The organism is Variovorax glucosi, from assembly GCF_051216695.1.
Lineage (GTDB): Bacteria > Pseudomonadota > Gammaproteobacteria > Burkholderiales > Burkholderiaceae_C > Variovorax.
Genome location: NZ_JBPJZE010000002.1, coordinates 563587 through 793639, shown reverse-complemented (window position 1 = coordinate 793639; position 230053 = coordinate 563587). Strand labels below are relative to the sequence as shown.

The 230053-nt window shown below is 64.3% G+C and carries 207 protein-coding genes and 2 tRNA genes (2 of these 209 running past the window's edge); 114 read left to right on the top strand and 95 right to left on the bottom strand.

Annotated features, from left to right (window positions below; genetic code table 11):
- Both ACSFA3_RS12005 and ACSFA3_RS12000 read right to left on the bottom strand, forming a co-directional pair.
- A protein-coding gene (locus tag ACSFA3_RS12005; RefSeq protein ID WP_435505668.1) for a cation:proton antiporter crosses the window boundary here: on the bottom strand, positions 1-81 show its beginning. 1197 nt of this gene lie to the left of the window's left edge; 81 of the gene's 1278 nt are visible here — the first part of the coding sequence; the start codon lies at positions 79-81; the stop codon falls past the left edge of the window.
- Between the two features lie 27 nt (positions 82-108).
- The gene (locus tag ACSFA3_RS12000; protein WP_435505667.1) at positions 109-1068 is read right to left on the bottom strand and encodes an SDR family oxidoreductase; all 960 of its coding nucleotides are present in this window, start codon (positions 1066-1068) and stop codon (positions 109-111) included.
- A gap of 50 nt (positions 1069-1118) precedes the next feature.
- Between ACSFA3_RS12000 and ACSFA3_RS11995 the strand changes: the two genes are divergently transcribed.
- Both ACSFA3_RS11995 and ACSFA3_RS11990 read left to right on the top strand, forming a co-directional pair.
- Positions 1119-2162: a CDP-6-deoxy-delta-3,4-glucoseen reductase gene (locus tag ACSFA3_RS11995; RefSeq protein WP_435505666.1), complete on the top strand. Its 1044-nt coding sequence runs from the start codon at positions 1119-1121 to the stop codon at positions 2160-2162.
- Positions 2163-2170: 8 nt separating this feature from the next.
- The gene (locus ACSFA3_RS11990) at positions 2171-3148 is read left to right on the top strand and encodes a Bug family tripartite tricarboxylate transporter substrate binding protein (protein ID WP_435505665.1); all 978 of its coding nucleotides are present in this window, start codon (positions 2171-2173) and stop codon (positions 3146-3148) included.
- Positions 3149-3173: 25 nt separating this feature from the next.
- Here ACSFA3_RS11990 and ACSFA3_RS11985 read toward each other — a convergent pair whose 3' ends face one another.
- The 8 genes from ACSFA3_RS11985 to ACSFA3_RS11950 form a co-directional block, all read right to left on the bottom strand.
- On the bottom strand, positions 3174-3914 hold the full coding sequence (locus ACSFA3_RS11985) for an ABC transporter ATP-binding protein (RefSeq protein WP_435505664.1): 741 nt from the start codon (positions 3912-3914) through the stop codon (positions 3174-3176).
- 2 nt (positions 3915-3916) lie between these two features.
- Positions 3917-4714, bottom strand: a complete 798-nt coding sequence (locus tag ACSFA3_RS11980) for an ABC transporter ATP-binding protein (protein ID WP_435505663.1) — start codon at positions 4712-4714, stop codon at positions 3917-3919.
- 35 nt (positions 4715-4749) lie between these two features.
- The gene (locus tag ACSFA3_RS11975; protein ID WP_435505662.1) at positions 4750-5937 is read right to left on the bottom strand and encodes a branched-chain amino acid ABC transporter permease; all 1188 of its coding nucleotides are present in this window, start codon (positions 5935-5937) and stop codon (positions 4750-4752) included.
- A gap of 25 nt (positions 5938-5962) precedes the next feature.
- Positions 5963-6892: a branched-chain amino acid ABC transporter permease gene (locus tag ACSFA3_RS11970; protein ID WP_435505661.1), complete on the bottom strand. Its 930-nt coding sequence runs from the start codon at positions 6890-6892 to the stop codon at positions 5963-5965.
- Between the two features lie 226 nt (positions 6893-7118).
- Entirely contained in the window at positions 7119-8408 is a 1290-nt protein-coding gene (locus ACSFA3_RS11965) for a replication-associated recombination protein A (protein ID WP_435505660.1), read from the bottom strand.
- A gap of 10 nt (positions 8409-8418) precedes the next feature.
- Complete coding sequence (lolA, locus tag ACSFA3_RS11960) at positions 8419-9054, bottom strand: outer membrane lipoprotein periplasmic chaperone LolA (RefSeq protein WP_435505659.1); 636 nt, start codon at positions 9052-9054, stop codon at positions 8419-8421.
- A gap of 22 nt (positions 9055-9076) precedes the next feature.
- Positions 9077-11464, bottom strand: a complete 2388-nt coding sequence (locus tag ACSFA3_RS11955) for a DNA translocase FtsK (RefSeq protein WP_435505658.1) — start codon at positions 11462-11464, stop codon at positions 9077-9079.
- Positions 11465-11602: 138 nt separating this feature from the next.
- Positions 11603-12277, bottom strand: a complete 675-nt coding sequence (locus ACSFA3_RS11950) for a Crp/Fnr family transcriptional regulator (RefSeq protein WP_435505657.1) — start codon at positions 12275-12277, stop codon at positions 11603-11605.
- Positions 12278-12432: 155 nt separating this feature from the next.
- On the opposite strand from ACSFA3_RS11950, the gene trxB reads away from it, so the two are divergent.
- The 3 genes from trxB (at position 12433) to rpmG (ending at position 13996) form a co-directional block, all read left to right on the top strand.
- Positions 12433-13392, top strand: coding sequence for a thioredoxin-disulfide reductase (gene trxB / locus ACSFA3_RS11945; RefSeq protein WP_435505656.1), 960 nt, complete (start codon positions 12433-12435; stop codon positions 13390-13392).
- 185 nt (positions 13393-13577) lie between these two features.
- Positions 13578-13811, top strand: coding sequence for a 50S ribosomal protein L28 (rpmB, locus tag ACSFA3_RS11940; RefSeq protein WP_435505655.1), 234 nt, complete (start codon positions 13578-13580; stop codon positions 13809-13811).
- A gap of 11 nt (positions 13812-13822) precedes the next feature.
- A complete protein-coding gene (gene rpmG, locus ACSFA3_RS11935; protein ID WP_435505654.1) occupies positions 13823-13996 on the top strand; it encodes a 50S ribosomal protein L33 in 174 nt (57 codons plus the stop codon).
- Positions 13997-14108: 112 nt separating this feature from the next.
- On the opposite strand, the gene ACSFA3_RS11930 is transcribed toward rpmG, so the two are convergent.
- Complete coding sequence (locus ACSFA3_RS11930; RefSeq protein ID WP_435505653.1) at positions 14109-15323, bottom strand: DesA family fatty acid desaturase; 1215 nt, start codon at positions 15321-15323, stop codon at positions 14109-14111.
- A 132-nt stretch (positions 15324-15455) separates the two neighbouring features.
- Positions 15456-16727 (bottom strand): RsmB/NOP family class I SAM-dependent RNA methyltransferase, encoded by a 1272-nt coding sequence (locus ACSFA3_RS11925; RefSeq protein WP_435505652.1) that lies wholly within the window; start codon positions 16725-16727, stop codon positions 15456-15458.
- Positions 16728-16801: 74 nt separating this feature from the next.
- Here ACSFA3_RS11925 and ACSFA3_RS11920 point away from each other — a divergent pair, with 74 nt between their 5' ends.
- Positions 16802-17038, top strand: coding sequence for a DUF1653 domain-containing protein (locus ACSFA3_RS11920; protein WP_435505651.1), 237 nt, complete (start codon positions 16802-16804; stop codon positions 17036-17038).
- A gap of 1 nt (position 17039) precedes the next feature.
- On the opposite strand, the gene purN is transcribed toward ACSFA3_RS11920, so the two are convergent.
- Complete coding sequence (purN, locus tag ACSFA3_RS11915) at positions 17040-17627, bottom strand: phosphoribosylglycinamide formyltransferase (RefSeq protein WP_435505650.1); 588 nt, start codon at positions 17625-17627, stop codon at positions 17040-17042.
- A gap of 120 nt (positions 17628-17747) precedes the next feature.
- Between purN and ACSFA3_RS11910 the strand changes: the two genes are divergently transcribed.
- Positions 17748-18929 carry an acyl-CoA dehydrogenase family protein gene (locus ACSFA3_RS11910; protein ID WP_435505649.1) on the top strand — a complete coding sequence of 394 codons (1182 nt, stop codon included), beginning with the start codon at positions 17748-17750 and terminating at the stop codon, positions 18927-18929.
- 10 nt (positions 18930-18939) lie between these two features.
- Positions 18940-20055, top strand: coding sequence for an acyl-CoA dehydrogenase family protein (locus ACSFA3_RS11905; protein WP_435505648.1), 1116 nt, complete (start codon positions 18940-18942; stop codon positions 20053-20055).
- An 8-nt stretch (positions 20056-20063) separates the two neighbouring features.
- Here the strand turns inward: ACSFA3_RS11905 and ACSFA3_RS11900 are convergent, their stop codons facing one another.
- A complete protein-coding gene (locus ACSFA3_RS11900; RefSeq protein WP_435505647.1) occupies positions 20064-20633 on the bottom strand; it encodes an HNH endonuclease in 570 nt (189 codons plus the stop codon).
- Positions 20634-20800: 167 nt separating this feature from the next.
- Between ACSFA3_RS11900 and ACSFA3_RS11895 the strand changes: the two genes are divergently transcribed.
- The 10 genes from ACSFA3_RS11895 (at position 20801) to ACSFA3_RS11850 (ending at position 32714) form a co-directional block, all read left to right on the top strand.
- Positions 20801-21808 carry a bifunctional riboflavin kinase/FAD synthetase gene (locus tag ACSFA3_RS11895; RefSeq protein ID WP_435505646.1) on the top strand — a complete coding sequence of 336 codons (1008 nt, stop codon included), beginning with the start codon at positions 20801-20803 and terminating at the stop codon, positions 21806-21808.
- 116 nt (positions 21809-21924) lie between these two features.
- Positions 21925-24780 carry an isoleucine--tRNA ligase gene (ileS, locus tag ACSFA3_RS11890; RefSeq protein WP_435505645.1) on the top strand — a complete coding sequence of 952 codons (2856 nt, stop codon included), beginning with the start codon at positions 21925-21927 and terminating at the stop codon, positions 24778-24780.
- Positions 24780-25316 (top strand): signal peptidase II, encoded by a 537-nt coding sequence (lspA, locus tag ACSFA3_RS11885; protein ID WP_435505644.1) that lies wholly within the window; start codon positions 24780-24782, stop codon positions 25314-25316. The genes ileS and lspA overlap by 1 nt, the downstream gene beginning before the upstream one ends.
- A gap of 138 nt (positions 25317-25454) precedes the next feature.
- Entirely contained in the window at positions 25455-26471 is a 1017-nt protein-coding gene (locus tag ACSFA3_RS11880; protein WP_435505643.1) for a LacI family DNA-binding transcriptional regulator, read from the top strand.
- Between the two features lie 35 nt (positions 26472-26506).
- Positions 26507-27529, top strand: a complete 1023-nt coding sequence (locus ACSFA3_RS11875; RefSeq protein ID WP_435505642.1) for an ABC transporter substrate-binding protein — start codon at positions 26507-26509, stop codon at positions 27527-27529.
- Positions 27526-28320 carry an ABC transporter permease gene (locus tag ACSFA3_RS11870; RefSeq protein ID WP_435505641.1) on the top strand — a complete coding sequence of 265 codons (795 nt, stop codon included), beginning with the start codon at positions 27526-27528 and terminating at the stop codon, positions 28318-28320. The genes ACSFA3_RS11875 and ACSFA3_RS11870 overlap by 4 nt, the downstream gene beginning before the upstream one ends.
- The gene (locus ACSFA3_RS11865; protein WP_435505640.1) at positions 28317-29117 is read left to right on the top strand and encodes an ABC transporter permease; all 801 of its coding nucleotides are present in this window, start codon (positions 28317-28319) and stop codon (positions 29115-29117) included. The genes ACSFA3_RS11870 and ACSFA3_RS11865 overlap by 4 nt, the downstream gene beginning before the upstream one ends.
- On the top strand, positions 29107-30189 hold the full coding sequence (locus ACSFA3_RS11860; protein ID WP_435505639.1) for an ABC transporter ATP-binding protein: 1083 nt from the start codon (positions 29107-29109) through the stop codon (positions 30187-30189). Before ACSFA3_RS11865 ends, ACSFA3_RS11860 begins: the two co-directional genes overlap by 11 nt.
- Positions 30186-31010 carry a phosphodiesterase gene (locus ACSFA3_RS11855; RefSeq protein ID WP_435505638.1) on the top strand — a complete coding sequence of 275 codons (825 nt, stop codon included), beginning with the start codon at positions 30186-30188 and terminating at the stop codon, positions 31008-31010. Before ACSFA3_RS11860 ends, ACSFA3_RS11855 begins: the two co-directional genes overlap by 4 nt.
- Positions 31011-31049: 39 nt before the next feature.
- Complete coding sequence (locus ACSFA3_RS11850; protein WP_435505637.1) at positions 31050-32714, top strand: Na/Pi cotransporter family protein; 1665 nt, start codon at positions 31050-31052, stop codon at positions 32712-32714.
- Between the two features lie 7 nt (positions 32715-32721).
- Here the strand turns inward: ACSFA3_RS11850 and ACSFA3_RS11845 are convergent, their stop codons facing one another.
- The gene (locus tag ACSFA3_RS11845; protein ID WP_435505636.1) at positions 32722-33729 is read right to left on the bottom strand and encodes a bile acid:sodium symporter family protein; all 1008 of its coding nucleotides are present in this window, start codon (positions 33727-33729) and stop codon (positions 32722-32724) included.
- 69 nt (positions 33730-33798) lie between these two features.
- Here ACSFA3_RS11845 and ACSFA3_RS11840 point away from each other — a divergent pair, with 69 nt between their 5' ends.
- Positions 33799-34713, top strand: coding sequence for a LysR family transcriptional regulator (locus ACSFA3_RS11840; RefSeq protein ID WP_435505635.1), 915 nt, complete (start codon positions 33799-33801; stop codon positions 34711-34713).
- Here ACSFA3_RS11840 and ACSFA3_RS11835 read toward each other — a convergent pair.
- Positions 34703-35686: a quinone oxidoreductase family protein gene (locus ACSFA3_RS11835; protein WP_435505634.1), complete on the bottom strand. Its 984-nt coding sequence runs from the start codon at positions 35684-35686 to the stop codon at positions 34703-34705. The two genes, ACSFA3_RS11840 and ACSFA3_RS11835, sit on opposite strands and share 11 nt — an antisense overlap.
- 73 nt (positions 35687-35759) lie before the next feature.
- Between ACSFA3_RS11835 and ACSFA3_RS11830 the strand changes: the two genes are divergently transcribed.
- On the top strand, positions 35760-36680 hold the full coding sequence (locus ACSFA3_RS11830) for a DMT family transporter (protein WP_435505633.1): 921 nt from the start codon (positions 35760-35762) through the stop codon (positions 36678-36680).
- A gap of 273 nt (positions 36681-36953) precedes the next feature.
- Here the strand turns inward: ACSFA3_RS11830 and ACSFA3_RS11825 are convergent, their stop codons facing one another.
- Genes ACSFA3_RS11825 through ACSFA3_RS11810 form a run of 4 tightly spaced genes read right to left on the bottom strand, consistent with a single transcriptional unit; the run spans position 36954 to position 41288 of the window.
- A complete protein-coding gene (locus ACSFA3_RS11825; RefSeq protein WP_435505632.1) occupies positions 36954-37754 on the bottom strand; it encodes an SDR family oxidoreductase in 801 nt (266 codons plus the stop codon).
- An 18-nt stretch (positions 37755-37772) separates the two neighbouring features.
- Positions 37773-38675 (bottom strand): DMT family transporter, encoded by a 903-nt coding sequence (locus ACSFA3_RS11820; protein ID WP_435505631.1) that lies wholly within the window; start codon positions 38673-38675, stop codon positions 37773-37775.
- Positions 38672-40285 (bottom strand): gamma-glutamyltransferase family protein, encoded by a 1614-nt coding sequence (locus ACSFA3_RS11815; protein ID WP_435505630.1) that lies wholly within the window; start codon positions 40283-40285, stop codon positions 38672-38674. Before ACSFA3_RS11815 ends, ACSFA3_RS11820 begins: the two co-directional genes overlap by 4 nt.
- Before the next feature lie 28 nt (positions 40286-40313).
- Complete coding sequence (locus ACSFA3_RS11810; protein WP_435505629.1) at positions 40314-41288, bottom strand: Bug family tripartite tricarboxylate transporter substrate binding protein; 975 nt, start codon at positions 41286-41288, stop codon at positions 40314-40316.
- A gap of 114 nt (positions 41289-41402) precedes the next feature.
- Between ACSFA3_RS11810 and ACSFA3_RS11805 the strand changes: the two genes are divergently transcribed.
- Positions 41403-42377, top strand: a complete 975-nt coding sequence (locus tag ACSFA3_RS11805) for a LysR family transcriptional regulator (RefSeq protein ID WP_435505628.1) — start codon at positions 41403-41405, stop codon at positions 42375-42377.
- Here the strand turns inward: ACSFA3_RS11805 and ACSFA3_RS11800 are convergent.
- The 7 genes from ACSFA3_RS11800 to ACSFA3_RS11770 form a co-directional block, all read right to left on the bottom strand.
- Entirely contained in the window at positions 42340-43851 is a 1512-nt protein-coding gene (locus ACSFA3_RS11800; RefSeq protein ID WP_435505627.1) for a tripartite tricarboxylate transporter permease, read from the bottom strand. The genes ACSFA3_RS11805 and ACSFA3_RS11800 overlap by 38 nt on opposite strands.
- Positions 43852-43864: 13 nt before the next feature.
- Positions 43865-44353, bottom strand: a complete 489-nt coding sequence (locus tag ACSFA3_RS11795) for a tripartite tricarboxylate transporter TctB family protein (protein WP_435505626.1) — start codon at positions 44351-44353, stop codon at positions 43865-43867.
- A gap of 136 nt (positions 44354-44489) precedes the next feature.
- A complete protein-coding gene (gene tfpB / locus ACSFA3_RS11790; protein ID WP_435505625.1) occupies positions 44490-46280 on the bottom strand; it encodes a type IV pilus assembly ATPase TfpB in 1791 nt (596 codons plus the stop codon).
- Positions 46281-46313: 33 nt separating this feature from the next.
- Positions 46314-47069 carry a class I SAM-dependent methyltransferase gene (locus ACSFA3_RS11785; RefSeq protein ID WP_435505624.1) on the bottom strand — a complete coding sequence of 252 codons (756 nt, stop codon included), beginning with the start codon at positions 47067-47069 and terminating at the stop codon, positions 46314-46316.
- Complete coding sequence (locus ACSFA3_RS11780) at positions 47069-47641, bottom strand: DNA-deoxyinosine glycosylase (protein ID WP_435505623.1); 573 nt, start codon at positions 47639-47641, stop codon at positions 47069-47071. The genes ACSFA3_RS11785 and ACSFA3_RS11780 overlap by 1 nt, the downstream gene beginning before the upstream one ends.
- A 76-nt stretch (positions 47642-47717) precedes the next feature.
- Positions 47718-48080 (bottom strand): hypothetical protein, encoded by a 363-nt coding sequence (locus tag ACSFA3_RS11775; protein WP_435505622.1) that lies wholly within the window; start codon positions 48078-48080, stop codon positions 47718-47720.
- A gap of 85 nt (positions 48081-48165) precedes the next feature.
- Positions 48166-49020 (bottom strand): TatD family hydrolase, encoded by an 855-nt coding sequence (locus ACSFA3_RS11770; RefSeq protein ID WP_435506213.1) that lies wholly within the window; start codon positions 49018-49020, stop codon positions 48166-48168.
- 76 nt (positions 49021-49096) lie between these two features.
- Between ACSFA3_RS11770 and ACSFA3_RS11765 the strand changes: the two genes are divergently transcribed.
- From ACSFA3_RS11765 to ACSFA3_RS11715, 11 genes are all read left to right on the top strand, one after another.
- A complete protein-coding gene (locus ACSFA3_RS11765) occupies positions 49097-50092 on the top strand; it encodes a S1C family serine protease (RefSeq protein ID WP_435505621.1) in 996 nt (331 codons plus the stop codon).
- Between the two features lie 26 nt (positions 50093-50118).
- Entirely contained in the window at positions 50119-51147 is a 1029-nt protein-coding gene (locus ACSFA3_RS11760) for an AAA family ATPase (protein ID WP_435505620.1), read from the top strand.
- On the top strand, positions 51128-52141 hold the full coding sequence (locus ACSFA3_RS11755; protein ID WP_435505619.1) for a DUF58 domain-containing protein: 1014 nt from the start codon (positions 51128-51130) through the stop codon (positions 52139-52141). Before ACSFA3_RS11760 ends, ACSFA3_RS11755 begins: the two co-directional genes overlap by 20 nt.
- Entirely contained in the window at positions 52138-53178 is a 1041-nt protein-coding gene (locus ACSFA3_RS11750; protein WP_435505618.1) for a VWA domain-containing protein, read from the top strand. Before ACSFA3_RS11755 ends, ACSFA3_RS11750 begins: the two co-directional genes overlap by 4 nt.
- Positions 53179-53201: 23 nt before the next feature.
- Positions 53202-53960 (top strand): SDR family NAD(P)-dependent oxidoreductase, encoded by a 759-nt coding sequence (locus tag ACSFA3_RS11745; RefSeq protein ID WP_435505617.1) that lies wholly within the window; start codon positions 53202-53204, stop codon positions 53958-53960.
- 92 nt (positions 53961-54052) lie between these two features.
- On the top strand, positions 54053-54391 hold the full coding sequence (locus tag ACSFA3_RS11740) for a hypothetical protein (protein ID WP_435505616.1): 339 nt from the start codon (positions 54053-54055) through the stop codon (positions 54389-54391).
- Positions 54392-54680: 289 nt separating this feature from the next.
- Complete coding sequence (locus ACSFA3_RS11735) at positions 54681-56390, top strand: ShlB/FhaC/HecB family hemolysin secretion/activation protein (protein WP_435505615.1); 1710 nt, start codon at positions 54681-54683, stop codon at positions 56388-56390.
- An 85-nt stretch (positions 56391-56475) separates the two neighbouring features.
- Positions 56476-57276 carry a hypothetical protein gene (locus ACSFA3_RS11730; RefSeq protein WP_435505614.1) on the top strand — a complete coding sequence of 267 codons (801 nt, stop codon included), beginning with the start codon at positions 56476-56478 and terminating at the stop codon, positions 57274-57276.
- Between the two features lie 3 nt (positions 57277-57279).
- On the top strand, positions 57280-69579 hold the full coding sequence (locus ACSFA3_RS11725) for a hemagglutinin repeat-containing protein (protein ID WP_435505613.1): 12300 nt from the start codon (positions 57280-57282) through the stop codon (positions 69577-69579).
- A gap of 346 nt (positions 69580-69925) precedes the next feature.
- Positions 69926-73888 (top strand): DUF637 domain-containing protein, encoded by a 3963-nt coding sequence (locus ACSFA3_RS11720; RefSeq protein WP_435505612.1) that lies wholly within the window; start codon positions 69926-69928, stop codon positions 73886-73888.
- Entirely contained in the window at positions 73885-74403 is a 519-nt protein-coding gene (locus ACSFA3_RS11715; protein WP_435505611.1) for a hypothetical protein, read from the top strand. The genes ACSFA3_RS11720 and ACSFA3_RS11715 overlap by 4 nt, the downstream gene beginning before the upstream one ends.
- A gap of 58 nt (positions 74404-74461) precedes the next feature.
- On the opposite strand, the gene ACSFA3_RS11710 is transcribed toward ACSFA3_RS11715, so the two are convergent.
- On the bottom strand, positions 74462-74710 hold the full coding sequence (locus ACSFA3_RS11710; protein WP_435505610.1) for a hypothetical protein: 249 nt from the start codon (positions 74708-74710) through the stop codon (positions 74462-74464).
- Here ACSFA3_RS11710 and ACSFA3_RS11705 point away from each other — a divergent pair.
- Together ACSFA3_RS11705 and ACSFA3_RS11700 are read left to right on the top strand one after the other, a co-directional pair.
- Positions 74697-76865, top strand: coding sequence for a DUF637 domain-containing protein (locus ACSFA3_RS11705; protein ID WP_435505609.1), 2169 nt, complete (start codon positions 74697-74699; stop codon positions 76863-76865). The genes ACSFA3_RS11710 and ACSFA3_RS11705 overlap by 14 nt on opposite strands.
- Positions 76862-77362 (top strand): hypothetical protein, encoded by a 501-nt coding sequence (locus tag ACSFA3_RS11700; protein WP_435505608.1) that lies wholly within the window; start codon positions 76862-76864, stop codon positions 77360-77362. The genes ACSFA3_RS11705 and ACSFA3_RS11700 overlap by 4 nt, the downstream gene beginning before the upstream one ends.
- A gap of 303 nt (positions 77363-77665) precedes the next feature.
- Here ACSFA3_RS11700 and ACSFA3_RS11695 read toward each other — a convergent pair whose 3' ends face one another.
- From ACSFA3_RS11695 to ACSFA3_RS11685, 3 genes are read right to left on the bottom strand one after another with little or no spacing between them, the layout of a single operon-like run.
- Positions 77666-78268, bottom strand: a complete 603-nt coding sequence (locus tag ACSFA3_RS11695) for a DUF4124 domain-containing protein (protein WP_435505607.1) — start codon at positions 78266-78268, stop codon at positions 77666-77668.
- Between the two features lie 54 nt (positions 78269-78322).
- Positions 78323-78865 (bottom strand): 2-oxo-4-hydroxy-4-carboxy-5-ureidoimidazoline decarboxylase, encoded by a 543-nt coding sequence (gene uraD / locus ACSFA3_RS11690; RefSeq protein ID WP_435505606.1) that lies wholly within the window; start codon positions 78863-78865, stop codon positions 78323-78325.
- A gap of 8 nt (positions 78866-78873) precedes the next feature.
- Positions 78874-79608 (bottom strand): GntR family transcriptional regulator, encoded by a 735-nt coding sequence (locus tag ACSFA3_RS11685; RefSeq protein WP_435505605.1) that lies wholly within the window; start codon positions 79606-79608, stop codon positions 78874-78876.
- Between the two features lie 116 nt (positions 79609-79724).
- On the opposite strand from ACSFA3_RS11685, the gene pcaB reads away from it, so the two are divergent.
- The 3 genes from pcaB to ACSFA3_RS11670 are packed head-to-tail and all read left to right on the top strand — an operon-like array spanning position 79725 to position 83471.
- Positions 79725-81074 carry a 3-carboxy-cis,cis-muconate cycloisomerase gene (pcaB, locus tag ACSFA3_RS11680; protein ID WP_435505604.1) on the top strand — a complete coding sequence of 450 codons (1350 nt, stop codon included), beginning with the start codon at positions 79725-79727 and terminating at the stop codon, positions 81072-81074.
- A gap of 14 nt (positions 81075-81088) precedes the next feature.
- The gene (locus ACSFA3_RS11675; protein WP_435505603.1) at positions 81089-82072 is read left to right on the top strand and encodes a tripartite tricarboxylate transporter substrate binding protein BugD; all 984 of its coding nucleotides are present in this window, start codon (positions 81089-81091) and stop codon (positions 82070-82072) included.
- A 10-nt stretch (positions 82073-82082) separates the two neighbouring features.
- Positions 82083-83471 carry a class II fumarate hydratase gene (locus tag ACSFA3_RS11670; RefSeq protein WP_435505602.1) on the top strand — a complete coding sequence of 463 codons (1389 nt, stop codon included), beginning with the start codon at positions 82083-82085 and terminating at the stop codon, positions 83469-83471.
- A gap of 9 nt (positions 83472-83480) precedes the next feature.
- On the opposite strand, the gene ACSFA3_RS11665 is transcribed toward ACSFA3_RS11670, so the two are convergent.
- Entirely contained in the window at positions 83481-85757 is a 2277-nt protein-coding gene (locus ACSFA3_RS11665; RefSeq protein ID WP_435505601.1) for a putative bifunctional diguanylate cyclase/phosphodiesterase, read from the bottom strand.
- A gap of 60 nt (positions 85758-85817) precedes the next feature.
- Positions 85818-86900 carry an adenosine deaminase gene (locus ACSFA3_RS11660; protein WP_435505600.1) on the bottom strand — a complete coding sequence of 361 codons (1083 nt, stop codon included), beginning with the start codon at positions 86898-86900 and terminating at the stop codon, positions 85818-85820.
- Between the two features lie 48 nt (positions 86901-86948).
- Between ACSFA3_RS11660 and ACSFA3_RS11655 the strand changes: the two genes are divergently transcribed.
- Genes ACSFA3_RS11655 through ACSFA3_RS11645 form a run of 3 tightly spaced genes read left to right on the top strand, consistent with a single transcriptional unit; the run spans position 86949 to position 89935 of the window.
- On the top strand, positions 86949-88394 hold the full coding sequence (locus tag ACSFA3_RS11655) for a SulP family inorganic anion transporter (RefSeq protein ID WP_435505599.1): 1446 nt from the start codon (positions 86949-86951) through the stop codon (positions 88392-88394).
- A gap of 20 nt (positions 88395-88414) precedes the next feature.
- Positions 88415-88720: a hypothetical protein gene (locus tag ACSFA3_RS11650; RefSeq protein ID WP_435505598.1), complete on the top strand. Its 306-nt coding sequence runs from the start codon at positions 88415-88417 to the stop codon at positions 88718-88720.
- Positions 88721-88744: 24 nt separating this feature from the next.
- A complete protein-coding gene (locus ACSFA3_RS11645) occupies positions 88745-89935 on the top strand; it encodes a phosphatase PAP2 family protein (RefSeq protein ID WP_435505597.1) in 1191 nt (396 codons plus the stop codon).
- 16 nt (positions 89936-89951) lie between these two features.
- On the opposite strand, the gene ACSFA3_RS11640 is transcribed toward ACSFA3_RS11645, so the two are convergent.
- The 8 genes from ACSFA3_RS11640 to ACSFA3_RS11605 all read right to left on the bottom strand — a co-directional run bounded on the left by ACSFA3_RS11640 (position 89952) and on the right by ACSFA3_RS11605 (position 101183).
- Positions 89952-91118, bottom strand: a complete 1167-nt coding sequence (locus ACSFA3_RS11640) for a BMP family ABC transporter substrate-binding protein (protein ID WP_435505596.1) — start codon at positions 91116-91118, stop codon at positions 89952-89954.
- Positions 91119-91182: 64 nt separating this feature from the next.
- Positions 91183-92103, bottom strand: a complete 921-nt coding sequence (locus tag ACSFA3_RS11635) for an ABC transporter permease (RefSeq protein WP_435505595.1) — start codon at positions 92101-92103, stop codon at positions 91183-91185.
- 1 nt (position 92104) lies between these two features.
- Positions 92105-93187 (bottom strand): ABC transporter permease, encoded by a 1083-nt coding sequence (locus ACSFA3_RS11630; RefSeq protein ID WP_435505594.1) that lies wholly within the window; start codon positions 93185-93187, stop codon positions 92105-92107.
- Positions 93174-94715: an ABC transporter ATP-binding protein gene (locus tag ACSFA3_RS11625; RefSeq protein ID WP_435505593.1), complete on the bottom strand. Its 1542-nt coding sequence runs from the start codon at positions 94713-94715 to the stop codon at positions 93174-93176. Before ACSFA3_RS11625 ends, ACSFA3_RS11630 begins: the two co-directional genes overlap by 14 nt.
- Before the next feature lie 53 nt (positions 94716-94768).
- Positions 94769-95683, bottom strand: coding sequence for a LysR family transcriptional regulator (locus ACSFA3_RS11620; protein WP_435505592.1), 915 nt, complete (start codon positions 95681-95683; stop codon positions 94769-94771).
- 3 nt (positions 95684-95686) lie between these two features.
- Positions 95687-98155, bottom strand: coding sequence for a xanthine dehydrogenase molybdopterin binding subunit (gene xdhB, locus ACSFA3_RS11615; protein WP_435505591.1), 2469 nt, complete (start codon positions 98153-98155; stop codon positions 95687-95689).
- A gap of 1 nt (position 98156) precedes the next feature.
- Positions 98157-99731 carry a xanthine dehydrogenase small subunit gene (xdhA, locus tag ACSFA3_RS11610; protein WP_435505590.1) on the bottom strand — a complete coding sequence of 525 codons (1575 nt, stop codon included), beginning with the start codon at positions 99729-99731 and terminating at the stop codon, positions 98157-98159.
- Positions 99732-99860: 129 nt separating this feature from the next.
- A complete protein-coding gene (locus ACSFA3_RS11605) occupies positions 99861-101183 on the bottom strand; it encodes a glycerate kinase type-2 family protein (RefSeq protein ID WP_435506212.1) in 1323 nt (440 codons plus the stop codon).
- A gap of 66 nt (positions 101184-101249) precedes the next feature.
- On the opposite strand from ACSFA3_RS11605, the gene ACSFA3_RS11600 reads away from it, so the two are divergent.
- On the top strand, positions 101250-102647 hold the full coding sequence (locus tag ACSFA3_RS11600; protein WP_435505589.1) for an 8-oxoguanine deaminase: 1398 nt from the start codon (positions 101250-101252) through the stop codon (positions 102645-102647).
- 177 nt (positions 102648-102824) lie between these two features.
- Here the strand turns inward: ACSFA3_RS11600 and ACSFA3_RS11595 are convergent, their stop codons facing one another.
- Positions 102825-104039, bottom strand: coding sequence for a urate hydroxylase PuuD (locus ACSFA3_RS11595; protein WP_435505588.1), 1215 nt, complete (start codon positions 104037-104039; stop codon positions 102825-102827).
- Between the two features lie 3 nt (positions 104040-104042).
- A complete protein-coding gene (gene xdhC / locus ACSFA3_RS11590) occupies positions 104043-104861 on the bottom strand; it encodes a xanthine dehydrogenase accessory protein XdhC (RefSeq protein WP_435505587.1) in 819 nt (272 codons plus the stop codon).
- 65 nt (positions 104862-104926) lie between these two features.
- On the opposite strand from xdhC, the gene ACSFA3_RS11585 reads away from it, so the two are divergent.
- Positions 104927-105439, top strand: coding sequence for a hypothetical protein (locus ACSFA3_RS11585; protein WP_435505586.1), 513 nt, complete (start codon positions 104927-104929; stop codon positions 105437-105439).
- A gap of 11 nt (positions 105440-105450) precedes the next feature.
- On the opposite strand, the gene uraH is transcribed toward ACSFA3_RS11585, so the two are convergent.
- Positions 105451-105801: a hydroxyisourate hydrolase gene (uraH, locus tag ACSFA3_RS11580; protein WP_435505585.1), complete on the bottom strand. Its 351-nt coding sequence runs from the start codon at positions 105799-105801 to the stop codon at positions 105451-105453.
- Positions 105802-105863: 62 nt separating this feature from the next.
- Here uraH and ACSFA3_RS11575 point away from each other — a divergent pair, with 62 nt between their 5' ends.
- From ACSFA3_RS11575 to ACSFA3_RS11560, 4 genes are read left to right on the top strand one after another with little or no spacing between them, the layout of a single operon-like run.
- Complete coding sequence (locus ACSFA3_RS11575) at positions 105864-106529, top strand: GntR family transcriptional regulator (protein WP_435505584.1); 666 nt, start codon at positions 105864-105866, stop codon at positions 106527-106529.
- A 14-nt stretch (positions 106530-106543) separates the two neighbouring features.
- Positions 106544-107512: an allantoinase PuuE gene (gene puuE / locus ACSFA3_RS11570; protein ID WP_435505583.1), complete on the top strand. Its 969-nt coding sequence runs from the start codon at positions 106544-106546 to the stop codon at positions 107510-107512.
- Between the two features lies 1 nt (position 107513).
- Positions 107514-109295, top strand: coding sequence for a 2-oxo-4-hydroxy-4-carboxy-5-ureidoimidazoline decarboxylase (gene uraD, locus ACSFA3_RS11565; RefSeq protein WP_435505582.1), 1782 nt, complete (start codon positions 107514-107516; stop codon positions 109293-109295).
- A 10-nt stretch (positions 109296-109305) separates the two neighbouring features.
- On the top strand, positions 109306-110547 hold the full coding sequence (locus tag ACSFA3_RS11560; RefSeq protein ID WP_435505581.1) for a M20 family metallopeptidase: 1242 nt from the start codon (positions 109306-109308) through the stop codon (positions 110545-110547).
- On the opposite strand, the gene ACSFA3_RS11555 is transcribed toward ACSFA3_RS11560, so the two are convergent.
- Positions 110530-111054 carry a hypothetical protein gene (locus ACSFA3_RS11555; protein WP_435505580.1) on the bottom strand — a complete coding sequence of 175 codons (525 nt, stop codon included), beginning with the start codon at positions 111052-111054 and terminating at the stop codon, positions 110530-110532. The genes ACSFA3_RS11560 and ACSFA3_RS11555 overlap by 18 nt on opposite strands.
- Before the next feature lie 218 nt (positions 111055-111272).
- Here ACSFA3_RS11555 and ACSFA3_RS11550 point away from each other — a divergent pair, with 218 nt between their 5' ends.
- Complete coding sequence (locus ACSFA3_RS11550) at positions 111273-112766, top strand: nucleobase:cation symporter-2 family protein (RefSeq protein WP_435505579.1); 1494 nt, start codon at positions 111273-111275, stop codon at positions 112764-112766.
- A gap of 22 nt (positions 112767-112788) precedes the next feature.
- Here ACSFA3_RS11550 and ACSFA3_RS11545 read toward each other — a convergent pair whose 3' ends face one another.
- A complete protein-coding gene (locus ACSFA3_RS11545) occupies positions 112789-113283 on the bottom strand; it encodes a GNAT family N-acetyltransferase (protein WP_435505578.1) in 495 nt (164 codons plus the stop codon).
- Complete coding sequence (locus tag ACSFA3_RS11540) at positions 113280-113552, bottom strand: type II toxin-antitoxin system TacA family antitoxin (RefSeq protein ID WP_435505577.1); 273 nt, start codon at positions 113550-113552, stop codon at positions 113280-113282. Before ACSFA3_RS11540 ends, ACSFA3_RS11545 begins: the two co-directional genes overlap by 4 nt.
- A gap of 172 nt (positions 113553-113724) precedes the next feature.
- Here ACSFA3_RS11540 and ACSFA3_RS11535 point away from each other — a divergent pair, with 172 nt between their 5' ends.
- The 8 genes from ACSFA3_RS11535 (at position 113725) to ACSFA3_RS11500 (ending at position 123717) form a co-directional block, all read left to right on the top strand.
- Positions 113725-114801 carry an AI-2E family transporter gene (locus tag ACSFA3_RS11535; protein ID WP_435505576.1) on the top strand — a complete coding sequence of 359 codons (1077 nt, stop codon included), beginning with the start codon at positions 113725-113727 and terminating at the stop codon, positions 114799-114801.
- 109 nt (positions 114802-114910) lie between these two features.
- Entirely contained in the window at positions 114911-117214 is a 2304-nt protein-coding gene (locus ACSFA3_RS11530; RefSeq protein ID WP_435505575.1) for an NADP-dependent malic enzyme, read from the top strand.
- 116 nt (positions 117215-117330) lie between these two features.
- On the top strand, positions 117331-119703 hold the full coding sequence (locus ACSFA3_RS11525) for a M23 family metallopeptidase (protein WP_435505574.1): 2373 nt from the start codon (positions 117331-117333) through the stop codon (positions 119701-119703).
- Between the two features lie 10 nt (positions 119704-119713).
- Positions 119714-120367 (top strand): hypothetical protein, encoded by a 654-nt coding sequence (locus ACSFA3_RS11520; protein WP_435505573.1) that lies wholly within the window; start codon positions 119714-119716, stop codon positions 120365-120367.
- A gap of 68 nt (positions 120368-120435) precedes the next feature.
- A complete protein-coding gene (locus tag ACSFA3_RS11515) occupies positions 120436-121464 on the top strand; it encodes an ABC transporter substrate-binding protein (protein WP_435505572.1) in 1029 nt (342 codons plus the stop codon).
- A complete protein-coding gene (locus tag ACSFA3_RS11510) occupies positions 121464-122339 on the top strand; it encodes an ABC transporter ATP-binding protein (RefSeq protein WP_435505571.1) in 876 nt (291 codons plus the stop codon). Before ACSFA3_RS11515 ends, ACSFA3_RS11510 begins: the two co-directional genes overlap by 1 nt.
- A complete protein-coding gene (locus ACSFA3_RS11505; protein WP_435505570.1) occupies positions 122336-123106 on the top strand; it encodes an ABC transporter permease in 771 nt (256 codons plus the stop codon). The genes ACSFA3_RS11510 and ACSFA3_RS11505 overlap by 4 nt, the downstream gene beginning before the upstream one ends.
- A 41-nt stretch (positions 123107-123147) precedes the next feature.
- Positions 123148-123717 carry a hypothetical protein gene (locus tag ACSFA3_RS11500; protein ID WP_435505569.1) on the top strand — a complete coding sequence of 190 codons (570 nt, stop codon included), beginning with the start codon at positions 123148-123150 and terminating at the stop codon, positions 123715-123717.
- On the opposite strand, the gene ACSFA3_RS11495 is transcribed toward ACSFA3_RS11500, so the two are convergent.
- On the bottom strand, positions 123677-124765 hold the full coding sequence (locus ACSFA3_RS11495) for an aromatic ring-hydroxylating dioxygenase subunit alpha (protein ID WP_435505568.1): 1089 nt from the start codon (positions 124763-124765) through the stop codon (positions 123677-123679). The genes ACSFA3_RS11500 and ACSFA3_RS11495 overlap by 41 nt on opposite strands.
- 336 nt (positions 124766-125101) lie before the next feature.
- On the opposite strand from ACSFA3_RS11495, the gene ACSFA3_RS11490 reads away from it, so the two are divergent.
- Genes ACSFA3_RS11490 through ACSFA3_RS11480 form a run of 3 tightly spaced genes read left to right on the top strand, consistent with a single transcriptional unit; the run spans position 125102 to position 127478 of the window.
- Positions 125102-126130: an ABC transporter substrate-binding protein gene (locus tag ACSFA3_RS11490; protein ID WP_435505567.1), complete on the top strand. Its 1029-nt coding sequence runs from the start codon at positions 125102-125104 to the stop codon at positions 126128-126130.
- Complete coding sequence (locus tag ACSFA3_RS11485; protein WP_435505566.1) at positions 126127-126648, top strand: nucleoside deaminase; 522 nt, start codon at positions 126127-126129, stop codon at positions 126646-126648. Before ACSFA3_RS11490 ends, ACSFA3_RS11485 begins: the two co-directional genes overlap by 4 nt.
- Positions 126648-127478: an urease accessory protein UreD gene (locus ACSFA3_RS11480; protein WP_435505565.1), complete on the top strand. Its 831-nt coding sequence runs from the start codon at positions 126648-126650 to the stop codon at positions 127476-127478. Before ACSFA3_RS11485 ends, ACSFA3_RS11480 begins: the two co-directional genes overlap by 1 nt.
- Positions 127479-127675: 197 nt before the next feature.
- Here the strand turns inward: ACSFA3_RS11480 and ACSFA3_RS11475 are convergent, their stop codons facing one another.
- Positions 127676-128821, bottom strand: coding sequence for an MFS transporter (locus ACSFA3_RS11475; RefSeq protein ID WP_435505564.1), 1146 nt, complete (start codon positions 128819-128821; stop codon positions 127676-127678).
- 206 nt (positions 128822-129027) lie between these two features.
- Between ACSFA3_RS11475 and ACSFA3_RS11470 the strand changes: the two genes are divergently transcribed.
- Positions 129028-130095: an NAD(P)-dependent alcohol dehydrogenase gene (locus ACSFA3_RS11470; protein WP_435505563.1), complete on the top strand. Its 1068-nt coding sequence runs from the start codon at positions 129028-129030 to the stop codon at positions 130093-130095.
- Positions 130096-130107: 12 nt separating this feature from the next.
- Here ACSFA3_RS11470 and ACSFA3_RS11465 read toward each other — a convergent pair whose 3' ends face one another.
- On the bottom strand, positions 130108-130848 hold the full coding sequence (locus ACSFA3_RS11465; RefSeq protein WP_435505562.1) for a maleate cis-trans isomerase family protein: 741 nt from the start codon (positions 130846-130848) through the stop codon (positions 130108-130110).
- Positions 130849-130945: 97 nt separating this feature from the next.
- Between ACSFA3_RS11465 and ACSFA3_RS11460 the strand changes: the two genes are divergently transcribed.
- From ACSFA3_RS11460 to ACSFA3_RS11430, 7 genes are all read left to right on the top strand, one after another.
- A complete protein-coding gene (locus ACSFA3_RS11460; RefSeq protein WP_435505561.1) occupies positions 130946-131650 on the top strand; it encodes a GntR family transcriptional regulator in 705 nt (234 codons plus the stop codon).
- A gap of 145 nt (positions 131651-131795) precedes the next feature.
- Positions 131796-132797, top strand: coding sequence for an ABC transporter substrate-binding protein (locus tag ACSFA3_RS11455; protein WP_435505560.1), 1002 nt, complete (start codon positions 131796-131798; stop codon positions 132795-132797).
- Between the two features lie 2 nt (positions 132798-132799).
- A complete protein-coding gene (locus tag ACSFA3_RS11450; protein ID WP_435505559.1) occupies positions 132800-133624 on the top strand; it encodes an ABC transporter permease in 825 nt (274 codons plus the stop codon).
- Between the two features lie 4 nt (positions 133625-133628).
- Positions 133629-134414, top strand: coding sequence for an ABC transporter ATP-binding protein (locus ACSFA3_RS11445; protein ID WP_435505558.1), 786 nt, complete (start codon positions 133629-133631; stop codon positions 134412-134414).
- Positions 134411-135841, top strand: a complete 1431-nt coding sequence (hydA, locus tag ACSFA3_RS11440; protein ID WP_435505557.1) for a dihydropyrimidinase — start codon at positions 134411-134413, stop codon at positions 135839-135841. The genes ACSFA3_RS11445 and hydA overlap by 4 nt, the downstream gene beginning before the upstream one ends.
- 5 nt (positions 135842-135846) lie before the next feature.
- Positions 135847-136590 carry an aspartate/glutamate racemase family protein gene (locus tag ACSFA3_RS11435; RefSeq protein WP_435505556.1) on the top strand — a complete coding sequence of 248 codons (744 nt, stop codon included), beginning with the start codon at positions 135847-135849 and terminating at the stop codon, positions 136588-136590.
- A gap of 52 nt (positions 136591-136642) precedes the next feature.
- Positions 136643-138082, top strand: coding sequence for an MFS transporter (locus tag ACSFA3_RS11430; protein WP_435505555.1), 1440 nt, complete (start codon positions 136643-136645; stop codon positions 138080-138082).
- Here ACSFA3_RS11430 and ACSFA3_RS11425 read toward each other — a convergent pair whose 3' ends face one another.
- From ACSFA3_RS11425 to urtA, 6 genes are all read right to left on the bottom strand, one after another.
- Positions 138083-139306 (bottom strand): MFS transporter, encoded by a 1224-nt coding sequence (locus tag ACSFA3_RS11425; RefSeq protein ID WP_435505554.1) that lies wholly within the window; start codon positions 139304-139306, stop codon positions 138083-138085.
- Between the two features lie 111 nt (positions 139307-139417).
- Positions 139418-140110 (bottom strand): urea ABC transporter ATP-binding subunit UrtE, encoded by a 693-nt coding sequence (gene urtE / locus ACSFA3_RS11420; RefSeq protein ID WP_435505553.1) that lies wholly within the window; start codon positions 140108-140110, stop codon positions 139418-139420.
- Positions 140111-140113: 3 nt separating this feature from the next.
- The gene (gene urtD / locus ACSFA3_RS11415; RefSeq protein ID WP_435505552.1) at positions 140114-140989 is read right to left on the bottom strand and encodes an urea ABC transporter ATP-binding protein UrtD; all 876 of its coding nucleotides are present in this window, start codon (positions 140987-140989) and stop codon (positions 140114-140116) included.
- The gene (urtC, locus tag ACSFA3_RS11410; RefSeq protein WP_435505551.1) at positions 140986-142209 is read right to left on the bottom strand and encodes an urea ABC transporter permease subunit UrtC; all 1224 of its coding nucleotides are present in this window, start codon (positions 142207-142209) and stop codon (positions 140986-140988) included. The genes urtD and urtC overlap by 4 nt, the downstream gene beginning before the upstream one ends.
- Positions 142206-143783 carry an urea ABC transporter permease subunit UrtB gene (gene urtB, locus ACSFA3_RS11405; protein ID WP_435506211.1) on the bottom strand — a complete coding sequence of 526 codons (1578 nt, stop codon included), beginning with the start codon at positions 143781-143783 and terminating at the stop codon, positions 142206-142208. The genes urtC and urtB overlap by 4 nt, the downstream gene beginning before the upstream one ends.
- A 146-nt stretch (positions 143784-143929) precedes the next feature.
- Complete coding sequence (gene urtA / locus ACSFA3_RS11400) at positions 143930-145198, bottom strand: urea ABC transporter substrate-binding protein (RefSeq protein WP_435505550.1); 1269 nt, start codon at positions 145196-145198, stop codon at positions 143930-143932.
- Positions 145199-145339: 141 nt separating this feature from the next.
- Between urtA and ACSFA3_RS11395 the strand changes: the two genes are divergently transcribed.
- Both ACSFA3_RS11395 and ACSFA3_RS11390 read left to right on the top strand, forming a co-directional pair.
- A complete protein-coding gene (locus ACSFA3_RS11395; RefSeq protein WP_435505549.1) occupies positions 145340-145969 on the top strand; it encodes a transcriptional regulator in 630 nt (209 codons plus the stop codon).
- Positions 145953-146375, top strand: coding sequence for a hypothetical protein (locus ACSFA3_RS11390; RefSeq protein WP_435505548.1), 423 nt, complete (start codon positions 145953-145955; stop codon positions 146373-146375). Before ACSFA3_RS11395 ends, ACSFA3_RS11390 begins: the two co-directional genes overlap by 17 nt.
- On the opposite strand, the gene ACSFA3_RS11385 is transcribed toward ACSFA3_RS11390, so the two are convergent.
- The gene (locus ACSFA3_RS11385) at positions 146367-147413 is read right to left on the bottom strand and encodes an extracellular catalytic domain type 1 short-chain-length polyhydroxyalkanoate depolymerase (RefSeq protein WP_435505547.1); all 1047 of its coding nucleotides are present in this window, start codon (positions 147411-147413) and stop codon (positions 146367-146369) included. The genes ACSFA3_RS11390 and ACSFA3_RS11385 overlap by 9 nt on opposite strands.
- A 49-nt stretch (positions 147414-147462) precedes the next feature.
- Complete coding sequence (gene ppk2, locus ACSFA3_RS11380) at positions 147463-148377, bottom strand: polyphosphate kinase 2 (protein ID WP_435505546.1); 915 nt, start codon at positions 148375-148377, stop codon at positions 147463-147465.
- A 159-nt stretch (positions 148378-148536) separates the two neighbouring features.
- Between ppk2 and ACSFA3_RS11375 the strand changes: the two genes are divergently transcribed.
- From ACSFA3_RS11375 to ACSFA3_RS11345, 7 genes are all read left to right on the top strand, one after another.
- Entirely contained in the window at positions 148537-149595 is a 1059-nt protein-coding gene (locus ACSFA3_RS11375) for a transporter (protein ID WP_435505545.1), read from the top strand.
- A 78-nt stretch (positions 149596-149673) separates the two neighbouring features.
- The gene (locus tag ACSFA3_RS11370) at positions 149674-150528 is read left to right on the top strand and encodes a 3',5'-nucleoside bisphosphate phosphatase (RefSeq protein WP_435505544.1); all 855 of its coding nucleotides are present in this window, start codon (positions 149674-149676) and stop codon (positions 150526-150528) included.
- 5 nt (positions 150529-150533) lie between these two features.
- On the top strand, positions 150534-151472 hold the full coding sequence (locus tag ACSFA3_RS11365) for a DMT family transporter (protein WP_435506210.1): 939 nt from the start codon (positions 150534-150536) through the stop codon (positions 151470-151472).
- A 21-nt stretch (positions 151473-151493) separates the two neighbouring features.
- Positions 151494-152129, top strand: coding sequence for an L-threonylcarbamoyladenylate synthase (locus ACSFA3_RS11360; protein ID WP_435505543.1), 636 nt, complete (start codon positions 151494-151496; stop codon positions 152127-152129).
- 69 nt (positions 152130-152198) lie between these two features.
- A complete protein-coding gene (locus ACSFA3_RS11355) occupies positions 152199-152870 on the top strand; it encodes a site-2 protease family protein (protein WP_435505542.1) in 672 nt (223 codons plus the stop codon).
- 25 nt (positions 152871-152895) lie between these two features.
- Positions 152896-154239, top strand: coding sequence for a tryptophan--tRNA ligase (locus tag ACSFA3_RS11350; protein ID WP_435505541.1), 1344 nt, complete (start codon positions 152896-152898; stop codon positions 154237-154239).
- A gap of 66 nt (positions 154240-154305) precedes the next feature.
- Positions 154306-154905, top strand: a complete 600-nt coding sequence (locus ACSFA3_RS11345; RefSeq protein WP_435505540.1) for a response regulator transcription factor — start codon at positions 154306-154308, stop codon at positions 154903-154905.
- A gap of 87 nt (positions 154906-154992) precedes the next feature.
- Here ACSFA3_RS11345 and shkS read toward each other — a convergent pair whose 3' ends face one another.
- Positions 154993-156429 carry a surface-behavior sensor histidine kinase ShkS gene (shkS, locus tag ACSFA3_RS11340; protein WP_435505539.1) on the bottom strand — a complete coding sequence of 479 codons (1437 nt, stop codon included), beginning with the start codon at positions 156427-156429 and terminating at the stop codon, positions 154993-154995.
- Positions 156430-157503: 1074 nt separating this feature from the next.
- Between shkS and ACSFA3_RS11335 the strand changes: the two genes are divergently transcribed.
- Positions 157504-157710 (top strand): hypothetical protein, encoded by a 207-nt coding sequence (locus ACSFA3_RS11335; RefSeq protein WP_435505538.1) that lies wholly within the window; start codon positions 157504-157506, stop codon positions 157708-157710.
- A gap of 797 nt (positions 157711-158507) precedes the next feature.
- On the opposite strand, the gene ACSFA3_RS11330 is transcribed toward ACSFA3_RS11335, so the two are convergent.
- The 5 genes from ACSFA3_RS11330 to ACSFA3_RS11310 all read right to left on the bottom strand — a co-directional run bounded on the left by ACSFA3_RS11330 (position 158508) and on the right by ACSFA3_RS11310 (position 162429).
- Positions 158508-158595: transfer RNA gene (locus ACSFA3_RS11330), tRNA-Ser, on the bottom strand.
- 34 nt (positions 158596-158629) lie between these two features.
- Positions 158630-159994: a serine--tRNA ligase gene (serS, locus tag ACSFA3_RS11325; protein WP_435505537.1), complete on the bottom strand. Its 1365-nt coding sequence runs from the start codon at positions 159992-159994 to the stop codon at positions 158630-158632.
- Between the two features lie 40 nt (positions 159995-160034).
- Positions 160035-160997 carry a threonine/serine dehydratase gene (locus ACSFA3_RS11320; protein WP_435505536.1) on the bottom strand — a complete coding sequence of 321 codons (963 nt, stop codon included), beginning with the start codon at positions 160995-160997 and terminating at the stop codon, positions 160035-160037.
- Entirely contained in the window at positions 160994-161956 is a 963-nt protein-coding gene (gene ispH / locus ACSFA3_RS11315; RefSeq protein WP_435505535.1) for a 4-hydroxy-3-methylbut-2-enyl diphosphate reductase, read from the bottom strand. The genes ACSFA3_RS11320 and ispH overlap by 4 nt, the downstream gene beginning before the upstream one ends.
- Complete coding sequence (locus ACSFA3_RS11310; protein WP_435505534.1) at positions 161956-162429, bottom strand: FKBP-type peptidyl-prolyl cis-trans isomerase; 474 nt, start codon at positions 162427-162429, stop codon at positions 161956-161958. Before ACSFA3_RS11310 ends, ispH begins: the two co-directional genes overlap by 1 nt.
- A 53-nt stretch (positions 162430-162482) precedes the next feature.
- Between ACSFA3_RS11310 and radC the strand changes: the two genes are divergently transcribed.
- Together radC and ACSFA3_RS11300 are read left to right on the top strand one after the other, a co-directional pair.
- Entirely contained in the window at positions 162483-163160 is a 678-nt protein-coding gene (radC, locus tag ACSFA3_RS11305; protein ID WP_435505533.1) for a RadC family protein, read from the top strand.
- Positions 163160-163816 carry a Smr/MutS family protein gene (locus tag ACSFA3_RS11300; RefSeq protein ID WP_435505532.1) on the top strand — a complete coding sequence of 219 codons (657 nt, stop codon included), beginning with the start codon at positions 163160-163162 and terminating at the stop codon, positions 163814-163816. Before radC ends, ACSFA3_RS11300 begins: the two co-directional genes overlap by 1 nt.
- 13 nt (positions 163817-163829) lie before the next feature.
- On the opposite strand, the gene ACSFA3_RS11295 is transcribed toward ACSFA3_RS11300, so the two are convergent.
- Positions 163830-164807: a tripartite tricarboxylate transporter substrate-binding protein gene (locus tag ACSFA3_RS11295; protein WP_435505531.1), complete on the bottom strand. Its 978-nt coding sequence runs from the start codon at positions 164805-164807 to the stop codon at positions 163830-163832.
- Between the two features lie 32 nt (positions 164808-164839).
- The gene (locus ACSFA3_RS11290) at positions 164840-166006 is read right to left on the bottom strand and encodes a mandelate racemase/muconate lactonizing enzyme family protein (RefSeq protein WP_435505530.1); all 1167 of its coding nucleotides are present in this window, start codon (positions 166004-166006) and stop codon (positions 164840-164842) included.
- A gap of 109 nt (positions 166007-166115) precedes the next feature.
- On the opposite strand from ACSFA3_RS11290, the gene ACSFA3_RS11285 reads away from it, so the two are divergent.
- From ACSFA3_RS11285 to ACSFA3_RS11275, 3 genes are all read left to right on the top strand, one after another.
- Positions 166116-167036 (top strand): LysR substrate-binding domain-containing protein, encoded by a 921-nt coding sequence (locus ACSFA3_RS11285; RefSeq protein ID WP_435506209.1) that lies wholly within the window; start codon positions 166116-166118, stop codon positions 167034-167036.
- Positions 167037-167139: 103 nt separating this feature from the next.
- Positions 167140-167688 (top strand): carboxymuconolactone decarboxylase family protein, encoded by a 549-nt coding sequence (locus ACSFA3_RS11280; RefSeq protein WP_435505529.1) that lies wholly within the window; start codon positions 167140-167142, stop codon positions 167686-167688.
- A 1-nt stretch (position 167689) separates the two neighbouring features.
- Positions 167690-168904: a sensor histidine kinase gene (locus ACSFA3_RS11275; protein ID WP_435505528.1), complete on the top strand. Its 1215-nt coding sequence runs from the start codon at positions 167690-167692 to the stop codon at positions 168902-168904.
- Here the strand turns inward: ACSFA3_RS11275 and ACSFA3_RS11270 are convergent.
- Both ACSFA3_RS11270 and ACSFA3_RS11265 read right to left on the bottom strand, forming a co-directional pair.
- The gene (locus ACSFA3_RS11270) at positions 168901-169338 is read right to left on the bottom strand and encodes a group II truncated hemoglobin (RefSeq protein WP_435505527.1); all 438 of its coding nucleotides are present in this window, start codon (positions 169336-169338) and stop codon (positions 168901-168903) included. The two genes, ACSFA3_RS11275 and ACSFA3_RS11270, sit on opposite strands and share 4 nt — an antisense overlap.
- Before the next feature lie 38 nt (positions 169339-169376).
- A complete protein-coding gene (locus tag ACSFA3_RS11265; RefSeq protein WP_435505526.1) occupies positions 169377-171893 on the bottom strand; it encodes an ABC transporter permease in 2517 nt (838 codons plus the stop codon).
- A 169-nt stretch (positions 171894-172062) separates the two neighbouring features.
- Here ACSFA3_RS11265 and ACSFA3_RS11260 point away from each other — a divergent pair, with 169 nt between their 5' ends.
- The 8 genes from ACSFA3_RS11260 to ACSFA3_RS11225 all read left to right on the top strand — a co-directional run bounded on the left by ACSFA3_RS11260 (position 172063) and on the right by ACSFA3_RS11225 (position 181747).
- Positions 172063-172365, top strand: coding sequence for a hypothetical protein (locus tag ACSFA3_RS11260; RefSeq protein WP_435505525.1), 303 nt, complete (start codon positions 172063-172065; stop codon positions 172363-172365).
- A gap of 60 nt (positions 172366-172425) precedes the next feature.
- Positions 172426-175500: a formate dehydrogenase-N subunit alpha gene (gene fdnG, locus ACSFA3_RS11255; protein WP_435505524.1), complete on the top strand. Its 3075-nt coding sequence runs from the start codon at positions 172426-172428 to the stop codon at positions 175498-175500.
- A 4-nt stretch (positions 175501-175504) separates the two neighbouring features.
- Positions 175505-176527 carry a formate dehydrogenase subunit beta gene (gene fdxH, locus ACSFA3_RS11250; RefSeq protein ID WP_435505523.1) on the top strand — a complete coding sequence of 341 codons (1023 nt, stop codon included), beginning with the start codon at positions 175505-175507 and terminating at the stop codon, positions 176525-176527.
- A 13-nt stretch (positions 176528-176540) separates the two neighbouring features.
- A complete protein-coding gene (locus tag ACSFA3_RS11245; protein WP_435505522.1) occupies positions 176541-177164 on the top strand; it encodes a formate dehydrogenase subunit gamma in 624 nt (207 codons plus the stop codon).
- 10 nt (positions 177165-177174) lie between these two features.
- Positions 177175-178206 carry a formate dehydrogenase accessory protein FdhE gene (gene fdhE, locus ACSFA3_RS11240; RefSeq protein ID WP_435505521.1) on the top strand — a complete coding sequence of 344 codons (1032 nt, stop codon included), beginning with the start codon at positions 177175-177177 and terminating at the stop codon, positions 178204-178206.
- The gene (gene selA / locus ACSFA3_RS11235) at positions 178206-179660 is read left to right on the top strand and encodes an L-seryl-tRNA(Sec) selenium transferase (RefSeq protein WP_435505520.1); all 1455 of its coding nucleotides are present in this window, start codon (positions 178206-178208) and stop codon (positions 179658-179660) included. Before fdhE ends, selA begins: the two co-directional genes overlap by 1 nt.
- A gap of 19 nt (positions 179661-179679) precedes the next feature.
- Positions 179680-181638: a selenocysteine-specific translation elongation factor gene (gene selB / locus ACSFA3_RS11230; RefSeq protein WP_435505519.1), complete on the top strand. Its 1959-nt coding sequence runs from the start codon at positions 179680-179682 to the stop codon at positions 181636-181638.
- Between the two features lie 16 nt (positions 181639-181654).
- Positions 181655-181747: transfer RNA gene (locus ACSFA3_RS11225), tRNA-Sec, on the top strand.
- Between the two features lie 8 nt (positions 181748-181755).
- Here the strand turns inward: ACSFA3_RS11225 and ACSFA3_RS11220 are convergent.
- Positions 181756-181917 (bottom strand): hypothetical protein, encoded by a 162-nt coding sequence (locus tag ACSFA3_RS11220; RefSeq protein WP_435505518.1) that lies wholly within the window; start codon positions 181915-181917, stop codon positions 181756-181758.
- A gap of 101 nt (positions 181918-182018) precedes the next feature.
- Between ACSFA3_RS11220 and ACSFA3_RS11215 the strand changes: the two genes are divergently transcribed.
- Positions 182019-183419 carry an HD-GYP domain-containing protein gene (locus ACSFA3_RS11215; protein ID WP_435505517.1) on the top strand — a complete coding sequence of 467 codons (1401 nt, stop codon included), beginning with the start codon at positions 182019-182021 and terminating at the stop codon, positions 183417-183419.
- A gap of 38 nt (positions 183420-183457) precedes the next feature.
- On the top strand, positions 183458-184405 hold the full coding sequence (locus ACSFA3_RS11210) for a hypothetical protein (protein ID WP_435505516.1): 948 nt from the start codon (positions 183458-183460) through the stop codon (positions 184403-184405).
- Here ACSFA3_RS11210 and ACSFA3_RS11205 read toward each other — a convergent pair whose 3' ends face one another.
- The 3 genes from ACSFA3_RS11205 to selD all read right to left on the bottom strand — a co-directional run bounded on the left by ACSFA3_RS11205 (position 184406) and on the right by selD (position 187433).
- Positions 184406-185167, bottom strand: coding sequence for an alpha/beta fold hydrolase (locus ACSFA3_RS11205; protein WP_435505515.1), 762 nt, complete (start codon positions 185165-185167; stop codon positions 184406-184408).
- Between the two features lie 48 nt (positions 185168-185215).
- On the bottom strand, positions 185216-186244 hold the full coding sequence (locus ACSFA3_RS11200) for an alpha/beta hydrolase (protein ID WP_435505514.1): 1029 nt from the start codon (positions 186242-186244) through the stop codon (positions 185216-185218).
- A 136-nt stretch (positions 186245-186380) separates the two neighbouring features.
- Positions 186381-187433 carry a selenide, water dikinase SelD gene (gene selD, locus ACSFA3_RS11195; RefSeq protein WP_435505513.1) on the bottom strand — a complete coding sequence of 351 codons (1053 nt, stop codon included), beginning with the start codon at positions 187431-187433 and terminating at the stop codon, positions 186381-186383.
- Positions 187434-187536: 103 nt separating this feature from the next.
- Between selD and ACSFA3_RS11190 the strand changes: the two genes are divergently transcribed.
- Genes ACSFA3_RS11190 through mnmH form a run of 5 tightly spaced genes read left to right on the top strand, consistent with a single transcriptional unit; the run spans position 187537 to position 192002 of the window.
- Positions 187537-188409: a putative selenate ABC transporter substrate-binding protein gene (locus ACSFA3_RS11190; protein ID WP_435505512.1), complete on the top strand. Its 873-nt coding sequence runs from the start codon at positions 187537-187539 to the stop codon at positions 188407-188409.
- A 4-nt stretch (positions 188410-188413) separates the two neighbouring features.
- Complete coding sequence (locus ACSFA3_RS11185) at positions 188414-189238, top strand: phosphonate ABC transporter ATP-binding protein (protein ID WP_435505511.1); 825 nt, start codon at positions 188414-188416, stop codon at positions 189236-189238.
- Entirely contained in the window at positions 189235-190083 is an 849-nt protein-coding gene (locus tag ACSFA3_RS11180) for a PhnE/PtxC family ABC transporter permease (RefSeq protein ID WP_435505510.1), read from the top strand. The genes ACSFA3_RS11185 and ACSFA3_RS11180 overlap by 4 nt, the downstream gene beginning before the upstream one ends.
- Positions 190080-190901 carry a phosphonate ABC transporter, permease protein PhnE gene (gene phnE, locus ACSFA3_RS11175; protein WP_435505509.1) on the top strand — a complete coding sequence of 274 codons (822 nt, stop codon included), beginning with the start codon at positions 190080-190082 and terminating at the stop codon, positions 190899-190901. Before ACSFA3_RS11180 ends, phnE begins: the two co-directional genes overlap by 4 nt.
- A gap of 21 nt (positions 190902-190922) precedes the next feature.
- Positions 190923-192002: a tRNA 2-selenouridine(34) synthase MnmH gene (gene mnmH / locus ACSFA3_RS11170; protein WP_435505508.1), complete on the top strand. Its 1080-nt coding sequence runs from the start codon at positions 190923-190925 to the stop codon at positions 192000-192002.
- On the opposite strand, the gene fdhD is transcribed toward mnmH, so the two are convergent.
- From fdhD to ACSFA3_RS11140, 6 genes are all read right to left on the bottom strand, one after another.
- Entirely contained in the window at positions 191975-192844 is an 870-nt protein-coding gene (gene fdhD, locus ACSFA3_RS11165) for a formate dehydrogenase accessory sulfurtransferase FdhD (RefSeq protein ID WP_435505507.1), read from the bottom strand. The genes mnmH and fdhD overlap by 28 nt on opposite strands.
- A 147-nt stretch (positions 192845-192991) precedes the next feature.
- The gene (apbC, locus tag ACSFA3_RS11160) at positions 192992-194083 is read right to left on the bottom strand and encodes an iron-sulfur cluster carrier protein ApbC (RefSeq protein ID WP_435505506.1); all 1092 of its coding nucleotides are present in this window, start codon (positions 194081-194083) and stop codon (positions 192992-192994) included.
- Between the two features lie 27 nt (positions 194084-194110).
- On the bottom strand, positions 194111-194791 hold the full coding sequence (locus ACSFA3_RS11155) for a YceH family protein (RefSeq protein ID WP_435506208.1): 681 nt from the start codon (positions 194789-194791) through the stop codon (positions 194111-194113).
- Between the two features lie 58 nt (positions 194792-194849).
- On the bottom strand, positions 194850-195881 hold the full coding sequence (locus ACSFA3_RS11150; RefSeq protein ID WP_435505505.1) for an isocitrate/isopropylmalate dehydrogenase family protein: 1032 nt from the start codon (positions 195879-195881) through the stop codon (positions 194850-194852).
- Between the two features lie 42 nt (positions 195882-195923).
- On the bottom strand, positions 195924-196250 hold the full coding sequence (locus ACSFA3_RS11145) for a hypothetical protein (RefSeq protein ID WP_435505504.1): 327 nt from the start codon (positions 196248-196250) through the stop codon (positions 195924-195926).
- A complete protein-coding gene (locus tag ACSFA3_RS11140) occupies positions 196237-196494 on the bottom strand; it encodes a hypothetical protein (RefSeq protein ID WP_435505503.1) in 258 nt (85 codons plus the stop codon). The genes ACSFA3_RS11145 and ACSFA3_RS11140 overlap by 14 nt, the downstream gene beginning before the upstream one ends.
- A 207-nt stretch (positions 196495-196701) precedes the next feature.
- On the opposite strand from ACSFA3_RS11140, the gene metG reads away from it, so the two are divergent.
- The 3 genes from metG to ACSFA3_RS11125 all read left to right on the top strand — a co-directional run bounded on the left by metG (position 196702) and on the right by ACSFA3_RS11125 (position 204701).
- Positions 196702-198798 (top strand): methionine--tRNA ligase, encoded by a 2097-nt coding sequence (gene metG, locus ACSFA3_RS11135; protein WP_435505502.1) that lies wholly within the window; start codon positions 196702-196704, stop codon positions 198796-198798.
- Positions 198799-198966: 168 nt separating this feature from the next.
- Complete coding sequence (locus ACSFA3_RS11130) at positions 198967-199635, top strand: SCO family protein (protein ID WP_435505501.1); 669 nt, start codon at positions 198967-198969, stop codon at positions 199633-199635.
- Between the two features lie 38 nt (positions 199636-199673).
- A complete protein-coding gene (locus tag ACSFA3_RS11125) occupies positions 199674-204701 on the top strand; it encodes a galactose oxidase-like domain-containing protein (RefSeq protein ID WP_435505500.1) in 5028 nt (1675 codons plus the stop codon).
- A 28-nt stretch (positions 204702-204729) separates the two neighbouring features.
- Here the strand turns inward: ACSFA3_RS11125 and ACSFA3_RS11120 are convergent, their stop codons facing one another.
- Both ACSFA3_RS11120 and ACSFA3_RS11115 read right to left on the bottom strand, forming a co-directional pair.
- Positions 204730-205287 (bottom strand): hypothetical protein, encoded by a 558-nt coding sequence (locus tag ACSFA3_RS11120; RefSeq protein ID WP_435505499.1) that lies wholly within the window; start codon positions 205285-205287, stop codon positions 204730-204732.
- Positions 205288-205426: 139 nt separating this feature from the next.
- Positions 205427-205942: an outer membrane protein assembly factor BamE gene (locus tag ACSFA3_RS11115; protein ID WP_435505498.1), complete on the bottom strand. Its 516-nt coding sequence runs from the start codon at positions 205940-205942 to the stop codon at positions 205427-205429.
- 38 nt (positions 205943-205980) lie between these two features.
- Between ACSFA3_RS11115 and ACSFA3_RS11110 the strand changes: the two genes are divergently transcribed.
- Genes ACSFA3_RS11110 through ACSFA3_RS11085 form a run of 6 tightly spaced genes read left to right on the top strand, consistent with a single transcriptional unit; the run spans position 205981 to position 210534 of the window.
- Positions 205981-206187, top strand: coding sequence for a DUF3460 family protein (locus ACSFA3_RS11110; RefSeq protein WP_435505497.1), 207 nt, complete (start codon positions 205981-205983; stop codon positions 206185-206187).
- 37 nt (positions 206188-206224) lie between these two features.
- The gene (locus tag ACSFA3_RS11105; RefSeq protein WP_435506207.1) at positions 206225-207025 is read left to right on the top strand and encodes a segregation and condensation protein A; all 801 of its coding nucleotides are present in this window, start codon (positions 206225-206227) and stop codon (positions 207023-207025) included.
- A 10-nt stretch (positions 207026-207035) separates the two neighbouring features.
- Complete coding sequence (nadB, locus tag ACSFA3_RS11100; protein WP_435505496.1) at positions 207036-208634, top strand: L-aspartate oxidase; 1599 nt, start codon at positions 207036-207038, stop codon at positions 208632-208634.
- A 16-nt stretch (positions 208635-208650) separates the two neighbouring features.
- Positions 208651-209496, top strand: a complete 846-nt coding sequence (panC, locus tag ACSFA3_RS11095) for a pantoate--beta-alanine ligase (RefSeq protein WP_435505495.1) — start codon at positions 208651-208653, stop codon at positions 209494-209496.
- Positions 209493-210131 carry a 7-carboxy-7-deazaguanine synthase gene (queE, locus tag ACSFA3_RS11090; RefSeq protein WP_435505494.1) on the top strand — a complete coding sequence of 213 codons (639 nt, stop codon included), beginning with the start codon at positions 209493-209495 and terminating at the stop codon, positions 210129-210131. Before panC ends, queE begins: the two co-directional genes overlap by 4 nt.
- Positions 210132-210144: 13 nt before the next feature.
- Positions 210145-210534 carry a 6-carboxytetrahydropterin synthase gene (locus ACSFA3_RS11085; protein ID WP_435505493.1) on the top strand — a complete coding sequence of 130 codons (390 nt, stop codon included), beginning with the start codon at positions 210145-210147 and terminating at the stop codon, positions 210532-210534.
- A 24-nt stretch (positions 210535-210558) separates the two neighbouring features.
- On the opposite strand, the gene nadA is transcribed toward ACSFA3_RS11085, so the two are convergent.
- The 6 genes from nadA to ACSFA3_RS11055 form a co-directional block, all read right to left on the bottom strand.
- Positions 210559-211683 (bottom strand): quinolinate synthase NadA, encoded by a 1125-nt coding sequence (gene nadA / locus ACSFA3_RS11080; RefSeq protein WP_435505492.1) that lies wholly within the window; start codon positions 211681-211683, stop codon positions 210559-210561.
- A 4-nt stretch (positions 211684-211687) separates the two neighbouring features.
- On the bottom strand, positions 211688-212563 hold the full coding sequence (gene nadC, locus ACSFA3_RS11075) for a carboxylating nicotinate-nucleotide diphosphorylase (RefSeq protein ID WP_435505491.1): 876 nt from the start codon (positions 212561-212563) through the stop codon (positions 211688-211690).
- A gap of 10 nt (positions 212564-212573) precedes the next feature.
- Entirely contained in the window at positions 212574-213566 is a 993-nt protein-coding gene (locus ACSFA3_RS11070) for an NAD(P)H-dependent glycerol-3-phosphate dehydrogenase (RefSeq protein WP_435505490.1), read from the bottom strand.
- A gap of 30 nt (positions 213567-213596) precedes the next feature.
- Positions 213597-214055, bottom strand: a complete 459-nt coding sequence (gene secB, locus ACSFA3_RS11065) for a protein-export chaperone SecB (protein ID WP_435505489.1) — start codon at positions 214053-214055, stop codon at positions 213597-213599.
- A gap of 76 nt (positions 214056-214131) precedes the next feature.
- Positions 214132-214392, bottom strand: coding sequence for a glutaredoxin 3 (gene grxC / locus ACSFA3_RS11060; protein ID WP_435505488.1), 261 nt, complete (start codon positions 214390-214392; stop codon positions 214132-214134).
- Positions 214393-214418: 26 nt separating this feature from the next.
- Complete coding sequence (locus ACSFA3_RS11055; RefSeq protein ID WP_435505487.1) at positions 214419-214871, bottom strand: rhodanese-like domain-containing protein; 453 nt, start codon at positions 214869-214871, stop codon at positions 214419-214421.
- 96 nt (positions 214872-214967) lie between these two features.
- Here ACSFA3_RS11055 and gpmA point away from each other — a divergent pair, with 96 nt between their 5' ends.
- From gpmA to ACSFA3_RS11040, 3 genes are all read left to right on the top strand, one after another.
- The gene (gpmA, locus tag ACSFA3_RS11050; protein WP_435505486.1) at positions 214968-215711 is read left to right on the top strand and encodes a 2,3-diphosphoglycerate-dependent phosphoglycerate mutase; all 744 of its coding nucleotides are present in this window, start codon (positions 214968-214970) and stop codon (positions 215709-215711) included.
- Between the two features lie 93 nt (positions 215712-215804).
- Complete coding sequence (locus ACSFA3_RS11045) at positions 215805-217247, top strand: S41 family peptidase (RefSeq protein ID WP_435505485.1); 1443 nt, start codon at positions 215805-215807, stop codon at positions 217245-217247.
- Position 217248: 1 nt separating this feature from the next.
- The gene (locus ACSFA3_RS11040; RefSeq protein WP_435506206.1) at positions 217249-218016 is read left to right on the top strand and encodes a HesA/MoeB/ThiF family protein; all 768 of its coding nucleotides are present in this window, start codon (positions 217249-217251) and stop codon (positions 218014-218016) included.
- Between the two features lie 5 nt (positions 218017-218021).
- On the opposite strand, the gene ACSFA3_RS11035 is transcribed toward ACSFA3_RS11040, so the two are convergent.
- Entirely contained in the window at positions 218022-220037 is a 2016-nt protein-coding gene (locus ACSFA3_RS11035) for an AsmA family protein (protein WP_435505484.1), read from the bottom strand.
- Positions 220038-220302: 265 nt separating this feature from the next.
- On the opposite strand from ACSFA3_RS11035, the gene ACSFA3_RS11030 reads away from it, so the two are divergent.
- Positions 220303-220707, top strand: a complete 405-nt coding sequence (locus ACSFA3_RS11030) for a response regulator (protein ID WP_435505483.1) — start codon at positions 220303-220305, stop codon at positions 220705-220707.
- A gap of 121 nt (positions 220708-220828) precedes the next feature.
- On the opposite strand, the gene ACSFA3_RS11025 is transcribed toward ACSFA3_RS11030, so the two are convergent.
- On the bottom strand, positions 220829-221461 hold the full coding sequence (locus tag ACSFA3_RS11025; protein WP_296308520.1) for a response regulator: 633 nt from the start codon (positions 221459-221461) through the stop codon (positions 220829-220831).
- A gap of 107 nt (positions 221462-221568) precedes the next feature.
- Here ACSFA3_RS11025 and ACSFA3_RS11020 point away from each other — a divergent pair, with 107 nt between their 5' ends.
- The 4 genes from ACSFA3_RS11020 (at position 221569) to ACSFA3_RS11005 (ending at position 224439) form a co-directional block, all read left to right on the top strand.
- Positions 221569-222903, top strand: a complete 1335-nt coding sequence (locus ACSFA3_RS11020; RefSeq protein ID WP_435506205.1) for a CHASE3 domain-containing protein — start codon at positions 221569-221571, stop codon at positions 222901-222903.
- Between the two features lie 228 nt (positions 222904-223131).
- Positions 223132-223503, top strand: a complete 372-nt coding sequence (locus tag ACSFA3_RS11015) for a hypothetical protein (RefSeq protein WP_435505482.1) — start codon at positions 223132-223134, stop codon at positions 223501-223503.
- Between the two features lie 59 nt (positions 223504-223562).
- Positions 223563-223943, top strand: coding sequence for a phage holin family protein (locus tag ACSFA3_RS11010; protein WP_435505481.1), 381 nt, complete (start codon positions 223563-223565; stop codon positions 223941-223943).
- Positions 223933-224439 carry a hypothetical protein gene (locus tag ACSFA3_RS11005; protein ID WP_435505480.1) on the top strand — a complete coding sequence of 169 codons (507 nt, stop codon included), beginning with the start codon at positions 223933-223935 and terminating at the stop codon, positions 224437-224439. Before ACSFA3_RS11010 ends, ACSFA3_RS11005 begins: the two co-directional genes overlap by 11 nt.
- Positions 224440-224455: 16 nt before the next feature.
- On the opposite strand, the gene ACSFA3_RS11000 is transcribed toward ACSFA3_RS11005, so the two are convergent.
- The 7 genes from ACSFA3_RS11000 to nudB form a co-directional block, all read right to left on the bottom strand.
- The gene (locus ACSFA3_RS11000) at positions 224456-224896 is read right to left on the bottom strand and encodes a BON domain-containing protein (RefSeq protein WP_435505479.1); all 441 of its coding nucleotides are present in this window, start codon (positions 224894-224896) and stop codon (positions 224456-224458) included.
- A gap of 17 nt (positions 224897-224913) precedes the next feature.
- Positions 224914-225111 (bottom strand): CsbD family protein, encoded by a 198-nt coding sequence (locus tag ACSFA3_RS10995; protein WP_435505478.1) that lies wholly within the window; start codon positions 225109-225111, stop codon positions 224914-224916.
- 128 nt (positions 225112-225239) lie between these two features.
- Entirely contained in the window at positions 225240-226076 is an 837-nt protein-coding gene (locus tag ACSFA3_RS10990; RefSeq protein WP_435505477.1) for a DUF429 domain-containing protein, read from the bottom strand.
- A 10-nt stretch (positions 226077-226086) separates the two neighbouring features.
- Positions 226087-226509, bottom strand: a complete 423-nt coding sequence (locus ACSFA3_RS10985; protein ID WP_435505476.1) for a BLUF domain-containing protein — start codon at positions 226507-226509, stop codon at positions 226087-226089.
- Between the two features lie 5 nt (positions 226510-226514).
- The gene (gene folE, locus ACSFA3_RS10980) at positions 226515-227264 is read right to left on the bottom strand and encodes a GTP cyclohydrolase I (protein WP_435505475.1); all 750 of its coding nucleotides are present in this window, start codon (positions 227262-227264) and stop codon (positions 226515-226517) included.
- Positions 227265-227334: 70 nt separating this feature from the next.
- Complete coding sequence (locus ACSFA3_RS10975) at positions 227335-228093, bottom strand: endonuclease/exonuclease/phosphatase family protein (RefSeq protein ID WP_435505474.1); 759 nt, start codon at positions 228091-228093, stop codon at positions 227335-227337.
- The gene (gene nudB / locus ACSFA3_RS10970; protein ID WP_435505473.1) at positions 228090-228551 is read right to left on the bottom strand and encodes a dihydroneopterin triphosphate diphosphatase; all 462 of its coding nucleotides are present in this window, start codon (positions 228549-228551) and stop codon (positions 228090-228092) included. The genes ACSFA3_RS10975 and nudB overlap by 4 nt, the downstream gene beginning before the upstream one ends.
- A gap of 121 nt (positions 228552-228672) precedes the next feature.
- Between nudB and mqo the strand changes: the two genes are divergently transcribed.
- On the top strand, positions 228673-230053 hold the 5' portion of the coding sequence (gene mqo / locus ACSFA3_RS10965; protein ID WP_435506204.1) for a malate dehydrogenase (quinone). The gene runs 305 nt beyond the window's last position; 1381 of the gene's 1686 nt are visible here — the first part of the coding sequence; it begins with the start codon at positions 228673-228675; its stop codon lies off the right edge, out of view.

The window sequence follows — 230053 nt, the reverse complement described above, 5'->3', positions numbered from 1 at the left end:
CAGTCTTCCGACGAGCTGACAGACGACGATGATGACCGCAATCTGAAGGAAGAAATAGACTGAAAGCTGGGATATGGGCATGGGTTCAATAGTGAGCGGGAGACATTATCAGCGCCCTCCCGTCGAAACCGGCTGCTCGTCGCTGCGCAATCCGGTCTCGATCGTCGGGTAGCGCAAACGCACGCGCAGTTCCCGCTTGAGACGCGTGTTGTCGAGCCGGCGGGATTCGCCCATGAAGCTCAGCAGCGATACCGGCAGCTGCTTCTGCGCATCGTCCCGCGCGATCCGTTGCGGACGCTGCATGCCATAGAGATCGGCGGCGAAATCGATGTAGTCGCCCATCTTCATCTCGGTGTCGTCGCTCGCATGGAACACGCGCTGCGTGCCGCCGCGCCACAGCGCCGCCACGCAGATGCGCGCCAGGTCGTCGGCATGGATGTGGTTGGTGTAGACGTCGTCTTCGGGACGCAGCACCGGTGTGCCGCGCGCCAGCCGCCCGCGCGGCGTGCCACCGGCACGGTCGGGGGCATAGATGCCCGGAATGCGCAGGATGCGCACGGCGACGCCTGAACGACCGAGCCATCGCACGGCAAGTTCGGCATCGACCCGGCGGTGGGCGCGCGGGTTGTGCGGCTGCACGGCGCGGGTTTCATCGATGCGCGCACCGCCGCAGTCGCCGTAGACGCCGCTGGTCGATCCGTAGACCAGCGCCGCTGGCAGAGAACGAAGCTGCAGGGCGCGGACCAGCGCGGTCGTGCGCGCGTCGCGCCACCAGTCGCCGGCACCGGCGTCCGCACCCGGCGGCGGCGCAAGGTGCAGCACGCGGTCGGCGATGCCGGCGAGCCGGCGCAGGCTGACCGGCGCATCGAGGTCGGCAACGAGAGGCCGCAGTCCGGCTGCGCGAAGATCGGAGACGCGATCGGGCGACGAAGTCAGTGCGATCAGCTGGACGCGGCCGCGCAGCAGCTTCGCGGCGCGCATGCCGACGTCGCCGCAGCCGACGATCAGGACGCGCTGGCGACGGAAGCGCGCGGGCAGCGCGCCGGTAGGGTTGGCGATTGAAGGCAAAATCCGTTGTTCCCATAGAGACAGAGCAAGACAGAGCTCCAAGAATACCCATGACCGGCTTCCAGATCACCATTGAACCCAGTGGCCGCAATTTCGTGGCGCAGAGCGACGAAACCATCCTGGCCGCTGGCATCCGCCAGGGCATCGGCCTGCCCTACGGCTGCAAGGACGGGGCCTGCGGGTCCTGCAAATGCAAGAAGCTGTCGGGCGAAGTCAGCCACGGCCCGCACCAGAGCAAGGCGCTGAGCGCCGAGGAAGAGCTCGCCGGCTTCGTGCTCACCTGCTGCGCGACCGCGCAGAGCGACGTGATGCTCGAATCGCGCCAGGTCACCGAAGCCGGCGCCTTCCCGATCCGCAAGATGCCCGCGCGCGTGCTGGCGCTGGCCCGGCTGTCGCACGACGTGATGCAGGTGCGCCTGCAACTGCCGGCCGGCGAGCCGATGAAGTTCCATGCCGGCCAGTACATCGAATTTCTCCTGCGCGACGGTGCGCGGCGCAGCTATTCGATGGCCAATGCGCCTCACACGCTGCTAGAGCCCGGCGTGGGCGTCGAGATGCACATCCGCCACATGCCCGGCGGCAAGTTCACCGACCATGTGTTCGGCGCGATGAAGGAGAAGGAAATCCTGCGCGTCGAAGGACCGTACGGCAGCTTCTTCCTGCGCGAGGAATCGGCCAAGCCGATGGTGCTGCTGGCCTCGGGCACCGGCTTCGCGCCGATCAAGGCGCTGATAGAGCACATGAAGTTCAAGCGCATCGAACGCCCGGCAACCGTGTATTGGGGCGGCCGCCGGCCTGCCGATCTGTACATGGACGACTGGATGCAGGCGCAAGTGGCCGAGATGCCGAACCTGCGCTACGTGCCGGTGGTCTCGAACGCCGTGCCCGAAGACAACTGGACCGGTCGCACCGGCTTCGTGCATCGCGCGGTGCTGGAAGACTTCGCCGACCTCTCTTGCCATCAGATCTACGCCTGCGGTGCGCCGATCGTGGTCGATTCGGCCAAGCGCGATTTCATGGCGGAAGCCGGCCTGCCGGAGGACGAATTCTTCGCCGACGCCTTCACCACGGAGGCGGACAAGGCAGTGCCTTGAGGTCGGTCATGCGCAAACCAGCACTTGTGTCATTCCTCGCACTGGGCGTCCTGGCGGTTTCCGCGACCGTTCTGTACGCGCAGCCGACCGGCCGTCCCATCCGCCTTGTCGTGCCCTACGCGGCAGGCGGCCCCATCGACGTGACGGCGCGCATCCTCGCAGAGGGCGTCAAGAATTCGCTGGGCACGGTCATCATCGACAACAAGCCCGGCGCCGGCGGAAACATCGGTGCCGACACGGTCGCCAAGTCCGCGCCCGACGGCCTGACGATCGGCATCGCCGCCACCGCGACCAACGCGGTCAATCCGTGGCTCTACAGCAAGATGCCCTTCAATGCGGCGACCGACTTCGCGCCGATCACCCAGATGGTGCGCGTGCCCAATGTGCTGGTCATGAATGCGCAGACCGCCGAGCGGCTGAACATCCACACGGTGGCGCAGCTCATCGCCTACGCCAAGGCCAATCCCGGCAAGCTGAATTACGGAAGCGGCGGCAACGGCAGTGCCGGTCATCTGGCCGGCGAGATGTTCAAGAAGGAAGCCGGCATCTTCGCCGTGCACATTCCGTACAACGGCGGCAATCCGGCGCAACTGGCCCTGCTCTCGCAGCAGGTCGACTTCAATTTCGACAATCTCGCGACGGCCGCGCCGAACATCCGCTCGGGCAAGCTCAAGGCGATCGCCGTGACCACCGCGCAGCGCAGCAACGCGCTGCCCGACGTGCCGCCAGTGTCGGACACGCTCAAGGGCTTCGCGATCGATACGTGGTGGGGCCTGGTCGCACCGGCAGGCACACCGGACGACGTGGTGGCACGGCTGAATCAGGCTTTCGTCGCCGCGCTGAATGCGCCGGAAACGAAGACGCGCTTCGGTACGCTGCTGGCCGAGCCGGTGGCGAGCACGCCGGCGCAGTTCGGGACGTTCATGAAAAGCGAGTTGGCGAAATACGAGAAGGTGGTGAAGGCGACCGGGGCGAAGGTGGATTGAAAAAGCCGCTCGAGAGCGGCTTCTTTCATTCCCCCAGGTACGCTGCCCTGACTCTCGGGTCGTTGAGCATGATCTTCGCGTCCCCGCTCATCGTCACCATGCCCGACTCCATCACATACCCCCGGTCCGCGATCTGCAGCGCGCGGCTTGCGTTCTGCTCGACCAGCAGTACCGTCACGCCCTGGTCGTAGACGTTCTTCACCACCTCGAAGATCTTGTCCACCATGATCGGCGACAGGCCCATCGAGGGTTCGTCGAGCAACAGCACCTTCGGCCTCGCCATCAGCGCCCGGCCCATCGCCAGCATCTGCTGCTCGCCGCCCGACATCGTCCCGGCCAGCTGGTCCTTGCGCTCCCTGAGGCGCGGGAAGATCGCGAACATCCGCTCGATGTCGTCCGCGATCCCGCCTTTGTCGTCCCGGATGTAGGCGCCGATCTGCAGGTTCTCGGTGATCGTCATGCGCGTGAACACGCCCCTGCCCTCGGGCACCATTACAAGACCCTCGCCCACCAGATCCCAGGCTCCCCGGCCCTTGATGCTGCGGCCCAGGAACTCGATGTCCCCGTCCACGAACGGCAGCGTGCCGGTGATCGCCTTCATCGTGGTCGTCTTGCCCGCGCCGTTGGAGCCGATCAAGGACACCAGTTCGCCTTCGCGCACCTCGAAGTCCACGCCCTTGACCGCCTGGATGCCGCCGTAGGCGACCTTGAGGCCGGTGACTTTCAGCAGCGTCTTGCCTGCTGTCTTGTTCGCTGTCTCGCTCATGTTCAATGCCCTCCCGTGCCGAGGTAAGCCTCGATCACCTTCTCGTTCTTCTGCACCTCCGCAGGCGTGCCCTCCGCGATCTGCTTGCCGTAGTCGAGCACCGTGAGCCGGTCGCACAGGCCCATCACCAGCTTCACGTCGTGCTCGATCAAGAGGATGGTGCGGTTGTCCTTCCGAATGCGGCTGATGAGTTCGCGCAGCATCACCTTTTCGGTGGCGTTCATGCCCGCCGCAGGCTCGTCGAGCGCGATCAGCTGCGGGTCGGTGGCCAGCGCGCGGGCGATCTCCAGGCGCCTCTGGTCGCCGTAGCTCAGCGTTCGGGCCTTGTAGTCGGCGAACTTGCCGATGCCCACGTAGTCGAGGAGCTCGTGCGCGCGCTCGGCGATGGCACGCTCCTCGGCCTTGAAGCTCGATGTCCGCAGGATCGCGCCCACCACGCCCGAGTGCGTGCGCACATGGCGCCCGACCATCACGTTCTCCAGCGCTGTCATGTCCGCGAAGAGCCGGATGTTCTGGAAGGTGCGCGCGATGCCGGCCTTGGCCACCTCGTGCACGGCGGTGGGTTGATAAGGCTTGCCCGCCAGAGCGAAGCTGCCCGAATCCGGCGTGTAGAGCCCGGTGATGACGTTGAAGAAGGTGGTCTTGCCCGCTCCGTTGGGCCCGATCAGGCCGTAGACCTGCCCGCGCTGGATCCTGATGCCCACGTCCGAGAGTGCCTGCAGGCCGCCGAAGCGCTTGGAGATGCCGCTTACGTCGAGGATGGTGTCTGCTGTGGATGTCGATGCTGATGCTGTGCTCATGGCTGTGTCCGCTTTTTGTTCTTGCTGTCGTTCGTTCACGGATTGATCGATATCGGCCGCGCGGGCGAACCAGGCACTTCATCGGCCGGGCCGGAGACGCCCGGCTCGCTCAGCGCCACCGGCGGAGTCGCATCCCCCGCCCGGCGCTTGAGCGACTTGCCGTGCGCGGGCGATGGCCACAGCCCGCGCGGGCGCACCAGCATGATCACGATCATCGCGAGCGCGATGAAGAGCTGGCGCAGGATCGACGCGTCCAGCCGCCCGCCGGTCATCGCCTGCAGCGGTCCGGCCACGTAGCGCAGCACCTCGGGCAGCGCAGCGAGCAGCACCGCGCCCAGGATCACCCCGGGCAGGTGGCCGATGCCGCCGAGCACCACCATCGCCACGATCATCACCGACTCCATCAGGCTGAACGACTCCGGAGAGACGAAGCCCTGGAAGGCGGCGAACATGGCCCCCGACACGCCGCCGAAGCTCGCTCCCATGCCGAAGGCGAGCAGCTTCATGTTGCGGGTGTTGATGCCCATGGCCTTGGCTGCGATCTCGTCTTCCCGGATCGCCATCCACGCTCGGCCGACGCGCGAGAGCTGCAGGCGGTGGGAGACGATGACGGTGACGATGACGAGTGCGAGGAACAGGTAGTAGTAGAGCGAGACGGAGGCGATGGTGAAGTCGCCGATCTTCAGCTTCTGGCCGAGGTTCAGGCCCCAGAAGTGCACCGGGTCGATCGCGTCCAGCCCCTTGGGGCCGTTGGTGATGTTGACCGGGTGGTCGAGGGTGTTCAGGAAGACCCGGATGATCTCGCCGAAGCCGAGCGTGACGATGGCCAGGTAGTCGCCTCGAAGGCGCAGCGTGGGCGCACCCAGCAGCACGCCGAAGACCCCCGCGAGCACGAAGGCCAGCGGGATGACCACCAGCAGCGGCGTGTGCACGCCGTTCGGGAACATGGCCTTGATGGCCGGGAAGGTCTCGGCCAGGTGGGGCGAGCCGAGCAGTGCGTACAGATACGCGCCGATGGCGAAGAAGGCGACGTAGCCGAGGTCCAGCAGGCCGGCGTAGCCGACCACGATGTTCAGCCCGAGGGCGAGCAGCACGTAGAGCAGCGCGATGTCCACGATGCGCACCCAGGCGTTGCCCTGGGCCTGGAGGGCCAGCGGCAGGATGAGCAGCAGCACGGCGGCGACGATGAAGACGACGATCTTCTGCAGGCGGGGGTTGTTCATGTTCGACATGTTCTTGTGCTCCCGTTCAGGCACGGTCGGCCACGCGCTCGCCCAGGAGGCCCGAGGGCCGCACGGTGAGCGTCAGGATCAGGATGACGAAGGCGAAGATGTCGCTGTGCTGGCTGCCGAGGATGCCGCCGGTGGCCGCTCCCAGGTAGCCCGCTCCGATGGCTTCGATCAGACCCAGCAGGATGCCGCCGACGACTGCACCGGCCAGGTTGCCGATGCCGCCGAAGACGGCTGCGGTAAACGCCTTCAGGCCCGGGCCGAAGCCCATGGCGTGCTGGACGATGCCGTAGTTGCTGGCGTACATGACGCCGGCGATGGCCGCGAGCACGGCGCCGATGATGAAGGTGGCGGAGATGACCATGTCCGGGCGGATGCCCATGAGAGACGCTACGCGCGGGTTCTCGGCCGTCGCCCGCATGGCGCGCCCGAGCTTGGTGTAGTTCACGAGCCAGGTCAGCACTGCCAGGGAGATGGCGGTGACGACCAGGATCATGATCTGGGTGGGCGAGATGGAAGCGCCGGCGACCACGATCGACTCGCTCGGCAGCAGCGTGGGGTAGGCCTTGTTGGTCGGGCGCCAGATGATCATGGCGAGCGTCTGCAGCAGGATCGACATGCCGATGGCGGTGATGAGCGGGGCGAGCTTGGGGCTGTTGCGAAGCGGCCGGTAGGCGACCTTCTCGATCACGAAGTTCAGGCTGGCCGCGACCACGCAGGCGATGATCAGCGCGATCAGGAGCATCAGCCAGCCGGGGATGCCGGGCATCGACTCCTGCATGAGACCGATGATGGTCCAGCTGGTGAGCGCCCCCACCATCAGCACCTCGCCGTGGGCGAAATTGATCAGGTTGATGATGCCGTACACCATCGTGTAGCCCAGCGCGATCAGGGCATACATGCTGCCCAGGACCAGCCCGTTGATGATCTGCTGCAGCAGGATTTCCATATATCGCGTCCCTTTTTTGTATTGCACCCGCGGTAGGTGCTTTCGGCTCGACCAAGACGCCGGATTGGCATCACTGGTCCATCTAGCAAAAAACCCGCCAGCATGTTGCGCTTGGCGGATTTATGGGCGGGATTGTAGTCATGGGTTTGCGCCAAAACGGTGCGCCACATACAAGGGTTTACCCCTTTGCATGACCGGTAGCGGTGCCAGGCGGGCAAACTGCCGCTTATTCGGTCGCGGCGTCGTTGCGCTTGCGCAGTTCGCGCAATTTTTCGGCGATCCGGATTTCGAGACCGCGCTCTACCGGCCGGTAGAAGCCCGGCGCGGGCATGCCATCGGGCAGATAGCTCTCGCCGGCCGCGAAACCGCCCTCCTCGTCGTGCGCATAGCGATAGCCCTTGCCGTAGTCGAGCTCCTTCATCAGCTTGGTCGGCGCATTGCGCAGATGCATCGGCACCGGGCGCGTGCCGTCCTTCTTGATGAACGCCTTGACCTCGTTGTAGGCCTTGTAGACCGCGTTCGACTTCGGCGCCATCGCGAGGTAGATCACGCATTCGGCCAGCGCCAGCTCGCCTTCGGGCGTACCGAGCCGCTCGTAGACCTCGGAGGCATCGAGCGCCAGCCGCAGCGCGCGCGGATCGGCAAGCCCGATATCCTCGGCCGCCATCCGCACCAGCCGACGCGCCATGTAGCGCGGATCGGCGCCGCCATCCAGCATGCGCACGAACCAGTACAGCGAAGCGTCCGGATCGCTGCCGCGCACCGACTTGTGAAGCGCGCTGATGGTGTCGTAAAACTGCTCTCCGCCCTTGTCGTACCGCCGCATGCGCTCGCCCAGGACACGCATCAGCCAGGCGTCGGTGATGTCGTCCAGCTTCTCGGCACCAGCGGCGACGGCCAGCGTCTCCAGCGTGTTCAGCAGCCGGCGCGCATCGCCGTCGGCATAGGCGACCAGCCGGTCGATGGCATCCGACGCGATGGACGGAACGGCCTGGATGTCCTGCGCGCGCGTGACGATGCGACGCAGATCGTCCTCGGTCAGCGGCTGCAGCACATAGACGGCGGCACGCGAGAGCAACGCCGAATTGACCTCGAAAGACGGGTTCTCGGTCGTCGCACCGATGAACGTGAAAAGCCCGGACTCGACGTGCGGCAGGAAAGCGTCCTGCTGGCTCTTGTTGAACCGATGCACCTCGTCGACGAAGACGATCGTGCGACGCTGTTCGATGCCGTCGCGCACCACCGTCGCACGGTCGACCGCCTCGCGGATGTCCTTCACGCCGCCGAGCACGGCGCTGATGCTCAGGAATTGCGCGTCGAAAGCATCCGCCATCAGGCGCGCGATGGTCGTCTTCCCGGTCCCTGGCGGCCCCCAGAGGATGCAGGAATGCGGCTGCCCGGATTCGAAGGCAATGCGCAGCGGCATGCCCGGCCCGAGCAGGTGCTGCTGGCCGATGACTTCGCCCAGCGTCTTGGGACGAAGGCGTTCTGCGAGTGGCTGGTGAGCGGTGGCCATCGAGCCCCGCCTACTCCTTGAGCACGTCGGCGCCGGCCGGTGCCTTGAAAGCGAAGGTTCCTGCGCCGAGCGACGGATTCACTTCGACCTTGCTGAACCTCAGTACCGAACGCTGACCGAAGCTGTCGAGGATTTCCAGCGCAGCCAGTGCATCGCCTTGAAAGCCGATCTGAATCCCCTGCAGCTGGCCATCCTTGGCCTTCGGTGTTGCCTTGACCCACTGCAGCCCATCGCGTTCCGGCGCGGACTCGAGCGTGAAATCGGCCTGAAGCGCGCGGAGATCGGGCGCGGCCGCGATCAGCGCCGCCGGTGTCGAACCGAGCGCCTGCGCCTGCGCGCGCTGCGTGACCTGATTGAGTTCGACGTCGTACAACCACAGAGATTGCCCGTCGGCGACGATGGTCTGCGCGAAAGGCTTCTTGTAGTCGAACTTGAATTTGCCGGGCCGCTGGAATTCGAAGGTGCCCGTCGACGTCTTGGTACGCGACGGCTGTCCGTCACGAGAAGGCGCAGTCACCGTTTGCGTGAACTCGGCACGGCCCGACTTCGCACCCCTGACGAAATTTTCCAGACTCTGCAGTCCGTCGGCCCAGGCGCCTGCCGCAGCTGCTGCCAGGCAAAGGCCGATCCAGTATTTCTTGTTCATTCCGCTCGATTCCTCACTCATGTCACTCGCTGCGCGCCGGAACCAGGATTTCGCGCTGGCCATTAGTGCCCATGGCACTCACCAGTCCCGCGTTTTCCATGTCCTCGACCAGGCGCGCTGCGCGGTTGTAGCCGATCTTCAGATGGCGCTGGACCAGGGAAATGCTCGCCTTGCGGTTCTTGAGCACGACTTCGACCGCCTGGTCGTACATCGGATCCTTCTCTCCATCGCCATCGCTGCCGGATAGATCGCCGTCGCCGTCGACGGTTCCCCCTTCGAGCACGCCTTCGATGTAATCCGGTTCGCCCTGCGACTTGAGATAGGCCACCACGCGGTGCACTTCCTCGTCGCTCACAAAGGCGCCGTGCACGCGGATCGGCAGGCCGGTACCGCTCGGCATGTAGAGCATGTCGCCCATGCCGAGCAGCGCCTCGGCGCCCATCTGGTCGAGGATGGTGCGGCTGTCGATCTTGCTCGACACCTGGAACGCGATCCGCGTCGGGATGTTGGCCTTGATCAGGCCGGTGATCACGTCCACGCTTGGCCGCTGGGTCGCGAGGATCAGGTGGATGCCGGCCGCACGCGCCTTCTGCGCCAGACGCGCGATCAGCTCTTCGATCTTCTTGCCGACCACCATCATCAGGTCGGCCAGTTCGTCGATCACGACCACGATGTGCGGTTCGCGCTTCAGCGGCTCCGGATCGTCCGGCGTCAGGCTGAACGGGTTGTAGATGAACTCCTCGCGCGCCTTGGCTTCGTCGATCTTGACGTTGTAGCCCGCCAGGTTGCGTACGCCCAGCTTGCTCATCAGCTTGTAGCGGCGTTCCATCTCGGCCACGCACCAGTTCAGGCCGTGCGCCGCCTGCCGCATGTCGGTGACCACCGGCGCCAACAGGTGCGGAATGCCTTCGTAAACTGACATTTCGAGCATCTTCGGGTCGATCATGAGCAGACGAACGTCGCGCGCCTCCGCCTTGTAGAGCAGGCTCAGGATCATCGCGTTGATACCCACCGACTTGCCCGAACCGGTCGTGCCGGCCACCAGCACGTGCGGCATCTTGGCAAGGTCGGCCACCACCGGATTGCCGACGATGTCCTTCCCGAGGCCCATCGTGAGCATCGACTTGCCTTCGTTGTAGATCTGCGAACCGAGGATCTCGCTCAACTTGATCGACTGGCGCTTGGCGTTCGGCAGTTCGAGCGCCATGTAGTTCTTGCCGGGAATCGTCTCGACCACGCGGATCGACACCAGCGAAAGCGAGCGTGCCAGGTCCTTCGCCAAGCCGACGATCTGCGAACCCTTCACGCCGGTGGCAGGCTCGATCTCGTAGCGCGTGATCACCGGGCCGGGCGACGCCAGCACCACGCGCACGTCGACGCCGAAGTCCTTGAGCTTCTTCTCGATCATCCGCGAGGTCATTTCGAGGGTGTCGGGCGAGACGGTCTCCTGGCGCAATTGGGCCGCATCGAGCAGCGCGACCTGCGGCAGCTTGCTGTCGAGCGCGTCACGGAACAGCGGCTTCTGGCGCTCCTTGACCACGCGGTCGCTGGCCGGCGCCTCGGGCATCGCCTGCTCGATCTGGACCGGTGGCGATGCGGGACGCTTCTTCGACCGCGGTGCGCTGGGTAAACGGCCCGGCTCGGTGTCGAGCGAAGGTCCGTCGCCACGCTCGGTCGGCGGTCCTTCCTCACGCTCGCGGACCGCCTTGCGCCCCATCGCGAGGTCTTCGGCGATCTCGCGTTTCTCGCGGCGCCATTCGAACAGCGAGTACACGCGTGCGCCGACACGCTCGGCAATATGGGTCCATGAAAAACGGAAGACGAGTGCTGCGCCGATGACGCCGCCCGCAATGGCAATCAGCGCCGAACCGGTGAACCCGATCCACCTGACGCTCAGAGGTCCGACGAAATAGCCCAGCACGCCGCCACCATGGCCCGGCAGACGAAATTCGAGTCGGTACAGGCGGGACCATTCCAGCATCGCGCTCGCGCAGAGCAGCAAGACAAGCCCGCACCAGAACGCGATGCGGCTGCGGTTGAAGCGACCAAGCGGCGCTGGCTCCGCGCCAGGTGTCGTTTCGCCGCCACGCAGCCATCCGGCCAACGACGACAGCCAGACCCTCAAGCCGGCAGCCAGGCACCACCAGATGGAATAGCCGCCAAGAAAATAGCTGCCGTCCGCAAGCCAGGCGCCGATGCGGCCGGCCCAGTTCTTGACCTCGCCACCGGTGCCCGACGTGGACCACGCCGCATCGGAAGGCGTGAAGCTGAGCATCGCGAGCAGCCAGAAAAGAAGCGCAACAAATCCGGCGATCAGCGTGATTTCGTGCGCAAACCGCATCGCGCGCAAGCGAACCGGTTGCGAAGCGGAAGTATTGGAAGACTGGAGTGTGTTCAGCAAATAGGTCATGGAAAGCGCAACGCCTCATCCGCAGCCGGTGCTGCGGCAGGATCGACGTTCAACCATGGAGACTACAACGGAAACGTGCCAGATCGCACACCCGAGGTCGCGTGCGACGACGTCGTTCTTTCCAGATACTCGATCGAGTCAGGTCAGGGACGACAGCCGGTCCTTGACCAGCATCGAGCCGTCCGCCTGCGTCTGCACGAAGCCGCGTTCTTCGAGATCCTTCATGACGCGGCTGACCATTTCACGCGACGCACCCACCATCTTCGCCAGGTCCTGACGGGAAATCTTGTCGCGGATCTTGAGGTTTCCGACACCGTCGTCGACGGCGAATTCGATCAGCGAACGGGCGACACGGCCATAGACGTCCATCAGGGCCAGGGATTCGATCTTGCGGTCGGCGTGGCGCAGGCGCTGCACCAGTCCGCGCATGATGTTGTACGACATCGATGCGTTCTCGGGCAGGCAGCGGGAGAACGCGTCGCGGTCGAGTACCAGCACATCGGTCTGCACTTCGGTCCGGACCGTGGCGGAATGCGGTTCGTCGTCGATCAGGCTCATCTCGCCGATATAGTCCCCGGGCTGCAGCGTTGCCAGGATGACCTCGCGCCCGCGGCTGTCGGTGCTCATGACGCGCGCGCGCCCGGTGAGGATGATGTAAAGCGCATCGGACTTCTTGCCCTGCTCGACGACCATCTCGGCGCGCTTGAAACGCTTCTTGATGATCGCATCTGCAATGCTTGCCGACTGAGTCGGGGTGAGCGCAGCGAACAAAGGTACTCGCCGCAACAATTCAAGATTGGAAAGCATCGACATTCATCAATCCCCGAGTTCCGCGCGAATGCCCAAGTGGATTAATACAATCGCGCGCATAAAAAACGTCCCGCACGTGGAACGAGCCGAAAGGTGATACTTAAACATCACCCGGAAAATGTACACGCTGATACAGCATTAATCCTCACTTTTTCATAATGTCTACCGTTCAACACGCACGCGTTCTTATCTTGGGCTCTGGCCCGGCTGGTTATACGGCTGCTGTTTACGCGGCGCGGGCCAATCTGCAACCGCTGCTGATCACCGGCATGGCTCAGGGCGGTCAGCTCATGACCACGACGGAAGTCGACAATTGGCCGGCCGACGTCCATGGCGTGCAGGGCCCGGAACTGATGCAGCGTTTTCTCGAGCATGCAGAGCGCTTCAAGACGCAGATCGTCTTCGACCACATCAGCGCAGTCGATTTCAGCAAGCGTCCGTTCACCCTTACCGGCGACAGCGGCACCTACACCTGCGATTCGCTGGTGATCGCAACCGGTGCGTCGGCGAAGTATTTGGGCCTCGAATCGGAGCAGCGCTTCATGGGCCGGGGCGTTTCCGGCTGCGCGACATGCGACGGATTCTTCTATCGCGAGCAGGAAGTCTGCGTGATCGGCGGCGGCAACACGGCCGTCGAGGAAGCCCTCTATCTCTCGAACATCGCCAGCAAGGTGACGCTGGTGCATCGTCGCGACAAATTCAAGGCGGAGCCGATCCTCGTGGACAAGCTCCACGAGAAGGTCGCCGAGGGCAAGATCGAACTGAAGACCTTCAACGTGCTCGACGAAGTGCTCGGCGACGACTCCGGCGTGACCGGCATCCGCCTGCGCAACGTCGACACCGACGCAACTGAGGATGTGGAACTCAAGGGTTGCTTCATAGCCATCGGCCATCATCCGAACACCGACATTTTCCAGGGCAAGCTGGAAATGAAGGACGGCTACATCGTCACGCGTTCCGGCCTGAAGGGTTTCGCGACCATGACCAGTGTCGAAGGCGTTTTTGCCGCCGGCGACGTGCAGGACAACATCTACCGGCAGGCGATCACCAGCGCCGGCACCGGGTGCATGGCCGCTCTGGACGCCCAGCGCTATCTTGAGCAGAACGGCACGCTATAATCGCAGGCTTTGCCGGATTCGGCTGGCCGCTCCTCTTGCGGACAGTTCGGCAAATTCGGGGTACCGCCACCCGTTTCTGGCGAGGTCAAGCTGCAGAACATCCCTTGGATCGACGCTTCAACAAGCGTCGAATCGTGTTGTAAAACACCCACAGGGATACCAGCTGTTCAAGAAAGAGTGTCCAAATGGCACGCGTATGTGAAGTCACGGGCAAGGGCCCGATGGTCGGAAACAAGGTTTCCCACGCCAACAACAAAACCAAGCGCCGGTTCCTCCCGAACCTGCAATATCGCCGTTTCTGGGTCGAGACCGAAAACCGTTGGGTTCGCCTGCGTGTTTCGAGCGCTGCATTGCGCCTGATCGACAAGAACGGTATCGATGCTGTGCTCGCAGACCTGCGCGCACGCGGCCAAGCTTAAGGAGCTGAATCATGGCAACGAGCAAAGGCGGACGCGAAAAGATCAAGCTGGAATCCACTGCGGGTACCGGCCATTTCTACACGACGAGCAAGAACAAGAAGACGACACCTGAAAAGCTGTCGATGATGAAGTTCGACCCAAAGGCGCGCAAGCACGTCGAATACAAGGAAATCAAGCTGAAGTAATTCGGCTAAATTCTTGAAAGACCCGCTGCGATCCAGCGGGTTTTTTATTGCCTGTTGATTAAACAAAAAGCCGGCTTGTCAGCCGGCTTTTTAAGCATGAACGTCTTTCGGCTCAGGTTCGTGCAGCACGCAGGCGCGTTGAAAACTCACGCAAACCGGCAATGCCGCTGGCCTCGGCGCGGTGACACCACGCAGCCAGATCGGATGCCAATTGCTCACGGGAATGCGAAGTGTTCAGCCACAACTGGCGAAGCTCTTCGCGCATCGTCACCATCTTGTCCAACACCGGATGTGCGGCACGGGCTTGGACGATGTGAGGGCGCGCGGCTGCAGGCACCTTGTCGTCGTCGCGATGCAACCAGCGATTGGCTGCCTTCAGCACCGAAAGATCGGCACCCTTGGCTTTCAATGCGTCCAGCTCGTCACGCGTCGTGCGGCGCATTTCGCGCGCGAAACCAGCCATGACTTCGTAGCGATTGGCGATGACCGCCTCCAGCGTCTTTTCGTCGGCTACCGGTCGCACGTCGCCCATCAGCATCTTCGGTGGCAGCTTCTTGACATGCGCCCAGCCGATCTTCTGCATCAGGCTGATATAGAACCAGCCGATGTCGAACTCGTATTTCTTGACCGAGAACTTCGCCGACGTCGGATAGGTGTGATGGTTGTTGTGCAACTCTTCGCCACCGATGATCAGGCCCCAAGGAACCAGATTGGTACTGGCGTCGACGGCTTCGAAATTGCGGTAACCCCAGAAGTGACCGATACCGTTAACGATGCCCGCTGCCCAGAAAGGAATCCACAGCATCTGCACGGCCCAGACTGCAAGACCGGCCGTACCGAACAACGCGACGTTGATCACCATCATCAGGCCGACGCCCTGCCAGCTGAAGCGCGAATAGAGGTTGCGTTCGATCCAGTCGTCTGGCGTACCGTGGCCGTAGCGCTCCATGGTCTCCTTGTTCTGCGATTCCTTGCGATACAGCTCTGCGCCGCGCCACATGACTTCGTCGATGCCCTTGACCTGCGGACTGTGCGGATCGTCGACCGTCTCGCACTTCGCATGGTGCTTGCGATGGATGGCAACCCATTCCTTCGTAACCATGCCGGTGCTGAGCCAGAGCCAGAAACGGAAGAAATGCGAAGGAATCGCGCCCAGATCCATCGAACGGTGCGTCTGCGTGCGGTGCAGGAAGACGGTCACGCCGACGATGGTGATGTGCGTGGTGATCAGCGTGTACAACACGATTTCCCACCAGGCCAGATCCCACAAGCCGTGTCCGAGCCATTGAATGGCCGCGTTCAGTACGGCGTAGTCAGGAAGCATCATTTAGTTCAGTACTCCATAGCCACACGAAGGTGCAGCATCAAAGGTAACCATAGATTTTAAAGGCTTGACCCAAAAATAGGGTCTAAATCCTTGCCACCGAAGGTTTTTTCCACCCGTTTTGGAGCCTCCGGACTACTTCCGGTTCCACACCGCCGCAAAAAATCCGTCTGTCGCATGGAGATGCGGCCAGAGCCGCAGATACCGCTTCCCGCCCTCACCGCCCGCGCAAAGACCTGCCGCGCCCTCCACCTTCAACGCTTCCAGCAGCGCATTCGCATCCTGCGGCTCGAAATCCGGGTTGGCGGCGCTGAAAGCTTCGGCAATCGCCTCGTTTTCTTCGGGCAAGACGCTGCAGGTCGCGTAAACGAGCCGACCGCCAGACTTCACCAATCGCGCAGCGCTTTGCAGGATGGCGGTCTGCTTGGCGGTGAGTTCCTCGACCGACTTCGGCGACTGACGCCATTTCAGGTCGGGGTTGCGCCGCAGCGTTCCAAGCCCCGAACACGGCGCGTCGACGAGTACCCGGTCGATCTTGCCGGCCAGCCGCTTGATCCGCTCGTCGCGCTCGTGCGCGATCGCCGCCGGATGCACGTTCGACAGCTTGCTGCGTGCGAGGCGAGGCTTGAGCGCGTCGAGGCGGTGCGCCGACGTGTCGAACGCATAGAGACGACCCGTGTTGCGCATCGTCGCGCCGATCGCCAGCGTCTTGCCACCGGCGCCGGCACAGAAGTCGACCACCATCTCGCCGCGCTTGGCGTCGAGCAGCAGCGCCAGAAGCTGCGAGCCTTCGTCCTGCACCTCGACCGCACCGCGCGTGAAAGCGTCGAGCTTGTTCAGCGCCGGCTTGCCGTCGATACGCAGACCCCAGGGCGAAAACGGCGTCGGAACGGCTTTCAACGCCGCAGCCGCAAGCTCCTTCTGGACATCCGCGCGCTTGTCGTTGAGCGTGTTCACGCGCAGATCGAGCGGTGCAGGCTGCTGCAGGCTTTCTACCAGCGGCCAGAAACCATCGCCGACCTGCGCCTTGAGCGGACCGACCATCCATTCGGGAAGGTTGTGGCGATGGCGCTCCAGCAGATCGTCGGGTTTGACCGCGTCGCAGTTGTCGAGCCAGCGCTTTTCGGTGTCGTTGAGCGCGCTCTTCAGGAAGTCGCGCGGGCCGTGAAAGCCGAGGATCGCCATGCGGCGCTCCTTGGAACCCGAGCCGGACGGCGACAGATGGTCGAACAGCAGTTTCTTGCGCAGGACGGTGTAGACCGTCTCGGCGAGCGTCGCGCGCTCGCGGGGACCGAACTCGCGGTGGTCACGAAAAAAACGGGAAACAACCTGGTCGGCTGGATGATCGAACTTGAGGACGAGGCCGACGAGATCGGCGGTGGCCTCCAAAAGGGCTTTGGGATGCATGCCCCGATTGTCTCAGTCGCGGCACATCGACAATTGCGCGCAACTTTTCAACGATTTTTTCAAGCTTCCAATCCATGACCGACGACGACCTGCCGCCCCTGATCGAAACGCCGCCCGGCCTGTACCGCCACTACAAAGGCGGCGAATACGAAGTCGTCGGCACCGTGCGGCACAGCGAGACGCTGGAGCCGATGACGCTCTATCGCGCGCTCTACGGTCAGCGCGGGCTGTGGGTGCGGCCGGCCGCGATGTTCGGTGAATCGGTGGAAATCGACGGCGTGGTGCGGCCGCGTTTTCTCAAGATCGTCTGAATCAAGCCAGGGTTGCGGCAAGCCAGCCGGCGATCGCGCGCGGATACAGCCGGTGCTCCTGAGTGAGGACGCGTGCGGCGAGCGTTTCTGCGGTGTCGCCCACCAGCACCGGAACAATGGCCTGGTCGAGGATCGGCCCATGGTCCAGTTCCGCCGTCACCTGATGCACGGTGACGCCGGCGACCTTGCACCCGGCCTCGATGGCACGACGGTGCGTGTGCAGTCCCGGAAACGCCGGCAGCAGTGAAGGATGGATATTGAGCAGCCGCCCTTCGTAGCGCGCGACGAAACCCGGCGTCAGGATCCGCATGAAACCGGCCAGCACGATCAGCGCCGGCGAATGGGCATCGATCTGTTCGGCCAGCGCTGCATCGAAAGCATCGCGCGAGGCGAATCCGGTGTGCGGAACGACGGCGGTCGACAGGCCTTTCGACTCGGCGAAGACGAGTCCGCCGGCGTCCGCCTTGTTGCTGATCACGGCAACCACGCGGGCGCCGAATCGATCGGCCCAACGCTCCTGCGCTGCCGCATCGACGATGGCGGCCATGTTGGAGCCTGCGCCCGAGATAAGGATGACGATGTTCTTCATGGGTTCTTCCGAGCGCGGGATTATCGGCGGGCCGCTTGTCGCGCCGCGGACAGCGACCCATCGCACGACCGTGCTAAAAACTTCGACGATTAAAGTCACCGAGACAAAAGCGAGGCACGCATGGATTTGAGCTTCACACCCCAGGAACAGGCTTTCCGCGAAGAGATTCGCGCCTGGGTAAAGGACAACCTACCCACCGATATTTCGCACAAGGTGCACAACGCGCTCGAACTCACGCGCGACGATTTGCAGCGCTGGGCAAAGATCCTCGGCAAGAAAGGCTGGCTCGGCTACGGCTGGCCGAAAGAGTTCGGCGGTCCGGGCTGGACGTCGATCCAGCGGCATCTGTTCGAAGAAGAAACCGCTCTCGCAGGAGCGCCGCGCATCGTTCCGTTCGGCCCGGTGATGGTCGCACCGGTGATCCAGGCTTTCGGCAATGCCGACCAGCAGCAGCGTTTCCTGCCAGGCATCGCCAGCGGCGAAGTCTGGTGGAGCCAGGGCTACAGCGAACCGGGCTCGGGTTCCGATCTCGCCTCGCTCAAGACCAAAGCCGAACGCAAGGGCGACAAATACATCGTCAACGGCCAAAAGACCTGGACCACGCTCGGCCAATACGGCGACTGGATGTTCAATCTGGTGCGCACGAGCAGCGAGGGCAAGCCGCAGACCGGCATCAGCTTCCTGCTGCTCGACATGAAATCGCCCGGCGTGACGGTGCGCCCGATTAAATTGCTCGACGGCAGCGTCGAAGTCAACGAAGTCTGGTTCGACAACGTCGAGGTGCACGTCGAAAACCTGATCGGCGAAGAGAACAAGGGCTGGACCTACGCGAAGCATCTGCTGAGCCACGAGCGCACCAACATCGCCGACGTGAACCGCGCCAAGCGTGAACTGGAGCGGCTCAAACGCATCGCCAAGGTCGAAGGTCTCTGGGAAGACATGCGTTTCCGCGACGAGATAGCCAAGCTCGAAGTCGACGTGGTCGCACTCGAGATGCTAGTGCTGCGCGTGTTGGCTGCTTCGAGCGCAGGAAAGAACTCGCTCGACATCGCCGGCCTGCTCAAGATCAGAGGCAGCGAGATTCAGCAGCGCTACAGCGAACTGATGATGCTGGCCGGCGGCCCGTACGCGCTGCCCCTGATTCGCGAGGCGATGGAAGCCGGCTGGCAAGGCGACTTTCCGGGCGGAAATCCCGGCCTGGCGCCGCTGGCTTCGACTTTCTTCAACATGCGCAAGACGACCATCTACGGCGGCTCGAACGAAGTGCAGCGGAATATCGTCGCGCAGACGGTGCTGGGTTAAGGAGACAAAAATGGATTTCGATTTTTCCGACGACCAGGAACAACTGCGCGACGCGGTCCGCAAGTGGGTGGACAAGGGCTACGACTTCGAGCGGCGCCGGCGCATCGAGGCTGCGGGCGGGTTTTCGCGCGAGGCCTGGGACGAGCTTTCGGAACTCGGGCTCGGCGGTCTCTATATCAGTGAGGACGACGGCGGACTGGGGATGGGGCCCGTCGCCGGCATGGTGGTGATGGAAGAACTCGGGCGCGGCATCGTGCTGGAGCCGTTCGCGCAAACGCTGATCGCCGGCGCCGTGCTGAGTGGTTACGCCGGGAGCGAACTCAAAAGCGCCTGGTTGCCGCGCATCGCGACCGGCGAAGCGCTGGTCGTGATGGCGTATCAGGAACGGAAAGCACGCTACCGGCTCGATGTCTGCGAGGCGACGGCGGCATCCTCAAACGGCAGCTGGACGGTTTCGGGCAGCAAGAGCCTGGTTGCCGCAGGCGACCAGGCAGATGCGTACGTCGTACCGGCACAGGTCGACGGCAAGATCGCCCTTTTCCTCGTCAAGCGCAGCGCCGACGGTGTCGAATCGCGCGGCTACGGCATGCAGGACGGCAGCCGTGGGGCGGAGGTGGTGTTCGACAAGGCCGCCGCAAATCTCGTGACGCTCGAGGGCCTGACGGCGCTCGAACACGCGGTCGATGTCGGCATCGCCGCAAGTTGCGCCGAAGCGGTCGGCATCATGGACAAGGCGTTGGGGGTCACCGTCGAGTACATGAATACGCGCAAGCAGTTCAACGTCAACATTGCCAGCTTCCAGGCGCTGCGCCATCGTGTCGCGGACATGAAGATGCAGCTCGAATTGGCGCGCTCGATGAGCTACTACGCGAGCCTGAAGCTGAACGCGCCGACGGCGGAGCGGCGGCAAGCCATCGCTCGGGCCAAGTACCAGTTGGGCGTTTCGATGCGCTTCGTCGGGCAGCAGTCGGTGCAGTTGCACGGCGGTATCGGCATGACGGACGAGTACATCGTCAGCCACTATTTCAAGCGGCTCACCCAGCTCGAGATGACTTTCGGCGACACGCTGCACCATCTCGGTGAGGTGTCGGAGCGCATGCAGGAAACCGCTGGCGTGTTCGCCTGAGCGGTCGATCAGTTCAATTCGCCCAGGTTCAGCCGCGAAGTCTTGGGCAGGCCGCGCTTCAGGAATTCCATCTGGTCCGCCAGGATCCGGCGGTTGCGCAGGATGAAGTCTTCCCAGAGGCTCGGCACGTACGGCGCGTAAAGCAACGGCATGTTGGCCTGTTCGGGCGTGCGACTACTCTTGCGGTGGTTGCACGGCTGGCAGGCGGTGACCACGTTCATCCACACGTCGATGCCACGCTGAGCGAACGGAATGATGTGCTCGCGCGTCAGGTTTTCTTCATGGAACAGACCGCCGCAGTAGGCGCAGACGTTGCGGTCGCGGGCGAACAGCTTGCTGTTGGTGAGCCCCGGCCGCTGCGTGAACGGATTGATCCGCGGAACGCCCTTGGTACCGATGATGCTGTTGATGGCGATCTCCGACTGCAGACCGGTCACGGCGTTGTGCCCGCCTCGGAAGACGGCGACCTGCGCGCCCGCTTCCCAGCGCACCTCGTCCGCGGCGTAGTGGATCACCGCCTGTTCGAGCGAAATCCACGATTGGGGCAGCCCTTGGGCCGACAGCTTCAAGACCTTCACCACACGCCTCCTCAGAAGGGACGAAAAACGGAGAGACCTGACCACAGCGCAAACCTCGAACGGTTCGGTACTGCGACGCACTGCGTCACAATATACCGGCTTTGTGACAAATAGCCCGGCCAAGCTTATTCAGCGGGCTTTGGGCGCTATCAAAAATAGATCAACTCATGCAGGTTTTTCGCGGGTTTCGGCATCCCGGCGTGGCTCCGGCCTGCGCATTGACGATCGGCAATTTCGACGGCGTTCACCGTGGCCACCAGGCCATGCTGGCATTGCTCAACACCGAGGCACGCCAGCGTGGCCTGCCGAGCTGCGTGTTGACCTTCGAGCCGCATCCGCGCGACTACTTTGCCGCAGCGAACAAACGACCCGAACTGGCACCGGCACGCATCGGCACGCTGCGCGACAAGCTCGGCGAGCTTGCTGCTTGCGGCGTGGCGCAGACGATCGTGCTGCCGTTCGACGCCCGACTGGCGGCGCAGACGCCAGACGATTTCATCCGCCGCGTGCTGCTGGAAGGGCTGGGCGCGCGGTATGTGCTGGTCGGCGACGATTTCCGCTTCGGTGCGCAGCGCACCGGCGATTACGCGATGCTCGATGCGGCCGGCGGGCGCAACGGTTTCGACGTGGCGCGCATGAACAGCTACGAAGTGCACGGATTGCGTGTCTCCAGCTCAGCCGTGCGCGATGCGCTGGGCGAAGGCCGCATGGCGGACGCGCACGCGCTGCTCGGGCGGCCTTACGCGATCTCCGGCCACGTGGTGCACGGACGCAAGCTCGGCCGGGCGCTGGGCGCTTCGGCACCGGGGCGCGACGACGGTTTTCGCACGCTCAACCTGCGCTTCAAGCACTGGAAACCGGCTGCCAGCGGCATCTTCGCGGTGCTCGTGCATGGTCTTTCCGAGCGCCCGCTGCAAGGCGTGGCCAACCTCGGTGTGCGGCCGTCGCTGGATGCCAACGACGTCAATGGCGGCCGGGTGCTGCTGGAAACCCATTGCCTCGACTGGCCGGCCGACCTCGGCGTCGAGGGGGCCTACGGTAAAATCGTGCGGGTGGAACTGCTGCACAAACTGCACGACGAATTGCGCTACACCAGCCTCGAAGCCCTGACTGCAGGCATCGCCAGGGATGGCCGCGACGCCCGTGCCTTCTTTTCGACGCGCGACCGAATTTAGAGCGGGATTCGATCCCGCTCATTCGCCCTCCTCGCGTCCGGCGCCTGCTTTTTCGGCGTCGCATGCCCACATCGATTCATCGCGCGTTGCACCGCAGCGCAGACCTCTGGAACACCATGGCTGACACCAAGACCGACGGCGCCACCGATTACCGCGCCACCCTCAACCTGCCCGACACGCCTTTCCCGATGCGCGGCGACATGGCCAAGCGCGAGCCGGGCTGGGTCAAGGACTGGAACGACGAGGGCCGCTACCACCGCCTGCGCGACGCCCGCCACGGTGCGCCGAAATTCATCCTGCACGACGGCCCGCCCTATGCCAACGGCCAGATCCACATGGGTCACGCCGTCAACAAGATCCTGAAGGACATGATCACCAAGGCGCGGCAGCTCGACGGGTTCGACGCGCTCTACGTGCCGGGCTGGGACTGCCACGGCCTGCCGATCGAGAACGCCATCGAGAAGAAGCACGGCCGCAACCTCAGCCGCGACGATATGCAGGCCAAGAGCCGCGCCTTCGCGACCGAGCAGATTGCCCAGCAGATGGCCGACTTCCAGCGCCTGGGCGTGCTGGGCGAATGGGATCATCCGTACAAGACGATGGATTTCGCCAACGAAGCCGGCGAACTGCGCGCCTTCAAGCGCGTGATCGAGCGCGGTTTCGTGTATCGCGGGCTGAAGCCGGTCTACTGGTGCTTCGACTGCGGCTCGTCGCTGGCCGAGTTCGAAATCGAATACGCCGACAAGAAGTCGCAGACCATCGACGTGGCATTCAAGGCGCACGAGCGCGAAAAGGTGCTGGCCGCTTTCGGCACCGACCACCTGATCCTCGGCGACATCTTCGCCGTCATCTGGACCACGACCGCCTGGACGATTCCCGCCAATCAGGCGATCAACCTGAACCCGGAACTGGAATATTCGCTGGTCGACACCGAGCGTGGCTTGCTGATCCTCGCGGCTTCGCTGGTCGAGATGTGCATGACGCGCTATGCGCTCGACGGCAAGGTGCTGGCGACCGTCAAGGGCGAGGCGCTGGGCGGGCTCGAATTCGAGCATCCGCTGTACGACGTCGATACAGGTTATCGCCGTCTGTCGCCGATCTACCTGGCCGACTACGCCACCGCCACCGACGGCACCGGCCTGGTGCATTCGTCGCCCGCCTACGGCGTGGACGACTTCAGCTCCTGCGTCGCGCACGGCATGGCGTACGACGACATCCTCAATCCGGTGCAGGGCAACGGCACCTACGCGCCCGACTTCCCTCTGTTCGGCGGCCAGCACATCTGGAAGGCCGTGCCGGAAATCATCGCCGCGCTGCGCGATGCGCATCGCCTGCTGGCGACCGAGGGCATCACCCACAGCTACCCGCATTGCTGGCGCCACAAGACGCCGGTGATCTACCGCGCCGCGGCCCAGTGGTTCATCCGCATGGACGAGGGCGAAGGCGTGTTCACGAAGGACAAGGCGCCCGACACGCTGCGCAAGACCGCGCTGGCCGCGATCGAGCACACGCGCTTCTACCCGGAGAACGGCAAGGCGCGCCTGCACGACATGATCGCCAACCGGCCCGACTGGTGCATCTCGCGCCAGCGCAGCTGGGGCGTGCCGATCCCGTTCTTCCTGCACAAGGATTCGGGCGAGCTGCATCCACGCACCATGGAAATCCTCGACCAGGCAGCCGACATCGTCGAACACGGCGGCATCGAGGCCTGGAGCCGCGTGACGGCCGAGGAAATCCTCGGTGCCGAAGACGCGCCTAGCTACACCAAGAGCACTGACATCCTCGAAGTCTGGTTCGACTCCGGCTCGACCTTTTTCCACGTGCTGCGCGGCACGCACCCCAACGTCCACCACGACGCCGGCCCCGAAGCCGACCTGTACCTCGAAGGCCACGACCAGCATCGCGGCTGGTTCCATTCCTCGCTGCTGCTGGCTTCGGCGCTCGAAGGCCGGGCGCCTTACCGTGGCCTGCTGACGCACGGTTTTACCGTCGACAGCCAGGGCCGCAAGATGAGCAAATCGCTCGGCAACGGCATCGATCCGCAGGAAGTCAGCAAGAAGCTGGGCGCGGAAATCATCCGTCTGTGGGTGGCGGCCAGCGATTATTCGGGCGACATCGCCGGCGACGACAAGATCCTCGCGCGCGTGGTCGATGCCTACCGCCGCATCCGCAACACGCTGCGCTTTTTGCTGGCGAATACCAGCGATTTCGACATCGCCAAGGACGCGGTGCCGCTCGATCGGTTGCTGGAGATCGACCGTTACGCGCTGGCCCGCGCCGCGCAGTTCCAGGCCGAGATCCTGGCGCACTACAAGGTGTACGAGTTCCACCCTGTGGTCTCAAAGCTGCAGGTCTACTGCTCGGAAGATCTCGGCGCGTTCTATCTCGACGTGCTGAAAGACCGGCTCTACACCACAGGCGCGAATTCGCACGCGCGCCGAAGCGCGCAGACCACGCTCTGGCACATCACGCAGGCGATGCTGCGCTGGATGGCGCCGTTCCTGAGCTTCACGGCGGAGGAAGCCTGGAAGTTCGTGAGCACCGCCGCGCCGGGCGAATCGATCTTCACGCAGACCTACAGCGATCTCGGCACGCCCGACGAAGCGCTGCTGGCCAAGTGGACCCGCATCCGCGAGATTCGCGACGTGGTCAACAAGGACATCGAATCGGTGCGCACCGGCGGTACGGTCGGCTCGTCGCTGCAGGCCAACGTCGTGCTGACCGCCGAGCCGCAGGATCACGCGTTGCTGGCTTCCCTCGGCGACGACCTGAAGTTCGTGTTCATCACGTCTTCTGTCGACCTGCTGGCCGGCGACGCGCTTTCGACCGTCGTCGAGGCCAGCACCGACACCAAGTGCGAGCGCTGCTGGCACTGGCGTGCCGACGTCGGTCACGACCCGGCGCATCCGACGATCTGTGGCCGCTGCACGACCAACCTGTACGGCGCGGGCGAAGCGCGGAGCGTCGCGTAATGGCCCGCACATCTCCAGGTCGCGGCAGCAAGATCTCGAAGGTCTACGGCGGTTCTTCGGCTTCCAACGGCATCTGGCCGTGGCTGGGCATCGCGCTGGTGCTGTTCATCCTCGACCAGTTCACCAAGACGCTGATCCTCGGCTACTACAAGTACGGCGACGCGACCTACATCACGAGCTTCTTCAACATCGTGCGCGCCCACAACACAGGTGCCGCGTTCTCGTTCCTGGCCGACCATTCGGGCTGGCAGCGCTGGCTGTTCACCGGCATCGGCATCGCGGCGGCGATCTTCATCGTCTGGATGCTGAAGTCGCATCCGGGCCAGAAGCTGTTCAGCTTCGCGATGGCCTGCATCCTGGGCGGCGCCGTCGGCAACGTGATCGACCGGATGATGCACGGCTACGTGGTCGACTTTCTCGACTTCCATGTGGCCGGCAGGCATTTCCCGGCGTTCAACATCGCCGACAGCGCGATCACCATCGGCGCGATCTGCCTGATCCTCGACGAGCTGCGGCGCGTGCGTCGGGGCAAGTAACCCTCCTCCGTATTTCCTGAGCGCCTGCCCGGGCGCCTGCCTGAGCGTCGCAGCGCTCGGGGTTCGAGCGGATTCCGCCCTTTCATCACGGCGTCACACTGTCGCGGTGCAATGTAATCGATTACATCGCACCGCCCAATGAACATCCAGACCGTTGCCGAGCAAGCTGGCGTCTCCGTCGCCACTGTTTCTCGCGTCTTCAATTTCCCCGACAAGGTCGCACCGAAAACGCGCGAACTCGTCGAGTGCATCGCCAGGGAAATCGGCTATCTGCCGAACGCCAGCGCCCGCACCTTGCGCACCCAGCGCAGCCGCGTGCTCGGCGTGGTGCTGCCGACGTTGCTCAATCCGACCTTCGCCGAATGCCTGCAGGGCGTTGCCGAAGCCGCAGTCGCTGGCGGTTACGCAATCGTGCCGGTCACGACCGGCTACGAACTGGCGGCAGAACAGCGCGCTGTGAACCAGCTGCTGGCCGGTGGCGTCGATGGCGTGATCCTGGTGGTGTCGAACCCGTCGACGGCGGTCGCGCTGGAGCGTTTGCGTGCGGCCGCCGTGCCTTATGTGCTGGCCTACAACGCGCACCCGGCGCATCCCTGCGTCTCGGTCGACAGCGAGGGGGCTTTGGCAGAAGTCGTCGCACATCTGGTGCGGCTCGGGCACCGACGCATCGCGATGGTCAGCGGCACGCTGGCGGCGTCCGACCGGGCCCAGCAGCGTTATCGCGGCTTTCTCGCAGGCATGGCCGCTGCCGGGCTCGAAGCGCCGCCGCTGGTCGAGGTGCCGTTCATGGAAACCGCCGTCGCCGCGCTCTCCCGCTACCTGACCGGAGCTTCGCCCGACGCGCGCCCCACCGCCCTCTTCTGCTCCAACGACCTGCTGGCCATCCGCAGCATCCGCGCCGCGCATCTGAGCGGCCTGCGCGTGCCGCAGGACCTGGCGGTCGTCGGTTTCGACGGCATCGCGCTCGGCGAAGACCTGACTCCTGCGCTCACGACCGTCACGCAACCGAATCGCGATATCGGCCGCCACAGCGTCGAGCTGCTGGTGCGCGCGCTGTCAGGCGGCGGCGCACCGACCGCCGACTCGAGCCTTGTGTTGCCGCACGGTTTCCGTGAGGGAGAGTCCTGCGCCGTCGCTCCCGCTTCCCTTTCCTGAACCTTCCCTTTCATCCAACCGAGGAGTAACCCACCATGCCTTCCATCCTGAAACGCATCGCACGCATCGGCCTGCTGGCCGCCGTGGCCGCAACCGGCCTGGGCGCCACCGGCGCCATGGCGCAGACCGCCATTTGCTACAACTGCCCGACCGAATGGGCCGACTGGGGCACGCAGCTGCGCGCCATCAAGGCCAGGACCGGCGTCGTCGTGCCGCCCGACAACAAGAATTCCGGCCAGTCGCTGGCACAGCTCGTGGCCGAGAAAGCCAGCCCGGTTGCCGACATGACATACCTGGGCGTCACTTTCGCGATCCAGGCGCAGAAGGACGGCGTGGTCGCTCCCTACAAGCCGGCCAACTGGAACGACATCCCGGACGGCCTGAAAGACCCGGCCGGCCACTGGTTCACGATCCACTCGGGCACGCTCGGCTTCATGGTCAACGTCGACGCGCTCAAGGGCAAGCCGGTGCCGAAGTCGTGGGCCGATCTGCTGAAGCCCGAATACAAGGGCCTGATCGGCTATCTCGATCCGGCATCGGCCTTCGTCGGCTACGTCGGCGCGGTGGCGATCAATGAAGCGCGCGGCGGCACGCTAGACAACTTCGGCCCGGCCATCGACTACTTCAGGGCGCTGCAGAAGAACGAACCCATCGTGCCGAAGCAGACTTCCTACGCGCGCGTGCTGTCTGGCGAAATCGCGATCCTGCTCGACTACGACTTCAACGCCTACCGCGCCAAATACAAGGACAAGGCCAACGTCGCCTTCGTTATCCCGACCGAAGGCACGGTCGTCGTGCCCTACGTGATGAGCCTGGTCGCCAACGCGCCGCATGCGGCCGACGGCAAGAAGGCGCTCGACTTCGTTCTCTCCGACGAAGGCCAGGCGATCTGGGCCAAGGCCTACTTGCGCCCGGTCCGTGCCGACGCGATGCCGAAAGACGTCGAGGCGCAATTCCTGCCGGCCTCCGAGTACAAGCGCGCCAGGACCGTCGACTACGGCCGGATGGCCGCAGCGCAGCGCGCGTTCTCCGACAGCTACCTGAAAGACGTGCGTTGAAATCACGCCAGCGCTGGCTGCTGCTGGGCTGCGCAGCCCCGGCCGGCGCATTCTTTCTGCTGTTCTGGCTGTTGCCGGTGATGCGCCTTCTCGCGCTGCCGGCAGAGAAAGGCTGGGCGACGTACTTCACCGTGCTGACCGACGGCCGCTACCTGTCGAGCATGCTGCAGACGGTGGCGCTGTCGCTGGTCGTGACGCTGGCGACGCTGGTGCTCGGCAGCGCCGTCGGCATCTATCTGGCGCGGCGCGAGTTTTGCGGCAAGCGTCTGCTGCTTTCGTTGCTGACGCTGCCGCTGTCGTTCCCCGGCGTGATCGTCGGCTTCTTCGTGATCCTGCTGGGCGGCCGACAAGGGCTGGTCGCCGACATCTCGGATGCGCTCACCGGCAATCGGATCACCTTCGCCTACGGGCTGCTCGGCCTGTTTCTGGCCTACCTGTACTTCTCGCTGCCGCGTGCCATCGCGACGTATGCCGCAGCGGCCGAGTCGATGAACCTGCAGGTCGAAGAAGCCGCGCGCTCGCTCGGCGCGTCGCGGCTGCGGGTGGCGCGCGACGTCTGGCTGCCGGAACTGGCGCCCACCACGCTGGCCTGCGGCGCGATCCTGTTCGCGACCTCGATGGGCGCCTTCGGAACGGCGTTCACGCTGGCGAGCAAGTTCGAGGTGATCCCGATCACGATCTACAACGAGTTCACCAACTACGCCAACTTCGCGCTCGCCGCATCGCTGTCGATCTCGCTGGGCATCGTGACCTGGCTGGTGCTGTTCGTGGCGCGCCACTTCAAGCCATGAGAAGCAACACGCAATCCAGAGCGCCCGTCCTTCTGGCGGTGACGGTCATCGTCAGCTTCTTCATGATCGCGCCGATGCTGCTATCGGTGATGGCTGGGCTGGTCAACAACTACGGAACGGGACTGAAGAGCGGGCTCACGCTGCGCTGGCTCGGCGAAGTGTGGGAGGTCTACGGCGGCACGGTCGGCTGGTCGCTGGTGCTGGCGGTGGCCTGCGTCGTTGCGACGATCGTGCTCGGCGTGCCGTGTGCGTACGCCGTCGCGCGCAGCCGCTCGCGGGCGGCGCGGATCTTCGAGGAGTTGCTGACGCTGCCGGTCGCGGTGCCGGGGCTGGCGACGGCGCTTGCGCTGATCCTCGCCTACGGCCAGCTCAGCGCATTCCGCCAGAGCTTCGCCTTCATCCTGGTCGGCCACATCGTCTTCACGCTGCCGTTCATGGTGCGCACGGTGGCTTCGGCCTTCCAGCGCCACGATCTGGTAGCGCTCGAAGAAGCGGCGCGCACGCTGGGCGCGAGCTTCCGGCAGCGCTTCATGGGCATCCTGGTTCCTGCCGTTTTCCCGGCGATCGTCGCGGGCAGCCTGATGGTCTTCACGCTGTCGGTCGGCGAATTCAACCTGACCTGGATGCTGCACACGCCGCTCACCCGCACCCTGCCGGTCGGCCTTGCCGACAGCTACGCGTCGATGCGGCTGGAGGTCGGTTCGGCCTACACGCTGGTCTTCTTCATCGTCATCCTTCCGGTGCTGTGGGGCTTGCAGTCCCTCGCCCATCTGCTGCAGAAACGCCATGGAACTTGAACGCATTCCCGTCGACATCGACAAGGTCTCCAAAACCTACGCCGACGGCACCGTCGGCCTGCAACCGACGTCGCTGCACGTCGAACCCGGCGAAGTGCTGGCGCTGCTCGGACCTTCGGGCTGCGGCAAGACGACGCTGCTGCGGCTGATCGCCGGACTGGAAACGCTCGACGACGGCGGCCGCATCTCTTTCGGCGATCAGGACGTCACGCACAAGCCGGTCGAGCATCGCGGCGTCGGCATGGTGTTCCAGAGCTATGCGCTGTTTCCGCAGATGAACGTGGCGGCGAACATCGGCTACGGGCTGCGCATCCGCGGTGTGTCGAAGGCCGAAGAACAGCGCACCGTCGGTGAACTGGTCGATCTGGTGCGGCTGAACGGGCTGGAGAACAAGCGGCCGAGCGAGCTTTCCGGCGGCCAGCGGCAGCGCGTGGCGCTGGCACGCGCGGTTGCCGTGCGACCGCGCGTGCTGCTGCTCGACGAGCCGCTGGCCGCGCTCGATGCCAAGCTCAAGGAATCGCTGCGCGACGAACTGGCAGAGCTGCTGCGCCGGCTGCACATCACGGCCATCCACGTCACGCACGACCAGCAGGAAGCGATGGCGATAGCAGACCGCCTGGCCGTGATGCGCGCCGGATGCATCGTGCAGATCGGCTGCGGCGAAGACCTTTACCGCTCGCCGAGTCATCCTTTCGTGGCGGAATTCCTTGGCCGCGTGAACCGCATCGAACGCTCGCAGGAATCGATCAAGGACGGCACCATCGCTTTCGGCGGCACGGCGATTGCATGTCCTCCGGCCTTGATGAACCACGCCTCACTGCTATTGCGCCCGGAAGATGTCCAGGTCGGACCGCGCGACGCCGTCGGCTTCGGCACGTCCGGCTGGGGCATGGCCCAAGTCACGCAACGCACCTTCCTCGGCGACCGCGTGCAACTGCGCCTCGCCGTTGCCGGCCAGCCGCAATTGATGGCGGACGTCGGCCGCGATACGCCTTTCCAGGCCGGCGACGATGTCGGCATCCGCATGCATCCCGATCGCCTCATGACCTCGCAGGAGGAGGTCGCTTCATGACACCGAACTTTCTTGTCCAGCTCACCGATCCGCACATCCGCGAACCCGGCCGTCTCGCCTACGGCCGCATCGACACCGCGCCCTACCTGAAACGCGCAGTCGCGAGCGTGCTGCGGCTGCGTCAGCCACCCGACGCGGTCGTCATCACCGGCGACCTGAGCGATTTCGGTCGCGCCGCCGAATACGCCCATCTGGCCGAACTGCTGGCACCGCTGACGATGCCCGTCTACCTGATGCCGGGCAACCACGACGACCGCGACGAAATGCGGCGCAGCTTTCCGGGACACAGCTACCTCGGCACCGAAGGTTTCGTGCAGTACAGCGTCAAGGTCGGCGCGATCCGGCTGCTGACGCTCGATACCGTCGTTCCGGGCCACAGCCACGGCACGCTGTGCGCCGAGAGGCTCGGCTGGCTGGAAGAGCAGCTCGAAACCGCACGCCACGAACCGGTCGTCGTAGCCATGCACCACCCACCGTTCCGCACGCTGATCGGCCATATGGACGCGATCGGCCTCCAGGAAGGCGGACCGGAACTGGAAGCGCTGGTCGCGCGCCATCCGAACGTCGAGCGCATCGTCTGCGGACACATCCATCGCGCGATCGACGTGCGCTTCGGCGGCACCATCGCGTCAGTCTCGCCGGCGCCCGGACACCAGGTGGCGCTCGACCTGCGTCCCGATGCGCCGTCAGCCTGGATGCTCGAACCGCCCGGCTTCCGCGTCCACGCCTGGGACGGCGAACGGCTGGTCACGCATCTGGCGCCTTCGGGAGAATTCGATGGGCCCTATCCTTTCCATGAAAATGGTGCATTAATCGATTGACACGAGAAGAACAGAAGACTTGAAAGCCGCATCCCGTCCATGAAACATCTGCTGAACCTGCTGGCAGCAGTAGCACTCCTCGTCTGGGGCACCCATCTGGTCCGAACCGGCGTGCTGCGCGCCTTCGGCGGCAACCTGCGCACGCTGCTCGCGCGCAGCATGCGCAACCGGTTCACGGCCGCGCTTTCGGGTATCGGCGTGACGGCGCTGGTGCAGTCGAGCACCGCAACCTCGCTGATGACTTCTTCATTCGTCGGCCAGGGACTCATCACGCTGCCGGCGGCACTGGCCGTGATGCGCGGCGCGGACGTCGGCACGGCCTTGATGTCGGTGCTGTTCTCGACCGATCTCTCGTGGCTGTCGCCGCTGTTCATCTTCGTCGGCGTGGTGCTTTCCGTGACCCGGCCCGAAAGCGGCGCCGGACGCGTCGGACGGGTGCTGATCGGCCTCGGGCTGATGCTGCTGGCGCTGCGGCTGGTGGTCGAGGCGACCGGGCCGCTGTTCGAGTCCGAGGCCATGCGCGCGGTGCTGGCGTCGATCAGCAGCGACGTGCTGCTGGAGATCACCATCGGCGCGGTGCTGGCGGTGGTGGCGTATTCGAGTCTGGCGGTGGTGCTGCTCGTGGCGGCAATGGCGACTTCGGCCGTCGTGCCGCTCGACGTCGCGCTCGGCCTGGTGCTGGGCGCGAATCTGGGCAGCGGCGTGTTGGCGGTGCTCACCACGGCGAAGTCGGAGATTTCGGTGCGGCAGGTCACGGTCGGCAATTTGGTCTTCAAGCTGCTGGGCGTCACGGTCGCGGCACCGTTCATCGGTCTCTATCTCTCGCAGATCCGGCCGTATGTGTCGGATGCCACGCAGCTGGTGGTGCTGTATCACCTGGCGTTCAATGTCGTCGTGAGCATCGGCTTCATCGGCCTGACCGACTGGGTGGCGAAGATGGTGAAGAAGCTGCTGCCGGTTCCGCAGCAGCCGGCATCGACCTTGCGGCCGCAGCACCTTGACCCTTCCGCACTGTCGACGCCGACGCTGGCGATTTCCAACGCCGCCCGCGAGGCACTGCACCAGGCCGACGTGGTGGAAACCATGCTGATCGGCATGCTGAACGTGATCCGCAACAACGACCTGCGGCTGGCCGAGGAACTGCGCAAACTCGACGACACGGTCGACCGGCTCTACTCGGACATCAAGTACTACCTGACCAAGATCTCGCGCGAGGCGCTGGGCGAGGAAGAGAGCAAGCGCTGGACCGACATCATCAGCTTCACCATCAACATGGAGCAGGTCGGCGACATCATCGAGCGAGTGATCATCGACATCGAGGACAAGAAGATCAAGCCGCAGCGCAATTTCTCCGAGGCCGGCATGGCCGAGATCGTCGAGCTGCACGAGCGGCTGGTGGCCAACCTGCGCCTTGGAATGAGTGTTTTCCTGAACGGCAACGTGCGCGATGCACAAAAGCTGCTCGAAGAAAAAGCGCGTTTCCGAGACCTCGAACGTGCCTATGCCAGCTCGCATCTGTTCCGCCTGATGGACCGCACAGCCACCAGCATGGAGACCAGCTCGCTGCACATCGACCTGATCAGCGACCTGAAGCGCATCAATTCGCACATCTGCTCGATCGCCTATCCGATTCTGGATTCGGCCGGTGCGCTGGCGCCAAGCCGGCTGCGCGAATCGCGGCTGGCGGCGCTGAACGATCGCTGAACGCTGCTCAGGCCACTTTCGCCGCGACCGGCGTCTTTTCTTCTTCCACCAGCAACGGCCGGCGCGCATAGCGCTGCGCAAGCACCGCACACACCATCAGCTGCATCTGATGGAACAGCATCAGCGGCAGCACGATGGCGCCGACGGCCGGCGCGGCGAACAGCACGTGTGCCATCGGAATCCCGCTCGCCAGGCTCTTCTTCGAGCCGCAGAACACGATCGTGATCTCGTCTTCCTTGTTGAAACCCAGTTTGCGCGCGGCGAAGGTGGTGATGGTCAGGGCCAGCGCAAGCAGGATCGTCAGCACGCCGAAGAGCCCTGCCAGCGCCATCAGCGGCACCTGCTTCCAGAGCCCCTCGATCACGGCCGCGCTGAACGCGGTGTAGACCACCAGCAGCACCGAGCTGCGGTCGACCAGCGTCAGCGCCTTGGCATGGCGCTTGACCCATTTGCCGATAAGCGGGCGCATCAGGTGCCCGACCACGAACGGTGCCATCAGCTGCAACAGGATCTGGCCGATGGCGCTGAGCGACGACGAAGACGATCCGCCCGTCGACAGCAGCACGCCGACAAGCAGCGGCGTCACGAACACACCGAGCAGCGTCGAGGCCGACGCGCTGCAGATGGCTGCCGGAATATTGCCTCGCGCCAGAGAAGTGAAGGCGATGGCGGACTGCACCGTGGCGGGCAGAACGCAGAGGTACAGCACGCCGGTGTAGAGCGCCGGCGTGACCAGCGGCGACAGCAGCGGTTTCAGGATCAGACCGAGCACCGGGAACATCAGGAAAGTGCAGGAGAACACCAGCAGGTGGAGCCGCCAGTGGCCCATGCCGGCCAGCACGGCTTCGCTCGACAGCTTGGCGCCGTGCATGAAGAACAGCAACCCGATGGCGAAGCTGGTAAGCCAGCCGAAGTACACCGCCGTCTGGCCCGATGCGGGCAGAACGGTGGCGAGCGCGACGGTCGTGACCAGCGCTAGGGTGAAGTTGTCGGGAAGGAAGCGTGAACGGGCCATGGCGCAATTGGACAGAAAGTCGCTACAAAAGAGAAATGGATTTATCTGATGTATTTATGATTCCACTGCATGAATATCAGCCTTCGCCAGCTTCGCGTATTTCTCGCAGCCGCACAGGAACGCAATTTCAGCCGCGCCGGCCAGGCCGTCGGGCTGACGCAGCCGGCGGTCAGCCGCTCGATCCTCGAGCTCGAATCCCAGCTCGGCCTGAAGCTGCTGGATCGGACCACGCGCGAAGTCGTGCTGACCGAAGCCGGGCAATCGCTGGCGGCGCGACTCCCGCGTGTGATCGACGAACTCGACCAGACGTTGCAGGACGTCCAGGGTCTGGCCAGCGTACGGCGCGGCAAGGTGCGCGTCGCGAGCAGCCCGACGCTGTCGGCCAACCTGATGCCCGCCTGCATTGCCGCCTGTGCCGCGCAGGAGCCTGATATCGAACTGGTGCTGCTCGACCGCGTTCAGCAGGACGCGCTCGACAGCGTGCGCGGCGGCGAGGTCGATTTCGGCGTGGTGATCGAACCGTCGTCGTGCGACGACCTGACGGTCGAGACGATCCTCAGCGAGCCGTTCGTGCTGGTGGTTCCACAAAGCCACGCGTTCGCGCAGTCGACCGGCGTGACGTGGGCCGAGTTGCAGGATCGGGCGCTGGTCCTGCTCGATCATTCTTCGGGCAGCCGGCGGCTGATCGACCAGGCGCTGCTCGATCACGGCGTGCAGGCGACCGTCGCGCAGCAGCTCGGACATCCGACGACGGTGTTCCGGATGGTCGAGGCGGGCATCGGGATCAGCGTGATGCCGATGCTGTCGGTGACGCCGGGCAGCCTGGGAAAGCTTGTCGCGCTGCCGCTGCTGCCGCGCGTGGAGCGCCGCGTGATGCTGGTGCACCGGCGCAACCGGGCGCCTTCGCCGCTGGCGCAACGGGTGTGGCGACTGATCGGCGACGTGGCACGCGAGGCTGCCGCAACCGACGCGGCTACAGCGTGAGGATGGTGCAGCCGGTGGTCTTGCGCGCTTCCAGGTCGCGATGCGCCTGCTGCACGTCGTCGAGCGCATAGCGCTGGTCGATCGGGATCTTCACCTCGCCGCTCAACACGACGGCAAACAGGTCGTCGGCCATCGCCTGCACCGCTTCCCGAGTCGCCATGTGCGTGAACAGCGTCGGCCGCGTCAGATACAGCGAACCCTTCGACGCCAGCAGCCCGAGATTCACCGGAGGTACCGGACCCGACCCGTTGCCGAACACCGCCAGCAGCCCGAACGGCCGCAGGCAGTCGATGGAGCCCTCGAAGGTGTCCTTGCCGACCGAGTCGTACACCACCTTCACGCCCTTGCCGCCGGTGATCTCCTTCACCCGCGCGGCGAAGTTCTCGGTGCTGTAGTTGATGGCGTGCGCGGCGCCGTTCGCGAGCGCGAGTTTGCATTTGGCATCGGAGCCGGCCGTGCCGATCAGTTGCAGGCCGAGCGCCTTCGCCCATTGGCAGGCGATCAGCCCGACGCCGCCGGCGGCCGCGTGGAAGACGATGAAATCGCCCGGCTGCAGGCCTTCGACCGGCAGCGTCTTCTTCAGCAGGTACTGGGCGGTGAGGCCCTTGAGCATCATCGCGGCGCCGGTTTCGAAAGAGATCGCGTCGGGCAGCTTGCAGACGCACTTGGCCGGCATCACGCGCAGCTCGCAATACGAGCCCGGTGGCGGGCTGGCATAGGCGGCGCGGTCGCCGGCCTTCAGATGCGTGACGCCCTCGCCCACCGCCTCGACGACGCCCGAAGCTTCCATGCCGAGCTGCAGCGGCATCGCGAACGGGTAGAGCCCGCTGCGCTGGTAGGTGTCGATGAAGTTGAGGCCGACCGCCTTGTGGCGGATGCGTATCTCGCCGGGGCCGGGTTCGCCGACCTCGACGTCGACGATGCGGAGTTCTTCGGGACCGCCGTGGCGGTCGATACGGACTGCTTTGCTCATTGGAGACATCCTGCTGGTTCGAAAAAGTTTGCGGCGTCGACAATCCTGCCACGCTTCGCCTCCTGACCGCCCAATGACAATCCCGACCCCATCGCCCACGACGAAGCTCACCTGGCCGACCGCGCTGCTGCTGACGCTGCCGCCGCTGCTCTGGGCATCGAACGCGGTCCTGGGCCGGCTGCTGCGCGAACTCATCTCGCCGGTCACGCTCAACTTGTTCCGCTGGTCGCTGGCTGTGGTGCTGCTGCTGCCGTTCGCCTTGCCGATCCTGCGGCGCGGCTCGCCGCTGTGGCCGCACTGGCGGCGCTATGGCGTGCTCGGGTTACTGGGTATCGGCATGTACAACGCACTGCAGTATCTGGCGCTGCAGACGTCGACGCCGCTCAACGTGACGCTGGTCGGCGCCAGCATGCCGTTCTGGATGCTGGCGGTCGGGACGCTTTTCTTCGGCCAGCGCGTGCGCCCGCCGCAGGTCGGCGGCGCAGTGCTGTCGATCCTCGGCGTGATGCTGGTGCTGAGCCAGGGCCGCTGGGACCATCTGCTGGCATTGCGGCTGGTGCCGGGCGACATCTACATGATGCTCGGGACCGCCTGCTGGGCTTTCTACAGCTGGATGCTGGTGAACACGCGCGAGCCGGCCGGCATCCGTCAGGACTGGGCCGCATTCCTGATGGCGCAGATGGTGTTCGGCGCAGCCTGGTCCGGCGTGTTCGCGCTCGGCGAATGGAGCATCGGCGCGGCGCATGTCGAATGGAGCTGGAAGCTGGCCGCCGCGCTGTTGTTCATATCGATCGGCCCGGCGATCGTCGCATTCCGATGCTGGGGAACAGGCGTGCAGCGCGCCGGGCCCAATGCCGCGGCGTTTTTCCTGAACCTCACGCCGCTGTTCGCCGCGCTGCTGTCGGCTGCGTTTCTGGGCGAATTGCCACACTGGTATCACGGCGCGGCATTTGCGCTGATCGTCGGCGGGATCGCGCTGTCGTCCCGCCGTTGATCGGCATGGCCTAATGTTCTCGAAAAGGGAATTCGGGAACACGTTCCGTCGATATGTCGTCGCCGACGACATGAGCGTCCGACGTGTCGATAAAACAAGGTTTTTGCATCATGACCGACACCCGACGCACGAGCTGGAAAGGAGGGTCGTGCTCAAAGCCTGTAAAGAGGCCCGCGCCGCGCTGTCCGAACTCAATCGGGCGGCCGAACATTCCCAATCAGGCAATGTTGATCAACACCATCCCGCTGCTGGAAGCCAGCGCGGTTCAGGAGCTCAGTAAGTGCCCGGGTAAGCGCCGCCGTCGGTCAATACGTTCTGTCCCGTGATGTAGCCAGCCTGCATACTGCACAAAAACGCGCATACCGCACCGAACTCCTCCGGATTGCCGAAGCGACCCGCCGGAATTCCCTTCTGACGCGCGGCGCGCACCGCTTCGACGTCCTGGCCCGACTTCTTGGCGGTACCGGCCATCGTTCCCTTGAGCCGGTCGGTATCGAATGCGCCGGGCAGCAGATTGTTCAGCGTCACGCCCTTCGCGGCCAGCGGCGTGCGCGCCACGCCGGCCACGAAGCCGGTCAGGCCGCTGCGCGCACCGTTCGACAGGCCGAGGATGTCGATCGGCGATTTCACAGAGCTCGACGTGATGTTGACGATGCGTCCGTAACCGCGCGACGCCATGCCGTCGACCGTCGCCTTGATCAGCTCGATCGGCGTCAGCATGTTGGCGTCGACCGCCTTGATCCATGCATCGCGGTCCCAGTCGCGGAAATCGCCGGGCGGCGGACCGCCGGCGTTGGTGACGACGATGTCGTAGTCGGCATGCGCTGCGAAGGCGGCGGCACGGCCTTCGGATGTCGTGATGTCGGCTGCGACGTATCTGACGAAGGGTTTCGTGCCCGCGAAGCCGGCAGCCATCGTTTCGAGCTTCGTCGCGGCTGCCTGCAGCACTTCGGCGCCACGCGCCACGATCACCACGTTGACGCCCTCGCTCACCAGCGCCTCGGCGCAACCCAGGCCCAAGCCCTTGCTCGCGCCGCAAACCAGGGCCGTACGGCCAGCGATTCCCAGATCCATGTTCGTGTTCCTTCGGGCTCAGCGGCCCATGCGTGTGAAGACAAAAATGCCGGCGATGACCAGCGCAGTGCCAGCCGCGGTCCATGCCGTGAACGGCTCGCCGAGGATGACGACGCCCATCAGGATGGTCGATATCGGTCCGACCATCCCGGCCTGCGCAGCCATCGCCGGCCCGATGCGCTCGACCCCCATCATGACGGCCAGCACCGGCAGTGCGGTGCAGACGGTCGCATTCAGTACCGACAGCCATAGCACCTGCGGCGCCAGTTCGAACACCAGTCCGACCGGACGCAGCAGCAGAAACTGCACGATGCACAGCACGCAGGCCACGCTCGTCGCAAGCCCCACCAGCCGCAGCGAGCCGAGCCGCTTGACGAATTCGCCGCTGGCCACGAGGTAGCCCGCGTAAGTGATGGCGCTCACGAAGACCAGCAGGCTGCCCCAGGCGGTCGCGCCGCCCTGGCCAAACTGCACTTCATGACCGAACACCAGCAGCGCACCGCAGTAGCTGATCGCCGCACCGATCGCCTGCCAGCGCGTGATGCGCCGCTTGTAGATCACCCAGCCGAACAGCAGGACGAGCGTCGGGTTGAGATACAGGATCAGCCGCTCGAGGCTGGCCGTGATGTACGCCAGTCCGGCGAAGTCGAGAAAGCTCGACAGGTAGTAGCCCGAAAAGCCGAGCCCCACCACGCCAAACCAGTCGCGCCGGGTCAGCGCCGGCTTGCCGCGCCCGGCCGACCAGGCCATGACCATGAAAAGCGGCAGCGCGAAGAGCATGCGCAGCATGATCAGCGTGACCGCGTCGACCTCGTACCGATACGCCAGCTTGACGATGATCGCCTTGCCGCTGAACGCAATGGCGCCGACCGTGGCGAGAACCAGGCCGGATGTGGAGGATTTTCTGGCTGCGGCGTTCAATATCCGGCAGCCAGGCCGTCGCGGCGCGGATCGCTGGCGGCGATGTAGCCTTCGACCGCCGGATCGCCCGCAAGCCAGATGAACTGGCCGGCGCCGAAGTCCTGGTAGGAATCGTCGATGACGTCGAGCTGGTGGCCCAGATCGCGCAGACCCTGCACGGTATCGGCGCGCATCGCCGCCTCGACGTTGATCTCCATGCCCGCGTTGAAGCGCCAGCGCGGCGCATCGCAGGCGGCCTGCGGGTTCTGGCCGTAATCGATCATGCGGACCAGCGTCTGCATGTGGCCCTGCGGCTGCATGTTGCCGCCCATCACGCCGAAGCTCATCACCGGCTGGCCGTCCTTGGTCAGGAATGCCGGGATGATGGTGTGGAACGGCCGCTTGCCAGGCGCGACGCGGTTGGGGCTGCCTTCCCTGAGGCTGAATCCGTGGCCACGGTTCTGCAGGCTGATGCCGAATTCGGGTTCGACGCAGCCCGAACCGAAGCCCATGTAGTTGCTCTGGATGAAGCTCACCATCATCCCGCTCTCGTCGGCGGCCGTGAGGTAGATCGTGCCGCCCTTGACCGGATTGCCGACGTTGAAGTTTTGCGCCTTTTTCACGTCGATGAGTCTCGCACGCGATGCCAGATAGGCGTCATCGAGCATTTGCAGGTGGGTCACATCCATTGCAGATATCTCGGCCACGTGGTGATACACGTCGGCAAAGGCCAGCTTCATCGCCTCGATCTGCAGGTGCTGCGACTGGACCGAATCGACCGGCAGCGACGCGATGTCGAACTTCTCCAGGATACCGAGCGCGATCAGCGCGGCGATGCCCTGGCCGTTCGGCGGAATCTCGTGCAGCGTGTAACCGCGATAGTCGCGCGAGATCGGCGTGACCCATTCGGGCTGGTAGGCGGCGAGGTCTTCCCTGGTCAGCGATCCGCCATTGGCCGTCGAGAACTTCTCCAGCGCATCGGCGATTTCGCCGTTGTAGAAAGCCTCGCCCTTGGTCCGGGCGATTGCCTTCAATGCCCGCGCCGCAGCGGCAAAGCGGAACAGCTCGCCGACTTCCGGCGCGCGGCCCCAAGGCAGGAAGGCCTGCGCAAATCCGGGCTGCGACTGCAGCAGCGGCGTTGCAGCCGCCCACTTCTGCTGCACCACCGGCGGCATCAGATAGCCACGCTCGGCAATCTCGATGGCCGGCGCGAACAGGTCGGCGAAAGGCAGTTTGCCGAAGCGGTCGCTCATCGCCACCCAGCCGCGCACCGCGCCGGGCACGGTGACCGAATCCATGCCGCGCATCGGCGGCGCGGTCTTGTCGCTGCCGTACTTGTTCAGGAAGTATTCGGGCGTCCACGCTTTCGGTGCCGGGCCTGAGGCGTTCAGGCCGTGCAGTTGCTCGCCGTCCCAGAGAATTGCGAACGCGTCGCTGCCGAGGCCGTTGCTCACCGGCTCGACCAGCGTCATGACGGCGGCGGTCGCGATGGCGGCATCGACCGCATTGCCGCCCTTCTGAAGGATGCGCAGGCCGGCCTGCGCGGCGAGCGGATGCGAGGTCGACACGACGTTGCGCGCAAAGACCGGGATGCGGGTCGACGGATAGGGGTTGGCGTAGTTGAAATTCATGTCGTCTCCAATGTTCTCGATGATGTCTTCAGTCGTTGGTGATGTGCCGCTCGGTGACGATCTTCTTCCACTTGGCTGCGTCGGCCGCAACCATCGTCGCAAGCTGCTGCGGCGTGCTGACGACCGGCTCGATGCCCAGCCGCGCCAGCTTGTCCTTCGTTTCCGGATCGGCCAGCGCCTGGTTCGCAGCGGCGTTGATGCGCGTCACCATGTCGCCCGGCAAACCCTTCGGACCGTAGAGCCCGAACCAGGTGTTCGACTCGAAACCCGGCAGCACTTCGGCGATCGGCTGCAGGTTGGGCGCGAGCGGACTGCGCTTGAGCGTGGTCACGCCCAGCGCGCGGAGCTTGCCGTCGCGCACGTGCGGCATGCCGGTCGGCATCGAATCGAACATCACGTCGATGCCGCCGGTAATCAGGTCCGGGATCGCCAGCGCCGTGCCCTTGTACGGGATGTGCGTCACGAAGATGCCGGCCTGCGACTTGAACAGCTCCGCGGTCAGCTGCACGATGGTGCCGTTGCCGCTCGACGCGTAGTTGAGCTTGCCGGGATTCTTCTTCGCGTACTCGATGAACTCGGCGACCGTTTTCGCCGGCGAGCTGGTCGGTACCAGCATCACGCTCGGCGCATCGCCGACATAGGCGATAGGCGTGAAATCGCGCACCGTGTCGTAGGGCAGTTTGCGGGTGATGGCCGGTCCGATGGAATGGGTGCTGGTGGTGGCGAGCAGTAGCGTGTAGCCGTCCGCAGGCGCCTTGGCCGCCAGGTCGGAACCGATGGCACCGCCGGCGCCGGGCTTGTTGTCGATGACGACCGAAGCGCCGAGCTTCTCGCCCATCTTCTGCGACAGCGTGCGCGCGAACAGATCGGTCGCGCCGCCAGCCGGAAACGGCACCAGCAGGCGGATCGGCTTGTTCGGGTAGGGCTGCGTGAAGCCCGAGGGCGCAATGGCGGCAAGACAGAGCGCGACGGCGATGCCCTGAAGGAACTGGTGACGTTTCATGGTGGTGCAGCCTTGGGCTTCATGAATTGAGGAATGGACGGCGATGAGCGAATGCTAAGCAAGGTCCGTGCATGAAGACAGATAATTTCGGTTATTCAACTATTAGCTTTGCTCATGTCGAAAACGACTTCGGAGGCGGTTTCGCTTCAGCAATTCCGGGCACTCGCGGCCATCGCGGAATCCGGCAGCTTCACGCTCGCGGCAGAGATGCTGCAGCTCACGCAACCGGCGATCAGCCACCTGATCCGCCGCATGGAAGAGGAAATCGGCCAGCCGCTGGTGGTGCGCGGCCGGCGAATCAGGCTCACCGACGCCGGACAGGCGATGGCCGACACGGCAGTGCGCGCGCTGCGGCTGATCGACGAATCGATCGCTGCCTGCCGTTCGCAGTCGCAGTTGCGCGAAGGTCACGTCGGGCTCGCGGTCGGCCATCTGACGGCCGGCTCGCTGCTGCCGCCGGTGCTCGGGCGGTTTGCGGCTGCGCATCCGCAACTCGTGACGACGCTTCTGGACAGCACGGCCGACCAGATGATGTCGCGCATTCTTTCGCGCGAAGCCGACCTCGGCATCGGCTCGGACATCGGCCAGAAGCATTCGGAACTGGCGACCGAGCAGCTTTTCGCCGCGCGAATGGCGCTGGTCGTGCGCGACGACCATCCGCTGGCGCAACGCACAGTCATCGAGGGGCGTGAACTGGAAGGCCAGCGCTTCATCCATGTCAATCCGGATGCCAACGTGTGGCGGGCGATCAGCCGGCAACTGGCGAGTGTGGCGAACGTCTATCCGCAGGTTGCGCACCATGTGTCGATGCTGTCGACAGCCTTCGGACTGGTGCAGGCCGGCGCGGGTGTCGCGCTGTTGCCGCATTACGTGGGGGTCCTGATGCCCGGGAATCTGCGCGCGGTCACGGTGACGAAGCCCGACCTGGAGTTCCCGGTGGTGGCCATCCGCCTGGCCAAGCATCCGTTGAGTCCTGCCGCCCTGGCCTTCCTGGCCATGGTGCGGCAGCACATGAAGCCGCCGGACGTTGCATCCGGCGGCGAACTCGTCGTCAATCCTCTACGAAAGCCTCTTCGCGCTTCTTCTTGATCGAAGGCAGCAGCACGATCACCAGCAGCAGTGCCGCGCAGGCCAGCAGGCCAGCCGACAGCGGACGCGTGACGAACACGCTCCAGTCGCCGCGCGACAGCAGCAGCGCACGTCGCAGGTTCTCTTCCATCATCGGGCCGAGGATGAAGCCCAGCAGCAGCGGTGCGGGTTCGCAGCCGAGCTTGAAGAAGGTGTAGCCCACGAAGCCGAAGATCGCGACCATCCACACGTCGAAGGTGTTGTTGTTGGTCGAGTACACGCCAACCGCGCAGAACAGCACGATGGCCGGGAACAGATACTTGTACGGCACCGACAGCAGCTTGATCCACATGCCGATCAGCGGCAGGTTCAGGATGATCAGCATCGCGTTGCCGATCCACATCGAGGCGATCAGGCCCCAGAACAGCTCGGGGTTGCTGGTCATGACCTGCGGGCCCGGCTGGATGTTGTGGATCGTCATTGCGCCGACCATCAGCGCCATCACCGCGTTCGGCGGAATGCCCAGCGTCAGCAGCGGAATGAACGATGTCTGCGCGCCGGCGTTGTTCGCCGATTCAGGTGCCGCGACGCCGCGGATGTTGCCCTTGCCAAACGGCACTTCGCCCGGATGCAGCTTGGTCTTCTTCTCGATCGTGTAGGCCGCGAAAGCCGCCAGCAGCGCGCCGCCGCCCGGCAGGATGCCCAGCGAAGCGCCAAGTGCCGTGCCGCGCAGAACGGCCGGAATCATTCGCTTGAAGTCTTCCTTGGTCGGGAACAGCCCCGAAACCTTGGCAGTGAACACTTCGCGATCTTCTTCGGGACGCGACAGGTTGGCGATGATTTCACCGTAACCGAACACACCCATGGCGATGGCTACGAAGCCGATGCCGTCGGTCAGCTCAGGAATATCGAAGCTGAAACGCGCCACGCCGGAGTTCACGTCGGTGCCGACCAGACCAAGCAGCAGGCCCAGCACGATCATCGCGATAGCCTTGAGCAGCGAGCCCGAAGCCAGCACCACGGCGCCGATCAGGCCCAGGATCATCAGCGAGAAGTATTCGGCAGGGCCGAACTTGAAGGCCAGTTCGGTCAGCGGCGGCGCGAACGCAGCCAGGATCAGCGTGCCGACGCAACCCGCGAAGAACGAGCCGAGGCCGGCGGCGGCGAGTGCCGGTCCGGCCCTGCCCTTGCGCGCCATCTGGTAGCCGTCGATCACAGTCACCACCGAGGACGATTCGCCAGGGAGATTGACAAGAATGGCGGTGGTGGAGCCGCCGTACTGCGCGCCGTAGTAGATGCCGGCCAGCATGATCAGCGCCGACACGGGCGGCAGCGCGTACGTGGCGGGGAGCAGCATCGCGATCGTCGCGACCGGGCCGATGCCCGGCAGCACGCCGATCAGCGTGCCCAGAATGCAACCGACCAGGCAGTAAAGCAGGTTGGTGAATGTGAACGCTACGCCGAAGCCCAGCGACAGGTTGTTGATCAGATCCATGGTCGTGTCCCTATCAGCCGGTGATGAAGGTCGGCCAGACCTGGATCTGGAGCTTCAGCGCCCAGATGAAGGCGATGTAGCTGCCGATGGCCAGCACGGTCGCCAGCACCAGCACCTTCTTGAAATTGAACTCGCTGCCGGCGAGGCTGCCGATGATCACCAGCGCATAGATCGCGATGATCAACCCCATCGCCGGGACGCCGATGCTGGGCAGGCCGCCGAGCAACACGCCGAACGCCAGGTTGGCGCCGAGGATGAACACCACCTGCTTCCAGGCCCACTTTCCGATGATCTCGCCGTCTTCGGTTTCCACCGTGAGGCCGCTGAACATGATGCCGATGCCGATCAGCGACATCACCACGCCCAGCAGGAGCGGAAAGTAGCCGGGGCCCATGCGGGCACCGTTGCCGACGTTGTAGGTCGACGCACCCCAGGCGAATGCCACACCAACCACGGTGAACATCACGCCCGAGAAAAAGTCCTTCTGACTCTTGATTTTCACGAACAGTCTCCTCGAAAGATTCGATGCGAGATTGTCTGGTCAGCCAATCGTCAGGCTGATGTGGATTCCACCTAGCGAAGCGCTAGGGATAACCCCAAAGCATTACCGGCGACGATTGCGGTAACTGCGACGGCGCTCACTCCAGCGGCGGCGTGGCGCTCAGCACTTCCTCGATCGTCGTCACGCCTTCCGCCACCCGCAGCGCGCCAGCGAGCCGCAGCGGACGCATGCCATCGGTCACTGCCTGACGCCGCAGCGCGCCCAGGTTCGGCTCCTTGTTGACCTGCGTCTTGAAGTCCTCGCTGATGCTCAGCAGCTCGTAAAGCCCCATCCGCCCGAGGTAGCCGGTCATGCGGCAATCGACGCAGCCGACCGCCTTGTACGCCTTGACCGAACCGGTGATCTGCCACGGCTTGACGAATTCCGCCAGCTTCTCCCGCGTGACCGATTCGTCGGGCTGCTTGCAATGCGGGCACAGCGTGCGCACCAGCCGCTGCGCCAGCACGCCGAGCATCACCGCGTTGATGAGGTACGACGGCACGCCCAATTCCATCAGCCGCGTGATGGCGCTGGGTGCGTCGTTGGTGTGCAGCGTGCTGAAGACCAGATGGCCGGTCAGCGCCGACTGCACCGCCATCTCGGCCGTCGGCAGGTCGCGGATTTCGCCGACCATGATGATGTCCGGGTCCTGCCGCATCAGCGCGCGCAGGCCTTCGGTAAAGCCGAAATCGAGTTGCGGCTGCACCTGCGTCTGGTTGAAAGACGGCTCGATCATCTCGATCGGGTCCTCGATGGTGCTGACGTTGACCTGCTCCGTCGCCACGCGCTTGAGCGTCGAATACAGCGTCGTCGTCTTGCCGGAGCCGGTCGGCCCGGTGACCAGGATGATCCCGTGCGGCCGCGTGACCAGCTGCTCCCAGCGCTTGGCGTCGTGCTGGGCAAACCCGAGCGCATCCAGGTCCTTGACGGCGGTGTCGGGGTCGAAGATCCGCATCACCATCTTTTCGCCGAAGGCCGTCGGCAGCGTCGACAGCCGCATCTCGACCTCGTCGCCGCGCATGTTGCGGGTCTTGATGCGACCGTCGAGCGGCCGACGCTTCTCGACCACGTCCATCCGGCCGAGCAGCTTGATGCGCGCGACCATCGCATTCATCACGCCCATCGGCATCTGGTAGGCCGGATGCAGCACGCCGTCGATGCGGAAGCGGATCACGCCTTGTTCCCGCCGCGGCTCGAGGTGGATGTCGCTCGCGCGCTGGTCGAAGGCGTACTGCCAGAGCCAGTCGACCACCTGCACCACGCTCTGGTCGTTGGCATCGAGCGTGCGGTTGCTCTTGCCCAACTCGACCAGCTGCTCGAAGCTCGCGCCGCCCGCGTTGCCGCCGGCTTTCTGCGCCGCGCGAACCGACTTCGCAAGGGCGAAGAATTCGGCCGTGTAGCGCTGGATGTCTGCCGGGTTCGCGACGACTCGACGCACCTTGCGACGCGCCTGCCGCTCGACTTCCGCGATCCAGTCGGTGAGGAACGGCTCTGCCGTGGCGACAACCACTTCGGCCGGCGTCACCTGCACCGGCAGCACCTTGTGGCGCTCGGCGTAGGCGGCGCTCATGGTGTCGGCGACCTTGCCCACGTCGACCTTGAGCGGATCGATTCGCAGGTAGGCGAGCCCCGCGCGGCCGGCCAGCCATTCGGTCAGCATTTCGAGATCGAGCGGCTTGCCGTCGCGCTCTCGCGTCATCGCGACGTTGGCGAGCCGAACCAGCGGCGCCTGCCGACTTTCGGCCTGCGCGCAGCGCGCGATGGTGCGCTGCGCCTCGTGCGGCGAAATCACGGCATCGGCGGCCAGCCACTCGATCAGCTGGCGCAGTTCGAGCGGGCCTTCGTGACGCGGACGCGCCGACGCTGCAGGAGGAGAAACGGCGCTCATGGATGTTTTTCCTTGTCGGGCGATCGATGCGGATCAGGCAATATGAGGCTTGAACACCCGCAACCACTTCGGTGCCGGCAGGCCCCAGCGCGTCTGCACGGTCTGGGCTCGCTCGGCGAGCACATCGCGTTTCGGCCGCAGCGGCGTGCACTGGGCCATCACCACGGTGTTGCCTTCGCGCGTCGGCTTGAAAGCCCAGACGGCGTCTTCACCGAAGGCCGCGACGATCTTCTCGAGGCTCTGCGCGTAACTCGAGGAGCGCCCGAACAGATTGACCGTCATTGCGCCGTCCTCGGTCAGCAGCGCACGGCAGTCGGCGTAGAAACCTTCGCTGTCGAGCACAGGCGCCGCGGCTTCGTGATCGTACAGATCGACCTGCAGCGCATCGACGGTGCCCTGCCATTTCGGCTTGCGGATCTCGGTGCCGGCATCGGCCAGCACGACTTCCAGTTTGGCATCGTCCGCCGGCAGCTTGAACCAGCCGCGACATGCCGCCAGCACCTGCGGATTCAGCTCGATCGCGGTCGTGCGCATGCGCAGCTGCTTGCGGCTGAACTTGGTGAGCGTCGCCGCGCCGAGGCCGAGCTGCATCGAATGCCGGCTCATGACGCTCGACGGCTCGACGAACAGCAGCCAGGCCATCATCCGCTGCACGTATTCGAGTTCGATCTCATACGGCGCATCCATCTTCATCGAACCCTGGATCCATTCGGTTCCCAGATGCAGATAGCGGATGTCGCCCCAGTCGGAAAAGTTGACTTCCGGAAGCACCGGTTTCTTGCTGGCCATCAGGCGATTCCGTGCCGGACGAAGACGTCGCGCCAGGCTTCCAGCTTGCGGTCGAAACTCCAGGAGGCGTTGGCCGGACTGGTCGACGGCAGCTTGTAGACGGAGATCGGCAATGACGGTTCTGGACGCGCGGCCGCGAACGCGTCGACGACGCGCCGCGAATGCCGGAAACTTTCGGCGCCGTTGTGCGCGATGGCGCCCAGTCGCGGCAGGTCGAGCCCCGCGAAATCGTTGACCGCGGCGTCGCGGATCGCGCTGTCGAGACTTCCTTCGCGCTCGCAGGCGGCGTAGACGTCCCAGACGCCCAGGCCGCGTTCCAGCAGCCAGTCGGCGCGCATGGCGAACGGTTCTGTGGCCGGCGCGAGGGGGTGGGAGGGCCAGATGGCTTGCAAGATCTTCCAGAAATGGTTTTGTGGATGGGCATAGTACTGCCCGAGTGCGAGCGACTTCACGCCGGGAAAGCTGCCGAGGATCAACACCGTCGTCTGCAGCGAGACGATCGGCGCCATTCCGGTGAGGCGAAGGGATGCTTCCGACACCGGCATCGACGCAATGCTTGTTTCGACTTTCATATCGTCCGGAGTCTACAAACGACAAAAAACCCGCCGCGGCGGGTTCTTCGTCGAAGCTGCTGTCTGCCAGCGGGCCTTACGGCTTCTTCAGAGCTGCGTTTTCAGCGGTGCCGGGGATCTTCTCGCCGATCTTGTGGCCGGCGGTGCGCATGCCGTCGGCTGCCTTGTGGCCGACGTTGGCAACGGCGTTGCCGGTCTTCTTGGCGACGCGCTTCGTGGCATGGCCGGCCTTCTTGGCGCCGTGCTTGGTCGCGTTGTAGGCCTTCTTCGTGCCTGCCTTGGCCTTCTCGGTCATGGTGGGCTGCGGTGTCACGGCGGGTGCGGGTGCAGCCATCGGGGCGGCAGGCGGCGGCGGGGTCTGGGCCGATGCCGAGAAGCCGATCGAGGCGATGCCGAGGGCAAGGATGGCTGGGACGGTACGGATGAAAGACGAGGTCATTGAAATTTCTCCATGAAGTGTTGTAGTCACGGACTTGCCGCACTGAGCAGACAACGGGCGAACTGCGCGGGCGGATGACAGCCGTTTACTCAGTTGAAACCCTCGGCGCAAAAAAAAGCGGACCCAGCTTCGGCAGGGCCTCGATCGCGTTGCGGGTCGTCGCCTTCGCAAGCGCTTCGACATCGATGCCGCGCAATTCCGCAAGCACCTGTCCGATGCGCGGAAGCTCGCCGGGTTCGTTGCGCGCCTGCGGAATGCCGGCGTCGCGCTGCGCCTTGGTCTGGTAGAGCCAGTGCGGCTGGATGTCGGGCGAATCGGTCTCCATGACGATGGCGTCCAGCGGCAACGAGACAGCCAGACGGCGAACCTGCAGGGCGCGATCGAATGTCAGCGTGCCGCCGAAACCCAGCTTGAGCCCGAGGCCGATGCAGGCGTTCGCCTGCTGCTCGCTGCCGTTGAACGCATGTGCGATGCCGCGCCATGGCCGGCCGGCCCCGACCTGCCGCAGCTGCCCGAGGACCTTGTCGACCGAGCGCCGCACGTGGATCACGACCGGCAGATCGTGCTTGCGCGCAAGCTGCAGCTGGGCGCGGAAGAAACGTTCCTGTCTCGCGTTGTCCAGACCGGGGACGAAGTAGTCGAGCCCGATCTCGCCGACAGCCACCAGCCGCGGATCGTTTTTCCGCAGCGTGAGTTCGGCATCGAGCGTTTCCAGGTCGTCGTCTTGCGCGTCGCCGGTGCAGAGCGGATGGATGCCCAACGCATACGCATCCCCCTGCGCGTGCGCCAGCTCGCGGACGGTGGCGAAGTTGAATGCGGCGACGGCCGGAATCACGCAGAGCGACACGCCTTCTCTTGCGGCGCGGGCTCGAACGGTCGTGGTTTCCGTGCCGAATTCGGGGGCATCCAGGTGACAGTGTGTATCGACGAAACCGGTCATCTCCGGATGATGCCCGAACGTCTGCACGGCCGAGAAAACCGTGCTACCGTGAAAATAACTTTTGCTGGAGGTGTCGATGCGCAGGCCTGGTTTCTACAGCCGTTCGCCGGACGCATCGCGCGTACCGGCAGAGCCCTTGTCTCCGCCAGCCGGAGAAGATGCCGAAGCAGGCACCGCTCGGGTGCAGTCGCCAGAAGTCACGACAGCCACGAAGGCACCTTGGCAGCCCGGAAGGAAATCCTTCGGTGCGTTGATCCTGGCGATGGTCGCGATGGTCGGCGGCGCTGTCGTCTGGATGCCGAAGCCCGGCCACGCACTGACCCAGAAAGACATCGATGCCGCGGTCATGCGGACACTGGCGACGGCCACCCTTCCCTCCCCTGCGGCCCGTGCGGCGGACATCGTCCGGCCAGCCGTCGTCCGGGTGGTGGCCTACGGCCCGGAAAGGGCCAGTCCCGAGGCGAAGACCGAGAAACGCGGCCGCAATCTCGCGCGCGGCAAGCCGCCGGAAGCGGAAGAGCCGGCCGGCCCGACCGAACGCGGTGTCGGCACCGGCGTGGTGATCGTCGACAAGGGCGTGATCCTGACCAACCTCCACGTCGTCGCGGGTGCCGAAACGATCAAGGTTACCTTCTACGACGGACTCGAAGCTGTGGCGACCATCACCGGCATGCAGCCCGAAAACGATCTCGCCGTGCTGCAGGCGCAGAAGATTCCCGATGACCTGATCGCCGCGACGATGCGCTCCACGGCCGATCTCCAGTCCGGCGATTCCGTGGCTGCGGTCGGCTTTCCGTTCGGCATCGGGCCTTCGGTGTCGTCGGGTGTGGTGTCGGGCCTGAAACGCTCCTTTCGCTCGCCCGAGGGCAAACAGGAACTCGGCAACCTCATCCAGTTCGATGCGGCGGCCAATCCGGGCAATTCGGGCGGGCCGCTGGTGAATATGGACGGCGAGGTGCTGGGCATCGTTACCGCCATCCTCAATCCGACGCAACAGCGGACCTTCATTGGCATCGCTTTTGCAGTACCCATCGAGAACGCGGCCTCGGCCGTGGGTTCGCCGCCGTTCTAACGCCTCTTGCTTTTGGGATTCGACGCATGACCACAGAAAGCCACTTCCAGAATTTCCAGGAATCTCAGGCGCCCGCCACGGCCGAGTTGATGGAGCAGATCCTCTACGAGGTCAAGCGCGTCGTCGTCGGGCAGGACCGTTTTCTGGAGCGCGTGATGGTGGCGATGCTGGCGGGCGGCCATCTGCTGGTCGAAGGCGTGCCGGGTCTGGCGAAGACGCTGACCATCAAGACGCTGTCGGAGACTTTGCGCGGCCAATTCAAGCGCATCCAGTTCACGCCCGATCTGGTGCCTGCCGATCTGGTCGGCACGCGCATCTACAACCAGAAGACCGGCGAATTCGGCACCTCTTTGGGGCCGGTTTTCGCTAATCTGCTGCTGGCCGACGAAATCAACCGGGCGCCGGCCAAGGTGCAGAGCGCGCTGCTCGAAGTCATGCAGGAGCGCCAGGTGACGATCGCTGGCGAGACGCACAAGGTGCCGCGCCCCTTTCTGGTGATGGCGACGCAGAACCCGATCGAAACCGAGGGCACCTATCCGCTGCCCGAGGCGCAGGTCGACCGCTTCATGATGAAGGTGCTGGTCGACTACCCGACCGACGAAGAGGAATTCGTGATCGTGCAGCGCGTGATCGGCACGCCGGTGCAGGTCAACGCGGTTGCAACGACGGAGCAGCTGGCGCAGTTGCAGTCCGAAGCACGACGCGTATACGTCGATCCATCGCTGATCCAGTATGCGGTGAAGCTGGTGTCGGCCACCCGCATGCCCGAAAAGCATGGCCTGAAGGACATGCGACGGTTCATCACCTTCGGCGCCAGTCCGCGCGCGACCATCAATTTGACCGAAGGCGCGCGTGCGCTGGCGTTGCTGCGTGGCCGCAGCTATGCGCTGCCCGAAGACATGACCGCGCTGGTTCCCGACGTGCTGCGACACCGGATCACGCTGTCGTACGAAGGCCTGTCAGAAGGCCTGACCGTCGACGGCCTGATCGACAAGATCATGCGCGCCGTTCCCGCCCCTCCAAAGCCACTCGAACATGAAAAGCTGGTGGCGTAGGACGCCTAAAACGCCAGCTGCCAACGACGACCGCGCGGTCGTCGAGGCGGGTGGCGCGGCCGAGCGCTTGCTCAACCGGCTTGAGTGGACGGTGATACGCCGGCTCGACGGATTGCTGCAGGGCGACTACCGCACGCTGATGCGCGGCGGCGGGCTGGATCTGGCCGATCTGCGCGAATATCAGCATCACGACGACGTCCGCCATATCGACTGGAACGTCACCGCACGGCTGCAGACACCGTATGTGCGCGTGTTCACCGAAGACCGCGAGATGGCCGCCTGGTTCGTGCTCGATCTGAGCCGCTCGGTGGATTTCGGCTCCGGGCTCAAGGCGAAGCGCGAGATATCGATCGGTTTCGTGGGCGTGCTGGCGCGGCTGCTGACGCGACACGGCAATCGCGTCGGCGCGCTGGTCTATGGCAACAACCTGGAAGCCATCATCCCGCCGCGCAGCGGACGCCGCCACGTTCTGCATCTGCTGCATTCGATGGCGCGGCGCGCGAACGAAGCCGCGCCGACGCAAAAGGGCATGACGCGACTCGACGATCTGCTGAAATCTGCTGCCGGCCTGATGCCGCGACGCTCGACCGTTTTCGTGGTGTCCGATTTCCTCAGCGAGCCCGGCTGGGAAAAACCCCTGGCTCAGCTGACCCAGCGCCATGAAGTCATCGCGGTGCGACTGTTCGATCCGCTGGAACTTCAGCTGCCCGATCTCGGTCTCGTTCCGTTGCGCGACGCCGAAACCGGCGAGCAGCTCTGGGTCGACACGCACGATGCAGGCTTTCGCAAGCGCTTCGCGAAGATCGCCTCGGAGCGCGAAGCGACATTGCGCACTTCGCTGGCTAGGGCTGGTGTCGACACGCTCGAACTCTCGACCCAGGACGACCTGGTCGCCGCCATCCTCCGATTCACGGATCTTCGAAAGCGCCGCGTTCGAGGTGTCGGTGGTGGTGGCGGTGGTGGCGGCAACAATGCAAAGGTGGCTACGGCATGAACTTCCTCTGGCCCCAGTTTCTGTGGCTGCTGGCGGCGCTGCCGCTGCTGGTGCTCTTATATATGTGGCTGATGCGCCGCAAGAAGAAGCTGGCGCTGCGTTATGCCAGCCTTTCGATCGTGCGGGAGGCGATGGGCGCACGACAAAGCGTCCGGCGGCATATTCCGCCGTTCCTGTTTCTGCTGGCCATCGCAGCGATGCTGGTCGCCTCCTCGCGCCCGATGGCCGTCGTCACGCTGCCGTCGAACCAGCAGACCATCATCCTGGCGATGGACGTCTCGGGCAGCATGCGCGCCACCGACGTGCTGCCGAACCGGCTCGTCGCAGCGCAGGAAGCCGCGAAAGCGTTCATCAAGGACCTGCCGCGCACGGTGAAGGTCGGCATCGTCGCCTTTGCCGGCAGCGCGCAGGTCGCGCAACTGCCGACGGTAAACCATGACGACCTCGTGACGGCCATCGACGGCTTCCAGCTGCAGCGCGCTACGGCGACCGGCAATGCCATCGTCGTGTCGCTGGCCACGCTGTTCCCCAACGCCGGCATCGACATAGCCAACTTCGGCCCGCAGAGCCGGCAGCGCGGCGTGGCGATCGAGCAGGCCGGCAAGGCGCCACCGGAAAAGTTCACCCCGGTGGCACCCGGCTCCTACACGTCGGCGGCGATCATCATGCTGACCGACGGGCAGCGAACCACAGGCGTCGATCCGCTCGATGCGGCCAAGGTGGCGGCGGAGCGCGGCGTGCGTGTCTACACGGTGGGTGTCGGCACGGTGGACGGCGAAACCATCGGTTTCGAAGGCTGGTCGATGCGCGTGCGGCTCGATGAGGAGACGCTGAAGGCTGTCGCCACCCAGACGCAAGGTGAATACTTCTACGCCGGCACGGCGGCCGACCTGAAGAAGGTCTACGACACGCTGAGCTCGCGCCTTACTGTCGAGAAGAGAGAAACCGAGGTTTCCGCACTGTTCGCGCTCGGCGCGGCGCTGCTCGCATTGCTTTCCGCCGGTCTGTCGCTGTTCTGGTTCAATCGAATTCTTTAAGAATTAAAGAATTGGAGACAGGCATGTTCGATTTGAACGGAAAGGTCGCGCTCGTCACGGGAGGCAACGGCGGTATCGGTCTCGGAATGGCGCTCGGGTTGGCAAAGGCTGGAGCGCGTGTCGTGGTGGCTGCGCGCAACGCCGAGAAATCGGCAGCTGCGGTGGAGGCATTGCGCGCTGCCGGCAGCGACAGTTTCGCGCTCGCCGCCGATGTCACCGACGAAGCATCGGTGACCGCATTGTTCGACGCCGTGGCCGAGCGCTGCGGCCGGCTCGACATCCTGATCAACAACGCGGGCACCACGGTGCGAAAGCCGGTCGACCAGCTTTCGCTCACCGAATGGAATTCGGTGATGGACACCAACCTCACCAGCGCATTCCTCTGCTGCCGTGCGGCCTACCCGCTGATGCAACGTGCGGGCGGCGGCAAGATCGTCAACATCGGGTCGATGGCGTCGATCTTCGGCATGCCTTATGCACCGGCCTACAGTGCGAGCAAGGGCGGGATCGTCCAGCTGACGAAGGCGATGGCAGCCTCGTGGGCGAAAGACGGCATACAGGTCAACGCGGTGCTGCCGGGCTGGATCCAGACCGACCTCACGGACGGCGCGCGCGCGCAAGTGCCGGGACTGAACGAGCGAGTGATCGCCCGGACAGCCTCCGGCCGCTGGGGTCAGCCGCAGGACCTGGCCGGCATCGCGGTGTTCCTGTCGAGCGCGGGATCGGACTTCATTACCGGTACGGCGATCCCGGTGGACGGCGGCTATTCGATCGCTGCCTGAAACTCACACCTCCACGCGAATCCGGCCCACAGTGCACGGACGCTGTCACGCTTAAGTTCCAACTCCTCTGAAACTGATCGAAGGAGATCGCAATGGAACCGATGAAGCCGATGGCACCGATGGCACCGATGGCACCGATGGCACCGATGAAACCGATGGAGCCCATGAAACCAATGGCACCGCAAGCCTCCGACTGGTGGCCGCAGGGCCTGAGCAACCCGAGCAGCAGCGGTTCGCAGAACGACCTGCGCTATGCCTTCTTCCCCGACCAGCAGCGCCTGGCCATCGAGCAGAACGGCAAGGTCACCCAGTACGACACCGGCAATCATCAGATTTCTGGCGTGAGCCAGCAGCAGTCCGGCAGCGGCGGTACGCCGAGCTTCACGAGCCAGAACGGTACGGTCGATCTGGCGTCGTTGAAGCAGGTCTGAAGAAACCCAACTTTCCAATTCCTCCGAGGCTTCGGTCTTGGAATCCGCTCGCTATCTAAATAATCGTTCAGATTAGCCGCTCTCGTCCTCCGAAACAATCGGTAACACGGCAGCGGCAGCTCATTCACCCGAAAGATCGGTCGCTCTGTGCGATGGACCACGGCCTAACCGCCATCTCCATCGCAAGTTGATCTTCCCTTTAGTACCACTCGAAGGAGATCGCACAGAACAACGATTTTGAGGGGCGGCATTCTTGAGTATCCGGACTGCGGCGTGCAAACGCTGCCACGTGCGTTCGCGCGCGTTATCAGTCGTGGTGTCGGTTGCGCTGTCGGGACTACTTCCGCTGCACGCGCAAACCTCGTCGGCACCGAATCCCTTTATTGAAGAACAGCGCCAGCAGCAACGCGAGCGGGCGCTGCGCACACAGCAGGAACGCAGCGTCGATGTGCGCCTACCGACGGCGACAGGCACGTCCGAGACACGACTGCCGCCGCCCGAAACACCCTGCTTCGCGATCTCGCATCTCGCTCTGGACGGCGAACTATCGCAAGATTTCGCGTGGAGTCTTGAAGCAGCTTCAGGCACAGGCGGCGACGACACGCCGATCGGTCGCTGCCTCGGAGCAAGCGGCCTCGATGTCGTTGTCGCGCGGATTCAAAAAACCGTCATCGATCGTGGCTACATCACCACTCGCGTATTGGCCAGCCATCAGGACCTGAGCGCCGGAACGCTCACCCTCACGCTGATTCCGGGGCGGATTGCCGCCATCCGCTTCGCAGACGGTGCCGCGCCGCCGACGCACCTTCTCAACGCCATCCCCACGACATCCGGCGATCTGCTTGATCTTCGCGATATCGAACAAGGGCTGGAGAACCTCAAGCGGCTTCCGACATCCGACGTCGACATCAAGATCGAGCCTTCGACTGCAGCCGGTGCGCGCCCCGGGGACAGCAATCTCGTCGTCAAGTACAGCCGGAAATTTCCGCTGCGCGCGAGCGTCAGCCTCGACGATAGCGGTACCGAAGCCACCGGCAAGACCCAGACCGGCATGACCTTGGCCTGGGACGGCCCGCTCGGGCTGAACGACCTGGCTTACGTCAGCCTGAATCGCGATGCCTTCAACCACGGCGGGCAAGGCACCGGCGGGCAAACCGTCCACTATTCCGTTCTGTACGGCTATTGGCTCTTCGGCGTCACGGCCAGCCGGAGCAGATACCACCAGTCCGTCGCGGGTCTGGTCGATACCTACGTCTACGCGGGTGCAACCCGCAACGCGGAAGTCCGGCTTTCCCGACTCATCCATCGGGACCGGAGTCGCAAGACGACGGTGGCGATCCGGGGTTTTCGGACGGCATCGCGCCACTTCATCGACGATTCCGAGAACGACAACCAGCGTCGCGTTGTCAGCGGACTGGAAGCCAGTCTCAACCATCGCGAATTCATCGGCGATTCGACGCTGGACGGCACGCCCGCCTACCGGCGCGGCACCGGCGCTTTCGGCTCGCTGCCTGCCTACGAGGACATCTACGGCGAAGGCACTTCGCGGATGAAGCTCTACACGACCGATGTGAGCCTCAACGTCCCTTTCGCACTCGCCCGTCAGAAGCTGCGCTACACGGCGCTCTGGCGCGCGCAATGGAACCGCACACCGCTCACGCCGCAAGACCGCTTCGCCATCGGCGGCCGCTACACCGTGCGCGGCTTCGATGGCGAAACCAGCCTGGCGGGAAATCGCGGCTGGCTGCTGCGCAACGACTTCGGCGTCGCGCTCGGGCAGAGCGGCGCCGAGTTCTATGCGGGGATCGATTACGGCGAGGTCGGCGGGCCATCGGCGAAGTTCCTTCTGGGCCGTCACCTTGCAGGCGGTGTCATCGGTTTGCGTGGCGCCTTCATCGGGCTGAACTACGACCTCTTTGTCGGTACACCGATCGCCAAACCCGAGGGATACCGCACCGCAAAGGTCACAGGCGGCATCAGCCTCAACTACGCCTTCTGAAGCAACCGAGGCACAGCAACCAAGTCGGCTTCATCACGCCGCATCTCCCGTTTTCCGCATCGACTTTCTCGACGACTCATCCAACATGAAAAAACCAATCTCTCTCGCACTCACCGCTCTCTCGATCGCACTTCTGCAGGCATGCGGTGGCGGTCACTCCGACACGGAAGGCACGCCGGCAACCGGCGTGACAAATGCGGGCACAACCACGAACACAGGTTCGGCGAGCGCTGCCTTCATCCGCGGCACCACTGCACGCTACCAACTGACCAGCCTCGGCAGCCAGAGCTTCGGAGTGCTGACGACGAGCGCTCAAGACGCCGGGGGTGCCGTGACTGCGCTCAATACCAACGTGTTGAGCGGCGGCACCTCCGTCAAGGAAATCAGCGGCGACGCAACCTACGCCATGGGCCGATGGGCTGCGGGCACAGTCACCACCGCTTCGGGCGCCACGACGCTGACCGGCACAGATAACCGCGCCTACCACTACATCGCGATTAATGTTCCATCCGCATTTCCTGCATCGGGTTCCCTGGCATGCAGCGCCGGTGCCTTCACGGCGCCGACCTACACGGGTGGCGGCACTCCGGGCACGACCGGCACTGCCATCGGTTCGGCCACGCTGATCTTCGGCGCGAGCGGCGCGACCGTCGGCGGCTCGGTGAACGTGATCGCAGCAGGCAGCGCCGGCTCCGTCGCCCTGAGCGGATCGATCGCCACACCGAACAGCTCGTCGACCACCGGCACGTACTTCAGCAACGGCACCGGCGCGTACACGCAGATCGGCGACGCCGGCACCGGCGCCTACCTCGTCGCAAGCAGCTATGCCGTCACGCTGGCCAACGGCTCGCGCTACGTCGGCGTCGCCAAGTTCCGCTGCAGCTGAGCCATGAACAAGAACTTCCACCGCGTCATCTTCAACGTGGCGCGCAGGATGCGCATGGTCGTGCAGGAGACGGCCAGGAGCGTCGGTAGATCGACCGGCACTTCCATCCGCACTGCCACCCGCGCTTCCATCGGCACATCGTCACCACGCAGCGCAGCGGTGGGCGTTCTTGTTTTCATCGCCTCGCTGACGGCGGTTTCGGCGGCGGCACAGATTGCAGCCGATCGCAATGCGCCAGGCAACCAGCGCCCGACCGTGCTCGTCGCGCCCAACGGCGTGCCGCTCGTCGACATCCGGACGCCATCGGCCGCAGGCGTGTCGCGCAACACCTATCGGCAGTTCGACGTCAACGGCAACGGTGCCATTCTCAACAACAGCCGCACCGATGTTCAGACGCAGCTCGGCGGCTACGTACAAGGCAACCCGTGGCTCGCGAGAGGCTCGGCCCGCGTCATCGTCAACGAGGTCAACAGCAGCAACCCGAGCTACCTGCGCGGATTCGTGGAGGTTGCAGGACCGCGCGCTGAAGTCATCATTGCCAACCCGTCGGGGATCTTCGTCAACGGCGCCGGATTCATCAATGCGAGCCGCGCCACGCTCACCACCGGAACCCCGCAGTTCGGGCTCTCCGGCGATCTTGAAAGCTACGTCGTGCGAGGCGGCGCCATCGGCATCCTTGGTGCGGGACTCGATGCGAGCACGACGGATTCGCTCTCCATCCTTTCGCGCGCCTTCGAACTCAGCGGCGCGCTGCATGCGACCGACTTCAAGGTCATCGCCGGCGCAAATCGGATCTCCACCGACCTGACCGGCATCACGCCCATCGCCGGAACAAACAATGCGCCGGCCTATGCGCTCGACGTCGGGCAGCTCGGCGGCATGTATGCGAACCACATCGCGCTCGTCGTCAACGAGAACGGCGTCGGTGCGAGGAACACAGGGACGATCCAGACATCGACGGGCACTTATGCACTGGCCGGCGTGGGCAAGCTCACGCTTTCGGTGGATGGGATGCTGGAGAACAGCGGGCTCATCCGGGCAGCGTCCGATGCGGCCATCGGCGCTGCCAGGGTCGTCAACAGCGGCACGATCGAAGGCCAGCGGGTTGAACTGAACAGTGTTGCGGGGAACATCGACAACCGTGCCGGCACCATCCGCCAGACCGGCACCGCCGATCTCACCGTCGCGGCGCTGAGTCTCAGCAACACGAACGCTGGTTTTATCGGCGCAGAACCTGTCACCCCGTCGGGTAGCAGCGGCTCGGGTAGCACGGCAGCGTCGCCAGTCGTCTCCCCGGGCTCGCTCACCGCCGTCGGCGCCATCCTCAACGACGGCGGCAAGATCTACACAGGCGGCGACATCGCACTGCAGACGCCGAGCGTGAACAACGACGGCGGAACGCTCAAGGTCGCGAACCTGAATGTCGGCGGCCCCTCGTTCAGCAACGCGGGCGGCAAGCTGAACGTGACGAACGCGTTCACCGCCCATGTCGGAGCGTTCGACAACGCACGCGGCAGTCTGCATGCCGGCACCATCGGCGTCGCGACCACCGGCGATCTGGACAACCGGGGCGGCACGCTGGCGAGCGACGGCGGGGTTGGCCTCACTGTCGGCGGCGCCGTCGACAACACCGGCGGCACGGTCTCGGCGGTCGGCGCACTGCATGCCACGGTGGCGGGCGCGCTGGACAACACGGCCGGCAAGCTGCTCGGCAACACCGGTGCGACCGTTGTGGCAGGTTCGCTGAACAACACGCTCGGTGCCGTTCAATCGGCCAGTGGCGCAACCCGGCTCGGCATCGCTGACCGGTTGTCGAACGACAAGGGCAGCATCGGCGCGGGCACGGACGTGTCCATTCAAGCCGGAAGCCTTGCCAACATCGGAACCGCTGGAGAGATCCGTGCAGAGAACGACAGTACCGTCGCTGTGGTGCATTCGCTCTCCAACGGGGGCCGCATCACCTCGGGGCGCCACACCACCGTCACGGCGGAAAACCTCGACGGCAATTCCACTGGCGTACTGGGCGCAGGCATCGGTTCCGATGGCTCCCTCGGGACGACAGGCAACCTGAGCGTCGCCACAACGGAATCCCTGAAGGTCGCAGGAACTCTTCTTGCCGCTGGCAACGTCGCGCTGACCGCCATCGCCGGCAATGTCGACACAAGCGGTGCGACCGTGACCACGCCGGGCACGTTGACGGTGACGGCCAATACGTCGGCCAGCCAGTCGCTGGTCAACGAAGCCGGCACGCTGAGCGCCGGCCAGTTGAATCTGCAGGCATCGAACATCCGGAACACGCGCGCCGGACAGATCGTGCAGACAGGCACGGGGGCGACGACCATCGCCGTCACCGGCACCTTGGACAACTCGGCAGGTCGCATCGCGAGCAACGGGCAGGAGCTGACACTGGCCGCTGCAACGCTGCTGAACACCGGCGGTTTCCTGCAGCACGCCGGGGCCGGCACGCTCGGCATCGCGGCAACCACGTTCGACGGCGCGAGCGGCAGCATCGTGGGCAGCGGCGAACTGGTCGTTCGAGCCGGCAGCTTCAGACAGGACGGGGCCACGACCAAGGCCAGGCAGATCACCATCGATGCGGGCTCGCTGAGCAATGCGGGCGGCACCATCGTCCAGACCGGCACCGGTACGACCCGCATCGCAGCCGCCGGCACCCTGGACAACGACCATGGCACTGTCACGACCAACGCCATCGATGTCGAACTCTCGGCCGCGACCTTCCGCAATAAAGCCGGCAGCGTGCAGCACGCCGGGGCCGGCACGCTGGACATCAGTGCAACACAGACGTTCTCCGGTGCAAAGGGCCAGATCTCAAGCAATGGCGTCTTGTACGCCCACGGCGGCGACTTCGATCTGGACGGCGGCACCACCAGCGCCAGGCGGGTCTTCGTCGAGACAGCCAGCCTGAGCAACAGGGCCGGGCAGATCGTCCAGACCGGAACCGGCACCACCCGGATCGCCACGGCCGGGAACATCTTCAACGACGGCGGCACCATCGCAACCAACGCCACCGATGTCGAACTTGCAGCCGGCGGCACGCTGTCGAACGCAGATGGCCTTCTTCAGCACGCAGGCGCCGGATCGATGAACCTCACGGCCGGCAACTACGCTGGCCCCAGGGGAAAAATCGTCTCCAACGGTGCTCTTCGCGCCAACGTCGCCGGTGCGTTCGACCAAAGCGGCGGCACCACGACAGCGAAGCAGGTTGCCATCGACGCAGGCTCGCTCGGCAATGTCGACGGCACCCTCATCCAGACGGGCACAGCCGCCACGCGAATCTCGACCAGGGACGACCTGAACAACGACGGCGGGACCATCGCGACGAACGCCGTCGATGTCGAACTTCTTGCAGGCGGCACGCTCTCCAACGCCTCAGGAAAGTTCCAGCACGTCGGCACCGGTAACCTGAACCTCGCAGCCGGTGCGTACAGCGGCGCCAAGGGAGAACTCGTGACCAACGGCGCGCTGGTCGCCAGCGTCGCCGGCGCCTTCGGTCAGGACGATGGCAGCACCTCTGCCAATCAGGTCACGATCGATGCGGGCTCGCTGAGCAACGTGGCCGGCGACATCGCGCAGATCGGCTCGGGCGCGGCACGCATTTCGATCACCGGCACCCTGGACAACACCGCAGGTCGCATCGGGAGCAACGGATCGGATGTGACGCTTGCAGCCGCGACGCTGCAGAACACTGGCGGTACGCTGCAGCATGCCGGCACCGGCGCCATGAACATCACGGCCCCCACGTTCAGTGGTGCGAACGGCCGCATCCTCGGCAACGGGACCTTAAACGTCCGGGCCGGCGCCTTCAACCAGGACGGCGGCAACACCTCGTCCAAGCTCATCGCCATCGATGCGGCCGACATCGGCAACGTGGGCGGCTCCATCGTCCAGACCGGAACCGGCGTCACCCGCATCGCCGCGACAGGAACCCTGACCAACGACAGCGGCACCATCGCGAGCAACGGCGCGGACATGAACCTCTCGGCTGGCGGCACGCTCTCCAACGCGAACGGTCATCTGCAGCATGCCGGTACCGGCGCCTTGATGCTCACCGCAGGCAGCTACAGCGGTGCGAACGGCGAGATCACCACCAACGACGCACTCGTCGCCAACGTTGCCGGTGCGTTCGATCAGGACGGCGGCAGCACCTCGGCAAGGCAGATCACGGTCCATGCGGGCAGTCTCTCCAACCGGAGCGGAGAGATCGTGCAGACCGGCACCGCAGCGGCCACGTTGGCCGTCGCCGGTGTTCTGGACAACAGCGCCAACGGCAGCATCGCAAGCAACGGCAACCTGACCGTCGCTGCCGCTTCGCTCATCAACCGGGGCGGCAGCGTGCGCTCGGCCGGCACCGCCTCCTTGGACCTCATCACCTCCGGCCTGCTGGACAACAGTGATTCGGGCGCGATCGGCGCTGGTGGGAACGCCGTGCTGCGTGCCGGCAGCCTCATGAACGACGCCGGCTCGGTCACCGCCGTGGGCGATCTGAATGCCACGGTCACCGGCGCAACGAGCAACGTGAACGGCACCCTTGCCGCCAACGGGAACACCACCGTCTCCGCTGCCACCCTGGACAACACCCGCGGGAGCGTGGCCGCGGTCACCGGCGATCTGTCGGTGACCACCGTGGGTGCCACGGTCAATACGGCCGGCACCCTGCAGGCGGCAGGCAGCGCCTCTCTCGTCAACACCGGTCTCGCGAACACGCAAGGCAAGGTCACGGGTAACGCGCTGTCGGCGAACACCCATGGCGAAGCGCTGAACAATGCGCTGGGCACGCTCGCAGCCACGACTGCGATCGACCTCCAGACCGGCGTGCTGAACAACGACAGGGGCTTGGTCCAGTCCGGCGGTGCGATGACCATCGACACGCACGGTCAGGCATTGACGAACACGAATGCCACGGGTCATTCCTCCGGTCAAGGCGGTATCGCCAGCGGCAGCACCCTGGCCGTGAACGCGGGCAGTGTCGACAACACCGCCGGCTTCGTCGGCGCCAATGACACCCTAACGGCGAACATCGGTGGATTCACCAATAACGCTGGCGGCGTCGTGCTGGGCAAGGCCGATGTGGCCATCGCCACGAACGGCGCCACCTACGACAACCGGGGCGGCAAGACCCTGGCGCTCGGCAATCTGACGATCGATACGGGCAACGGCGCGATCCAGAACAGCGGCGCGCTTATCCGCTCGACCGGCTCCACCACGCTCGCCGCGAGCACCGTCGATAACAGCGCCACCCTCGGAACCGACCAGGGCATCGAAGGAAACAACGTCGCCATCGCTGCGACGACCTTGAACAACAACGCAGGGGCGATTCGCGCCGATGCGAATGCGACCATCACCAGCGCAGGCACGGTCAGCAACATCAACGGCCTGATATCGGCCGGCGACACGCTCGCCCTCCTCGACCCGAACCGGTCCAACGCCTTGGCCAAGACCCTCTCGGTCGTCAACACCGGCGGCACGCTCACCGCACGCAAGAGCCTGCAACTGGACGCGGCCACCTTCAGCGCCGACGGCACGCTCTCGTCCGACCAGGACCTGTCCATCGCCCTGACGCAGAATCTGGTCAACAACGCCACCGTCAGTGCCAACCGCAACCTGACCTATACGACCACCGGCACGCTGACGAACAACGGCAAGCTGCTTGCCGGGAATGTGCTCACTGTCTCGGGCAGCGATGTGGAGAACGCCGCCACCGGCGAGATGCGCGGCGACACGACCATCGTCAGAGCCAGCGGCACGCTGACCAATCGCGGCCTGATCGACGGGCGCGACACGCAGGTCGATGCGGGCGCACTGGTCAACGCACCGACAGGACGTATCTACGGCGACCATCTGTCCATTGCCGCGGGCAGCGTGCGCAACGATGCGGATGCGACTTCGGCAGCAACGATCGCCGCGCGCGACAGGCTGGACATCGGCTCGGACTCGATCGTCAACCGCGACGGCGCATCGATCTTCAGTGGCGGCGACCTGTTCATCGGCGGCGCGCTGGACGCGAACCGGCAGGCCACCGGCTCTGCCTCTCTGCTGGAGAACAAGGCCGCAACCATCGAGGCATTGAACAACGTCGACATCAAGGCGACCACGCTGAAGAACCTCAATGGCGGCGTCACCTGGCGCATGGAGCCCAAGACCGAACAGGTTCTGGAATTCGCTCCGCCTGGAAGTACCGAACGGTTCAAGGCCAGCGACGTGCTCATCGCCAGCTTTACAGCTTCCGGCTGGACCGCCGTGCCCGGCTTCGCACCCGACACCGACGACAACAACGCCAACACCCGGTTGCTCATCCCCTCGCCGAGTTACCCGCTGACGAAGTTCGCCACGTACTACGCCAAGAGTCCGGCGCCCAGCAACGACAGCAGTTACCAGATGCCCTCGGGCATTGCCGACGAAGTCGTGACGGTCAGCGTCCCGGGCGCCTGGTATGGATCTGCCGACCCGATCTGGGCGGCCTTCGGCATCACCGCGCCGGTGCGCGACATGCCTGCGGACAATCCCGTTCGACTCGATCGGGACCTCACTGTCGGCCAGACCGCCACCCAGTACGGCAAGCTCCTGGACCATCCGGTCACCCAGGCCGAGTACGACGAAGCGCAGACGTATTACGCGGCACACACGGCACTGGACCAGGCCACGCAGACGTTCGTGAACACGGTCACTGCCGGCACCTCCGGCCCGGGCGCGGCGGCTGCCACCCCGAACGGCTTCTACCGCGACTACAGCATCTGGATGTACACAGCCACGACCGACAACCCGGTGCTGTCGACCTCCGCGCCTGCGAAGATCGTCTCGGGTGGCGATATGACCCTGACGGTCGGCAGCGGCTCCGGCAGCACCAACGACATGAGCCAGATCCTGGCCGGTCGCACCCTCACCGTGACCGGCGCCACGATTGCGAACAAGCCGGTGGAGGTTCTGGCGACGACGGCCGTGAGCGGAACCGCGCTCACCACCGAAGTCGTCAACCACACGTTCTCGAGCAGCAAACGCCGCTACGACTCCGCAGTCTTCGATCTGGTAATTCCGCCGAAGACCGTCACCCTCGCAGCTGCCCGCCAGGAAGGCAATCAGAATGCCACTTCCGGCAAGGCGCCGGGTGCGTCCACGTTCACCGCGACCGGCACGAATACATCGTCTGCGGGCGCTGTCGATGCAGGCAACCGCGTCAATCCGATCCTCGAAGTGCCTTCGGCCGTCGGTGGAACACCGGGCATCACCGGCAATTCGGCATCGGTGGCGAATGCGGGCAACGGTTCCGGCGTGACCGGAGGCTCGGCCGGTGGCGCATCGACGAACGGTGCGACCTCCGCGGCCGCAACCCCTATCGGCAACGGCGCCGGCATGTCGGCAGCCACCGCATCGGGCAGCGCCGCGAGCGCCAGCACGCCGGTTTCCGGGGTGACCAAGACCGGCGCGTCGGCCAGCCAGAGCCTCGTGATCCGCACCACCGCGCCAGACACGAGCATTCCGACGGCCAGCCTCTTCCGCACAATCCCCGGCCCGGCCAGCCACTACCTCGTCGAGACCGACCCCGCCTTCGCCAGCTACCGCAGCTGGCTCAGCAGCGACTACCTGCTCGACGCCCTCGCCTACGACCCGGCCACCGTCACCAAGCGCCTGGGCGACGGCTTCTACGAACAGCGCCTGATCCGAGAGCAGGTCGCCCAGCTCACCGGCTACCGCTACCTCGAAGGCAGCAAGGACGACCAGGACCAGTACGCGGCGCTGATGAACGCGGGAGCGACGTTTGCCAAGGCCTATCAGCTGACGCCGGGCATTGGCCTCTCGGCAGCGCAGATGGCGCAATTGACCAGCGACATCGTCTGGCTGGTCGAGCAGACGGTGACGCTGCCTGACGGTACGACGCAGAAGGTGCTGGCGCCGCAGGTGTACGTTCGCGTGCGCCCGGGCGATATCGACGGCTCCGGCGCCCTCCTCTCGGCCGATGCGCTGGTCATCAGGAACCAGCCCGGCCAGGGTGACTTGATCAACAGCGGAACCATTGCAGGCCGCACGATGGTCTCCATCACCGCCGACAACGTCCAGAACCTCAACGGACGGATCACGGGTGGCAGCGTCGGGATCGAGGCGCGCAACGATCTGAACAGCATCGGTGGAACGATCGATGCGCAGAACGCGGTGAGCTTGAAGGCTGGGCGGGACATCACGATTCAGTCGACGACGCAGGCGGCAGTAGGTGCGAAGAGCAGCAGCACGCAGCTCGACCGCATCGCCGGGGTGTATGTCACCAATCCCGAAGGCACGCTGGTAGCCAGCGCCGGTCATGACGTCAACCTCGTCGGTGCGATCTTGTCGAACGCCGGTGCGGACGGTGTGACTTCCATCAAGGCCGTTAACGACATCAACCTGGGAACCATCGCCACTTCCAGCAGCCAGGACACGACCTGGAATGCGAAGAACTTCAGCCGCAGCAGCCAGAGCGCGGAGGTGGGCAGCACCATCTCGACCGACGGCACGACGGTCCTGAACGCCGGCCGCGATGTCAACATCCGCCAAGGCACCGTCTCCACCGAAGGAACACTGGCCGTTCTTGCAGGCCACGACGTCAACATCGAATCCGGCAGCGCCAGCCAAAGCCTGGACTCGGCTTCTTACAAGAAAAGTCGCGGCTTCCTCTCCAGCAAAAGCATCACACGGCAAGAAAGCACGAGCCAGACCACAATCGTCGGCAGCAGTCTGAGCGGCAAAGATGTGCTTGTCTCCGCAGGCAATGACCTGACTGTGAGCGGCAGTCAAGTCATCGCACAGGAACAACTGTCGTTGAGCGCAGGCCGCGATGTGCGAATTCAGAGCACAGAAGAGACCGCCAGCCAGAGCAGCGCCGCCACGCAGCGCAAGAGCGGCCTCTCGGCCAGTGTGCTGACAGGCGTCAGCTACGGCAAGAGCGCCGGCGCGCAGAACCAGACGGGCCAGAGCACCACGCAGATTGGCAGCACCCTCAGCGGTGGCAATGTGAGCATCGACGCCGGGCGCGATGCGCGAATCATTGCCAGCACCGTCGTGGCGGACAAGGACATCGCGATCACCGCTGGACGCAACATCGATGTGCTTGCAGCCACCGACACGCAACGTTCGGCGAGTTCCAGCCAGAGCGCAAGCACGAGCATTGGTCTGGTCTCGGGCATCGCGCCGCGTCAGACGATGTACGGCAGCATCAAAGGCGCCGAGAACGGCACCGGCGAATCCCGCACGGCCGTCACCAGCCTGCTGAGCGCCAACAACGGCAACCTGACCCTGGTCGCGGGGCTGGACCCGCAATACAAGGGAATGGGCCAAGGCAACATCACCACCGAAGGCGCCGACCTGCTCGCCAAGGACAAGGTCACGCTGTCGGGCAATGCCGTCAGGTTGATGGCCGCCACCTCCAGCGGCGACAGCGCCCATCGCGCGCAGAGCAAGAGCGTGACTCTCGGCTCGCAGCTCACGGGCGTTGTTGGCAGCCAGATCACCCGGGCCTACGACATGGCGCAGGCGTCGCAGAGCACCACGGACAGCAGGCTCAAGGGCGCACAGGAACTCAAGGCCGGCTACGACGCCTACAAGCTTGCCTCCAGCGGTGCACTCGGTGCGGGCATCGCCGATGCGGCTGCCACAGGAACCGGAGGCGACCCCTCGGGTGCCGCCTTCGGTGTGAGCGTGAGCGTCAGCAGCAGCAAGAGCCGCCAGGACAATGCCGAGAGCTTCACGCAGCAGCGCGGCACCAACATCCAGGCCGGTGCGATCGACATCACCGCCCGCGAAACCGACATCGACATGCAGGGAGCCAAGCTCCAAGCGCGAGACATCGCGCTGGATGCGAAGCGAAACATCAACCTGGTCGCAGCCCAGAACACGGCCGAGACGCAGGGCAGCAACTCCGGCAGTTCGCTGGGCTTCGGCGTCACCGCAGGCATCGGCTCTCAAAACGGCGTCAGCTTCCAACTGAGCGCCAGCAGCAGCAAGGGCAAATCCAACGGCACGGAAACCAGCTACGACAACACCCTCGTCACGGCCACCGACTCGCTCAGCATCAAAAGCGGCGGTGATACCAACCTGATCGGCGCGCAAATCGCAGCCAACCGGGTGAAGGCCGACATCGGCGGCAACCTGAACATCGAGAGCCTGCAGGACCGCACCGAGTACGAGAGCAAGCAGACCAGCGGCGGCTTCGACATGAGCCTCTGCGTGCCGCCGATCTGCTACGGCCAAGTGGTCACGGCGAGCGCGAACTACGCAAAACAGGCCGTCGACCACAACTACCGGAGCGCCACCGGGCAGAGCGGCATTGCCGCGGGCGATGGTGGCTTCGACGTCACGGTCAAAGGCAACACCGACTTGAAGGGTGGTGCCATCACCAGCGCCGCAGGCATCGGCAAGAACAGCTTCGCGACCGGCAGCCTGACCACCAGCGATCTGGTCAATACGCAAAACACGAACACCTCCAGCGAGAGCCTGAGCGTGAGCTACGGCAGCGACTGGAGCAGTGCGGCGGCCAATGCAGCCAACAGCGTGACGAACACGGCGCTGTCGAACCTAAACGGCGGGCGGGGACTGCCGGCCGACAGGAACGAGATCGGCCAGACGCTGAGCGTCCTCAGCCCGGCGAACGTGAAGATCACCGGCACGGGCAATGCGGTGACCGATGCGATGACCGACGCGAAGAGCGCCGAGAACGTCGCCACACTCACATCGAGGGACGCCGCCACGGCCAACGGTGCATTGATCAACAGCCTGACGCTGCAGCAAGCGCAGGACCTGCCAAGAAAGCAGCAGGAAGCGCAAGCCCGTCAACAAGCCGCGCAGTTGTTGGGCAGCGTGGTCGGCAATGCCATCGGGGACGTGTCGGCGCAATTGGGCTGGGCCGAAGGCAGTCCGCAGAAGATCGCACTGCATGCGCTCGCAGGCATCGTTCAGGCGAAGGTGGGTGATGGCAGCGTACTGGCCGGTGCAGCGGCTGGGGCGGTCAACGAGGCTGTGCTGCCGGCGATGGAGGGCTATCTGGAGAGCCAGGGCATCCGTCGCTACAACGCGAACGGCACGCCGAATGCCAGCTTCAGCGAGTTGCTGACTGCGGGCTCGACGCTGCTGGGTGCGGCTGTGGGGGCGACAGCAGGAGGCACTGGCAGTGCGGGTGTGGGGGCGACGGTGGCGAACAATGCAACGGTCAATAACTTCCTCAAGCACGCCGATGTCGACAAACTCGCCAAGAAGATCGAGGACTGCGGCGGCGATCCGTCCTGCAAGGACAAGGCCATGGACGAGGCCTATCGCGTCAGCGCTGCCAACGACATCGCATTGCTGAACTGCAAGAGCACGAACAGTTGCGATGTATTGAAGGCCGAGTACCGGGAGGGTTACCGTGCCATTGAGGACCTCGTTGGCAGGGGCATGAAGCCGGAAGATGTGGGCCGCGTATTGAATCTGGAGACGAACGCCCAGACGATCATCCGCAGCGGACTTGACCAGCGGCAATGCACCACACAGGCTTGCCAGGACAACGCCGCGTACCTGACGGGTATCGGCAAGGGCTTGGCGAAGATCACACCGGCAGGGTTGGTGACGGGGAGCGGCATCGCTTCCTACGAACTGACCACGGCGATCATCGACAACGGCCTCGCGGAGACGGCAGTCGCGGTGGTCCAAGGCATCGCAGGGCTACCGGCAGACCTGAAGAACAAGCTCAACAGCAACGATGCGCAGGTGCGCGGCGAGGCTCTGGTGGATACGTTGTCGCTTGCGGGTGTGGCAACTGCGGTGACGGCGAAGATGGGGCAGGTGGGGCATGCCGCTACGGTCAAGCAGTTGGAAGCGAAGGTGGCTCAAGCCGCTGAGGCTGAGGCGATTGCGAAAGCCAAGGTTGAAGGCAATTTACGTCGGGACGATGCTCAGCAATATGACCAATTTCATAACGCCAAAGGTGATGGGTGGGATTGGCAGAAGCAAGCACCTAACGACGGAGCTGTGCCCGGCACTACACAAAACACGACTATCAACGAAGGAAAAATAGTTGATCGATATGGTTCCCGGCGTGGCGAATATATGTCTCCAGTGGGCACGCCCCTTGGACAACGCTCATTGCCTCCGGGCAAGGCCGCCGACGTCTATGAACAATACATAGCTCAGAAATCGTTTGCTGTCACCAGCGAAGAAATTGCACCGGCATTCGGCCAAGTAGGAGGCGGTTCTCAACTGAGAGCGAGAATTCCCGAAGTTCCGGGTGACTACGCCTCCATCGAACAGCTAATTCAACACGGATATTTGAAAGTAAAACCATGAAAATTGAATGGGGTCCTCTATATAGGTTTGTTCCTTCAGTCACTGGACCGTCGCCCAATTGGGCGCTTCAAGAATTAGCATCAGAGCTTTTTCGACTTAATGTTGATGTCGACATAAAATTGTTGGGCGTACCAGACGCGTATCCAGATGGAGGCTGGTGCATTCACCAAGAGGATAATTTATGGCTCGTCTATCGATCCGAAAGAGGAAGAAGATCGAGCCCAGCGATCTTCATTAGCTCATTTGATGCTGCGAATTTTTATCTTTGGAAGCACATTGCAGATCCTCGCGCGGACAACACCTCAGTTGGAATGCTTCCCAAACTTAGCTAATCAAACAAGGAGATGTGGCGACCACCTTGTCAAAACCGGACCCCGCCTTCGCCAGCTACCGCAACTGGCTCAGCAGCGACTACCTGCTCGACGCCCTCGCCTACGACCCGGCCACCGTCACCAAGCGCCTGGGTGACGGCTTCTACGAACAGCGCCTGACTCGCGAACAAGTCGCACAGCTCACTGGGTACCGCTACCTCGAAGGCCTGCACAACGACCAGGATCAGTACACGGCCCTGATGAACGCCGGAGCCACCTTCGCCAAGGCTTATCAGCTCACACCGGGCATTGGTCTCTCGGCTGCGCAGATGGCACAGCTCACCAGCGACATCGTCTGGCTGGTCGAGCAGTCCGTCACGCTGGCCGATGGCAGCACGCAGAAGGTGCTGGTGCCGCAGGTGTACGTTCGCGTGCGTCCGGGCGACATCGACGGCTCCGGCGCCCTCCTCTCGGCCGATGCGCTGGTCATCAGGAACCAGCCCGGCCAGGGCGACTTGATCAACGGAGGAACCATTGCGGGCCGCACGATGGTTTCCATCACCGCAGACAACGTCCAGAACCTCAATGGACGGATAACCGGCGCCAGCGTCGGGATCGAGGCGCGCAACGATCTGAACAGCATCGGTGGAACGATCGATGTGCAGAACGCGGTGAGTTTGAAGGCCGGGCGAGACATCACGATCGCCAGCACGACGCAGACGGCAGCCGGGGCCAAGAGCAGTGCGACCGCGCTCGACCGCATCGCCGGGGTGTATGTGACGAACCCCAAAGGCACGCTGGTGGTCAGTGCCGGTCATGACGTCAATCTGGTGGGTGCGATCCTGTCGAATGCGGGTGCGGGTGGCGTCACTTCCATCAAGGCCGTCAACGACATCAACCTGGGCACCATCGCCACTTCCACCAGCCAGGACACGACCTGGAATGCGAAGAACTTCAGCCGCAGCAGCCAGAGCGCGGAGGTGGGCAGCACCATCGTGACCGACGGCACCACAGTGCTCAACGCCGGCCGCGATGTGAACCTTCGACAAGCCACGGTCGACGCCGGCTCCGGCCTCCTGTCGATCCACGCCGACCGCAACGTCACCCTCGCAGTCGGCCAGAGCACGCAGACCGACGAAGAAGCGCGCAACTCCAGGAAGAGCGGCTTGTTCACCAACAAGACAACGACCACCCGCAACACGCTGGACGAGACGATCAGCCACGGCACCAGCCTGAGCGGTAACCTGGTCTCCATCACCGCGAACGGCAACATCACCGGCGAAGGCGTGAAGATCAGCGGCACCGATGGGGTGCTGGTACACGCGAACGGCGCGCTGGACCTGCACGAAGCGCGAGATGTGCGCAGCGAAAGCAGCAGCGTCTCGGTCAAGAAGAGCGGGACTGCCAACAGCTTTGCCGTTCTGCCCTTGCCTCTCGGTGCGAGCCGCCGCGACGACGCCAGCACTTCCAGCAACACCGCCGTCGCCAGCAGCATCACAAGCGCGAATGGCGGCGTGCTCCTCCAGGGTAATGGCGCGGCCATCCTGCGGGGCGTGCAGGTGGATGCAGCCAATGACATCACCGTTAAAGGCGGAGCGGTGTCCATCACGGGCGCCATCGACTACAGCTCGGCCAGCAGCGAGCAGTACCGGCGCGGCATGGGTCTCGAGAAGCTGCTCGTGCCTGAGCTCGGCAAGGGCTTCGATGCGAAGAACATCGACAAGGGCGAGCAACAAGCCAGCAGCGTCGCGCGCTCGACGCTCAGCGGCGCCAACGTCACCATCACCTCCACCGGCGCCGATGGCGAAGGCGGCTTGCTGACGATGACCGGCACCACAGTCGACACACCCGGAGCGCTCACGTTCAACGCCGACAAGCTCATCCTCGGCACACAAACGACGCAGACTGACACCAGCAATACCAGCCAGGGCGGCGACTTGGCATGGCAGAAGGCCAAGGGCGAGGGCTCGAGCGATCAGACGACGAACTACAACAAGTTCAACGTCGGCACGCTGGCAACGCCGGTCAACAGCATGCAGATCGGACTCGGGGCCAGGGACAGCGTCTCCGCACTGGCGCAGCAGCCGGGCATGTCCTGGATCAACCAGATCGCCAACGACCCGAAGCTCGCTGGCAAGGTCGACTGGACAAAGGTCGAAGAGGCGCACAGCCAGTGGGACTACAAGCAGCAGGGCCTGACGCCGGCGGCTGCGGCGGTGGTCACGCTGGTGGTGGCGTACTTCACGGCCGGGGCGGCTTCGGGCCTCGGGGTGGCGGCTGGGGAGTCGGCTGCGATGGCCGCAGGGCAAGGCGTGGCGATGGCGGGTGGCGGCGCCTTCATCTCGGCCGGTGCAGGTGCAGCAATCTCCAGCGTGGTCGGCGGTGCTGTGACTGCTGGGGTTGCTGCGCTTGCGGGTCAGGCTACCGTGGCGTTGATCAACAACCGGGGCGACATCGACGGTGCGTTGAACGATCTGGGCAGCAGTGCGAATGTGCACAGCCTGCTGACGGCCATTGCGACCGGTGGTGTGCTCGGCGGGTTGAGCCTGAATCCAACGGGTTTGCCTACGGAAGCGACCGGAGCGCAGAAGTTCATGGAGCAGCTCGGGCAGAACATGCAGGCCGGTGCGGCAAGGGCGGTGATCGGGACGGCGATCAATGGCGGGAGTCTCAAGAAGAACCTTGCAGAAACCCTGAAGACTGCGATTCTTGACACCGTAGCCGCGCAAGGCGCGTTCAAGATCGGCTCCACGCTGGAGCCCGGCAGCGTGGCGAATGCGCTGGCGCATGCCTTGGCGGGTTGTGCCGTTGGTGCTGCGCGTACGAACGGAGACTGCGGTGCCGGCGCTTTAGGTGCGGCCATGGGTGAGTTGTCCGCAAGCCTTTACGACCGTCAAGCCATCAACTCGCAAGGCGACACCGTCCAGTTCGCCGCAATGATGGGTGGAATTGCTGTGGCCATTACCGGCGGCGACGCGGCGGCGATCAACCTCGCCAGTCAAGCAGCAGCGAATACAGCAGCCAATAACTGGCTCGCTACGCAGCAGCAGACGCAGATGAAAAAGGAAATGGATGCCGTCAAGACAGCAGCAGAGAGACTTCAGGTCTTCGGCAAGTGGACGCTCGTCAGCGGCAGGCAGGATGTGCTGACAGCTTCAGGCGTCGGGAAGGGCTTGGTGGAAGCGGGCATCAGTGACATTCAAGGTCTGGCCGAATTCCTTGCGCATCCGGTTGAAGGTCTGAATGGGTTGAAGCAGATCATCAGCAGCCCGGAAGCCAGGCAGCAATTGGGCGATAGCGCATTCGCGGAGCTCGACGCCAAGATCGCGAGCATGCAAATGGCCGTGGAAATCGGGGGCGATCAAAATGCAGAGCAGCTTGGAAAAGACGTTGGTTCGCTGATCTGGCAGGTGGGCAGTGTGGTGATGGGCGCTGGCGCTGCGGCAAAAGGGGGTGTCGCGTTAGCAAGCGCGTCAGCCTCTGCTGGAACACACACGCTAGAAAGCGCCGCGCTGCAATTCATGAAACTCGATGCAGGGGCAATCAAGGGGTTCAAAAGTGCTGAGGAGGTCAATGCATTAATGAGTGCAGCAGATGGATGGAGCCCTGCCTGGCAGGCTGGGACCAGCGTTGCGGAGGTGACGATAAAGCCAGGGACGACATTGAAAATGGTGGTGGATGAAAAAGCGTATAGAGCAATTACATCCCCTGATGGAGATGTCACCCGAGCGTTCGGAGGATGGAGTACTTTTGACGATGTTCCAAATCTTGCCTACGCAAGGAAAGAATTGGCCCTAACGGCCGATATGAAATCGGCTGACAGTCCTCTGTATGTGGTTGAAATCAAGGTGACCAAGTCAATCAATGCACAGATTGGCATCGTCGGCGCGCAGGGTTCAGTTGTCGGCGGCGGCAATCAACTTCACTTTTTCCTTCCGATGGCAGATCGCTCCTTGATTTTTAACTATGTTGCAGGCAGTGGACGAGGACTCAAATGAATAAAGCCGAAAAGTCTGAAGAAACCGAAAAAATTTCAGACTTCACTTTGCATGACGCAATGGGTAATGTAATGCTCGACAAAGATTGGCTAAATTGGCTGGAGGAGCATGGCCAGGGGTTTGGACCGACCATCTTCTATTCTTGGAATGTAGGGAAAGATCAAAATCGAGCACACGCAGACAGGAAAAAAGAAACGTGGGAAGTTCTCCCCGACAAGTCGGGGTTCATCTGTATTCAGAGCGAGTGGATTCCAAACAACTGTGTGTTATTAAATGCATACGGCAAAGAGCGAATGCGCCTAACCGTACCGTGGCAGCTTACTAAACCACAGAACCCAAAATCCGCTGATCCACCTACTTCTTTTGCCCTCGTCAGCGATCCGTATATCAATCCAGCCGATGGAAAGCCGGGGCAGTTCGGTATCACGGCCTGGGTCGAACACGCTGGGAAGTACTATTTCGAACTGGACTTTCACAGCGGCCAATTTCTCTGGGGCAGAGAAATCAGAGATTGATGTGGCCTCCTTCTGGAGTCCCAACGGCGACCTTATGACAGCGCGAACTTCCTCGCGGTCATTGGCATGGGTGGCTACAACGGTGAACAACAACAACAACAAAGAGCAGCGAGCAGTACACGCGTGGCACGAACATCAATGCCTCGCTGATCCACGACCTCAGCAAAGGCATCGACGCGAAGAACACCGACAAGGGTGAATACCAGGCCAGCACCCTCGCCCGTACGACGCTGAGCGGCGCCAACGTCACCATCACGTCCACCGGCGCCGACGGCAAAGGCGGATTGCTGGCGATGACCGGCACCACGGTCAATACACCCGGCGCCCTGACGTTCAACGCCGACAAGCTCATCCTCGGCACGCAGACCCCGCAGACCGATGTGAGCAACACCAGCCAGGGCGGGGACGCCGCCTGGATCAAGAACAAGGGCGAAGGCTCGAGCGACCAGACGACGAACTACAACCAGTTCAACGTCGGCACGCTGGCAACGCCGGTCGACAGCATGCAGATCGGACTCGGGGCCAGGGACAGCGTGTCCGCACTGGCGCAGCAGCCGGGCATGGCCTGGATCAACCAGATCGCCAACGATCCGAAGCTTGCCTGCAAGGTCAATTGGACGAAGGTCGAAGAGGCGCACAGCCAGTGGGACTACAAGCAGCAGGGCCTGACGCCGGCGGCTGCGGCGGTGGTCACGCTGGTGGTGGCGTACTTCACGGCCGGGGCGGCTTCGGGACTGGGGGCAGCGGCTGGTCAGTCCGCAGCGGCGGCCGTAGGGCAAGGCGTTGCGTTGGCGGGTGGCGGCGCCTTCGTATCGGCCGGTGCGGGAGCGGCGATCTCCAGCGTGGTCGGCGGTGCTGTGACTGCTGGCATCTCTGCACTGGCAAGCCAAGCAGCTGTGGCGATGATCAACAATAAAGGCGACATCGGCGGTGCGTTGAACGATCTGGGCAGCAGTGCGAATGTGCATAGCCTGCTGACGGCCATTGCCACGGGCGGTGTGCTCGGTGGGTTGAGCCTGAATCCAACGGGCCTGCCTACGGAAGCGACCGGAGCGCAGAAGTTCATGGAGCAGCTTGGGCAGAACATGCAGGCGGGTGCGGCAAGGGCGGTGATCGGGACGGCGATCAATGGGGGGAGTCTGGAGAAGAACCTTGCAGAAACGCTAAAGGTCGCTTTGCTGGACACCACAGCCGCGCAAGGTGCGTTCCAGATCGGCTCCATGCTGGAGCCCGGCAGCGTGGCGAATGCGCTGGCACATGCCTTGGCGGGTTGCGCCGTCGGTGCGGTGCGTACGAATGGAGACTGCGGCGCTGGCGCTTTAGGTGCGGCCATGGGTGAATTGTCCGCAAGCCTCTACGACCATCAGGCGATCAATGCGCAAAACGACACTGTTCAATTCGCCGCAATGCTGGGAGGAATTGCCGTGGCCCTGGCAGGAGGTAGCGCCAATGACATCAATCTCGCCAGTCAAGCGGCAGCGAACACGGCAGCCAACAACTGGCTTGCCACGCAGCAGCAGGTGCAGATGAAAAAGGAGATGGATGGCGCCAAGACTACAGCGGAGAAACTTCAGGTATTCAGCAAATGGGCACTCGTCAGCGGCAAGCAAGACGTTCTGACCGCATCAGGGGTTGGCAAGGGTCTGATGGAAGCGGGCATCAGCGATGTCCAAGGCTTGGCGGATTTCTTGGCTCATCCGGTCGAAGGTCTGAATGGACTGAAGCAGATCATCAGCAGCCCGGAAGCCAGGCGGCAATTGGGCGATAGCGCATTTGCGGAGCTCGACGCCAAGATTGGCCAGATGCAGGCGGCCGTGGAAATCGGAGGCAATCAAAATGCTGAGCAGCTTGGAAAAGACGTTGGATCGCTGATCTGGGAAGTCGGCAGTGTGATGATGGGCGCTGGCGCTGCGGCCAAGGGCGGCGTGGCAATTGCGGGTGCGGCTGCAAGCTTGGGGACACGCACGCTGGAAAGCGCCGCTCTTCAATTCATGAAGCTTGATGCGGGGGCAATCAAGGGGTTCAAAAGCGCTGAGGAGGTCAATGTACTAATGAGTGCGGCAGATGGATGGAGTCCAGCTTGGAAGACAGGAACCAGTATTGCTGAGGTGACAGTGAAGCCGGGAACAACTGTGAGAATGGTGATAACTGAAGCCGCATACAACGCACTTCGCGACGGAAACCCGGAGCGATCATTTGGTGGCTGGGCGACACTCGACGAAGTGCCAAATCTGGCATATGCCAGAAATGAACTGGCCATAACAGGCGGGATGAAATCTTCAGATGCTCAACTTTATGTGGTGGAGGTCAAAGTGACGAAGTCGATTAATGCACAAGTTGGCAAGGTGGGCGAACAAGGCTTGGCAGCAGGCGGTGGGAATCAGTTGCATTTTTTCCTGCCAGCCAGTGATCGATCCACCGTTTTTCAATATGTCTCCGAAAGCGCTCGCATTTTAGAATGATCAAAATAATCGAGAATTTCAGCAAGCACAACAGCCGTGGACAGTCAGTTTTGTTTTCTACTTTCAAGAGTTGGCGAGATCCGATAACGAGGAGCGATATCTTCGGCCCTGTCATCGCTTACTCATGGACCGTGGATGGACAATTGTTTTCGCTCAGCAACCCCCAAAAAAAAATCTCACTGCACTTGCTTCCAGATGCATCTGGATTTATTTGTTTCGAGAAACCTTGGGTGCCGAACAACTGTCTCTTGCTTGACGCTTACGGCAAAGAGCGCATTCGCCTCACCGTGCCGTGGCAACTGACGAAGCCTCAAAATCCGAAATCTGCCGATCCACCTACTTCTTTTTGCCTCTTGAGTGAACCGTATATCAACCCAGTTGATGGCAAGGCGGGGCAATTCGGCATCACCGCTTGGGTTGAATATGCAGGAAAGTATTACTTTGAGTTGGACTATCACAGCGGCCAATTTCTCTGGGGCAGAGAAATCAGGGATTAACGTTCTCGGAAGACATTACATAGCACTTTGATGGTCATCGGAGTCGATAGAAATCCAAGCTTGCTGACGATGACCGGCACCACGGTCGACATACCCGGCGCCCTGACATTCAACGCCGACAAGCTCATCCTCGGCACGCAGACCACGCAGAGCGACGTGAGCAACACGAGCCAGGGCGGGGACGCCGCCTGGATCAAGAACAGGGGCGAAGGCTCGAGTGACCAGACGACGAACTACAACCAGTTCAACGTAGGCACGCTGGCAACGCCGGTCCGTACTTCGATAACCTATCCACCCCACCCCTCAACAAACCACTGTCGTCCCCACAGGCCGACAAGTCCGCCCATCCGGCCTCACATACCGATCCACCTTGCCCGCCCGGTCGTAGTGATTTCCGATCGTGTCGTTGCAACCACCCGCATCGCAGCTCCGCAGCGTGGGCCGCAGGTCTTGCGGGCGCGCAGCGCGGCGGTGGTAGCCCCCGGAATAACCGCCGTAGGGATACGGATACAAACCGGCACCCGTCCGATCAGCGGCCTCCCGTTCGCTCCGCTCGCGCGCCTGCCTTTCCGATTCGACCAGATCGCGCGCCCGCGGGTCGATGATGGTCAAGCCGCCGTTGGGCTGCGGCTGGGACGGTACCGGCTCAATGCTCCGCACCGTGGGCAACGTAGGTACCAGTTTCACAGGGGCCGAGCCGCCAACCGTCGTGCCGTTGGTGTCCATGCCCTCCAGCGGCTCGGAGCGCCGGCTGTTCGAAGGACATGCCTTGTCCGTGTAGCTGATCTTGCCCGCAGCGTCCGTGCAACGGATGACCTGGGCATTTGCAGGCGATCCGACGCTGGCTACAGCAAAGGCAACCGAAGCAAAGGTGACGGCGGCGGCAACGAGATTCGATCTGCGCATGAGGCGGCCATTGTGGCGCCCTCCGCGTGCCTCGGCAACGTCGGCCCGATCCGATCAGATCGGCAATCCGTGATCCGCAATCCGATCCGCCAGCCGCAACCGCGAGATGAGCTCGATCTCCTGCACCGCAGCTTCCAGCTCCACGTCGCGCTCGCGCACCAGGCGCCGTTCAAATGATTCGAGCATCGACGCATGGCTATGCCGACGCGCGCAGAGGATGAACGGGAAGCCGAAGCGCTCTCGATAGTCGCGATTAAGCCTGTCCCAGTGCGCGATTTCCTCCGCCGCCATCGCGCTCGACGCCAGCGCGCCCTGCTCCCGGGTGGAGTCGGCCGTCATGACGCCGGCCCGCGCCTGCGCGCCCGCGAGTTCGGGATGGACGTTGAGAAAGTCGACCCGCTCGGCCTCCGGCAGCGAACGGATCACGCCGAGCATCGCCCGATGCATCGCGTCGACGCTGGCGAACGGACGTCGGTCGACCACCGCCTCCGCCACCCAGGGCGCGTGCTCGAACACGCCGCCGAGTGCAACGAGAAAATCGGCGCGGCTGCAGGCGTTGAGCGACGCAAGGGTGATCGGGTGGGAGATGGGTTCCATGCACGCAATCATAAGAAGCGCTTCAGCCGCGTCGTGACGAAAAAGCGCTCTGCCGGATGTACCGAAACCGAATGCAGGAACACCGCGCCATCGGGATCGATGTAGCGCCGCACGATCTGCAACGCAGCGCTACCCGGTTCGATGCCCAAGCGTCGCGCCGTCGCCGCCGGTGCTTCGACGGCACGCACCTCCTGCACGATCTCCGCGACGCGCCGGTCGTAATGCCGCTCGATCAGGGCGCTGACAAGCGTCTCCGGCGCTGCGCGCACACGGGCTTCGAGCCCTTCGTGCGCCGGGTCGGCGTAGATGTCCGTCCAGCCGATCGGCTGGCCGTCGATGCCCTCCTCCATCCGCAAACTGGAAATACGCAGCCAGCGCGTGCCCTCGACACAACACAGCGTCCGCGCCAGCGTAGCGCCGGTCGCCACCTGTTCGATTTCCGGGGCCAGCCGGACATGCGCGGCACCGAACTGCATCAGGTCTTCCACCGACGCCAGCGACTGCTGGAACGCCGTCTGCGGCGTCGCCGATTCGACGCGCGTCCCGACGTTCTTGCGGCGAGAAACCAACCCTGACTGCTGCAACTCCTGCAACGCCATGCGCACTGTGTGACGGCTCGTGCCGTAGTGGTCGCTCAGTTCGAGTTCGGTGGGCAATAGCGAGCCGATCGCGAAATGGCCAGTGGTGATGGCTTGCTGCAGATGGCGGGCGATGTCTGCGAAACGGGGCTTGGAGGAATTCATCTGCGCGCGATTTTCCCTCATAGGGTTAACACGCATCCCTCATTTGTTCGAACATATTAGAGTTGGATAAGTTCGAACATATCAAGATCATTCAAATGTCATCCGCCTCGATACCCATGGCCAGCACGGTCGTCGACTCCATCCTCTTTCGCGACGCTTTCGGCACGCAGAAAATGCGCCAGATCTTCTCCGACGGCGCGTTGATCCAGCGCTACATCGACGCCGAGGTCGCACTGGCAAGAGCCGAAGCGCGCTGTGGCGTGATTCCGGCAGAAGCCGCCGAAGTGATTGCGCGCGAGTCACGGCTCGACCGCATCGACTTCGACCATATGCGCGAAGAAACCGACATCGTCGGCTACCCGATCCTGCCGCTGGTGCATCAGCTGGTGAAGATGTGCGGCGAGTCCGGCCGCTATGTGCACTGGGGCGCGACCACGCAGGACATCATGGACACGGCCGTCGCGCTGCAGGTGCGCGATGCGCTCGACAGCGTCGATGCCGACATCCGCGAATTGCGCGCCATCCTTGCGTCGCTGGCCAAAAAGCATCGCGACACGCCGATGGCCGGCCGCACCCATCTCCAGCAGGCGCTTCCTGTCACCTTCGGCTACAAGGTCGCGATCTGGCTGGCGATGTTCGACCGTCATCAGCAACGTCTCGCAGAGTTGCGCCCGCGTGTTGCTCTGGTCGAGTTCGCAGGCGCAGCCGGTACGCTGGCTTCACTGGGAGACAAGGGTTTTGAAGTGCAGGCCGCGATGGCCGAGGAACTCGGGCTCGGCGTGCCGGCAACCACCTGGCATGTGGCGCGCGACGGTTTCGCCGAAGCCGTCAACCTGCTGGCGCTGGTCACCGGATCGCTCGGCAAGATCGCGCTCGACATCATGATCATGGCGTCGACCGAGTTCGCCGAGGTCTACGAGCCGTTCGTGAAGGGCCGCGGCGCGTCGAGCACCATGCCGCAGAAGCGCAACCCGATCTCCAGCGAACTCATGCTGGCCGCATCGAAGGCGGTGCGACAGCATGCCGGCCTCATGGTCGACGCGATGGTGCAGGACTTCGAGCGCGCGACCGGTCCGTGGCATGCCGAATGGATCGCCATTCCCGAGAGTTTCATCCTGACGTCGGGTGCGCTGCACCAGGCCAAGTTCGCGCTCGGCGGGCTGATCGTCGACGAGGCGCGCATGGCGCACAACCTCGGCATCACGCGCGGTTTGATCGTCGCGGAGGCCGTGATGATGGGCATGGCGCCGCACATCGGCCGCCAGCAGGCGCACGACGTGGTCTACGACGCCTGCCGCACGGTCAATGAAAAGGGCGGCTCGCTGGCCGAGGCGCTGGCCGCTCTGCCCGAAGTCACCGAGCACTTCGACCGCGCAACGATCGACCGCCTGACCGATCCAGCCAATTACCTCGGCCTTTCGCCGCAGATGGTCGACCGCGCGCTGGCGCTGTCCGCCGGGTACTGAATCAAGAGACAAGCATGAAAAATTCGACCTTTAAAGCGGGCGTGCTCGCCCTGGCCCTTGCACTCGTCGCCGGAGGCGCCTTGGCACAGACCTATCCGACCAAGCCGGTCGTCTGGATCGTGCCTTTCGCGGCCGGCGGCCCGACCGATGCACTGGCCCGCAGCATCGCCGAACGCGTGGCACGCGAGATCGGCCAGCCGATCCTCATCGACAACACGCCGGGCGCGGGCGGCACGGTCGGCGCAGCCAAGGCGTCGCGTGCGGCACCGGACGGCTACACGATGCTGGTCGGCCACATGGGCTACATGGGCGCCGCGCCGGCGCTGTACAAAAAACTCAATTACGACCCGGTCAAGGACTTCGCACCGGTGTTCCGCTTCCCTGACACGCCGCTGGTGCTTATGGTGCGCAAGGATCATCCCGCGAAGGACATCAAGGCGCTCGTGGATTTCGGCCGGGCCAATCCCGACAAGCTGTTCATCAGCAACGCGGGCGTGGGCTCAAGCTCGCACCTGATCGCAGCGCTTTTCGCATCCTCCGCAGGCATCAAGATCTCGCAGGTGCCGTACAAGGGAGCCGGCCCCGCATTGGTCGACGTGATCGGCGGACAGGTCGATGGCATCTTCGACCAGACCAACACCGCATTGCCGCAGATCAAGGAGACGAAGGTGCGCGCGCTGGCCGTCACTTCGAAGGTGCGGCTGCCGCAACTCAAGGACGTACCGACACTGGCCGAGACCGTGCTGTCCGGCTTCGAGGCCTCGACCTGGTACGGCATCTATTCGCCGAAGGGCACGCCCCAGCCGGTGCTCGACAAGGTGCAGGCGGCCTATCTGAAAGTCATGACCGACAAGGCCTTCACCGACAAGATGTCGGAGCAGGCGATCCAATTGCTGTCGCCGGAGCAGTACACCGGCGCGGCACTCGGCAAGCACACCGAGAACGAAGTCGTGCGCTGGAAAGCAGTCGCTGCCAAGTCGAACATCTCGCTGGACTGAATCGCAGGTCATGAGCCGATTCCGCCTCGAGGACGACGCTTTCGGTCCGGTCGAAATACCGGCCGACCGTTACTGGGGTGCGCAGACGCAGCGGGCGCTTGGCGTGTTCGAAGTCGGCGAGGAGCATTTCCCCTCCTGCCTCATCCACGCCTTCGGTCTTCAGAAAATCGCAGCCGCGCGTGCCAACGTGCGATGCGGCACTCTCGACGCGGCGCTGGCCGAGCAGATCGTGACTGCCGCGACGGAACTGCGCGACGGCCGCTTCGATACGCACTTCCCGCTCACGATCTGGCAGACCGGCTCCGGCACGCAGACAAACATGAACGCGAACGAGGTGATCGCGAATCGGGCCAACGAGCTGCTGGGCCAGCCGCTCGGCACGCGGTCGCCGGTGCATCCCAACGACCATGTCAACGCATCGCAGTCGTCGAACGACAGCTTCCCGACGGTGATGCATCTCGCGACCGTGCTGGAACTCGAACAGCGGCTGCAGCCAGCGCTGGCACTGCTGCGCGCACGGCTTGACGAACGCGCAATCGCCTTCGCCGACGTGGTCAGGATCGGCCGTACGCACCTGATGGATGCGGTGCCGATGACGATGGGCCAGGCCTTCGACGCTTTCGCTCGCCAGATCGGCCACGGCATCGACCGCATCGAGGCCACGCTTCCGCGCGTGCGCCTGCTCGCCCAAGGCGGCACGGCAGCCGGTACGGGCCTGAATGCACCGCCGGGTTTCGACATCGCTTTTTGCGAAGAAGTCAGCGCGCTGGCCGGAACGGCCTTTTCGCCGAACCCGAGCAAGTTCGAGGGCATGGCTGCACACGATGCGCTGGTCGAGGTATCGGGCGCGTTGAGCGTGCTGGCGACCTCGCTGATCAAGATCGCCAACGACGTGCGCTTTCTGGGCTCCGGCCCGCGCTGCGGCCTCGGCGAGCTGCTGATACCGGACGACGGACTGACCAGTTCGATCATGCCCGGCAAGCGCAATCCGACCATCGCCGAAGTGCTGGTGCAGGCCGCCATGCAGGCAATGGGAAACCACACCACGATCGCGATGGCAGGTGCTTCAGGCAACTTCGAACTGAACGTGGCCAAGCCGGTGCTGATCCACAACCTGTTGCAGTCGATCCGCGTGCTGGCCGATGCGTCGCGGGTTTTTGCCGAGCGGCTGGTGCAAGGATTGGAGGTCGATAGCGCGCGCCTGGCGGCCAATGTCGAGAACGCTCTGCTCGTCGTCACCGTGCTGAATCCGGTGCTTGGCTACGACCGCGTCGCGCAGATCACGAAGACCGCGGTGGCTCAGGGCATCGCGCCGCGCGCGGCGGCCATCGGCCTCGGCTTCGTCGACGCGGACACCTACGACCGGCTGGTCGATCCGGCGCGCATGACCGGCCACTGAACGCGCGCTTCAGGCGAACTCGACCCGAAGCATCCGTTCGACCGCCTCCACCGGCAACGGCCGCGCGAAAAGATAGCCCTGGTAGTGACGGCAGCCGTGCGCCGCCAGCACTTCGCGCTGCGCCTCGGTCTCGACACCTTCTGCCAGCACCTCGAAGCCGAAGCTGTCGGCCAGCGCGACGATGGCCCTGACGATCGCCAGGCTGCCGGCATCCGCCGGCAGGCCGCGCACGAACGACTGGTCGATCTTCAGCTGGTCGAGCGGCAGCTGCTGCAGATAGGCCATCGACGAATAACCGGTGCCGAAATCGTCCAGCGCGAAGCGCACGCCCCGCGCCTTGAGCGCCATCATGTGGCGGGTGGCGAGCGCGGTGTCGTTGACCAAGGCGGTCTCCGTCAGCTCGAGCTTCAGCCGGCTGGCATCGGCTCCGCTCTTGTCGAGGACTTCCATGACTTCGCTTGCGAAGGTGACGCGGGACAGCTGGAAGGCGTCGACGTTGACCGAAATCACCAGCGGCGCGCTGAAGGCCTCGTTGGCCCAGACGGCGAGTTGTCTGCAGGCACGGGCAAGCACCTGCATGTCGAGTTCGTGCAGAAGGCCGGCAGCGTCGGCGACAGCCAGGAAATCGGCCGGATAGAGCAGCCCGCGCACCGGGTGCTGCCAGCGCACCAGCGCCTCGACACCGGTGATCCGCCGCACGGCGTCGAGTTGAAGCTGGTAATGCACGACGAACTCGTCGCGCTGCAGGCCCAGACGGATCTCGCCCTCCAGCATCAGCCGGGCGCTGATGGCATCCTGGATCAGCGGATCGTAGATGCGCACCCGGCTCTTGCCATCGGCTTTTGCCGCATTCAGCGCGACGTTGGCGCGCCGCATCGGGTTGTCGTTGTCGTTGAGGTCCCGGAACAGCGCGATCCCGGCACTGGCCGTCACGCGCGACGGCTCCGGCGCACCCGGTCCGGCTGCGGCGACGACGACCAGGCTGACAGCCTCGATGGCTCGCCGGGCGATGCGCGCTGCCACTGCCGCCGCCGCTTGCTCCTCCATCGGCAACGCTTCGAGCAGCATCACGAATTCGTCGCCGCCCAGCCGGGCCAGCATTCCGCCCGGCGGCACCAGCGCTGCAAGGCTTTCCGCCGCCGAACGCAGCATCTGGTCGCCAGCCCGGTTTCCGTTGAGATCGTTGAAATCCGCGAAGTCGTCCAGGTCGATATTGATCACAGCGGCGAAACGACGATTCGAGGCGCTCTCCCGACGCGCCAGGGGCAACTGCGCGAGGAACAGTCTGCGGTTGGGCAGATCGGTCAGCGGGTCATACATCGTCAGCGTCAGCAGCTGCTCTTCGGCCGCCCTCCGCTGCGTCACGTCGCGCGTGACGAGGACCACCGATCGCCTGCCGCCGAACTGCTCGTCCATCTTTCCGGCACGAACCTCGAAAGTGCGCTTCACGCCATCGTGCACAGCCGTGTATTCGAGTTCCTGCGGCACGCTGCTGTGCAGCGCGCGCCGTACGAGGCCCATGAACAATTCGGCATCGCTTGCCGGCAGCACGTCGCTCATGCGTTGACCCACGAGATCGGGCGCGTTTCCGTACAGCGTGGCGCGGTAAGGCGACACCACGTGCAGGTAATGCCCGTCCTCATCGATCACCAGCAGGATGTCCGGTACCGCGCTGACCAGAGCGCGCAATCCTGCTTCGCTTTGCGAAAGCGCATCGATGACACGGACCCGCGCGTCGATGTCGAGCAGCAGCAGGCCCATGCCCATCGTGAAAAGCGGAAGCACGACGAGAAACAGGGCGAAGACCTGGCGCGTCTCTCCGGAAAGCACGTTCGACAACAGGGCGGCGAGAAGCAGGTTGAAGACCTGCACGACAACCCCGAACAGCAGGAACTGCATCGCGCCCAGCTTGTATTTCCGCCGCGCCACGAACTTGCGATAGCCCAGACCGAGCGCCAGAGGGATCAGCATGCCGACGACTCCGGCGATCATGCCCGCGCCGCCGATCCACCAACGCATCAGCGCAGCCACGACGTAAGTCACGCCGCCGACGAGAGGTCCGCCCAGTAGCGCGGCGATCGCGATCACCACCGATCGCGCGTCGATGATCACCCCCGGGGAAAGCGTGACCGGAAAAAGCATTCCGACGGCGCAGATCAAGCCGAACAGCAGCCCCGACGTGAGCTGTCTGGGCACGGTGCGGTCGCGCCAGAACCTGAGGCTCGCGGCTTGAAGCCAGCACAGCGCCAGCATGAGCGAAGCACCCTGAACGAAATCCAGAAACATGGACGTACCTCGCTGTCGCCGCAACCGTCGGCGGCCGGACAACCGCCAGGACCGAGGGTATTACGAAACTTGCGAAATAAAACCGGCGAAGCAGTTATCCAGCCGTGCGACATAACGCTGCCGCTCCTCGTCCTCGATGAAGCTGCCCACGAAGCTGTTCGCAGCCAGCTGCCATGCATGCCGCACCGTGAGCCCCGTCGCTGCGAAGGTCTGCAGGAAGTTGTCGTTCATGTAGCCGCCGAAATAGGCCGGGTCATCGGAATTGACGGTGGCGACCAGTCCGGCATCAACCAGTTCGCGCAGGTTGTGCTGCGACAGATCCGGGAATACGCAGAGCTTCAGGTTCGAGAGCGGACAGACGGTCAGCGGTATGCGGTCGGCGGCCAGCCGCTTCATGAGTTCGGGGTCCTTGGCGCTCTGCACGCCATGGTCGATACGCTCGACCTTCAACACGTCGAGCGCGCTCCAGACATAAGCCGGCGGCCCTTCCTCGCCCGCATGCGCGACCAGCCGCAGGCCGAGCTCGCGGCAGCGCGCGAAAACGCGCGCGAACTTCTCGGGCGGATGGCCGACCTCGCTCGAATCCAGTCCGACGCCGATGAACTGCGCGCGGAACGGCAACGCTTCGTCGAGCGTGGCGATGGCGTCTTCCTCGCTCAGGTGCCGCAGGAAACACAGGATCAACGCAGCACTGACGCCGAGCTTGTCCTGCGCATCGACGCAGGCGCGGTGCAGGCCCGCGATGACGGTGCCCATCGGCACGCCCCGCGCGGTGTGCGTCTGCGGATCGAAGAACATCTCGGTTCGGACCACATGATCGGCGGCCGCGCGCTCGAGATACGCCCAGGCCATGTCGTAGAAATCCTGCTCTTTCAGCAGCACGCTGGCGCCGGCGTAATAGATGTCCAGAAAACTCTGCAGGTCGGTAAAGGCGTAGGCGCGGCGCAGCGCCTCGACATCGGCATAGGGCAAGGCGACGCCGTTGCGCTGCGCCAGCGCGAAGATCAGCTCGGGTTCGAGCGAGCCTTCGATGTGCATGTGCAGTTCGGCCTTGGGCATCGCCTGCAGCAATTCGGGCAGCCGTTCGGCGGGGATGCCGTCGAAACGTGGATCGTAGGTTCCGGTGGAGGTGGGGAGGTTCATGTTCCGCACTCTAAATCGAGTCATCTGCTTCGCCTACCATCGCCGCCCATGAAGATTTCCCGAATCCGCGCCGACTGGCTCACGAACATACCCCGCGAACTGATGGCCGGCGCCGTCGCCACCTTCGCGCTGGTACCCGAGGTGATCGCGTTTTCGTTCGTGGCTGGCGTCGATCCTGCCGTCGGGCTGTTCGCGTCGTTCGTCATCAGCATCGTGATCGCCTTCTTCGGCGGCCGGCCGGCGATGATTTCCGCTGCAGCCGGTTCGGTAGCGCTCGTCGCGGCGCCGCTGGTGCACGCGCACGGGCTGCCCTATCTGCTGGCCGCCGGCGTGCTGGCGGGGCTGATCCAGGTGCTTTTCGGCTTGCTGAAACTTGGCGTGCTGATGCGGTTCGTGTCGAGCTCGGTGCGCACCGGCTTCGTCAATGCGCTGGCGATCCTGATCTTCACTGCGCAGCTGCCACACCTGATGGGCGCGAACCCCGCCACCTGGGCGATGCTGGCGCTGGGCCTGGTCGTCATCTACGGCCTGCCGCGCCTGACCACGGCCGTACCGTCGCCGCTGGTCTGCATCGTGGTGCTGACGCTCGCGGCCTCGTGGTTCGGCCTGCCGGTGAAGACGGTCGCCGACCTCGGCCTGCTGCCGGATTCGATGCCGACGTTCGGCTGGCCCGGCGTGCCGTTGACGCTCGACACGCTGCGCCTGATCGCCCTGCCCGCGCTGGCGATCGCGATGGTCGGGCTGCTCGAATCGATGATGACGGCCAGCGTGGTCGACGAACTTACCGACACGCCCAGCAACAAGAACCGCGAATGCAGCGGGCTCGGCCTGGCGAACATCGCGGCCAGCCTGTTCGGCGGCATCGCCGGCTGCGGAATGATCGGCCAGACCGTGAGCAACGTGCGCTACGGTGGTCGCGGCCGGCTGTCGACGCTGTTCGCGGGCGTATTCCTGCTTGTGCTGATGGTGCTGCTGAAGCCGTGGGTGTCGCAGGTGCCCGTGGCTGCGCTGGTGGCGATCATGGTGATGGTGTCGGCATCGACCTTCGACTGGGGATCGCTGCGCGCGGTGGTGCGTCATCCGCGTCTATCGAGCGCGGTGATGCTGGCGACGGTGGCCGTCACGGTCGCGACCGACAACCTGGCGGCCGGCGTGGCAGTGGGCGTGCTGCTCAGCGGCGTGTTCTTCACCTTCAAGGTCGCGCGACTGATGGACGTGACATCGGAAGATTCGCCGACGCTGCGCACCTACCGCGTGCGCGGCCAGATCTTCTTCGCCTCGGCCGATGTGTTCGTCGACGCCTTCGACACGCTCGACACCGAAAACCGACCCGTGCGCATCGACGTGACGCAAGCTCACTTCTGGGACGTGACCGCCGTGGGTGCGCTCGACAAGGTGGTCAAGCGGCTGCAGAAGCACGGGAGCACCGTCGAGGTGATCGGGCTCAACGAAGCGAGCGCGGTGCTGGTCGACAAGCTCGGCAGTCCGCGCTGAGGCCAGGGAGACATTGCCTCATGCAACTCGATTACCTCGATTTCGACTTCAGCGACGAAGAAGACGGCCATGGCAGCTTCGACGCGATGGCCTCCGTCACGGCCGAACGGCTGCCCGCCCTGTTTGCCGAGATCGACTGCGTACGGAACTGGGCGACCGCAGCTTTCGGTGCGAATGCCGGACTGGAAGACGGCGGCGAATGGGACTGCGAAGTGCAGCGCACCGATGAAACCGGAGCGTCGGCACGCACAACCGTGACTTTTACGCTGAGCGGATCGCCCGCGTTCTGCGATGCGTTCAGAGACAAATTCGAAGTTCCCGGCTAAACCTCTCCGATAAGCTCCGGCGCCATGCAAAGCCTGAATCTCGCCCTGTTCGATGCCATCGCCGGCGGCTTCGCGCCCGATTCGCGCGTGCTCGCCATCGCCGCCTTCGCGACGGAAGCGGGACCGTGGCTTGCCGCTGCGCTGATGCTGGTTGCCGGCATCCGCAAACCCCGCCGCGCACCCTACCTCCTGATCGCGCTGGCCGTCGCCGTGGCGACCGCCATGCTGACCAAGGACATCGCGGCCGCGCTGGATTCGCCGAGGCCGTTCATGACCGGGGCGAGCCCGTCGCACATCGCGCATGGCGCACGCGGCGGTTTGCCGAGCACGCACGCAGCCGTCATGTTCGCGGTCGCGGCCATGCTGCTTCTGCATCCGGCCTTGCGCCCGACCGGTATCGGCGTAATGGTGATGGCCGCAGTCACCGCCTGGTCGCGCATCTACCTGGGCATCCACTTCCCGCTCGACATCGTGGCTGGAGCCGCGTTCGGTACGGCCATCGCGGGAGCGGTCGGACTGGCGCTGTCGACGATCGCAGGACATCGCAGCGCAGGCGAAGTCTCGGTGCCCGAAGCGACGCATCCGGTCGCGCGTGCCCTGCTGCACTGCAACGCCAGCCGGTACGCGGTGCTGCTCTGCTTTGTCGCGGCCATGTGTATCGGCCTGCTGATGCCTGGAGCGCTTGCAGCCGACCTGGTCCGCGAAGGCGGCCCGCTGGAAACAGTGACGATCCTGCTCTACCTGATGGCGATCGTGGGCGTGCTGGCGACGCAGCGCGCTTCGCTCGGCGTGGCCGACAAGACGGCGCTGGGCATCGTGCTGCTCGCTCTTGCCGCCAGCGAGGCCGATGTACTGGATCTGAACACCATAGGCACCTTCGCGGTCGCGGTGCTGCTGGCCTTGTCCGGTGCATGGCTGGTGTTGCAGTACGGCGTCGGCCGGCGTCAGGCCGATACACGTCCGCATCGGCGCCGGCCCGTCGCCACGGCACTGATGTTCGTCGCCGTGGCGCTGTTCGTCGGCTTTCTCGAACACACGCCGGTGGCGTTGATCGAGCTGGGCATGCACGGCAGGTTGCCGGCGCTGCTCTGGCTGGCGATGTTGAGCCTTGAAGAAACGCTGGAGCTGCTGATGCCGATGCTCGCGCTGCTGGCATTGCTCCAGGTCTGGCTCGGGCGGCGGGGCACATCGGCTGCCGCACCCCGCACCTCCTGAACCGTTTGGATCTACCTTATTTCTTGTCGCCGCCCGGTACCTTGCCTTCGACACCCTTGACGTAGAAGTTCACGCCCGACAGGAACTTGTCGTCCGCGACTGCGCCGCCGGCGATCAGTTCCTTGCCGTCCTGGCCGACGATCGGGCCCTTCCAGATCGAGAAGCTGCCGTCCTTCAGGCCGGCCTTCACCGTGTCGACCTTGGTCTTGATCTCGGCCGGCACGTCTTCTGCCACCGACACGATGTCGATCGCGCCTTCCTTCACGCCCCACCAGGCCTGGCCGGTCGCCCACTTGCCGTCGAGCGCGTCCTGGGTGGCCTTGATGTAGTACGGCGCCCAGTTGATGATGGCCGATGCCAGATGGGCCTTCGGGCCGTAGGCGGTCATGTCCGAATCCCAGCCGAAAGCGCGCTTGCCCTTTTCCTGCGCGGTCTTGAGCACGGCTGGCGAATCGGTGTTCTGGAACAGCACGTCGGCGCCGCCGTTGATGAGCGCGGTCGCGGCTTCGGTCTCTTTCGGCGGGCTGAACCATTCGTTGACCCACACGACCTTGGTCGTGATCTTCGGATTCACCGATTGCGCGCCCAGCGTGAAGCTGTTGATGTTGCGCAGCACTTCGGGAATCGGCACCGAGCCGACGACGCCGAGCGTGTTGGTCTTGGTCATGCCGCCGGCGATGATGCCGGCCATGTAAGCGCCTTCATAGGTGCGGCTGTCGTAGGTGCGCATGTTCTCGCCGGTCTTGTAACCGGTCGCGTGCTCGAACTTCACGTCCTTGCTGTCGGCCGCGACCTTCAGCATCGGCTCCATGTAGCCGAAGGTGGTGCCGAAGATCAGCTTGTTGCCCTGGCCGACGAAGTCGCGGAACACGCGCTCGGCATCGGCCGATTCAGGCACGCTCTCGACGAAAGTCGTCTTGATCTTGGCGCCAAATTCCTTCTCCAGCGCCTTGCGGCCGTTGTCGTGCGCAAAGGACCAGCCGCCGTCGCCGACCGGGCCGACATAGGCGAAAGCGATGTTCAGCGGCGCCGGTGCTGCGGCGGCTGCCGGTGCGGGCGCGGCCGGCGCGGCGGCTGCGGGCGCGGGTGCATCTTCCTTCTTGCCGCAGCCGATCAGGGCGGCGGAAGCGACGGCCGTGAGGGCGGCGAGCTTTAGCAGGGAGCGCTTGTTCAAATCGTTCATTGTCGAAATCCTCGGAGGACAGGTTGCGGGAAAGTCGTGGCGCACAGGCCAACAGGACGCGAAATTATGAGCCGGGGTAGAACGGCTTCCCGATGGAGGCCGGCATGTTGATGCGGATGAACGCCGGATTGCGCGAGATCAGCACCAGCACCACGATCGGCGCGATGTACTGCAGCATGCTCAGGAACTGGCTTGGCACGTCGATGCCGGTGCTCTGCAGATGGAAGCCGAGCATCGAGACACCGCCGAACAGATACGCGCCGAGCAGCACCCGCACCGGCCGCCAAGTGGCAAACGTGGTCAGCGCGAGCGCGATCCAGCCGCGTCCGGCGACCATGCCCTCGACCCACAGCGGCGTGTAGACCGTCGACAGATACGCGCCGGCCAGACCGCACAGCGCGCCGCCCGCAACCACCGCCATGAAGCGGATGCGCCGTACCGGATAGCCCAGCGCATGGGCCGACTCGGGCGACTCGCCGACCGAGCGCAATACCAGTCCCGACCGCGTGCGGTACAGGAACCAGATCAGGAAAGCCGTCACCGCCATCGCGAAATACACCATCGGGTGATGCCGGAACAGCGCCGGCCCGATCAGCGGAATGTCGCCCAGCACCGGCAGCGCGTACGACACGGTTTCCGGTAGCTTGGCCTGCACGAAGGAGATGCCCGCAAAGGCCGAGAAGCCGACGCCGAACAGGCTCAATGCCAGTCCGGTCGCATACTGGTTGGTGTTGAGCCAGATCACCAGCACGCCGAAGATCGCCGCGAGGAAAGCGCCGGCAGCCATCCCGGCCAAAAAACCGAGCCACGGATTGCGCGTCGTCGCCACGGTCGCGAAACCGGCGATGGCCGCGCACAGCATCGTGCCCTCGGCGCCGAGGTTGACGATGCCGGCCTTCTCGTTGATGAGCAGGCCCAGCGCGGCCAGCGCCAGCACGGTGCCGGCGCTGAGTGCGGAGCCGATGAGGAGCGCGTAGTTTTCCATGTCAGGCACCCGCTTTCGTCAATTTCGGTGTCAGCTTGCGGCGTATGCGGTAGGCGATCAACGTGTCGCAGGCCAGCAGCGTGAACAGCAGCAGACCCTGGAACACGCCGGTCAGCGACTTCGGCAGCCCGAGCCGCGACTGTGCCAGCTCGCCGCCGATATAGAACATGCTCATCAGGATCGCCGAGAAGATCATCCCGACCGGATGCAGCCGCCCGACGAAGGCCACGATGATGGCCGCGAAGCCATAGCCGGCCGGCACATATGGCGTGAGCTGTCCGATGGGACCAGCGACTTCGAGCGCGCCGGCAAGGCCTGCAGCACCGCCGGATGTCAGCAGCGCGATCCACACCGCGCGCCGCGAAGAAAAGCCCGCGTAACGCGCCGCAGCCGGCGCCAATCCGCCGATCTGCTGCGCGAATCCGGCCCTTGTGCGAAACAAAAACACCCACAGCGCACCCGCGCCGACCAGCGCGATCAGCAAACCGACACTCACCCGCGAACCCTTGATGAGGCGCGGAATCTGCGTTACCGGATCGAAGGTCTTCGTCTGCGGAAAGTTGAAGCCCATCGGGTCCTTCAGCGGCCCCGACACCATGTAACCCAGCAGCAGCGTCGCGACATAGACCAGCATCAGGCTGACCAGGATTTCATTGGCGTTGAAGCGGTCGCGCAGCAACGCGACGATGCCCGCCCACAGCATGCCGCCAGCCACGCCCGCCAGCAGGATCGCGCCGACGATCCAGGCGCCGGTGCTCTTGTCGGCCTGCAGCGCGACATAACCCGCCGCGATGGCGCCGATCACGAACTGGCCCTCGGCGCCGATGTTCCAGACGTTGGAGCGAAAGCACACCGCCAGCCCGAGCGCGATGATCAGCAACGGCGTCGCCTTGACCATCAGTTCGCCGAGCGCATAGCCGCTCTTGATCGGCTCCCAAAAGAACACCAGCAACCCTTTAACCGGGTCCTTGCCGAGCAGCGCGAACAGCGCAGCGCCGATGGCGACGGTCACCAGCAGCGCCAGGATCGGCGAGCCGTAGGTCCAGAAGCGCGAGAGTTGCGGACGCGGTTCAAGCTTGAGCATGAGCCGACTCCTTCCGGTTCGTTTCCGCAGCGGCGTCCCAGAGCCCGCTCATCCATTCGCCAATCTTCGGCACGGTTGCAGCGGCGCGGTCGACCGAAGGCGACAGCCTGCCCTTGGCGATCACATAGAGCCGGTCGCTGATCTCGAACAGCTCGTCCAGTTCCTCGCTGACCACCAGCACCGCGCAGCCGGCGTCGCGCAGCGCGAGGATCTCGTTGCGGATCAGCGCTGCCGCGCCAACGTCCACGCCCCAGGTCGGCTGGGAAACGATGAAGATCTTCGGGTTCGCATCGATCTCGCGGCCGACGATGAATTTCTGCAGATTGCCGCCCGACAGCGACCGCGCCGCCGACCCCGGACCGCCCGCCTTGACGTTGAAGCGCCGGATGATTTCCGCCGCATGCGTCGCGAGCTGACCGGTGCGGATCCAGCCGGAGCTGCCGACCGCGTTGCTGCGCGTGAGCAACATGTTGTGCGCCAGGCTCAGCGTCGGCACCGCGCCGCGACCGAGCCGTTCTTCAGGTACGAAATGCACGCCGAGCGCACGGCGCTGCCGGGGCCGCAGACGCGCAGCCGGCTTGCCGAAGACTTCGATCATCGACGGCTCGGCGCGCGTGTCTTCGCCCGACAGCGCATAGAGCAACTCCCGCTGCCCATTGCCCGAAACGCCCGCGATACCGACGACCTCGCCGCCCCGAACGTCCATCGAGATGCCGTCGAGGTCGACGCCGAACTGGTCTTCGCGCGCCAGCCGCAGGTCGTTCACGCGCAGGGCTACCGCGCCTGTCTTGACCGCGCGATGCTGCAGCGGCGGCGGCTCGGCGCCGATCATCAGCCGCGAGAGCGATTCGTTGCTCTCGTTCTGCGGATTGCAGACGCCGGTCACCTCGCCGCCGCGCAGCACGGTGCAGGCGGTGCAGAGCTCGCGAATCTCATGCAGCTTGTGGCTGATGTACAGGATGCTGCAGCCTTCGGAAGCCAGCTTCTTCAGCACGACGAACAGCTTCACGACCGCCTGCGGGGTGAGCACCGAGGTCGGCTCGTCGAGGATCAGCAGCTTCGGGTCGGTCAGCAACGCACGGATGATCTCCACGCGCTGCATCTCGCCGACCGACAGCGTGTGAACAGGCCGCGACGGGTCGATGTCAAGCCCGTACTCGCCCGCCTTGGCGCTGATGCGGCGCGTGACTTCGGCCAGCGCCAGGCTCTTGTCCAGGCCGAGCCAGACATTCTCGGCCACGGTCAGCGTGTCGAACAGGCTGAAATGCTGGAACACCATGCTGATGCCCAGCGCCCGCGCCTCCTGCGGATTGCGCACGTTCACGGTCTGGCCGTTGAAGCTTACGCTGCCTTCGTCGGGCTTGACCGAGCCGTAGATGATCTTCATCAGCGTCGACTTGCCGGCGCCGTTCTCGCCGAGCACGGCATGCGTCTCGCCGGGCTGGACGATCAGCGAAACGTCGCTGTTGGCGACCACCGCGGGATAGCGCTTGGTGATGTGGGCGAGTTCGAGTCTGGATGTGCTCATGTCTTTTGTTCTTGGGATGAAAGCAGGAAGCAGGAAACAGGCCACTCGCACGGTCAGCGAAGCAGGGTGGCCACCGCCTTGGTGCGGTCGCGCAACCAGCGCGCCGCATTCGACGTGTGCGTGCGCTCGTGCCAGAGCTGGTAGTAGACGAGCCGCGGCATCTCCACCGGGCAAGCCAGGATCTTCACCGGCAGCCGTTCGGCGAAACGCGCGCAGTACTGTCGTCCGGTGGTCAGCACCAGCCGGGTCGCGGCAACCATGTCGGGGATCAGCCCGAAGTGCGCGCAGCGGGCGGCGATGTTGCGTTCCAGGCCCAGCGTGTCGAGCATCTGGTCGATGATGCCGCGCGCGCCGGGATGCGTCGGCATCGGCGCGATGTGTTCGGCCGCAAGCCAGGCCGCAACGTCCCAGCCGCGGCGCGCGGCCGGATGGTCGGCGCTCACCAGCGACACGATCTCGTCGTCGAACAGCCGTGCCATGTGCAGGTCGCCGGGCGGCTCCTGCCAGTTGCCGACGACCAGGTCGAAGTCGCCCTGCGCCAGGTGACCGTGGTAGTCGGAATCGGCGGACAGCGGATGGATCTCGACGCGGCAAAGCGGTGCCTTCGCCTTGAGCTCGGCAACGAGCATCGGCAGGAACAGCGGGTCGAGATAGTCGCTGGCCGCGATGCGGAAGGTGTCGGTCGCGGTCTGCGGATCGAAGGCGCGGGAGCCGCTGAACATGGCCTCGGCAGCGCGCAGGATGCCGGCGGCCGGCTCGATCATCCGGAGCGCGACATCGGTCGGTACCATGATCGCGCCCGACCTCACCAGCAACGGATCGCCCGACAGCGCACGCAGCCGCTTGAGCGACGCCGACACCGCCGGCTGGAACATGCCCAGCCTGATGGCCGCGCGCGACACGCTGCGCTCGGTAAGCACCGTGTGCAGCACGCGGATCAGATGAAGATCGATCCGGTCGAGGTTCACGACTCAGGCCTGCACGGCCGCTACCGCGTTGATCGCATTCAGGATGGCTTCGCTGGTCGCAGGCGCACGCAGCGGCGGGTCGACGCGATGGCCGGCGACCGACGACACGGCATCGCGGATCGCGAAGAACACCGAAAACGGCAGCAGCAGCGGCGGCTCGCCGACGGCCTTGCTGCGATGAATCGAATCGACCTGCGCCGGGCTGTCGTAGAGCCGCACATTGAAGACCGGCGGGCAGTCGTTCGCGGTCGGTATCTTGTAGGTACTGGGTGCGTGCGTCGTGAGCTTGCCGCTCTGCGGATGCCAGACCAGTTCCTCGGTCGTCAGCCAGCCCATGCCCTGGATGAACGCGCCTTCGATCTGTCCGATGTCGATGGCCGGGTTCAGCGACTGGCCAGCGTCGTGCAGGATGTCCGCGCGCAGCAGTTTCCATTCGCCGGTCAGCGTGTCGACGACGACTTCGCTCACCGCCGCGCCATAGGCGAAGTAGAAGAACGGATGGCCCTTGAGCGTGTCGCGATTCCAGCTCAGGCCGGGCGTGGCATAGAAGCCGTCGGACCAGAGCTGGACGCTGTCGATGTAGGCTTCTGCGACGATGGTCGCGAAGGTCAGCGTGCGGCCGGCAACCTCGACCTTGTCGTTGGCGAAGCGCACGTCTGCCGCTTCGCCGCCGTGGCGCGCTGCGGCACACGCGGCCAGCCTTTCGCGAATCTGCCGCGCCGCATCCTGAGCGGCCTTGCCGTTGAGGTCGGCGCCGGTCGATGCGGCGGTAGCCGATGTGTTGGCTACCTTGGTGGTATCGGTAGCGGTCACGCGCACGCTCTCGAAGCTCACGCCCAGTTCATGCGCCACGACCTGCGCCACCTTGGTATTCAATCCCTGACCCATCTCGGTGCCGCCGTGGTTCACCAGGATCGAGCCGTCGTTGTAGACATGCACCAGCGCGCCGGCCTGGTTGAAATGCTTGACGTTGAACGAAATGCCGAACTTCAGCGGCGCCAGCGCGATGCCGCGCTTGAGCACCGGGCTGATCGCGTTGAAAGCAGCGATGGCTTCGCGCCGCGCGCGGTAGTCGCTGGTGGCTTCCAGCTCTGCGACCAGCTCGTGAATGATGTTGTCGCTCACCGTCTGCGCATACGGCGTGACGTTGCGCTCGGTCTTGCCGTAGAAATTGAGCCGCCGCACGTCGAGCGGGTCGCGCCCCAGCGTGCGGGCAACTGTGTCGAGGATGTTTTCGATCGCGATCGCGCCCTGCGGGCCGCCGAAGCCGCGAAACGCGGTGTTGCTCTGCGTGTTCGTCTTGCCCGAAAAGCCGTGCAGCGCGACTTCGGGCAGCCAGTAGGCGTTGTCGAAATGGCAAAGCGCCCGCGTCATCACCGGGCCCGACAGGTCGGCCGAATGGCCGGCCCGCGACACCATCGTGATCTCTGCGCCGAGGATGCGGCCCTGGTCGTCGTAACCGACTTCGTAGTCGTACCAGAAGCAGTGACGCCGGCCGGTGATCATGAAGTCGTCGTCGCGGTCCAGCCGCAGCTTGACCGGACGTCGCAGCCGGGCCGCAGCCACGGCGGCCACGCAGGCGAAGATCGCCGACTGCGATTCCTTGCCGCCGAAACCGCCGCCCATGCGCCGGCATTCGACATGCACCTCGTTCGCCTGCAGGTGCAGCGCATGCGCGACCAGATGCTGCATCTCGCTTGGATGCTGCGTCGAGCAATACACATGCATGCCGCCGCCCTCTTTCGGGATCGCGTAGCTGATCTGCCCTTCGAGATAGAACTGTTCCTGCCCGCCGACGTCGAGCGTGCCCTTCAGCCGGCGCGGCGCGGCGGCGATAGCTGCGCGCACTGCCGCCTGCTCGGCTTCGCGGTCATACGTGTCGCCTGCTGCGCTGGCGCTGCGCACCAGATGCATCGGCGGCACCACGTACTGGCCGCGCGCGTGGGCGTCCCGCGGCGTGAGCACCGGCGGCGCGGCAGCGACGGTGACGACTTCCTTCGCAAGGGCCGCGGCGCGGCGCGCGGCATTTCGGTTCTCGGCTATGACGGCGAACAGCGGCTGCCCAAGATAGCGGATGTCGCCCGCGCAGAGGATCGGGTCGTCGTGGACGATCGAGCCGCAATCGTTGCTGCCCGGGATGTCGTTGGCCGACAGCACCGCGACGATACCCGGCATCGCGCGGATGCGGTCCAGGTCCATCGCAGTCAGCTGCCCGGCTGCGACAGGCGACAAGCCCAGCGCGCAATGCAGCGTGCCCTGGAGCTCGGGTATGTCGTCGATGTAGTTCGCCTCGCCGGCGACGTGCAGCGCGGCGGATTCATGCGGACGACTGATGCCAACGCGCACGCCGCGCTCCTGCGCCAGCGCTTCGGAATCCACATCGATTCGGGCAGCAGCGTTCGCTCGGTAATCGGCGAAGGCGCTCGCCGCCGCGAAAAGACGGGCGTCGGTTTCGTTCAGGGGCTTGTTCATGTCAGGCGCCTCCGGCCAGTTCTTGCGGTGCGGCATGCGGCATCACGCTCCAGACACTGGTGGCGGAAGTAGGCAGCGGATCGTCCGCGCGCGTCTCCAGCCACAAGCGCTGCAACAGGTTCTGTGCCACTTGCAGGCGATAAGCAGCCGAGGCGCGCATGTCCGACAGCGGCTTGAAATCGTCGGCGAGCGCAAGTCGAGCCGCGTTCACGCTGGCCTGCGTCCACGGCTGGCCGACCAACGCAGCCTCGGCCCGCGCCGCGCGCTGGACGGTTGCAGCCGTGCCGCCAAAAGCGAGCCGCACCTCAGTGACCGTCCCGCTGTCGAGCGCAATGGAAAAACCGCCGCACAGCGCCGAGATGTCGGAGTCGAAACGCTTGCTGATCTTGTACGCGCGCACCTGGCGCCCGAAAGCCGTCAGCGGAACCGCGAGCCCCTGCACGAACTCGCCCTCTTCCAGCCGGTTCGCCATGTAGCCGGTATAGAAATCGTCCAGCGGCATGCGCCGCACGCGCGCGCCCTTGCGCAGTTCGATCTGCGCGTCCAGCGCCATCAGCACCGGGGGGCCATCGCCGATCGGCGAACCGTTGGCGACGTTGCCGCCGAGCGTGCCGGCATTGCGGATCGGCGGAGATGCGAAGCGCAGCCAGACGTCGGTCAGCGACGGCGCACGCTGCACCAGCGCGCGCCAAGCCGCTTCGAGCGAAGCGCCGGCACCGATGTACAGCTCGGCCGCATCGCCGCTGCCGCGGACCTCGACGACTTTCATTTCTCGCACGCCGCCGACGAACAGGATCTCGCCGAGATCGCGGAACTGCTTGTTGACCCAGATGCCCACGTCGGTTCCGCCGGCCAGCATGCGCGCCGTCGGCATCGCTTCGCGCAGCGCGGCGAGCTGGTCGAGCGTGGTCGGCGAATGGAAGGTGTCGGTGCGGCCGTCGCGAGCGGCGGCGTAGCTGGAGCCTGCGTCGGCGCGCTCGGCCTTCAACTGCATCAATGCGGCGACGACCGGCTTCGCATCGAACGAAACCGCAGGCAGGTCGAACATGCGCTGACCTGCGTCGAGGATCGGCCGGTAGCCGGTGCAGCGGCAGAGGTTGCCCGAGAGATCGTCGGCGAGCTGCTGGCGTGTCGGCTGCGTGCCGGCGGCCTGGTGCTGCCGGTACGTCGACCAGAGCGACATCACGAAGCCGGGCGTGCAGAAGCCGCACTGCGACCCGTGGCATTCGACCATCGCCTGCTGGGCCGGGTGCAGTGTCGTCACCGGGTGCTTCTTCAAATCTTCGACCGTGAACAGCGCCTTGCCATGCAGCGTCGGCAGGAACCGGATGCAGGCATTGACGGTCTGCAGCGACAGTCCTTCGACGGCGCCCGGCGTGCCATCGGCCGCCAGCTCGCCGACCATCACGGTGCAGGCGCCGCAATCGCCCTCGTTGCAGCCTTCCTTTGTGCCGGTGCAGTGCGCGTCTTCCCGCAGCCAGTCGAGCACCGAACGGGTCGGATGCACGCCGCCGACTTCGACGATGCGTCCCTGGTGGAAGAAGCGGACGGGTTGAGGAGTGCTGCGGAGGCTCATGGTCGCGGGGATGCTCGTTCTTGGATGGCGGAATTTGCCGACACTGGAACTTAAGGGGACGCGGAACAGCTTGCATACGCGCGAACCCATAGTGCTCATGCGCTCAGAGCAATTGTCGCGCCATGTTCTTCAAAGTATGAGCAACGCCCGGAAGTCGTTGACGTTGGTGTGCGTCGGCCCGGTCACCAGCAGATCGCCGATGGCGTCGAAGTAGCCGTAGGCGTCGTTGCGATCGAGGTGATCGGTGAGCTTGCGGCCCGTCGCCTCGGCGCGGGCTAGAGTGTCGGGCGTGACGAAGGCACCGGCGTTGTCCTCGATGCCGTCGATGCCGTCGGTGTCGGCGGCCAGCGCCCAGACGTCCGGCTGGCCAGCCAGCGCGCCGGCCAGCCCCAGGCAGAACTCTCCCGCCCGCCCACCTCGGCCCCTGGCCTGACCTGGCTGGCGCGGACGGATCGTGACGGTCGTCTCGCCGCCCGACAGGATCACGCACGGCCGTGCGAACGGCATCCCGCGCTTCGCCACGGCGCGTGCCAGCGCGCCCTGCACCTTGCCGACCTCGCGCGATTCGCCTTCCATCTCGTCGCTCAGGATGTGCGCCTCGATGCCCGCAGCACGCGCCACGGCAGCCGCCGCTTCGAGCGACTGCTGCGGCGTCGCGATCAGGTGCGTCGCATGACCGTCGAACGCCGCATCGCCGGGCTTCGGCGTTTCGAGCGTGCCGTCTTTGAGTTGCGCGCGGATGGCGGCGGGCACTTCGATGCGGTAGCGGTCGAGGATCGCCAGCGCCTCGGCACAGGTGGTGGCGTCGGGCACGGTCGGGCCGCTGGCGATGACGGCCGGATCGTCGCCCGGCACGTCGCTGATCGTCAGCGTCACCACCTGTGCCGGTGCGCAGGCCGCGGCCAGCCGCCCGCCCTTGATGCGCGACAGGTGCTTGCGCACGCAGTTCATCTCGCCGATGTGGGCGCCGCTGTCGAGCAGCTCCTTGTTGATGCGCTGCTTGTCGGCCAGCGTCAGGCCGTCGGCAGGCAGCGTGAGCAGCGAGGAACCGCCGCCGGAAATCAAGCACAGCACCAGATCGTCGGCCGTCAGTGCTTCCGTCGCGCCGCTCGCCAGCGCGAGGATGCGTGTTGCGGCGTCGAATCCGGCCTGGTCGGGCACCGGATGCGAAGCCTCGACGAGCTCGATGCGCTGCGGCAAACCTTCGGGACGCGGCGGAATGTGGCCGTAGCGCGTGACCATCAGGCCCGACAGCGGCGCGTCCGCGGGCCACAGCGCTTCCAGCGCCTGCGCCATCGAGCCGCCCGCCTTGCCGGCGCCGATCACCAGCGTGCGGCCCTTTGGCGGCGGCGGAAGACATGCGCCCATGCTGGCCAGCGGGAGTGCGCGCTCGACGGCGACGCGGTAGATATGTTCCAGGAACTCGCGCGGCGCGGTGCGCGGATCGGGCATCGATGAATGCAGGTGCGATGGCGAAGTCATTTGATGTTTGTCTCTCCTGGGCACTATTCTGTCGCCATGTCTACGCTTCTGATCCGCAATGCCCGCTGCGTCGCAACTTTCGACGAGGCCCGTACCGAGCTTCGAGATGCGTCGATCTTCATCCGCGACCACCGCATCGAGGCCATCGGCGCCGCTGCCGACATGCCGACCGATGCCGATGAAGTGATCGACGCCGGCCGCCATCTGGTCGTGCCCGGACTCGTCAACACGCACCACCACATGTACCAGTCGCTGACGCGCGCGATTCCGGCGGTGCAGAACGCGGAACTGTTCTCGTGGCTGGGCGGGCTGTATCCGATCTGGGCCGGCCTGACGCCCGAAATGGTGCGCGTCTCGACGCAACTCGCGATGGCCGAACTGCTGCTGTCGGGCTGCACCACCAGCAGCGATCACCTTTACATCTACCCGAACGGCGTGCGGCTGGACGACAGCATCGAGGCCGCGCGCGAGATCGGCATGCGTTTTGTCGCGACACGCGGCAGCATGAGCGTCGGACAGTCGCAGGGCGGCCTGCCGCCGGACCGCGTGGTCGAGCGCGAGGACGCGATCCTGGCCGACACGCAGCGCCTCATTGAGCGCTACCACGACGCGACGCACGGATCGATGACCAACGTCGCCGTCGCGCCCTGCTCGCCGTTCAGCGTCAGCCGCGACCTGATGCGCGAATCGGCATTGCTCGCACGATCGTTCAAGGGTCTCGGCGTGCGGCTGCACACCCACCTGGCCGAGAACGATCACGACATCGCCTACAGCCGGGAGAAGTTCGGCTGCACGCCGACGGAATACGCGCAGGACCTCGGCTGGCTCGGCCACGACGTCTGGCACGCGCACTGCGTGAAGCTGGACGCGTCCGGCATCGCGCTGTTCGCGAAGACGAAGACCGGCGTCGCGCACTGCCCGTGCAGCAATATGCGGCTGGCCTCCGGCATCGCGCCGATCCGCCGCATGCTCGATGCCGGAGTGCCGGTCGGGCTGGGTGTCGACGGCAGCGCCAGCAACGACGGCGCGCAAATGGTCAACGAGGCGCGGCAGGCGCTGCTGCTGGCGCGCGTCGGGCGTTCGCTGGAGCCCTTCGGCTGCGACCATGGCCCGGCGGAAATGACGGCGCGCGATGCGCTGGCCGTTGCCACGCGCGGCGGCGCCGAAGTGCTGGGCCGCGCAGACATCGGCCATCTGGCGCCGGGCATGTGCGCCGATATGGCGCTGTTCGATCTGGACACAGTCGCGTTCGCCGGCGGCGCGGTGCACGACCCAGTTGCGAGCCTGCTGCTGTGTGCGAGTCCGCAGGCGGCTTACACGGTGGTCAATGGGCGCGTCGTGGTGCGGGAGGGGCAACTTGCGACAGTGGATCTGGGGCCGCTGGTGGAACGGCACAACCGGCTGGCAATGGTGCTGGCGAATCCCAGCCGTTAGGGCCGAGCCCCGCCCATCACCGTTCGGGTTGAGCCCATAACCGTTCGTGCTGAGCCTGTCGAAGCTGTGCGCAATTCTTCGACAAGCTCAGCACGAACGGGTTAAGGGCTCAGGTCAAAAATCTGAACAGCTGCAGCAGGTTGTTGATGAAATCCAGAATGACCTGCATCACGCCTCCTAATTGGTCTTCGCCCCCGCCAGGAACCACTTCCCGAGCAGCGCCCGCTCGGCATCCGTGATGCCTGTCGCGTTGTTCATCGGCATAATCTTCGTGACCACGGCCTGTTGATACACCGCCTGCGCATGCAGCGCAACCTGATCGGGCGTGTCGAGGCGGACGTTCTTCATCTGCATCGTCGCGCCGTGGCACATGTAGCAGCGCTGTTCCAGCACCTTTTGCACGTCGCCGAACGCGACCTGCTGCACGACGGCGCCAGCCACCGGCGGCGCAACCGGAGCGACCGGCTCGGGCTTCATCCATACGATCGTGAGACCGAGGACCGCGATGCCGACCATTGCGTACGGCAGCGGATTCTTCGCGTTGCCGAGTTTGAAGCGATGCCGCACCACGAAGAACTGACGTATCGCTGCGCCGCCCAGCATGATGAGCAGCAGCACGATCCAGTTGTACTTGTGCGTGTAGGTAAAGCTGTAGTGATTGCTCAGCATCGCGAACAGCACCGGCAGCGTGAAGTAGGTGTTGTGCACGCTGCGCTGCTTGCCGCGCTGGCCGTGGATCGGGTTGACCGGCTTGCCTTCGCGCAGCAAAGCGACGTTCTCGCGCTGGCCCGGGATGATCCAGAAGAACACGTTGCCGCTCATGGTCGTGGCCATCATCGCGCCGACCAGCAGGAAGGCGGCACGACCGGCGAACCAGTGGCAGGCGAGCCAGGCGGCGAAGGCGACGAAGCAGGCCACCAGCACGCCGACGATCGCATCGCCGTGCTTGCGGCGGCCGAAGATCTGGCAGATCGCGTCGTAGACGATCCAGAACACGACGAAGAACGCCAGCGCGACCGACACCGCGGCGCCGGGCTGCCAGTCCATCTTCGACTTGTCGATCAGGTAGGTGCTGGCGTTCCACAGGTACGACACCGTGAAAAGCGCGAATCCGGTAAGCCAGGTCGTATAGCTCTCCCAGTACGACCAGTGCAGGTGTTCCGGCAGTTTCTTCGGCGCGAGTCCGTACTTCTGCATGTTGTAGAAGCCGCCGCCGTGCACGGCCCATTGCTCGCCGCCCACGCCTTTTTCGAGCGATTCGGCGTCCTGCGGCTTCTCCAGGCTGTTGTCCAGCATGACGAAGTAAAACGAGGCGCCGACCCAGGCGATGGCGGTGATGACGTGGACCCAGCGCAAGAGCAGGTTGGCCCAGTCGAGGTAATAACTTTCCATGATTCAACTTTCCATCGATTGCAATAACTGGGCTGCGACAGCGACGGCGATCACCTCGGGCTCCTTGCCGCCGATGCCGGGGACGCCGATCGGGCAGGTGATGCGGGACAGTTCGCTTTCCGAGAAACCACGTGCTTCGAGGCGGTGGCGGAATGTCGCCCATTTCGTCCGGCTGCCGATCAGGCCGATGAAGGGCAGATCGTCGTGCGCGCGAACGCGCTGGAGGCAGGCGACGACGATGTCGAGGTCTTCGGCATGGCTGAAACTCATGATCAGCACTCGCGATCCGGCAGCCAGACCGGCCACCGCGGCGTGCACCGGCTCCGAATGTTCGGCTGCAATCTGCGCCGGCTGCACGGGCGCGAACACACCGTCGCGGCTGTCGATCCAGCGGACGGCGAAGGGCAGCGTGGCGAGCAAACGGGCCAGCGCAGCGCCGACATGGCCACCGCCGAAAAGCGCAACGGGCGGCAGGCGGGCGGTGAATTCGTCGCGCATCGCGTTCGCATCCCGAGCGGTAGCGCGGCGATAAGAAAGATAAACCACGCCGCCGCAGCACTGGCCGAGGCTCGGGCCGAGCGGATAGCGGCAAAGCGTGCCGGTGCCGGGCAGTGAGGCAGTACCGTCGATGCCAGCGCGGGCCGCGGCGACGGCCTGGAATTCCAGCTGCCCGCCGCCGATGGTGCCGGTCAGCCCGTCGGCCCAGACCGCCATCCAGGTACCGGCTTCGCGTGGCACCGAGCCCTCGGTCGCCTCGATGCGGACCAATACGCAGTCCTCCTCGGCCAGCCGTTCGAGCAGATCGTCGAGCACCGACTTCATGCGTCGCCCTGTACCGGAAACCTTCGGTTGCCAGGGTTCGGCGCCCGCGCGGTATAACCGCGCCGATGAAATTCCAGCCGATCTACCGCCGCCTCGCGCTGTCCGGCGCCCTCCTCGCCACGCTGTGGCTCGCCGGTTGCGGCAGCAGCCCGACCGCACCGATCACGCGACCGGTGCCGGGCCAGCTCACCCACGCGACGCCCGATCCCGGCCCGGCGCAACAGACCCTGCCCAAGGCGTCGACCGCAGCCACGCCACGCGAATACCGAAAAGACGCCGCCCGTCACGTGTATGAAAGCAACAGGACGCGCATCTTCGGCGGCAAGCTGCCGCCGATGCTCTACGCGGTGGGCACGCTGGAAGTCAACGTCGACGCCAGTGGAAAGGTCGTGTCCATGCACTGGTTGCGTGCACCGAAACACGCGCCGGAAGTCATCGCCGAAATCGAGCGCACCGTTCTGGATGCGTCGCCGTTCCCTGCGGCCGCCCGCATGGGCAAGGTCACATGGACGGACACCTGGCTCTGGGACAAGGGCGGCCATTTCCAGCTCGACACGCTGACAGAAGGCCAGCTTTGACGAAAAGCGTTTCACGAGCCGCGGTAGGTGGAATAGCTCCACGGGCTCACCAGCAGCGGCACGTGGTAATGCTGATCGGTATGCGCAACGCCGAAATCCAGCGCCACGCGGTTCAGGAAATTCGGCTCCGGCAAAGTCACGCCGCGTGACTCGAAATAGCCCGCCACGTCGAAAACCAGCCGGTAGGTTCCGGTCTTCAGCGACTGGTTGTCGTAGAGCGGCGCGTCGCTGCGGCCGTCCGCATTCAGCGTGAAGCTGCGCACCAGCGTGGCGCTTTCGCCGAGCGTGGTGTAGAGGCTCACGGCCATCCCGGCGGCGGGTGTGCCGTGCATCGTGTCCAGTACGTGGGTACTCAGGCCCATGGGTCGCTCCTTTTGTATTCCAAAGTGTATACACATTCCCAGCTTGGCTTTATCATGAATGCATGGAGCTTTCCCCTACCGACGCCATCGTCGAAGCATTGACCAGAGCCATCGTGGAGCACCGGCTGCAGCCCGGCAGCAAGCTGGCCGAGCAGAAGCTGGCCGATCACTTCGGCGTTTCGCGTACGTTGGTAAGGCAAGCTTTGTTCCAGCTTTCGCAAAACCGGCTGATCCGGCTCGAACCGGCGCGCGGTGCCTTCGTGGCTGCGCCGGCTGTCGACGAGGCGCGCGAGGTATTCGCGGTGCGCCGCATGCTTGAAGCCGAGATGACGCGCGCCTTCGTGCGCGAAGTCACGCCGGCGCGCATCGAGGCGCTGCGCGAACACGTCGCCGCAGAAAAAGCCGCCGTGGTGCGCGACGACGTCACCGGCCGCTCCGAACTGCTGGGCGATTTCCATGTCCGCATGGCGGAGCTGATGGGCAACCGGGTGCTGGCGCAGATGCTGGGCGACCTGATTTCCCGCTGCGCGCTGATCACACTCATGTACCAGAGCCCCGCCGCCGCCGCGCATTCCAGCGACGAGCACGCCGACATCGTCAGGGCGCTGGCCGCGAAAGACGAGGAACTCGCCGTTCGACTCATGACGGACCACCTCGCGCACGTCGAGGCCAGCCTGATCTACGACCGTCGCGTACCGACGCACGACGTCGCGCTTGCGCTCTCCTGAACCCCTCACCGACCATGCTCTACGACTCGACGCTTCCCTATCCCCGCGACCTCGTCGGCTACGGCCGCCATCCGCCGCATGCGCGCTGGCCCGGTGGCGCTCGCGTGGCCGTGCAGTTCGTCCTCAACTACGAAGAAGGCAGCGAAAACAGCGTGCTGCACGGCGATGCCGGATCGGAACAGTTCCTTTCCGAGATGTTCAATCCGGCCAGCTTTCCCGAGCGCCACATCAGCATGGAAGGCATCTACGAATACGGCTCGCGCGCCGGCGTCTGGCGCATCCTGCGCGAGTTCGAGAAGCGCGGGCTTCCGCTGACCGTCTTCGGTGTCGGCATGGCGCTGGAGCGCTACCCGGAACTCACCGCCGCCTTCAAGGAACTCGGCCACGAGATCGCCTGCCACGGCTGGCGCTGGATCCACTACCAAGGCATCGACGAAGCGACAGAGCGCGAGCACATGGCGCTCGGCATGCAGGCCATCGAAAAGCTGACCGGCGAACGTGCACTCGGCTGGTACACCGGCCGCGACAGCCCGCGCACCCGCCGCCTGGTGGCCGACTACGGCGGCTTTGAATACGACAGCGACTACTACGGAGACGATCTCCCGTTCTGGATGACGGTGCAGAAGACCGACGGCGCGGTCGTGCCGCAACTCATCGTCCCGTATTCGCTCGATTGCAACGACATGCGCTTCGCCCTGCCGCAGGGCTATTCGCATGCCGACCCGTTCTTCCAGTACCTCAAGGACACGTTCGACGCGCTGTATGCCGAAGGCGATCCGGCAGGCGACGACAGCCCGAAGATGATGAGCATCGGCATGCACTGCCGTCTGCTCGGCCGACCGGGCCGCATCGTCGCGCTGCAGCGCTTCCTGGACCATATCGCGCAGCTCGAAGACGTCTGGGTCTGCCGGCGCGTCGACATTGCGCGGCACTGGAAGCAGGTGCATCCTTTCAACCACAACCTCCCCGGCGCCGGAGCCTGACATGACTCTTCTCACCATCGACCGACTCAACGCAGCCGCGCCGACCGAATTCGTCGCCCTGCTCGAAGGCGTCTACGAACACTCGCCGTGGGTGGCCGAGGCAGCATTGCCGTCGCGGCCGTTCCGCTCGCTGGCGCATCTCAAGCACGCGCTGGCAAGTGCCGTCTACAGCGCGCCCGACGACCGGCAGCTCTCGCTGATCCGCGCCCATCCTGAACTCGCCGGCAAGGCGATGGAAGCGCAATCGCTGACCGCCGAGTCGACGCACGAGCAGCGCAGCGCAGGCCTGACGAACTGCACGTCCGACGAACTCGCGCACATCCGCAAGCTCAACGCCGACTACGGTGCGAAGTTCGGCTTCCCGCCGATCCTCGCGGTACGCGGTCCGCGCGGCACCGGCCTGTCGAAGCAGGAAATCATCGCGACCTTCGAACGCCGGCTGAATCACCTGCCGGCCTTCGAACGCGGCGAAGCGCTGCGCAATATCCACCGCATCGCCGAGATCCGGCTGAACGACAAGTTTGGCGTCGTGCCCGCGCTCGGCAACGTCGTATGGGACTGGCAGGAATCGCTGGCGGCGCACACCGAACCCGGCTATGCCGAGTTGGGCCAGCTCACCGTCACCTACCTCACCGACGCGCACCGCGCCTGCGCCGCGCGGATCGTGCAGGACATGGCCGATTGCGGCTTCGACAGCGCGACCATCGACGCCGTCGGCAACGTCGTCGGTCGCTACGAAGCAGCGGCGCCCGATGCCAAGGCGCTGCTGACCGGCTCGCACTACGACACCGTGCGCAACGGCGGCAAGTACGACGGCCGGCTCGGCATCTTCGTGCCGATGGCCTGCGTGCGCGAGCTGTCCCGCCAGGGCCGTCGCCTGCCGTTCGCGATCGAAGTCGTCGGCTTCGCCGAAGAAGAAGGTCAGCGCTACAAGGCGACCTTCCTCGGCTCCGGTGCGCTCATCGGGCATTTCAATCCCGCATGGCTTGACCAGCTGGATGCCGACGGCATCTCGATGCGCCAGGCCATGCAGAACGCGGAGCTGCCCATCGACGAGATTCCCGCGATCCAGCGCGATCCGTCCCGCTATCTCGGCTTCGTCGAGGTGCACATCGAACAGGGCCCGGTGCTGAACGAACTCGATCTGCCGCTCGGCGTCGTGACGTCGATCAACGGCGGCGTGCGCTTCGTCGGCGAGATCATCGGCACCGCCTGCCATGCGGGCACGACGCCGATGGGACGCCGCCACGACGCCGCAGCGGCCGTGGCGGAGCTGATCCTGTTCGCCGAGCAGCGTGCATCGCAGGACGGCGATTCGGTCGCCACCGTCGGCATGCTCGAAGTGCCGAGCGGGTCCATCAACGTCGTGCCGGGTCGCTGCAAGTTCAGCCTCGACATCCGCGCCCCAAACAATGCGCAGCGCGACGCGGTCGTGGCCGACGTGCTGGTCGCCCTGCACGACATCTGTGCAAGACGCGGCGTGCAGCACACCATTGAAGAAGCGATGCGCGCGTCGGCAGCGCCGAGTGCGCCCGAATGGCAGCAGCGCTGGGAACGCGCGGTCGAGACGCTCGGCCTGCCGGTTTTCCGCATGCCCAGCGGCGCCGGACACGACGCGATGAAGCTGCATGAGGTGATGCCGCAGGCGATGCTTTTCGTGCGCGGCCTGAATTCCGGCATCAGCCACAACCCGCTCGAATCGAGCACCAGCGACGACATCCAGCTGGCCGTCGATGCCTTCGCGCTGCTGCTCGACGACCTGGCCGCCAACCCTACTTCCTGAACTGCTTCCAATGACCGACCACACCCAGCTCGACGCCTGGATCGACGCCCATTTCGACGAGGAAGTGCGCTTCCTGCAGGCACTCGTCCGCGTGCCGACCGACACGCCGCCGGGCAACAACGCGCCGCATGCCGAACGCACGGCCGAACTGCTGGCGGACTTCGGCTTCGACGCAGAGAAGCATGCCGTGCCCGCCGAAGATGTGAAGGACTACGGCCTCGAATCGCTGACCAACCTGATCGTTCGGCGCAAGTACGGGAACGATGGTTTGACCGTCGCCCTCAACGCCCACGGCGACGTGGTGCCGCCCGGCGACGGCTGGACGCACGACCCGTACGGCGGGGAAATCGTCGACGGCAGCCTGTTCGGACGCGCGACAGCCGTCAGCAAGAGCGATTTCGCCAGCTTCACCTTCGCGGTGCGCGCGCTCGAAGCGGTCGCGAAACCGTCCAAAGGCGCGGTCGAACTGCATTTCACCTACGACGAGGAATTCGGCGGACTGCTCGGCCCGGGCTGGCTGCTGAAGAACGGCCTGACAAAGCCCGACCTGATGATCGCCGCCGGCTTCAGCTACGAGGTGGTCACCGCCCACAACGGCTGCCTGCAGATGGAAGTGACCGTGCACGGCAAGATGGCGCACGCGGCTATTCCATCGACCGGCGTCGATGCGCTGCAGGGCGCGGTCGGCATCCTGAACGCGCTCTATGCGCAGAACGCGACCTACAAGACCGTGACTTCGCAGGTCGAGGGCATCACGCATCCATATTTGAACGTCGGGCGCATCGAGGGCGGCACCAACACCAACGTCGTGCCCGGCAAGGTCGTCTTCAAACTCGACCGCCGGATGATCCCGGAGGAGAACCCGGTAGAGGTCGAAGCGACGATCCGCAAGGTGATCGCAGACGCCGCCGCGCAGAGCCCCGGCATCACGGTCGACATCAGGCGGCTGCTGCTGGCCAACTCGATGCGCCCTCTGCCCGGCAACAAGGCGCTGGTCGATGCGATCCAGAAGCACGGCGCCGAACTCTTCGGCGAATCGATCCCGGCGATGGGCACGCCGCTCTACACCGATGTACGCCTGTACGCCGAAGCCGGCATTCCCGGCGTGATCTACGGCGCCGGCCCGCGCACGGTACTGGAGTCGCATGCCAAGCGCAGCGACGAGCGGGTGGTGCTGGAAGACCTGCGCCGCGCAACCAAGGTGATCGCGCGGACGCTGGCGGATCTGCTGGGCTCAGGAACCGAGGCCTGAAATGGCTCTGTGTGCATGGCCGACGAGCGCGTTTGCTTGAGCAAGGTACGCCGGAGGCAAATCCCGCCCCGCATACATCCGGTTCTGCGGACCCGCCATCATCACGTGCGTGGCGCCGGGATAGAAGTTGTCATTGAAGCATTTGAAAGCAGGCTTTCCATTGACGAGGATTTCCGCCATACCCTGACCGTCGTTACGGACGAGTGCCAACTCACCCTGGGGTGAATAGAAGGTTTGACCTCGTTGCGGATCGGGCATGTTGTTGATCAACCCCAGCAAACTCCGACTGTCCAGTCTGAGCGATACCAATGCTCTCGATTCGCGTGCGGTATTGACGGGGATCTGGTTGGGACCCGCCAGGACGGCCCCACGGGTGGATCCGGAACGTCTCTGGCCGTCTTTTACCGAATCGCCCACTCCGACATCGGCAGCATTTCTGACGAAATTTTGCGCGGCAGGTTTTGCAACCGGTGAAGTAATCGCTTGATTGCGTTGCCGAACTGCCATTGCTTGAGAAACTGGGTGAGTCATTTTTTTTAAAGACCAATGTCTTGACGTAGATGGTTGTGTATTGGGTGTCACCTGAATCAGTCGGCTCGGCTGCCTCGTTCATCCAGACAAATCGATGCTAGGGTCGGCGGCAAGGCGTCCCGTTCGGATAAATCCCAAAGAACCGGCTCTGGCCCCGGCATCGTTTTTGCATTGGTCATTAAAAGGAGCAAACGATGAGCCAGACAGGATCGCCTTCCCTCTCCGTCCACCCGGTGGACCAGAAACTTCCCGCCGTCAAGCTCGGCGCCCTCGGCCTGCAGCACGTACTGGTGATGTATGCAGGCGCCGTCGCGGTGCCTCTGATCGTCGGCCGCGCATTGAAGTTGAGTCCCGACGAAGTCGCGCTGCTGATTTCCGCCGACCTCTTCTGCTGCGGCATCGCGACGCTGATCCAGTCGCTCGGTGCGACGCAGTGGTTCGGCATCCGGCTGCCGGTGATGATGGGCGTGACCTTCGCCTCGGTTGCGCCCATGGTCGCCATCGCCAACGCGAATCCGGGCGCGGCAGGTGCGCAACTGCTGTTCGGCTCGATCATCGGCGCGGGCATCATTTCGATACTGATCGCGCCGGCCATCAGCCGGATGCTGCGGTTCTTTCCGCCGGTCGTCACCGGCACGATCATCGCGGTCATCGGCATCAGCCTGATGCGTGTGGGCATCAACTGGATCTTCGGCAATCCGTTCGGCCCGACCGCGCCCAACGTGGTCGATCCGGCCTACACCAAATGGCTGGCCGACGTCACATCACCGGGTTCTGCGATACCACCGGTGCCCAAGGGCTTCGCGATCGTGCCGACCGTGCCGAACCCCCGTTATGCCGAACTCACCGGCGTCGGCATCTCGGCCCTGGTGCTGGTCTCTATCCTGCTGATCGTTAAATTCGCCAGGGGTTTCATTGCCAACATCTCGGTACTGCTGGGCATCGTGATCGGCGGTGCGGTGGCTGCGGCGCTGGGCATCATGACGTTCGAGAAGGTCGGCAAGGCGGCGTGGTTCGACGTCGTGCTGCCTTTCCATTTCGGCATGCCGCAGTTCGATCCGTTCCTGATCCTGACAATGACGCTGGTGATGATCGTCGTGATGATCGAATCGACCGGCATGTTCCTGGCGCTCGGCGAGATGACCGACCGCAAGATCGGCCAGCAGGACCTGGCACGGGGCCTGCGCACGGACGGTCTGGGCACGCTGATCGGCGGCATCTTCAACACCTTTCCGTACACCAGCTTCTCGCAGAACGTCGGGCTGGTGGCCGTCACGGGCGTGCGCAGCCGCTTCGTCTGCGTGGCAGGCGGCGTGATCCTGGTGGTGCTGGGGCTGCTGCCGAAGATGGCTGCGCTGGTCGAATCGCTGCCGACGGTGGTTCTCGGCGGCGCCGGGCTCGTGATGTTCGGCATGGTCACGGCCACCGGCATCCGCATCCTGTCGGGCGTGGACTTCAAGGGCAATCGCCACAACGCCATGATCGTCGCCGTGTCGATCGGCTTCGGGATGATTCCGCTGATCGCGCCGAACTTCAAGCAGTGGATGCCGCACGGGCTGCATTCGCTGATCGAGTCCGGCATCCTGCTGACCTCGCTGGCTGCGGTCGGGTTGAACCTGTTCCTGAATGGTGCGAAGCACGACGAAGCGGCCGTGATCGCTGCGGCGAAGCAGGCCGAGGCGCACTGAAGGCGGTACGACCTCGAGTGCCTCAGGCGTTTTCGACGTTGAGACGGAGCATCAAGGTCATCGGATGCTGCGGCGACTCCTGGAAACCGTAGTGCTCGTAGAACTGTCTGGCGCGCTCATGCAGCGCATGGACGAGCAGCGCCCGCACCCCGGCATTCTTTGCAACGCTCATCGCACGACCTACGGCGTCCTTGAGCAAAGCGGAACCGAGCTTCATGCCCTGCGCCCGGTGATCGATCGCCAGCCGGGCCAGCACCAGAACCGGTATGGGATCAGGCATGTTGCGCCGCACGCTGCCTGTGGCCATCTGATGCGCAACGGCTCCGGCGGCCATGGCGTAGTAGCCATGAACACGTTCAGCCTCGTCGGCAACGACGAAAGTGCGACTGGCACCGCTAAGCTGGTTGGTCAGTGCCCGACGCTTGAGCCATTCATCAAGGCTGAGTTCTCCGCATGCGAATGTATCGACGAGATGGGATGCGGCAAGGGGTTGCGGAACACTCAACAGCAAATTCATGCCGCTCCGGCGCTCCAGGGCGCCTTGACGGCCATCAGACGTTCGAGCCCGAGGTTGGGGCCGAGAGGCGCATCGAGCATCGCGGTGAACTGCTCGAATTTCTCCGCATCCAGATTGAAGAAAACCTGATCCAGTACCACGGACCGGGCACGGTCGCAGGCCGCTTCAAGCATGAAATCGGAGCGGTTCTTGCCGAGCAGGGTCGCGGCATGGTCGATCAGGTCGCGTTGCTCGGGCAGGGCACGCAGGTTGATTGCAGCATCGCGCATCGGTCGCTCCTTCTTTTCAACGTCGTGGCAACAACTCATTTTCTGCAGTTGTGTATCTGTTGTCAACACAAACACAAGATGTGTACACGGTGCGACGGCTGACCAAACTCCGCGATTGCCAGCCTCTCAGCCGACACGCGAGCCGCAGCGGCTCGGCTACATTCCAGCGACCATGAATTCACCTCAACTCCAGCGCGGCGTGTTCCTCGCTCTTCTCGCGGTCGTCACGGCCGCCTTCATCTGGATCCTGCTGCCTTTCTTCGGTGCCGTGATGTGGGGCGTCGCGTTTGCCATCATCTTCACGCCGCTCTACAAATGGCTGCGGAAGAAGATGAACGGCAAATCGACCTGGGCCGCGATTGCGACGCTGGCGATCACGCTGTTCATCGTGATCCTGCCGCTGAGCGTGATCGCGGCTTCGCTGGTGCAGGAAATCATGCTGGTTTCGCAGAGCATCCGGTCCGGCGAGATCAACTTCGCCAGCTATTTCCAGCAGATCTACGACGCGCTTCCCCGGCCGGTGATCAACCTGATGGAGCGGTTCAACCTGGGCGACATGTCGGCCTGGCAGGAGCGCATCAGCGCCGGCGCTGCACAGGGCAGCCAGGTCGTCGCGGCACAGGCGCTGACGATCGGCCAGAACACGTTCGACTTCCTGGTCAGCTTCTTCGTGATGCTGTACCTGCTCTTCTTCCTGCTGCGCGACGGCGCGGGCCTGTCGGCCATGATCCGCAATGCGTTGCCGCTGGCCAGGCCGCACACGCACTTCCTGCTGAACAAGTTCACCACGGTGATACGCGCCACCATCAAGGGCAACGTCGCGGTTGCAGTGGCGCAGGGCACCATCGGCGGCCTCGCCTTCTGGTTCCTCGGCGTGCAGGGCGCATTGCTCTGGGCCGTTCTGATGGCTTTCCTGTCGTTGCTGCCGGCCGTGGGCGCGGCGTTGATCTGGGGTCCGGTGGCGCTCTACTTCCTGGCGACCGGCCACATCTGGCAAGGCGCGGTGCTGATCTTCGTCGGCGTGTTCGTGATCGGCCTGGTCGACAACATCCTGCGGCCGCTGCTTGTCGGCAAGGACACGCAGATGCCCGACTACATCGTGCTGATGTCGACCATCGGCGGGATGGCGCTGTTCGGCATCAACGGCTTCGTGATCGGCCCCGTGATCGCGGCGCTTTTCATGGCGGTTTGGAGCCTGTTCGTCGCGTCCGACGAGCCGGGCGATCCGAAATCGCCGACCGACGCCTGAACGTTGCCCTGCGCGCTGTCTGCATACTTCCTGCGTACTTCCACTCAGGCACACACGCTGCGCTTTGCGTTAGCCTCTGCGCCCCCGACGCCAAATATACGGAGACTCAATGGCTGACCCGACCCTTTCCCCCGCAGAAGAAGCCCTGCGCGATGCCGCACGCGACTACCACCGCAGCCCCGTGCGCGGCAAGATCTCGATCACGCCGACAAAGCCATTGCTCAACCAGCGCGATCTTTCGCTGGCCTACTCCCCCGGCGTCGCCTACCCGTGCCTCGACATCGAGCGCGATCCGTCACTGGCTGCCGAATACACCTCGCGCGGCAACCTCGTCGGCGTGATCACCAACGGCACGGCCGTGCTGGGCCTCGGCAACATCGGCCCGCTGGCCAGCAAGCCGGTGATGGAGGGCAAGGGCTGCCTGTTCAAGAAGTTCGCCGGCATCGATGTGTTCGACATCGAACTGGCCGAGAACGACCCCGACAAGCTGGTCGACATCATTGCGGCGCTGGAGCCGACGCTTGGCGGCATCAACCTCGAGGACATCAAGGCGCCCGAATGCTTCTACATCGAGAAGAAGCTGCGCGAGCGCATGAACATTCCGGTGTTCCATGACGACCAGCACGGCACGGCCATCATCTCGGCCGCCGCGCTGATCAACGGGCTGGAGCTGGTCGGCAAGAAGATCGAGGACGTGAAGATCGCGGTGTCGGGCGCGGGCGCTGCGGCGCTGGCCTGTCTCGACGTGATGGTCGGCCTGGGTGCCAAGCACGCGAACATCTTCGCTGTCGACTCGAAGGGCCTGATCTACGAAGGCCGTGCCGGCGGCTTCGACGAATCGAAGGCGCGCTTCGCGCAGCAAGACAGCGGTGCGCGGACTCTCGCCGACGTCGTGAACGGCGCAGACGTGTTCCTCGGCTGCTCGGCGCCCGGCGTGCTGACCGCCGACATGGTCAAGACCATGGGCACGCAGCCGATCATCCTGGCGCTGGCTAATCCGGAACCGGAAATCCGCCCGGAACTGGCCAAGGCCGTGCGGCCCGACTGCATCATCGCGACCGGCCGCTCGGACTATCCGAACCAGGTCAACAACGTGCTGTGTTTCCCGTACATCTTCCGCGGCGCGCTCGATTGCGGCGCCAGCAAGATCACCGAGGAAATGAAGCTTGCCTGCGTTCATGAGATCGCGGCGCTGACCAAGGCCGACATCAGCGAGGAAGTCGCGACCGCCTACGAGGGCGAAGAGCTGTCCTTCGGCCCCGATTACCTGATCCCGAAGCCGTTCGATTCGCGCCTCATCCTGCGCATTGCGCCGGCAGTGGCCAAGGCTGCGGCCGAATCGGGCGTTGCCGCCCGGCCGATCGAGGATCTCGAAGCCTATCGCCAGCAACTCACCCGCTTCGTCTACCAGACCGGCATGTTCATGCAGCCGGTGTTCACCGCGGCCAAGGTCGCGACCGCCAAGCGCGTCGCCTATGCCGAGGGCGAGGACGACCGCGTGCTGCGCGCCGCCCAGCTGGCCGTCGACGAAGGCCTGGCCCGCCCGATCCTGATCGGTCGTCCGGCCATCATCGAGATGCGCATCAAGAAAGCCGGTCTTCGCCTTCGCATCGGTGAAGACGTCGATGTGGTCGACCCCGAGAACGACGCCCGCTTCCGCCAGTACTGGGAGGCGTACCACCGCATCATGGGCCGGCGCGGCATCTCGCCCGAAGGTTCGAAGGCGATGGTGCGGCGCTCCAACACCAGCATCGCCGCGCTCATGGTGAGCCTTGGCGATGCCGACGCAATGCTGTGCGGCCTGGTCGGGCGCTTCGACAGTCATCTGAAGATCCTCGGCCAGCTGCTCGGCACTCAGCGCGGCACGCCGGGTTTCGCGACGCTGAATGCGCTCACGCTCGAAAAGCACACGCTCTTCATTGCCGACACCAACGTGCACGAAGACCCGAGCGCCGAGACGCTGGCCCACATCGCCGTGATGGCCGCCGAGGAAGTCCGTCGTTTCGGCCTGCCGCCCAAGGTGGCCTTCCTGTCGCACTCGAACTTCGGCTCGTCGGACCGTGCATCGGCCCGCAAGATGCGCCTCGCGCGCGACCTGTTCGCCAAGATGGCACCCGACATCGAATGCGATGGCGAAATGCACGGCGACGTGGCGCTGTCGGAAGATCTCAGGCACCAGGCATTGCCTGAAACCACGCTCACCGGCGCAGCCAACCTGCTGATCTGCCCGAACCTAGACGCGGCAAACATCCTGTTCAACGTGCTGAAGATGACTGGCGGCAACGGCGTGACGGTCGGGCCGATCCTGCTGGGCGCGGCCAAGGTCGCACACATCCTGACACCGTCGGCGACGGTGCGGCGCGTGCTGAACATGACGGCGATGGCTGTAGCGCAGGCGACTATCAAGAAGTAAACAGCGCCGAACTTGGCGTAGCGAAAAGCACTCATGGGTCGGTCAGCCTAGAAAACTGACCCTCCCATAATCGCGCCCCATCAGGCCTCGTCCGAAGGCTTTCAGGGAGTTGCGACATGCTTATCAGCCCGCCTTTTCTGCCCGCATTGCGCGCGGGCGAAAGCGACATCGACTGGGTCGCCCGAGCGATGCCCGTGCCCATCGACTGCGCCGCCGGCACCTACGCACCGGAAGGCTCGTTTCCGGTGAGTTCCTATATGCAGTGGCACAACGGCGTCCACTGCACGGCGCCGCATGAAGACGGCAAGCACCTGCTCGTTCGTGCGATCGCCGACGGCACCGTCGTGTTCGTCGCGTCGCCGGTGCCGGCCAACAAGGACCCTGCGCACCCTCAGAACTATCCGCCACAGGCACAGAACCGCGCCAGCTGGACTGACAACGGCTGCGTCGCCATCCGGCACACCACCGACATCGGCGCTGCCGGTGGCGTGCCGACGCGGATCACCTACTTCAGCCTGTCGATGCATCTCCGGACCATCGCCGACGGGCCGTCCGACGCAAAAGGCAAATCCGCGCCGTGGAAACCGGGTGATCGCATCTTCCGGAAAGACACCATCGGTGAGCCCGGCGAGATCATGGGCGTGGAGGGACAGCTGCATTTCGAGATCTGCTGCGACGAGGCGAACCTGGAGAAGATCATCGGACGCCCTGTGCGTTGGGAGGAGGACGAAAAGTTTGCCGCACTCAAAGCAGATGGCCGAACCGACGCAGTGTTCGGCAGTGTCTTCATCTATTTGCCCAAGTCGACGCCGACATCCGTAACCGAGCCCAGCGATCCGGTCCGACGGCCGACGGGAACGCAGCTGGGCGCCGAGCGTTGGGTCGAAATCCGATACGACAGCGGAAGCTCTTACATCGCCAGCCGCGACGCGCTCGGCAAAGTCGTTGGCACGGTGCCGTTCGCGCCAGTAAAAACAGTCGATTTCGAGTACGACATGTACAGGCAGGCGACCGATCGCCATGCCGCCTATGTCGCAAAAGGCGGCTCGCTTCCGAGCAGCCCCAGCGGCTGGTACGAACTCCTGCGCTTCGGTCGCAACCTGGGTCCGGATCCGCTGCCTGCGGACGCTGCCCACTGGCGCGAGATTCCGGCGTCGAACGGAAGCATCTGGGTCGATCTCAACGCGAAGGACACATTCAAGTTCAGCGAAGCCGACTTTCTACCGGTGATGGGCTGGAATTGTTTCGGCGACGACCCGACGCCGGAGGATCAGCGATGCGACTCGGTCGAATTGAAGCGGCTGATACGGGATCGAGATCCCGAGAACGAGACGCGAATGACGCGCGAGGCGCTATGCAAGCGGATTGCCAAGGATTTTGTGCGCGAGAAACTGCGCAGGGTTATCTGCAAAGTTCCGACGGAATGGGACCGATCGACGGTCGCGAAACGCTATGGCTGGATCAGGGATCCGAAAGAAGACCTGGGCATGGACGATCAGGGGCAATGGGATCGGTTCATGCGGCATTGCGATGCAATCACATTTTCCGACCTGCCAGATGAGCTGAGAAAGGCGAACTGGCGGTTTCACCCGGTGGAGTTCATTGGGGTGATGCGGAAGTGTGGGTGGTTGAGCATCGACGAACTATCTCAACTTGTTCCCACGGCGGCATTAAGATTCGGTAAAAGCAAAACGACTGGTGTCATTGGCCATCTATGGGAACCAATTTCCACAAGAAGTCTTTCCCCGCAGAACAGATTACTCATTAATCACCAAGTTTCGTTGAACAAAACCACAAGAAAATATGGAATCGTCTCTCGAATGAGACAAGCCAGTTTTTTCGGAAATTCGATACAGGAAACCTCATGGTTTGGTGCCCCGGTAGAAACGGGAGGTTCGACTTATTGGTACTCACCTTGGTATGGACGTGGTTTTCTGCAACTCACTCACCCGGGAAACTATTTCATGTATTGGCAATGGCGGGGCAGATTAGTGCCTGCCTCGCTGTCGACAGCACTTGCGAGTGCGTCGAAATTAGAAGCCGCAAAAAGACCGAGTAACCGAAGTAATGTAGCAATGAGCGACGTGAACTTTCCCGCACTGACTCAGGAAATTATCAATTGGAGGTCGCAAGTGGAGGGCCGCTCATCATCTGCAGGCGATACAGAAGCCTATCACGCCCCATCGGACAGTGCGGGATGCTACTGGATATCGCTCAAGACCAACGCATATGCGGATAAGCCTCACATTCTCGAACGCGTTCAAGTGGCAACAGTCAATGGAGCAGGCACAAAAACCTACTATCGAAGCCAATCCTTCTGGCAATCGTCAGCCGCAGTCAATTTGCCATCCGCCATAAGCCAGACCAATTTCGTTGGATTAAACGGATTTGAAGCTCGCTGCAGCGCGTACGGATGGGCTTTGAAAATCCTCACCGAATTCAGATTCCCCGATGCAAACGGAAATGCCAAATTTATAACTCCCGAATGAAATTCCGACCATGATCAAGATATGGTGCTTTTTTTCGGTGGTTCTACTGTCACTTCAGCCTGACGCACGTGCGGCCGATTTAAAGTCTATATATTTTTCCCCGACCTCTTCTCAAACTTTCAATCTCGGACCTGGCTGCAGATTTAGCGCAACGATTCCTCGCACCAGCAGTGTTAGTGCCCGCTATGACAGTGCGGAGCCATTTGGATCAGGCGGGCTTGGCATCGACAAACTGTCGCTGCCTCAAAACTACTGGGGAGTCGACTTTCACTGCTCAAGATCCGATCAAGATTTTGTCAATTCAGGCTGGGCCATTTCAGATGGAGGCCGCTGGAAACTCAATGACAACGCCACCAACAGACTGCTTCTTCGTTTAAAAGCGCTACGCTTCTTCAAAATTGAGGGCATACAATTCAATGGTTGGGTCGTCACATACGACGACACTTTTGGAGACGAGAAGTTTCGACAGAGGACGCTTTCCTACTGCGTTGTCCGTCTGGAAAAAGCAATCTGTGGAGAAAGTAAAGTCGGGTTTCTTGAATCCATTGAAAAAAGCCGTCGTTTGGACTTGACGCCGTATGTTCTCGAAATTCTGAAGAGCATCTATTTTCAAGAAGACGTTGTTCCGATAGGCAGTACTGGTTTGGAGATCAAAGAGCGTTGAAGATCTCCAATCGCGATCACGGGCACCAATATTGCTTCACAAAAGCATCCCTTCCCATTGAGCCCCCCATGAACAAGCGCCTTCTCCTCCAGTCCTTCCTCGCCGCTTCCGCCCTCAACTTCGGCCTCATCGCCGCAGCACAGGCCCAGACGCCGATCAAGTTCCAGCTGGACTGGCGTTTCGAAGGCCCAGCCGCGCTGTTCCTCCACCCTGCAGCCAAGGGCTACTTCAAGGCTGCAGGGCTCGACGTCACGATCGACGCGGGCAACGGCTCTGGCGGAACGGTCACCCGCGTGGCTTCAGGCGCCTACGACATGGGCTTCGCCGACCTGGCCGCGCTGATGGAATTCCATGCCAACAATCCCGACGCGCCCAACAAGCCGGTCGCGGTAATGGTGGTCTACAACAACACGCCCGCATCGGTCATGACGCTGAAGAAGAGCGGCATCGCAAAGCCGGCCGACCTGGCAGGCAAGAAGCTCGGCGCGCCGGTGTTCGACGCGGGTCGCCGTGCCTTCCCGATCTTCGCCAAGGCCAACAACATCGGCGCGGTGAACTGGACGGCAATGGACCCGGCGCTGCGCGAGACAATGCTGATCCGTGGCGACATCGACGCCATCACTGGCTTCACCTTCACCTCGCTGCTGAACCTCGAAGCGCGCGGCGTGAAGGCGGCCGACGTGGTGGTGCTCCCCTATCCCGACTACGGCGTGAAGCTCTACGGCAACGTGATCATCGCGTCGCCAAAGCTGATCAAGGAGAACCCGGCGGCAGTGAAGGCGTTCCTCTCGGCGTTCACCAAGGGCGCGAAGGAAGTGATCGCCAATCCGGCCGTCGCCATCGAGTCGGTCAAGGCGCGCGACGGCATCGTCGATTCGAAGCTGGAGACGCGCCGGCTGCAGCTGGCGATCGACACCGTCGTCAATAGTGCCGACGCGCGCGCCGAAGGTTTCGGCGCGGTCAATGCCGGCCGGCTGTCGCTGATGGCGTCGCAGGTGTCGGACGCATTCGCAACCAAGACGCGCGTGAGTCCGGATGCGATTTGGACCGGTGCCATGCTGCCGCCGGCCGCAGAACTCGCAATCCTGAGAAAGTGATGACCGGCATACCGAACACGGCGGCCGCCCCAAGCGACGCCGCGAATTTCGTCGACTTCCAGGACGTCTGGCTCGCCTACAACGAGCAGTTGCTGCGCGAGAACCACTTCGCCGTCGAGGCGATCGATCTGAAGGTCAAGCGCGGCGAATTCATCGCCATCGTCGGACCGTCGGGCTGCGGCAAGTCGACCTTCATGAAGCTCACGACCGGGCTGAAGATGCCGTCGATGGGGAAGATCCGTATCGACGGCCAGCCGGTGACCGGGCCGCTGAAAATCTCCGGGATGGCGTTTCAGGCGCCGTCGCTGCTGCCCTGGCGCACCACGGTCGACAACGTACTGCTGCCGCTGGAGATCGTCGAGCCCTACCGTACGAGTTTCAAGGCGAAGCGCAAGGAATATGTCGAGCGCGCGCGCAAGCTGCTGCAGAAGGTCGGCCTGGCAGGCTACGAAGACAAATTCCCGTGGCAGCTGTCGGGCGGCATGCAGCAGCGCGCAAGCATCTGCCGAGCACTCATTCACGAGCCAGAGATGCTGCTGCTCGACGAGCCCTTCGGCGCGCTCGACGCATTCACGCGCGAGGAGCTTTGGTGCATCCTGCGCGACCTCTGGACCGAGCAGCAGTTCAACGTGATCCTCGTCACGCACGACCTGCGCGAGTCGGTCTTCCTGGCCGACACGGTCTATGTGATGAGCAAATCGCCTGGCCGCTTCGTGGTCAAGCGCGAGATCGAGCTGCCGCGCCCGCGCGAGCTGGAACTGACCTATACCAAGGAATTCACCGACATCGTGCTGGAGCTTCGCGGCCACATCGGCGCCATCCGCAATACCGGCATCAGCGCGGCACAAACAGCTGCGGCAGGAGCGGCGGCATGAGAAACAACAAGCAGATCGAGCGCTGGTCGCCGTGGGTATTGCTGGTCGCGGTGCTGGTGCTCTGGCAGATCATCTGCGACGGCTTCGGCATTTCGGAGTTCATCTTCCCGAGCCCGATGCGCATCTGGACGCAGTTCTGGGAATTCAAGACCATCATCGCGGGCCATGCCTGGCGCACCTTCTGGGTGACGATGGCGGGCTTCGGCCTGGCGATCGTGGTGGGTGTGCTGCTGGGCTTCGTCGTCGGCAGTTCGCGACTGGCTTATGCGGCGATGTATCCGCTGATGACGGCCTTCAACGCGCTGCCCAAGGCGGCGTTCGTTCCGATCCTCGTGGTGTGGTTCGGCATCGGCGCGGGGCCGGCGATCCTCACGGCTTTCCTGATCAGCTTCTTTCCGATCATGGTGAACATCGCGACCGGCCTGGCCACGCTGGAGCCGGAGCTGGAAGACGTGCTGCGCGTGCTGGGCGCCAAGCGCTGGGACGTGCTGATGAAGATCGGCCTGCCGCGCTCGATGCCCTACTTCTTCGCGTCGCTCAAGGTCGCGATCACGCTGGCCTTCGTCGGCACGACGGTGTCGGAGATGACGGCCGCGAACGAAGGCATCGGCTACCTGCTGATCTCCGCCGGCTCGGCCATGCAGATGGGCCTGGCTTTCGCCGGACTGATGACCGTGGGCGCGATGGCGATGCTGATGTACGAACTCTTCAGCGTGGTCGAGAAGCACACGACCGGCTGGGCGCATCGCGGCTCGCAGGGCGAGTAAGGCAATCCCGGGGCAGACGAGTGGGTGGTTAAAGTGCCCCCATGACCACCCGCCAGTCCCGCCGCAAACTCATCGTCATCGTGCTGCTTTTCGTCGCGGTGGGTGGCGCGGTGATCCGGCACTTCGTGCCGCCGCCGTCGACGCTTCGCGACATCGGCACGCTGATGCTGCTGCTGTGGATTCCGGTGATCGGCAACGTGGTGGGCTGGCTTTTCGGCAAGGTTCGCGTTGCGCGGCAAGTCGCCAGAGCCGCGCGTTCCACGAAAACCGAGCTTCCGGCACCGCCGGTCGCGCCGACCGCCACCGGCGCTTTCGCAGCCGACCTGATCGTCGAATTCACCTTGCGCCCCGCGTCCATCCCCGCCGAAGACCTGCCGATCGGCGAAGGCGAACACCAGTGCGCATTCGTGGTCGGCAACGAAGGTTTTTCGGTGCGCTGGCGCGTGCCGAAAGGCAGATCCTTCTATCGCGGCACGGCGCAAACGCTGGAGGCGCAGTTCCTGTCGCCGACGCTCGCGCTGTCGAAATTCCCGCCGGGCACCGCGTTCCGCATGCTCGTAGGCGATGCGTTCATCGGAGACGGGCAGGTTCAGGAAGTGCTGGCTGCGTAGTCATGCCGCGATAGACCTCGCTCTCGCCATGCCGCGCGAGCAACTGCATCAGGTGCCTGCGGATCATGATGCCGGGCTTGTCCGATTCCATCGAATATTCGACGCCGCGCCGACGCGTGTCGACCAGCGCATCGGGGTCGGTGGATTCGAGGATGTCCTTGTCCTCGCGCGTCACCGCATCGTCGAAGTCGATCAGCATCTGCGCGGGGCAATCGGCTTCGGTATCGTTGCGGAACAGCCATTGGCACAGCTGCATTCGGCCGTCGTCGATGGGCGTGAAGCAGTTGATGATGATGTGCCGGATGCCCGACGGATATTCGATGTCGAGTCGGCGCGAGAACGGCAGGAAGTAGGCGTTGCGCATGTGCCGCGTCGTGATCGGGTCGGTCACGCCGCTGATCGCATGGAACTTGGCCGGATTCGCCGCTTCGATGACCGTCTCTGCATAGAAGCCGTTCTCGCGCTCGACGAACTCGTACTTGCTCGGCTTCGGCTTGTCGGCAACACCGAAAGTGGCACGGTGCACGAAGCTGAAATGCGAGTTGTCGAAGGAGTTTTCCAGCGCGCGCATCGGACTGGTCTGCCACTCTTCGTAGAACTGGAAGATCGTTCGGTACTCCGGGTTGTCGAATTCGGGCACTTCGGGGATGTCGGCGATCGGGTCTTCGAGCGCGACCCAGGCGTAGCCGTAGCGCGCGGTGCAGTGATAGGCGGTGGTCCTGTAGTCGGGCAGGATTGCGCGGTCGGGCTCGTACTGCGGGATGCGGATCACTTGGCCGCTGCGGTCGTAGGTCCAGCCGTGGTAGCCGCACTGGATCGCGCCCTGCCCGCAGGTCTTGCCTTCGGTGTCGACACACCAGCCTTTGGAGAGCTTGGCCGTGCGATGGCAGCAGCGGTCGCGCAGCGCGGCGGGCCGGCCTTCGGCGTCGAGGAAAACGACGATGTCTTCGCCCAGCAGCCGGAATGGCTTCGGACCATGGGCGAGGGACGATATTGGCATGACTGCATGCCAGAACTTGCGGAAAACGGGTTGTTGGGTGACGAGCATGCGTCGACTCCTTCGGTTGCGTGAACGGACACAAACATGAAAGAGCAATTTCCGACCTCGGCGCGTGGGTCGCCGGGCTGAACGCTTCTACTCTAGGACTGAACGCAAGCAATTTGCGGACCGGCGGATTGTGTCGAGACATCGGCCGCGCGTCGAGCCTGAATTGAAATCCCGACCGGCGCGCTTTGGCATGCCTCGTGCTTGACGAGGCCAAGAGTAGAAGCGTTCAGCTGCGCACGCACTTCACTGGTGCGCCGCCCGGAAATTGCTCTTGAAGCGCCTGCCGCACATGCGGCCGGTTTCGTTCAAGACCGCCCGATTTCCAAAGCCACCGCCATGCAACGCCGTTCATTCATCGCCGCCAGCGCCGGCCTCGCTGCCGCCATCGCCTCCCCTGCACTCTTCGCGCAGTCGGGCAAGCTCACGCCGCTCAAATTCACGCTCGACTTCCGGATCAACGGCCAGACCGCACCGTTCTTCCTGGCGCTCAACAAGGGCTACTACCGCGACGAAGGCCTCGACGTGAGCATCGACACCGGCGCCGGTTCGGTGGCGTCGATCACGCGCATCGCCAGCGGTGTCTATCAGCTGGGCTTGGGCGACATCAGCTCGCTGGTCGAGTTCAACGCGCAGAACCCGGGCACGCCGGTCGTCCAGGCCGTGTACCAGTACTACAACCGCGCGCCCTTCGTCATCATCGGCCGCAAGGACCGCGGCGTGACAAGCGATTTCGCGAGCCTGCAGGGCAAGAAAGTGGCTGCGGCGGCCGTCGAATCGACCCGCCGCGCCTGGCCGATGGTGGCGCGCAAGAAGGGCATGAAGCCCGACGCCTTTCAATGGCAGACCACCGATTTCAGCGCGCGCGACAACGTGATGGTGCGCGGCGACGTCGATGCGGCGACCTACTTCCACGACTCCGCCGTCTCGCTCTTCGCGCGCATGAAGATGGAGGAGCTGTCGATACTCAAGTATGCGGACGCCGGCGTCGACCTCTACGGCAACGCCATCCTGGCAAGCAGCAACCTGATCGCGCAGAACCCGAAAGCCGTCGCTGCGTTCTTGCGCGCGAGCAACCGTGCAATCGTCGAGACATTCGCAAATCCCGGCCCTTCGATCGCAGCCATGCGCGAGCGCGAACCGATCCTCGACGAGAAAATCGAGCTGACGCGTTGGGGCATCACCGCCCAATACGTCGCCGCGTCCGACACACGCACCCACGGCCTGGGGGATATTCACAAACTCACGCTGGAACGACAGGTCGACGAAGTGGTCGACGTGTTCGGACTCAAGATGAAGCCGTCGGCGGACGCGATCTTCAACACATCGATGCTGCCGCCGCGCAGCGAACGCATGATCAAGTTATGAGAACAACCACAACAACCCGACTCCCGACCGAGGAGGCGCTGGACGAAGTCGACGGACGCTATCTGCGCAAGGCGATCTACTGGTCGCATGCCGCCGCACGGCGCGGCAACCGGCCATTCGGCGCCGTCGTCGTGTCGGCACAGGGCGAAGTCCTGGCCGAGGCCTACAACAACACTTTCGAGACCGGCGACTGCACGGGTCATGCCGAGATGGGCGCGATCCGCGCGCTTGCTGCGCGCAAGCTCGGCCGGGACGCACTGGCTGGCGCGACGATGTATGCATCGGGCGAGCCCTGCGTGATGTGCGCGGGTGCGATCTTCTGGTCGAACATCGGCCGCGTGGTGTTCGGCATCGATGCCGAGCGCCTGCGCGTCTTCCGCGGCGAACGGCAGGACCAGCGCGATACAGAGCTCTCTTGCCGCGACGTGTTCCGCGCGTCTCCGCACCCGATCGACTGCATCGGCCCCGCGTTGATCGAGGAAGCATCCGCACCGCACGAAGGCGTCTGGAAAGACTGATGCCGTGGCACGCCAGACTCGCGCTCGACTACAGCGCTGAACGCGATCGGACCGTCGCCCGCTTCCGCCACGACGGCCCACTGCGCATCCTGCAGAGCCTGTACCCGGAAGGCGATACGGTGTGCCACAACGTGATGGTGCATCCGCCGGGAGGGCTCGTCGGCGGCGACACGCTCGACATCGACGTCACGGCCAAGGCCGGAAGCCACGGGCTGATCACGACGCCGGGCGCGACGCGCTTCTATCGCTCCGATGGCGAGCTTGCAGTGCAGCGCACGACGCTGAAGCTCGAAGCCGGCGCGCGTCTCGAATGGCTGCCTCTAGAAGCGCTTTGCTACAGCGGCTGTCACGCCGAAAACCGGCTTCGCATCGAAGCCGCGCCGGGCGCCGAACTCATCGGCTGGGACGTGACCGCGCTCGGCCTGCCGAATGCCGGCAAGCCCTTCGAACGCGGCAGTCTGCTGCAGCACATCGAGGTGCCGAATGTGTGGCTCGAACGCGGCCGTATCGATGCCGACGACAGGCGCCTGCTCGACAGCCCGATCGGTCTTGCGGGAATGCGCTGCATCGCGTCGCTGTTCTTCGTGTCGGGCCTGCCGATGACGCGAACGCGGCGCGAGGAATTGCTCGACATAGCGCGCGCGCTGGCCGATGCGCATCCGCTTGTCGCCACTGCGGGTGCGACGAGCCCGCATGCCGAGATCATCGTGCTGCGCGTGCTGGCGCCGGTGGTGGAGCCGGCGATGCATCTGGTGCGGCAGGTTTGGCAGGCGTGGCGGACGGCGCTATGGCAGCGGCCGGCGGGGGCACCGCGTATCTGGGCGATGTAGGTTTCATACCTTTCGCTTAACCCTGCGAGAGCGTTAAAAAAAGTCCTAGAACCTTCCTCTTCACCCCTTGTCAGGGTGCGATTTCAAAGGTTGTATCTTCCGCCCCAGCCGGAAAAAGTATCCGGCGTCAGGGGAGCGGAGAGCGGCCTGAACGCGGCGATTGCCGCCAACTGGCACTAAGCCGCCTCCTGCAGCGCTTATCGACCGACCGCCACGCGGTCGGTCGCCAAAAACACCGCAAACCCCAACGCCGCGAAAACGCCGCCCAACAGGCAGACACCCGTCCACCCGTGGAACGCATAAGCCGCCGCCGAGACCCCGGAGGCCACAGCCGCGCACAGGAAGATGAACGTCATGAACAGCCCGTTCAACCGACCGCGCAGCTCGGGCGCCAACATGTAAAGACTCCGCAAGCTCAGCACCTGACACATCTGCACCGCGCCATCCAGCAGCAGTGCCGAGATCACCAGTCCGGCCAGCGAATGAAAGTGAACCGACACAGCGCCGAGTGCGAAAGACCCGACGCCGATACCGAGCGCAATTCCCGTCGCCGGACGCGAAAGCCCGCGATCGGCCAGCCGTCCGGCCCACGGAGCCGTCAGCGCACCTGCCGCGCCGGCCAGCGCGAAGAGCGCGATACCGCCCTGCCCCATTCCGAATTCGTGCACCAGCAGCAGCGGCACGGCAGTCCAGAAAGCCTGGAAGGCAGCAAACATCATTCCTTGATACCACCCGCGTCGCTGCAACAGCGGCGTACGCATCACGATGCCGGGCAGCGACGCCATCGTGCGCGCATAGCCGAGCGATCCGTGCGGCCGGCGGTCCGGCAGCGCTCGCCAGAGCACGGCGATCAGCAACGTCATCAGCACGGCAGAGATCAGGAACACGGCGCGCCAGCCGAAAGCCGCCGCCACCAGGCTGGAAAACGGCCGCGCCAGCATGATCCCGGCGACGAGCCCCGCCATGATGTTGCCGACCACCTTGCCGCGCGTGGCTTCGGGCGCGAGGTGCGATGCGAAGGGCACCAGCACCTGCGCCGCGACCGCGCAGATGCCGACCACGAACGATGCGGCAAGGAATGTCGCGGCCGAATTCGAGATCGCAACGCCGATCAGGCCGATCACCAGTCCGGCCATTGCCGTGACGACGAGCCGGCGGTTCTCGACCACATCGGCAAGCGGCACCAGCAACAGCAATCCGGCGCCATAGCCGAGCTGGGTCAGCGTCATGATCAGGCCCGCGAGTCCGGCGTGCAGTTGCAGCGTTTCGGCGATGGGTCCGATCAGCGGCTGGGCGAAGTAGATGTTGGCCACGCACAGGCCGCAGGCGACGGCGAACAGCATCGTGAGTCCTGGCGACAGGCCTGCGGTATTTGCCGTGAACGACGTTTTCGAGGAACTGCGAGAGGGAGCGTCTGGCAAGGGCACGGGAACTTTCAGGAAGCGCAAGAGAGCGAACCACCCTAGCACCTCAGCCAAAAAACCGTCTCGCGCCAGCTTTCCCGAAAACGCGTAACGTGACCGTCGATCAAAAGCAACCGAGGAATTTCATGACCGTCACCCACGCCTACGCCGCGCAATCCGCGACCACGCCGCTCGCCCCCTTCACTTTCGAACGCCGCGCGCCGACTGCCCGCGACGTCGCCATCGACATCCTGCATTGCGGCGTCTGTCACTCCGACCTCCACACCGCGCGCAGCGAATGGGGCCCGGCGAACTATCCGTGCGTGCCCGGCCATGAGATCGTCGGCCGCGTGACCGCCGTCGGCGACGGCGTGTCGAAGTTCGGCATTGGCGACCTGGTCGGCGTCGGATGCATGGTCGACAGCTGCCAGCATTGCCAGCACTGTGCGGAAGGTCTCGAGCAGTATTGCGACAACGGCTTCACCGGAACCTACGACAGCCCGGAGCAAGAGTCCCGTGCCAACACGCTCGGCGGCTATTCGGACCACATCGTGGTGCATGAAAAGTTCGTGCTGAAGGTGACTCACGAAGAGAAAGACCTGGCCGCCGTCGCGCCGCTGCTGTGCGCCGGCATCACCACCTATTCGCCGCTGCGCCAGTGGAAGGTCGGCCCGGGCATGAAGGTCGGCATCGTCGGCCTGGGCGGCCTCGGACATATGGGCGTGAAGATCGCCGCGGCGATGGGCGCGCACGTCGTGCTCTTCACCACCTCGCCCGGCAAGACGCAGGACGCGTTGCGCCTCGGCGCGAAAGAAGTCGTGGTCTCAAAGGACGAGGAACAGATGAAGGCGCACGGCAACAGTTTCGACTTCATCCTGAACACCGTCGCAGCGCCGCACAGCCTCGACCCGTTCCTGGCACTTCTCAAGCTCGACGGCACGATGACGCTGGTGGGCGCGCCCGGCACGCCGCATCCGTCGCCCAACGTGTTCGGCCTGATCTTCAAGCGCCGCCGCCTGGCCGGCTCGCTCATCGGCGGCATCGCCGAGACGCAGGAAATGCTCGACTTCTGCGCCGAGCACAACATCGTCTCGGACATCGAGGCGATTCCGATGTCGGCCATCAACGACGCCTACGAGCGCATGCTCAAGAGCGACGTGAAGTACCGCTTCGTGGTTGACATGGCGACCGTGCAGGACGCGGTCGCCGCCTGATCAGCCGTTGTTTCAGGGCTGGAGCGCGAACACGCTGCCCCAGCCCGTGACGCGGCGCGTGTCGACACCGGCCAGCCGCAACGCCTTCCACAGCACCGTGGCGATCGTGTCGTAGACCGGCACGCCGAACTCGGACTCCAGGTCGGCCGCCAGCGGCGCACCGCGCAGGTTGGTGCAGAAGATCGCCACCGCCTGCGGCCGCTGGGCCTCCGGGCCGGCCATGACGTCGCGCACCATCTCGCGGATCGTGTCGGCATCCACGTCCGAAAACGAAAAGTTGTCGCGCAGCCCCAGATGACGCTCTGCGACGCAGTCGATGCCTTCCTTCCCGTAATTGAGGACGATGGCCGACTGCACGTCTTCCGTGTACGGCGACACCAGCCCCAGCCGCTTCACGCCGGTCAGCTGCAGGATTTCGTTCAGTGCCAGAACCGACGTGCAGGCCCTGGCGCCGGTGGTGCGCTCGATGGCCTCGCACAGACCGCGGTCCGAATCGAAACCCAGCCAGCCCGACGAGGTCCCGTTCCAGCCAATCACGCTGCAGCGCGCATGCGAGAGAAGTTCGGCTGCGGCAAGGATCTCGCGGTTGTCGAACTGCGCCAGCGCGCCGGCCGACAGCGCTATCTCGGTCACCTTGAAGCGTCCGAAATGCGCGCTCGCCTCCGGCAGGCCGGAAAGCATGGCCGATGTGACGGGCTCAAGCGTGGTGTTGGACGAGGGTGTGAGCATGCCGAGCAGCGTGCGTTCTGTCATTTGGGAGTCTCTTTCGGATGATGGACCAGCGCTACGGTGGGACGCCAGAACCGTGCCAGCCGAATCGGCGGGAATTGGATACGATGCTTTTCGAACCATGACAACAAAAACAACCGTCGCCAAGAAGGCCAGCCAGGCCGACATTCATCAGAGCATCTACGACGCGATCGTCGAGCACCGCATGCTGCCCGGCACCAAGCTTTCCGAGGAGCGTGTGGCCGAGCTTTTCGAGGTCAGCCGCACACAGGTGCGGGGCGCGCTGCAGCGGCTCGCAGTCGAGCAGCTGGTGACGCTGATCCCGAACCGCGGCGCTTTCGTGACCACGCCCAGCGCCGAAGAAGCGCACGACGTGCTCGACGTGCGCCGCACGCTCGAACCTGCCACGGTGGCTCGCCTGATCGCACGCATCCAGGAGGGCAAGGCGCCGGGTGCCGTCAAGCAACTGCGCGCGCTGGTCAAGCGCGAGCAGCAGGCGCATGCGCGCGGCGAGCGGCGACAGGCGGTGCGACTCTCGGGCGATTTCCATGTGCTGCTGGCCGAACTGACGGGCAGCAGCATCCTCACTCGACTGATTCGCGAGCTGACGCCGCTGACCTGCCTGGCCATCCTCACGTTCGACACGCCGACGGCTGCCGCCTGCCCCAACGACGATCACGCGCTGCTCATCGACGCCATCGAGGCCGGCAACACCGCCCTCGCCGCGACGCTCATGACGGAGCACCTGAACCATATCGAACATGCGCTCAGGCTCGATGTGCCACCCGAGCGCGAGGTCGACCTGGCTGACGTCCTGTTCGGCTGACTCTGCCGCGGCCCGGTGCATGGCGCATCGCCGCTGTGCATTGCGCACCATCAAAGCGCTATTTGTATCCAACAGAATTTTGGATTGGATACAAAACACTGGCATGCAGCTTGCTCGACATGGTTCCAACTATCCGGAGGAAACCATGTTCAAGACCCTTGCCAGACTGATGCTGGTGTTGGCGGCCGTCGTGCCGCTGGCGAGCCAGGCCCAGGACGCGTCGTCGATCAAGCTCGGTTATGCGAAGTGCGCGCACTGCACGCCACTTTCGCTCACGCCGGAAAACGCCGTCAACGTCAAGCTCGAGGCCATCGCCTTCAATACCGGCAACGACGTATTGACGGCGTTGCTGTCGAAGAGCATCGATGTCGCCCAGGTCACCTACCTGCACTATGCGACGGCGCTGGACAAGGGTTTCGACGTGGTCGCGATCTCGGGCCAGGTCAACGGCGGCTCGCAGATCCTGGTCGGCAACGATCTGGCCGTCAAGGAGAACGACTGGGCCAGCCTGAAGAAGGTGATCGCCGACTACAAGGCCGCCGGCAAGCCCTTCCGCGTCGCGGCATCGCGCGGCAACGCGCAGGACATCCACATGCGTGGTGCCTTCGCAAAGCAGGGCATCGACGTCAACAAGGACGTGCAGTTCATCAACATACCCAACCCGTCGGACCACGTGCAGGCGCTGCGCCGCGGCGAGATCGAGCTGATCTGTTCGGTCGACCCGTTCGCGACGCAGATCCGCCAGCTGAATGCGGCCAGGTTCTTTGCCTATCCGTACGACCAGGCCGCGGGCAAACTCACCAACCTGATCGTCACGCGCTCCGACGTGATCGCCTCCAAGCCGAAGGCCGTCGAGGAAACGGTGCGCTCGATCGTCAAGGTCAACGACATGATGGCCGCGAATAAGCAGCTCTTCGTCGACACCATCCAGAAGGTCACCGGCCTCGACAAGGCCATCGCCGCCGGCGCGGTCGAGAATCTGTATCCCGACTACCGCATGTACCGCGCACCGGCCGTCGCCATCGGCGCGATGATGCGCGACCTGAAGTACATCTCCACCGATGTCTCAGGCCCGATCGAGAAAAACATGGACTACCGTTTCCTCGAAGCGGTCACCGGCAAGCCGAAGTCCGCACTGGGCTATTGAAGGTGACGGCGTCCTCCTGGCCCCTGGCCTTCTACCGGCGCATCGAACGCGCCATCGTGCCGGTGCTGATCCTGGTCGGTTGGGAGATCTTTTCCCGCTCCGGCGTCCTGCCGCGCGCCCTGCTGCCGGCGCCGTCGCAGGTGCTCGTGGCCTGGGCCGACTGGATTTTCGCGACCGACGGCAACACCCAGACCTACAGCGGCCACTGGTTCATGGACACCACTGCCAGTGCCTTCCGCGTGTTCTCCGGCTTCGCGCTCGCAACCGTGCTGGGCGTGGGCATCGGCATGGCCATCGGCTGGTCGCACACGATCGAGAAACTGATCGAACCGGTGCTGCAGATCCTGCGTCCGGTGCCGCCGGTGTCGTGGATTCCGCTGGCCATCATCTGGTTCGGCATCGCCGACAAGCCTGCCATCTTCCTGGTGTTTCTCGGCTCCTTCTTCCCGGTGCTGCTGAGCACCATCCATGGCGTGAAGACGGTCGACCGCAACCTGCTCCGCGCGGGCGCGATGGCCGGCGGCTCGCCGCAGAAGTTGCTGCGCCACATCGTCTTTCCGGCGGCGTTGCCGAGCATCTTCTCGGGCCTGCGCATCGCCATCGGCTCGGCCTGGATGCTGACCGTCACGGCCGAGATGGTCGCCGTGAAAAGCGGCGTCGGCTACGTGCTCTGGGACTCGTACTACTTCCTGCGCTACGACCTCGTCATCGCGGCGATGGTCAGCATCGGACTGCTGGGTTTCCTGAGCGACCTGGCGATCAAGCTGGTCGCCGCCCGCGTGCTGCGCTGGCAGCGCGGCTCCACTCTGCAAGCCAAGGGAGGCTGAGGCCATGGCGCTCATCACCATCGACCGCGTCTCGCGGCTCTTCGACGATCCGAAGCGAAACAGCTCGGTCAGGGCGCTCGACGACATCAGCCTGAACGTCGCGCGCAACGAATTCCTCTGCCTGCTCGGCCCGAGCGGCTGCGGCAAGTCGACGCTGCTCAACATGATCGCGGGCTTCGACAAGCCGACCAGCGGCACGGTGTCGGTCGGCGGCTCGGTCGTGACGGCCCCGGGCTCGGACCGCGGCTTCGTCTTCCAGCAGCCGACGCTGATGCCATGGCTCACCGTCTGGCAGAACGTCGCCTTCCACCTGACGATGCGCGGCATGAACAAGACCGAGAGTCGCGAACGCGCGCAGCGCTTCATCGACATGGTCCGGCTCACCGGTTTCGAGAATCACTTTCCGAGCGAACTCTCCGGCGGCATGAACCAGCGCGTCGGCATCGCCCGCGCGCTGCTGATGAATCCGGAGGTCATCCTCATGGACGAGCCGTTCGGCGCGCTCGACGAGCAGACAAAGATGGAGATGCACGGCGAGCTGGTCCGCATCTGGCGCGAGAGCCAGGCGACCATCGTCTTCGTGACGCACGGCATCGACGAATCGCTGGCACTCGGCACGCATGTCGCCGTGATGTCGGCGCGCCCGGGCCGCATCCGCGAACTGATCCCGATCGACCTGCCCCGGCCGCGCGACGCGACGAGCCCGCAGTTCAACGACTACAAGCGCCACATCCTGTCGCTGCTGCGCCCGGAGCCGGTTTCTTCCCGACCTCAAGAATTTTCCCGATGACCGATTTCGACCTGATCGTGCGCAACGCGCACGTCGTGACAGCCGCCGACGAATTCGATTGCGACATCGGCATCCGCGACGGCCGCATCGTGCAGCTGGGCAGCACGCTCGGCACTGCCACGCGCACCATCGACGCGGCCGGCCGCACCGTGACGCCGGGCGGCGTCGATGCGCACTGCCACCTCGACCAGCCGATGCCGCCGCCCACACGCAACGCCGACGATTTCGACAGCGGCACGCGCTCGGCAGCCTGCGGTGGGACGACCACCGTGATCCCGTTCGCGGCACAACAGAAAGGCCAGTCGCTGCGCGCAGCGGTCGAGGACTACCGCGCGCGCGCCGCCGGCAAGGCCCACGTCGACTACGCCTTCCATCTGATCGTCAGCGACCCGACGCCGACAGTGCTGCGCGAGGAACTGCCGCAGCTCATCCGCGAAGGTTTCACGTCGTTCAAGATCTACATGACCTACGACGACATGAAGCTCGACGACGGCCAGATCCTGGACGTGCTCGACGTCGCGCGCCAGGAAGGCGCGATGGCGATGCTGCATGCCGAGAACTCCGACTGCATCGAATGGCTGACCAGGCGCCTCGAAGCCGCCGGCCGTAAGGCGCCGCGCTTCCACGCGCACGCCCGGCCGATGCTGGTCGAACGGGAAGCCACGCACCGCGCCATCGCGCTTGCCGAACTGGTCGACGTGCCGATCCTGATCGTGCATGTTTCCGGCAAGGAGGCTGTCGAGCAGATCCGCTGGGCGCGCGCGCACGGGTTGAACGTATTCGCCGAGACCTGCCCGCAGTACCTGTTCCTGACCGCCGAAGACCTCGGCATCGACGACAGCTACAAGGGCGCGAAGTGCGTCTGCAGCCCGCCGCCGCGAGACAAGGCGAACCAGCAGGTGATCTGGGACGGGCTGAACGACGGGCTCTTCAGCGTCTTCTCGTCCGACCATGCGCCCTTCAAGTACGACGCGCCGGAAGGCAAGAAACCCAACGGCGAGGAGGTCAGCTTCCGCCACATCCCGAACGGCATTCCGGGGCTCGAAACCCGCATGGCGCTGCTCTGGTCCGAGGGCGTGCTGGCCGGCCGGATGACCGCGAACCGCTTCGTCGAACTCACGGCCACCGGCCCGGCAAAGGCCTACGGCCTGCACCCGCGCAAGGGCACGATTGCGATCGGCGCCGATGCCGACCTGGTGATCTGGGACGAGCGCGACTTCGTGCTGAGCAACGACCAGCTGCATCACGAGGTCGACTACACGCCCTACGCCGGCATGCGCCTGAAAGCTTGGCCGGGCCTGACGCTCTCGCGCGGCGAAGTGGTGTGGGACGGCAAGGACTTCCATCCGCATCCGGGGCGCGGACAGCTGCTCGAGTGCGGCATGCCGACGCTGATGCCGAAGCGGGTGCATCCGCGCGCCGAATGACCGGCATGCGCCTGCTCATCATCAACCCCAACATCTCGGAAAGCGTGACCGCGCTGATCGAGGCCGAAGCGCGGCGTTCGGCATCGCCGGGCACGCAGATCACGATGCAGACGGCGGCCTTTGGCGTGGCGTATATCGAAACACGTTTCGAGGCGCTGATCGGCGCCTATGCGACGGCGCAACGCGCTGCGGAGCATCACGCTGGGCACGATGCGGTCATCGTCGCGGCCTTCGGCGATCCCGGTCTCGCGGGCCTTCGCGAGGTGTTGTCGGTGCCGGTGCTCGGCATGACCGAATCGGCGCTTGCTACCGCCTGCCTGTTGGGCCATCGCTTCTCCATCGTCGCGATTTCACAGCGCATCCAGGCCTGGTATCGCGAGGTGGTCGAGGCCAACGGGCTGATCGGGCGGCTGGCCAGCATCCGGGCGCTGGACCGTCCGCTCGCGAGCATCGGCAGCGTGCAGGACGAGCATGCCGACGCATTGCGCGAGCTGTGCGAACGCGCGGTGCGCGAGGACGGTGCCGAGGTCATCGTGCTGGCCGGCGCGCCGCTGGCCGGGCTTGCGCGCAGCCTGCGCGGGCAGCTTCCGGTGCCGGTGGTGGACGGCGTTTCGAGCGCGGTGCGGCATGCGGAAACGCTGATCGCTCTGCAGCCGGGCAAGGCGGTCGAAGGCAGCTTCGCACCGCCGCCGACCAAGCCGAACACCGGCTTGCCCGACTCCATCGCAACGCTGCTGGCGCGTCGATAGCGGTTTTCACCGACAGCGCAGACGTGTCGTCCGCGCCTAGAGTGCCGTACGCATGGCACTCGTCCACACCGACATTCCCGCCCGCCTCGACCGCCTGCCGTGGTCGCGCTGGCACTGGCGCGTGGTCATTGCGCTGGGTGTGGCCTGGGTGCTCGATGGCCTGGAGGTGACGCTGGTCGGCTCGCTCGGCGGCGTGCTGGAGCGGTCGGACACGCTCGGCTTGCGCGCCGCGCAGATCGGCGCGGCCGGCTCGCTCTACATCGGCGGCGCGGTGATCGGTGCACTGGTGTTCGGCCGGCTGGCAGACAGGCTGGGTCGCAAGAAGCTGTTCCTCATCACGCTGGCGGTCTACACGGCGGCGACGCTGGCGACGGCGTTCTCGCCCAACTTCGCGTTCTTCGCGCTGTGTCGCTTCATGACCGGCGTGGGCATCGGCGGTGAATACGCAGCCATCAATTCGGCCATCGACGAGCTGATCCCGGCGCGCGTGCGCGGCCGTGTGAACCTCGCCATCAACGGCAGCTTCTGGATCGGTGCCGCGCTGGGCGCCGGTCTGAGCCTGGTGCTGCTGGATCCGCGCGTGCTCGGACCGGTGTGGGGCTGGCGTGCGGCATTTGCGCTCGGTGGTTTGCTGGCCGTCGCGATCCTGCTGGTGCGGCGCGACGTACCGGAAAGCCCGCGCTGGTTGATCGCGCATGGCCGTGCCGACGAGGCCGACGCAATCATCGAGCGCATCGAGGCCGAGGTCGCAGAGCAACACGGTCCGCTTGCGCCGGTGAGCACGCGCCTGAGTTATCTGCAAAAGTCCGCGCCGTCGATGCGCGAGGTGGCGAACGTCCTGTTCCACCGTTATCGCTCGCGCAGCGTGGTTGCGCTGTCGCTGATGATTTCGCAGGCGTTCTTCTACAACGCGATCTTCTTCACCTATGCGCTGGTGCTGACTCGCTTCCACGGCGTGCCGGAGGGTCGCGTCGCGCTCTACATCTTTCCGTTCGCGCTAGGCAACGTGCTAGGGCCGCTGCTGCTCGGACCATTGTTCGACCGTATCGGACGGCGGAAGATGATCGCGCTGACCTATGTGCTTTCAGGGATCGGCTTGGCGCTGACAGGCTGGGCCTTCATGGAGGGATGGCTGAACGCACTGAGCCAGGCGCTGTGCTGGTCGGCGGTGTTCTTTCTGGCATCTGCTGCGGCAAGTTCGGCTTACCTGACGGTGAGCGAAGTGTTCCCGCTCGAGATGCGCGCGCTGGCGATTTCGCTTTTCTATGCAGTCGGAACTGGCGCCGGAGGCTTTGCGGCACCGTGGCTGTTCGGCATGCTGATCGACACCGGAAGCCGTGGAGCGGTGGCTGTCGGCTATGCCATCGGTGCCGTGCTGGTAATCGTGGCAGGGCTCGTCGCGCTGCGATGGGGCGTCGATGCGGAGCGGCGGTCGCTGGAAGACATCGCGCCGCCAATGGGCACGCACGAAGAGCCCGGCCGCGCAGGCTGATCAGCTTTTAGGTGCGCTCTTCGAGCGTCGGTCGAGCGCTATCGATGCGGCAAACACGACCAGTCCGGCGACACCCAGCATCGCACCGACCCAGCCTGTCGACGTCCAGCCGAAGCCGGCTGAAATCGCCATGCCGCCGAGGTAGGCGCCGAGCGCATTGGCCGTGTTGAAAGCCGAATGGTTGAGCGCCGCGGCCAGCGTCTGCGCCTCGCCCGCCACGTCCATCAGCCGGATCTGCAGCGCCGGCGCAATCGCGACGATGGTGCCGAGCAGGAATGTCGCGATGGCGGCGGTGCCGATGTGCTGCGCCGCGAACACGAACAGAACCATGATCGCGATCGACCAGACCAGCAGCCCGCCGATGGTTTTCATGAGGTTCCTGTCCGCGAATCGCGATCCGACGAGATTGCCGGTGACCATGCCCACGCCGAACAGCGCCAGCACGAAGGGGACGCCGTTCAACGGCAGCCCGGCTACCTCGGTCAGCGTCGGCTTGATGTAGCTGAACACCGAGAACATGCCGCCGAAGCCGATGGCGCCGATGCCCAGCGTGAGCCAGACCTGGCCGCGGCGCAGCGCGTCGAGTTCGCGAAGTGGGCTCGCGCCGGATGCGGCCGGCATGTCCGGTATGCCGCGACGCAGCAGCCACATGGCCAGCAACGCGATCAGACCGACGAAGACGAAAGCGGCGCGCCAGCCGAACATTTGTCCGAGCCATGCTGCAATGGGCACGCCGAACAAGGTGGCTCCGGTCAATCCGAGCATCACCAGCCCGACGGCGCGGGCGCGCTGGCCCGATGGTGCCAATGAAGCAGCGACCAGCGCCGCAACGCCGAAATACGTGCCGTGCGGAAGGCCGCTCAAGAAGCGCAGGCCGTTCAGCGACAGATAGCCAGGCGCCATAGCCGAAGCGAAGTTTCCGAGTGCGTAAGCGCCCATCAACGCGATCAGCAGCGTGCGGCGATGCCAGCCGGCGGCTAGCACGGCGAGCACCGGAGCGCCTATGACGACGCCCAGCGCATAGGCGCTGATGACGTGGCCGGCCTCGGGAATGCTGACGCCGAGGTTGCGTGCGACCTCGGGCAGCAAGCCCATGATGACGAATTCGCCGGTGCCGATGGCAAATCCGCCAACGCCGAGCGCGACGACGGCGCGCATGAGCGTGCGATCATCTCGGGGAATGTCGACGTTGGACGAGGAGGCAGGAAGGGACGACGTGTTCATGGTGTGTGCGACTGGCAACACGCCAGTCCCACCCGTGGAACTAAGTGTTAACCCTATGTCAACTGAAGATACCACGCAAGCGGCAGCTTCGCACGCACACGGTCAAGCCGGTCAGATGGCGACCAGCTGCCGCACGCCCTGCGCTTCCATATCTTTGCCGAGCCCTCGCGCGATGACTTCGCCGCGCTCCATCACGAGGTAGTCGTCTGCGAGTTCCTGCGCGAAGTCGTAGTACTGCTCGCACAGCACGATGGCCATGTCGCCACGGTCAGCCAGCATGCGGATGACGCGGCCGATGTCCTTAATGATGCTTGGCTGGATGCCTTCGGTCGGCTCGTCGAGGATCAGCAGCTTTGGCTTCGGTGCGAGCGCGCGGGCGATGGCAAGCTGCTGTTGCTGCCCGCCGGAAAGGTCGCCGCCGCGGCGGTGGAGCATCTGCTTCAGCACCGGGAACAGCTCGTAGAGTTCGGCCGGAATCGGCGTGCTGCCGCTCTTGTAGGCGAGGCCCATGCGGAGGTTTTCCTCGACCGTGAGGCGCGCGAAGATCTCGCGGCCCTGGGGCACGAAGCCCATCCCGGAGCGGGCGCGCTCGTATGGCGTCTTCTTCTGGATCTGCTGGCCGTCGAATTCGATGCTGCCGCTCTTGATCGGCACAAGACCCATGAGCGACTTGAGCAGCGTGGTCTTGCCGACGCCGTTGCGGCCGAGCAGCACGGTGACCTTGCCCAGCGTCGCTTCGAAGCTGACGTTGCGAAGAATGTGGGAGCCGCTGTAGTACTGGTGGACGTTCTTGACTGTGAGCATTTCTTATCTCCCGAGGTAGACCTCGATCACCCGTTCGTCCGCTTGCACTTCATCCAGCGTCCCCTGCGCCAGTACGGACCCGTCGCACAGCACGGTGACGATCTCCGAAATCGTCCGGATGAAGCTCATGTCGTGCTCCACCACCATCAGCGAATGCTTGCCCTTGAGCGTCAGGAACAGCTCCGCAGTCCGCGCGGTTTCCTCGTCCGTCATGCCGGCGACAGGCTCGTCGAGCAGCAACAGCTTCGGGTCCTGCATCAGCAGCATGCCGATTTCCAGCCACTGCTTCTGGCCGTGGCTGAGATTGCCGGCCATGCGCGAAACGCTGTCCGACAGATGGATCGTTTCGATGATCTCCGCCAGCCGGTCGCTCTGCATTGAATCGAGTTTGAACAGCATCGAGCGCTTCACGCCCTTGTCGGTCTTGAGCGCGAGTTCGAGGTTCTCGAACACCGTGAGTTGCTCGAACACCGTCGGCTTCTGGAACTTGCGTCCGATGCCCAGCTGGGCGATCTCGGCTTCCTTGTGGCGCAGCAGATCGATGGTGCTGCCGAAGAAGACGGTACCCGAATCCGGCCGCGTCTTGCCAGTGATGATGTCCATCATCGTGGTCTTGCCGGCGCCGTTCGGGCCGATGATGCAGCGCAGTTCGCCGGGTGCGATGTCGAGCGACAGCTTGTTGATCGCCTTGAAGCCGTCGAAGCTCACGCAGACGTCTTCAAGGTACAGGATGCGGCCGTGCGTGACGTCGACTTCACCCGGGATCGCGATGCGCCCGGCGCCGCCATCGCGACCGCCGGATTCGGTGTTGCCCGGCAGTTCGACGCCGTTGTGCCTTGCGACACGTCGCGCGCCTTGCTCCATCAGATCGGGCGTCATGCGCGTGCTCCCTTGGCTTCGACTGCAGAGGCGGACACGACGGGCGCGAGTGCTTCGGGCTCGACGCCTTCCGATGCGGCCAGGCCGCGTTGCGCCTCGAGTCGTGCATCGCTCGGGCCTTTGTCTTTCGACATCAGCTTGCGCACCAGCCCGACGATGCCGTTCGGCAGGAACAGGGTTACGGCGATGAACAGCGCGCCGAGAAAGTACAGCCAGTACTCGGGATACGCCACCGTCAGCCAGCTCTTCGCGCCATTCACGATGAAGGCGCCGATGATCGGCCCGATCAGCGTGGCGCGTCCGCCGACTGCGGCCCAGATCGCGATCTCGATCGAGTTCGCGGCGCTCATCTCGCCGGGATTGATGATGCCGACCTGCGGCACGTACAACGCACCGGCAACACCGCACATGATGGCCGAGATGACCCAGATGGTGAGCTTGTACGGCAGCGGGTTGTAGCCCGAGAACATCACGCGCGTTTCCGCATCGCGGATGGCTTGCAGGACCCGGCCGAACTTGCTGCCGATCAGCCATTTGCTGAACAGGAAGAAGCCCAGCAGCGTGAGGCCGGTCATGACGAACAGCGTCATGCGCATGTTCTGCGTGGCGATCGGGATATCGAGGATTCGCTTGAAATCGGTGAAGCCGTTGTTGCCACCGAAGCCGGTCTCGTTGCGGAAGAACAGCAGCATCGCCGCGAAGGTCATGGCCTGCGTGATGATCGAGAAGTACACGCCCTTGATGCGCGAGCGGAAGGCGAAGAAGCCGAACACGAAGGCGATGAGCCCCGGCACCGCGACGATCATCAGCAGCGTCAGACCGAAGCTGCCGCTGAAGGTCCAGTGCCACGGCAGCTCTTTCCAGTCGAGGAAAACCATGAAGTCCGGCAGGTCGCTCTTGTAGTTGCCGTCGCGGCCGATCTGGCGCATGAGGTACATACCCATCATGTAGCCGCCGAGCGCGAAGAACATGCCGTGGCCCAGCGACAGGATGCCGGTGTAGCCCCAGATCAGGTCCATCGCCAGCGCGCAGATCGCGTAGCACATGATCTTGCCGACCAGCGCCACCGCATAGTCGCTCATGTAGAACGCGCTGTCGCGCGGCACCAGCAGATTGAGCGCCGGCGCCAGCGCGCAGACCACGATGAGCGCGACGAAAAACGCCGTCCAGCCCTTGCCGCTCAGCAGCGGGCCTTTGGTGGGAAGTACAACCTTGCTCATGCCTCTGCGCTCCGGCCCTTCATGGCGAAGATGCCTTGTGGACGTTTTTGGATGAAGATGATGATGAAGACGAGCACCGCGATCTTCGCGAGCACCGCGCCGGCCCAGCCTTCGATGAATTTATTGAGGATGCCCAGCCCCATCGCCGCGTAGACCGTGCCGGCAAGCTGGCCGACGCCGCCCATCACCACCACCATGAACGAGTCGACGATGTAGCTCTGGCCGAGGTCGGGGCCGACGTTGCCGATCTGGCTCAGTGCGCAGCCGGCGAGTCCTGCAATGCCCGATCCGAGCGCGAACGCGTAGGTGTCGATGCGCGCCGTGTTCACGCCCATGCAGGAAGCGATCGGTCGGTTCTGCGTGACGCCGCGGACGAAGAGGCCGAGCCGCGTCTTGCCGATGAGCCAGCCGACCGCGAGCAGCACCATCACCGCGAACACGATGATGCCGACGCGGTTCCACGGCAACGTCACGTTGCTCAACATGGTGAAGCCGCCGCTCATCCAGGGTGGGTTCTCGACGCCGACGTTCTGCGCGCCGAAGAGCGTGCGCACCAGCTGCTGCAGCATCAGGCTGATGCCCCAGGTGGCAAGCAGGGTTTCGAGCGGGCGGCCGTACAGGAAGCGGATCACGCCGCGCTCCAGCACCGCGCCGACCAGCGCCGACGCCATGAACGACACCGGAATCGCAGCCACCAGATACCAGCCGAATGCGGCCTCCGGCATGTAGCGCTGGAACACGCCCTGCATCACGTAGGTCGCGTAGGCACCGATCATCATCAGCTCGCCGTGCGCCATGTTGATGACGCCCATCAACCCGTAAGTGATGGCCAGGCCGAGCGCGGCGAGCAGCAGCACCGAGCCGAGGCTGATCCCGCTGAAGACCGCGTTGATGCGATCGCCCCAGACCAGCGCGCCGTCAATGCTCGTGATCGATTCGGCGATGGCGCTCTTGACGCCCGCATCGGTTTCGTCGGCGAGGCGCTGGTTGAGCAGCAGCTTGATGTCCGGGCTCTTGCGCTCGGCCAGCGCCTTCGCGGCCGCGATGCGCTTGGCGGGGTCGGCGCTATTGAGCATCGACGCGGCACGCACCAGTTCGAGCTGGGCCTTGATGCCCGGGTCGGTCTCGGCGGCGAGCGCCTTTTCGACGGCAGGCAGGCGAGATTCGCTCGGTTCCTTCAGCAGGCCCTGCGCGCCTTCGGCACGCACAGCCGAGTCCTTGCTCGTGAGCTTGAGCACGGCCTGCGCGGCGTCGAATGCGCCGCGCATGAGGTTGTTGTTGACCACGTCTTCCGCGGTATCGGGCACCTTCGATTCGGCGCCGGTGACAGGGTCGTAGCCCTTGTCCTCTTTGATCACGAAGACCTTGTCTTCAGTGAACTTGACCGCGTCGTCGGCCATCGCCTGAATGAAAGCGGCTGTCTTGTCGTCGGCGGTGAGCACGGCCTTGTCGAGTGCGACGATGCGGGCTTCGGTGTCGCCTGAGGCGATGGCGCGGGCTTCGTCGGATGTCAATGCGTGCGCAGGCAGAGCTGCGACTAGCGCAACCGTCGCGCAGGCAAGTAGAAAGCGCATCGGTAGTTGCACGGCGATCTCAGTAATGGGGGGAGTTCAGACCAGAAACACCGCGGAACCGGCTTTGCCGGGCCGCTGGTGTTGCCCCCGGCAGGGGGTAGGAGGAGGCGACACGAAGTGCGCCGCATCCTGGGGGCGAGCCAAAGTTACATCGATTTGCCGGCAGGCTGATCCGGCTTCTTGTCGTTGCCTTCGATGTACGGGCTCCAGGGCTTCGCCTTGACCGGACCCGGCGTCTTCCACACCACGTTGAACTGACCGTCGGCCTTGATCTCGCCGATGAACACGGACTTGTGCAGGTGATGGTTCTTCTCGTCCATCTTCGACACGATGCCCGACGGTGCGTTGAAGGTCTGACCGGCCATGGCCGCGATCACTTTGTCGGTGTCGGTCGACTTGGCCTTCTCCACTGCCTGCTTCCACATGTGGATGCCGATCCAGGTGGCTTCCATCGGGTCGTTGGTCAGCGGCTTGTCCATGTGGCCGGGGATCTTCTTGGCCTTTGCATAGTCGCTCCATTGCTTGATGAAGGCGGTGTTGGTCGGGTTCTTGATCGACATGAAGTAGTTCCATGCGGCCAGGTGACCCACCAGTGGCTTCGTGTCCACGCCGCGCAGTTCTTCTTCGCCCACCGAGAAGGCGACGACCGGCACGTCCTTGGCCTTCAGGCCCGCGTTGCCGAGTTCCTTGTAGAACGGTACGTTGGAGTCGCCGTTGATGGTCGACACCACGGCGGTCTTGCCGCCGGCCGAGAACTTCTTGACGTCGGCGACGATGGTCTGATAGTCGCTGTGGCCGAACGGCGTGTACTTCTCGTCGATGTCCTTGTCGGCCACGCCCTTGCTCTTGAGGTAGGCGCGCAGGATCTTGTTGGTGGTGCGCGGGTAGACGTAGTCGGTGCCGAGCAGCACCCAACGCTTCGCGCCGCCGCCTTCCTTGCTCATCAGATAGTCGACTGCAGGAATGGCTTGCTGGTTGGGTGCCGCGCCCGTGTAGAACACGTTCTTCGACAGCTCCTCACCTTCGTACTGCACAGGGTAGAACAGCAGGCCGTTCATTTCCTCGACTACCGGCAGCACCGATTTGCGCGACACCGAAGTCCAGCAACCGAAAATCACCGAAACCTTGTCCTGACCCAGCAGCTGCTTGGTCTTCTCGGCGAACAGCGGCCAGTTGGAAGCCGGGTCGACGATCACGGGCTCGAGCTGCTTGCCCATCACGCCGCCCTTCTTGTTGATGTCCTCGATGGCCATCAGCACCGTGTCTTTCAGCACGGTCTCCGATATCGCCATCGTGCCCGACAGCGAGTGCAGCACGCCGACCTTGATGGTGTCGGCGGCGAAGGCAGGCACAGCCGACAGGCTGGCGAGAGTGGCAGCGGCGGCGAGCGCCTTGAGGGTGAAACGGCGTTGCATGGTGATGTTCCTTCTCCGGTTGTTTGAACCTGCTCGTCAGCGCTTTGCTGACGATGAGAGGAGTGTCTTGATCGAGCACTAATACGGAAATACGCCCGGTGGCGTACGAACAAACCCAATTTGGGATTTAAGATACCCAATATGGGAATATCGACAGATATAGCAAAAGGCTCCGCCGCAAAACGAACCGGACTTGCCGATGCCCTTTTCACGACGACCCAGCAACGCGTTCTGGGTTATCTGTTTGGACAGCCGGAGCGCAGCTTTTTTGGAAGCGAATTGATCAAGTTGACAAGTGCAGGTTCAGGGGCCGTTCAGCGCGAGTTGAAACAACTGACCGAAAGCGGACTGCTCATTTCGTCGCGTATCGGCAATCAGAAGCACTACCAAGCCAACCCCGAAGCGCCGATCTACGCTGAGTTATGCGGCATCGTGCAAAAGACTTTCGGCCTGGTCGGACCGCTGCGCGAGGCGCTGCAACCGTTGTCGAGCCAGATCGACGCAGCCTTTGTCTTCGGCTCGGTTGCCAAGAGGAGTGACACCACAATAAGCGATATCGACCTCATGCTCATCAGCGACGACCTTTCCTACGGTGACGTCTTCCTGACGCTGGATGCAGTTTCCTTACGCCTTGGCCGCACGGTCAATCCGACGATCTTCACCGTCAATGAGTTACTGCGAAAACAAAAAGATGGCGAGTCCTTCGTCAATCGAGTGATGGCCCAACCGAAGTTGTGGGTGATCGGAGACGCAAATGTCCTCCCAGCTTGAGAACCTTTGCGGCCCTGGCAAACCGCTCCGTGCCGAAGCACCGGATACGAGTGAATTCGCAGGACTCATGCGCTCGGGAATCGCTCGGCTCAGGGATTCGCAGGTAGAACAGTTGGCTCTCGAAAGCCGCTTCGATCTCGCCTACAACGCAGCTCACTCGATGTGTCTGGCTGCGCTCCGCCGGCATGGCTATCGTTCGAGCAATCGGTACATCGTGTTCCAGGTTTTGCCGCACACGCTAGGGCTGGGTCCTGAGGTCTGGCGGGTACTGAACAAGGCACACGAAATTCGAAATCTCGGTGAGTACGAGGGCGACCTCAATATCGACGACCGCATCGTGCGAGATCTGATCGCTGCATGCAAACAGGTTGCGACCCGACTTGCCGCACTATCGCCGCTAAGCTAAATCGCCGCCAGCAAACTGCGCCGACACGAACGCCCAGAGCAGCTTCGTCGCATCCGGCCCCGCCGCATCGCTGAAAGGCTGCGAGCCCAACCCGCCGCTCCATGCATGGCCGAGATTCTTGATCTCGCACAACGTGACCGCAACCTTGCCATCGCGCTTGTAATCGGTCTGGCGCATCGGATGGCGCTTGCCGCGCTGAAGCATCCGGTCAACCCCTGGCTGTGCGCCGGAAGCCGTCGCCCAGATCGCTGCGGTCGATCGGGCATTGCCCGGAGCGACCACCGAGTCTGCGACGCCGTGCAACACCATGAGCGGCGGCAATGTCGTGCCCATCAATGCAGCGCCCATCGCCTTGCCGACCGCAGTTGACGGCGATGGAATGCGTTGCCCGCGCATCGCGCTCAATGCGCTGGCGGACGATTGCGCGGCACCCGGCGCAACGCCCGAATGCGTGACGACCGCCTTGAAGCGCGTCGGAAAATGCGTCGCCATCAGCACTGCCATGCTCGCGCCCGCCGAAAGTCCAGCCACCGCGATCTTTTCTCGGTCGACCGGGTACATCAGACAGACCTGATCGACAGCGGCCAGCAGCGTGGCGGCCTCGGCACGCGACTTGCCCGAACGTGTGTCGTACCAGTTCCAGCACCCGTGCGGATTGGCGATGCGATCCTGTTCAGGGTAGAGCACCAGGAATCGCTCGCGGTCGGCGAGTCGGTTCATTCGCGTGCTGATCGCGAAATCGCGCCCGGTCTGTCCGCAGCCGTGCAGCATCACCATCAACGGCAATTTTTCGCCGATGGCGACGCCTGGCGGTTTGTACAGATGAAAACGACGTGCGCCAGCCGGCCCCAGCGCCATGCCCGAGATCCAGTCGCCGGGTCCTGGCGGCGGCTTGTTCTGCGCGACGGCAGCGCGCGTGATCTTCGCGCCGATGCGACGGCCGTTGCTGAGCGTGACTTTGGTGGCCGCCTTGGTCAGCGTGCGAAGACTGCGCGTGTAAGCGCGGGTCAAAGAGGATGCGACGGAGCGTCTTGCCATTGGAAAGACAGTACCAGCTTCCGGCCGAAGGCGCGACCGGACAACGCGCTCAATAGCGCTCGGGAACGATCATGTTCGCTGGAACCGGCTGGCGCAGATAGTCCGGGTTGCGTACGCGTGCCGGAAGATCGACGGGCGGATGAACGGTTTCCTTGTAGGGCAGCTGGTCCAGCAGATGTGCGATGCAGTTGAGCCGCGCCTTCTTCTTGTCGACCGCCTGCACCACCCACCATGGCGCCTCGGGAATGTGCGTGCGCTCGAGCATGGTTTCCTTCGCCTTGGTGTACTCCTCCCAGCGGCGACGGCTCTCCAGGTCCATCGGACTCAGCTTCCACTGCTTGAGCGGATCGTGGATACGGCCCAGGAAGCGCAGGTGCTGCTCGTCGTCGGTGATCGAGAACCAGTACTTGATCAGCGTGATGCCGGACCGCACCAGCATCTTCTCGAATTCCGGCACGCTGCGGAAGAATTCTTCGTACTCGGCATCGCTGCAGAAGCCCATCACCCGCTCGACGCCGGCGCGGTTGTACCAGCTGCGGTCGAACAGCACCATCTCGCCGGCCGCCGGCAGATGCGCGATATAGCGCTGGAAATACCACTGCGTACGCTCGCGGTCGTTCGGCGCCGGCAATGCGGCGACGCGGGCAACGCGCGGATTGAGGCGCTGGGTGATCCGCTTGATCACGCCGCCCTTGCCGGCCGCATCGCGCCCTTCGAACAGGATCACCACTTTCTGCTTGCTGTGCTGCACCCAGTCCTGCAGCTTGACCAGCTCGCCCTGCAAGCGGAACAGTTCGCGGAAGTACGCCGCACGCTCGGCCTTGTCGACACCGACCGGCTCTCCGTTTTCATTGACATGCCGGTCCTCGATCTCGAGTTCGAGCTCTTCGTCGTAGCTGTCGACCAGGTCGCGCGCGATGCGCGCCATCAGGTCTTCGTGATCGGGATTGAGGTTTTGAGGCATGGTGTTCGAGGGCTTGAAAGTGGTCGGATGGTGTCTCCGTCGCATGACGTACGCGTGACAGCTGACACGCGCCCGTCATAAACCGCAGCGACGATCGCGCAACGATGCCGAACGATGCCGGTTTGGGAGGCACGAATCAAGAGCCTGGAAAATGACAACATGACGACCCGTGCTTTCGGTACGACAGGCACGATTCCACAGGTCGGAGACGACGCCGGACTGATCTGCGGCTATGTTTTCGCTGGCGGCGACAGCGCGCCGATGCGCTCTTCCGGTCGGTCGGTGGACGTTCATCAGGCGGCGACTTGGCTCGTCGAGCCGCCCGATCCAGCGTCGCCGAACGAGTTCATGTGGCTGCATTTCAATCTGAGTCATGCACACGCCGAACGCTGGATCGAGCGCCATGCCGGGCTTTCCGACGCCTTTTTCGAAACCCTCAAAGACGGCTCGCACTCGACCCGCATCGAACGCGACGACGATGCGCTGATCGCGGTCGTCAACGACGTGCATTTCGACTTCGGCTTCGAGCCCTCCGACATCGCGACGTTGTGGATCAGCGTCGGGCCGCGGCTGGTCGTGACGGCGCGCACGCAGCCGCTGCGTTCGGTCGATGCGTTGCGGACGGCCGTGCGCAGTGGCGAGTCGCCGCGGTCGAGCGTGGTGCTCCTCGAACAGCTGATGCGCACGCAGGCCGACGGACTGGTCGACATCGTGCGCGGCGTGACGACGCGCATCGACACCATCGAGGACGAACTGCTCGGTGGCCGGCTCGATCACAAACGCGCCCGGCTCGGCGTGCTCCGCCGGCTGCTCGTGAGGCTGCAGCGACTGTTGGCGCCGGAGCCGGCCGCCCTCTTCCGCCTGTTGCAGCATCCGCCGGCCTGGATGGCTGCGGACGATGCGCAGGAACTGCGGGGGGCGAGCGAGGAGTTTTCAGTCGTGCTGCGCGACATGCAGGGTCTGCAGGAACGCATCAAGCTGCTGCAGGAGGAAATCGCCGCCAGCGTGAACGAGGACAACAACCGCAGCCTTTATGTGCTGACCGTGGTCACGGTGCTGGCGCTGCCGATCAACATCCTGGCCGGACTGTTCGGCATGAACGTGGGCGGTATTCCGCTGGCGGAACACAAGCACGGCTTCTGGATCGTGATGGCGATGGTGGGCGGTTTCACGGCCGTGGCGGCCTGGGTGGCGCGACGGCGGAAGAACGACAGATAGGCAGCCTTCAAGCCTGTAGGGCAACGGGCATGTCGCCTCCGTTCTGCAGCGCCTGCGCTTCGCCGATAAAATCGGGGCGTGCCATCCATCCTCAACGCCGATCTTCACTGCCACTCCGTGGTTTCCGACGGCACGCTCACGCCGGAAGCCCTGGCCGAGCGCGCTGCAGCCAACGGTGTCGAACTCTGGGCCCTGACCGACCACGACGAGGTCGGCGGACAGCACCGGGCCATTGCCGCGGCCCGCGCCAACGGCATGCGCTACCTCACCGGCGCCGAGATCTCGATCACTTTCGCGAATGAGACGGTTCACATCGTCGGACTGGGTTTCGACCCGGACGACGCCGCCTTGCGCGCCGGCCTGCAAGCCACGCGGGGCGGTCGCGGCGCCCGCGCCAGGGAAATGTCGGATGGCCTGGCGAAGGTCGGCATTCAGGGCGCGTACGAAGGCGCGGTGACTTTCGCCGGCAATCCCGAACTGATTTCGCGCACGCACTTCGCCCGATTCCTCGTCGAAAGTGGCGTCTGCCGGGACACTTCGGAAGTTTTCCGCAAGTACCTGACCGAAGGCAAGCCCGGCTACGTGCCGCACCGCTGGGCCACGCTCAGGGATGCCGTGCACTGGATCACCGACGCCAAAGGCATCGCGGTCGTCGCACATCCGGGGCGCTACAACTTCACGGCCAACGAAGAGCACGCGCTTTTCACGGAATTCCAGGCCCATGGCGGCCGCGCGATCGAGGTCGTTACCGGCAGTCACGCACCGGCGGAGTACATCGAGTACGCCGAGAAGGCCATCGAATACGGATTCGCGGCATCGCGGGGCAGTGATTTCCACAGCCCCGACGAGAGCCACATGGACCTCGGCAAGCTGCCATGGCTTCCGGGAAAGTTGACGCCGGTCTGGGAACTGCTCGAAGACCGGTTTCTGTGAGCAGCATGCCCGAAGACGGGCTGAAACCGGCGCCGAAAACCTCGACCCGCGACCTCGCATCCGAACGAATCCTTGCCGGCATCGGCCTCGTGCTGATGGCTGTCGCGTGTTTCGCATCGCTCGACACGGCGACCAAGATCTCCGTTTCGGTGGTTCCGATCCTGATGGGTGTCTGGTTCCGCTATGCCTTCCAGGCCGTCGCCACGACGGTCTTTCTGCTTCCCCGACACGGCACGGCGCTGCTCAGGACGGCGCATCCCAAATACCACGTGCTGCGCGGCGCCCTGCTTCTGGTCACCAGCATCCTGGCTTTCCTGAGCCTGCGCTACATGCCGCTTCCGGAATTCACCGCCATCGTGCTGCTCGCCCCGCTTGCCGTCACCTTGCTGGCAGCGACGGTTTTGAAAGAGCAGGTTTCGGCGCTCCGCTGGACGCTGGTGGCAGGCGGGTTCATCGGCACGCTGGTGATTCTTCGTCCGGGCGGGGGTACGTTCAGTTGGGCGATCCTGCTGCCGGCGGGGCTGGTCGTGACGAACGCATGCTTCCAGGTCTTGACCAGCAAGCTCGCGCAGACGGAAAACCCGCTGACCATGCATTTCTACACCGGCTGGGTCGGTACCTTGCTGGCTTCGGTAGCGCTGCCCTTCGTTTGGGAAGCGTTGCCGTCGTGGCACTGGTGGGCGCTGTTGTGCCTGATGGGTCTCATGGGGACCGTAGGACACTACTTCCTGATTCTTGCTTTCCAACGCGCTCCCGCCTCGACACTCACGCCTTATCTGTACGCCCAGATCGCATTCGCGATGCTTGGCGGCTGGCTCATATTCACGCACGTACCCGATGTCATCTCGCTGGTCGGCATGGGAATGATCGCCGCCTGCGGTGCGACCGGCGCCTGGCTCACCGTGCGCGAGCGTCGCGTACCGATCGAGCCCGCCGAATCCTGACAAGAACAAAAGAACATCAACATGGCTCAGTATTTCGAACTCCATCCAGACAACCCTCAGCTGCGTTTGCTGAAGCAGGCTGTTGCGCTGTTGCAACGCGGCGAAGTTCTCGCCGTTCCGACCGACTCGAGCTACGCACTGGTTTGCCATCTCGACGACAAGGATGCGGTCGACCGCCTCCGTCGCATCCGTCAGGTCGACGACAAGCACCACCTGACGCTGCTTTGCCGCGACCTGAGCGAGCTTTCCAACTATGCCAAGGTCGACAACAAGCAGTACCGTCTGCTGAAAGCCGCGACGCCCGGGCCCTACACCTTCATTCTCGAAGCGACCAAGGAAGTACCGCGACGCGTGAGCCATCCACAGAGGAAGACCATCGGGCTTCGAGTGCCGGATCACAAGGTGCTTTGCGAGCTTCTCACCCTGCATGGCGCACCGCTCCTGGCGACGACATTGATACCGCCGGACGAGACCGAGCCCATGAACGATGCGCAGGAAATACGCGACCGTTTCGAAAAGCTGATCGGTGCCGTCATCGACGCCGGAGCCTGTGCGTCGGAACCCACGACGGTGGTCGACCTGACGCCGATGGACGGCGGCGGCGACCCGGTGGTTGTCCGCGAAGGTCGCGGAGCACTGTCGCTTCTGGGTCTGTGAAAGCCTCACCACCCAATGTCGGTACCCAATATTTGTCCCCGACGCAATGCCGTCTGAGACAATAAGTAAGTGGATATAACCAACCTCGTCCAGACCGTCCTGATCTATGCCCTGCCCGTGATCTTTGCAATCACGATTCACGAGGCCGCACACGGTTATGTTGCCCGCTATCTGGGTGACGACACGGCTTACCTGATGGGCCGGATGACCCTCAATCCACTCCGGCATATCGATCCCGTCGGGACCATCATCATGCCCCTGGTCCTCTACTTCGCGACCTCGGGCGCATTCCTGTTCGGCTATGCCAAGCCGGTTCCGGTGCAGTTTGGAAATCTTCGCAATCCGAAGCGGGACATGATTTGGGTCGCGCTGGCAGGCCCGGCATCGAACTTCATCATGGCGACAGGTTGGGCCGTCGTGCTGGTCACTCTGGTCGCAACGGGCGTCGACGAAACCTTCTTTCTCAAGATGGCGCAAGGCGGGGTGCTGGTCAACCTCGTGATGTGGGCCTTCAACCTCTTTCCGCTGCCACCACTCGACGGCGGGCGCGTACTCGCCGGACTGTTGCCGCGCGGCGCAGCCCAGACGGTGCTTGCACGCATCGAGCCCTTCGGTTTCTTCATCGTCATGGCGCTGGTGTTGGCAGGCCTCATCAGCACGTGGTGGCTCCTCCCGCTGATCGGCTTCGGTTCGAAGGCCATCGGCGTTCTGATCTCGCCACTTGCCGCCCTGCTGCGCTAGCTTCGACTGCCGTTCCATCCGTCCAATGTCATCATCTTCTTCCTCACCGTCGATCACGCGCTTCCTGACCGGCATCACGACCAGCGGTACGCCGCATCTCGGCAACTACGTCGGTTCTGTCCGGCATTCGGTGCGCTTCAGCCACCGTGCGGATGTCCAGAGCTTCTACTTCCTGGCCGACTATCACGCCCTGATCAAGGTCGGCGATCCGGCACGCATCCAGCGCTCGACTTTGGAAATCGCCGCATCATGGCTGGCTTGTGGACTCGACCCGGAACGCGTGACGTTCTACCGCCAGTCCGATCTTCCGGAAATCGCCGAACTGACGTGGTTCCTGACCTGCGTCACCGGCAAAGGCCTGCTTAACCGCGCCCATGCCTACAAGGCTTCGGTCGACAAGAACGTCGCGAAGAACGAGGACCCGGACGCAGACGTCACCGCCGGGCTCTTCATGTATCCGGTGCTGATGGCAGCCGACATCCTGATGTTCAACGCGCACAAGGTCCCGGTCGGCCGTGATCAGGTTCAGCACATCGAGATGGCGCGCGACATCGCCCAGCGCTTCAATCATCAGTACGGCGAGCATTTCACGCTGCCCGAAGCCGAGATCGATGAATCCGTGGCCACTCTGCCAGGCCTCGACGGCAGGAAGATGAGCAAGAGCTACGACAACACGATCCCGCTTTTCACCCCACGCGCCCAACTGCAAAAGCTGATCGGCGGCATCGTCACCGATTCGAGGGCACCCGGCGAACCGAAGGAAACCGACGGCTCCGCTCTTTTCCAGATTTTCCAGGCGTTCGCCGACGCCGACGAAACGGCTGCGCTTCGCCAGCAGTTTGCCGACGGAATCGGCTGGGGTGATGCAAAACAGCTCGTATTCGAGCGAATCGACCGAGAACTCGCACCGATGCGTGCCCGCTATGAAGAATTGTTAAACGATCCGGTCGAAATAGAAGGCATTCTTCTCACCGGCGCACAAAAGGCACGCGACCTGTCGCAGCCATTCATCGGCCGGTTGCGACATGCCGTCGGTCTGCGCAAACTGGACACTTCAGGAAACAAAGATGCAAAGAATTCTCCGAATTCACAGAAGGCGTCGAAGACCACCCTGTCGACCTTCAAGCAGTACCGGGAGCGCGACGGACAGTTCTATTTCAAGTTTCTCGATGCCCGGGGCGAACTGCTGCTGCAAAGCCGCGGTTTCGCGTCGCCTCAGGAGGCAGGTAGAGCTATCGGCATACTCCAAAAGCAAGGCTCGAACGGTCTCTCGGCGCTGTTGGCGCAGCTCGAACCGATCGACAATCTAAAGATGCGGACGGTGGCGGACGCATTGGAGGCGCTTGCACAGTCGGCGAGCGGTAACTGATAAATAGATTCGTGCAGAGGACCGTGAATTGCGGTCCATGCGTCCCAAAGACAAAGAAAGCAGACCATGAGCATTTACGTTATCGATGATCACCCACTAATGCGCGACGCCATCGTGATGGTGCTTCGCCGCCTGCGCCCCGCAGAAAACATCGTCGAGCTCGAACGGCTCGACAAGCTCACGGCGGCCGTCAAACAGCATGGCATGCCCGATCTTTTCTGTCTGGACCTCAAGTTGCCGGACACGACGGGTTGCTCCGGCGTCATCGCGGTCAAGCAGATCTATCCCGACGTGCCGATCGCCGTCTACTCGGCTTCTCCCGCAGCCGACATGGAAGAGGCTTGCATCGAGGCCGGTGCAGACACCTACATCGAGAAGTCGGCGAGTTCGGCCGAACTGACCGCCGCTCTCCGCGGCCTGCTCATGGCGGACAGCGAAGCCGAGGAACCGGCAGCCGCATCGAGCAGCAAGCTTTCGAAACGCCAGACACAGCTGATCGCCATGCTCGACAAGGGCATGAGCAACCGCGACATCGCCACCGACCTCGAAATCAGCGAGCACACCGTCAAGGTCCACCTCTGGCGCCTGTTCCGACGTCTCGGCGTGAAAAGCCGTACCCAAGCCCTTCATCACGCGCGAAATCACGGTCTTCTATCGGGCGCCTGAGAGAACTCGCGAAAAAAGGAAGGGGCGATCGAATCGCCCCTTTTTTTCGTCTGTCGCGGTCGATCCGGTCGATCCGTTCGATCTGACTCAGCCGACGGCGCCGGAGATCCGCGTCTGCGCCTGGGATTCGTCCGCGTCGTTCAGCGCCACTCTGAACACGCTTCCCCGACCCAGCCGCGAGCGCACGCTCACCGGATGTCCCAGCGCGTGCGACAGGCGCGCGACGATCGCCAGACCCAGGCCGAAGCCGTCCGAAGTGCCGGCATGGTCGGCCACCTTGTAGAACTCCAGGAAAACGTCGCGCAGGTGCTCGCGCGCGATACCGATGCCCGTGTCCCAGACCTCGACGCGCAAACCGTCGCGGGTCTGGCGTGAGGCCAGAAGTACCCCACCTTCCGCGGTGTACTTGATCGCGTTCGCCAACAGGTTTCCGAGCATTCGTCGTACGCGGATCGGGTCGGTGAGCACCACGCCCTTGGTCGCGTGGACGCTGAACTTCAGCCCCTTGGCCTCGGCCACCGGCCGGTACTGCAATTCGAGATCGTGCAAAAGCTGCGCCACGTCGACCCGTTCAATATGCAGGCGCACCTGGCCCGAATCGATGCGCGCCAGGTCGAAAAGCGAATCGAACAGCGCATTCACAGCGTGGGTGGCGCGAACGATCTTCGGGGCGATTTCCTGCACCAGCTCCGGCTCGTTCCTCAACCAGTCGGCGTAGAGCGAAAGCGCGAGCACCGGCTGGCGCATGTCGTGCGCCGCGCTCGCAAGAAACCGGTTCTTCATAGCCACCGCCGACACTGCAGCCTGGCGTTGCTGGGTCAGCGAATTGATCAGGATGTGGTTGTGGAAGAGCAATTCGAAGCTGTTGCGCGCAGTTTCGTGGATGCGACGACCCGATCTCAGGAGCAGCCACCAGTGAAGCACCGGCAGCAGAAGGAAGCCGTAGTGGAAATGCGGGCGCTGGAACTCCATGTCGATCACCCGGTAGGCGACCGCCACCATCATGGTGCCGAAAAGCACATTCACATAGCGCTTGAGCAGCGGCGGATAAAGCGCCAGGCCGTTCAGCGGAAAGGTAGCGACGCCGGCGACGATCAGCCAGCTCATGAACTGGTTAACGATCGGCGTGCGCTCGAAGAAAATCAGGATCGACAGGCCCCAGGCAAATGCGCTCCCGGCCCAGAGATAGCGATAGCGATCGACGAAACTCTGCTGGGAAGCGGAATCCTTGTCTGCATATTCGCGCGCGTAGACACGTTCGCCCCAGACACGGAACGCCGTGGCGACGGTGCCGATGACGAGCCACAGGAACAGCTGCCAGCGCGGGACGTGGCCCCAGCTGAGGCTCACCATGGCGGGCATCAGCGCGGCGGCGAGAAGGTAGGAGCCTCGCGCCGCACGCATGAGGCTGCGGATCAGTTCGCCGCGAACCCACGGTTCGGCCTCATCGGCCGTGGCAGGTGCAGGCGTCAGACTCGCAAACGACGAGTTCCCGAGCCCCACGAACGACGAATTACCCTTCATGACGCACCACCTCTGTCGGTCTGCCTAGAACGCCTGCTGCGAAGCAGCGACGCATGGCGGGAAGATCGTATGAATCTGCGAGTCCTGCGAATCCTGCGGATCGGCCGGCTGCTGAGGGCTCGAAAAAATGGCGCCTGGACAGGCGCCTCAAAGTCACCATGGTGTGAAAGTCGGCCTCATAAGCTCGGGGCGGCGTTACAGAATGAATCGTCACGCAGTGTCTCATAGACGCAACCATAGTCTTGTCTCGGACCTACAACGAACTGATTCATCTGGACGCACATCGTCCAATCGAATTCCATGACGCGGTGCATCACGATCAAAGTCGGTCGACAATGATTTTCAAATTTCGTACATCTTGAAACCAGTGTGGAGTCGCCAACGAACACTCTCGAGCCGGTCAGGCTGTGTTTTCCGTCGAGCTTTTCCTGTGGCGGTTGCTTGTCGAACCGCCCTCTACGAGCAGGTCGTGGGTCAAGTGGTGGAAGCATCAGCTCGAGCGCCAACGTAGATAATTGAAGCTGCTCGTGCAGGCAGGCGGCAAGGTTTCAGAATCTGCTGCGCGCGAATCACGAAATGCCTGGACCCATTGAGATTTCCTGGCGTCGACTTATCCAAGACTCTTTTCGATGTCGTGTTGAAGCACTCTTCGTCTCCGTGTGTTTGAGTCGACACAGCAGAAGTCATTTGGGGTAATCATCGTTGCACACATGATCACGCCAATAAGCTGCCCAACAGCTTTGATTTGCTGACCAACACGTCGGGAAGAACTGGTAGACCAGCGCCAGGTGTCCTTCGCTCTTTAACGGAGATCTCTTAGCTTCGCCTTTAGTGATTCAGGAGAAGAAATGGGGCATGGCCCTATGCTGCGCCAGAGATGCGCTTCGGCCAACGCAGCGCTGTTGGTCAAGAGCGGGAGCCAGTGAGGCATTGCGCGGGCGTTCCTAGGATCCCCTTCACGATGGCCTACTCGACACGTCGATCTTTGCTCGTCGATGGCAGGCGTTTGGCACTTTGCCTTAGGATTGATAGAGAATGTGTCCAGTTGCAACACAGCCAATCAAGGACCGGCATATGCCCAACAACTTCAAGCGCCACTCTCTCGAAGCGATCGAAAAACACCTGTCGGAGGCACTCTCGGAGCTCTTCGGGGAGAAGACCTTCGTGACGGTCGAACAGATGGAAGTAACAGGACCTGAGAGAAAAGGTGTCAGGCTGGTCGCGTTGGCCGGGCCGGACCGTCGAGCAAAGCTGGAACCAGTACTTATCGACCAAGCTTGAGCATTCGCGCAATGGCTCGGCCAGGGATCGGCCGGGTTTTCGGCCGATGCGCCCTACTGGCTCGGACGACACGGTCGCATTGCATGTCGCGCTGCTCGACAACATCTCGAAGCGGATGGTAAACCGCGATTTTGCGACCAAGTCTTCTTTGATCGAATTGCGGATAGCAGTCTTTCCGAACACGCGGAACATGAAATCAAAGGACTGAAGAATTTCAGGCTTCATTAATGGTCCCGCAATTATTGTCGGCAGCCGCGTTGACGATATCGCTGTTGCAACAGTCGAAGACTTGGTAATGCAGTCTTCTTATGGCAGACGAATTGAAGTTGTTCGCAGCTAAGCGACGTTTCCACTCCATAGATGGTTTAAGCGCTCGGCGTATGCATGCATCATCCGCAGACACTATGGCAAATAGGTCGCAAAGTTACAGGTTGCGCTGACGGCATTGCGCTCCGCGTCAGCCAACTGCAGTTCGATATGCGCATCGCAAAAACTGAGCTCATGCAGGACCGTGGACGCCAAGCCACGGAACCCATGTGCCCGGTCATGGTCATGCAGCCCGCGCACCCCATCCGCTTCAAAGGCATTCCGCGTTCTTGCAGACGCGATCGGTGAGCGGTGGTTGGAGGACTTTCTTAAGCTTCGGGGGCGCGATGCCCTGCTATGCCGCCAGATTTGCCCCCGTTTGCTCATGGCTGTCGAAGCTCAACGAAAAACGACCGCGCACAAAAAAGCCCCGTCTGGCGGGGCTTTAGCGCTCTTTCGTGGCCGCTTGGCGCCAATCGAGAATCCATTACTGGAGGAGAGGGAGGGATTCGAACCCTCGGTACGTTTCCGTACGCCTGATTTCGAGTCAGGTACATTCGACCACTCTGCCACCTCTCCGGTGTCTGTCGAGCCTCAGATTATAGCACCACCATCAGGCGCGCAAGAATTCGACGCCGCCGATGTAGGGACGCAAGGCGGCCGGAATCCGGATCGAACCGTCTTCGTTCTGATGGTTTTCCAGCACTGCGACCAACGCACGGCCGACAGCCAAGCCCGAGCCATTGAGTGTGTGGACCAGCTCGTTTTTGCCCTGCGCGTTCTTGAACCGCGCCTGCAGCCGACGTGCCTGGAAAGCTTCGCAATTCGACACCGAGCTGATCTCCCGGTACGTGTCCTGTGCCGGCAACCAGACTTCGAGGTCGTAGGTCTTGGTCGAGCCGAAACCCATGTCGCCGGTACACAACAGAACCACGCGGTACGGCAGTTCCAGCGCCTGCAGCACAGCCTCGGCATGGCCGGTCATGTCTTCGAGCGCTTCGTAACTGCGGTCGGGATGCGTGATCTGCACCATCTCGACCTTGTCGAACTGATGCTGGCGGATCATGCCGCGCGTGTCGCGACCCGCACTGCCAGCCTCCGATCGGAAGCACGGTGTATGGGCCGTGAGCCTGATCGGCAGAGTCGCCTCCGGTACGACCTCGTCTCGCACGAAGTTGGTCAGCGGCACTTCGCTGGTCGGGATCAGGTAGAGCGCCGCGTTGTCGGGCGCCGGCTCGCCGTCCTGACCGCCCTTTTTCGCCGCGAAAAGGTCGCCTTCGAACTTCGGCAGCTGACCGGTACCGCGCAGCGAATCGGTGTTGACGATGTATGGCACGTAGCACTCGGTATAGCCGTGCCGCTCGGTCTGCAGATCGATCATGAACTGCGCCAATGCGCGATGCAGCCGCGCGATCGGGCCTTTCATGAAGCTGAAGCGCGATCCGGCGAGCTTGGCGCCCATCTCGAAATCGAGTCCGAGCGGCATGCCGAGATCGACATGATCGCGCGGCGTGAAACCCGGCGCCGTCGGCGATGCGCCCGCGCCGCCGTTCGGGCTCCAGCGCCGCACTTCGACGTTGCCGCTTTCGTCTTCGCCGACCGGCACGCTGACATGCGGCAGGTTAGGCACGGCCAGCAGGATGGAATGCAACTCAAGCTGAATGGCACTAAGCTGGCTCGGCAAAGACTCCAGTTCGGTTTTGAGGGTGTTTGCCTTTGAACTCAGTGTTTCGAGGTCTGTTACCGGTAAGCCTGATGAAGTGCCTTCGTCTGTTTTTCCCGATCGCAATCTGCCAATCGCTTTGTTTACGAAATTTCGATCCGCCTGCAACTCTTCTGTACGGATTTGAAGTGTCTTGCGCCGATCTTCTAGCGAGTTGAACGCGTCGACGTTGAGGAAAGTCTGGTTTTTCTTGCGCGTTTCGAGTCGGGCCACGGCCGAAGCCAGGTCCTTGCGCAGCAGGGTGATATCGAGCATCGACGGATTTTATGATCCCGGCCGATGCCGATCCGCGACTTCAGCCGAGCGTGGACGGATCCACGTTGGCGCCGCAGACGATCAGGCAGACCTTCTCGCCAGCGCGCGGCACGTAAGCGCCTGTCTGCAGTGCGGCCAGCGGCAAGGCAGCCGCCGGCTCGACGGCCATCTTCATCTCGCGCCAGAGCCACGATTGCGCGGCCTTGATGGCGTCGTCGGTCAGCAGCAGCGCTTCGTGCACATGGCGCTGCGCGATGTCCCAGGCGATGGCGCCGATGCGCTTGGCGCCCAGTGAATCCGCAGCGATGCCGCCGACATCCACATCGACCGGCTCGCCGGCTTCACGTGCGCGGAACAGCGTCGGTGCGCGTTCCGGCTCCAGTGCGATCACGCGGGTCCGGCCGGCAAACCAGCCGGCCAGTCCGCCGATCAGCCCGCCGCCGCCGACGCTCACGAGAACGCTGTCGGGCAGTCCGCCCTGCGCCTCGATTTCGCGCGCCAGCGTGCCGGCGCCGGCCACGACTTCGGGCTGGTCATAGGCATGCGTGAGCAACGCGCCGCTTTCTTTCTGCCGCGTCAGGCAAGCCGCCAGCGCATCGGCATACGCATCGCCGACCACCGTGACTTCCGCACCCAACGCTCGCAATCTGGCCCGCTTGGCTTCGGAAGACACGCCGGGCAAGAACACCTCGCAACGCACGCCGAGCGCACGCGCCGCAGCAGCGGTCGCGATGCCCGCATTGCCGCCCGACGCGACCACGACGCCGCCGGCAGGAATGTCGTTGGCCAGCAGCCGGTTCATCATCCCGCGCGCCTTGAAACTGCCGCTGACCTGCAGATGTTCCAGCTTCAGCCAGATTTCGACGCCCGAGGCGGCGAGCGAAGCCGGCAAGCCCAACGCGTCCGGCGACAGCTTCCAGAGCGGCGTTTCACGCAGATAAGTGCCGCGATACGCGTCCAGCCGTTGAGCCGCGCGCTCGATTTCGGCGTGCCAGCCGGTCACGAGATATGGCTCGGCGGCGGCGCGTGGTCCAGACGCAGACCCTTGGGCAACGGGAACTTGATCGTTTCCTCGATGCCGTCCATCTTGCGGACCGACACCGCGCCCAGCGCGCGGACGCGATCGATCACTTCCTGCACCAGCACCTCGGGCGCAGAAGCGCCGGCGGTAAGGCCGACGCGCGATTTGCCTTCGAACCAGGCGGGCTGCAATTCTTCTGCCGAGTCGACCATGTAGCTTTCGGTGCCCAGGCGTTGCGCCAGTTCGCGCAGCCGGTTGCTATTGGAACTGGTCGGGCTGCCGACGACGATCAGGATGTCGACCTGCGGACTCATGATCTTCACCGCATCCTGGCGGTTCTGCGTGGCGTAGCAGATGTCCTGATGCTTGGGTTCGCGCACCTTGGGGAATCGCGCGCGGACGGCAGCGGCGATCTCCGCGGCGTCGTCGACCGAGAGCGTGGTCTGCGTCACGACAGCCAGCTTGTCGGTCTGGCCGGGCTGCACGCGGGCGACATCCGCCACGTCTTCGACCAGATGGATGCCGCTCGAAAGCTGGCCCATCGTGCCCTCGACCTCGGGGTGGCCCTTGTGGCCGATCATGATGAATTCGAAGCCTTCCTTCGCGAGCTTCGCGACCTCGACATGGACCTTCGTCACCAGCGGGCAGGTCGCATCGAAGATGTCGAAACCGCGCGCCCGAGCTTCTTCCTGCACTGCCTTGCTGACGCCATGCGCGCTGAAGATCAGCGTCGAGCCCGGCGGCACATCGGCCAGGTCCTCGATGAAGATCGCGCCCTTCGCCTTGAGTTCGTTCACGACATAGGTGTTGTGCACGATCTCGTGGCGCACGTAGATCGGCGCGCCGAACTTGGCCAGCGCGCGCTCGACGATCTCGATCGCGCGGTCGACGCCGGCACAGAAACCGCGCGGCTCGGCGAGAAGGACTTCGCTCAGCGGCATCACAGGACGCCGATGAGCCGGACTTCAAAGGTCACGGGCTGCCCGGCGAGCGGATGGTTGAAGTCGAACTGCACGGCCGTGTCGTTCGATGCGATCACGGCACCGGCGTAGCTGCCCTGACCGTCGGGGGTCGGGAACTGCACGACGTCGCCGGTCGCATAACGCTCGTCGGGGTCGCCGAGTTTCGCCAGCAGCGTCCGCGCCACCCATTGCTGCATTTCGGCATTGCGATCGCCGAAGGCTTCGCCTGCCGGGATGTCGAAGGTCGCATGCGTGCCCTCTTCCAGCCCGATCAGGCGCTGCTCGACGGCCGGCGAAAGCTCGCCGGTACCGAGCGACAGCGTCGCCGGCTTGTCTGCGAAGGTGTTGATGATGTCGCCTGCCGGTCCGGCGAGCCGGTAATGCAGCGTCAGGAAAGAACCGGCAGCGACGACGGCGGGGGCTGTGGAAGATGGCAAAGACAAGATGGGCATCCCGATAAACTGGCCTTCATTTTAGGGAGCGCGGGCCACCGCCCGCCGTCGCAATGACTTTCAAGGATCTGCCGCTGGAAATGCGTCCGCGAGAAAAGCTCGTCGCGCGCGGCGCGGCTGCGCTGGGCGACGTCGAACTGCTCGCGCTCCTCCTGCGCACGGGACTGCCTGGAAAGAACGTGTTGCAGCTCGCGCAGGAGGTGCTCGACAGGTTCCGCGGGCTTGCCGGCCTGCTGAGCGCGAGTCTCGACGACCTGAAAACGGTCAAAGGGCTGGGCGGCATGGCCAAACGCGCGGAACTCAGCGCCGTGCTGGAAATCGCACGGCGGGCGATGGCCGAGCGGCTGAAGGAGCGCGAGGTATACGAATCGCCCGATGCGGTCGGGCTTTACCTCCAGATGCAGCTCGGCTCCCGTCCGCATGAAGTGTTCGCCGTGATGTTCCTCGACGTCCAGCATCGGCTGATCGCATTCGAGGAACTGTTTCGCGGGACACTGACGCATACGAGCGTCTACCCACGTGAAGTCGTGATGCGTGCGCTGCACCACCATGCTTCGGCCCTGGTGCTGGCGCACAACCATCCGAGCGGCGGCCTGGAGCCTTCGCGCGCCGACGAAACGCTTACGCAGACGCTGAAGGCCGCGCTGTCGCTGGTCGACGTGCGGGTGCTGGACCATGTGATCGTCGGCGACGGCAAGACGCTGTCGATGGCAAGCAAAGGATTGATCTGATGGCGAATAAATCTGCGGGTCTGAAGACGCTGGCCGACCTCGGCCAGGTCCAGCGTGCGCTGGCCGAAACGCGCGAGCGCGAAGCCGCTGCAGCCGCCGCCCGGGCGCTCGCCCAACGCAAGCTGGATGCCGAAAAAGACCTGTTCAGCCGAGCGATAGGCGCCACCCAGCCCCTGCGCCGGGTTGCCGCCGTACCGCTCGCACCGGAGCCCCCGGCGCCGATTCCGGTGCAGCATCAGCTGGACGAACAGCGCGTGCTGCGCGAATCGCTCTCGGACGAATTCGATGTCGAGACGCTGCTGGACGTCGACGACGCCATGAGCTTCCGCCGGCCCGGTATCGGCACCGACGTCACGCGGCGGCTGCGGGCAGGCGAATGGTCGATCCAGCGGCAGCTCGATCTTCACGGCATGCGCAGCGACGAGGCACGAGAAGCGCTGGGTGCCTTCATCCGCACTGCGAACAAGCTGGGAATCCGCTGCGTGCGCGTGGTGCACGGAAAAGGACTCGGATCGCCGGGCAAGATGCCGGTGCTGAAGACGAAGACACAGCGCTGGCTGATCCAGAAGAACGAGGTGCTGGCATTCGTGCAGGCAAAACCGGCAGAAGGTGGCGCCGGAGCGCTCGTGGTCTTGTTGGCGCCGGTGCGGAGGTGATTGGCGCCATTGCTCAGTCGGCGTACTCGCCTGCGTCCTTGATCACCTTCGACCAGCGCGCCGTCTCGGCGACCAGGAACTTGCGATGGCCGGCCGGATCGAGCCGGTCGTCGGTGACCACCGTCAGACCCAGTGCCTCTTCGCGTTTGATCAGGTCCGGATCCTTCAACGCGGTGCGAAGTGCGGCATTGAGCTTGACCAGCACCGCCGGTGGCGTTCCCTTTGGGGCATAAAGGCCGTGCCACACCTGGACGTTGAAGTCTTTCAGGCCCGATTCTTCCAGCGTCGGCGTATCTTTGAGTGCCGGAAGTGCGAGCCGCTGCAAGCTGGTAATGCCGAACACCTTCACTTTCCTGCCTTCGATCTGCGGCACTGCGTTGACGGCCTGCTCGCACATGACATCGACCTGTCCGCCGATAAGGTCGGTCATGGCAGGCGCCGTCCCCTTGTACGGAACTGGCGTCATGTTGGTCTTGATCGCAGACTGAAACATCAGTCCGCAAAGGTGCGACGCCGAGCCGAGACCCGCATTGGCCAGGTTCACCGTGCCGCCGTTCGCGGCAATCCACTGGCGCAGCTCGGCAAAGTTGTTCGCCGAGAGACTCGGTTTGCCGATCAGCACCGACGGCGCTTCGTTGATCAGGCCCAGAGTCTCGAAGTCGTCTGGCACCTTGTAACTGAGCTTGCGGTAGAGCGCCGGCGCAGTGGCCATGCCAATGTGGTTAACCAGCAGCGTGTAGCCGTCCGGTGTGGCCCGCGCAACCCGTGCAGAACCAATCGTGCCGCCGGCGCCGACCGTGTTGTCGACGATCACGGTTTGTACGAGAGGCTTTCGCAGGGCCTCGGCCAAGTCGCGGGCGATCTTGTCGGTGGGGCCACCCGCCGCGAACGGGACGACGAGCGTGACCGGTTTGTCGGGGAAGTCGGCAAAAGCCAAGGTGACGGAGCCGACCAAGGCAAAGCCGGTGACGCAGCGCCATAACGTTTTCATGTTCTTGTCTCCTTTTTTTTGGGTTCGCGAACTCAGGCCGACAGCGCCTGCATCTCTCGATACAGGTCGGCCTTGCCTTCGAAGCCGATGCCGGGCAGATCGGGCAGCGTCACGAAGCCGTTCTCGACCTTCACACCGTCCGGAAAACCGCCGAAGGGCTGGAACAGGTCCGGGTAGGACTCGTTGCCGCCCAGACCGAGGCCGGCCGCGATGTTCAGCGACATCTGGTGGCCGCCGTGCGGGATGCAGCGAGTGGCCGACCAGCCGTGCTCCTTGAGCATGTCGAGCGTACGCAGGTATTCAACCAGTCCGTAGCTCAGCGCACAGTCGAACTGCAACCAGTCGCGATCCGGTCGCATGCCGCCGTAGCGAATCAGGTTGCGGGCGTCCTGCATCGAGAACAGGTCTTCGCCGGTGGCCATCGGATTCTTGTAAAAATTGCGAAGGGCCGCCTGAAGCTCGAAATCGAGCGGGTCGCCCGGCTCCTCGTACCAGAAGAGGTCGTATTGCGACAACGCCTTGGCATAGGCGATAGCAGTCTCCAGGTCGAAACGGCCATTGGCGTCCACGCAGAGCTTCTGACCGTCCTGCAGCACCTCCATGATCGAATCGATGCGGCGCAGATCCTCATCGAGCGAGGCGCCGCCGATCTTCTTCTTGACCACCGTGTAGCCGCGGTCGATGTAGCTGCGCATCTCGTCCTGAAGCTTCCCGTGGTCCTGACCGGGGTAGTAGTAGCCGCCGGCTGCGTAGACAAAGATCTTGCGATCGGGCTTGCCGTTGCCGTACCGGTCGGCGAGCAACTGGAACAACGGCTTGCCTTCGATCTTCGCGACAGCATCCCAGACCGCCATGTCGATCGTGCCGATGGCCACCGAGCGCTCGCCGTGACCGCCGGGCTTCTCGTTGGTGAACATCGCGTTCCAGATCTTGTGCGGATCGAGGTTGTCGGCGGTGGCGTCGACCAGCGAAGCAGGGTCGGCTTCGAGGATGCGCGGAATGAACCGTTCGCGCATCAGCTTGCCCTGTCCATAACGTCCGTTCGAATTGAACCCATACCCCACCACGGGCTTGCCGTCGCGGATCACATCGGTGACCACGGCCACAAGACTCAGCGTCATCTTGCTGAAGTCGATGTAAGCGTTGCGGATGGGTGAACTGATGGGAATTGTCTTTTCCCGGATCTCTACGATCTTCATGCCTGGCTCCTGTCGATGTGTTTTGGCAGGGCTATGCTCCCGCGTTGGAGCCTTCCCGGCCAATGCTGTTTTTCTAGACATCCATGCTTTGAAGGAACCGGTCGTGACGATGAATCTGCTCTGGCTCGACGATTTCCTGGTGCTGGCCGACACGGGCAATTTTTCGCGCGCGGCCGAAGAAAGGCATCTGACGCAGCCCGCTTTCAGCCGCCGGATCCGCTCGCTTGAGGAATGGCTCGGGACCGACCTTTTCGATCGCAGCGTTCAGCCGGCCAAACTCACCGAGGCGGGCGAATGGCTGAGAGGCATCGCGCATGAGCTCCTGGCCCAGGTGGCACGATTGCCCGGCGAAGCACGAACCGTGGCAGAGGCAAACTCGAATACCCTGAGGCTCGCGTCCACCCATGCACTGTCGTTCACTTTTCTGCCGGGTTGGCTGCGCGGCCTGGAAACGAAAGCCACGGTGGGGCGCATCCAGCTCGACTCGGATGTCCTCCAGCGCTGCGAGTCCCTGCTGGAGCAGAGCAAGGTGCACATGGTCCTGAGCCATTCGCATGCCGACGCTCGCAGCGCACTCGAAGCTGCCGGATATGCATCGACGCAGGTGGGGACTGACGAACTTATTCCGGTATCGGCAGCCGAGGCGCACGGCAAAGCCCGACACCGGCTCCCGGAACTGCGAGGGATTCAGGTCCCGCTCCTCAGTTACAGCGAAGAGTCGGGTCTCGGAAGGATTCTTCGAGCCGTGGCCGGCTCGGAACTCGAGCAGCTGCCGGTACAGATCATCTTCACTGCGCACCTCGCTTCGGTCCTCAGGACCATGGCGATCGGCGGCCGTGGATTGGCGTGGCTGCCGCGGACCCTGATCGCCGATGACCTCGCCTCCGGAGCTCTGGTAGAAGCGGCGCTGCCGAAATGGCGCATTCCTCTGGAGATTCGTCTCTATCGCGACAACATCACATTGGGCAGCGCCGCAGAGTCGTTTTGGCACGAAGCATGCGCTTCGGGGGCTGAGCGGCCGGATCGCTGACACAGCGCGCCGCGCCTGAACATTAATTCGGGCGTCCTGTCACAATCGACCGCAGATTTTTCGCCTGCCCACTGCAGCCAATCCGAAAACCTTCAAGGAAAAGATGCCCTTCTCCACGCTCTCCATCCCGCAGGAGTTTTCTGAAGAAACGGAGCAGGTCTTCGGCGATTTCCAGAGGGGCATGGGTTTTCCGATGACGCCCAACTTCATGAAGATGCACGGCCACTCCGCCGCAGCAACGAAGGGAACATGGGGTTTGCTGCAAGGAACCCTGTTGAGTGGAAACCTGCCTCGTGCGCTAAAGGAAATGCTGATCGCGGCCATTTCGCACGACCGGAAGTGCATGTATTGCGAAGCTGCTCATCTTGCCTGTTGTCGCAGTCTGGGCATCGACAGCGAGACCCTGCAGGCCCTGGTCGAGAACGTCGAGCATCTGGCGCCCGAAAAGGTGCGCGACATCATTCTTTTCGCCGTCAAGTGCGCACGCGACCCTCAAGGCATGACTTCAGAGGATTACGCATCGCTTCACAGGCACGGTCTCAACGACGAAGACGTGATGGAACTGATTTCCGTAACCGGCCTCGCCGTCTACCTGAACATCGTCGCGGATGCGACCGGCGTGACGCCGGACGACATGTTCTTCTCGATCTGACATGGATCTCAGGGAGGAATTGACGCGCCAAGGGTTGCTTCTCGACTTTCTCTCCGCATGCGTGAGTTCGGGCAATGTTGCGGATCTCGTCAAGCTGATCGCGTCTCGACTGCACTGGATTTGCGACTACGAGAGCTGCGCAGCTTTCCTTCCCGGGAAGGAAGCGCTGCAGTTGTGGTCGCACAACCGCCGGCCAGGTGCCGAGGACCCCGTTCATGACGAAGTCCTCCGGGCCGATCTCAAAGGCCAGCTCGATCAGGCGATGCTCAAGCGTTCGCCAGTCGTCGCCAATCTGGCTGAAACCGGCCGATCTGTCGTGGCTCTACCGCTGGGAACCGCGACGGCCGTGCTCGGAGCGCTCTGTTTGTGCAGGTCGACGGGAAACTTCCCGCAAGGCGATGTCCGGCACCTGCAGCATGCGTGCAGCGCCGTCGGCGGTGCCTTGACGCGCATTGCAGCGCTGAATGCGGAGCAAGAAGCCGAACACGCGATGACAGTCGCGGAAGCACGATTGCGTGCCGCTGCCGAAGACAGGGCGCTCCTTGCAGAACAGATGGTGGGAATCGTCAGCCACGATCTGCGAAATCCCTTGTCCGCCATTCTGATGGGAACAACCTTGCTCGGAAAAGGCGAGCCGTTGCCGCCGCAGAAAGAGCGCGTGCTGCAGAAAATGAACAGCGCCGGGCGGCGTGCGCAGCGGCTCGTGGACGATCTTCTGGACTTCACTCAGGCCCGGATGGGACGAGGACTTGCGCTCAGAATGCAGGAAGCCGACGTGATGCAGCTCATCTCCTCGGCAGTCGACGAATTGCGCCTCAGCTTCCCTGCCCTGGAGTTTCGCGCGTCCGGACGTGGTGTCGGGTCTGCATACCTCGACGCCGACCGCATTCACCAGCTGTTGGGCAACCTGGTCGCGAATGCCTCGACATACGGCACGGCCGGAACGCCGATCGTCCTGCATATGGACGTTTGCGATGCGCAATTGACACTCTCGGTACAAAACCAGGGCGACCCCATCAAGGAAGCCGTCATGGATTCGATGTTCGAACCGATGGTTCGCGGCGAACAGGAACGAATGAACCGGAGTGTGGGGCTGGGCCTGTACATCGTCAGAGCTATCGTGCAGAGCCATCATGGAAACATCCAGGTGACATCCACGAAGAAGGATGGGACCTGTTTCGCCGTAAGGCTGCCCATCCGTTCACGCCCGTCCTAGATCACTTTCCTGATCGAGGAACGCTGGTTGACCATCCAGTCGGCCGTCTGGAAAAACGAATCCCGCAACCGCGCCCGCAGCACCTCGTCGACACCCGTCTCCCCCATCGCCTGGTCCATGCAACGCAGCCACTGATCGCGTTCCACGATACCGATGCTGTGCCCGCCGATGCTTTGCGGCATGTGGCGCGCGCGCAGCATCGGGTGGCCGAAGCGGTCCGTGTAGTGCTGCGGGCCGCCGAGCCAGCCGCATAAGAACCAGAACAGCCGCTGCCGCGCGTTCTCCAGCGTGTTGCCATGCACTGCGCGAAGCTGCGCATAGGCAGGGTCCAGTTCCATCAGGTCATAGAAGCGATCGACCAGCGCCTTGACGGCCGGCTCGCCGCCGATCCACTCGAACGGGGTGGCGAACTGGGGCTTTTCCTGGATCTGCATATATATAGAAGAGCGATGGCGCGAAAGCGCTATGAACGTTATTCGGCCGCACGCCGGAGCGTGTCGACGACCGGGCGCCGCAGCACATCGCGCAGGCCCCACCAACCCGCCGCGAGTGCCAGCACCGCGCCAGCCACAGCGCCCGCCACCGGCACCCAGAGAGACGCCGTCCAGGCGAAGTCGAACACGTAGCGTGCCAGTCCCCAGCCGATCGCCGAGGCCGCGATGCTGGCCAGAAATCCCGCCAGCAGGCCGACGCCGACCAGTTCCGCCCGCTGCACCTGGCGCAGCAGACTCGCCCGCGCCCCGACCGCGCGCATCACCGCGAATTCACGCGCCCGCTCCTCGCGCGTTGCCGTCACGGCAGCGAACAGCACCACCAACCCGGCAGCCAGCGTGAAGCCGAACAGGAACTCCACCGCGCGGATCACCTGGTCGAGGATGCGCTGCACCTGCCCGATGGTGGCGCTCATGTCGACATTGGTGACATTCGGGTAGGCCCGCACCAGCGCGTTGTCGAAGCCACGGGTCTCGGGCGCCCGGAAGGCGCCCATGTAGGTGACCGGCACGTCGGGCAGATTCGCGACCGTGTACATGACGAAGAAGTTCGCATGCAGCGAGCCCCAGTCGACCTTGCGCAGCGATGTGACGCGGGCGTCGTTCTGGATGCCGCCGATGTCGAAGCGCAACGTGTCGCCGAGTTTCAGGCCCAGCGTTTCGGCAAGGCCGTCCTCGACGCTGATCTCGCCCGGCGCACCGGGCTTCCAGGCGCCGGCGCTGATGCCGTTGTGCTCCGGCATCTGCGTGCTGTTGCTGAGGTTGAACTCGCGGTCGACCAGGCGCTTGGCGCGGTCTTCGGCATAGTCGTCGGGAGAAACCGGCTTGTCGTTCACCGCGACCAGACGGCCACGGATCATCGGATACCAGTCGAACTTGTTCACGCCGCCGTCGCGCAGCGACTTCTGGAAGGCGTCGCTCTGGTCGGGCATCACGTTGATGACGAAACGGTTCGGCGCGTCGGGCGGCGTGGCGCGGCGCCAGCTGGAGACGAGGTCGGTGCGCAGCAGTACCAGCAGCACAAGCGCCAGCAGACCGACGGCCAGCGCGCTGACCTGCACCACCGCATACGCCGGACGCGCCGAGATCTGGCGCGTGGCCAGCACCAGCCAGCGCGGCGCCGTGCTTTCATTGACGCTGCGGCGCAGTACCTTGACCGCCACCCAGCTCAGCACGGCGAACACGGCCACCGCGCCGGCAAAGCCGCCGACCGCGATCAGCCCCAGCTTCAGGTCGCTGCTCGCCGCCATCAGCATGGCGACGAATCCCAGCACGCCGATGCCCAGCACTGCCATCGAAGCCGGCTTCAGCCCACCGACGTCGCGACGGATCACGCGCAGCGGCGGCACTTTGGCCAGTTGCAGCACGGGCGGCAGTCCGAAGGTGAACAGCAGCACCAGTCCCATGCCCAGCCCGAAAGCGACCGGCCAGAGCGTCGGCGCGGGCAGCGCCGTCTCGACCAGTCCCGCGAGCAACAGCACGAACGCGTAGTGCACGACGAAGCCGATCGCCACGCCGACCGCGCTCGCAAACAGCCCGATCAGCGCGAACTCGAAAGCGTAGGCGCCGGCGATGGTCCGCTGGCTCTGGCCGAGCACGCGCAGCATTGCGCAGTCGTCGAGATGGCTGGCCGCGAAGCCGCGCGCCGCCAGCGCCACCGCGACTGCGCTCAGCAGCGCGGCCAGCAGCGCGACGAGATTCAGAAATTTCTCGGCGCGGTCCAGCGTCTGGCGCATTTCGGGGCGGCCGCTCTCGAAGGATTCGAGACGCGCGCCGCGCAACTGGCCCTGCTTGAGCACGGCGTCAGTCGCTTCGGTGAACGTCTTCACGGCGCGGTCTTCACCGGCGACGGCGAAACGGTAATTGATGCGGCTGGCCGGCTGGACCAGCGCGGTGCGGGCCACGTCGGCCTGGTTCAGCATCACGCGTGGCGAAAAACTCATGAAGCCGCCGCCGCGGTCGGGCTCCTGCACGATCACGCGCGCGATGCGCAGGCTGGCGTCGCCCAGCAGCAACGGGTCGCCGACCTTGAGCGCCAGCGAATCGAGCAGCGAGCCGTCGACCCAGACATCGCCGGGCGACGGAATGTCGCGCGTGACCTGGCCGGGGCCCTCGCCGCTGGTGGCCGTCTGCAGGCTGCCACGCAACGGATAGCCGGGCGATACGGCTTTCAATGAAACCAGCTTGCTCGCACCGCCCTGCGCATCGCCGGCCCGAGCCATTGTCGGAAAGCCGTAGGTCGTTGCGCCCTGAAGGCCCAGCGCCTGAGCCTGCGCGACGATGGATGCGGGCGTCGGGTTGTCGCTGGCGAGCACGACGTCGCCGCCGAGCAGCTGTCGCGCATCGCGCTGCAAACCGCCCTTGAGCCGGTCGGCGAAGAACCCCACGGCGGTAAGCGCAGCCACGGCGAGCAGCACGGCGACGATGAGCAGACGAAGCTCGCCGGCGCGCAGATCGCGCCAAAGCGTGCGCCAGCCAAGGCGAAGTGAGGAATTCATCACGCCAACGATAGCCGACAGAACTTAAACAACCCTTCTCTAGGGTCGGTACTAATAGGGGACCGCCGTACTCTGGTGATCATGTCTGGCTAGACTTCGCGCCCGAAGGAGCACAGCTTTGATCCCACGATACAAAAATGCCTTGCCTTGGTGTGCAGCAATTGCACTGATGGCTTTCGGCGCATTGACCGGTTGCGACCGAAAACCGTCCGCACCGCCCTCGCCTACGAGTACCGCGTCGGCGACCGGTCCGACGGCAGCCGGCGGCGGACCGCCATCTGCCGCTTATCCGGCGGGCATCAAGCCTGCGCCCTCGGGAGATCCGGTTCACCCGACGTCGGAGGGCAAGGGCCCGTCCGAAGGCGGAACTTCCATCGGCGGCATGACCGCCAGCCAGAATGCCGGCACGCCGCCCACGGGCAATGCGGCCCAACCAACGGCCGGCGACGGCGTCAGTGCAGCACCCAAATAAAAACAGCCACCCGAAGACCACGATGAAAAAACAGACAACTTACCGGCCGGAGGTGACGTCATGGACGTGAGCCGCAGGCAATTCTTCCGTGTCAGCGGCGCCGGCCTCGTCGGCTCCAGCCTGGTCGCGCTCGGCTTCTCGCCGACCGCGGCACTGGCCGAAGCGCGCAGCTTCAAGCTGGCCCGTACCACCGAGACCCGCAACACCTGCCCGTACTGCTCGGTCGGCTGCGGCATCATCATGTACAGCCTCGGCGACAAGGCCAAGAACGTGGTGCCGGCCATCCTCCACATCGAGGGCGACCCGGACCATCCGGTCAATCGCGGCACGCTGTGCCCGAAGGGCGCCGGCCTGCTCGACTTCGTGCACAGCCCGAACCGGCTGAAGTACCCGGAAGTCCGCGAAGCCGGCACCAACGAATGGAAGCGCATCAGCTGGGATAGCGCGCTCGACCGCATCGCCAAGCTGCTGAAGGACGACCGCGACGCCAACTTCGTCAAGCAGAACGCCAAGGGCCAGACCGTCAACCGCTGGACCAGCACCGGCATGCTCTGCGCATCGGCATCGTCGAACGAAACCGGGTACATCACCCACAAGGCGTTCCGATCGCTGGGGATGCTCGTCTTCGACAATCAGGCGCGCGTTTGACACGGACCTACGGTGGCCAGTCTGGCCCCGACGTTCGGCAGAGGTTCGATGACCAATCACTGGCAGGACATCCAGAATGCGGATGTCGTGCTGATCATGGGCGGCAATGCCGCCGAAGCGCATCCGTGCGGCTTCAAGTGGGTGATCGAGGCCAAGAAACATAACAAGGCCCGCCTGGTGGTGGTCGACCCGCGCTTCACGCGCTCGGCGGCCATGGCCGACTACTACGCGCCGGTGCGCGCCGGGTCGGACATCGCGTTCCTCGCGGGGGTTCTGAACTACCTCCTGAGCAACGACAAGATCCAGACGGAATACGTGCGGCACTACACCAACGCACCGTTCATCGTCGGCCCGGACTACAAGTTCGAGGACGGCCTCTTCAGCGGCTACGACCCCGAAAAGCGCAACTACAACCCGAAATCGTGGGGTTACGCGCTCGACGAGCAGGGCATGGCAAAGGTCGACATGACCATGCAGGACCCGCAATGCGTACTGCAGGTCATGAAGCGGCATTTCTCGCGCTACACGCCCGAGATGGTGAGCCGCATCACCGGAACGCCGAAGGACAAGTTCCTAAAGGTCTGCGAATACATCGCCAGCACGAGCACCAGCAACCGCACCATGACGGTGATGTATGCGCTCGGCTGGACGCAGCACAGCCAGGGCTCGCAGATCATCCGCACCGCGGCGATCATGCAGCTGCTGCTGGGCAACATCGGCGTCGCAGGCGGCGGCATGAACGCATTGCGCGGCCACAGCAACATCCAGGGCCTGACCGACCTGGGCCTGCTCTCGAATTCGCTTCCGGGCTACCTGTCCCTGGCGCGCGAAAGCGAGCAGAACCTCGACGACTACTACAAGACCCGTGCGCTGAAGCCGCTGCGCCCCGGCCAGATGAGCTACTGGCAGAACTACCCGAAGTTCTTCGTCAGCCTGCAAAAAGCATGGTGGGGCAATGCGGCGCAGAAGGAGAACAACTGGGCGTTCGACTATCTGCCGAAGCTCGACAAGCTGTACGACGTGCTCCAGGCTTTCGAGCTGATGAACAACGGCGCCATCAACGGCTATATCTGCCAGGGCTTCAATCCGGTCTGCTCCTTCCCCAACAAGAAGAAGATCGTCGACGGGCTCTCGAAGCTCAAGTTCCTGGTGACCATCGATCCGCTGATCACCGAGACGAGCGAGTTCTGGAAGAACTACGGCGAGTTCAACGACGTCAAGACCGCCGACATCCAGACCACCGTCTTCCGTCTGCCGTCGACCTGCTTCGCCGAAGAAGAAGGCTCGCTGACGAACTCCAGCCGCTGGCTGCAATGGCACTGGAAGGGCGCTGAGGCACCGGGCGAGGCGAAGGAAGACATCGACATCGTCGCCGGCATCTTCAACCGCATCCGCAGCGCCTACGCAAAGGATGGCGGCGCGTTCCCGGACCCGATCGTCAACCTGAGCTGGCCGTACAAGATTCCGAGCGCGCCTTCCGCCCAGGAACTGGCGATGGAATACAACGGCAAGGCGATCACCGACGTGTTCGACCCTGCCGATCCGACCAAGGTGCTGGCGAAGGCCGGCGAACAGCTGTCCGGATTCGGCCAGTTGCGCGACGACGGCAGCACGTCGTCGGGCTGCTGGGTCTATTCGGGTTCCTGGACGCAGGCCGGCAACCAGATGGCGCGTCGCGACAATTCCGATCCGTACGGCATCGGTCAGGCGCTGAACTGGAGCTGGGCATGGCCAGCCAACCGGCGCATCGTCTACAACGCGGCTTCGGTCGACCCGACGACGGGTCAGCCGTGGATCCCCAAGCGCACGCTGGTGAAGTGGGACGGCGCGAAGTGGATCGGTTCCGACGTGCCGGACATCCGCCTCGACGCCAATCCGATGGCGCCCGATGCGGTGCGGCCGTTCATCATGACGGCCGAAGGCGTGGCACGGCTGTTCGCGCCGACCGGCATGGCCGAAGGGCCTCTGCCGGAGCACTACGAACCGTTCGAGTCGCCGCTGGTGAACAACCTGATGCATCCGAACAATGCGGTGGCGCGGGCGAATCCGGCTGCGCGGATCTTCAAGGGCGACCTCGAGCGACTGGGCGTGCCGAAAGACTTCCCGTACGTCGCGACCAGCTACCGGCTCACGGAGCATTTCCATTACTGGACCAAGAACGTCCGCTCGAACGCGATCCTCCAGCCGCAGCAGTTCGTCGAGATCGGCGTCGAACTGGCCGAGGAGAAAGGCATCACCAACGGCTCGATCGTCAAGGTCAGCAGCAAGCGGGGCTTCATCAAGGCGGTCGCGCTGGTCACCCGGCGCATCCAGGCGCTGCAGGTGGACGGACGCACGGTGCACACGGTCGGCTTGCCGAACCACTGGGGCTTCATCGGCCTCACCAAACCGGGCTACATCGTCAACACGCTGACGCCTTTCGTCGGGGATGCGAACACGCAGACGCCGGAATACAAGTCCTTCACCGTCAACATAGAGAAGGCTTGACCCGATGTCATCTCTCCAATCTCTCGACATCGCGGCGCGCTCTGCGACGACCACGCCCTCGCCCGACATCCGGCACCGCCCCCAGGTGCAGGAAGTCGCCAAGCTGATCGACGTGTCGGCCTGCATCGGCTGCAAGGCCTGTCAGGTCGCGTGCATGCAGTGGAACGATCTGCGCGACGAGGTCGGCACCAACACCGGCAGCTACAACAACCCGAACGACCTCACGCCGAGTTCGTGGACGGTGATGCGCTTCGCCGAGGTGGAGCCGACCGAAGGCCACCTCGAATGGCTGATCCGCAAGGACGGCTGCATGCATTGCGAGGACCCCGGTTGCCTGAAGTCGTGCCCGTCGCCGGGTGCGATCGTCAAGTACAGCAACGGCATCGTCGACTTCATCAGCGAGCATTGCGTGGGTTGCGGCAACTGCGTGACCGGCTGCCCGTTCGACGTTCCCCGCATCAGCAAGGGCGACAACAAGGCCTACAAGTGCTCGCTGTGTTCCGACCGCGTCACCGTGGGCCTGGAACCGGCGTGCGTCAAGGCCTGTCCGACCGGCGCGATCCATTTCGGCACCAAGGAAGCCATGCACACCTATGCCGACGAGCGCATCGTCGACCTGAAGGAGCGCGGTTTCTCGAATGCGGGCGTGTACGACCCGGCCGGCGTTGGTGGAACGCACGTCATGTACGTGCTGCAGCATGCGGACCGGCCCGGTCTCTACAGCAACCTGCCGAAGGATCCGCACATCAGCCCGATGGTGTCGCTCTGGAAGGGCATCGCGAAGCCGCTGGCGGTGTTCGCGATGGTCGGCGCGGTAGTGGGAAGCTTCTTCCACTACATGAAGGTCGGCCCGATCGAGGCCAAGGAAGATCCGGCGGATCCTTCCGACGGCGCCGAACCGAGCGCATACGCGCACGAGCATGTCGACAGCCACGGCGACGCGATCATCGAAGAACCGCCGCGCACCATCGCGATGTCGTCGTCGGCACCGCCGCCGGCTGCACCATTCGACGGCCCGCGGGTCTGAAGGAGCACTGCAAATGAGACAACTCTATTTCCGTCGCTACAAGGACGCCACGCGCATGAACCACTGGTTCGTGGCGATCCTGTTCTTCGCCGCTGCGCTCACCGGGCTGGCCTTCTTCCATCCATCGATGTACTTCTTCAGCGCGCTGTTCGGCGGCGGGCAGTGGACGCGCATTCTTCACCCGTTCTTCGGCGTGGCGATGGTGCTGGGCTTTGCATTTCTGTTCTTCTCTCTGTGGCGCGACAACGTGCTCGACAAGACCGACGTCGAGTGGATGAAGAAATCGCCGGCGATGCTCAAGGGCGACAAGTCGGGCATGCCGCCCGTCGGCAAATACAACGCCGGCCAGAAGCTGGTGTTCTGGGTCTTCGGCATCAGCCTGCTGCTGCTGTTCGTGACCGGCTTCATGTTCTGGAGTCCGTGGTTCGTCGGCTTCTTCCCGATCCTCGTGCGCCGGATCGCGGTGGTCGTGCATGCGGCTTCGGCGATTGCGCTGATCCTCTCGGTCATCACGCACATCTATGCGGCGATCTGGGTCAAGGGCACGGTCCGCGCGATGACGCGCGGTACGGTGACCGAGCGCTGGGCAAAGCTGAATCACCCGTTGTGGCACAAGAAGATGACGCGCGGGGAATAATCTTCGCCAAATGACAAGTACCTCCACGACGAACACCACGCGCGTTCTTTCCCCGGAAGAGATTGCAATGCAGGCCGGACGGCAGATGCCGTTCGTGCACATGCCGATCGGTACCACCGTGTTTGCCGATCGCCAGCTTCGGCTCCGGCAGCTCGCGGCTTCGCATCCGATGCGCGACTACCTCCTGTTCATCGCCGATCTTTCGTCGGCACAGCAGGAAGTGCTGAACAGTTACCCGGACGTCGCAATCCCGGATACAGAGGCATGCACCGCCGCCGCCCGGGTGCTGAAGCCGCCGACGCCTGCGTTCGGCTGGCCGCGCGACCCGGTGTGGCGCAGCGAACTCCGGCGATTGCTCGGCCTGTTCCGCGTTCGCCTTTCCGAAGGACCGGCGCGCGATACGGTCGATCACCTGATTTCCCGTTCCGACGAGTGGATCGATGCGCAGGCCGACAAGCTGCTTCGCCGCATCACGCTCGGCCTGGACCTCGCAACTGCACCGCTGATCTCCGCCGGCCTGCAGGCCTACTGGACGCAACTCGCGATCCAGACTGTCGGCGTTCACGGCGAACGCGTGTTCGGACACACCGACCCGAGCACGCAATGCCCCTGCTGCGGCAGCCTGCCGACGGCAAGCATCACGCGCATCGGTGCGGACGATGCCGGCTTTCGCTATCTGCAGTGTTCGCTTTGCAGCGTGCAGTGGCATTACGTGCGTATCAAGTGCTCGCATTGCGAGAGCACCAAGGGCATCCATTTCCAGTCGCTCGAACCGCTGGAAACCGGCAAGGAGCTTTCGGCTACCGGCGCACGACCCGGTGCGGTCAAGGCCGAATGCTGCGACACCTGCGGCCACTACCTGAAGCAGGTGCTGATGGAGAAGGACCCCGAAGTCGAACCCGTCGCCGACGATCTGGCGAGCGTGGCGCTCGACCTGCTGGTGTCCGAATCAGGCTTCGAGCGCAGCGGACACAACCTGATGCTGCTGTTCGGCGATCCCGAGCCCGCCACAGATTCCGCCCCGGCAGGCGGAGGCGGTTGATGGGCGCGCCCGAAGAGTCCGTGGTCCACGGCTCGAAGGCAAGGCCCCAGGATCTGCCATCGGTCGACAAGCTGCTGCGCACCAGCACAGCTTCGGAACTGCTTGCGGCACACGGCCACACGCTGGTCGCCAGCGAAGCACGCGCACTGTTGGACGGATTGCGCCAACGCGTGCTTGCCGGCCAGCTCGACAGCGCGGATGTCGAGTCGCTCGTACTCGAAAGCGCCCTTTCGTCGCGTATCCGAGAGCGCCTGGCGCCAAGGATGCGCGCCGTCTTCAACCTCACCGGCACCGTCATCCACACCAACCTCGGGCGCTCGGTGCTTGCCGACGTGGCGCTCGAACGGCTGATGACGATGATGGCCGCGCCCAACAACCTCGAATACGACCTCGCGACCGGCAGCCGCGGCGACCGCGATTCGCTGGTCGAGGAACTGCTCTGCACCATCACCGGCGCCGAAGCTGCGACCGTCGTGAACAACAACGCCGCCGCCGTGCTGCTGACCATCGGCGCGCTGGCCTGCGACCGCGAAGTCATCGTGTCGCGCGGCGAGCTGGTCGAGATCGGCGGCGCATTCCGCATGCCCGACGTGATGGCCAGCGCCGGCGCGCACATGGTCGAGGTCGGCACCACCAACCGCACGCATCCCGCCGACTACGAGCGGGCCATCAACGACCGCACGGCCCTGGTGATGAAGGTGCACACCAGCAACTACGAGGTACAGGGCTTTACCGCGGCGGTGGACGAAGCGACGCTGTCGGGCATCGCGCATGCACGCGGCGTGCCGCTGGCGACCGACCTGGGCAGTGGTTCGCTGATCGACCTGGCGCATTACGGCCTGCCGCGAGAACCTCTGCCGCAGGAAATGCTCGCGGCCGGCTGCGACATCGTCACCTTCTCGGGCGACAAGCTGCTCGGCGGCCCGCAGGCGGGATTGATCGTCGGCAGCAAGACGGCGGTCGGCCGCATCCGCAAGTACCCGCTCAAGCGCGCGTTGCGCATGAGCAAGCTGCCGCTGGCTGCGCTGGAAGCGACGCTGTCGCTCTATCTGCGGCCCGAAAAGCTGGCGCAGGACCTGCCGACGCTGCGCCTGCTGACGCGTCCGGCGGATGCCATCCGCGCGGCGGCCGAAGCGTTGCGCCCGCTGGTCGCTTCCGCCGTGGCACCGCGCTTCACGGTCGATGTGGTCTCGCTGCAAGGGCAGATCGGCTCCGGCTCGCTGCCGGTGGAACGCCTGCCGTCGGCCGGTCTCGCGCTGTCGCCGGTCGGCACGTCGCGCAAGGGAATGGGCACTGCGCTGGACGCCTTGGCGACCGCGCTGCGCAGCCTGCCGCGCCCGGTGATCGGAAGGATTTCCGACGACCGGCTGCTGCTCGACCTGCGCTGTCTCGAAGATCGCGACACGGCAGCGTTCGCGTCGCAGCTCGACGCGCTGCGCAAGTCGTTGAACTGAAGCCGGACCCTCGCCAGCCATGATCATCGGCACCGCCGGCCACATCGACCACGGCAAGACCACGCTGGTCCGCGCGCTGACCGGCGTCGACACCGACCGGCTGCCGGAGGAAAAACGCCGCGGCATCTCGATCGAACTCGGCTACGCCTACCTGCGCACGCCAGCGCCGGACAGCATCTCGCTCGGATTCGTCGACGTACCCGGCCACGAGCGGCTGCTGCACACCATGCTCGCCGGCGCCACCGGCATCGACCATGCGCTGCTGGTCGTCGCGGCCGACGACGGCGTCATGCCGCAGACGCGCGAACATCTGGCCGTCGTCGCCCTTCTCGGGCTGTCGCGCGGCACCGTCGCCATCACCAAGATCGATCGCATCGACGAAACCGACCGCGACGAACGCGTGGCGCAGGTCACGGCCGACATCGCCGCACTGCTGGCCGAAACACCGCTGGCCGGCGCGCCGACCTTCGCGCTGTCCGCCACCACCGGCGAAGGCATCGCAGCCCTGCGCAACCACCTGATCTACGCAGCCGGCCTATCTCCTTACCCTCCCGGTATTACTCCTTCCCCTCCCGGGGGAAGGCCGGGATGGGGGCCACCCCCCAACGACACCCAGGCATTCCGCCTCCCCATCGACCGCGCCTTCACCCTCCCCGGCGTAGGAACCGTCGTCACCGGCTCGGTCGTCGCAGGTCAGGTCCGCATCGGCGATGAACTCCTGCTCATGCCCGGCGAACGCAAGGTCCGCGTGCGCGGTATCCATGCCCAGAACGAACAGGCCGAAACCGCACGCGCCGGCCAGCGCTGCGCTCTCGCACTGGCCGGCGTCGCAAAGGATGAAGTCCATCGCGGGCAATGGGTCTGCGCGCCCGGCATCGCGCTGACGACCGAGCGCATCGACGTGCAGCTCGCGCTCTGGCCCGGCGAATCGAGTGCGCTGCGCTCCGGCACGACCGTTCATGTGCATCTCGGCACCGCGGACGTCATGGCTTCGGTCGCGCTGCTAGACCGCGACGTGCTCTCGCCCGGCGATACGGCGCTCGCGCAGCTCGTCCTGCGCGAGCCGACGAGCGCCTGGCACGGCGACCGCGGGGTGCTGCGCGACGCGTCGGCCGTCCGCACGGTGGCCGGCGTGCGGGTGCTCGATCCGTTCGCGCCGGTGCGTTACCGGCGAACGCCGGAGCGGTTGCAGACGCTGGTGGCGTGGACGCTCGACGATCCTGACGCGCGTCTCGAAGCCTTGCTCGCCGGCGCACCGCTCGGCCTCGACACGGGTCGCCTGATGCGCACGCTGGCTCTGCAGCCGGACGCGGCGCCGACGCTACCGGCCGATGCCGTTCGACTCGACGCGGCAGCCGTCTCCGGAAAGCATCTCGCCGCACTCAAGCAGCGCATCGTCGACCGGCTCGCCGAATTCCACCGCACCGCGCCGGAAGACGTCGGCCCCGACCTGCGCCGCCTCAAACGCCTCGCCGGCCCGCGTGTCGGCGATCCACTGTGGCAGCACGCGGTCGAGACGCTGATCGCCGAAGGCGCGCTCGCACGCAGCGGCAACTGGCTGCACCTGCCCGCGCACGCTGCCGTCCTGAGCGCCACCGAAGAACGGCTGGCGCAAAAGCTGCTGCCGCGCCTGGCGGACGGCGGCTTCGACCCGGCATGGGTGCGCGATCTGGCTAAGGACTGCGGCGCGTCGGAGCCGGTGGTGCGACAGACACTTGCCAGCCTCGCGCGGCGTGGGCTGACATTCCAGGTCGTGAAGGACTTGTACTATCCGCTGGCTACGATCGAGAAGCTGGCCTTGCTGGCTCGCCGATGTGTCGAAGCACCCGAAGGGCTGCATGCTGCAAGTTTTCGGGATGCGACCGGGCTGGGACGCAAGCGTGCGATCCAGCTGCTCGAATTCTTCGACCGCATCGGCTACACGCGACGCGTCGAGGATGTGCATCTTTTGCGACCGGACACCGTGCTGTTCGGTTAGGGCCCATGTTTTTCGTGGGAGGGAAGCGTCCCTGGTGGGGCGGCCGGGCTTCAAACCCGGTGGGTGGCGCCACGCGTCGCCGGGAGGGTTCGACTCCCTCTCCCTCCCGCCCTGACTTCATTCCGAGTCTGACCAGTCGAGTTCCTTTGAGTTCGTATTAAAAGGTTCGGCCATGCCCAGCTTGATGGACTCGAGCATCCCGGGAATTGCCAAAAGATAGTTGGTTTCATCGATTGCCTGGCCGGTGTCCGAGTCGTCCACAGCGGTTTTTGCCTTCATGTCTTCTCCTGCAAATCTTGACTTGAGCATATCGCGTGAGAACGGGCCTGAATCAAAGACGTAATGCTCAAGTCGCCGTCATGCCAAGCCGATAACAACGCATGACGCCCCCATCGCCACCCCCGATCCGCGAGCCGCAAGCCGGACCCGCCGTCGAAGGCCTGCAACTCTCCGAACTCATCGGCTCCCTGAGCCACGCGCTCGACATCACCGAAGGCCAGCCGCGCGGGCACTGCGTTCGTGCCTGCTGGATCGGCATGAACATCGGCCTGGAGATCGGGCTCGACGAAGCTTCACTGCGCGATCTCTACTACACGCTGCTCCTGAAAGATCTCGGCTGCAGCAGCAACGCCGCGCGCATCTGCGAGCTCTACCTGACCGACGACCTGAGCTTCAAGCGCGACTTCAAGACGGTCGGCGACAGCCTGCCGCAGATGCTGCGCTTCGTCTTCAGCCACACGGGACTCAAGGCCGGACTCTCCGACCGGCTGCGCGGCATCCTGAACATCATGCGCAACGGTCCGCAGATCGCCGACGAACTGATCCTCACGCGATGCACGCGCGGCGCCTCCATCGCGCGGCAACTGCGTTTCAGCGAGGCCGTAGCCGAAGGCATCGGCAGCCTCGACGAGCACTGGGACGGCAACGGACGCCCGCAACATCTGCAGGGCGATGCGATCCCGCTCTACGCGCGCATCGCGCTCATGTCGCAGGTGATCGATGTGTTCCACACGGCAGAAGACGCCGACGCAGCGCGGCGCGAGGCCCGCAACCGTTCCAGCACATGGTTCGATCCGACGCTGGTCGCTGCATTCGAGCGAGTGGCGTCCGAACCGGCGTTCTGGCGCTGCCTGGAATCCGACGATGTCGAGCGCCGCGTCATCGCGATGGAGCCGGCCGCCGGCAGCGTGGTGCTCGACGACGACTACCTCGACGACATCGCCGCCGCGTTCGGCCAGGTCGTCGACAGCAAGAGCCCGTTCACCAGCGGCCACAGCGAGCGCGTCGCGGACTACGTCGATGCGATCGCGGCCGACCTCGGCCTGCCGGAAGCGCGTCGGCGCTGGTTGCGTCGCGGCGCCCTGCTGCACGACGTCGGCAAGCTGGGTGTGAGCAACTCGGTGCTGGACAAGCCGGCCAAGCTGGACCGCGAGGAATGGGTGTCGGTGCAGGAACACGCGGCGCATACCGAAGCGATCCTGTCGCGCATCGGCGCTTTCCGGGAGCTGGCGGTGACGGCCGCCGCGCATCACGAACGGCTGGACGGCGCCGGCTATCCACGCGGGCTCAAGGCGGACCAGATCTCGCTGGAGACCCGGATCATCACCACCGCCGACATCTTCGACGCGATCTCCGCCGATCGGCCGTACCGTGGTGCGATACCTGTCGAACAAACGCTGGAAATCATGGCTGCGACGGTCGGTACCGCCATCGATGCCAAATGCTTCGCGGCGTTGAAGCGAGTCGTTTCCAAAGGAGACATCCGGGTCGGGAGCCACTGAAGGCATGAGGTGTTTCGGCTGCTGCTAACGTCCGGCGCATGCCTGCTCCTACCGCTTTCTCCATCACGCGCCGCACTGCGATCGGCGCTGCCCTGCTGCCCGCCTTCGCCGCACTCGGCGGTTGCACGTCGCCCCTGCCGCTGACGGTCCAGCCTGCGGGCGCCTCGGATTTCGCCGCCGCGATGCGACTGCGGCAGAGCGCGGACGCGCATGGCTTCGGCGCCTATCGGCAGCTGCGCGACATCAACATCGCCTACGACGGCAAATGGCGACCGTTGATCGGCAGCATCCAGCCGGAGGTGGTCGATGCGGGCTATCGCGGCAGTTCGCAGGAACGGCTGATGCCGGCGCTGGGCATCAACGCGCAGCTCTACCAGGGACCGAGCGGACTGAAGAAGGTGCTCTGGCGTCGCGGTGCGGATGGCGCCGCCGCTACTGCAACCGCTGCCGGGGCCGGCGACATCGCGGTCTGGCGCAACGGCGTGCCGGCAACCGACACACCGACGCTCGACGCCTCCGCGCTCGTCGCGGAAGCCTACAAGCTGTTCCTGCTCGGTCCGCTGTGGCTGGCCGGCCGCGACCTGCCGGCGCGCATGGCAGGCACCGAGCGCGTCGAAGGGCGGCTCTGCGATGTCGTCGAAGTATGGCTCGCGCCTGGACTGGGTCGGACGCCGAGAGACCGCATCGCGCTATGCATCGACCGGGAAGATTCCGTGATGCGACGGGTGCGCTTCACGCTGGAAGGGTTTGCCGGAACGCAGGGTGCGGTTGCCGAAGTCGACACCTTCGATCACGCACACCACTTCGGCGTGCTGTGGCCGATGCGGTCGTTCGAGCGGGTACTGCATCCGATCGCGCTGCCGGCGCACGACTGGCGGATCGTCGGGCTGGATGTGAACCGCGGCTACGGCGCGCAGGCCCTGCAGGGGCCCGCGCTGGAAGGTGCGGCCGCAGCACCGGCCGCGATGCTGACGGCGACCGCCTGATTACTTCGCGCTGTTCACCGCGTCGAGGATCACAGCCGCCACCTTGGCCGGCTGCGACTGCTGCGGCACGTGGCTGGCGGCCAGCGTCGTGACCTTTGCATTGATGGTCTTGGCCATCGCGGCCTGCTGGTCGGGCTGGATCATGTGGTCCTTGCTGCTGACGATGTACCACGAAGTCTTCGTCTTCCATGCCGCGTTCGTCACCTTCTGCTCGAACGCCTTGCCATTGATCGGGCCTTGCGTGGCCGTCATCACGTCGGTGGTCTTCGACGGCAGGTCCTGCGCGAAATGCTTCGCCATGCCTTCGCGGGTCATCTTCAGATAACCGGCGCTGTCTGCGGTGATGTGCGCGAAGCCCGGTGCCGGCGGATAGGCCTTGCCGAGTTCGCCGCCGGCCTGACCGACGTCGGGCGCCAGCGCCGCGACGTAGACAAGGCCCGAAACCTTCGGGTCTTCGCCAGCCTGCGTGATGACCACGCCGCCCCAGGAATGACCGACCAGCACGACCTTGCCGGGCTGCGCATCGACAGCGCGCTTGGTAGCGGCGACGTCGTCTTCGAGCGAAGTCAGCGGATTTTGTACGGCGACGACGTTGACACCCTTCGCCTGCAGCAACGGAATCACCTTGGCCCAGTCGGAACCGTCGGCGAACGCGCCGTGGACGATGACGACGGAGGGCTTGGCTGGCGTCTGGGCAAAGGAGAGTGTTGCAGTCGCCGAGAGTGCGATTGCGGCGACGAGTGCGGTCTTGTTAAAAGTCATTGGACTGATTCCTTTGGATTGATTGGGTTGATTCGATGTACCGGCGAATTACTTCAGTTTGGCCTTGAGTTCGTCGCCGGTCTGCGTAATGGAAGCGCGAGTTCCCGGCACTGCGGCCAATGCGTTCAACAGGCCGAAGTCATGGATCATTCCGTTGTAGCGGGTCGACACGACCGGCACGCCAGCGGCGTCGAGCTTGCGTGCGTAGGCTTCACCTTCGTCACGCAGCACGTCGTTCTCGGCCGTGATGACCAGTGCGGGCGGCAGGCCGGACAGTTCCGCCGTGGTGGCCAGCAGCGGCGAGGTGTAGATCTCCTGGCGCTGCTTTGCATCGGTGGTGTAGGCATTCCAGAACCACTTCATCATGTTGCGGGTCAGGAAGTGATCGTTGGCAAACGCTTCGTAAGAGGTGTTCTCGAAGTTGGCGTTGGTGACCGGCCACAGCAGCACCTGCGAACGCAGCGCCGGACCGCCGCGACTCTTGGCCATCAACGAAACGACCGTGGCCATGTTGCCGCCGACGCTGTTGCCTACGACCGCCAGGCGCTTGCCGTCGACCTGGATCTGCGCGCCGTTGTCGGCCACCCAGCGGGTTGCGGCATATGCCTCTTCGATGGCCACCGGATAGCGCGCTTCCGGCGACGGCGTGTAGTTGACGAACACGGCAACCGCGCCCGAAGCCGTCACCAGGTCGCGAACCAGGCGCTCGTGCGTCGGGAAGTCGCCCAGGATCCAGCCGCCGCCATGGAAGAACATGAACGCCGGCAGAACGCCCTTGGCGCCTGCTGGACGGACGATGTTCAGCTTGATCGACTTGCCGTCGACGGTGATGGTCTTCTCGCTGACATCGGCCGGTGGCAGCGCCACTTTCGCGCCTGCTTGCGCACCGACCAGGACCGCGCGGGCATCGACCGGCGCCAGCGTTTCCATCGGCTTGCCGCCGCCTGCGGCCAGCGTTTCCAGGAACGCCTGCGTGGTGTGCTCGACGTTGGGGCTACCGGCGGCCATTGCCGCGCCAGAAGCCAGTGCAATTGCGGTGAGGGCACCGAAAGCGATTCGTTTGAAGACGATCTTCATGTCTGTCCTTGTTGTGAAATTGAAGCCCGGCGCAATTGTGTTGCCAGCAACTGGATTGCTCACAACTTATTTGGGTAGACCCTTTCGACGGGCAGGGCATCGATTGCCCCAGCCACTGATTCAAGGCGCTGAATCTTCAGGGCGCGATCTTCAAGCGCGACATTCCCGGCTCGACACGCCCGATCACGGCTGCATGCGCGAAACCTTCCGCATCGAAAATCTTCAACACCGCATCCACCGAATTCGCCGCACAACTCACCAGCAGTCCGCCCGAGGTCTGCGGATCGCTCAGCAGAGCCTGAGCGGTCGCCGGCAACCCGTCCGCCAGTTCGACGTCCGCGCCGTAGCCAGCCCAGTTCCGCCCCGACGCACCGGTAACGAAGCCTTCGGCAGCCATCGCTTCCACACCGTCGAGCAGCGGCACCTTCGACCACTCGATCACGGCCGTCAGCCCCGCCCCACGCGCGAGTTCCAGCGCATGTCCGGCGAGCCCGAAGCCGGTCACGTCGGTCAGCGCATGCACGCCGTCGAGTTGCGCCAGCGCGATGCCGGGCGTGTTCAGCCTGGTGGTCGTGTCGATCAGCTGCCGGTAGCCGGCCTCCGACAGCTGCTCCTTCTTGAGCGCCGCCGACAGCACGCCGACGCCGAGCGGCTTGCTGAGGATCAGCACGTCGCCGGCCTTCGCGCCTGCATTGCGGCGCACGCGGTCCGGATGCACCAGCCCCATTACGACCAGCCCGTAGATCGGCTCGACCGAATCGATGGTGTGGCCGCCCGCGATCGGGATGCCGGCCGCGCGGCATACGTCCTGCCCGCCGCGCACGATCTCGCCGATGACTTCGACCGGCAGTCGGTCGATCGGCATCGCGACCAGTGCGAGCGCCATGATGGGTTTGCCGCCCATCGCGTAGACATCGCTGATCGCGTTGGTGGCGGCGATGCGGCCGAACTCGTACGGATCGTCGACGATCGGCATGAAGAAGTCGGTGGTGGCGATCAAAGCCTGGCTGTCGTTCAGCTTGTAGACGGCGGCATCGTCGGCGGTCTCGATGCCGACCATGAGCTCGGGCGGGATCAGGCCGCCGCCGCTTTTCTTCAGGATTTCCGACAGCACGCCGGGCGCGATCTTGCAGCCGCAACCGCCGCCGTGGGAGAAGCTGGTGAGGCGCAGCGGCGCCAGTGGATTCATGGGCGAAGGATTCTTCATGTCCGCAATTATCGAAGTGCGGTCGCTTTCTACAATGCGGACCTGCCTTTTCACACAGTTCTGCTCACTTACGAGGCTTCATTCGATGCAACAACTTCTTCGCTCGTCCAGCTTCAGCCGCCTGGCCGTCGCCCTCACGCTGACTTTCACCGCCATCGGCGCGATGGCCCAGGGCGTGTTGCGTGTTTCCGCCATTCCCGACGAGGCACCGACCGAGTTGCAGCGCAAGTTCACGCCGCTGGGCGACTACCTGAAGAAGGAAACCGGCATGGACGTGCAGTTCACGCCCGTGACCGACTACGCAGCGGTCGTCGAAGGCCTTGCCACCAACAAGATCGACCTGGCCTGGCTGGGCGGCTTCACCTTCGTGCAGGCGCGCATCCGCACCAACGGCGGCGCCGTGCCGATCGTTCAGCGCGCGGAAGACGAAGTCTTCACCAGCAAGTTCATCGTGCCGGTCGACAGCACCGCAAAGACGCTCGCCGACCTGAAGGGCAAGACCTTCGCGTTCGGCGCGCCGGCGTCCACGTCGGGCAGCCTGATGCCGCGCTATTTCCTGATGCAGGCCGGCATCAATCCGGAAAAGGACTTCAAGACGGTCGCGTTCTCCGGCGCGCACGATGCGACGGTCGCCTTCGTCGCCGCGTCGCGTGCCGAAGCCGGCGTGCTGAACGCATCGGTCTGGGACAAGCTGGTCGAATCGAAGAACCCGAACGCGGCCAAGGTCCGCGTACTGGCGACCACGCCGACCTACTACGACTACAACTGGACCGTCCGCCCCGGCATGGACCCCGCGCTGCAGAAAAAGCTGACCGATGCCTTCCTGAAGCTCGATCCGGCCGACCCGGCGCAGAAGGAAATCATGGCGCTGCAGCGCGCAAGCAAGTTCATCCCGACCAAGTCGTCGAACTACGACGGCATCGAAGCGGCGGCCAAGTCGGCGGGCCTGGTCAAGTAACTCGATGAGCTTCGCGCTCGACGCCGTTGGCGTGGTGCATCCGAACGGACAGCGCGCGCTGGCCGGTCTGTCGTTCGCCGCGGTTGCGGGCGAGCGCATCGCGGTGATCGGGCCTTCGGGCGCGGGCAAGACGACGCTGCTGCGGGTGCTGGGCGCGGCGCTGCGTCCAGGCGAAGGCGCCGTGCAGACGCTCGGCGAAGCGCCGTGGCAATTGCAAGCCGGCGCGCTCAGGAAGCTGCGCAGCCGCATCGGCACCGTGCACCAGTCGCCACCGATCGCGCCGCGCCTGCGGGTGGTGACTGCCGTGCTGTCGGGCCGGCTCGGCGAGTGGTCGACGTTGCGGGCGTTGCGCTCGCTGCTGCATCCGTCGGACATCGAAGGCGCGCACGAGGTGCTGGCCCGGCTGTCGCTCGAAGACCGGCTGTTCGAGCGCTGCGACCGGCTTTCCGGCGGACAGCTGCAGCGCGTCGGCATCGCACGCACGCTGTACCAGCGGCCCGATCTGCTGCTGGCGGACGAGCCGGTTTCCGCGCTCGATCCGACGCTGGCCGACGCCGCGCTCGGCACGCTGGTGGCGCAGAGCGAGGCGACCGGCGCGACGCTGGTGGCGTCGCTGCATGCGGTCGATCTGGCGCTGCGCTGGTTTCCGCGCATCGTCGGTCTGCGAAGCGGCGAAGTGGTTTTCGATCGGCCGAACGCAGGAGTCACGCCGGCGATGCTGGAAGCGCTGTATGCGAGCGAAGGCGACCTGGTCGCGCAGCGCATGCCGACAGGCGCAGGCGCCGAAGCCGATGCCGCATCGCTCCGATCGCCGCTGCTCTGCCGTTGAACACCGCTCCCGCTCCCGACCCACACCGGGTCGTCCATACCGATCCGCAGGCCCGACGCCGCCTCGTCGGCACGCTTGCCGCGCTGGTCATCGCGTGGCCGATGCTGGCGCTGTCGGAATTTCGGCCATGGCTGCTGTTCGACAAGGACAGCATGGCCGTCATCGGCGGTTTTCTGGTCGGTTTCCTGCCGCCCGAGACCGGCATCGATTTCCTCCGAATGCTCGCCCGCGCCACGCTCGAAACGCTGGCGATGGCGACCGCTGGTACCGCGCTGGCTTTCGTCATCGGCGTGCCGCTGGCTTTCATGACGACACGCGCGCTGTCGATCTCGCGCATCGGGCCGGGGCCGGGACGGCGGCGCGCGGCGGTCGTGCGCCAGGCCGTGCGTTCGCTGCTGATGCTGCTGCGCGCCATCCCGGAAATCGTCTGGGCGCTGCTGTTCGTGCGCGCGCTCGGCCTCGGCCCGGCTGCAGGCGTGCTGGCGCTCGCCCTCACCTACGGCGGCATGCTGGGCAAGGTGTATGCCGAAATCCTCGAATCGACCGATACCCGGCCCGCACGCGCGCTGCTCGAAGGCGGCAGCGGCCGGCTCGCCGCGCTTTTCTACGGTCTGCTGCCCAACACCGGGCAGGAGCTGGTGTCGTACACCGTCTATCGCTGGGAGTGCGCGGTGCGTGCGTCGGTGGTGATGGGCTTCGTCGGCGCCGGTGGGCTCGGGCAGCTGATGGACCAGTCGATGAAGATGCTGAACGGCGGCGAAGCCAGCAGCATCCTGCTGGTGTTCCTGGGGCTGGTGCTGCTGGCCGACCTGCTGAGCAACGCCTTGCGAAAGCTGCTTGCATGAACGCGCCAAAGCTACCGCTGCCGCCGCCGCTTCCGGTTCGCCCTGCGCCCTGCCTGCGCTGCTGGTCCGTGCTGCTGGCGGTGCTTGTGCTGATCGCAGCCAGCTTCGCATACCTCGGACTGGGTTTCGGTGCGCTGTTCTCGGCGGAATCGCTGCGCTACATGGGCAAGTTCATCGCTGAATTCTTCCCGCCCGACCTGTCGCCGGATTTCGTGCGGAAGGTCGGTTTCGGCGCATTGCAGACGCTGGCGGTGTCGGCACTCGGAACGCTGCTCGCAGCCATCGTCGGCGCGGTGCTTGCGCTGCCTGCCTCCGGTCGCGGCGGCTTCGCTGTTCGGCAGGTGGCGCGCTTCGTTCTCAACTTTCTGCGCAGCGTGCCGGAGCTGGTCTGGGCGGCTGTCATGGTGCTGGCTGCCGGCATCGGGCCTTTCGCCGGTGCTCTCGCGCTGGCGCTCCACACCACCGGCGTGCTCGGCCGGCTGTTCGGCGAGACACTGGAGAACGCGCCCCGCGAACCCGAACAGGCGCTCACGCTCTCAGGCGCCGGCCCGATCGCCGCTTTCTGCTATGCCAGCCTGCCGATCGCGCTGCCGCAGTGGGTCGCCTACACGCTCTACCGCTGGGAGATGAACATCCGCATGGCCGCGGTGCTGGGCTTCGTCGGCGGCGGCGGGCTCGGGCAGCTGCTCTACTTCCACCTGTCGATCTTCCAGCAGCAGCAGGCCATGACCGTGCTGATCGGCATGTTCGCGCTGGTCACCGCCGTCGACCTGGCCAGCGGCTGGCTGCGACGCGGGCTCGGCTCGGCCTATGCCTGAAAACCTCACCGAACACGTCCCATGAATTCGCACCGCCAACCCGCCCGGGTCAAGGACATCGCCAGCTTCGACGAACTGATCGACGCCCGCACACCGGCCGAGTTCGCGCTCGACCACATTCCGGGCGCCGTCAACTGCCCGGTGCTCAGCGACGAAGAGCGCGTCATCGTCGGCACGCTCTACAAGCAGCAGGGCGCGTTCGAGGCGCGGCGCGTCGGCGGCGCGATGGTTGCGGCCAACATCGCGCGCCACCTGCAGACGCACCTCGCCGACAAGCCCGCCAAATGGCGACCCATCATCTATTGCTGGCGCGGCGGTTTGCGCAGCGGCTCGATGGTGGCCTGGCTACGCCTGGTCGGCTGGGACGCGCAGCAGCTCGCCGGCGGCTACAAGAGCTTTCGCCATCACGTGCTGGAACAGATCGAAGCGCTGACGCCGCAGCTCGACCTGCGCGTGCTCTGCGGCGCCACGGGCAGCGCGAAGACGCGGGTGCTGCAGGCGCTCGGTAGACGCGGCGAACAGGTGCTCGACCTGGAGGATTTCGCTTGCCACAAGGGCTCGCTGCTCGGCAATCTGCCGGGCGTGCCGCAGCCGTCGCAAAAGCACTTCGAGACGCGCATCGCGACGGTGCTCGAATCGCTCGACCTCTCGCGCCCGCTCTACGTCGAAGGCGAAAGCGCTCGCATCGGTCGGCTGTCGGTGCCGATTCCGCTGGTCGCCCGCATGCGCGCCGCCGCCTGCATCGAAATAGCCGCAACGCCCGGATCGCGGCTCGATTACCTGCTGCGCGACTACGCCTATCTCGGCGACGACCGCGAAGCGCTGGCCGGCAAGATGGACATGCTGAAGGAAATGCAGGGCAAGGAAACGGTCGCGCGCTGGCAGCAATGGGCGCTGGAGGCGGATTTGCCGAAGCTGTTCGCCGAGCTGATGTCCTTGCACTACGACCCGCATTACGAAAACTCGCAGGCGAAACATTTCAAGGAGTGGGCGCGGCGCAGGTCGGTGACGGCTGCCGACCTGACCGATGCGGGCATCGACGCGGCTGCCGATGCGGTGCTCGCGCTCGAAACTCAGGCCGCCGGCAGTCCGTTGGCGTAGAGGACGGCGCGCGGCGCGCGGCACAGGCCCCAGAAGCGCAAGCCGCTGAGTTCGGCCATCCGCACGCCCATCGCAGTCGGCGCGGAGATCGTCGCCATTGCAGCGATGCCCAGCCGAGCGCACTTGCGCACGAGCTCGTGGCTGCCACGGCTCGACATCAGCACGAAGCCGGGCTCTTCCAGCCGTCGCTCGCGAGCGAGACGGCCGAGCAGCTTGTCGAGCGCGTTGTGGCGGCCGACGTCTTCCAGCACGTCGACGAGTTCGCCGTCGACCGTCGCCCAGCCGGCGGCATGGATGGCGCCGGCCTGTGCATTGAGGATCTGGCGTGCAGGCAATCCGGCAAACGCACGAAGGACGGTGTCGGCGTCGATGCGTTCGATCCAGTCGCGTGCCGGAACGCGCTGCGGCGTGATGTCGAGCGCGGCGAAACTTTCGACACCGCAGATGCCGCAGCCGGTGCGCCCGGCGATGCTGCGGCGGCGGCCCTTGAGGCGCTCGAAGCTGCGGGTGGAAATCTCGATCCGTACCTCGACACCGGGAATGCCTTCGGGCAGACCGGCGGCTTCGGCGTCGATGGCCTGTACTTCGATGCCGCGGCAGTCGGAGGCGGTATCGAGGATGCCTTCGCTGAGAGCAAAGCCGAGCGCGAACGCCTCCAGATCCTGCGGCGTCGCCATCATCACCGCATGCGAGACGCCGTTGAAGACGAGGGCGACGGGTACCTCGGCTGCGAGAGTGTCCTGGCGCAGAGCGCCTTCAGGCGGCAGGCCGGCTTCGCCGTGTACGCGTACGGGAAGACGGATGAGCGGCGGGAGGGTGGGAATGATTGGATCGGCAGACATGACGAGCATTAAGGTGGACTCAACGCAACAAGCTCAATTCACGCGCGATGTCCTTGCAAATTGATCGGTCGCCGATCAATTTGCAAGGATGGAGTCCTTCGGACAAAAGCGCACATTCATGAACTTCGACATACGCTGCGACGCCGCTCAGGTGTCCTTGCTCACCGTGATCGTCGGAAATCTCGACGAGAAATCCTTCGTCTTCTCCGCGATGCTCACCGCCACGCTGCGCGCCACGGCCTTGTAGAGACCCGCGACTTCACCATCCGGATCGGAAACCACCGTCGGCGTGCCGCTGTCGGCCTGCAGGCGGATGTTGATGTCCAGCGGCAGCGCGCCCAGATAGTCCATCTTGTATTCGGCCGCCATCTTCTTCCCGCCATCGGCGCCGAAGATGTGTTCGACGTGCCCGCAGTTCGAGCACACGTGCACCGCCATGTTCTCGACGATGCCCAGGATCGGCACGCCGACCTTCTCGAACATCCGGATGCCCTTCTTGGCGTCGAGCAGCGCGATGTCCTGCGGCGTGGTGACGATCACCGCGCCGGTCATCGGCACGCGCTGGCTCAGCGTCAGCTGGATGTCGCCGGTGCCGGGCGGCATGTCGACGATCAGGTAATCGAGGTCTTTCCAGGCGGTCTGGCGCAGCAGCTGTTCGAGCGCCTGCGTCGCCATGGGACCGCGCCAGATCAGCGCCTGGTCGGCGTCGACCAGGAAGCCGATCGACATCACCTGCACGCCGTGCCCGATCAGCGGCTGCATGATCTTGCCGTCGGTGCTCTCTGGCTTGCCATCGACGCCCATCATCATCGGCTGGCTCGGGCCGTAGATGTCGGCGTCGAGCAGGCCGACGGTCGCACCTTCGGCTGCCAGCGCGAGCGCCAGGTTGGCGGCGGTCGTGCTCTTGCCGACGCCGCCCTTGCCCGATGCCACGGCGACGATATTCTTCACGCCCGGCAGCAACTGCACGCCGCGCTGCACCGCGTGCGCCGCGACCTTGGTCGTGATGTTGACCGACACGTTGTCGACGCCCGGCACGGTGCGTGCCGCGGCAACCAGCGCCTTGCGCAGCGCCGCGTGCTGGCTCTTCGCCGGATAACCCAGCTCGACGTCGAAGGCCACATCGCCGTCGTTGATCTGCAGGTTCTTCACCGACTTCGTGCCGACGAAATCCTTGCCGGTATTGGGATCGAGGACGGCCGAAAGGGCGTCCAGAACTCCCGCTTGCGTGACTGACATTGTTCAAACTCCAGAGTGGCGCGTAGTCTAAAGCGCGTCGGAAATCCCCAGTTCCGCACAGACTCTCGACAGCAGCGCCCTCAGCGCGCCGACTTCCGCTTCGAGCCGCGCCACATTCGACTTCAGCGCCGCGACTTCGCCGAGCGAAGAGTCGCCGCCAGCGTAATGCGATGCATGGTGCGCGGCCGTGCCGATATCGTCCGCCACCGCACCGCCCAGCAATTGCGCCCAGCGGCCTTCGCGCGCGCCCGGCAGCCGCGACAGTTTCGCGACCAGCGCGCCGGCCGGCCGTTCGGCCAGCTCGTTCAAAAAGCCTTCGACCGCCGAGATATCGGCGAAGTTGTGCATCCGTTCGCAGGCGATGCGCAATTCGCCCGCCGTCTGCGGACCGCGCAGCATCAGTACCGCCAGCAGGATCGCCGACTGCGACGGCACGCGCAGGACGCGGTCGAAGTTGTGCGCGTATCGCGACACCCGTCCACCGCTGCTTTCGTCGACCAGGTGATAGCTCTTCAGGCTGTCGACCGCAGCCTGTGCCTCGGCATCGGACACCTCAAGCACCGGGTTTCGGCTGGTCTTCTGGCTGCAGCCGGACACCAGCGCGTTCAGCGTCAGCGGATAGCTGTCGGGCACGGTGCGCTGCTTTTCGATCAGCACGCCGAGCACGCGGGTTTCGAGCAGCGAGAGCGTCGCGAGCGGCGTGCCCATTGCCGTGCGGATCACGGCCGGACCAGCCGCTGCGGGTTCCGCCGTCGTGGATTCGTGCTCAGCCACCGTTGATTCGCGCAACGAGCGCCTTGGTGAAGACCGTCGTGCTGGCATCGCCGCCGAGATCGCCGGTGCGCACCTTGTCGATATTCAAAGTCTCGTCGATGGCCCGGCGCAGGCGCATGGCCAGATCGGGCAGGCGCACGTGATCGAGCATCAGCGCGGCAGCCAGCATGATCGCCGTCGGATTGGCGATGCCCTTGCCCGCGATGTCCGGCGCCGAGCCGTGCACCGCCTCGAAGATCGCCGCATCGGCGCCGATGTTCGCGCCCGGTGCCATGCCCAGTCCGCCGACGAGGCCGGCCACCAGATCGGAGAGGATGTCGCCGAACAGATTGGTCGTCACCACCATGTCGAACTGCCACGGATTGAGCACCAGCTTCATCGCGCAGGCGTCGACGATCATGGTCTCGAGCTCGAATTTGCCTTTGTATTTGTCTTCGTACAGCTTCAGGCCGGTCTCGAGGAACAGCCCGGTCAGCACCTTCATGATGTTGGCCTTGTGCACCAGCGTCACCTTCCTGCGGCCGGTCGCGATGGCAGTCTCGAACGCGTATTCGAGCAGGCGATGACAGCCCTGGCGAGTGTTGATGCCGGTCGCCATGCCCACGGCATGCGGATCGTCGTCGATGCGTATGTAGTGCTCGTGGCCGATATAGAGGCCTTCGAGGTTCTCGCGCACGACCATCAGGTCGATCTTGTCGTAACGGCCGCCCGGGATGATGGTGAGTGCCGGACGCACATTCGCGAACAGCTGGAACTCCTCCCGCAGCCGCACGTTCGACGACCGGTAACCGCCGCCCGACGGCGTTTCCAGCGGCCCCTTGAGCGCAAGCCGGGTGCGGCGGATGCTGTCCAGCGTGGCCGGCGGCAGCGGATCCCCCGCCACCTGCACGCCGCCAAGCCCTGCGATCTGGCGGTCCCATTCGAAAGGCGCCTTAAGTGCGTCGAGCGCGGCGAGAGTGGCGTCGACGATTTCAGGGCCGATGCCGTCGCCGGGGATGAGGGTTGCGGGGATGGGGGTGGTCATGGGCAGCTTTCAGTGATTAGGTTTCTGGAGCGTGCGACGAACTCAGGTCGACGCGCCACGCTTCGTTTGGACTGCTGTCTTCGACTTCGCGTACGTCTTGATCGGACGCTCGGCAAGCCGTCCAGTGACGTATTTGTGCAGGACACTGGCAATGAGCGTTTGGTACGGAATGCCTTCTTCGAGGGCTTTGATCTGGATGTCGCTGAGGTCGCCTGACGACAGACGAATGTTGACCCTGCGGTCCTTGATGGCCGTGGCACGCGCTGCAGCCTTGAACTTTGCCAGTTCGCTCTTTGTGGCGATGGACTTGAATTCACCCTTCTCGAAGGCGTCGATGATGTCGAGTTCGCGGTCGTCAATCGTCGGCATGGTCTGCTCCTTTGTTCAAGTAGTCGCGGGCTGCCTTGCGGCTGGGGATGACGGTCTTGAGGAAGAAGTAGTCCTCCTCTTCGACGAAGGGCACCAGATAGGCGTAACCGTCGCGGGCGACGACGAGGACGCGTTGCCGGGGGTACTTCTCCGTGTTCGGGTGCGCCAGGATGTCCAGCAAACCGCCCGACTCGATGGCAACGATGATGCTTTCGAAAGATAAGCCGCGCTCGGTCTTGAGCAAGTCGTTCTTTTCCGGGCTCCATCGGTAAGGTTTCACGCGTGCATGCTACGCGAGCGTGTGCCGTTTGTCATCGTCGAAACTGAGGTGGCCGAGGCCAGGCGTTGCCATGTCCGCGAAGCGACCGCCTAAAATGTTCGTCCTGTCAGCGCCCAATCCGGCTCTCGTTTCCATCCGACCCCTGTCCCCTCCCCCCAAGAAAGCGCCTCGATGTCCCAGCGCAAGCTCTTCGTCACCACCGCCCTGCCCTATGCCAACGGGAAGTTCCACATCGGCCACATCATGGAATACATCCAGGCCGACATCTGGGTGCGGTTCCAGCGGATGAACGGTGCGCAGGTCGACTTCGTCTGCGCCGACGATGCGCACGGTGCGGCCATCACCATCGCGGCGGACAAGGCCGGCGTCACGCCGCAGGCCTTCGTCGCCGAGATCGCGGCCGGGCGCGCGCCCTACCTCGACGGCTTCCACATCGCGTTCGACAACTGGAGCTCGACCGATTCGCCGGAGAACCACCAACTCGCTCAGGAGATCTACCGCGACCTGCGAGACAAGGCCGGACTGATCAGCACCAAAAGCGTCGAACAGTTCTACGACCCGGAAAAGGGCATGTTCCTGGCCGACCGTTTCATCAAGGGCGAATGCCCGAACTGCCATGCCAAGGACCAGTACGGCGACAACTGCGAAGTCTGCGGCGCGGTCTATGCGCCGACCGAACTGATCGCGCCTTATTCGGCGCTCTCGGGCGCCAAGCCGGAACTGCGCAGTTCCGAGCACTTCTTCTTCAAGCTCTCGGACCCGCGCTGCGAGACCTTCCTGCAGCAATGGACCGCCGCTGCAGGCCATGTGCAGCCGGAAGTGCAGAACAAGATCCGCGAATGGCTCTACAAGGACGACGAGGGCAAGGGTGGCCTCGGCGACTGGGACATCAGCCGCGATGCGCCGTACTTCGGCATCGAGATTCCCGATGCGCCGGGCAAGTACTTCTATGTGTGGATGGACGCGCCGGTCGGGTACCTCGCGTCGCTGAAGAACCTGCTCGACAGGCGCTGCATCGAGGCCGGCGGCGACGGCATCTCGTACACCGAATACATGGCCGACCCGGACCTGGAGCAGGTGCACTTCATAGGCAAGGACATCATCACGTTCCATACGCTGTTCTGGCCGGCGATGCTGCATTTCAGCGGCAGGAAGTCGCCGGACGCGATCTACGTGCACGGCCACCTGACGGTCAGCGGCGAGAAGATGAGCAAGAGTCGCGGCACCGGCATCGATCCGCTGCGCTACCTGTCGATCGGACTGAACCCGGAGCATCTGCGCTACTACCTCGCGGCCAAGCTCAGCGGCCGCAACGAAGACATCGACTTCAATCCCGAGGACTTCGTCGCGCGCGTGAACAGCGACCTGGTCGGCAAGTACATCAACATTGCGAGCCGCGCGGCCGGATTCATCGGCAAGCGCTTCGGTGGGCAGTTGGGCACGATTTCCGAAGATGGAACCGAGTTGCTCACGCATCTGCGCGGGCAGGCTGTAGAGATCCGCGCGCTGTACGACGGTCGCGACACCGCCCGCGCACTGCGCGAAACCATGGCGCTGGCCGATCGCGTGAACGAATACGTCGACGCGAACAAGCCGTGGGAGTTGGCCAAGAAGGAAGCCATGGAAGCGCGTCTGCACGACGTGTGCACGGTCTGCATCGAGGCTTTCCGCCTGCTGACGCTGTTCCTGAAACCGGTGCTGCCGGCGCTCGCCGCGAGCGTCGAATCGTTCCTCCGGATCGCGCCGCTCGAGTGGAAAGACGCCGACGCAGGTCTCCACTCCGGCCATACCATCAGCGACTACAAACACCTGATGCAGCGCGTCGATCCGAAGGTGCTCGACACATTGTTCGAACCGGCTGAAGCGCCTGCAGCCATCGCAGAGATCGCAACGCCGTCTGAACTCCCCGGCGGCGAGGCCATCGCCCTGACCATCACCATCGACGATTTCGTTAAGGTCGATCTGCGCATCGCGAAGATCGTGAACTGCGAGCCGGTGGATGGCTCGACCAAACTGCTGCGCCTGACGCTCGATGCCGGCGAAGGCCGCATGCGAAACGTATTCAGCGGCATAGCCTCGGCCTACAAGCCGGAGCAGCTGATCGGAAAGCTCACCGTACTGGTCGCCAATCTGGCGCCGCGCAAGATGAAGTTCGGTATCAGCGAAGGCATGGTGCTGGCTGCGAGCCATGCGGACGGGAAATCGGCGCCGGGCATCCATGTGCTGGAGCCGACGCCGGGCGCAACGCCGGGCATGCGGATCCGCTGACCGCAAAGGCAGCGCTGGTCGTTGCCAAAAGACCGCAATGCGCCAAAAATTGCAAAATTGTGTACTTAAAGGTTAGTATTTAAGCGGCAACACCGTCAGTTTTGTCCTACGATCACGCCACCAAGCGTGATTGTGAGTACTTTAGTACTCTCTTATGGATGAATTGACATGGCAGGTTCGAGAGTTCAGCGTTCGCCGCGTGCGCAATGGATGTTCGTCCTCGCATTCACCAGTGCGTTGCTTGTGGCTGGCTTTTGCGTCGGGCTCTACGGCACTTCGCGTGACGTCGCGGACTCTTCGACGACACCCGGCTTTCTCGATCAGTTCTCCGACCTCCAACTGGTCGACCACGACGGACGCGGCTTCCGTCCAGCGTCGCTTCAAGGCAAGGTTGTCGTCGTCAACTTCGTCTTCACCGGCTGTTCCACCACCTGTCCGACGCAGACGCGCGAACTGGCCGCAGTCCAGCAGACCCTGCCGACTGCTGCGCGAGACGGCGTGCGATTCCTATCTATATCGGTCGATCCGCTGGGCGACACGCCGGCCATCCTGAAGGCTTACGCAAAGAGCGCCGGTGCCGACTTCTCGTCCTGGACCTTCGCGACGGGTCGGCCGCAAGACATCCAGCTGCTGGGCGAACGGCTGCGGCTGTTCCGCAATGGCGCATCGCCGGGTCGACCCGAAGACCATGCGGCGAGCCTGTGGCTGGTCGATGGAGCCGGACGACTGATGCAGCGCTACAGCGGCACCACCGGCGGCGACTTCTCCCGGCTAGCCAATGAAATCCAGACGCTGCACGCGATGGCGGCGCCCAAATTCCGGCAAAGCCAACGATGAGCCTCCCGCATTCAACCCTTCGACTCGACGAGGCAACTTTGCACTCCCCGCACAAGCACGTAATTCTCACGACCCGCCATCTCGCCGGCCTCATGGTGGCCGCCTTGCTGTCCGCCTGCGGCGGCGGTGATGGCGGAAGCGACGGCGCCTCGACCGCAAGCAGTTCGCCGGTCGGCGCCGCAGCGGGCAGCGCGAACCAGGCCAAGTTGCCGGCGCGTGCGGCTGCGCTCAAAACATCGGCCTGGGTCGCGATCCCTGCGGTGGCGGACCCCGTTCTCCAGAACCTGACCATCCCGGCCAGCGCAACGACGCAGGGCATGTGGTCGGGCGTACAGAACTGGCCGCTCAACGCGCTCCATGCGGCCGTGCTTCCCAACGGCCGCGTCCTGAGCTACGGCTCCACGAAGGACGGCGCCACGCAGGACGGCCGCCTCTTCGACCTCTGGGATCCAACGCTCGGCTTCGGCACCAATAGTCACCAGACGACCTACCGCGGCACGCAGCAGGACAGTTTCTGCTCCGCCGCCACGTTCCTCGGCGATGGCCGGCTGATGATCTCCGGCGGCAACGGCAGCGTCACCAGCACGATGTACACGCCGGCCACCGACAGCGTCGTCCAGTCGGCAGCCAACATGGCCGACGAGCGCTGGTACGCCACGATGCTGAACCTGCCGGACGGACGCCCCGTAATTCTGGGCGGCATGGTTCCGTATTCGGAAGGGATGCAGGACAACCCCAATCAGGCCGTCGCCCAGGGCCTGGCGTCGATGACGCCCGAGGTGTTCGAGAACGGGGCCTGGCGATCGCTGTTCGGCGCCTACAGCCGCGAGGCTTTCGGTCCCGACTACCTGCGTGCGTCCTATCCGCGCGCCTGGGTCGCGCCGGACGGCCGCGTCTTCGGCGTGTCGGCGGAGACGATGTGGTATCTGGATGCAACGGGCAATGGCAGCATCACCGTAGCCGGCCGTTTCAAGGAGGCGCCCAACGCGACCACGCTGCCCAACGTCGGCGCGACCAACAGCGCCGTGATGCATGCGCCGGGCCGGATCCTCGTCGTCGGCGGCAACGGCTCCTTCAACGGCGACGGCCTGCCGGCAAGCAACAAGGCCACGGTGATCGACATCAACGGCGGCGGTGCCCGGCTGGTCGAGCAACCCGCCATGACGTACAAGCGCCGTTACCCGAATGCGCTGGTGCTGCCGAACGGCCGCGTGCTCGTGACCGGCGGAACGCTGGTCGGCAACGCCGACGGCCCGAACGCGGTCTACGCGGCCGAGACCTGGGACCCCGTCTCCGGCACCTGGAGCGTCGGCGCGAGCGCAGCGATCTACCGGGGTTATCACTCCTTCAGCGTGCTAATGCCCAACGGCACCGTGCTTTCCACCGGCGGCGGTGCGCCCGGCCCGGTAACGAACGTCAACGCCGAGGTCTATTACCCGCCCTACCTGTTCCGCAACGTCAACGGCAATGCACAGCTCGCGCCGCGCCCGGTAATGGCCGCCATCAGCGGACTCTCCTACGCGAACGGCGCGGCGCTTCAGGTCGACATGGCAGCGCAGGGCACGGTCGGCCAGCTGGTGCTGGTCGGCCTGAGCAACGGCACGCATTCGTTCAATGCCGGACAACGGCGCATTCCGCTGACCTTCTCGCAGGACACCTACCGCCTGACGACCAACCTGCCCGACCGGAACACCGTACCGCCCGGCTATTACCAGCTGGTGGCGATCGATGCGGCCGGCGTTCCGTCGCGCGGCACGATCATCGCCGTCGGCGACAACGTGAGCGCGCCGGCCGTACCCACCACACCGTACAACCCGCCCGAACTCGCCGCGTCCGTCGCCGCCCCGGTCATCGCAGCCGGCGGCACGGCCAGCTACAGCGTGCCGGCGACGGCATCCACGACCTACAGCTGGGATTTCGGCGACGGTTCGGCGGCGACGGCCTTCAGCGCCAGTTCGTCGGCGATGCACGTCTATGCACAGGCGGGGGTCTACGCCGTTTCCCTGACGGCCCGCGCGGCGGACGGCTCCGTCGCGCGACGCAACTTCGTCCAGGGCGTCGGAACGAAACGCACGGCAGGCAGCCCGAACGCATCGGCGGCGACGGCGATCGAAATCCGCACAAATGCTTCGGCGCGGCTCTGGACCGCCAATCTCGACAACGACTCGGTCGGCGTGATCGACACCGCCACCGGCGCCCGCACGGCCGAGATCGCCGTCGGCGTCTCGCCGCGCAGCGTCGCGGTGGCGCCGGACGGACGGATCTGGGTCGTCAACAAGACGTCGGCAAACATCAGCATCGTCAACCCCGCCACCCTCGCCGTCGTGCAGACCGCCGCGCTGCCGCGCGCTTCGCAGCCGCACGGACTGGTGTTCGCGCCAGACGGCCGGGCCTTCGTCGTGCTCGAAGCGACCGGACAGCTGCTGAGGCTGGACCCGGCCAGCGGCGCCGTCCAGGCTTCCGGCAACGTGGGCGCCAACCCGCGCCACCTCTCCGTCAGCGGCGACTCGGCGACCGTGCTGGTTTCCCGCTTCATCACGCCGCCGCTGCCCGGGGAGGACACGGCGACGGTGAACACGACCGTCGCCGGCGCGGAAGTGATTGCGGTCAATCCAGCGACCCTGGCAGTGACAAAAACCGTCAGTCTCCGGCACAGCGACAAGACCGACACCGAAATCCAGGGCAGCGGCATTCCGAATTACCTGGCAGCCGCCGTGATCTCGCCGGACGGCAAGTCCGCCTGGGTGCCGTCGAAGCAGGACAACATCAAGCGTGGCACGCTGCGCAACGGACAAGCGCTCGATTTCCAGAACACCGTGCGGGCCATCACGTCGCGCATCGACATGGCCACGCTGGCGGAGGACTACCCGAAACGCGTCGATCACGACAATTCCAGCCTGGCTTCGGCGGCGGCGTTCCATCCGTCCGGCGTCTATCTGTTCGTCGCGCTGGAAACCAGCCGCCAGGTGGCGGTCGTGGACGCGGCAAGCGGACGCGAACTGTTCAAGGTCGATGCCGGACGTGCGCCGCAGAGCCTGTCGGTGTCGGCAGACGGCCTCAGGCTGTATGTCCAGAACTTCATGGACCGCAATGTCGGCACCTTCGATATAGGCCCGCTCGCGAACAACGGCGAACTGCGCCTGCCGCTGCTCGCCACCGTGCCCACCATCGCGACCGAGAAGCTATCGGCGCAGGTGCTGTCGGGCAAGCAACTGTTCTACGACGCCCGCGATCCCCGACTGGCGCGCGACAGCTACATGAGCTGCGCCAGTTGCCACAGCGACGCCGGCCACGACGGGCGCACCTGGGACTTCACCGGGTTCGGCGAGGGCCTGCGGAACACGATCATGCTGAAGGGCCGAGCCGGCATCGGCCACGGCTTCACGCACTGGAGTGCCAACGGCGACGAAATCCAGGATTTCGAGGCGCAGATCCGGCAGTTCGCAGGCGGCACCGGACTGATGACCGACGCCCAGTTCAACACCGGCACCCGCGCCCAGCCGCTGGGCGATCGAAAAGCCGGCCTCAGCGCCGACCTCGACGCACTGGCCGCCTACCTCGGCTCGCTCGACAGCTTCGCGCCGAGCCCCTGGCGGAACGGCGACGGTTCGCTCACTTCGGCCGGACTGCTGGGCAAATCGGTTTTCGCCAATGCGAACTGCGCCAGCTGCCACGCCGGAACCGCGTTCACCATCAGCGCGGACGCCACGGCGCTGCGCAACATCGGCACCCTTCGGACGGCCAGCGGCAAGCGCCTGGGCGGCACGCTTGGCGGCATCGACGTGCCCACGCTGCGCGACGTCTGGACCACGGCGCCCTACCTGCACGACGGCAGGGCGGCGACGCTAGCCGACGCCGTGCAGGCGCATTCCGGCACGACGCTGGGCGCGACCGATCTGGCGAATCTGGTGTCGTATCTGCGGCAGATCGGCAACGAGGAGACGACGGCAGGCACCGGCACGGCTGCAGCCGCTGCGGCTCCGCCGTCCACATCGACGGGCTGCGCGGGCGAGAACCAGACTTGCACGATCCCCGGCGGCAGCACGGCGACGGTATGGTTCGGCGCCAACGACAAATGGGCTGTGAAGACCGGCGTGACCGGCGCCATCGCGTGCAACAACGCCGTCTTCACCGATCCGATCGTCGGCACGGTCAAGTCGTGCCGCTACGCGCTTGAAGTCCCGGCGCGACCGGTGACCAATCTGGCGCCGACCGCTGCGCTGGCCACGTCGTACGTTTCACCCTGGGAAAAGCTGGCTGCAGTCGCCGACGGAACCGTTCCCGCCAGCTCCGCCGACGTTTCCGGCGGCGCCTACGGCAACTGGCAGGGCGAAGCGCTCTACGGCCGTACGGACTGGGTCAGCTTCACCTGGACCACGCCGAAGGCACTGAGCGCGGTGGAGGTGTACTGGTGGAACGACGGCGCCGGCATCGGTACGCCGACCGCGGCCAATGTCGAGTACTGGACCGGCGCCGCCTGGCAGCCGCTGACCGCGGTGGGCCTCGCGCTCAATACCTTCAACCGCGCGCCGCTCGGCGTGACGACCACCCGCCTGCGGATCGCGATGAAAAGCGCGAAGGCCACCGGCATCCTGGAAGCGCGTGTGTTCGGCAGCGATGCGGCGCCAGCGGCCAACATCGCATCGACGGCAACGCTGTCGACTTCGTATGTCTCGCCGTGGGAGAACCTGTCGGCCGTCACGAACGGCGTCGGTCCCGGCAGTTCGGCCGATGTCGCCGGTGGCGCCTACGGCAACTGGCAGGGCGAAGCGCTCTACGGGCGGACCGACTGGGTCGCTTTCACCTGGAATACGCCCAAGGCGCTGAGCGCCTTCGAGATCTACTGGTGGAACGACGGCGCCGGCATCGGCACGCCGACAGCGGCCAACGTGGAATACTGGACCGGTACGGCCTGGCAACCGCTCATGCCCGTGGGCATCACGCTCAACGCCTTCAACCGGGTCGACTTCAGCGTCACCACCACCGCTCTGCGCGTCTCGATGAAGAGCGCCAAGGCCACCGGCATTCTGGAGGCGCGAGCATGGGGAAGCGACGCGCCGCAGTGATCGGCAATGTCGGCCACCGATTCTTCGCTCACGGCATGACAAGGATGTTGAACAGGTCGGGCTTGCCCTGACTCCTGAGTTCGGTTGCCCGGTTGACCGTGTCTATCGATATCCTGCCGCCTGCGTTCAGCAACGTCTGGATGGCGGTGAAGTTCGGCTTGGTACGTCTGGCGGCGACGTCCAGCGCCGTCATGCCAAAGCAATTCTTCTTGTTCGGATCGGCACCTTGCCTGAGCAGCTCTTTGACCACTGCAATCTGAATTTTAGGGTCGTTGACCTTTGCCATCACATCGTGCAAAAGACCCTGTTTTTCCGTCGGAGACGATCCATTGACGTCGATCAGGTTCTGAGGACCCGGCTTTTGGGTCAGGTACCGCCGCAACATCGGAATATTTCCGGACAGGACGACCTCACGCAGGTCGGCGTGCGCCGATGCACGGGTCGGCCTGCCGCCCGCGCGCGCCAGATCACTGGGCGGCGCCGTTCGTGTGTAAGGAACAGGTCCAGCATCCGCCGCGACCTTGTTTGCGTCGACTGGCGCGTTTTGCTTGGGGAGCGAAGCCGGAATGAGCGACGGAATGGACATGGGAGTTCCTGCAATTGGCGTGAGTTGAGGGTCGGATCGACCGCCGATGCTAGGCAGGCGCCCCCCAAAAACACGCTCGGACAGTTCCCAAAAAAACAGCCCCCGATCCCGGACAGTTCCGCACTGGCGAGCGACGGCCTCAGTTCGGTTCCGCAGCCCGGTCCTGCGTCGACCCGCTGCGCACCACGCGCTGGTCGTCGTTCAGCACCACGGTGAACAGCATGGGCGTGTTCGGCGGCTGCAGCCAGCGCCAGTCCCATTCGGTCTCGCGCTTGAGCGCGTATGGCGTGACCTTGGCCGGCTTTCCGAGCAGTTTGCGGACGTCTTCCATCGCCATGCCCGGTGTGATGCGGGCAAAGTTCTCGGGCGTCAGAACCTGGCGCAGCGCGCTCATGCGGCCGTCGGCGCCGATGGTGATCATGTAGTTCTTCTGACCGGCCGGCTGGCGGTTGTATTCGAAGACGCGGCCGCCGCCGGGTGCATCCCACACTGCTTCGGGCGTGCCGAATCGCGAGCGGACATCGGCTTCGGTCGCGACGCCTTCTTCTAGTTCGGCGATGTTCTGCCTGTCGCATCCGGCCAGTGCGAGTACCGCAGCCAGCAAGCCTGCCGCGAGCGCCTGCCGCCGGTTCGTCCCGTCTGCTCGTTCCTTCATGACCATCCCCGGTAAAATTACGCAAAGGATTCCAGTCTATGTCCATCTTCAACCGTCCCCACTACACCTCCGACGCCACCCAGTTCATCGATGAACTGAAGCGCGCCAAGCCCACGCTGGAGGCCGAGCAGCGCGCCGGGCGTGCCCTGCTCTGGGACAAGAACCTCGATCGCGGCCAGCAGAAAGAGTATGTGGACGGCAAGGTGCCTCAACAGCCTTACGTCTACCAGACGCAAGCGAAATAAGCCGGTGAGCGCGAGCGACCGGGCGGCGGTCGCCGCCATGCCGGAGGTGGTCGACCAGGTCGCGCTGGCCCGTCTCTACGGCGAGCCGCTGTTCTCGCTGCCCAACGATCTGTATATACCGCCCGAGGCGCTGCAGGTTTTTCTGGAAGCGTTCGAAGGCCCGCTGGATCTGCTGCTCTACCTGATACGCAAGCAAAACTTCAACATTCTCGACATTCCGATGGCCGGGCTGACGCGGCAATACCTGACCTATGTCGATCAGGTGCGGCGCACCAACCTCGAACTCGCCGCCGAATATCTGCTGATGGCCGCGATGCTGATCGAGATCAAGTCGCGCATGTTGCTGCCGCCCAAGAAGGCGGCACCGGGCGAGGAAGCCGAAGATCCGCGCGCAGAACTGGTCCGACGCCTGCTCGAATACGAACAGACCAAGCTGCAGGCCGCGACCCTCGGCGCCATGCCGACCTACGGCCGCGATTTCTGGAAAGCCCAGGTCTACATCGAGCAATCGCTCAAGCCGCGCTTTCCCGAGATGGACATGGTCGATCTGCGCGACGCCTGGGCCGACATCCTGCGCCGCGCCAAGCTCGTGCAGCACCACAAGATTTCGCGCGAGGAACTCAGCGTGCGGGAGCACATGAGCATCGTGCTGCGGCACCTGCAAGGCCAGCGTTTCGTCGAATTCGAGAAACTGTTCGACGTGACACGCGGCGTGCCGGTGCTGATCGTCACCTTCATCGCGATGCTCGAACTCGCCAAGGAGACGCTGATCGACATCACCCAGGCAGAAGCTTTCGCGCCGATCTACGTGCGGCTGGCTCTTGCTCCTCAGAAATAGACGCTCGACGATGATTTCGAACGATTACGACGTGCTCATCGTCGGCAGCGGACTGGCCGGACTCAGCGCCGCGCTGCACCTGGCGCCCACCCACCGAGTGGCGGTGCTGACCAAGCGCGCGCTGCAGGACGGTTCCACCCAGTGGGCGCAGGGCGGCATCGCCGCCGTGCTGGCCGAAGGCGACAGCGTCCAGCAGCACATCGACGACACGCTGATCGCCGGCGCTGGCCTTTGCGACCTCGAAGCCACGCGCTTCGTGGCCACGCAAGCGCCCGAGGCCATCGCCTGGCTGCGCGAACTCGGCGTGCCTTTCTCGCTGGAAAACGGCGAACTGCACCTGACGCGCGAAGGCGGCCACAGCCAGCGCCGCATCGCGCACGTGACCGACGCCACCGGCGCGGCCGTCCAGCAGACGCTGATCGAAGCGGTGCGCCGCACGCCGAACATCGCGCTTTTCGAGGACCACACGCTGGTCGACCTGATCACCGGCACGCGACTCGGAATGTCCGATTCGGCCTGCCTCGGTCTCTACGCGCTCGACGCGACGACCGACGAAGTCGTCACCTTCAGCGCCCCGCACACGATTCTGGCGACCGGCGGCGCGGGCAAGGTCTATCTCTACACGTCGAATCCCGACACGGCCACTGGTGACGGCATCGCAGCCGCCTGGCGTGCCGGCTGTCGGGTGGCGAACATGGAATTCATCCAGTTCCACCCGACCTGCCTCTACCACCCGCATGCCAAGTCCTTCCTGATTTCAGAGGCGGTGCGCGGCGAAGGCGGATTGCTCAAGCTACCCGAATCGGCTGGCGGCACGCGCTTCATGCCGCAGCACGACGCGCGCGCCGAACTGGCGCCGCGCGACGTCGTGGCCCGCGCCATCGACTTCGAGATGAAGAAACACGGACTGCCGTGCGTCAACCTCGACATATCGCACCAGAGCCCCGCGTTCCTGCAGGAGCACTTTCCAAACATCCTCGCCCGCTGTGCCGAGCTCGGCATCGACATCAGCCGCGAGCCGATTCCGGTCGTGCCCGCCGCGCACTACACCTGCGGAGGTGTGCTGACCGATCTCCACGGCAACACCGACATTCCCGGCCTGTACGCCATCGGCGAAACCGCCTGCACCGGGCTGCACGGCGCGAACCGGCTGGCGAGCAATTCGCTGGTCGAATGCATGGTGTTCGCGCGCGCGGTGGCGCAAGTCATCGCGGCGGCGCCGGATCGCGTCGGCGTCGCTTTGCCGCCGTGGGACGACAGCCGCGTCACCGACGCCGACGAAGCGGTCGTCATCTCGCACAACTGGGACGAGCTGCGCCGCTTCATGTGGGACTACGTGGGCATCGTGCGCACCGACAAGCGGCTCGCCCGCGCGGCCCATCGCATTGCGCTGCTGACCGGCGAGATCGACGAGTTCTATGCCAACTTCCACGTCACGCGCGACCTTCTCGAACTGCGCAATCTGGTGCAGGTGGCCGACCTGATCGTGCGCTCGGCCCAGAGCCGGCACGAGAGCCGCGGCCTGCACTTCAGCCGCGACCATCCCGCGCTGGCCGAACACGCGACGCCGACCATCCTCGTGCCGACGCCGTCGGCCGCCGCAGCCTGAATCAGGAAAAGATCCCATGCGCATTGCCCATACCGTTGCAGAACTGCGCGAAGCCCTGAGCAGCCATCGCCATCCCGCTTTCGTGCCGACGATGGGCAATCTGCACGCCGGCCACATCGCGCTCGTCGAGCAGGCAAAGCCGCTCGGCGACGTGACCGTGGCGAGCATTTTTGTGAACCGGCTGCAGTTCCTGCCGAACGAGGATTTCGACAGCTATCCGCGTACCTGGGAGCGCGACTGCGAGCAATTGCGCGCCGCCGGATGCGACGTGCTCTTCGCGCCGCGCGAAACCGACCTGTATCCCGAGCCGCAGACCTTCAAGGTGCATCCCGACCCGGCGCTGGCGAACCTTCTCGAAGGCGAGTTCAGGCCCGGCTTCTTCACCGGTGTCTGCACGGTGGTGATGAAGCTGTTTTCCTGCGTACAGCCGCGCGTGGCTGTTTTCGGCAAGAAGGACTACCAGCAACTGATGGTGATACGTCAGATGGTGCGGCAGTTCGCGCTGCCGATCGAAGTGGTCGGCGCCGAGACGCTGCGCGCCGATGACGGACTGGCGCTTTCGTCGCGCAACGGCTACCTGAGCGCGGACGAGCGCGCGGAAGCGGTGCAGTTGTCGAAGGTGCTGCGCGCCATGTCCGACGAGGTCCGGGAAACCGGAAGCGGTGTGCGTGATCTGGCTGCGATCGAAAATCGTGCCACGCAGGTACTCGTCGCGCTTGGATGGCAACCCGACTATCTCGTCCTGCGCCGCCGCAGCGACCTGCTCCCGCCGACGCCCGAAGATCCGGCGACATCGCTCGTTGCCGTCGGCGCGGCACGACTGGGCGACACACGCCTGATCGACAACCTGGAAATCGAGTGACTTACAGCGTCAAGGAAATCTTCTACACACTGCAGGGCGAAGGCGGTCAGGCCGGCACGCCGGCGGTGTTCTGCCGCTTTGCCGGCTGCAACCTCTGGAGCGGTCGAGAAAGCGATCGCGAGACCGCGATCTGCCGCTTTTGCGACACCGATTTCGTCGGCACCGACGGCACGCTGGGCGGCAAGTTCGCCACGGCCGATCTGCTGGCCGACATCATCCTCGCGCAATGGCCGGCCACCGACACCGAACACCGCCTGGTCGTGCTGACCGGCGGCGAGCCGCTGCTGCAGGTCGATGCCGAACTCATCGAAGCCCTGCATGCGCGAAAGATTCGTATCGCCGTCGAGAGCAACGGCACCGTCGTCGCGCCGGAAGGCATCGACTGGCTTTGCATCAGCCCGAAGGCCGGTGCGCCATGGGTCCAGCGCTCCGGCCAGGAGCTGAAGGTCGTCTGGCCGCAGCCGGGCCTCGACCTCGACGCGCTACAGGCCGGCAGTCGGTTCACCCATCGCTTCCTGCAGCCGATGGACGGTCCGTCGCAGACCGAAAATACCGTCAGCTGCATCGACGCCTGCCTGCGCCATCCCGGCTGGCGCCTGAGCCTGCAGACGCACAAGCTGACGGGCATCCGTTGAATCCGCAAAGCCAATGACTTTCACGCGTTCCTCATCACGATTCACGATCAGCCAGCGCTTCTTCTTCGATGCCGCCCATACCCTGCGGCGCGAGATCGAAGCCGAGGGCAGCCGCCGCATCCACGGCCACACCTACCACGCGGAAGTTTCAGTCAGCGGCGTGCCCGACGCGGTCACCGGCATGGTGATCGACCTCGGCCTGCTGCGCCAGCACCTGGAAGCGGTGCGCGAGCAACTCGACCATCACCTGCTCGACGAAGTACCGGGACTCGGCGCGCCGACGCTGGAAAACCTGTGTTCGTTCATCGCCGGTGCGCTGTCGGGCATGAACCCGCCGCCGACCCGCGTGCGCGTCTGGCGCGACGCGCTGGGTGACGCCTGCGTGCTGGACCTCGGCGACTGAAGTCGACAGCGCCGCTGGCCGGGATCAGGCCGCGCCGATACCCGACAGCAGGCTGGAAGCAGAAGCGCCGCTCTTCAGGCCGGCCGTGAAAGCCAGCATACGGTCGATCGGCACACGTGACCGCAGTCCGAGCGCCGGATCGACATGCACCTCGCCAGCGCCGGATTCCAGCGCATGCGCGAGTTCGGCCAGCCCGTTCATCGCCATCCACGGGCAATGCGCGCAGCTCTTGCAGGTCGCGCCGTTGCCGGCCGTCGGTGCTTCGATGAAAGTCTTGCCCGGATTGAGCGTGCGCAGCTTGTGCAGCATCCCGCTGTCGGTGGCGACGATGAACTCGGTGGCGTCCATCGCACGGGCGGCGTTCAGGATGGCCGAAGTCGAACCCACCGAATCGGCCAGCGCGATCACGTCGGCCGGCGATTCGGGATGCACCAGCACTTTTGCGCCCGGATGGGCTGCCTTCAGCAACTCCAGTTCGAGCGCCTTGAATTCGTCGTGCACGATGCACGCACCGTCCCAGCTGACCATGTCGGCGCCGGTTTCGCGCTGGATGTAGGCGCCCAGGTGCCGGTCGGGCGCCCACAGGATCTTGCGGCCCTCGGCCGTCAGCGCCCGCACGACGTCGAGTGCGCAACCCGAAGTGACCATCCAGTCGGCACGTGCCTTCACGGCAGCGCTGGTGTTGGCGTAGACGACCACCGTGCGGTCCGGATGCTGGTTGCAGAAGCGGCTGAACGCATCGGCCGGGCAGCCCAGATCGAGCGAACAGGTCGCGTCGAGATCGGGCATCAGCACGCGTTTTTCGGGCGACAGGATCTTCGCCGTCTCGCCCATGAATCGCACACCCGACACAACCAGCGTCTGCGCCGGATGGTCGCGGCCGAAGCGCGCCATCTCCAGCGAGTCGCTGACGATGCCGCCGGTTTCCTCGGCCAGATCCTGCAGGTCGGGATGCACGTAGTAATGCGACACCATCACCGCATTGCGCTCGCGCAGCAGGCGACGGATGCGCTCCTTGAGCGCGATGCGCTGGTCGGGAGACGGCTCCGGCGAAACGCGGGCCCACGCATGGCGCGTATCGCAGGCGCTTCCGACAGCCTGAAGATCGGCCGGCTGCTCGTAATCGACGCTGATGACGGATGCGGACATGGTTTCAGGCCTCCTGGAAACGCATCGAGAAATCGATTGCCCTGACGTCTTTCGTCAACGCGCCGATGGAGATGCGGTCGACGCCGGTTTCGGCCAGCGCGCGGACGCTGTCGAGCGTGACGCCGCCCGATATCTCCAGCACCGCGCGGCCCTCGCCGGCCGCTTCGTTGCGGCGGACGGCTTCGCGCAGCGTGGTCAGGTCCATGTTGTCGAGCAGGATCATGTGGGCGCCATGGGCCAGCGCCTCGTCCAGCTGAGTCAGCGTTTCGACCTCGATTTCGACGAACGACGCCCGGCTTGCCACTACTGCTGCAGCCTTCAATGCAGCGGCAACGCCGCCAGCCGCAGCGATGTGGTTCTCCTTGATCAGGATGGCGTCGTACAGGCCGATGCGGTGATTGGTGCCGCCGCCGGTGCGCACCGCGTATTTCTGCGCAAGACGCAGGCCGGGCATCGTCTTGCGGGTGTCGACGATGCGCGCCTTGGTGCCGCGCACCGCATCCACATAGACGGCCGTCTTCGTCGCCACGGCGCTGAGCAGTTGCAGGAAGTTGAGCGCCGTGCGCTCTGCGGTGAGCAGCGCGCGGGAATCGCCGGTGATTTCGAGCACCACCTGATCGGGCTCGCAGCGCGCGCCCTCGTCGCAATGCCACGTCACGCTGGCCTGCGGGTCGATCTGCCTCAGCACGGCGTCCGCCCACGGTGCGCCGCAAAGCACGGCGGGCTCGCGAACCAGAACGCGAGCGGTCGAGCGACCACCGGCAGGAATCAGCCCTGCGGTGAGATCGCCGTCTCCGGCATCTTCCTCGAGCGCACGCACGACATCGGAAGCGGCCAGCTCGGCCACGCTGGCCGCTGAGAAATCGAAGAAGCTTTTCATTCGGACAGATTCAGTGAGATTCGATGCCGGGCTCGCGGCCCATCAATTCGGCCACCGCGCTTTGGGGCGACATTCGTCCGTCGAGCAAGGCGACGACGGCTTCGGCGATCGGCATCTCGACGCCGACGTGACGCGCCCGCTGCACCACGGCACGGGCGCAATACACGCCCTCCGCCACGTGACCGAGCGATTCGACCGCCTGAGACAAGGTACGCCCCTGCGCCAGAAGCAGTCCGACCTTCCGGTTGCGCGACAGGTCGCCGGTAGACGTGAGGACCAGATCGCCAAGACCGGACAAGCCCATGAACGTCTCGGGATGCGCTCCCAGCGCCACGCCGAGGCGTGTCATTTCTGCCAGCCCGCGCGTGATGAGCGCCGCTCTTGCATTGAGCCCGAGCGACAGTCCGTCGCAGAGCCCCGTGGCGATCGCGAGCACGTTCTTCACCGCACCGCCGACCTCGACGCCGACGATGTCGTCATTGGCATAGACGCGCAGATCGGGACCATGAAAAGCATCGACCAGGGCCTGCCGAACGGTCACGTGCGTGCTGGCGGCGACCAGCGCGGTCGGCCGGCCCTGCGCCACTTCCTGCGCAAAACTGGGGCCGCTCAATGTGCCGGCCTGCAGATCGGGGGCGATCTGCGCCTGGACTTCATGCGGCAACAGGCCGAAAGCGCCGGAGGACGTTTCGACGCCCTTGCAAAGCCAGGCGACTGGAACGAGCACACCGTGCAGCGCAGCGAGCTGTTCGCGCAGCGCCGCCATCGGCGTTGCGACGATCAGCAGCGCGGCATCGCGGAACGCCAGAGATGCATCGCCGCTGGCAACAGCAAGCGACGGAGGGAGCGCGACTCCCGGCAGATAGCGGACGTTTTCACGCGCCGCACACATTTCGGACGCCTGGGCCGCATCGCGAGCCCACAGCGTCACCTGATGACGCCGAGCCGCATTGGCGGCCAGCGCCGTGCCCCAGGCACCGGCACCGAGGACGCAGATTTTCATCGCATCTGTCGTCTTGGCCGGAGCCAGGACTTACTGCGTGAGAACCGACGGAGGCTGGCCGGCGGCCTGCGCCTGCTGCTGCTCGAACATCGCCTGGAAGTTGATTTCAGCGAGATGCACAGGCGGGAAACCACCGCGCTGGACCACGTCGGCCACGTTGCCGCGCAGGTACGGATAGACGATCTGCGGGCAGGCGATGCCGAGGATCGGACCCATCTGGTCTTCGGGCAGGTTGCGGATCTCGAAGATGCCGGCCTGCTTGGCTTCGACCAGGAACACGGTCTTGTCGCCGATCTTGGTCTGCACGGTGGCCGACACGGTGATCTCGTAGATGCCTTCGGTCACCGGCTGGGCATCGACGCCGAGCTGGATGTCGACGGTCGGCTGTTCCTGTTCCAGCAGGATGCCGGGCGAGTTGGGCTGCTCGAGCGACAGGTCCTTGAGGTAGACGCGCTGAATCTGGAAAACGGGATCGAGGGAGTCGGCCATGGCGGATCTTTCGGGAATCAAAAACGACTTAGAACGATGAAACGGGTCGACGATTATGGCTCGGCCGGGCCGGCCGTCAGGCGCCCTGCAGAAGCGGAACGAGACCGCCGCGGCCATCGAGCGCGATCAACTCGTCGCAGCCGCCGACATGGGTGTCGCCGATGAAGATCTGCGGCACAGTACGGCGCTGCGTGATTTCCATCATCTTCGCGCGCGCCTGCGGGTCGCTGTCGATGCGGATCTCGTCGATCTGCTCGACGCCCTTGGCCTTGAGAATCTGTTTCGCGCGAATGCAGTAAGGGCAGACGGCGGTGGTGTACATCTTGACGGCTTGCATGTTTCGGTTCCTTCAGACCTTGAGGCTTATGCCTTTTCGACCGGAAGATTAGCTTCTTTCCACGACTTCAGTCCGCCCGAAACGACTTGGGCCTGCTCGTAGCCGAGCTTCTTGGCCGTTGCCAGCGCGCGGCCCGCACGGGCACCGGTTGCGCACATCAGCAGCAGCGGCACATTCTTGTTCTTGACCGTGGCGACGAGCTTCTGTTCGAGCTGGTCGAACGGCACGTTGCGTGCGCCGGTGGCATGACCGGTCGCGAATTCGGCGGTATCGCGAACATCCACCAGCACGCCGCGTTCCCGGTTGATGAGCTGCACCGCGCCCTGGGCCGTGAGCGAACCGCCGCCCGCGCCGCCGCGCACGAGCGGCCAGGCCAGCATCCCGCCCGAAGTGACTGCAAGCAGGATCAGCGCCCAGTTGTCGACAATGAATTTCACGATGTTCCTTGAATGGCAAACCGCGGATTTTAGAATGTCCATCTTTCGATGCACACGGCGCAGACATTGCGCCGCATTCCCCGACCCCACTCACGGCGCGCAAACCTGACGCGTCGCCTCAAGCCAAAGGCCTTTTCCATGCACAAACTGGTACTGATCCGTCACGGTGAATCGACCTGGAATCTCGAGAACCGCTTCACCGGATGGACCGACGTCGACCTCACGCCGACCGGCGTCGAGCAGGCCAAGCAGGCCGGCCGTCTCCTGAAGGCCGAGGGCTACGACTTCGACGTCGCCTACACCAGCGTACTGAAGCGCGCCACGCGCACGCTCTGGCACACGCTCGACGAACTCGACCGCACCTGGCTGCCGGTAGTCCATTCGTGGCGCCTCAACGAGCGTCATTACGGCGGCCTGCAAGGCCTGAACAAGGGCGAGACGGCGAAGAAGTACGGCGACGAGCAGGTGCTGGTCTGGCGCCGCAGCTACGACACGCCGCCGCCGGTGCTGGAAGCGACCGATCCGCGCAGCGAGCGTGGCGACATCCGGTATGCCAAGCTGCCGCCGGAGCAGGTTCCGCTGACCGAGTGCCTGAAGGACACCGTGGCGCGCGTGCTGCCGTTCTGGAACGAGTCGATGGCGCCTGCGATCCGCAGCGGTCGCCGCATCGTCGTCGCCGCGCACGGCAATTCGATCCGCGCATTGGTGAAATACCTCGACGGCGTCTCCGACAGCGACATCGTCGGCCTCAACATCCCCAACGGCATTCCGCTGGTCTACGAGCTCGACGACGACCTGAAGCCGCTGCGCCACTACTACCTCGGCGACGCCGACGCCATCGCAAAAGCGGCCGCGGCTGTCGCATCGCAGGGCAAGGCCTGAAACCTGTCTAAATCGAAGGGAACCGCGGCAGGCTAATTGCTTCCAATCAGCTCGCGGGTATATTGATTCGACCGCCGACAAGGACACTCACACATGGGCCAGAAACTGAAAATCACCGGCTGGATCGCAGCCGGCGCCGTCGCCGGTGTGTTGACCACGGTCTCGCTGCAGACCGTCGCGCGGGGATCGCTCGCCCCATTGCCGCTCGAAGAACTGCAGCAACTCGCTGCGGTCTTCGGCATGGTGAAAAGCGATTACGTCGAACCCGTCGACGAGAAGAAGCTCATTTCGGACGCGATTTCCGGCATGGTGGCAGGCCTCGATCCGCACTCGCAGTACTTCGACAAGAAGTCCTTCAAGGAATTCCGCGAAGGCACGAGCGGACGCTTCGTTGGCGTCGGCATCGAGATTTCGCAGGAAGACGGCCTCATCAAGGTCGTTTCGCCCATCGAAGGCTCCCCCGCTTTCCGCGCCGGCCTCAAGCCGAACGACCTGATCACGAAGATCGACGACACCGCCGTTCGCGGCCTGTCGCTCAACGACGCGGTCAAGCGGATGCGCGGCGAGTCGAATACGAAGGTGCTCCTGACGATCTTCCGCAAGGACGAGAACCGCACCTTTCCGGTCACGATCACGCGCGAAGAAATCCGCACGCAATCGGTGCGCGGCAAGATCGTCACGCCGGGATACGGCTGGATTCGCCTGTCGCAGTTCCAGGAACGCACGGTCGACGATTTCGTGAAAAAGGTCGACGAGATATACAAGCAGGATCCGAACCTCAAGGGGTTGGTGCTCGATCTGCGCAACGATCCGGGCGGCCTGCTCGATGCGGCCGTCGCGATTTCGGCTGCATTCCTGCCGGAGAACGTGACCGTGGTTTCCACCGACGGCCAGCTTGCCGAAAGCAAGTCGATCTTCAAGGCGGCCCCCGAGTTCTATCAGCGCCGCGCCGGAACCGATCCGCTGCGCAGCCTGCCTGCCGCTCTCAAGACGGTGCCGCTGGTGGTGCTGGTCAACGAAGGCTCCGCTTCGGCGAGCGAGATCGTCGCCGGCGCGCTGCAGGACCACAAGCGCGCGACCATCATGGGCAGTCAGACCTTCGGCAAGGGTTCGGTGCAGACGGTGCGTCCGCTCGGTCCCGACACCGGTCTCAAGATCACGACGGCGCGCTATTACACGCCGAGCGGTGCATCGATCCAGGCCAAGGGCATTGTGCCCGAAGTGCTCGTGGATGAAAGCGCCGAAGGCAGCCCGTACGCGGCGCTGCGCATGCGCGAGGCCGATCTCGAGAAGCATCTGGCCAGCGGCCAGGGTCCGGAGAAGAAGGATCCGGAGCGCGAAAAGGCACGGGACGAGGCGCGAAAGCGTCTCGAGGAAGAAGCCAAGAAGCCGCCGCAGGACCGCAAGGTGCCCGAATTCGGCAGCGAGCAGGACTTTCCGCTGATGCAAGCGCTCAACCGGCTCAAGGGTGCACCGGTCGTCGCCAGCAAGACCCAGGTGATCGTCGAGAACAAGGAAGAGAAGAAGGAAAACTGACCTGAACGACGAGGCGCTGCTGCGCTATTCGCGGCACATACTTCTCGAAGAGTTCGGCATCGACGGGCAGGCACGCGTCGATGCTTCGCATGCGCTGATCGTCGGCGTCGGCGGACTTGGTTCGCCGGTTTCGCTTTATCTGGCAGCGGCAGGTGTCGGTCGCATCACGCTGGTCGACGACGATACGGTCGACCTCACCAATCTCCAGCGGCAGATCGCGCACACGACGGCGCGCGTCGGCATGACGAAGGTCGAATCGGCTGCGCAGGCGATGCGCGACATCAATCCGTCGATCGACATCGCGACGCATGCGGTGCGGATCGATGCGACGCTATTGGCCGATCTCATGCCGGGCATCGATATCGTGATCGACTGCAGCGACAACTTCGCGACGCGGCATGTCGTCAACGAGGCCTGCGTCAGGCATTCGAAACCGCTGGTCGCAGGTGCGGCGATCCGATTCGACGGACAGCTGGGTGTATACGACGTCCGGGATGCAGCGTCGCCCTGCTACGCCTGCATCTTTCCGCCCGATTCGGCGTTCGAAGAGACGCGTTGCGCCGTGCTGGGCGCATTCGGACCTGTCGTCGGCACGATTGGCGCGCTACAGGCGACGGAAGCGCTCAAGCTGCTTGCGGGAATCCGGCCTTCCATGGCTGGAAGCCTGCTGATGTACGACGGGCTACGTACTTCGTTCGACACCCTGAAGGTCATGCGCGATCCGGAATGCTGCGTTTGCGCGTCGCTCCGATCCGCTTTAGAAGACTGATTGGCTTATTTGGCGGTCTGCGGATTCCGCGCCGTCTTCGCCTTGGCTGCGCCCGAAGCCGCACCCGCGGTCGACGGCTTGCGGGCGTCGCTGAGAACCGCCACGCAATTCGCGTCCTTGCCCGGACCCGTTTCGATCGTCGCGGCCAGTGCGAGCAGCGGATTGATCGCACCGAGGGCCAGTGCCGCCAGGCCGCGTGCCGCCAGCGGTGCCGCCTTCACACCGACGGAAGGATCGCCGAACGAACCGCCGATTACCAGCGGCGTGCGCAGCGACAGGATGCTCATGTCCTTCGGCTCCGGACGAATCACGAAATCCATCTTCTCGGTGCCGAGGTTGGCAGTGCCGGTCGCATGGAACACGGTGTCGGTGGTGTCGAAGACGATCTCGCGACCGTTCATCACGCCCTTGTTGACGTCGAAAGCCAGGGCCGCACAGCGCATGTTCACGTTGTTGTCGCCGCCGAGCAGGAACTTGATGATTTCGCCGCCGTCCAGGCCTGCGAATTCGAGCAGCAGATTGCTAAAACGGCCGCTGCCGGTAAGCGCCGCAACGTCACCCGAAGCACTTCCCAGCCACTCGGAGACCGAGTTGCCGCGTCCTGAAAGATTGATGCGCCCGTCGAGATTGCTGAAGCTGGTCTTCATCGTCTCTACCTTCGGAATCATGCGATTCAGCTGAAGCGCACGGATGTCGAGCGAAGCACGGATGTCGGCAGGCGTCTGGGTGGAATCGATCCGGATCGCACCGGACAGCTTGCCGCCGGCTACGCCCAGGTCGAGCGGGTCAAGCGTCAGCACACCGTCCTTTAGCAGCACGTGCACGCTGCCCTTGTCGAGCGGAATATCGCGCACGTTTTTGATGCGGTCGGCGGTGTACTTCACATCGGCGTTCATGGCACGCAAGCGCTCGAGATCCAGCGTCGCCGTGGGCAACACCTTGTCGTTGCTACCCTTCGCGCGCTTGACGGTCGCAGGGGCCGCCACGCCTTCGACGGAACTGGCTGAGCGCGCCGTCGGCGGCAGGCCGATCAGCGGGCCGAGATCGTCCATGTCCATCACGCTGGAGCGCAACTGGCCGTTGAGCGTCGGCACCTTCTGCCCCTGGTCGAAAGTCATTTCGCCGGCAATGTCCGAAAGGCCCAGCTTGCCCTTGAGCGCATCGGCTTTCCACAGGTTGCCCTGCTTGGTGACGTGCACATTGATCGCGTAAGGCGACGTGTCGGGAAGTGCAATGCCGAGCAGCGGATACAAGGCGCCCAGGCTCTGGCCGCGCACATCGACCTTTGCATCGATGCCGTCGAGACCGTCCAGAGATGCGACGGAGCCCGCAGCCTTCAATCGGGTCTGGCCGGCTGCCGCATCGATTTCAAGAGGAAACGGCGGCTGCCCGCTCGAGGTGAGCTGCAGGACGTTTCCGGTACGTCCCTGCGCTTTCAAGGGCTGCTTCCGATACGTGCCCTTGATCTTGAAACTCAGCGGCAACTCGCCCGCACTGGAATCGAAATCGATGTCGGCATGCAGATCGACACCCAGATGTCTGGCAAGAAAGTCGATCGAGCCGGCGTCCACTTCGACACGTCCAATTTCGGGCACCGTGCCCTTGTCCGATGTGTCCTTGCCTAAAGCCCAGGTGCGCTTGCCGTCTTCTTCCATCTGCAGCCCCACGACAGGCGATGTCAGTGCAATCCGTGGAATGACGACCTTGCCTCCCAGAAGCGGCCAGAAGCGGATCTCGAATTCGGCGCGCTCGGCTTTGACGAGATAAGGGTCGCGCGCCCAGGCCGGATTGGCGAATTCGATGCCATCCAGCTTGATCGTCGCGCCGCGCAATCCCAGACCCACATCCAGCCGACGCGTGATCTCGAATTTGCGCTCGGTCTTCTCGCTCACATAGCGATTGACGGGCCCCCGCAGCACATCCCACGGAAAAAAGACAGCGACGAGAGCCAGTACGACAAAGAGCCCTGCGACTACCGTAGCAATCCTCAACGCAATATGTCTGCTTCTTGAACTATTCATGCATGACTCTCGAACGACGGTACAGAAGCATGCGAAGCTAGCCCTGTATCGCTTATCCGGCAGTCGTCATCGATGCGCATGACACGTACGGCAAGGCCTACGATTTTTGACTGTCCATCCGTCGCAATGCGCGCCTTTGAGTCGGATAAATCCTACGAAGACCGAACCTTGAAGATTGCAAATACGAATCGCAAGTTCGATTAGGTTTCATTTACATGTTGTTTATCCCGATCTCGCGGACCTCGACTGCAATGAGTGCCTCGGCATGAACCCCAGATTGAAAACATACATCGTCGAAGACAACCTTACGATCCGCGAAAATCTCGTTGGCACTCTGGAAGAACTCACCTGCATAGTCGCCATCGGATATGCGGAAAGCGAGAGCGAAGCCCGTGCATGGTTCAGCACGCACGAAGACGATTGGGAATTGGCGATCGTCGATCTATTCCTGAAGCAGGGAAGCGGTCTGGGCGTCCTTCAGGAATGCATCGGTCGCCGCCCGAATCAAAAAGTGGTGGTCTTGAGCAACTACGCGACGCCCGACATTCGCAAACGGTGTGCACAACTCGGTGTCGATGCGGTATTCGACAAATCTAACGAGATCGACGCGCTCATCGATTTCTGTGTTGCCCACGCTGCATCGCGGCATCAAGGTACGGAGAGCCGTTAGACCTCGAGCGACAGCCGGCGCGCCTGCTGCCTTTGAAATAGCCAAACAGAACGGCCCTTGCATTGCTGCAAGGGCCGTTCTCTTTTCTGGCAAGCCGGCTTATGCACCGACCGAAGCTGGATCAATCGATCAGCTTGTTCTTCAGGGCGTAGTACGTAAGGTCGCTGTTGGAAGAAAGATTCATCTTCTCCATCAGGCGCGTGCGGTACGTGCTCACCGTCTTCACCGAAAGCGACAGCGTCTTGGCAATGTCGCCGGCGGTCTCGCCCTTGGCAAGCTTCAGGAATACCTGGAACTCGCGTTCGGAGAGCTGTTCGTGCGGCGCCGCGTCGTCCTTGCGATCGAGCTGACGCGCAAGCAATTCGGCGACTGCGGGCGTGATGTAGCGGCGACCCAGAGAGATCGTGCGGATCGCATTCACGATCTCGATAGGATCGCATTCCTTGTTGAGATAGCCGCTGGCGCCCTGACGGATCAGGTTCATCGCATAGTGCTCTTCGGGGTAGCCGCTGAGGATGAGGATGCCGACATCCGGCGCCTTGGCCCGGATCATCGCCAATGCATCGATGCCGCTTTGTCCGGGCATCGACAGATCCATGACGAGCACGTCGAGTTCTGTGGTGCGCACCAATTCGATGGCTTCGCGTCCCGTACCGGCTTCGCCTACGACCCGAAGATCGACGTGTTCCGAGAAAAACTGGCGCAAGCCGGAGCGCACGATGGCGTGGTCATCCACAATTCCGATCTTGATCATCTGTTACCTTGTTCGTTGTCCTGCGCATTGAGCGTCGCAAAAATGCTGGCCCTTGGCCGGCATCGATTATTCCCGAATTTGAATCACTGGCATCTTGCGGAGTCCTCATGCGCTGGTTAGCTTTACCGAAGATGGCCCTGAGCCTGCTGCTTGCGACGCTCGCCGCCGCAGCGTTGGTGGGCATCAACGAGGCGGGCTACCTTCAATCTCACCGCGCACTCACAACTGTTGCAGAAGCACAACAGAGGCGCCTCGCGCTCACGACGCTGATGCAAAACGTGCTCGATGCAGAAACGGGCCAGCGTGGCTACCTGTTGACCGGCGCCGGAAGTTATCGGCAACCATATGACGACGCGGTCAAGCGGGTCGACGGCCAGGTTGTCGCTCTGCGGGCACTTTACGACTCGCAAGACGGCGAACGGGCGAAACTGGAAGAGCTGGCAAAGCACGTGGCGCGCAAGCTGGGCGAGATGGACATGAGCGTGCGGATGCGCGCGAACGGCAACGACGCCTGGAAGTTCGTCATCGACACCGATGTCGGGCGCGAGGAAATGGACGATATCCGCACAGGCGCGGCCGAACTCATCGCCAGCAGCAATCAGGCGCTCATCGACGGCCAGATCCAGATCGCGAGCTCGCTCAAGCTGGGCCGCGTCGGCATCCTGGTGGTCGTTCTGACGGCCCTCTCGGCCTTCTATCTCTATCTGCGCCAGACACACATACTGCAGTCGGTCGGCGAACGGCAGCAGGAGGCACTGCAGCGGGAGCGCAACGTACTCGAAAGCGAAGTGCAGGAACGCACCGTCATGCTGGCCGAGCTGGCCACGCACCTGCAGGAGGTGCGCGAAACCGAGCGCGGCTACCTGGCGCGCGAACTGCACGACGAGCTCGGATCGCTGCTCACGGCCGCCAAGCTGGACGTCGCTCGCCTCAAGTCGAGGCTTGTCGATTCGCCGGACGCGATCCAGCGGCTGCAGCATCTCACCGAGCTGCTCAACAGCGGCATCGCGCTCAAGCGCCGGATCATCGAAGACCTGAGGCCATCATCCCTGTCGAACCTCGGATTGGTGGCATCCCTCGAGATTCTCGGCCGCGAATTCGCCGAGCGCTCCGGTCTGCAGATCGAGATCTCGCTCGAACCGGTGGAGACCGACGAGGCGCGGCAACTCACCATCTACCGCATGGTCCAGGAGAGCCTGACCAACATCGCCAAATATGCCGAAGCCACCGAAGCGACGATCGTGATGAAGGACTACGGAAATCATGTGGAGGTCGAGGTCTCGGACAATGGCAAGGGGTTCGACACCACCCGCATACCGTCGGCGACGCACGGCCTGGCGGGAATGCGCCATCGCGTCGAAACGGCCAAGGGCAAACTTACCGTGGCATCGTCGCCGGGTAGCGGAACGCGGCTGACGGCCATGTTGCCGGTGCGAGGTTGAACGATGACCGAGGCTTGGACACCCGTATATGCGTACGCCCATGCACCCATCTTTCGGGCCTTCGAAACGACAGCCGCCGGACGATACGCCGCTCTCCTACGATTCCCGCCCGCGGCTGCTGACAGTTGATTCGAGCAGCCGAGGTTTAAGGTAGCACTGTGTCGCGAATTTGAAGCGGCCTGCAGTTTTTGCAGTTTTCATCTCCCAGGAACCAGGAAAGGACTTCTCATGAACACCAAGACAGCCTCGCAACTCGCAGACGACGCCAACAAGACCGCCAACGACGCGATCGATTCGACCCGCGCCTACGCACAGAATGCCGTCAACGCAGCTGGCGAAAAAGTCCGCGATCTGCGCCGCGAAGCGGAGCCGGCCATGGAGCAGATCGCTGCCCGTGTTCAACACGCAGTCCAGCGCGGCCTCGATGCTGCCTCGACCACCAGCGCCCGCGCACAGCGCCGCATCGAACAGGCAGCAGACGTGACCGGCAAGTACATCGCCGACCAACCCGTTCGCTCGGTGCTGATCGCAGCAGCTGCAGGTGCAGCCATCACCGCGCTGATCGTGCTCGCCAGCCGTAGCACCCGCGACGACTACTGATCGGATCTTCGCCCGCCTCCCAGCCGCCTTTTGCCCGCCGATCGTTTTTTCGTAGCCCGATGCTCCATCCCATTTATTCCACGGTGCTAGGGCACCCCGAACTGATCGCAGACCACATCGCCAACTATTCGGCGCTGATCAGGCAAGAGGTGGCGCAAGCCAGTCGAGGCTTGATCGTACGTGCGGTCGCGGGCGTGCTCGCGGTCGTCAGCGCCTTGCTCGCTCTGGGGCTGGCGGGCGTTGCCGTCATGCTCGGCAGTGTCAATGGCAATTTTCACTGGGCGCTCGTGATCGTTCCCGGTGTCGCATTGCTGATTGCCGCCGTCGCGGCATATCTGGCAATGAAGCCCGTGCTTTCCAACAGCTTCGATGACCTGAAAGCTCAGCTGAGTGCCGACATGCACGCAATGCACGTTGCAGGAGGCCGCAATGGCCGTTGATCGTTCCATCCTCACGCCACAGCAACGCCTTGCGATTTCGAGACGCGCATTGTTCAACCAGTTCGAGGACGAGCTGGAGGAGGATGGCGTGGATTCTTCCGGCAATTCAGGCGCGAGTTCGGCGGATGGAACCACCAGGAATCTGGCTGGACATGCTCCATCGTCGCCACGTGCGACGAAGCGCGGTTTTCTCGACGGATACATCAGCGGAATTCCAGCACTGGCGATCGCGCGGAACATCGGCGAACGATGGTGGCGTCGCCATCCGGCCAATGCCGTCGTCCAGCTTGCAAGACCCGTGCTGGGACGTTATGCCCGCCAAAAGCCGGCAAAGCTGATTGCGATCGCAGCCGGAACCGGTGCGCTTCTGATCCTGATCAAGCCGTGGCGCCTGCTGTCCGCGACTGCTCTGATCGCAGCGGTGTTGAAGACGTCGGATGTCGCCGACATGGTGACATCGCTTGTGCACAATAACAACGTAAACCTGCCGGATTGAGATCCGGGGTCGGAAGTCAGGCTGGCTTGACGGTCAGCAGATTTTCCACCTTGATCACGCCGGCTGTCGATCTTGCGATCTGCTCAGCGCGCGATCGAGACGACGTCGTCGGCGCGGTGCCGCGTAGAACCACCTCGCCACTTTTTGTCTGAACTTCAATTCCGATCGCACTCAACTCAGGATCCCGTGCCAGTTCCCCAGTGATTTTGGCGGTGATCGCGGCATCGCCGACGTTTGCGGAAATGCTTGCGCCGGCGTCTTTCAGCCGGTCCTTGATATCGCTCGCCTCAAATTGAGCTCGCGCGTCTGCAGCCAGCTCACGCGTCTTTGCAACGGTTTCGGTGCCTGCCCGCTCTGTGCGTGCCAGTGCTGCATCGAGCTGCTGGCCTGCGGTGCGGCCGCTCGAGCCGTTATCGCAGGCACTTGCCAGCGCAGACACTGCGACCCACAGGGCCACGTGCCATGCGCTTCGCATTACAGCTTGTCGGCGCCGGACTTGACAGCGTCCTTGGCCTTCTCTTTGGTGTCGCCATACGTGCTTTGCACCTTGCCGGAAGCCTGGTCGACATTGCCTTCGGCTTCTAGCTTCTCGTTGCCGACGATCTTGCCGGCCAATTCCTTGACCTTGCCCTTGGCCTGGTCGACACGACCTTCAACTTGATCCTTGTTCATGGCATTTCCTTTGAGGTGGTTGGTTTAAACATGGGTTGCAGTCACTGAAACCCATGACTGGAAGTTATGCGCGAGCGTGGTGACCGCCCGCTAGCGGACTTCCCGAACCCCTGTAGGACTTCTGCAGTTCAGGCCGTCAAGATCCAACCCTCCAGCGGGTCGATATGAAGAGGCAAGCCATGACCATGCGTCGATGCGCCATCGTCGATCGCTGGCTGCACCGATGCCCAGGCTGCCTGGACGAGGCACAGCACCGCATCCAGCCGATCGCCTTGCGCGTCGGCGAGCAGCATGTCGCGTTGCGCATGCGTCAGCGCCAGGCGCAATCCAAGCCGCGTGGCGCCGCGTTCCAGCGCCGAGACAAGATCTGCTCGGGCCACCCAGCGTTCGGCCGTCTGACGCGCGGTGTCGTCCGCCTTGTAACTGCGCCTGCCGATCAGCTCGCGTGCCAGCATGCCTGGATAGGCCTCCAGCGCGATGCGGGTCGCGCCGGGTAGTTCGAACAGGCCCGGCAGCGCAGCGCCGGCCTCCAGCAAACGCGGAACGCCGGCATGAAGCATGAACGCAACCGGCGGATTGACCCATTTCATCGACGGGCTGGAGCCGGCGGGCAAATCCGTGGCCCGGTGCGCGAATTTCCGGCCGACCGGTCGTGCATCGCAAAATCCCGCGAATGCCGTACGGATTTCGGCACGTGTGAGGCTCGCGTAATACGCCATCAGCGCTTGCCACTGGACCGGCCAGCCCAGCGTCTCGACCAGCTCGCGCGGCAGTCCGAAAGGGAAGTCGAAACCGCCGGTCCAGGCGGGTGTGTCGCGCATCCAGGCGGCCCATCCGTCCAGCGCGGGGAATGTCAGCAGCTTCGACAGCGCCACGCGACCGCCGCGCACGCTCCCGAGCGCCACGACGATCGGTTTGCGGACACTGGGCGCACTCGAGAAATCGCAACCGAACAGGACCGTCAAACCGCAACCTTCAATTGCGCCCGACGATCGCCGCGGTGACCATCAGCTCTTCCAGCAAGGCCAGCGAAACCTTGCCCGACACGGCATACGGATCGAGTTCGGCACGTTCCGAGTAGCGCAGCAGCGTCGAGGCGTGAATCTTGGTGAGATTCACCTGCCCCATCGTCCAGCCGCCGAAGCGACGTTCGGTGATTTCGTCGTAGTGGAGCAGCACCACGTCTTTGTGCCGCGGGTCTTTCTGGATATGGCCGTAAAGCTCGCTCACCGTGGCGCGCCCGCCCTCGATCGCCTGCAGAAAAACGCCGCTGCCGTAACAAAGGATGCCTGTCACTCCGCAGGCCGGATTGTGGGCACGGGACTGCGCCAGGATCGCATCGATGGCGCCGGGGCTGGCATCGACAGCACGGCTGGCATAGAGAAGTCGTACGAGCATGGCGTTCAGCGCTTTCGCGGCAGGAGTGAGAGAAATTCGCGCCGCAGGTTCGGATCTTTCAGGAAGACACCGCGCATGACGGAGTTGATCATCTTGCTGTCCATTTCTTTCACACCGCGCCAAGCCATGCAGAAATGTTCCGCTTCCATGACCAGAGCAAGGCCGTCCGGCTGGGTTTTCTGCTGGATCAGGTCTGCGAGTTGCACGACGGCTTCTTCCTGGATCTGCGGCCGGCCCATGATCCATTCGGCGAGCCTTGCGTACTTCGACAGACCGATCACATTGGTGTGCTCATTGGGCATAATGCCGATCCAGAGCTTGCCGATGATCGGGCAGAAATGATGCGAACATGCGCTGCGCACCGTGATCGGGCCGACGATCATCAGTTCGTTCAGATGCTCCGCATTCGGGAATTCGGTGAGCTTCGGCGGTGGGACGTAGCGCCCCTGGAAGACCTCGTTGAGGTACATCTTGGCAACGCGTCGTGCGGTGTTGTCGGTGTTGTGGTCGTTCTTGACGTCGATCACCAGACTCTCGAGCACGCCCTTCATCTTGATCTCGACTTCGTCTAGCAGCGCGTCCATGTCGCCGGGCTGCAGGAAATCCGCGATGTTGTCGTTGGCGTTGAAGCGCTTCCTGGCCGCGACCAACCGCTCGCGGATCTTCACGGACATCGGAACGCCCTCGTCGATTTCATTCGGCGCGGAAAGCGCGCCGGCGGCGGGGTCGTTCGATATGTCGGTTTTCGTGAGCATGCACAAATCCTAGCAGTGAATGAATCGCCGTCGAAGCGTACCGGGAAGCCCGCGCAGCCTCGAAAGCGCGCTATCGGTTCGGTAGCGAAAACTCGGTCAGGAGCGGCAGGTGGTCCGACATGCGCGCCCAGATTGGCCCGCGCGGAACGCTGCAGGCCGTCGGCGTGAGCTGTCGTGCGTAGATGAAGTCGAGCTGCGTCACCGGCAGCCGCGACGGATAGGTGAGCGTCGACGGGCCGCGCAGGTCGCTCGAATCCCGCATGCCCATCGCGTTCATGGCGTAACGCATGCGCGCACCCCAATCGTTGAAATCGCCAGCGACGATGACGGCATCGTCGGCCGGAATCTCGCGCTCGATGAATTCGCGCATGCGGGCGATCTGCCGCACGCGGCTGCCCTTGATCAGCCCCAGGTGCACCACGATGGCATGCACCGTCAGCCCGTCGACGTCGATCACCACATGCAGCAGCCCGCGCTGCTCGAAGCGGTGGTCGGAGATGTCGTGATGATTCTGGCGGACAACGGGCCAGCGAGTGAGCAGCGCATTGCCGTGCTCGCCATGGCGCGTGATGGCATTGGTTTCGTAGACGGCGGTGTAGCCCTCGGGCGCCAGGAATTCGGCTTGCGGCATGTCGGGCCAGCGGGCGAACTGCTGCGCGCCCTGCCGGTTCATCTTGCGCACTTCCTGCAGGCAGACGATGTCCGCATCGAGCTGTTCGATGGCGTGGCCGAGATTGTGGATTTCCAGCCTCCGCGCCGGCCCGATGCCCTGCACGCCCTTGTGTATGTTGTATGTCGCCACCCGGAAGGTGTGCGCGGTCGCGTTCATGGCGCGAATTGTGGCAGCAGCAGAATGGCTTCCGCGTTCGAGGGAGAAAAGCATGCATCGGCCGCTTCGCGAAACGGCAGCCATCGCCAGTCGGTGTGTTCGCGTGGCGCCAGCACCGGCACGACTCGTTCCGGAACACACAGCCCGAACAGGTGTTCGGTATTTCTCGTCACGCCTGGGCCGTATCGGGCGCGCCATTGCGGATAGATGTCGTAGACGTTCTGCAGCTGCCAGTCGCGAAGGTTCGTCGCCAGGTCGCTGCCCGGCATGCAGTCGATGCCGGTTTCCTCGCCGACTTCGCGCGCAGCCGTGAACGACAGCGCTTCGTCCGGACGGTCCTTGCTGCCGGTCACCGACTGCCAGAACTCTTCCGCATCGGCGCGCCTGATCAGCAGCACGTCGAGTGCTGGCGTGTGGATCACGACCAGAACCGACTCGGGAATCTTGAAATCTTTCATTTCCTAAGCACCGGTAAAATCCGGATTGACACTAAAACACACTTGATGATTTTTTTGCCGCACCCTTGTATCGCAGGTACGAGCGGGTGGCATTTTCGTTTGCATGGATCTGAATGAAATGATGTTGAAAAGAACGTACGCGCCGCTGGCGGGTCTGGCTTTGTCGCTGAGCCTGTCGCTCGCGCTCCTTCCCGCGCACGCGGCCGAACCGCGCAAGGTGGATGTGATGCTCATCGGCGGCGGCATCATGAGTTCGACGCTCGGCGTCTGGCTGAAGGAACTGGAACCCTCCTGGTCGATGGAGATGGTCGAGCGCCTGGACAAGGTCGCGGAGGAAAGCTCGAACGGCTGGAACAACGCAGGCACCGGGCATTCTGCGCTGGCCGAATTGAACTACACGCCGGAAGACAAGAACGGCAAGGTCGAGATCTCCAAGGCCATCGAGATCAACGAGGCTTTCCAGATTTCGCGTCAGTTCTGGGCTTCGCAGGTCAGGAGCGGCGTGCTGCAGAACCCGCGTTCATTCATCAACTCGACGCCGCACATGAGTTTCGTCTGGGGCGACGAGAACCGTGCGTTCCTGAAGAAGCGCTACGAAGCGCTCAAGGCCAGTCCGCTGTTCGGCGGCATGCAGTACTCGGAAGATCCAGAACAGATCAAGAAGTGGGTTCCGCTCATGATGACGGGACGCGATCCGAAGCAGAAGATCGCCGCGACATGGACGCCGATCGGCACCGATGTGAATTTCGGCGAGATCACGCGCCAGTTCGTCGGGTATCTGCAGAAGCAGCCGGATTTCTCGCTGAAGGTTTCGAGCGAGGTCCAGAACATCACGCGCAATGCCGATGGCACCTGGCGTATCGCATACAAGAACCTGAAAGACGGCACGTCCACGCAGACCGATGCGAAGTTCGTCTTCATCGGCGCCGGCGGTGGCGCGCTGCATCTGCTGCAGAAGTCGGGCATTCCCGAAGCCAGGGACTATGCAGGCTTCCCGGTCGGCGGCTCTTTCCTCGTCACCGACAACCCGGCCATCGCCGAACAGCATCTTGCCAAGGCCTACGGAAAGGCGTCGGTCGGTGCGCCGCCGATGTCGGTGCCGCATCTCGACACACGCGTGCTCGACGGCAAGCGCGTGATCCTGTTCGGACCGTTCGCGACGTTCTCGACCAAGTTCCTGAAGGAAGGCTCGTACCTCGACATCCTCACCAGCACGACGCCGCACAACATGTGGCCGATGGTGAAGGTCGGCGTCGACCAATATGCGCTGGTCGAATACCTGGCCGGACAGCTGATGCTCTCCGACGACGACCGGATGAAGGCGCTGAAGGAATATTTCCCGAACGCGAAAAAGGAAGACTGGCGCCTCTGGCAGGCCGGCCAGCGCGTCCAGGTCATCAAGCGCGACAAGGACAAGGGCGGCGTGCTCAAGCTGGGCACCGAGATCGTCAGCTCGCAGGACGGCAGCATCGCCGGCCTGCTCGGCGCTTCGCCGGGTGCGT

Coding starts and splice junctions, on each gene's coding strand:
- ACSFA3_RS11015 (WP_435505482.1), top strand. CDS start 223,132: ATGAACACCAAGACAGCCTCGCAACTCGCAGACGACGCCAACAAGACC.
- ACSFA3_RS11245 (WP_435505522.1), top strand. CDS start 176,541: ATGAGACAACTCTATTTCCGTCGCTACAAGGACGCCACGCGCATGAAC.
- ACSFA3_RS11965 (WP_435505660.1), bottom strand. CDS start 8,408: ATGGCCACCGCTCACCAGCCACTCGCAGAACGCCTTCGTCCCAAGACG.
- ACSFA3_RS11845 (WP_435505636.1), bottom strand. CDS start 33,729: ATGGCCCGTTCACGCTTCCTTCCCGACAACTTCACCCTAGCGCTGGTC.
- rpmG (WP_435505654.1), top strand. CDS start 13,823: ATGGCAACGAGCAAAGGCGGACGCGAAAAGATCAAGCTGGAATCCACT.
- ACSFA3_RS11025 (WP_296308520.1), bottom strand. CDS start 221,461: ATGATCAAGATCGGAATTGTGGATGACCACGCCATCGTGCGCTCCGGC.
- ACSFA3_RS11055 (WP_435505487.1), bottom strand. CDS start 214,871: ATGGACATTCTAAAATCCGCGGTTTGCCATTCAAGGAACATCGTGAAA.
- ACSFA3_RS11985 (WP_435505664.1), bottom strand. CDS start 3,914: ATGAGCGAGACAGCGAACAAGACAGCAGGCAAGACGCTGCTGAAAGTC.
- ACSFA3_RS11990 (WP_435505665.1), top strand. CDS start 2,171: ATGCGCAAACCAGCACTTGTGTCATTCCTCGCACTGGGCGTCCTGGCG.
- fdxH (WP_435505523.1), top strand. CDS start 175,505: ATGTCATCTCTCCAATCTCTCGACATCGCGGCGCGCTCTGCGACGACC.
- ACSFA3_RS11520 (WP_435505573.1), top strand. CDS start 119,714: ATGATCAAGATATGGTGCTTTTTTTCGGTGGTTCTACTGTCACTTCAG.
- lolA (WP_435505659.1), bottom strand. CDS start 9,054: ATGAACAAGAAATACTGGATCGGCCTTTGCCTGGCAGCAGCTGCGGCA.
- ACSFA3_RS11705 (WP_435505609.1), top strand. CDS start 74,697: ATGACCGGCACCACGGTCAATACACCCGGCGCCCTGACGTTCAACGCC.
- ACSFA3_RS11905 (WP_435505648.1), top strand. CDS start 18,940: ATGGATTTCGATTTTTCCGACGACCAGGAACAACTGCGCGACGCGGTC.
- ACSFA3_RS11005 (WP_435505480.1), top strand. CDS start 223,933: ATGGCCGTTGATCGTTCCATCCTCACGCCACAGCAACGCCTTGCGATT.
- ACSFA3_RS11190 (WP_435505512.1), top strand. CDS start 187,537: ATGCAACAACTTCTTCGCTCGTCCAGCTTCAGCCGCCTGGCCGTCGCC.
- ACSFA3_RS11665 (WP_435505601.1), bottom strand. CDS start 85,757: ATGTTTCTGGATTTCGTTCAGGGTGCTTCGCTCATGCTGGCGCTGTGC.
- ACSFA3_RS11865 (WP_435505640.1), top strand. CDS start 28,317: ATGAGAAGCAACACGCAATCCAGAGCGCCCGTCCTTCTGGCGGTGACG.
- ACSFA3_RS11925 (WP_435505652.1), bottom strand. CDS start 16,727: ATGCATCCCAAAGCCCTTTTGGAGGCCACCGCCGATCTCGTCGGCCTC.
- selD (WP_435505513.1), bottom strand. CDS start 187,433: ATGAATCCACTGGCGCCGCTGCGCCTCACCAGCTTCTCCCACGGCGGC.
- ACSFA3_RS11810 (WP_435505629.1), bottom strand. CDS start 41,288: ATGAAACGTCACCAGTTCCTTCAGGGCATCGCCGTCGCGCTCTGTCTT.
- metG (WP_435505502.1), top strand. CDS start 196,702: ATGTCCCAGCGCAAGCTCTTCGTCACCACCGCCCTGCCCTATGCCAAC.
- ACSFA3_RS11815 (WP_435505630.1), bottom strand. CDS start 40,285: ATGAATTTCAACTACGCCAACCCCTATCCGTCGACCCGCATCCCGGTC.
- ACSFA3_RS10975 (WP_435505474.1), bottom strand. CDS start 228,093: ATGAACGCGACCGCGCACACCTTCCGGGTGGCGACATACAACATACAC.
- ACSFA3_RS11980 (WP_435505663.1), bottom strand. CDS start 4,714: ATGAGCACAGCATCAGCATCGACATCCACAGCAGACACCATCCTCGAC.
- ACSFA3_RS11395 (WP_435505549.1), top strand. CDS start 145,340: ATGGGAATATCGACAGATATAGCAAAAGGCTCCGCCGCAAAACGAACC.
- ACSFA3_RS11045 (WP_435505485.1), top strand. CDS start 215,805: ATGGGCCAGAAACTGAAAATCACCGGCTGGATCGCAGCCGGCGCCGTC.
- ACSFA3_RS11595 (WP_435505588.1), bottom strand. CDS start 104,039: ATGGAAAGTTATTACCTCGACTGGGCCAACCTGCTCTTGCGCTGGGTC.
- ACSFA3_RS11585 (WP_435505586.1), top strand. CDS start 104,927: ATGAAATTCCAGCCGATCTACCGCCGCCTCGCGCTGTCCGGCGCCCTC.
- tfpB (WP_435505625.1), bottom strand. CDS start 46,280: ATGAGCGCCGTTTCTCCTCCTGCAGCGTCGGCGCGTCCGCGTCACGAA.
- ACSFA3_RS11275 (WP_435505528.1), top strand. CDS start 167,690: ATGGATCTCAGGGAGGAATTGACGCGCCAAGGGTTGCTTCTCGACTTT.
- urtD (WP_435505552.1), bottom strand. CDS start 140,989: ATGACGCCCGATCTGATGGAGCAAGGCGCGCGACGTGTCGCAAGGCAC.
- ACSFA3_RS11465 (WP_435505562.1), bottom strand. CDS start 130,848: ATGACAGAACGCACGCTGCTCGGCATGCTCACACCCTCGTCCAACACC.
- ACSFA3_RS11495 (WP_435505568.1), bottom strand. CDS start 124,765: ATGCTCGTCACCCAACAACCCGTTTTCCGCAAGTTCTGGCATGCAGTC.
- ACSFA3_RS11910 (WP_435505649.1), top strand. CDS start 17,748: ATGGATTTGAGCTTCACACCCCAGGAACAGGCTTTCCGCGAAGAGATT.
- ACSFA3_RS11780 (WP_435505623.1), bottom strand. CDS start 47,641: ATGAAAGTCGAAACAAGCATTGCGTCGATGCCGGTGTCGGAAGCATCC.
- ACSFA3_RS11955 (WP_435505658.1), bottom strand. CDS start 11,464: ATGACCTATTTGCTGAACACACTCCAGTCTTCCAATACTTCCGCTTCG.
- ACSFA3_RS11345 (WP_435505540.1), top strand. CDS start 154,306: ATGAGCATTTACGTTATCGATGATCACCCACTAATGCGCGACGCCATC.
- ACSFA3_RS11730 (WP_435505614.1), top strand. CDS start 56,476: ATGAAAAAACCAATCTCTCTCGCACTCACCGCTCTCTCGATCGCACTT.
- ACSFA3_RS11425 (WP_435505554.1), bottom strand. CDS start 139,306: ATGAACACGTCGTCCCTTCCTGCCTCCTCGTCCAACGTCGACATTCCC.
- ACSFA3_RS11350 (WP_435505541.1), top strand. CDS start 152,896: ATGTCATCATCTTCTTCCTCACCGTCGATCACGCGCTTCCTGACCGGC.
- phnE (WP_435505509.1), top strand. CDS start 190,080: ATGAACGCGCCAAAGCTACCGCTGCCGCCGCCGCTTCCGGTTCGCCCT.
- shkS (WP_435505539.1), bottom strand. CDS start 156,429: ATGAAGGGTAATTCGTCGTTCGTGGGGCTCGGGAACTCGTCGTTTGCG.
- ACSFA3_RS11785 (WP_435505624.1), bottom strand. CDS start 47,069: ATGGCCAGCAAGAAACCGGTGCTTCCGGAAGTCAACTTTTCCGACTGG.
- ACSFA3_RS11185 (WP_435505511.1), top strand. CDS start 188,414: ATGAGCTTCGCGCTCGACGCCGTTGGCGTGGTGCATCCGAACGGACAG.
- ACSFA3_RS11805 (WP_435505628.1), top strand. CDS start 41,403: ATGTCGAAAACGACTTCGGAGGCGGTTTCGCTTCAGCAATTCCGGGCA.
- folE (WP_435505475.1), bottom strand. CDS start 227,264: ATGCTCACGAAAACCGACATATCGAACGACCCCGCCGCCGGCGCGCTT.
- selA (WP_435505520.1), top strand. CDS start 178,206: ATGGGCGCGCCCGAAGAGTCCGTGGTCCACGGCTCGAAGGCAAGGCCC.
- ACSFA3_RS11390 (WP_435505548.1), top strand. CDS start 145,953: ATGTCCTCCCAGCTTGAGAACCTTTGCGGCCCTGGCAAACCGCTCCGT.
- ACSFA3_RS11010 (WP_435505481.1), top strand. CDS start 223,563: ATGCTCCATCCCATTTATTCCACGGTGCTAGGGCACCCCGAACTGATC.
- ACSFA3_RS11835 (WP_435505634.1), bottom strand. CDS start 35,686: ATGAGCAAAGCAGTCCGTATCGACCGCCACGGCGGTCCCGAAGAACTC.
- ACSFA3_RS11540 (WP_435505577.1), bottom strand. CDS start 113,552: ATGCGCGATGCTGCAATCAACCTGCGTGCCCTGCCCGAGCAACGCGAC.
- apbC (WP_435505506.1), bottom strand. CDS start 194,083: ATGTCAGTCACGCAAGCGGGAGTTCTGGACGCCCTTTCGGCCGTCCTC.
- ACSFA3_RS11375 (WP_435505545.1), top strand. CDS start 148,537: ATGACGACCCGTGCTTTCGGTACGACAGGCACGATTCCACAGGTCGGA.
- ACSFA3_RS11895 (WP_435505646.1), top strand. CDS start 20,801: ATGCAGGTTTTTCGCGGGTTTCGGCATCCCGGCGTGGCTCCGGCCTGC.
- ACSFA3_RS11975 (WP_435505662.1), bottom strand. CDS start 5,937: ATGAACAACCCCCGCCTGCAGAAGATCGTCGTCTTCATCGTCGCCGCC.
- selB (WP_435505519.1), top strand. CDS start 179,680: ATGATCATCGGCACCGCCGGCCACATCGACCACGGCAAGACCACGCTG.
- rpmB (WP_435505655.1), top strand. CDS start 13,578: ATGGCACGCGTATGTGAAGTCACGGGCAAGGGCCCGATGGTCGGAAAC.
- ACSFA3_RS11085 (WP_435505493.1), top strand. CDS start 210,145: ATGACTTTCACGCGTTCCTCATCACGATTCACGATCAGCCAGCGCTTC.
- ACSFA3_RS11285 (WP_435506209.1), top strand. CDS start 166,116: ATGAATCTGCTCTGGCTCGACGATTTCCTGGTGCTGGCCGACACGGGC.
- ACSFA3_RS11840 (WP_435505635.1), top strand. CDS start 33,799: ATGAATATCAGCCTTCGCCAGCTTCGCGTATTTCTCGCAGCCGCACAG.
- ACSFA3_RS11335 (WP_435505538.1), top strand. CDS start 157,504: ATGCCCAACAACTTCAAGCGCCACTCTCTCGAAGCGATCGAAAAACAC.
- fdhE (WP_435505521.1), top strand. CDS start 177,175: ATGACAAGTACCTCCACGACGAACACCACGCGCGTTCTTTCCCCGGAA.
- ACSFA3_RS11290 (WP_435505530.1), bottom strand. CDS start 166,006: ATGAAGATCGTAGAGATCCGGGAAAAGACAATTCCCATCAGTTCACCC.
- ACSFA3_RS11545 (WP_435505578.1), bottom strand. CDS start 113,283: ATGAATTTGCTGTTGAGTGTTCCGCAACCCCTTGCCGCATCCCATCTC.
- ACSFA3_RS11265 (WP_435505526.1), bottom strand. CDS start 171,893: ATGAATTCCTCACTTCGCCTTGGCTGGCGCACGCTTTGGCGCGATCTG.
- ACSFA3_RS11745 (WP_435505617.1), top strand. CDS start 53,202: ATGTTCGATTTGAACGGAAAGGTCGCGCTCGTCACGGGAGGCAACGGC.
- xdhA (WP_435505590.1), bottom strand. CDS start 99,731: ATGAGCCTCCGCAGCACTCCTCAACCCGTCCGCTTCTTCCACCAGGGA.
- ACSFA3_RS11475 (WP_435505564.1), bottom strand. CDS start 128,821: ATGCTGTTCGCCGTCGCCTGCGGCCTGTGCGTGGCCAACATCTACTTC.
- ACSFA3_RS11445 (WP_435505558.1), top strand. CDS start 133,629: ATGGCGCTCATCACCATCGACCGCGTCTCGCGGCTCTTCGACGATCCG.
- ACSFA3_RS11030 (WP_435505483.1), top strand. CDS start 220,303: ATGAACCCCAGATTGAAAACATACATCGTCGAAGACAACCTTACGATC.
- ACSFA3_RS11070 (WP_435505490.1), bottom strand. CDS start 213,566: ATGAAAATCTGCGTCCTCGGTGCCGGTGCCTGGGGCACGGCGCTGGCC.
- ppk2 (WP_435505546.1), bottom strand. CDS start 148,377: ATGCCTCAAAACCTCAATCCCGATCACGAAGACCTGATGGCGCGCATC.
- uraH (WP_435505585.1), bottom strand. CDS start 105,801: ATGGGCCTGAGTACCCACGTACTGGACACGATGCACGGCACACCCGCC.
- ACSFA3_RS11700 (WP_435505608.1), top strand. CDS start 76,862: ATGATCAAAATAATCGAGAATTTCAGCAAGCACAACAGCCGTGGACAG.
- ACSFA3_RS11950 (WP_435505657.1), bottom strand. CDS start 12,277: ATGTCGATGCTTTCCAATCTTGAATTGTTGCGGCGAGTACCTTTGTTC.
- nadA (WP_435505492.1), bottom strand. CDS start 211,683: ATGTCCGCATCCGTCATCAGCGTCGATTACGAGCAGCCGGCCGATCTT.
- ACSFA3_RS11855 (WP_435505638.1), top strand. CDS start 30,186: ATGACACCGAACTTTCTTGTCCAGCTCACCGATCCGCACATCCGCGAA.
- grxC (WP_435505488.1), bottom strand. CDS start 214,392: ATGCAAGCCGTCAAGATGTACACCACCGCCGTCTGCCCTTACTGCATT.
- ACSFA3_RS11510 (WP_435505571.1), top strand. CDS start 121,464: ATGACCGGCATACCGAACACGGCGGCCGCCCCAAGCGACGCCGCGAAT.
- ACSFA3_RS11220 (WP_435505518.1), bottom strand. CDS start 181,917: ATGAAGGCAAAAACCGCTGTGGACGACTCGGACACCGGCCAGGCAATC.
- urtE (WP_435505553.1), bottom strand. CDS start 140,110: ATGCTCACAGTCAAGAACGTCCACCAGTACTACAGCGGCTCCCACATT.
- ACSFA3_RS11715 (WP_435505611.1), top strand. CDS start 73,885: ATGAATAAAGCCGAAAAGTCTGAAGAAACCGAAAAAATTTCAGACTTC.
- ACSFA3_RS11105 (WP_435506207.1), top strand. CDS start 206,225: ATGCCGGAGGTGGTCGACCAGGTCGCGCTGGCCCGTCTCTACGGCGAG.
- urtC (WP_435505551.1), bottom strand. CDS start 142,209: ATGAGCAAGGTTGTACTTCCCACCAAAGGCCCGCTGCTGAGCGGCAAG.
- ACSFA3_RS11930 (WP_435505653.1), bottom strand. CDS start 15,323: ATGATGCTTCCTGACTACGCCGTACTGAACGCGGCCATTCAATGGCTC.
- ACSFA3_RS11115 (WP_435505498.1), bottom strand. CDS start 205,942: ATGAAGGAACGAGCAGACGGGACGAACCGGCGGCAGGCGCTCGCGGCA.
- ACSFA3_RS11210 (WP_435505516.1), top strand. CDS start 183,458: ATGCCTGCTCCTACCGCTTTCTCCATCACGCGCCGCACTGCGATCGGC.
- ACSFA3_RS11365 (WP_435506210.1), top strand. CDS start 150,534: ATGCCCGAAGACGGGCTGAAACCGGCGCCGAAAACCTCGACCCGCGAC.
- ACSFA3_RS11880 (WP_435505643.1), top strand. CDS start 25,455: ATGAACATCCAGACCGTTGCCGAGCAAGCTGGCGTCTCCGTCGCCACT.
- ACSFA3_RS11260 (WP_435505525.1), top strand. CDS start 172,063: ATGGCTTTCGGCGCATTGACCGGTTGCGACCGAAAACCGTCCGCACCG.
- ACSFA3_RS11270 (WP_435505527.1), bottom strand. CDS start 169,338: ATGCAGATCCAGGAAAAGCCCCAGTTCGCCACCCCGTTCGAGTGGATC.
- ACSFA3_RS11600 (WP_435505589.1), top strand. CDS start 101,250: ATGTCTACGCTTCTGATCCGCAATGCCCGCTGCGTCGCAACTTTCGAC.
- ACSFA3_RS11455 (WP_435505560.1), top strand. CDS start 131,796: ATGTTCAAGACCCTTGCCAGACTGATGCTGGTGTTGGCGGCCGTCGTG.
- ACSFA3_RS11200 (WP_435505514.1), bottom strand. CDS start 186,244: ATGAAGATCGTCTTCAAACGAATCGCTTTCGGTGCCCTCACCGCAATT.
- ACSFA3_RS11300 (WP_435505532.1), top strand. CDS start 163,160: ATGGCGAATAAATCTGCGGGTCTGAAGACGCTGGCCGACCTCGGCCAG.
- ACSFA3_RS11755 (WP_435505619.1), top strand. CDS start 51,128: ATGAAAAGCTGGTGGCGTAGGACGCCTAAAACGCCAGCTGCCAACGAC.
- mnmH (WP_435505508.1), top strand. CDS start 190,923: ATGAATTCGCACCGCCAACCCGCCCGGGTCAAGGACATCGCCAGCTTC.
- trxB (WP_435505656.1), top strand. CDS start 12,433: ATGTCTACCGTTCAACACGCACGCGTTCTTATCTTGGGCTCTGGCCCG.
- ACSFA3_RS11130 (WP_435505501.1), top strand. CDS start 198,967: ATGGCAGGTTCGAGAGTTCAGCGTTCGCCGCGTGCGCAATGGATGTTC.
- ACSFA3_RS11605 (WP_435506212.1), bottom strand. CDS start 101,183: ATGCCCGATCCGCGCACCGCGCCGCGCGAGTTCCTGGAACATATCTAC.
- ACSFA3_RS11670 (WP_435505602.1), top strand. CDS start 82,083: ATGAGCCGATTCCGCCTCGAGGACGACGCTTTCGGTCCGGTCGAAATA.
- ACSFA3_RS10995 (WP_435505478.1), bottom strand. CDS start 225,111: ATGAACAAGGATCAAGTTGAAGGTCGTGTCGACCAGGCCAAGGGCAAG.
- radC (WP_435505533.1), top strand. CDS start 162,483: ATGACTTTCAAGGATCTGCCGCTGGAAATGCGTCCGCGAGAAAAGCTC.
- ACSFA3_RS11535 (WP_435505576.1), top strand. CDS start 113,725: ATGAATTCACCTCAACTCCAGCGCGGCGTGTTCCTCGCTCTTCTCGCG.
- ACSFA3_RS11650 (WP_435505598.1), top strand. CDS start 88,415: ATGCAACTCGATTACCTCGATTTCGACTTCAGCGACGAAGAAGACGGC.
- ACSFA3_RS11035 (WP_435505484.1), bottom strand. CDS start 220,037: ATGAATAGTTCAAGAAGCAGACATATTGCGTTGAGGATTGCTACGGTA.
- ACSFA3_RS11740 (WP_435505616.1), top strand. CDS start 54,053: ATGGAACCGATGAAGCCGATGGCACCGATGGCACCGATGGCACCGATG.
- urtA (WP_435505550.1), bottom strand. CDS start 145,198: ATGCAACGCCGTTTCACCCTCAAGGCGCTCGCCGCCGCTGCCACTCTC.
- ACSFA3_RS11860 (WP_435505639.1), top strand. CDS start 29,107: ATGGAACTTGAACGCATTCCCGTCGACATCGACAAGGTCTCCAAAACC.
- xdhC (WP_435505587.1), bottom strand. CDS start 104,861: ATGAAGTCGGTGCTCGACGATCTGCTCGAACGGCTGGCCGAGGAGGAC.
- ACSFA3_RS11145 (WP_435505504.1), bottom strand. CDS start 196,250: ATGCCGACGATTGACGACCGCGAACTCGACATCATCGACGCCTTCGAG.
- ACSFA3_RS11970 (WP_435505661.1), bottom strand. CDS start 6,892: ATGGAAATCCTGCTGCAGCAGATCATCAACGGGCTGGTCCTGGGCAGC.
- ACSFA3_RS11155 (WP_435506208.1), bottom strand. CDS start 194,791: ATGGGCACGCCGCTCGCGACGCTCTCGCTGCTCGAAACCCGCGTGCTC.
- nadB (WP_435505496.1), top strand. CDS start 207,036: ATGATTTCGAACGATTACGACGTGCTCATCGTCGGCAGCGGACTGGCC.
- ACSFA3_RS11750 (WP_435505618.1), top strand. CDS start 52,138: ATGAACTTCCTCTGGCCCCAGTTTCTGTGGCTGCTGGCGGCGCTGCCG.
- ACSFA3_RS11725 (WP_435505613.1), top strand. CDS start 57,280: ATGAACAAGAACTTCCACCGCGTCATCTTCAACGTGGCGCGCAGGATG.
- purN (WP_435505650.1), bottom strand. CDS start 17,627: ATGAAGAACATCGTCATCCTTATCTCGGGCGCAGGCTCCAACATGGCC.
- fdhD (WP_435505507.1), bottom strand. CDS start 192,844: ATGTCTGCCGATCCAATCATTCCCACCCTCCCGCCGCTCATCCGTCTT.
- gpmA (WP_435505486.1), top strand. CDS start 214,968: ATGCACAAACTGGTACTGATCCGTCACGGTGAATCGACCTGGAATCTC.
- ACSFA3_RS11460 (WP_435505561.1), top strand. CDS start 130,946: ATGACAACAAAAACAACCGTCGCCAAGAAGGCCAGCCAGGCCGACATT.
- panC (WP_435505495.1), top strand. CDS start 208,651: ATGCGCATTGCCCATACCGTTGCAGAACTGCGCGAAGCCCTGAGCAGC.
- ACSFA3_RS11875 (WP_435505642.1), top strand. CDS start 26,507: ATGCCTTCCATCCTGAAACGCATCGCACGCATCGGCCTGCTGGCCGCC.
- ACSFA3_RS11630 (WP_435505594.1), bottom strand. CDS start 93,187: ATGCTCAAGCTTGAACCGCGTCCGCAACTCTCGCGCTTCTGGACCTAC.
- ACSFA3_RS11215 (WP_435505517.1), top strand. CDS start 182,019: ATGACGCCCCCATCGCCACCCCCGATCCGCGAGCCGCAAGCCGGACCC.
- ACSFA3_RS11480 (WP_435505565.1), top strand. CDS start 126,648: ATGCCGTGGCACGCCAGACTCGCGCTCGACTACAGCGCTGAACGCGAT.
- ACSFA3_RS11825 (WP_435505632.1), bottom strand. CDS start 37,754: ATGGATCTGGGAATCGCTGGCCGTACGGCCCTGGTTTGCGGCGCGAGC.
- ACSFA3_RS11280 (WP_435505529.1), top strand. CDS start 167,140: ATGCCCTTCTCCACGCTCTCCATCCCGCAGGAGTTTTCTGAAGAAACG.
- ACSFA3_RS11685 (WP_435505605.1), bottom strand. CDS start 79,608: ATGAATTCCTCCAAGCCCCGTTTCGCAGACATCGCCCGCCATCTGCAG.
- ACSFA3_RS11555 (WP_435505580.1), bottom strand. CDS start 111,054: ATGGCAGTTCGGCAACGCAATCAAGCGATTACTTCACCGGTTGCAAAA.
- ACSFA3_RS11675 (WP_435505603.1), top strand. CDS start 81,089: ATGAAAAATTCGACCTTTAAAGCGGGCGTGCTCGCCCTGGCCCTTGCA.
- uraD (WP_435505582.1), top strand. CDS start 107,514: ATGACTCTTCTCACCATCGACCGACTCAACGCAGCCGCGCCGACCGAA.
- ACSFA3_RS11830 (WP_435505633.1), top strand. CDS start 35,760: ATGACAATCCCGACCCCATCGCCCACGACGAAGCTCACCTGGCCGACC.
- puuE (WP_435505583.1), top strand. CDS start 106,544: ATGCTCTACGACTCGACGCTTCCCTATCCCCGCGACCTCGTCGGCTAC.
- ACSFA3_RS11500 (WP_435505569.1), top strand. CDS start 123,148: ATGACCACCCGCCAGTCCCGCCGCAAACTCATCGTCATCGTGCTGCTT.
- ACSFA3_RS11645 (WP_435505597.1), top strand. CDS start 88,745: ATGCAAAGCCTGAATCTCGCCCTGTTCGATGCCATCGCCGGCGGCTTC.
- ACSFA3_RS11120 (WP_435505499.1), bottom strand. CDS start 205,287: ATGTCCATTCCGTCGCTCATTCCGGCTTCGCTCCCCAAGCAAAACGCG.
- hydA (WP_435505557.1), top strand. CDS start 134,411: ATGACCGATTTCGACCTGATCGTGCGCAACGCGCACGTCGTGACAGCC.
- ACSFA3_RS11575 (WP_435505584.1), top strand. CDS start 105,864: ATGGAGCTTTCCCCTACCGACGCCATCGTCGAAGCATTGACCAGAGCC.
- ACSFA3_RS11295 (WP_435505531.1), bottom strand. CDS start 164,807: ATGAAAACGTTATGGCGCTGCGTCACCGGCTTTGCCTTGGTCGGCTCC.
- ACSFA3_RS11760 (WP_435505620.1), top strand. CDS start 50,119: ATGACCACAGAAAGCCACTTCCAGAATTTCCAGGAATCTCAGGCGCCC.
- ileS (WP_435505645.1), top strand. CDS start 21,925: ATGGCTGACACCAAGACCGACGGCGCCACCGATTACCGCGCCACCCTC.
- ACSFA3_RS11775 (WP_435505622.1), bottom strand. CDS start 48,080: ATGACCTCGTCTTTCATCCGTACCGTCCCAGCCATCCTTGCCCTCGGC.
- ACSFA3_RS11525 (WP_435505574.1), top strand. CDS start 117,331: ATGCTTATCAGCCCGCCTTTTCTGCCCGCATTGCGCGCGGGCGAAAGC.
- ACSFA3_RS11515 (WP_435505572.1), top strand. CDS start 120,436: ATGAACAAGCGCCTTCTCCTCCAGTCCTTCCTCGCCGCTTCCGCCCTC.
- ACSFA3_RS11850 (WP_435505637.1), top strand. CDS start 31,050: ATGAAACATCTGCTGAACCTGCTGGCAGCAGTAGCACTCCTCGTCTGG.
- secB (WP_435505489.1), bottom strand. CDS start 214,055: ATGGCCGACTCCCTCGATCCCGTTTTCCAGATTCAGCGCGTCTACCTC.
- nudB (WP_435505473.1), bottom strand. CDS start 228,551: ATGAAAGATTTCAAGATTCCCGAGTCGGTTCTGGTCGTGATCCACACG.
- ACSFA3_RS11800 (WP_435505627.1), bottom strand. CDS start 43,851: ATGGATCTGATCAACAACCTGTCGCTGGGCTTCGGCGTAGCGTTCACA.
- ACSFA3_RS11385 (WP_435505547.1), bottom strand. CDS start 147,413: ATGGCAAGACGCTCCGTCGCATCCTCTTTGACCCGCGCTTACACGCGC.
- ACSFA3_RS11360 (WP_435505543.1), top strand. CDS start 151,494: ATGGCTCAGTATTTCGAACTCCATCCAGACAACCCTCAGCTGCGTTTG.
- ACSFA3_RS11150 (WP_435505505.1), bottom strand. CDS start 195,881: ATGACCACCCCCATCCCCGCAACCCTCATCCCCGGCGACGGCATCGGC.
- ACSFA3_RS11695 (WP_435505607.1), bottom strand. CDS start 78,268: ATGCGCAGATCGAATCTCGTTGCCGCCGCCGTCACCTTTGCTTCGGTT.
- ACSFA3_RS11550 (WP_435505579.1), top strand. CDS start 111,273: ATGAGCCAGACAGGATCGCCTTCCCTCTCCGTCCACCCGGTGGACCAG.
- ACSFA3_RS11485 (WP_435505566.1), top strand. CDS start 126,127: ATGAGAACAACCACAACAACCCGACTCCCGACCGAGGAGGCGCTGGAC.
- ACSFA3_RS11110 (WP_435505497.1), top strand. CDS start 205,981: ATGTCCATCTTCAACCGTCCCCACTACACCTCCGACGCCACCCAGTTC.
- ACSFA3_RS11660 (WP_435505600.1), bottom strand. CDS start 86,900: ATGAACCTCCCCACCTCCACCGGAACCTACGATCCACGTTTCGACGGC.
- ACSFA3_RS11490 (WP_435505567.1), top strand. CDS start 125,102: ATGCAACGCCGTTCATTCATCGCCGCCAGCGCCGGCCTCGCTGCCGCC.
- urtB (WP_435506211.1), bottom strand. CDS start 143,783: ATGCGCTTTCTACTTGCCTGCGCGACGGTTGCGCTAGTCGCAGCTCTG.
- ACSFA3_RS10985 (WP_435505476.1), bottom strand. CDS start 226,509: ATGCTCGTACGACTTCTCTATGCCAGCCGTGCTGTCGATGCCAGCCCC.
- ACSFA3_RS11310 (WP_435505534.1), bottom strand. CDS start 162,429: ATGCCCATCTTGTCTTTGCCATCTTCCACAGCCCCCGCCGTCGTCGCT.
- ACSFA3_RS11920 (WP_435505651.1), top strand. CDS start 16,802: ATGACCGACGACGACCTGCCGCCCCTGATCGAAACGCCGCCCGGCCTG.
- ACSFA3_RS11635 (WP_435505595.1), bottom strand. CDS start 92,103: ATGGAAAACTACGCGCTCCTCATCGGCTCCGCACTCAGCGCCGGCACC.
- ACSFA3_RS11470 (WP_435505563.1), top strand. CDS start 129,028: ATGACCGTCACCCACGCCTACGCCGCGCAATCCGCGACCACGCCGCTC.
- lspA (WP_435505644.1), top strand. CDS start 24,780: ATGGCCCGCACATCTCCAGGTCGCGGCAGCAAGATCTCGAAGGTCTAC.
- serS (WP_435505537.1), bottom strand. CDS start 159,994: ATGCTCGATATCACCCTGCTGCGCAAGGACCTGGCTTCGGCCGTGGCC.
- ACSFA3_RS11430 (WP_435505555.1), top strand. CDS start 136,643: ATGGCACTCGTCCACACCGACATTCCCGCCCGCCTCGACCGCCTGCCG.
- nadC (WP_435505491.1), bottom strand. CDS start 212,563: ATGAAAAGCTTCTTCGATTTCTCAGCGGCCAGCGTGGCCGAGCTGGCC.
- xdhB (WP_435505591.1), bottom strand. CDS start 98,155: ATGAACAAGCCCCTGAACGAAACCGACGCCCGTCTTTTCGCGGCGGCG.
- ACSFA3_RS11655 (WP_435505599.1), top strand. CDS start 86,949: ATGAAGATTTCCCGAATCCGCGCCGACTGGCTCACGAACATACCCCGC.
- ACSFA3_RS11435 (WP_435505556.1), top strand. CDS start 135,847: ATGCGCCTGCTCATCATCAACCCCAACATCTCGGAAAGCGTGACCGCG.
- pcaB (WP_435505604.1), top strand. CDS start 79,725: ATGGCCAGCACGGTCGTCGACTCCATCCTCTTTCGCGACGCTTTCGGC.
- ACSFA3_RS11205 (WP_435505515.1), bottom strand. CDS start 185,167: ATGACTTTTAACAAGACCGCACTCGTCGCCGCAATCGCACTCTCGGCG.
- ACSFA3_RS11530 (WP_435505575.1), top strand. CDS start 114,911: ATGGCTGACCCGACCCTTTCCCCCGCAGAAGAAGCCCTGCGCGATGCC.
- ACSFA3_RS11625 (WP_435505593.1), bottom strand. CDS start 94,715: ATGAGCACATCCAGACTCGAACTCGCCCACATCACCAAGCGCTATCCC.
- ACSFA3_RS11020 (WP_435506205.1), top strand. CDS start 221,569: ATGCGCTGGTTAGCTTTACCGAAGATGGCCCTGAGCCTGCTGCTTGCG.
- ACSFA3_RS11995 (WP_435505666.1), top strand. CDS start 1,119: ATGACCGGCTTCCAGATCACCATTGAACCCAGTGGCCGCAATTTCGTG.
- ACSFA3_RS11505 (WP_435505570.1), top strand. CDS start 122,336: ATGAGAAACAACAAGCAGATCGAGCGCTGGTCGCCGTGGGTATTGCTG.
- ACSFA3_RS11560 (WP_435505581.1), top strand. CDS start 109,306: ATGACCGACCACACCCAGCTCGACGCCTGGATCGACGCCCATTTCGAC.
- ACSFA3_RS11770 (WP_435506213.1), bottom strand. CDS start 49,020: ATGACCGGTTTCGTCGATACACACTGTCACCTGGATGCCCCCGAATTC.
- ACSFA3_RS11765 (WP_435505621.1), top strand. CDS start 49,097: ATGCGCAGGCCTGGTTTCTACAGCCGTTCGCCGGACGCATCGCGCGTA.
- ACSFA3_RS11640 (WP_435505596.1), bottom strand. CDS start 91,118: ATGAACGATTTGAACAAGCGCTCCCTGCTAAAGCTCGCCGCCCTCACG.
- uraD (WP_435505606.1), bottom strand. CDS start 78,865: ATGGAACCCATCTCCCACCCGATCACCCTTGCGTCGCTCAACGCCTGC.
- ispH (WP_435505535.1), bottom strand. CDS start 161,956: ATGCCGCTGAGCGAAGTCCTTCTCGCCGAGCCGCGCGGTTTCTGTGCC.